This is a genomic window from Vitiosangium sp. GDMCC 1.1324, assembly GCF_003044305.1.
GTDB lineage: Bacteria > Myxococcota > Myxococcia > Myxococcales > Myxococcaceae > Archangium.
Genome location: NZ_PZOX01000009.1, coordinates 172,455 through 403,140, shown reverse-complemented (window position 1 = coordinate 403,140; position 230,686 = coordinate 172,455). Strand labels below are relative to the sequence as shown.

The window sequence follows — 230,686 nt, the reverse complement described above, 5'->3', positions numbered from 1 at the left end:
CATCCGGCCGGGACTGGTGCTGGTGGGCTACGCGTTGGGGCGCGGGGACACGCGGGCACCGTCGGGGTTGTGGCGGTTCGCGGCGGCCACCGAGCTGCTGCACACCTTCATGCTGATCCACGACGACGTGGCGGATCAGGCGGACACGCGGCGTGGGGGCGCCGCGCTCCACAAGATGCTCGGCGAGGGGCGGCTCGGCGAGAACCTGGCGATCGTGATCGGGGATCACCTCTACGGCCGTTCGCTCGAGGTGATGTTGGGCTGCAACCTGCCGGACGCGGACGTGGCCACGCGCTACTTCCTCAAGGTGTGCCGCTACACCGCGGCCGGGCAGTACATGGACATCCGGCTGCCGCATCAGCCGCTGGCCGAGCTGTCCATCTACAACGCGCTGCGCGTGGCGTACCTGAAGACGGCGCTCTACGGCTTCACCGCGCCGCTGGTGTGCGGAGCGATGCTCGCCGGCGGGGATCCCGAGTTGATCAACAAGCTGGAGCGCTTCGGCCGCTACGTGGGCACTGCCTACCAGCTGCGTGATGACCTGCTCGGCCTGTACGGGCAGTCCTCCGTGGTCGGCAAGCCGACCGACTCGGACCTGGCGCAGGGCAAGCGCACCTTCCCGTTGCTGGCTGCCTACCTCCGCGCGACGCCCGAGGCCCGCCAGGAACTCGAGACGCTCTGCATCCCTGGCCCCAAGGACGAGACGATGCTGCAGCGCGCTCGCGAGCTGGTGGAGCTCCACGAAGGCCGCGCCGCCACCGAGCGCCTCATCGAGCGCTCTACCAACGCCGCCTCGCGCATCCTCCAGTCACTGCCCGAGGCCGGTGGTCTCAAGCAGATGCTGCGCGACCTGCTGCAGATGCTGATGATCCGCGAGGCCTGAGTCTCGACGCAGCACCCGCCGTCCAGGCTTCTCTTCCAGGCGCTGACGCCCTCCTTGTGACGTCCGTTTCCGGACTCGGGAGTGAGGTGCGCGCCCGTTGTACCCTCCTCCTCAAGAATTTCAACTCAGGCGGATTCCACGCGCCACGTGTTTCCACCGAGCGCGATTTCCAGCCGGAGCGCATTCAGTCTCAGCGGCTCCAGCGGAAGCGGTTTCCTGTCGTGTGGAAATGAAAAAGCCCGTCAGGCTCTGTGGACCTGACGGGCTTCGTTCATTGTGGAGCTAACCGGGATCGAACCGGTGACCTCTTGAATGCCATTCAAGCGCTCTCCCAGCTGAGCTATAGCCCCATATTCACTTGTGCCTTCGAGGGAGAAAGACGAGGCCCGTCAGATTTCCTGACGAGCCTCTTCCTACTGTGGAGCTAACCGGGATCGAACCGGTGACCTCTTGAATGCCATTCAAGCGCTCTCCCAGCTGAGCTATAGCCCCAAACCGCTGCAACCACCTGGGAAGTGATTGCCGTCCGTCGAAAGCGGCGCCCTTTTATAACTTCTTCGTGCGGGGCGCTACTCCCGAATTCGCCCCTCCAGCGTTTTTTTGCTTCAGACGCTGGGCCGCTTCCTCCCCTTCCTGCAGGAGATCGGTGATCTCCCGGGCCTGGGCCTCGGCCTTCTGCTGCGCCTGCTCGACCGCCTTCAGCAGCGGAGCGAACGTGGAGGGGAGCTCCATCTTGCCCTTCTGCACCTGCTTGAACACCGCCTCGCCCAGCTCACGCAGGGCTCGCTCCTTCTCCGTCTGGATGAAGTCGCGCTGCGTCTTCACCCGGGCCAGCTCGGCGTGCTTCTCCACCTGCTGGCGGAGCTGGGCCATCTGCGACTGGGCGGACTGGAATGCCTCCTGGAGCTGTCGGAGGGCCTCGGACTGCTTCGGGTCGGCTGCCACTGGGCGCAACCTCTCGGAAAAAGGACCGCTTTGCTGCGTAGCGTGCGCCCGCCGGGACTGTCAACCCCGCCCCTCTACCCCTTGCGCAGCCGGGCGGCGAAGAAGCCTCCGCCCGGCACCCGGGAAGGCAGCGCTCGGAGGAAGGGGCCATCGCACAGCACCGCCGCCCGCTCGGGACCGAAGATGGGCGCCAGGGGCTCCACGGTGAAGCCCGGCACCCGGGCCAGGAAGTCCCGCACCACCGCGTCGTTCTCCTCGGGCAGCAGCGAGCAGGTGGCGTACACCATCAGCGCTCCGGGCTTCACCTGGCCCGCCAGCTCCTCCAGCAGCGCCAGCTGCGTGGCGTGGAACTCCTCCACCGACTTCGCGGTGAGCTTCCACTTCTGATCCGGCTCCCGCGCCAGCGAGCCCGTTCCGCTGCAGGGCGCGTCCACGAGCACCACGTCCGCCTGCTCCAGTGGCAGCGGGTGTGGGAAGGACACGTGGCGCAGCGACAGCTCCCTCGCCCGCTCGCGAGCCTGGGCCAGCCGCCGACGCGAGCGATCTCCCGCCAGCACCCGTCCCGCCTTCCCCACCTCGTCCGCCAGCGCGAGCGTCTTTCCGCCCGCCCCCGCGCACACGTCCGCCACCGTCCGCCCCGACAGCGAGCCCTCTCCTGGACGGCAGGCCTCGACGATCAGCTGGCTGCCCACGTCCTGCACCTGCAGCCGGCCTTCCTTCATCACCCGCGTCTCGAAGACGCGATGGCTGGCCTCGGTGATGCGCACCGCGTCCAGCGCCACGTCCACCGGCTCCGCGGCTACGCCCTCCTCGAGCAGCCGCGCTAGCACCTCGGCCCGCGTACCCGAGGGCCGTGCGCGGAAGTGCAGCGATGGATCCTCGTCCAGCGCCGCCAGCATCGCTTCCAGCACCGGCTCCGGGTGCAGCTCGGCCAGCCGCTGTACCAGCCAGTTGGGGAACGAGTAGCGCGTCGCCAGGCGCTCCGGCCAGGACTCCGGCATCGGCGCCTCCGGCAGCGGGGACTCCACCACCCGGGCCAGCAGATCGTCCTTGATGGTGCGCGGGCGCACCGGGCCGGGCAGCTTCACCTCGGGGCCGATGCGTGCCCAGTTCGCGCCACAGAAGAGCCGGCGCCAGAGGGCGTAGCGTACCAGCGTCTGATCCTCGAGCAGACCGATCTTGCTGGGCGGGTGCCCCAGCGTGCGCGCCGCCAGGTCCAACAGCCGCATGTGCCTCGACAGCTCGCGGACCGCCAGGGCCGTGAAGCGCCGCTCCTGGCCCCCGAGGCTCTCCGCGTCCTTCAGGGCATTGGCCAGCGCGGCCTTCAGGGGCTCGCCCTTCAGGATCGCCAGGTGTGCTTCGAGCGCCGCCGTTGCCGCGCGCCGCGAGGGACGCCCCAGGCGCTCCTCGTCCAGGAATGTGTCAGGCCAGAGAGTGCTCACGCTCGAACGATCCGCGCCCCGCTACCCGCGGAGCGCCAGCGACACGGCCAGGCACCCATCGAGGGTTCGCACCTCGCGCGGTCCGGCCGCCAGATAGAAGTATTGGTGCCGCTCGCGCCGCTCGCCGTCCACCTCGAGCGAGCCCTCCAGCAGCATCATGCCCGTGCGCCCGCGGTGAGCCGGCCGGTGCTGGCTCGCTCCCGGCTCCATCCTCAGCCACAGGCGCCCGCCCGGCTCCTCGGCGATCCGGACCCCCTCCGCCACCCCCGTCCACGCCTCCTCCGGCGGCACGCTCCCCGCCGCTACCCGCTCCACCTCGCGCCGCAACCCGACGAAGCGCTCCACCAACGCCAGGAGGTCGTCGATCTGGAAGGGCTTGGCCACCACCGCGTCCGGCTCGTGCGACCGCAACACCCGCCCTACCTCATCGGCGGTGGATGCGCTGACGATCGCTACCGGCAGCAGCCGCTTGCGCGCCGCCTCCAGGATGATACGCCCTCCCTCCCCCGTCTCGCCGATGCGCAGATCCGTCACCACCAGGGAGTAGGGCTCCTCGCGCAGCGCCGCCAGCGCCTGGGGCACACTGCCTGCCTCCCGGACCTCGGCCTGCTCGGAGATGAGCTCCACCATTCCCTCGCGGAGACTGGCGTCATCCTCCACCAGCAGCACCTTCATGGGAGACCTCCCACCCAGGACTCCAGAGTCTCACTGCACGCCTGGGAGTGCCCCATCCCATCGGGCGAGAACTCCCCGGATTGGCCCTCCCCGGACTCGAACCGGGACGCGGGGTCAGCCGCAGCGGATTTTGAGTCCGCCTCGTCTACCAATTTCGACAGAGGGCCCCTTGGGGTTGGAACAGGCAGACGTATACCGCGATGTCGGTCCAAACGCATCCGAAGATTGCGGTCCCCCTCGCTGATAGCTAAACGGGCGCCATGTACAATCTCCTCATTGCTCTGGGTGTGGGTCTCGCCATCACCCTGGGCATCAAGCTCACCGGCATCGGCTCCATCTGGGCCGGCATCATCCCGGGCACCATCGCCTTGGTGGCGACCTACTTCCTGCTCGCCCGGCGCATCGGCAACCAGCTCCAGGTCCTCATGGGCTCCGTCCAGAAGGAGCTCCAGGGCCAGCCCACCAGCCAGAAGGAGGCCCAGGCGCGCGTCGAGCGGGCCATCAAGATGCTCGAGGGTGGGCTCGTCTACGACAAGTGGCAGTTCCTCGTCGGCTCGGAGATCCACTCCCAGATTGGAATGCTGAAGTACATGTCCAAGGACCTGGACGGGGCGAAGGTGCACTTCGCCAAGGCCAGCCCGCGCAACTACATGGCCAAGGCCATGGAGGGCGCCCTGTTCTTCCAGCGCAAGGACTTCCCGGCCATGAAGAAGTCCTTCGAGGCCGCCGTCACCTCCGGCAAGAAGGAGCCCCTGGTGTGGGCCGTGTACGCCTGGTGCCTCGTGCAGAACAAGGAGAAGGACGAGGCCCTCCGGGTGCTGGGCCGCGGCGTGGAGGCCAACCCCTCCGACGAGAAGCTCAAGAGCAGCCTGTCCGCCCTCCAGAACGACAAGCGCCTGAAGATGAAGCCGTATGAGCCCATGTGGTGGCAGTTCGGTCTCGAGGCGCCTCCGCCCCAGATGCTCGGCGGAGGGGGCGGCGGCCGGCGCGTTCAGTTCAACCCGCGACGCTGACCCGCGCCTCCCGGGAATTCCTACTGGCGGCATACCCGGGAACACTGCAACTCTTGCCTAGTTGGGGGCACCTCCTCCCGCAGTGGGTGCTGCAAGTCCCTGGAATCACTCCCCCCCTCTCACAGTGTGAAGGGGGCACGACCCTTGCTCCAGTGGTCGCCTCATCACCGGGCGAGCAAGCCCCGGAGTGGATGAGACAGCGGACTTGGCAGCCGGGGGTCTCGGGTGAAGGAGGAGGAGGACGTGGGGTGCACGCCGTGGGCGGCGGCGGAGGACGGTCGGGAGGGTTCACCCTCGGGGCGTGGCACTCGAGACTTTCGGCCTGCCATTACCAGGCAGGCGCAGGAAGTGGAGCGGACCATGGAACGGCACGACCGCCACGGGGAAAGGGCCCTGATCCTGGTCGTGGAGGACGACGCGGGCACTCGGGACAGCCTGGTGGAGCTGCTGGCCGCCCGGTTCGATGTCCTCGGCGCCAGCGACGGCAGATCGGGCCTGGGGCTCGCGCGAGAGCGCCAGCCGGATCTGATCCTGCTGGATCGCTTCCTCCAGCAGGAGGACGGACTGACGGTGCTCGAGTCGCTGCAGCGCGACAAGGCGACCGAGTCCGTCCCCGTCATCTTCCTCACCGGCGACTCCGACGAGGCCACGCTGGAGAAGTGCCTGGAGATGGGCGCGGTGGACTTCGTCCACAAGCCGGCGAGCGCCCGGGAGCTGATGGCCCGCATCGACCGGGCCCTGCGGCAGAGCGAGCAGCAGCAGCGGCTCCAGGTGCTGGCCCAGACGGACGCGCTCACCGGCCTGGCCAACTTCCGGGCGCTGTCCTTGCGGCTGGACGAGGAGTTCAAACGCTCCAACCGCTACCAGTATCCGCTGTCCGTGGTGATCATCGACCTGGACCACCTCAAGGCCATCAACGATGGCATGGGGCACGACGTGGGCAACCGGGCGATCCTCGCGCTGGCCAGTCACCTGCGCACCAACCTGCGCGAGGTGGACTTCGCGGCGCGCTTCGGCGGCGATGAGTTCGTCGCGCTGCTGCCACACCAGACGGCGGCCGAGGCGGCGGTGTTCGCCGAGCGGATCCGCGCGGGACTGCGCACCGTGAAGGTGACACGCAGCGACGGCCGGCCGGCCCCCTTCGGGCTGAGCGTGAGCGTGGGGATCGCCGATCACTCGGCCGCCCACCCGCGCGAGAGCACCGAGTCGCTGCTGAGGGCCGCCGATGCGGCGCTCTACGAGGCCAAGCGCGAGGGGCGCGATCGGGTGGTGGTGTACGGGTCGACGGAGATGCCGCCCCCCAAGGTTCAGCGGCACTGAGAAACCAAAACCCCGAGAGGACCCATGGACGGTGGAGCGAGGGCGCGGATGAATGGGAGCAGGCTGGCGAGCGGTTCGAGGGTGGCCATCATCGGGGGTGGAGTCGCTGGCGCGGGGCTGGCCGCCTCACTGCTCTTCAATGGCAGGGCCCGCGGCTGTGTGCTCGACGTGCGGGTCTACGAGAGCGGCGAGCCGGGAACGGTCGCACCACCGGCCGTGCTCACCCCCGAGTGTCGCTCGCGGCTGGCCGCGCTCGGCTGCCGCGTGCCCCCCGAGTGGCGGGCGCATGAGCTGCGCGGGGTGGAGATCCTCTCCCATGGCAACCGCGAGGTGCTGCCCTCCTCGCCCGGTGGACTGTGGGTGGTGGACGGCTGGCCCCAGGGCCAGGGCGGCCTCTCGCTGGTGCGCGAGGTGCTCGCGGGCGCGGCCACGTCCCAGGGGGCCCGCTTCGTCCCTCGGCGCGTGGATCGCGTGGAGAACCAGCCCTCGGCGCCGGATGCTCCCGCCGCGGTGCGCAAGAGCGGCCCGCTCGTGGTGCGGGCCCAGGGCAGCGGCGAGCGCTTCCACGCGGCCGTGCTCGCCACCGGCGCTGGGCCGTCGCTGGGCGATTCTTTCTTTTCGGGCTTCAAGCCAGCCCCCACCGTGGCGGCTGTTCAGGCCCGGCTGCGGCATGCCTCCCCCCGGCTGGCCGTGACGCCGCTGGCGCGGCTGTGGCTCTCCCCGCTTCCCTCTGTCGACGGGCTTCTGCTGTTGCCCGGGGCCCACTCGGTGTACGCGCTCGCCTTCGGGCCCACCGTGACGCCGGCGGATCTCTGCCAGGCGCTCATGATGGCGGCCCGTGATGGGCTCGTGGAGGAAGGTTTCGAGCTGGCCGCGCTGGAGACGACGCGGCTCCCCTACGGGCCGGGACGTACGCTGGTAGCGCCCGGGCAGCTCGCGGTGGGCGCGGCGGCGTTCGGCCACCCGCTCCAGTTGGGACTGTCGGAGACGCTGGCCTCCTGCAGCCGCGCGGCGGTGGCCATCCTGGACGCGGGGCTGGAGGGCCCCGCCCTGGAACGCCGGTACGTGCGCGAGGGCCTCAGTGAGTTGCTCGAGGACTCGGCCGCGGGCGCTCGCGCCACCACCTGGCTGCGCCGCGCCGGACGCCGCGCACCCCACGCCTTCCTGGCGGCTCGTGGCCGGGGCTCGTCCGGTGGCATGGGCGGCGGCGGCATGCTGGGCCTGTCCTCCCCCACTCCGCTCGCCCTGTTGTCCTCGGCCCGGTGGGCGGGCATCCGCGAGACGATGGCCTCCTGGGTGCGGACGACGGTGGAGCCCCTGCCCGCGACCATTCCCTCGCTGGAGCCGGACCTCTACTACATCGTGGATGACGACCCGGACGCGCGCGAGGCGATGACCCAGCTCCTGGAGTCCACGGGGGCGCGGGTGGTGGCCTTCGCAGACGAGCTGGCGCTGTTCTGCGCGGTGGCGCGCCGGCCTCCCACGGCGATTCTCCTGGACGTGGTGCTGCACTGGGTGGACGGGTTGCGGCTGTGCGAGGGCCTCAAGCAGCACCCGCTCACGCGCGACACGCGGGTGGTGGTGATGAGCGGGTTGAACCGGCCGCACGTGCGCCAACGCGCATTGGACGCCGGAGCCGAGGCCTTCCTGCCCAAGCCCGTGGAGCCCGAGCGGCTGCTGCGGCTGCTCCTGGAGCACGTCCCAGCCGGCGCGCCCGCATCCCAACCGCACCGGCCCTCGGCGGAAGGCTCCGTGCCCGATGAGACGGGACGCTACGCCTCTTGAGCCTTCCTCGGCTCACAGGCCGTAGTAGGACATGAGGATCCGCTCGAAGAGCCGCGCGGGCAGGAACGTCTTGGTGGACGCGAGCATCCGCTGCGAGAGGTGGCCCACCGCGTAGCGGACTCCCACCTGCTTGCGCTCCATCAACGAGAGCACCTGCCGCGCCACGAGCTCGGGAGCCGCTCCGGCCCGCTCCTCCTTCTCGATGATGCCGAGGGCGGTCTCGAAGGCCCCTCGGTACGGGGAGTCGGGGCCACACTGGAGGGCCCGCACGCGGTTCTCGGTGATGGGCGTGCGCACGTCGCCGGGTTGCAGCGAGGTGACCTGGATGCCGAACGAGGCCACCTCCTGGCGGAGGCTCTCCGTCAGCCCCTCCAGCGCGAACTTGCTGGCGCTGTACAACCCCTGGAACGGCAACCCCACCACTCCGCCCAGCGAGCTCACGTTGACGATGAGGCCCGAGCCCCTCGCCCGCATGGATGGCAGCACCGCCTTGCACACGCGCAACACGCCGAAGAAGTTGGTGTCGAGCTGGTGCCGGGCCTCCTCGAGCGACGTCTCCTCGATGGGGCCCGCCAGGGCGTAGCCGGCGTTGTTCACCACGACGTCGATGTGGCCCTGTTCCTCGAGCACGGTGGCCACCGCCCTCAGGACCGAGTCGTCCCGGGTGACATCCATCTCCAGCATCCGGTGGCCCGCGGAGGGGGGCGAGGGCTTGCGGCTCGTGCCGTAGACGGTGTGGCCCTGGGAGCTCAGCAGTTCCGCGCAGGCCCGGCCGATGCCGGATGAGGCCCCGGTGACGAGGACGACCTTCGATCCGCTCATGAGCATGGAATATCAGATCCACCCTCGAGCCTGTCGGCGTCATATGGAGGCTCGATGAAGATCGCCCCGGCCTCCTTGCGGAACCACGTGAGCTGCCGCTTGGCGTAGCGGCGCGTCTCCTGCGCCGCCTGCTGGATGGCCTCCTCCAGCGAGAGCGTTCCGTCCACCACCGCTTTCGCCTGCACGTACCCCACGCTGCGCATGGGCGCCGCCTCCGCGTAGCCCCGCGCGCTCAACTCGCGCACCTCGTCCACCAGCCCGCGCTGGAACATGGCTGCGGTGCGCGCGTCGATGCGCTGGTACAGCTCCTCGCGCGGCGGTGAAAGCACGTACATCCGGAAGGGATACCGGGTTCCGGCGAACGCATGCTCCTTGCGGAACTCGGAGGCCGTCTTGCCCGTCTGCTTGTGGATCTCCAGCGCCCGGATGATGCGTACCAGATCATTCGGCGGCAGCTTCGCGGCGGTCTCCGGATCCACCTCCGCGAGCTTGCGGTGCACGGCCTCTCGGCCCTCGGCGGCGGCGAGTGCCTCCAGCTCGGCGCGCAATTCCGGGTCCGCGCCCGGCGCCTCCACCAGGCCGTGCAGCAGGATGCGCAGGTACATGCCCGTGCCGCCCACCACGAAGACGGGCTTCCCCCGCGAGGCGATGTCCTCGATGGCCGCGTCGGCACGGCGCTGGTACTCGGCGGCGGAGAAGGGCTCGAGCGGCTCCACCACGGAGACGAGGTGGTGGGGCACGGCGGCCAGCTCCTCGGCCGAGGGCTTCGCCGTGCCGATGTCGAAGTACCGGTACACCTGCTGCGAGTCCGCGCTGACGATCTCCCCGCCCCGCCGGCGGGCGAGCTCGATGGCGATCGCTGTCTTTCCAGACGCGGTGGGCCCGGCGATGACGGTGAGGAAGGGCTTCATCGGCTTTCCAGCCCCGCTCGTACCACGTCCGCGGCGGACTCATCCCGCGAGAAGACGAGCCGGACCGTCTCCACGCTCGCCAGCAGACGGCTCGCCGACCCCAGCAGATGGCGGCGCCCAGCGGTGGAGGCCTCGGGCAGGAGCGCGTTGAGCAGCAGCACCCGGGCCACCTCCCCCGCTCCGAGTGGCTCCCAGCGCGAGGCCGCGTCCCAGCCCAGCGTCCCCACCACGCGCAGCGAGGCCTCCCGGGGAACGCCCACGTTCCACGGCGTCCCGGCGGCACGCCAGCCTCCTGCCTCGGGCCACACCGCCACCAGTTCGTCCGTCAACACCGTGCCACCGGCCCTCGTCCACAGCGCCCCCAGGGTGCTCTTCCCCGCCCCGGAGGGTCCCGTCCACAGGGCGGCGCGGCCCTCGCGCTCCACCGCCACCCCGTGCACCAACAGACCCCCGCGCCTCGCCAGCTCCCCGGCGAGCATCACCTTCAACACCGTGTCCACGGGGAAGCGGCCCTCGCCCGTCACGAGCGCGCTCCGGCCCTCGGGGGCGATGTCCGCGGTGTAATCCTCTCCCTCCACCCGCAGACCTCCTCCGGGGGCGGGACGGGGCTCGGGCAGGGCGCGCACGGTGGGGGCGACACGTGGCGTCGTCGGGCGCAGCACTCGGACCTGTGCCCTGGCCGGCGCCGAGGTGACGAACGCCGGGAAGGCCCGGACGAGCATCTCCTCCAGAGCCGGATCCTCGGGCTCGAGCGACACCGTCCAGCCCGCCAACGAGAGCGTCACCCCATGGGATGGAGGCTCCTCACGGCAGGTCCGAGCACGAGCCGGGAATGTCACAGCCGTAGTCTTCGTGGAACGACACCTGCGCGAGCGCGACGAAGGCCTGCTCCCAGAGCACCGCGGGAGGCTCGTAGACGCGCGTCCCCGAGGCCGGTGCTGACTCTTTCGGGTCGGGCACGGGCGGGGTGCCTCCGGAGGCTGGAGCAGGCTCACGCGTCATGGGCGGCTCAGGGGAACGGCACCGGGAAGGCACAGACGCGCCCATCCTGGGTGCCCACGTGGAGGCGCGACACGGTGTTGTCCACCGTGGGCGTGCCGATGGCCAGAGCACCGGGCAGGGAGACCTGCTTGCCGTCCGCGCCGGTGGTGAAGTCCAGCTCGTGCAGCTTCTCGTCCTTGCCGCCGACGTAGAGACGCTGCACGCCGCCGCTGGTGAACGAGAAGTTCCCGGACGGGCTCGGGATGGGGGTGGACCAGACCTTCTTCACCGTGGTGCCCGAGGTGGTGGTGGTGACGCTCCAGCGCTCCACCCGGCCCTCCGCATCGGTGGCACCCAGGATGCTCACGACGAAGCCGCCATTCACCGGACGGGCGTACTGGGAGAACGCGGGCACCGAGGCCGAGGGCCGGCTCGCCACGGGCGCGCTCCAGGCAACCGTCATCCCCACCATGTCGATGCCGTACACCGAGCCGTCGCTGTTCGTCACGAGCGCCAGGGGCGTCGTCGAGCCGTAGCGGACGATGCCGAGGTCGATGTCTCCGAGGGACAGCCGGGCCAGCTCCGTGCCGGTGAGGGAGTCCAGGACGCGCAGCGAGGCGAGCGAGCCCCCATTGGAGCGGGCGCCCACGTACAGGCGATTGTACGAGTAGTCGATCAACATGCCCCCGCCCACCATGCCGAGATCGCCCGGGGCGTACGTCCACACGGGCGCGCCGGTGGCGGCATCGAGCGCCACCACGGTGTTGTTGGTGCCGGTGCTCAACCGGGTGGCGAAGAAGGCCAGGTCTCGCCCGGGGAAGGCCGCCTTGTAGGCCGCGTTGGTGCTGGTGGTGTTGTAGAGCTGCACCACCGGGAAGGACTGGATGGTGCCGAGCGGCGTGGTGCTCCGCCAGAGGACCTCGCCGGTGTCGGTGCGGATGGCGTACGTGTAGCCCGCCTGATCGCCGGTGAGGATGTACTGCCCGGGCAGACCGGACAGCGGAACGACGGGGAAGCGGCTCTGCACGGCGCCCTGGAGCTGCACGGGCCGCCAGCGCTCGTTGCCGTCGAGCGAGGGCGTGGATGTATTCGTCAGGTTGGCCGTCACGCGGCCCGAGGTGTTGGAGGTGAAGATGCCCACGCCGAGCTCGGTGATGGGCTGCTGCAACGTGGAGAAGCCCACGCTGTAGCACCACAGCGGCTGGCCGGGCCCTCGGCTGGTGGGGACGGACTTCAACCCGAGCGACTGCGGCGCATTGCCGGGCGAGTACCGGTACAGCGCGTCATGGTTGTGGATCCGGTAGACATAGGCCGTGCCATTGGTGAGCCCGGAGTCCTCGAAGGTGGAGGCCACGCTCAGCTCATCCGAGTACACCACTGTCGCGTTGCCGAGCGCCTCGCCCGCCCCATAGCGCCGGCCCGGCTCGGGGGCGGTGTTGGGGGCGGCGCCCACGGCGCGCAGCACGAGCACCCCGTCATGATCGGACGGGTTGGTCCACACGAGCGTGTTGCGACCCTGGCCGGCGATCGCCACCAGGGAGTCCACCTCGGGTATCACGCGGTTGACGAAGACGGTGACGGGAGCGTCCACGCGGAAGACGGTGGAGCCGTCGGCCAGCGTGAGCTCCATCTGGTGGAGGAACGTCGTGTCCCGGGTGACGGCGCCGATGGAGGCGTAGTCGAAGGAAAAGCTCCTGCTCTGGCCCGAGGTGATGCCGGGCTGCCCGGTGGGAGCGGTCCACTCGTAGCCCTTCGGGTTGCTGGTGACGGCTCTCGGGCTCCACCCGCTGGCATCGCCCGCGAAGGGGGTGGCCGACACCTGGAAGAAGGTGGCGTCGGGCGTGAGCAGCTTCACCTTGCGGATCTCCTCCGTGCCGCCGTTGTAGACGGTGTAGCGGAGCGTGCGGTTGGTGGCGCCGCCGATGACGGAGGCCGGCTCGAGGGACAGCCGGTGCTCCACGATGCGCCCCTGCCCCGAGAGCACCCGGCTGGTGGAAATGGGGGAGCCCGAGCGTGTGGCGTCCGACTGGACCTCGAACTGGAATGTGGAGCCCACGGGCCCTTCCACCTTGTACTTCCAGACGAAGCTGACGGACGTGCCGGCATTGAGCGCCGGGGACTTCGCTGGCGTGGGGCCGCTCAGGAGCGTGGGCACCGCGGTGCCGAGGAAGGCCGGCGCGCGGGGCACCACGTCCCGGTAGTTGTCGGTGGACGGGTTGCTCACGGTGAGCCGGAGCGTGACGGTGTCGCCGGAGATGATGTTGGAGGGGAGCGCCTCGGCGAGTGCCGGGAAGCTGCTCACGTTCACCTGCGGCGAGGAGGTCGGCGCGGAGCTCACCGTGCCGTTGCCCGCCGAGGTCTGGAAGGCAGCGGTCCCCTCCCCCGTGGCCCGCAGCTTCGCGGTGAAGGTCCCGGTGGCACCGGGCGCGAGGGAGAGCGACGCCGGGGAGAACGCCGTCACCACCGTGTCGAAGCGCGCGCCGCCCACCACCAGCGGGCCGCTTGGGGTGATGCTCCCCTGGTTCGCCAGCGATCGGTTCACCACGACGAGCTGCACCGTGACATCGCTCCCGAGCTGGAGGGTCCGAGGCAGGGCCGTGACGGTCGCGGACAGGCCCACGCGCTTCCAGCGCGCCAGTGCCGGGTTCCCGGAGAACGTGGTGCCTCCGGGGCACGTGTCCGAGGCCATGCTCGACTTGTTCTGATTGTTCCCGCCCACCAGAGCGTCCGTGACGTCGGCGTTGGCCGCGATGCCCACGAGCCGCAGGGTGAAGCGCGCGGAGGCCCCCGGCGCGAGCCCCAGGGGCCCGGGGCTGCAGGAGCCACTCGCCCGGTAGGTGATGCGGCGCTCCTTGCGATCGATGGTGCCCACCGTCCAGCCCGCGGGGGCGTCGCCGCCGTCGATGTCATAGGCGGTGCCGTCGACGGCGAGGCTGAGCTCGTTGATGGGCCGGGTGCTGGTGGAGGCGTTGCGGACCTCGAAGACGAGCGAGGAGATCTCCCCCATCACCGCGGTGCCATCGACGGGCGTGACGGTCCACGCGTTCTGGGCCAGCGCGGTGGCGGGCAGCAGCAGAGCCAGGAGCGTGAGCAGGCGTGTGTTCATGGTGGCGCCTTCTCAGCGATCCAGGGTGAAGGTGACGGTGGTCAGGGGCGCTCCATCGACGAAGAAGCGCGCCTCCCACGTCCCACTCAGGCCGTGGATGGGAATGTTCGTCCCCGCTACCGGCAGGCTGAAGACGAGCTCGCGCTCCTCCGTGGGGACGGCCACCACCGTCCGGGTATGCCGTTCGTACGCCGCGGGGCCGGGGGCCAGGAGCTCCGCGTCCACCGACGCCGAGCCAACGATGCCGCTCACGCGCAGCCGCACCTCCACCGAGGTCACATCCGACAGGCCTCGCGTGCCCTCGGGCACATAGAGCACCTCCGCCCTGCCCACGAGCGGTGGCAGTGGAGGCGTGGGCCGCACCACCGGGGAGATGCCGTTCCACGACACCTCCACAGGGGGGACCCCGGGCCCGGGGTCCGCCGGGGGCTCCCCTCCACCCCCGGGAGGGCTCGGGGGAAGGCCCTCATCACAGGCGGCCAGACACAGGAGCACCGACGCCAACGCGAGCGCCCTCATCGAAGCACCTCCACCGCATCCAACAGCCCATGTCCCGCGAGTTGCTCGAGCAGACGCAGGCTGTCCCCGAGCACCCGCTCCACGTCCACGCCGTACTCGAGCGCCACCACGCCAGCGATGTCCCGCGCGGTGCGCTTGCCGTCACTCAGCTCCCAGATGCGCGCCGCGGTGTCGTTGAGTCCCCGCAGCATCCGCCCTTCCGGCTCCATCACCACGAAGTCCGCGCCGAAGCGCTGACCGTCCGAGCCCTCGCGCCGGCGGGGGATGCTCTCGGCCCGGAAGCTCATGCGCGCCTCCGCCGGAGCAGGGCCGCCAGTCCGCGCTTCACCACCACGCGCCAGCGTCCCCAACGCTGGGGTCCGTGATCCCACCGGCCCGGCGCGAGCACCTCACCGCCCCGGCGCACGAGACTCACCCGCCCCAGCACTCGCGCACGCGGCAGCGGCGGATCCTCCGCCCACGCGTTGTCTCCGAGCAGCACGCAGGTGTCCCCGTTACTGCTGCGCACGCGGTGCACCACCAGCGCATGCGCGAAGCGCGCGAGCACCACCTCACCCGGGCGGGGTGCCTCCGCCAGGGGCTCCACGCCAGCCAGGTCCCCCGAACGCAACGAGGGCCACATGCTGTCTCCCTTTATGAGAATCCAGCACAGGCCCTCGTCTCGAAGTCCCCGCGTCCAGCCTGGTGGCATCACTGGAGCGGAATTGTAACGTCACAGCCAGGACACACCAAACCGGCCGCCCGTTCAACCCCTTGGATTCACAAGGGGTTCTCTGGTTTTCCCGGCTAGGAGCGGCTCTGGAGCCGCTCAGGAGGCCGCGGCGGGCTTCGCGAGCGCCTCGCGCACGGTCTGGGCCAGGTTCTCCAGCTGCACGGACAGGGGCTCGCCCCCCGCCATGCGCTTGAGCTGGGCCTGGCCGCTCTGACGCTCGGCCTCGCCGAGCACCAGCGCGAAGGTGGCGCCCACCTTGTCGGCGCGCTTCATCTGGCTCTTGAGGCTGCCGCCGCGCGTGTCGAACTCCACGCGCAGGCCCTCGCGGCGCAGCCGGCTGGCCAGCGTGAAGGCCACGTCCGCCGAGCCCTCGTCCGCCACGGCGATGAAGAGATCCGCGGGCTGGCCGTACTTCTGGCCGCTCTCCTTGAGCAGCAGGCAGAGCCGATCCAACCCCAGGCCGAAGCCCACGGCGGGCACGTCCGGCCCTCCGAGGCTCTTCACCAGCTTGTCGTAGCGGCCCCCGCCGCCCACGGTGCTGGCGGTGCCCAGCGCCGGGTGCGCGGCGATGAACTCGAAGGTGGTACGCGTGTAGTAGTCCAGCCCGCGCATGATGCGGGGGTTGACCACGTATTTGATCCCCAGCGCGTCCAGCTTGCGCTGCACCTCGCCGAAGTGCGCGCGGCACGGCTCGCACAGCGACTCGAGGATGTTGGGCGCGGCGCTGGCGATCTGCTGGCAGCGCTCCACCTTGCAGTCGAGCACCCGGAGCGGGTTCTTCACCAGGCGCACCTGGCAGTCCGCGCACAGCTCGCTGGCGTGCCCGCGCAGGTGCTCCACGAGCCGCTCCTGGTAGGCGGGCCGGCACGCGTCGTCGCCCAGCGAGTTGATGTTGAGCGACACGTCCGTCAGCCCCAGCTTCTGCAGGAGCTGCACGACCATGTCCATCATCTCCACGTCCTGAGCGGGCTCCTTCGAGCCATAGCCCTCGGCGCCGATCTGGTGGAACTGGCGGTAGCGGCCCGTCTTCATCCGCTCGTAGCGGAACATGGGGCCCATGTAGAACCAGCGCGTGAGCGGCTCCTGGTTGCTGATGGAGTGCTCAATGTACGCGCGGGCCGCCGGAGCGGTGCCCTCGGGACGCAGGGACAGGCTGCGGCCGCCCTTGTCCTCGAAGGTGTACATCTCCTTGCCGACGATGTCGGTCGTCTCGCCCACGCTGCGCACGAAGAGCCCGGTGTCCTCCACCGTGGGCGTGCGCACCTCAGCGTAGCCGAAGCGGCCGAACACGTCCCGGGCGGTGCTCTCGACGTGCTGCCACACCTCCACGTCGCCGGGGAGGATGTCGTTCATGCCCTTGACGCCGGAAACCTTCTGACTCACGGAATCACTCCAATCCGCCGGCCCATGCGCACCACCGCCTCGGGCTGGAGGCTGTCGTCCCACTTCACGCGCCCCGGCTCGAAGACGAGGATGACGGTGGAGCCCATCTCGAAGCGGCCCAGCTCTCCACCCTTCTCCACCGCAATGGGGCTGTCGAAGCGGTGCACCTTGCCCGGCTTGCCCTGGTGGGTGATGACGTCCGCGTACTCGGCCTTGATGCGCGACACACAGGTGGCGCCCACCTTCACCACGGCGCACCGGCCGGCCACCGTGTCCAGGTACGTGACGAGCCGCTCGTTGACGCAGAAGAGCGACTGCTTGTTCTTCACCGAGGCCGGGTTGACGGGCCAGAACTCGCCCGGGATGTAGGCGTAGCCGGTGATCTTCCCGCCCAGCGGCGAGTGGATGCGGTGGTAGTCGCGCGGAGACAGGTAGATGGTGGTCCAGGCGCCGCCGTGGAAGGGCTTCGCGGCCTCCTCGTCCCCGAGCAGCTCGCCCACGGTGTAGTGGATGCCCTTGGCCTGCATGACGCGCCCGTGCTCGGCGTAGCCCACCTGGGACACGGCGCCGTCCACGGGAGACACGACCACCTTCTCACCCGGATCCACCGGGCGGGCGCCCGTCTTCAGGCCGCGGGTGAAGAACTGCGCGAACGTGGGGTAGTGCTCCAGGGCGTGCTCGGCCTCGGCGAGGTCCACCTTGTACGCCTTGGCGAAGGCCTTGATGGCCGCCTGGTGCACCGGTGCCGGCGCGGGCAGGCGCGTGGCCATCCCCACCGCCGTGGACAGCGCGGACTTGGGGAGGATCTGCATCAACTTCATGAAGGTCTGTTCGTTCATGACCTGGGGTTCTGTGAGAAAGGTTCTGGAAGTTGAGATGCGCGAGCCCGCTTCAGCGACCGCCATCCGGGGTGGAGCTGCCCGTGCCGCCGTCGGCGGGGACCTCCTGGATGGCGCTCCGCGGCACCATGCCGAGCACCTTGCCGTCTTCGACGATCATCACCATGGCCTGGAGCGAGGCATACTGTTGGCGACACGCCGCGCGATCCGCCAATTCCCAGCGATCGCGCATTCCGCGGCCCTTCACCTCCAGCGGCTCGCCCTTCTGGAAGCAACCGGAGAAGCCGCTCGCCAGCTGGGTCACCGGGGTGCCGACCCCGGGCATGCCCGCCGTTCCGGCATCGGTAGCAGCGTCGGACTCCTCCTCGGGGGGAGGCTCGGAACGCGTGGGAGCGGGCGTCGAGGGAGCGGTGTTGAACCCGGAGGGCATCTGGCTCGGCTGGGTCGCGTTGGCGAGCGCATCGGCCTTGGCCTTGAGCCGGGCCTGGACCTGCTGCTTGCCGACCTGGATGCGGGTGCGCAGATCACCGGCCGCCCGCGCGTCCAGGCTGTCCGCCGGCACCTGGTCCAGCAGCGACTCCACCTCGGAGAGCTGCGGATCCACGAAGGCCTCGTCCCCCTTTTCCGCGTAGAGCTTGCCGAAGCGCGTATGCGCCTGGGCGTACGCCTCGGAGGGCTTGGCGGGCTTGCGGCAGGCCACGGGGGCCGCCGCCAACAGGAGGGCCATCAAGAGGCCGGCGAGCGTCCGGCCGGAAAAGGAGTCGTAGGTACGCACGGGGCCGGTTTTCTACGCCATTTCCGGGCTGCCGCGCCCCTTTTTCTGGTGGATGACCGCGAAGCGCCACCCTCGCGCGGCGGCTACACCCCGAGGAACAGGCGCTTGCCGAAGTTCAGCGCCAGCGACGCGTCGAAGATCTTCTGCGCCGCCGACTCGATGTCGTACTCCACCCGGATGTACTCCACCGTGCGCGCCCCGGTGTCGCAGATCACGAAGCACGCCCGGTTGTCGTAGTCCCGCGGCTGCCCCACGCTGCCCACCGAGATGATGTACTTGTAGCCCCGGCGGATGCCGAACTTCTGCGCCACCACGTCGTGCACCTCGCCATTGCCAATAGCGAACGCCTTGCACAGGTGGCTGTGCCCGATGAACGTCACCTCCGGCAGGTGCTCCACGTACGGGGCCAGCTCCCGCGCCTGCTCCAGCGCGAAGATGTACTCGTACGCCTTGGGCTCCACCGGCGAGCCGTGGCTGAAGCCCACGTCCCCGATCCGGTACGTGTAGGGCAGGCTCTTGAGCCACTCCATGTTCTCGTCGGACAGCACGCTGGCGGACCAGTCGAGCGCGTGGCGGGCGGCGTCGTAGTAGTACGAGTAGTCCATCCGCCCGGCCACCGCCGCGTCGTGGTTACCCAGCAACGTCACCTCGGTCACCGAGCGCACCAGGTCGCAGCAGGCGTTGGGCGAGGCCCCATAGCCCACGATGTCCCCCAGCGACACGATCCGATCCACCTTCTGTTCTTCCGTGACGCGGAGCACCTCCGTCAGCGCCTCGATGTTGGAGTGGATGTCGGAGATGATCGCGATTCGCATGGTGGTCTCGCCGGTTTCCCCTGCCCGGGCTCAGTTCCCGAACGTGGGTCCTCGCTGCTCTTGGGAAATGATGCGCCGCAGCTGTGCCAGCGCGCCAGGCTCCAGGCCCTCGAACCTCAGACCCATTCCGGGGGGGCCCTTCTCCTGCCGCTGTGGCCGACTCCACACCACCGTGGCCTCGGCCATCACCTCTCGCACCTCCCCGCCGCTCAACCTCAGCAGGGTCCTACGCCCCGTGTCCAGAGGCGTGTTCGTCTTCAGGAACAACCCCCCCTCGCTCAGATTCACGATGCGCGCGTAGAGGGTGATGTTCTCCGCCTCGCACCAGCACCGCAGGCGAGAGGGGAAACGTTCGTGCTTTCGGTTCTCCGTCTGCAACCCGCTTGCCCTCCGGAGCGCGGCCGAGACGCCCTTGACCCACCGACAACCCGCCGCTCTTTCCTGAATTCGCAAGGGCGGAGATTAGTGCCAGTGTAAAATTCCGTCAAGATGGGTCTGCGGCCCCCACCCCGGGCCGGCTAGCCGTCCAGCGGGCCCAGGTCCTCGAAGTGCGTGAGGCGCTTGAACTCGGCGAAGCGGGCGCGGATTTCCGGGCGGCTCACTTCGCGCAGACGCTCGAGGCTGAACTTCTCCACGGTGAAGGAGGCCATGACGCTGCCCATCACCATGGCGCGGCGCAGCACCTCGTTGTCCAGACGGGGGGCGGTGGCGAGCGTGCCCATGAAGCCGCCGGCGAAGGTGTCTCCGGCGCCGGTCGGGTCGAACACGTCGGCCAGGGGCATGGCCGGGCAGGCGAAGACGTGGTCGTGCTCGAAGAGGAGCGCGCCGTACTCGCCGCGCTTGACCACCACGCGCTGGGGGCCCATGGCGAGCACGGCGCGGGCGGCGCGGACGATGTTGTGCTCACCGGAGAGCTGGCGGGCCTCGGCGTCGTTGACGAAGAGCAGGTTGACGCGCTTGAGCGTCTTGAGGAGCGCCGGGCGGCTGCCGTTGATCCAGAAGTTCATGGTGTCGGCGGCCACCAGCTTGGGCGCCTTCACCTGGTCCACCACCTGGGACTGGAGCTCGGGGTGGATGTTGCCCAGGAAGACGAACTGGGCGTCGCGGTACTTCTCGGGCAGACGGGGCGAGAAGGACTGGAAGACGTTGAGCTGGGTGTCCAGCGTCTCGGCCTCGTTGAGCTGGAAGCCGTAGCGGCCCTTCCAGCGGAAGGTGCGGCCCTTCTCCCGGGTGACACCTTCGAGGTCCACTCCCCTGGCCCGGAGGAAGTCCAGGTGGGCCTGGGGAAAGTCCTCCCCCACCACCGCCACGATCTGCGTGGGGGCGAAGAAAGATGCCGAGGTGGAGAAGTAGGTGGCGGAGCCCCCGAGAACGTCTTCCTTCAACCCGAAGGGGGTTTCCACCGAATCCAGCGCAACCGAGCCAACGACGAGAAGTGACATGGGCGTTCCAGGGAGAGAGGCCGAAAAACAGGCACGGGGCTCCCAGGGGACGGCCCGTGCCCGTGCGAGGTACGACTTTTCAACAGGTCAGGTCAAGCCATCCGGAGTCGGCAGCCACATCAGGGCTTGGGAACGACTGGCAGGATGGCCTTCAGATCGTCATCCGTGAAGTAGATGCCGCCACCGAAGAAGAAGTCGCGGCCGGCGAGCATGCGGCGCGTGTTCAGGTCGCGCTTGGGATCGTTGAGGATGTCGTCCATGCCGGCGGTGATGAAGAGCCGGTCGAAGGCCTGGGCCTTCAGCGAGGCGCGGATGCGCGGGTAGCGCAGCTCGTCCACGGAGAAGTTGAAGGCGTCCATCTTCAGCGTGAGGTGATCCTTGAAGAAGTGGAAGTCCGCACCCACGCCGCCGGTGGACTCGATGATGCCGAAGCGCAGCGTGGTGAAGTAGTAGCGCTTGGCGAACTGCGCGCTGATCTTGAAGCCTTCCTTGGTGATCTTCTGCTGCTGGATGACCGGCTCGCCCGAGTTCGGCGGGTTGGTCTGCACCGTCTGCGTCTCGATGGTGCCGCGCGGATCATCCACCAGCTCCAGCAGGTAGTACTTGTCCGGCTTGGGAGCCAGCCGCAGCGACAGGCTGTTCTTCGAGGCCCCCTGCGCCACCAGGTAGGTGGCCTGCAGGCCCACTTCCGTCTGCAACCCGGTGAGCTTGGAGGAGAAGTCGGACAGGTCCTCGACGGACTCGGAGAGCTTCTGGCCCAGGCGCTTGTCGGCCACCAGCGCGCCCACGGCGCCCTCGCCATTCTTCACCCGGGTGGTGATCTCCTCGATGTTGGCCAAGGATCTGTCCAGCCGGTTCATCGTCTGCTTGAGGCTGGCCACGCTCTCCTTCAGGTCCCCTTCCCCGCCGCTGCCGACGATCTTCTGCACCGTGCCCAGCACCTCGCGGGTGTCGTGGGTGATGTACTCGATGTTCTGGACGATCCGCCGGACGCTCTCCTCGTTGGACGCGGTGATGCCGCGCACGTCGGAGCTCACGCCCTCGAAGTTGCGCAGGATGGCGTCCAGCCGCTCGGAGCTGGCGCGCACCGTCAGGTCCACCGAGTCCGACAGGCGCACCAGGTTGTCGACGATGCGCTCGAGCGAACCGGCCCCCTTGTCTCCGCCGAGCACGTCGCGCAGAGCCCCCGTCACCTGCTGGATGTCCGCGGTGATCTGGCTGAGCGTGGCGAACACGGCCTCCATGCCCTGCACGTCGACGACCTTGCGGATCTCCCCTCCGTCCTCCATGGGGGGCGTCATCTCGGTGCCGGGGTTGAGATCCAACAGGTAGTCGCCCAGCAGGGACTCCGAGCGCTTGGACAGGGCGGCGTCCTGGTGCAGGGCCACGTCGCGGCGGATGCGCACCGTCACCCGGGCGCGGGTGCCCTCCAGCTTGACGCTCTCCACCTCGCCCACGGGAATGCCGGCGATCTGGATGCGGCTCTTGGGCCCCAGGCCCGAGGCATCCCGGAAGTAGGCGTGGGCCTGGATGGATTCGTCCTTGCCCAGCCCGCCCTTGCGGGTGAACAGGATGAAGCCGAAGAGGGCTCCGCCGGCGATGATCACCAGCAGGCCTACTCGGAACGGTGTGACGAGCTTCTTCACCGGGGGTCGCTCCTAATCGTTCTTTCCGAACCACGTCTGGAGGAAGACCTTCACCGTCGGGTGCTGCGAGGCGCGCACCTGCTCCGGGGGTCCCTGCTCCAGGATGACGCCCTTGCTGAGGAAGGCGATCTGGTTCGCGATGTTGAAGGCCGAGGCGATGTCGTGACTGATGACGACGCTGGTGATGCCCAGCTCTCGTTGCGCCGCGAGAATCATCTCGTCCACGTAGTCGGTGGTGATGGGATCCAGCCCCGTGGTGGGCTCGTCATAAAGGACGATCTTCGGATTCATCACGATGGCGCGTGCCAGGCCCACGCGCTTGCGCATGCCGCCGGACAGGTCCGCCGGGAACTTCCGCTCCACACTCTGCGGCAGGCCCATCAGATCCAACTTCGACCTCACGAGCTTGCGGATCTCCGGCTCGGGCATCGTCCGGTGCTCGCGCAGGGGAAAGGCCACGTTCTCGTAGACGTCCATGGAGTCGAACAGGGCGGCGGCCTGGAACACCATGCCGAACTTGTGCCGCACCCGCTCAAGGTCGTCGGCACCCATGGGGACGACGTCCTCGCCGTCGATGACGACCTGGCCCTGGTCCGGCTTGAGCAGGCCGATCATGTGCTTCATCAGCACCGTCTTGCCCGAGCCGCTTCCCCCGAGGATGACGCACGTGTTGCCCGCCGACACGGACAGGTTGATGCCCGTGAGCACCTGATGCTGGCCGAAGGACTTGTGCAGGTCGATGATCTCGATCATCGCCCGGGGGGTCGTGTCCGACATCAGTGCAGGAGCACCCCGACGATGAAGTCGAGGATGAAGATGGTGAGCGCGCTGGATACCATGGCCTCGGTGGTGGCCTTGCCCACCCCCTTGGCACCGCCCGAGGCGTTGAAACCCTTGAAGCAGCAAACAAGGGTCACCGCCAGGCCGAAGACGGCGCCCTTGATGAGGCCCTCGTAGACATCCACCGCGTCCAACCACTGCTGGGTGCGAGCGATGAAGGTACCGGCCGACACCCCCTTGGTGCCCACCGACACGACGTAGGCGCCCAGGATGCCGGAGGTGTCGAAGAGCAGCGTGAGGATGGGCACCATGAACAGGCCGGCCAGCACCCGGGGGACCAGGAGGTACTGGATGGGGTTGACGGCCATGGTCTCCAGGGCGTCCACCTGCTCGGTGACGCGCATGGTGCCCAGCTCCGTACACATGGCGGAGCCGGCGCGCATGGTGACCATCAGCGCGGAGAATACGGGGGCCAGCTCGCGCGTGAGCACCAGCGCCACGGTAGGTCCCACCAGACTCTCCGCGTCGAACATCTCGAAGGCGCGCGAGGACTGGTGGGCGAACACCATGCCGGTGAAGAGCCCCGTGAGCAGGACGATGAAGACGCTGCCCACCCCCACGAAGTCCAGCTGGGAGAAGAGGTTGATCCACCGGAAGGGCCGGCGCACCCCCCAGCGGGCCACGTCGAACCCCAGCGTGACGAGGCTGCCCAGCTCCTCCACCTTCGAGATGGCGCTCCGCCCCACGTCCTCGACTGTCTGGACGAGCAGGGAGGGCTGCTGGGGCTGCTCCGCCTTCTGTGCGTTCTCGGATGCCACGGGTGGGCCCTACTCTACGTGGCCCCATTCCCGGCACAAGCAATCGCTCTGGCCCCGAAGCCCCCCTCCGCCTCCCGGCACCCCGGGCGTCCAGGCGCGGACTCCGGAGGTCACAAAGGGGGTTTCTCCCGTGACCACTTGCCGTTATGTTCCGCCCCCCTTTTTCATCCCCCCTTCCCCAGAGAAGCGAGAAGCACACAGTCATGGCGACCCAACACAAGGTCGGCGGCGAGGTCGACGCGTTCTGCACCCGGTGCCGGCTCACGCTTGCCCACACCATCCTCGCGATGGTGGGCACGAAGATCGCTCGAGTCCGCTGCAACACCTGCAACGGAGACCACGCCTTCCGTTCCGCGCCGGGCACCACGGACAGGCCGAGCCCCTCCGCGTCCCGCTCGAGCAGCGGTGGCACCGGTGGCACGCGCGCCCCCCGAGCCAGCAGATCCAGCGAGGAGAAGGTGATCATCTCCTTCGAGGAGCAGCTCGCGGGCAAGGACATCGCCAACGCGCCTCGTTACAGCCCCAAGGATACCTACCAGATGGATCAGGTCATCCAGCATCCCACCTTCGGGCTGGGGCTGGTGACGGCCGTCCGCGGGGACAAGGTAGACATCACCTTCAAGTCGGAGACGAAGACGCTCGTCCACGGCCGCGCCGGCGCCCCCACCGAGAAGCCGGTCTTCAGCCCGCCCAGCGCGAAAGCTACGGGCCCAGCGGACAAGCCGCAGGCTGGAACGCCGGAAGAGCCTGCTTCTCCGCCAGCCAGCCCCGCTGAGGGTTGACAGAGGCGCCGGGGAGGCTGGACGGTAGGCCCCCTCGTATGCGTGCGTCGCTCCTCGTCCTCCTGCTGCTCACCCTGTCGCCCCTGGCGGTGGCGGCCCCCTTCCCGGTGACGGCCACCCCCGCTCGGGTGGTGCTCGGCCGGGACAAGGCGGTGGTGGTGCAGGTGAAGGTGCCGCGAGGTACGCCTCCACTCCGGGCCGTGGCCTCCACGGGCAGCCTGTTGCCGCTGCCCGCCACCGCCCGGGGGGAGTATGCGTACCGGTGGATTCCCCCGGACATCCGCTATCCGCTCCTGGCAGTGCTCGCCTTCTGGGTGGACTCGCCCGAAGGCCCGCCGGAAGTCACCACGATGCACGTTCCTCTGCTGGGCCGCACGACGCTGGACGTGGCCACGGACGTGGGCGCGGGCGCCGAGGTGGTGGTGCAGGTGGCCGACATGCGTTTCGGCCCCGTGCGCACCAACCGCAAGGGCCGCGCCCAGGTGCAGGTGGAGGTGCCCCCCGGGGTGCGCGAGGCGCGTGTGCTCGCCACGGCCAAGGGCCAGCAGACCGATCGAACCGCCCGGCTCGATGTGCCCCCCGAGCAGCCCCTGCTCGCGCTCATCAGCCCCGACGTGCTCACGGTGAACGGCGCCGGGTGGTTGGTGGTGCTCGGCGAGCAGCCCATGCCGGGCTCGGAGCTCAACCTTCAGGTGCAGGGCGGAAGCGTGGAGGAGCAGGCGCAGACTCCGGGCGTGTTCCGCGTGAAGCCGGAGCCCGAAGCCACCGCCGTCGTGGTGGACGCCCACCGCAAGGACGGCACCGGCGCGGCGCGCGTCACGGTCCCGGTGACGGCCCCCATCGTGGCCCACGTCCCTCCTCCGCAGCCGCCTCCCGTGGTCGCGCCGCCTCCCGTGGTGAAGCCGCCCGAGCCCCCCGTGGACTGGAGGACCTACCTGGGCAACCTGTCCGTCCACCTGATGGCCGGTGGCTTCCTCGCGGGCGGCGACAACCGCGGGCCCCTGGCCTCGGTGGGCCTGGGCTACCGCCTGCCCCCGCTCGGGGGCCGCTTCGCGCTGGAGGTGGAGTCCGGCCTGCGCCAGTCCGTGACCCATCCCCTCGTGGAGCCGCTGGGGCCGCTGGACTCTCGCGTGGTGGCCCTGCCCCTGTTGCTGTCCGCCCGCGTGCTGGCCTTCGAGCGCGGCCCCCTGTCCCTCCACGGGCGCGTGGGAGCTGGCGTGACGTTCTACGAGCAGCGCGTGACGAGCTCCTTCTTCACGGAACCACGCATCCAACAGGGGCGGACGTTCATGGGCTTCGTCGCCGCCCAGGCCGCTTGGCGCTTTGGCTCACTGAGTGCCCTGTTCGAGCTGCGCGGCAGCTACGCCGCGGCTCAGGCGAGCGAGATCGACGCCCAGCTCGGCGGCGTATCCGCATCCCTGGGAGTGAGGTACGCACTATGAGGAATGTCCTGCCCCTCCTCCTGGCGCTGCTGTGCGCGTGCGCGACCGAGCCGCCTCTCCAGGCTCCCACCATCCTCTCCATCTCGCCCGCGGAGCAGCTCAACTACGAGTCGAAGCTCGTCACCGTGCAACTCGACACGGATCCGCGCTTCTTCGTGGACTACGGCAGGAAGTCGGTCCAGATGATCGAACAGCCGACGCTGGAGATCGGCACGCAGAAGGTGGCGCTGGACACGTACCTGGGCCACGGCCAGTTCCAGGGCACCGTGGGCCCAGGGCTGGACGTCGGCCGCTACGACATCCGGGTGACGCTGGGGGACGGACGCGAGGCCACCCTCTCCGACGCCTACGAAGTGAAGCCCTGGATCGACCAGCCGGTGCGCGGCTATTGGCTCGAACCCATCAAGGACCAGAACCAGAATCAGCCCTTCACCGTCACCATCCACGCGGCGGGCACGAATGCGGAGCAATTCGAGGGCTCGGTGACGGTGAGCGTCTACGATAACGGCAGCACGAAGATCTCCTCCATTCGCAGCGGTTCCTTCTCCGGAGGCATTCGCCAGGAGGAGCTCACGATCGACGCGACTGGCAACAACTTCCTCGTCGTGGTCCAGGACGACGAGGGCAACGGCGCCACCTCGAACTCCTTCAAGGTGGTCTCCCAGTAACGGTTTCACGAGGCACATGAGCACCGACTCCTCTTCCCCCTTCTCCCTGCACTTCAACCTCGGCCGCATCCCCGTCGTGGTCGATCCGAGCTTCTGGGTGGTGACGGCCCTGTTCGGCATGTACGGGAGCCGGAGCCCGATGGAGATGCTGTCCTGGGTGGGCGTGGTCTTCGTGTCCATCCTCGTGCACGAGCTGGGACACGCGCTCATGGCCATGAGCCTGGGCTGCGACGTGGCGGCCATCCGGCTCTACTCCATGGGCGGACTGACCTTCCCCGACCGGGCGCTCAGCCGCTGGCGGGACGTGGCCGTCTCCCTGGCCGGGCCATTCGCGGGCTTCCTCTTCGGCGGGCTGATGATCGGCGTCAACATGATGATGCCTCCGCGCAGCCCCCTGGGCATCGTCATCTTCCGCGACCTGATGTGGGTGAACTTCGCGTGGGGCATCATCAACCTGCTGCCCGTTCCCCCGCTGGACGGAGGCCACGTGATGCGCGGCATCCTCGGGCCCTCGCGGCAGCGCATCTCCCTGTGGATCGGCGTCATCACCGCTGGCGGAGTGGTCGCCCTGTCGGTGAGCGTCCGCCTCTTCTACACCGCCTTCATGTTCGGCTGGATGGGCTACGGCTGCTGGCAGGCCCTCAAGGTGGCTCGGGACATCAAGCCCCTGCAGCCCATGAAGGTCGCGGACCCCGAGCCGGATGCACTCGCCCGCGCCTGGCAGGCGCTGCGCTCCGGCAACGAGAGCGAGGCGGCCCGGCTGGGACACCTGGCCCTGTCCGCCGCCAAGCCCGGCGAGGAGAGCAACGCGGTGAGGGATCTGCTCGCCTGGGTGGCGCTCACGGATGGCAATCCCCGCTCGGCGCTCTCCCACCTGGAGAAGGTGGATCCACCCCAGGCCGCCCGTCCCTTCAGTCTGGCCATGGCCTTCGAGGCCACGGGTCTGCCAGATCGCGCCCTGCCCCACGCGCTCGCCGCGCTGGAGAAGGAGCCCACCGAGGCGGTGGCCGCGCTGGCGGTGCGCCTGCTGGTGGGGGCCCAGCGCCTGGACGAGGCCGAGCGCATTGCCCGGGACTTCTCGTGGAAGGCGCCGGGCAAGCGCGATGCGCTGCTGGCGGGCGTGGCGGCGGCCCGGGGTGACTTCGGCGCGGCGGCGGCGCTCCACGCGACCGCCTTCGAGACCGCGGGCCGCGCGGAGGATGCGTACCAGGCCGCCCGCAACCACGCCCGCGCCGGCCAGGGGGAGCGCGCCTCCGAGTGGCTCAACCGCGCGCTGGAGGCGGGTTACGACGACTTCGAGACGCTCGGCCAGGAGCCCGCGCTGGCCGAGGTCCGCTCCGCTCCGGAGATCGCCGAGCGGCTCGCCCGGCTCGGCAAGGGCGCCGCCTAGAGCGCGGGCACCGGCCAGTCCGTGGGGTAGATGAGGTACGCCGTGCCGACCGAGGCCTTGAGCCACAGAGGCTCGAGCTGGGAGCGCAGGTAGGTGCGGCGCACCGTGGCGTCGCTCGCGGCGGCGGGATCGTTCACCACCGGGTTGCCGGCCGCGTCGAAGCCCACCAGGACGATCAGGTGGCCCGCCGTCGACTCGATGGGTGCCCCGGTGAGTTCGCCCTTGGCCCAGGCGACACTGAGGATGGCGGGCACCCCGGCGGCGATCCACGGCTCGAGCTGGTGGAAGCCGGTGAAGCGCGTCACGTGGGCCTGGAATCCCTTCGTGGCGGCATAGGCGGTGTTGAAGGGCCAGTTGCCGTGCCCGCGGTAGATCCAGTCATACACGCCGCTGACCGCCGCGCGCACCCGGGGCTCGCAGGCGCCGGTGTCACCCGTCCAGTAGCCGAGCACCATGGACGTGGACGTGGGGCTGCACCAGACCTCGCCCCCATCCGGGTAGACCATCTGCGAACACTGGGGAATGTCGATCACCTGGTTCCACAGCGCGGAGTTGCCCGGGAAGGTGGCCGGGCTCTTCTCCGGCGCGGTGGAGAGGGTGACGGCGCTGGCGCGCACGCGCGGGGTGGCGATGCCGTCCGCGCTGAACAACCGCACCTTGAGCTGGAAGACCGTGGGTGACTTCTTGTTGCTGATGATCAGCGTGTCGGTGCCCACGTACCCATTGCTGTCCGACTGCGAGGCCACCGAGTGGCGGCGCACCGTCGCGCCATCCGCGGCCCACACGCCCAGGTTGTACCACTTCGTCCAGACGCCGGAGATCTGCGCGCGGATCTGCGTCTCCACCCACGTGCCGGAGGGCGTCTCGGCCTCCCAGGAGGCGATGGCCTCGCGGAAGGCGAAGCCGTTCGTCATGACGGGACTGGTGGCCTCGCCGACGCGGAAGCTGCCTCCGTTGTAGAAGTTGCCCCCGTTATAGGCACCGGCCGCGTAGGGATCCGTGCCGGCCACGGCCGTCTGGGGATCCACCTGCAGCGAGCCATCCGTCGCGAGGCTCACCCCACTGCGCTGCCACGAGGAGAAGTTGCCCTGGCTCGCCCGCCAGCGGACGAAGGCGCTCTGTCCCGCGAGCGCCGCGGGTGCCCACGTGAGCGTGACGCACAGCGCGACCACGGCCGTCCTGATGCTTCGCATGAACCACCTCCTGAATGTCGAGGGGTTCCTTGCTTACTTGTTTTCCAGGGAGAGGCCAATGGAGTTTCCCGGCGGGTGAGAGCCCTCACGAAAATCCAACGGAATAAGCGCGGTGATCGGAGTTCTTCCCATCGAGGTGATCATGAAAGCGCTCACTTGCCTGGCGGTGCTCGCATGGGGCGGCACCGCGCTCGCGGGCGAAGCATCGCCCCCGAAGCTTCCCATCGGCGTGTCCTCGGCGTTGTACGACATCTCGGTCCCCCCGGACCGGCGGCCCACCCCGGAGCGGGTAGGCCTGGGAGAAAAACTCTTCAATGACAAACGGCTGTCCGCCGATGACTCGGTGAGTTGCGCGACGTGTCATGATCCGAAGCGCGCGTTCACCGATGGAAAGGCCACCTCCGTCGGCATCAAGAATCAGGTGGGCCAGCGCAACAGCCCCACGGTCCTGAACGCGCTCTTCAATGCCACGCAGTTCTGGGACGGGCGCGCGGGAACGCTCGAGGACCAGGCCATCCTGCCCATCCTCAATCCCATCGAGATGGGCATGCCCTCGCCGGAAGCAGTGGTGGCGAAGGTGAAGGGCCTTCCCGAGTACACGACGGCGTTCCAGAAGGCCTTTGGCCGCGAGCCCAATGCCACTGACCTCGCCGCGGCCATCGCGGCCTTCGAGCGGATGCAATACTCCGGCAACGCCCGCTTCGACCGGTTCCTCGTCGGCGACTCGAAGGCATTCAACGCCTCGGAGAAGCGCGGCTGGGCCCTCTTCAATGGCAAGGCGCGCTGCAATACCTGCCACGCGGGCAACGCCGTCTCTCCCCTCTTCTCGGATCAGAAGTTCCACAACATCGGCATCGCGGCGCACAAGCAGGACTTCGTGAAGCTCGCCTCGGAGGCGGTGCGGGTCGTGCGCACCGGGGACGAGAAGCAGATCGACGAACTCGCCCTGCAGACGAAGTTCTCGGAGCTGGGCCGGTTCCTGGTGACAAAGAGCGAGAACGACATCGGCGGCTTCAAGACGCCGACGCTGCGCAACGTGGGCGTCACCGGTCCCTATATGCACGACGGCTCGCTGGCGACGCTATGGGACGTGGTCGACCACTACAACAAGGGAGGCATCGCCAACCCGTACCTCGACGGAGGCATGCAGCGGCTGGGGCTCACCGAGCCGGAGATCGATGACCTGGTCGCCTTCATGTACGCCCTCACGTCGGACGACCTCGCGGCGCTGGAGAAGCAGGAGCAGTCGAACCAGCGCGCTCGCAAGAACAACCGCCCCGAGCGCGACACCGCCGCGGCCCTGGGCAAGAAGGGCAGCTTCGGCGATCTGGCGCCCAATCCGAACACCGACATCAAGAACCCGGCCGAGCTGGGCCTCTATGGGCCCGTCCGCCCCACGGAGAAGTGACCCATGCGCAAGCCCATCAAGAGCATCGAGACCCGGCACTACGAGGAGCGCGACGCCTTCTTCGAGGGACTCAAGCAGCTCGACCGCCGGTCCTTCATGAAGCTCGCCGGCATCTCGGCGGGCATCGCGGCGGCGAAGGCCCTCGTCTCGCCCCATAGCTTCCAGCTCATCGACGTGGCCTCCGCGGCCCCGTCCAAGCCGCGCTTCACCTTCGCGTACATCTCGGACACGCACCTGTACAAGAAGGAGCTCAATGACCGCTTCGTGCGCTCCATCCTGCGCGCGGTCGACGACGTGAACCGGTTGGATCCCCAGCCGGACTTCGTCCTCTTCGGCGGGGACCTGGCCCAGCTCGGCAAGAAGGAGGAGCTGGATCTCGGCAAGGAGATCCTCAAGGGCCTCAAGGCGCCCGTCCGCATGATGGTGGGCGAGCACGATTGGTTCCTCGACATGGGCGAGCACTGGCGCGCGCTCTTCGGCGAGCCGCAGTACTCGTTCGATCACAAGGGCGTGCACTTCGTCACGCTGATGAGCGTGAACGAGAAGGACTTCTGGACCGAGCGCGGCATGTCTCCCGAGGAGCGCATGCAGACGGTGGCGGGGCTCGACAACGGCCTCCAGTCGCGCTTCGAGGTCGGCGCCGCGGGGCGTGAGTGGCTCAAGAAGGATCTGGAGAAGGTGGACAAGAAGACCCCGCTGATCATCTTCAGCCACTCGCCGCTCTACAAATACTACCGGCCGTGGAACTTCTGGACGGAGGACGCGGACGAGGTGCAGGCGCTCCTGCGCCCCTTCGAGAACGTCACGGTCATCCACGGCCACACGCACCAGATGCTGAGCAACCGGATCGCCAACATCAGCTTCCACGGGATGCTCTCCACCGCGTGGCCGTGGCCGTACGCCCCCGAGGGACTCCCCGCCCTGACGGTGCAGATGAACCGGACCGATCCCTTCAGCAACTTCGACGGCTGCGGGAATGGCCGCTTCGATGTGCTCGAGGCCGGTCTGGTGGACAAGCTCTACAACCTCTGGGACCGCAACCCCGTCACCATCCGCTCCGGCTACCTCACCTCCAACGGCAAGAACGATCGTCCGGCGGCGACGAAGCTTCCGTCCTACTAGGAGCCCTCACGATGAACGCGCGCAAGTCACTCGGTATCGCGGCGCTCGCCGCCCTCGGCCTCCTCTCACTCGGCTCCGCTCCGGTCAAGAAGGACGCGCCTCCTCCCCAGCACCAGGTCCCGAAGTCCGCGGACGGCGACGTCGTGATCGCGCTGTGCGACGGCGAGACGACGCTCGAGGTCGAGGGCGTGAAGGATCCGGCGAAGATCGACAGGAATCAGGCGCAGGAGATCTCCAACCAGCTCATGTTGCAGTGGCGGAAGAAGAACCCGGACGCCCGGTGGGACGGCCCCGTCACCGTGGCGCAGGCCCAGCCCCCCTCGCCTCCTCCGGCCGCCAAGGCTCCGGGCTCCAACAAGGGCCCGAGCGCCGCGTCGGGCGCGGATCAGGTTCAGCAGAAGCAGGACGCCAACGTCCAGGCGGGACACACCTACGGCGCGTTCAGCGCGCGGGACGAGGCCCTGTGGAAGGCCTCGACCGAGCAGATCGTCCAGGAGGGGCACCGGGTCTTCCACGACGCGAAGGAGCTCGGCGGCACCGTGGCGGTCTCCTGCGACATGTGCCACCCGGACGCATCCAACACCCATCCGGAGACCTACCCGAAGTACCAGGTGCAGCTGGGCCGCGTGGCGCTCCTGCGCGATATGATCAACTGGTGCATCGAGAACCCCGTCCGCGGCAAGCCGCTCGCCGAGGACGACCCGCGGATGAAGGCGATGGAGGCGTACATCTACGCCCAGCGGAAGGGTGTGAAGTTGGAGTACGGCAAACACTGAGCGCGAGACACGGCACGGGCCATGTGGATCCGACGGAGCGCCAAGGGAAGCGGACGCAACCCCTCGTTCGACGAGGAGGCCGTTCAACACCTTCCGGCGCTCTTCGACACCGCCCTCCGGCTGTGCGGCAGCGAGGCGGATGCGCAGGACCTCACGCACGACACGTACGTGCGGGCGCTGGCCGCGGCGGATCGTTACGAGCAGCGCACCTCGCTACGTGCCTGGCTCCTGACGATCCTCCACAACCTCTTCCGCACGCGCCGGAGGGATCAATCCCGGCATCCGGAGGTGGAGTTGGTCGAGGAGGCGCTCCCTCCGGAGCCCTCGCCCGAGCCCGTGCAGTGGAAGGCGGTGACGCCCGCCCAGCTCGACGCCGCGATCCAGGAACTGCCGCTGAAGCTGCGGGAGGTGGTGGTGCTGCGAGATCTCCAGGGACTGAGCTATCGTGAGATCTCACAAGTGTTGGATGTACCGGCGGGCACGGTGATGTCGCGCTTGCATCGGGGGAGATTGGCGTTGAAGGAGGCGTTGTTACCCAGAACGGAAGACGTCGCTCCGGGCGGAGATCGGCGGGATGTGAAATGAGCCCCTCGTGCGAATCGGTGCGGACCTTCCTGTCCGCGTACCTCGACGGTGAGGCGACTCCCCTGCCCCGCGGCGATGTCGAGCGGCACCTCGAGTCCTGCCCGGCCTGCGCGCGAGAGGCCGAGGACTTGAGAAACCTCCGCTCGGTGGTGCGGAGTGCGTATGTTCCCGCCGCTGTGCCCGCCGGGCTGCGCCGGAGCGTGGAGTCGCTTCGGGCCGACCGGCGCCCCCGCCGCCGCCTCGTGGCGCTGGGTGGTGCGCTGGCCGCCCTCGCCGCGGCGCTGGTGGTGTTCCTCGTGCCGGGCTCCACGGCCAAGGCCTCCTCGCTCGCCGAGGCAGCCGTGCTCACCCACGAGGGGCTCGAGCAGGGCTTGTTGCCCCTGGATGTCGCCGAGCGGGATCCCACCCGGCTTTCCTCTCTCCTGTCGGAGCGGCTCCCGTTCCAGGTGGTGCTGCCGAAGCTGGATGATTCCACGCTCAAGCTCGACGGAGCACGCATGGTCACACTCGACGGCGCTTATGCGGCCGTCGTGAGCTACCGGAGGGAGGGTGAGCCCGTGAGCCTCGCCATCGCGCCGCGGCCCTATGCCGGCAGGCCGTCAGGAGAGTCGCGCACCGAGGTGTTCCGCAGTGTCCGCTTCGAGTCGCGCGAGATGCACGGCTATCACGTCATCTCCTGGTCCGAGGGTGAGTTGAGCTATGCGCTCGTCTCCCGCCGCCCGGCTGACGGACGTGCTTCCTGCGCGGTGTGCCATGGGCAGAGCTCCGGGCTCCAGCGCGTGGACGAGTTTCACGGCATCCGGTGAGCAATCACGGGACTCAGCCAGCTCGCGTGGGGGCCTTGCGCAGGAGTTCCACGGTTCTCGCCATGTCCTCCGGCAGCGGGGACTCCAGCGCTCTTGCCTCCACTCCCGGCAGCGCTGGCCACTCCAGCCTCGCCGCGTGCAGCGGAGTCCTCGCCAGGAGCTCTTCGTCCCCTGCTCCGCCCAGATCCTTCGCCTTCAACGGCTCGGCACGCCCGTACTGGTGATCCACCAGCAACGGGTGTCCCTCCGACAGCAGGTGCACGCGGATCTGGTGCGTCCGCCCGGTGAGCGGCTCGGCCTCGACCAGCGAGGCCTCCGCGAATACCTCCACCGGCCGCACCCGCGTCTTCGAGGGTTTTCCCTCCTCGCCCGGCCTCGCCACCCGCATCCGCCCCTTGCGCGCCGGCACCAGCGCCGCGTCCACCACCCGCGGCGCCTCCACCCGGCCCTCCACCAGCGCCAGGTAGCGCTTGCGCACCTTCCCGGACTCGAAGGCCATCGACAGCGTCCGGTGCTTCTCCGGCTCCAGGGCGAACACCATCACCCCCGAGGTGTCCCGATCCAACCGGTGCACCACGTACACCTTCCGCTTCAACCGCTCCTCGAGCACCTCGCGCAGCGAGGGACCACCCCCCTCGCCGCGCCCGGGGATGACCAGCATCCCCGCCGGCTTGTCCACCGCGAGCAGCCCCGCTCCCTCGAAGAGTACGCGGACGCCGTCGCTCACTCGTAATCCGAGGCCGGTACCACCGTCACCGACCCCAGCCCCTTGAGCAGCGGCTTCACCGCCTCGGCGCGCCCCAGCAGCACGATGAGCGGCGGCTTCGCGTACAGGTACTTCGCCGCCACCTCCACCGTCTGCTTCGTCTTCACCGCCAGCAGCCGCTCGCGGAACTTCTCCACCCAGTCGTCCCCGAGCCCGTGCACCCGGATGTCGCTGATGACCGACGCCACGGACTCGTTCGTCTCCGTCCGCAGCGGGTACAGCCCCGCCAGGTAGCGCTGCGCCTTCTTCAGCTCCGCCGGGGAGATTCCGGAGCGGCGCACCTTCGCCACCTCGGCCAGCGAGACGTCGATGATCTCCCGCGTCTTGTCCGTCTGGGTGAACGTGGAGATGCCGAACACGCCTCCCGCGTTCATCATGTCGAAGTAGCTGTGGATGCCGTACGTCAGGCCTCGCTCCACGCGCACCTCGTTCACCAGCCGCGAAGTGAACCCTCCGCCCAGCGCGTTGTTCATCGTCGTGGACGGGAAGTAATCCGGATGTCCCACCCGGAAGCCCGGCCCGCCGATGCGCACCTGCGTCTGCGTCTGGTCCGGCTTGTCCACCAGCAGCACATGGCCCGTGGCCACCGTGTCGGCCGGCGGAAGCTCCACCGGCGCCTCCGGCCCGCCCTCCCAGCCGGCGAAGGCCTTCTCCGCCTCCTCCGCCACCTGCTGCGGGTTCACCGCGCCCACCACCGTCAGCAGCGACACCCGAGGACCCATCCGCTCCCGGTGGAAGCGCACCAGATCCTCTCGCGTGAACGTCTTCACGTGCGCCGCGCTTCCCCCCACGTCGTGCCCGTACGGGTGGTTACCCCACAGCGCCCGCGTGAAGGCCCGGTCCGCGATCACCGACGGATCATCCAGATCGTTGGAGAACCCGGCCAGCGCCCGCTCGCGCGCCAGCTCCACCTCGCGCTCCGGGAAGGACGGCTCGCGCACCAGCTGCCCGAGCACGGACAGCATCGCCGGGAAGTGCTCCGCGGGCGTGGTGACGAAGAGCGACAGCACGTCCTCGCTGCTTCCCACCGAGATGCTCGCGCCGACGAACTCGATCGCCTCGTCGAGCTCATCCGCGCTCATCTTTGCCGTGCCGCGGCGCAGCAGGCGCGCGGTGAAGTCCGCCAGGCCGTGCTTGTCCGAGGGGTCCGCCGCGCTGCCGGCGCGAATGACGAGCCGCGCTGCCACCATGGGCAGCGGCCCGCGCTCGGCGGCCAGCACCTTGAGCCCGCCCGAGGTGGTGCTCTCGTGGAGGGTGGGCAGCATCAGGGCGCCCGACGTGGAGGCCGCCTTCGAGGCCGCCTTCTTCGTACGAACCGCCTTCTTGGCGGGGGCCGCCTTCTTCTTGCTCGTGGCTCGGGGGGCCATCTACTCGACGTCCTTTCCGTCAGCGCTTACACCAAAGGGTAGACCCACGGCGGGCAGGAGCGTCACCACCGAGCGGCGCTCGGGGATGAAGGTCTTCGCCGCCACCGTCTTCACCTGCTCGTTCGTGGCGGCCGAGTACACCGCGGGCAGCGTCAGCCCGTCCCTCCACGAGCCGAGCAGCGTCTCGTAGTGGCCCATGGCGTGGGCCCGCCCACTGTTCGTCGCCAGCTCCCGCAGGTGGTCCGCCCGCAGGTTGTTCTTCGCCTTCTGCAGCTCGCGCTCCGTCAGGCCCTCGGTGCCCAGGCGCGCCAGCTCCGCGTACAGCGCCTCCTCCACCTTGCGCGGATCCGAGTCCGGCTTCAGCTCCAGGTAGAAGAGGATGATGCCGGGGTCGAGTCTCCAGCCCCAGTCCACCGCCACCGACACGGCGAGCTGCGTGTCATAGACGAGCTTCTTCACCAGCCGGCTGCCCTCGCCCTTGGCCAGTGCGTACTGGATGATGTCCAGCACCAGCGTCGCCTGCTCCCGGGCCGCCGGGCCACGGTAGGCGATCATCAGCGCCGGGGACTGGGCGGGGTGGCGCACCTCGGCGCGGCGCTCGCCCTTCTGCATGGGCTCGGCGTCGAGCACGGGCTGGGGCTTGGGGCCCTTGGGGATGTTCCCGTAGTAGCGGCGCACCAGCGCCAGCGTCTTCTTCGGGTCGATGTCCCCGCAGATGTAGAGCACCGCGTTGTTGGGCGCGTAGTACGTGCGGAAGTACTGCTCGCAGTCCTGCCGGGAGATGTTCTCGATGTCCTTCTCCCACCCGATGACCGGCCAGCGGTACGGGTGCGCCTTCCAGACGAGCGTGCCCAGCTCCTCGTCCATGATGCCCGTGATGTCGTTGTCCACGCGGGCGCGGCGCTCCTCCATCACCACCTGGCGCTCGCTCGTCAGCGAATTGTCGTTGATGCGCAGCGAGCGCATCCGGTCCGACTCCAGGTCCAACACCTTCTCCAGCGCGTCCGAGGCGAAGTCCTCGTAGTACACCGTCATGTCCGTGGACGTGTAGGCGTTGGAGCGGCCCCCGTTGGACTCGAGCACCTTGTCGAACTTCTTGGGTCCGTACTTCTTGGCCCCGTTGAACATCATGTGCTCGAACAGGTGGCTGATGCCGGTGATGCCGGGTCGCTCGTTGCGGCTGCCCACCTGGAAGAACGTGTAGAGGCTCACCACCGGCGTCTGGTGGTTGGCCAGCAGACGGACCCGGAGTCCGTTGGGCAGCGTGGCCTCCTGGACGTCGAAGAGGGACTGCAGGATGGGATCCGCCTTGCGCTCGGCGGCTTTCGCGGGTGCCTTCGCCATAGGGGATCCACCGTATACACGGCCGCACTCGGGGGGAAGCATGCCTTTCGAGCAGGGGGATGAGCCCTCGGTGGGCATGGGTTGCCTCATGTCAGACTCCACGGGATCATCGTAACTCCGGCTTAGCCGGATGAATCGGAGAACCTCGTGAGCGCGCCCCCCACCCAGCTGACCCCCCAGATGTTGATGAATCCCTACCCGCTCTACGCGGCCCTGCGAGAGACCGCGGCGGTGCAGAAGGTGGAGGCGTTGCTGGGTGCCTATGTCATCTCGCGCCACGAGCACATCGGGCCCGTCCTCAAGAACACCGCCGTGTTCTCCTCGGTGCTGACGGGGATCAACGGCTTGATGTCGAAGGAGCTCGGCGAGGACGTGCTGCGCTACTTCCGGCCGGAGAACAACCTCATCGCATCAGACCCGCCCCTGCACACGCGCCTGCGCACCCTGGTGAGCCGCGCCTTCACGCCCCGCCGCATCGCCGAGCTCGAGCCCCGCATCCGGGAGCTCTCCCGTGAGCTGATCGACGCCATGCTGGCTCGGGAGGAGTTCGATCTGATCTCGGACCTGGCGGCGCCGCTGCCGGTCATCGTCATCGCGGAGATGCTGGGCATCGAGCCCGAGCGCCGCCTGGACTTCAAGCGCTGGTCGGACAACGTCATCCAGGTCCTCGCCACGGTGGGAGACATGGGGACGGACATGGCCCGCGTGGGAGCGGGCCTCCGGGAGCTGCACACGTACCTGGAGGGAGCCATCGAGCAGCGCCGCCGCGCACCTCGCAGTCATGATCTCATCAGCGCCCTGATTGAGGCGAGCGCGAGCGAAGGGGGCTTGCTGTCCACCGTGGAGCTCATCGGCTTCGTCCGGCTGCTGTTGATCGCCGGCAACGAGACGACCACCCACCTGATCGGCAATGGCACGGTGGCCCTGCTGCGGCACCCGGCGGAGATGGCACGGCTGGCGGCGGAGGCCTCGCTCATCCCCAACGCCGTCGAGGAGATGCTGCGCTACGACGGACCGGTCCAGGCCATCCTCCGGGTGACCACGCGGGACACGGAGGTCGCCGGGCATCCCATCCCGAAGGACTCACGCGTGATGCTTCTGATCGGCGCCGCCAACCGCGATCCGCGCAAGTTCCCGGAGCCGGACAGGTTCGACGCCACCCGCGACACGCAGGGACAGCTCGGCTTCGGCCACGGCATCCACTTCTGCCTCGGGGCTCCGCTGGCGCGCCTCGAGGCGAAGGTGGTCTTCGAGGAAATCTTCCGCCGGGCGCGAAGCCTTTCGTTCGCTCCTGGACACGAGAATCGGATTCCCTGGAGCGATACCTTCATGGTCCGGGGACCCAAGGCCCTGCGGCTACGAGCCGAGCGGCGCTGACGGCATACTTGAGGGCCCCCGTTCCTGGAGGGCCGATGCTGCAGCCACACCCCCTGAAGCTGACGTCCGAGATGGTGGCAAACCCCTACCCTGTCTATGCCACCCTGCGAGACACCGCTCCGGTCCAATACGTCGAGGCCCTGAGAGGTGCCTATGTCTTCTCCCGCTACGAGGAGGTCAGCGCCGCGATCAAGAACACGGCGCTGTTCTCCTCGAAGATGGTGACGACCCGGTCCCTGTTCCCGAAGGAGCTCGGCGAGGAGGTGCTGCGCTACTTCCAGACCGAGAACAACCTCCTGTCCTCGGACCCGCCCCTGCACACGCGCCTGCGTACCCGGGTGAGCCGCGCCTTCACGGCCCGGCGTGTCGCGGAGCTCGAGCCCCGCATCCGGCAGATCGCGGGCGAGCTGCTCGACACCCTGTTGGACAAGCGCGAGTGCGATTTCATGGCGGAGTTCTCGGCGGTACTGCCGGTCATCGTCATCGCGGAGTTGCTTGGAATCGAGCCCGAGCGCCGCCACGACTTCAGGCGCTGGTCGGACGACGCCTCCCAGAGCGTGTCCATCCCGGTCGGCAAGCTCGATCTGGACAAGGTCAAGACGGGGCTGCGGGAGCTCCACGGTTATCTGGAGACGGCCATCGAGCAGCGCCGCCGTGCGCCTCGCAACGACTTCATCAGCGCCCTGCTCGAGGCCGGCGAGGGCGAGGCCATCCTGTCGCCCATGGATGTCATTGGCTTCGTCCGGCTGCTGCTCGTCGCGGGGAACGAGACCACCACCCAGCTACTCGGCAACGGGCTGGTGGCCCTGCTGCGGCACCCGGCGGAGATGGAGCGGCTGGCAGCGGAGGCCTCGCTCATTCCCAACGCCGTCGAGGAGATGCTGCGCTACGACGCGCCGGTGCATGCCATCTTCCGGACGGCCACGGAGGACCTCGAAGCCGCCGCTGTCCCCATCCCGAAGGGATCGCGCGTCATGCTCCTGCTGGCGTCCGCCAACCGCGACCCGCGCAAGTTCCCGGATCCGGACAGGTTCGACATCTCCCGCGAGACCCAGGGACACGTCGCCTTTGGCCACGGCACCCACTTCTGCCTGGGCGCTCCGCTGGCGCGGCTCGAGGCGAAGGTGGCCTTCGAGGAGCTCTTCCGCCGGGTGCGCCGCGTCTCGTTCGCCCCCGGCCAGGAGGAGCACATCGACTGGGGCGAGTCCTTCATGCTCCGGGGCCCCAGGCGGCTCCGGGTGCAAGCCGAGCGGCGCTGACGAGGACCCGCCCGGGCGAGCTCGCTGGCGGCCGTCCGACAATCGGACAAGTGGCGGAAGCTCGCTCCCGGGAGGGCATGCTATCGCTGTGTGACCCGTGGCCTCGGGGGTGTGTTCGTGCGGCCCGGGTTCACATCTCTCCAGGAAGGGCATGCATGTCCAGCACGACGCTCGCCGCACCGCAGCTCGTCATCAACAGCCGCATGCTGTACTCGAGTTGGATTCCCGCCGACCCCAGGGCCGCCGCCGAGCTGCTGCCTCCGGGGCTCCATCCGGCCCCCAACCAGGCCCTCTTCATGAACCAGTACGTCGTCGACTCGGCGGACCAGACGTCCGGCTTCGGCGCCTACTCGCTGACGTACATGGGGTTGGATCTCTCGGGCCGCACCGCGCCCGATGGAGTGACGCCCGCGCGCTTCTTCACCCACTACCTCAACTCCTCGGAGATCGTCCGTGACTACGTGCGCGAGCGGGGCGTGCCTGCCACTCCGGGCACGACCACGCTGGAGCTGCATGGCCAGGAGCTGGTGGCCACCACCCGCGTCGACAACGTCCCCATCATCCGCACGGTGGCCCGGGTGGGCCCGCAGATCGGCGCGGTGGCGCGCGGCCACCTCACGTATGTGACCCGGGTGGGCCAGAAGCTCATCGCCGGCAACTACGCCTACGTCGGAGAGCTGGCCTCGCCCTTCGAGCTCGTCTCCCTGGAGTTCCTCGCGAAGGATCACCCGACGTATGCCCTGCGCCCCTCGAGCCCGTTGAAGCGCGTGGAGGGCTCGTGCTGGTACGCGCCCCGGGACTCCTTCGTCTACCCGGGCGGTGAGTACGAGTACCACCCGTAATCCCCAACCCCGACCGTTGACCAACTAAAGCCTTAGTTGCATTCCAACTAAGGCCTTAGTAGTTTGCGGTGCGGAGGTTGGGACCGTGTCCAAGTCACCCGAGAACGAAGCACCCAGGCCGCTCACGCCCGTCGAGCTGGAGTTGATGCAGATCGTCTGGCGCAAGGGCGAGGTGAGCGTGGCGGACGTGCTCGAGGCGCTGCCGCCCGAGCGCAAGCTGGCGTACACGTCGGTGTCCACGGTGCTGCGCATCCTCGAGCAGAAGGGGGTGTTGCAGAGCCGGAAGGTGGGCCGGGGACACCTGTACTCGGCGCTGCTGCCGCGCGAGGCCTACGAGGTCCAGAGCGTGCGCCACCTCGTGGAGACGGTGTTCGACGGCACGCCGTCGGCCCTGGTGGAGCGGCTCGTCGAGGCCGTTCCGCTCTCCCCCGAGGAGGTGGAGCAGATCCGCAAGCTGCTCGGGAAGAAGGGCTCCCGGTCATGAGTGCCCTGCTGCGTGAGCTGGCCACGGGCTATGTGAGCGTGGCGGTCCTCCTCACCGTGGGCTTCGTGCTGGTGCGCGCCGCCCTCGCCTGCATGGGACGGCTGGGCCTGCACTTGTCGGCGAGGCAGACGTTGTGGGCCGGGCGCGCGACACTGGCCCTGGCGCTCCTGATGCCTCCCGCTTGCATGAGCGTGCGAGGGCTGGTGCCCACCGGGCCGCTCTTCAGCTTCGATCGCTCCGTGGTGCGGCTCACCACACGGCTGCCGGAGCCGGCCTGGAGTTCGCGTCCGCGAGCCACCGAGCCCCGGCCCGCCGAGGCGCCCTTGTCCTTCCCGGTGGGAACGGCCGCGGCCCTGGTGATTGGCCTGGCCACGGGGGTGCACTGCGCGCGGCAGTTGCGCCAGCACCTGCGGCTGATCCGCCGGCTGGAGTCCCTGCCCCGGGTGCGTCAGGTGGGCCGTGTGGCCGTGGTGCTCTGCGACAGCGAGGCCACCGCCTTCTCCACCTGGTTTCCGCGCCTGGCGCCCCGGCCCAGCGCGTGGGTGGCGGTGCCGTCCCATCTCCTGGAGGACGCCGCGGCCCTGCGGATGACGGTGCTGCACGAGCTCCAGCACCACCGCCAGCGTGACACGGTGCTCGTCTATGTGCGCCTGGCGGTGGGTGCCCTCTTCTTCTGGAACCCCGTGGTGCGCGCCTTCGGACAATGGCTCGCCACGTGCCAGGAGCTCGCCTGCGACGAGGCGCTCGTGTCCGGCGGCAAGGCTCGCCCGCATGACTACGCGCGCTGCCTGCTCGACGCGGCCCTGCGCGCCTCGGGTTCCCCTCCCCTTCCCGCCGGAGTCACCGGCATGGCCCATCCCACAACCCGGAGGATCGAAATGCTGTTCCAGTCACGCCCCAGCCGTCCCCACCGCGCCATCGGACTCGTCGCCGCCGTGGCCCTCACGCTCGCCCCGCTCGCGCTGTGGGCGCAGAGCGCCACCCGTGGCCGCGCGGTGACGCTCGCCGAGGCGAAGGCGCTCGCGCAGGCATCGCAGCGCGAGGGCGACATCCCGGTGGTGGTGGACGAGCAGGTGGTGGAGAAGCTCAACCAGTTGGTGACCACGCCCAAGGGCCGCGCCTTCATGAAGAAGGCCCTGGAGAACCTGTCCACCCACCGCGAGGCGCTCACGCGCACGCTGCGCGCCAAGGGGCTGCCGGAGGGCCTGCTGGCCGTGGCCATGGTGGAGTCGGCGGTGACCAACATGCCGGAGACGTCGACGAGTCCCTCGCTGGCGCCAGGCGTGCGGGGCGCGGGAGTGTGGATGTTCATCCCCTCGACGGCGCGCCAGTACGGCCTCCAGGTGGACACGGAGCGGGACGAGCGGCTCGACGTGGCACGCGAGACGGAGGCCGCCGTGGCGCTCTTCTCCGACCTGCACGGCCGCTATGGAGACTGGCGCCTGGCGCTCGCGGCCTACAACCTGGGTGAGGAGAAGGTGGACGGCGTGCTGAGCAAGACGGGCGTCCGCGATGCCAGCGAGCTCGCCCGTGCCGGCCACCTCAACGACTACGTGAGCACCGTGCAGGCCGGGCTGCTCATCCTGCGCAACCCGCACCTGCTGGACTGACCCCCCCGCAAGGCGGGGGATGCCTCAGCTCCTGGCTGTCACGTACCTTGAACCCAATGCCTCAGGGCAAGCAAGGCCAATTAGCCGGTTTCTGGAGGTAGTACTCGCACGAGCGGTCTGCGGTCGGCATCACTGCACTTTCATCGGAGCAGTGTGCGACATTGGGGCCGGGGGTGACATTGCGGCTGCCCAAGCAGCCATTACCGGGCAAGCAGAAGCCGTCGCAGTAGTAGAAGCAGGTTTGGGTTTGGGTTGGCGTGCACGTCTCCGTCCAATACTTGTCGAACTCCGTCACATATACGTCACGCCATTCCGCAGTGGAGGATGGTATCAGCAGAATGCCGCGATACGCGACTCCGTTGTAGGTAGCCTCATGGAACGTTGGCAGACCACCGGCATAGCCTCGTGCCCTGGCATAGTCATTGGCCGCCGTCATCATCTCACGCACGTTGGAAACGCTGAAGCTGTAGTTGCGAAGCTGGTTCGTCGGCACGTCCACCCAAGTGACATACCCGGGACGGAAGAAGTACACACCTCGCACTGGACCCTGCCCATTATTCCCCTCGTGGAAGGATGGAAGCGCTCCGATGAACCCATTGTTGGCAGCGTAATCCGACGCTCGCTTGAACATCTCTGGGATGTTGTCTATGTCTACATTTCCCAGCTCGGACAGGGGCACGTCACGCCACTCCATGGCTTGGGGATTATTGATGAGGATGGTCCCATGAACGATGCCTGAGCCGTAGTCCGCCCAGTGGTAGTTGTTGAATCCGGCGACGAATCCGTTCGCACGGGCATACTCATTTACGCGGCGCCAGCGAAGCGACGGCCTCAGAGTGTCAATCAGCTCCAACTCACTCTGAGTGAGGCCGAACTTCTGTTGTTCGAGCGCGTCTGAATCCGACGCCAACGAAAGATCCAGTTCCGAGTCCGCCGGGCCACAGGCAGTCACCGCCACAGCCGCCAGCAACATCATCAAACGCAACGAATCCACTGCATTACTCCTGAACATCATTTTCTTCACAAATGGTCCTTGGGTGTCCGTTCACGAGGACCGGGCCGAGCCCGTTGGGAATCGGGTGGGGCCGGAGGTCCTCGAGTTCGGGCTCGAGCAATCCACGTGCCAGCTCGGCGATTTGAGCGGATCCAGAGGGGAACTCGCTGTCATGAACCGCCCGCGGAGAGCCAGGCCCCGCAACGCCGCGTGTCCGGAACACGCTCCTGCGTGATGACAGAACGCGCCTTCCGGCCCGCCGCGCGACTGACGTCAGTCCCGCTCGGAGATTCGTCTCCCTGAAGTTCCTCGCGAAGGAGCACCCGACGTATGTGCAACCCGCTCCTTCTCGACTGAAAACTCCGTACCGCACCTTTTCGTGGGACGCGGGCCCGACCGACACCGGGCCGTATCCGGGGTTGCCGAAAGACCGGCGTTGGACTTGAGTCGCCCGCCCCATGTTCGGCCTGGTCCTCGTCACCCTCGCCCTCTCCACCTCCGGACAGCTCAAGCTGCCCTCGTCCACGGACGCCGTCGTCGGCGAGCAGGCAGTGCTCACGGGGGATCTGGCTTCCAAGGAGGGCAACATCGGCCGGGCCACCGGGCACGCGCTGTTGCGCTCAGGGACGTCGGTCATCCGCGCCGACGAGCTGTCCTACAACTTCGACACCCGGGTGGTGGAAGCGCGCGGGCACGTGCTGCTGGTGGCCGCGGGCCTGGCCGGTTTCGCCGACAGCCTCACCGTGGACCTGCGGGCCCGCGAGGTGACCACCTCCGACGGGGCCACCTTCTTCCAGAAGCAGGGCATGGCGCCCGAGGATCTCGCCGAGCTCGCCGCCCGGCGGGAGACCAGCGGCAGGGAGCTGGCCCAGGCGGGGCGCAACGCATTCACCTTCACCACGAAGCACTTCCGCCTCCTGGACGACGACGCGTACCGGGTGGACCCCGTGTCCTTCACGGCATCCTGTGGGTGCAGCGTGTTCGACCGGAGCTGGCGCATCACCGCGAGCAGCGCGAAGCTCACGCCCGGGGATCGAGCCTCGTTCACCTCGCCTACGCTGCGGGTGTTCGACGTGCCCGTCTTCTGGGTGCCGTGGATCTCCCTTCCGCTCACGAACCGCCAGACCGGCCTGCTCTTCCCCGAGTGGAGCGGCTCGGGCCTGAGCGGGCTCCAGGTGCACGAGCCGCTCTTCATCACGCTCGGGCGGAGCTATGACCTCACGATCGCGCCGGGATATGCGTTCGGCCGGGCTCCCCCTGCGCCGGACAAGGGCTCCCTGGGTCTCAAGGGCCCGTATCTCGACACCGAGTTCCGGTACGCCCCCTCCATCGGGGTCGACGGGAGGCTCTCGCTGCGGCTCTTCGATGACCTGAAGCTCGAGAGGGATCCGCTCAATCCGAACGTGCTCGTGCCCGATGCGCAGCCGCAGGGGCTCCGGGGCTGGGGCATCTTCGAGCACCGGCAGGAGTTCGGCGGCGGCTTCCATGGGCGGGCGGACGTGAAGCTCTACTCGGACGGCTTCCTCTTCGCCGACACCACGCCCGTAAGCAACCTCCAACGCTCGTACTACTACATCCCTTCCACGGCCACGCTGTACCACCGGGGCGAGGATCATTACGCGGGGCTCGCCCTGGCCTACCGCCAGGACATCCGCTGGGGCTATTCGCTGTTCGGCGACGCGCCCCGCCCCACCGTCTTCCAGAAGCTGCCCACGCTGCTCTACGCCATCCCCACGGTGCCGCTGCTCGGCCCGCTCACCGGAGGAGTCCAGGTGGAACTCTCCCGGCTGTCTCCGCTCGGCGGGCTGCTAGGGGACGAGGGCACGGATGGAGTGTACTGGCCGGCCCTGCCGGATGCGGACGGCACCCAGGGTAACGGCCACTTCGATCCCGGCGAACGTCAGGCGCGCACCCGCCTGGATGTGATGCCGAGGCTCAACGCCACGTTCGACGTGGGAGGCGCGCTGCGGTTCACGCCCTACCTGGCGGTGCGCGAGAGCCTCTATCTCTACGAAGTGACGCGGGAGGCCCGGAACCGCGCGTACGGGCTGGTGGGCATGACGCTGGACACGGAGCTGTCGCGGGTGTTCGGCGAGGGCGCCTCCGCGGTGCGTCACAGCATCATGCCCTCGGTGGAGCTGCGAGCGGTGCCTCGCGTCTTCGGCGATCGCGCGCCGGCGATCTATGACGAGGTGGATGCCGCCGTGCCCGCGGACGGGTTCTTCCAGGGCCAGGTGGCGTTGCGTCAGAAGGTGCTCAAGCGCAGCGGCACCGCGACGACCGAGCTGGGACGGTTGGACCTGCTCCAGGGCGTGGACTTCCTCGAGCGGCGGATGGGAGAGACCTCCGGACGGCTCCTGGCGGTGCTGGGGCCCGTGACGGCGGCCGCCACGGCCCGGCTCGATCTGTTCACGCCCCAGGTGCAGGAGCGGCTGACCCAGCTCTCGGCCTCGGTGGGCTGGAGCGTCCTCAAGAATGGGCTGCTGAACGTGAGTGCCGGATATGAGCGGGCGCTGGGGAGCTCGGAGCAGGTGCGCCGCCCCATCGACATGCTGCTGCCTCCGCCCCTCCCCCAGTCCGCCCCGGTGAGCGATGGGAGCTCGTGCTCCAACGAGGTGGTGCTCAACTCGAAGCCGTTCGACCGCGTGCTGTTCGGCGCCGGGACCCGGCTCCCGTTCGGCCTGGGCGTGCGATACGACGCGGAGGTGTACCGGAGGGATCCGGCCCGGTGCGATGTGGTGAAGCTCAACTCCCAGAACCTGCGCGTCTCGTACACGCCCAACTGCAACTGCTTCCAGATCGAGGCCCATGCCTCGCTGCTGCCACCGCCGACGTATTTCGACTTCGGCTTTCTGGTGACGATCGCGAAGCTGGGCACCTTCGGAAAGTGAGCGGACGGCGCGAGCCCGTCACGCGGCGCGCTTCTTACGGGGCCGGCCGCTGCCGCCCTGGCCGCGCGGGCCGAGCACCCTGTCGGCGGGAATGCCCGCGTCGAGCGCCTCGCGCAGCTCGGGAGACAGCCCATCCAGCAGCAGCAGCACCGAGGCGTTCGTCCACGCGAAGCCCAGCGTCCGCTCGGACCTGGGCGCCAGGAGCGAGCCGCGATCCGCGCCCTGGTTGCCGTACTCGACGGCCACCTCGGCCGACCTGCTCACCACGTCGTACTTCTCCTTGATGAGACCGTTGTGGCTCCCCGCGATGTCCAGAACCATGGACAGCCAGCGGTAGGCCACGGCATCGGCCTCGGCATGGAAGCCGTAGCGGCGCAGTCCCTCCACCGCGATGATCTGGTGCGGCGCCCAGCCGAAAGGCCAGTCCCACTGCAGGGCCTCTCCGCCCGCGGCCTCGCGCGAGGCGCGCGTGCTGGAAGACAGGCCTCCGTCCTGGAGGAAGCGCGGGAGCGAGGCGGCCACGGTGGCGGCCTCCTCGCGGGAGGCCCAGCCCGTCCACAGGGGATAGAAGGTCGCCACGGACTCGAAGCGCGAGCGGCGCTCCGTCACGAAGTCGTGGTCGAAGAACAGTCCGCGCTCCGCGTCCCAGAAGCGCGAGCGCATGGTGCGCGCCCGGGCCCGAGCCACCTTCGCGAACCGGGCCGCTCGCAGCGAGCCCTCCCCTTCCACCTGGCGGAGGATCGCCGCGAGATCCACCTCGTACTGGAGCAGCAGCGAGTTGAGGCACACCGGCTCGTGGTGGTGGGTGGCCGTGCCGTAGCGGTGGCACATGTCCCAGCCGCTCTCGCGGATGGCGCGGTCGTGCCGGTGGAACTCGGCGTCGTCCGGCCGCGAGCCGTAGAACGCGGACATGTCCTCGGCATCGGGGCCCTCGGCGTCGTCTTTGTAGCGGCTGAGCCCGCTCGGGGTGGCCCGAGGCCCCGTACGGAAGACGTCCTCGAGCTCCTGCTCGGCGATCCGGGCCACCCGCTTCAACAGCTTCCGGTCCGAGCGCACCGCCTGGAGCTCCAGCGCCAGCCGGGGCATGAGCGGCGGCTGGGTGCGTGACAGGTGGTAGCTGAGGTTCGAGTTGGGAATCTTCCCGTAGTGCTCGATCTCGTAGAGCTGGTTCTCGAGCAAGTCCCTCGCGAGCTCGTAGCGGCCGGAGGCCAGGGCGCCCCGCGCGTTGAAGTAGCTGTCCCAGCCGAACATCTGCACGAAGCGGCCGCCCGGGACGATGTAGGGCCGCGGCAGGTAGAGCATCCCCGGCGCGCGCATGAGCGCGGTCCAGTCCGAGGCCTCGCGAGGCTTCTGCAGCGGCACCACGTCCAGGCCGCCGACGCGCCGGCTCTCGGCGCGGAGCTTCTTCAGGGCCTTGCGATCGCGAGCGGGGACGTACACGCGCTGCCGGCCCTCGGGGTCCTTCACCGGCATCACCTGGAGCGCCTTCTTCAGGTCCTCGGCGCGATTGGAGCGGCGCACGAGCGTGTCCCAGCCGCGATCGATCAACCGGCGCAACGCGGAGGTGCGCGTGTCCAGCATGCGCTCCACGGGAAGGCCCGGCTCATCCCCACGGCTCTCGAGGATCTCCTCGGCGAGGACATCCGCGGCGTGCGAGAGCCGCTCCGCGCCCGCCAGCTCGAGTCGCACGCCCGGGCTGATCTCGAGATCCACCGCGAAGCGCAGTCCGCCCTCCCGAGCACGTCCGGCATCTCGCTCCGTGAGGCGCCCATCACCGTCGAGGTCCAGCGCCATCAGCACCTCGAAGGCGAGGCGCGCGCTCGACGCGGCGGCGGACAGGGTGACCGGAGCCAGAGGCTTACCGGTGGTGGGAAGCGCTGGCGCCGCGAGAGGCTCATCAGCGCGCACACGAACGACGTTCCGCGCGTGAGGGATTGAGAGGGTGATGGCGGAACGGGGGGAACGGGACGACGGGGTCCTGGTGGGCACTTTCAACCTTCGGAGAGGAAGCGCAATGCAAGCTACACGAGTCCGTGGCGGCACCACACTGTCTGTGACAGGCCCGCCCGCCCTCCCGCCGGTCCCCCTCCCTGTCATGCGGCTCCCGACTCAAATCCTTTGTCCTCAAATCTCATCGCGAAGGCGTTTGCTTTGTCCTCAAACCTCATGACAAAGACATTCCTGGTGAAACGGTTTGGAGCGTCACCCGTGCTGACTAGCGTGGATCCCGCTCCACCCGAACCCGCCTCATCCAGGAGAGCCCATCGTGGAGATTCACGATCCGATCGCACGTCCCGGCCGTTCCTCGCCGCATTCGTTCCTCCGTCCGCTGGCCACCGCCGTGCTGGGGCTGGCCGTGCTGGTGATGGCCTCACCGGCGCGAGCAGCCGACCCCACGCCGCTGGAGGACAACCGCCGCATCACCCTGGGGTACATCCAGATCGCCTATGAGCTGGGCGGACTGCTCGACCCGGAGCTCGAGCCGGGAGGGAGCAGCGACGTCCGTCCCAACTGGTTCGTCTTCGCGCCGCATGCGTCCCAGACGGGAGGCCAGGGCATGCTCGGCACGGCGATCGCTCGGCGGGTGATCGGCGCGGCCCGGGGCTGGCCGTCGTTCTCGGTGCACAGCGCGCTGGATCGAGCGGGCCTCTCCGGCCCCGCACGGACCACCGTGGAGCGCCTCGCCCTGGAACTCGTCCTCCGGGGCCTACCCATCGACTCGGCCGCATCGATCGCCTCGCTCGCCACGGCCATGAACTGGGCGGCGCTGGCGGACCCGCGCACCTTCACCACCACCGTGGTGCGCTTCGCCACGCTCTACTGGAGCGCGCCGGGCTTCCTGCCGCTCGACAAGACGGAGTCGGTGGTGATCACCCTGGAGCGCACGCTCCACGAGGGCAACCTGGCCATCTTCACGGACATCGGTGGCTCGGCAATCCTCTATCTCGACTGGCGCCGGGGCGTGAGCGGCGAGGTGACTCCCGAGCGCGTGCTGACGGAGTTCGTGCTCCCGGGCACCTCGGCCCAGGAGGCACGGCTCGCCTATGAGTACGGGGTGGCCCACGCGAACGACACGCCCCGGCCCTACCGGATCGGCGAGCTCTTCCCGGTGATGAACTGGAAGAGCCTGCTGGTGGCGGCCTTCGCGCTCTACGAGGAGGCCCGGAGAGCGCCGACTCCCGCGGCGCGCGACGCACTCATCGCCATGGGCAACAACTACGTGGCCTGGCGCGAGCAACACGACATGGCGCAGCCCGTCTTCACGCCGAGCGTGCCGCGCGCGGACGAGGTCTCCCGTTCCGCCCTGCTCGAGGTGATCACTCCGGTGCTGAAGACGGACTTCGGCACGCTCGAGTGGACCTACGCCGATTACGCGTACAGCCAGCCGGACCGGGACGGCAGCATCCTCACGGCGCCGCCCACCGAGTACAACTGGGCCGTCTTCTGGGATCGCTGGACGGGCATCCTCTACGCCTTCGATCGGGCCTACGAAGATCCCTCGGCGCTCTGGGCGATGCCGGAGCCGCTGGTGGACCCCACCGCGGGCTGAGCACCTCGCCATCAAGGCCCGCCAGGAGCCCTTGCGAGCAGGCGGCTCCCCGAGTCATGGCGGCACGGACGTCCTGAAGCGGACAGTTCTCACGCGGGGAGGTGGAGCGGCCCGCACCGGTGGCAAACTGGAGGAACCCTCAACCTCTGCTACCGTTCGCTCATGCTGGCGCTTCCGCCCCCCCGCTTCCGGTCGCTGTTGTCTGGCCTCTGCTGTGCCGTGCTCCTGCACGGTGCAGGCGAGGCACTCCGGATGGGACCCACCGTGTTCGTGCCCTATGTCCTGCTGGCGCTGGCTCTCGGCGCTCGTTGGCGTCACCGCTCCGCGGTGGGAGTCCCGGGCGGAGGGCAGCGGACGGCGCACGTGCCGGGACTGGCGCTGGCGAGACTCGCGCACGAGGAAGTACCGCGCCCCCGCTATTCGGCGCCGGAGCGGACTCCGGTCGTTCCCGAGCGGCGGACCTTCTGGTCGCGGATGAAGATCTGGATCGGAGGCGCGGGCCTGGTGGTGTGCGGGCTGTGGTGGGTGCTGCTTTCCGCCATGCTCTTCATGCCGGATCCCGCCCCCGCGCTCGATGGCCAGTTCACCAGCTACAGCCTGACGCTCGTGACCGCCTCCCTGCTGGTGACGATGCTCTTCCTCGTCTTCTTCCGCTCGGGCCTTCGTGGGCCGTCGGATCCGTTCGCGCCGAAGCAGCTCCCCCATGAGCGCCTGCGTGATCAGCCCTACGTGCCGCGTTCCTCGAGCGGGTACGGTGCCCCGGGGCCGCGCTCCGGCAAGAAGCCCCACCTGCGGCTGGTGCGTAACACCCCCTGAGCCCTCCCCCGAGAGTCCTGACGGGCGCGCCTTGATGGCTTGCTGCGCCATCCGTGTGGTCGGATGTGCATCATCCAACCGACGTGCCCGCACTGCCGTGCCGTCTTGAACAGCTCGACATCGGAGGGGACGCATTCGCCGGTGGAGGGAGCGAGCATGCGCGCGGTGATTTCGAGCTCCTCGCGATGTTCTCAGGGTGTTGCATGACCCGCCTGGGTAGGCCTCCACACGGGCAACGTGGCGGTGATCGGACGATCTTCACCGTCAGGCTCACCCCACCCCACCTGAGAAGTGAGACTCTGCTCCGATGTTTTCAATCCATGTACGCGAGCTGCTGTCTCGCGAACTGCTGGCATGGCTCCTGCTCTGTGTCCTCGACAGCCGAACGAGCGGACATTAGTCTGCCGCGCCATGACAGGACCGGCCAGCTCCGACCCTTCAACCGTGGAGGCACCCATGTCGAGCGCAGCTCCCACGCTTGACCGCAACCTGGTCAGCCCTCAGAACATGCTCAACCCGTTCCCTCTCTATCAGTATTTGAGGGAGAACGAGCCAGTACACTGGTCGGACACGGTCAACGCCTGGTTTGTCACCCGGTACAACGATGTGGTGGCTGCCTACCGGGATCCGCGCCTGACCGCGAACCGGGCGAAGCTCTTCGAGTACCAGGTCCAGGGCCTGAGTCCGGACGTCACTCGCGAGTTCATGCAGACCATCCGCAACCAGATGTTCATGCTGGATGGCCCGGAGCACGTCCGGTTGCGCCGGCAGACGGGCATGGGCTTCACGCCCCAGAAGCTCGATGAGCTGCGGCCCACCGTGCACCGGCTCATGCGGGAGCTGTTGGAGCAGCTCAGCCCCCGGGGCGAGATGGACCTGGTGAAGGATCTCTCCTACCCGATGCCCGCGCTCGCCATCGCCGACCTGCTCGGAATTCCCGCCGAGGATCGGGAGCGCTTCCGGGCCTGGTCGGATCACCTGGCGCTGTTCAGCTCGCCCCCGGTGGGCTCCGATCCGCTCGTGCTGGCCAGCAACGCCAACAAGACCATGGTGGAGATGAAGGAGTACCTGCTCCCCATCATCGAGGAGCGCCGTCACCATCCGGGCCTGGACGCACTCAGCCAGATGCTCATGGTGCAAGAGCAGGGAAAGATGACGCCCGAGGAGCTGGTGGCCAATGCCATCCTCATCCTCTTCGCCGGGCACACCACCACCACCGACCAGCTCAGCAACGGCGTCTATGATTTGCTGACCCACCCGGATCAGCTCCAGAAGCTCCGGGACGACATGGGGCTGTTGAGGTCGGCGGTGGAGGAGATGCTGCGCTACACCACGTCGGTGCCCGCCATCACCCGCGTGGTCGCCTCGGACTTCGAGTGGCACGGCCAGAAGCTCCGCCAGGGACAGCTGGTGTTCCTGGTCATGGCCGCCGCCAACCGCGATCCCTCGGTCTTCCCGGACCCCGAGCGCTTCGACATCACCCGCGACAGCTACCACCAGAAGCACCTGTCCTTCGGCTTCGGCGCGCACCACTGCATGGGAGCGGGCCTCGCCCGCCGCGAGCTGGAGATCGGCATCTCCATGCTGCTGGAGCGGCTGCCCGGACTGCGTCTGGATGAGTCGCGGTCGCCCCAGGTCAAGTGCCACGGCCTGTCGTTTCGTGGCTTCGACTCGCTGCCCGTGCGCTGGTGACGTGGAGGAGCCGGGGGCTCGCGCTCCCCTCCCCTCACAGCTCCACGAGGCCCGCACGCAGGGCCAGCACCACCGCCTCCACGTGCGAGTTGACCCCCATCTTCCGGTAGATGTGTGAGAGGTGCGTGCGCACCGTGCGCCGCTCCATCGTCATCACCCGGCCCACCTCGGCGTTGGACAGGCCCTTGGCCACGTAGCGCAGCACGTCGAACTCGGCCGGGGTGAGGCCCCAGGGGTTCTGCTTCTCCGCCTCGGGAGGCTTCGCCTGGATGGACTGGAAGTAGTTCCAGAAGCGCCGCGCGATGAGGGGCTCGAGCACCGTGCCGCCCTCCATCACCTCGCGGATGCCCGAGCGGATCTTCTCCGGCCCCACCCGCTTCACCAGGTAGCCCGAGGCCCCCGCTTGAATCGCCTCGTACACCTTCTGCTCGTCCTCGAAGGACGTGAGGATGAGCACCTCCACCTCGGGCGCGCGGCGCTTCACCCGCCGCGTCACCTCGATTCCATTGAGGCCCGGCAGCTCCAGGTCCAGCAGCACCAGCTGCGGGCGCACCCGCACCAGATCCTCCACGGCCTGTTCGCCATCCTGCGAGCTGCCCACCACCTCGAGCTCCGCAAAGCTCCCGAGCACCTTGAGGAGGTTGCGCAGCAGGTTCGGCTGATCCTCGACGACGAAGACGCGGGTCCGGTCCATGGCCTCAACGGTGGGGAGAGTCTTTGAAGAATTGCTCCAGCTTCTTGTGCTCGCCGCGCTCGAGGCGCAGCTGGAAGACGTCGCGCTGCCTCGGCACGCCGAGCGTCTCCACGATGATCTCGTGGTTGCCCGACTTCACCGGGTAGCGCACCAGGGGCAGGTTGCGCTTCACCCGCACGCCGTCGATGTAGGCGCGCGCCGGGCGGTTGGCGCCGATCGACAGGTACGCGGTCCCCGACTTGTGGGCGTCATCGGCCTGGCTGGGGGGGGGGACGATCACCGGCTCCGGCGGAGGCGCGGGCTTGGGTTTCGGGGGCTCGGGGGGCGGAGCGGCGGGCTGCTGCAGGTACTCCTCCACCGCGCCGCTGACCGCGGACACCTTGGGGTCCGTTTCGAGCTGCGGCCGCTGCGTGAGCTTCCACACCCCGAGGGCAAAGCACACCACCCCCACCAGCGCGATGAGTCCCGTCACGCCCAGCATCCGGCGCCGACGCTGCGAGTCCGCCAGGAGGTTGCGCTCCTCGGTGAACATGCGGCGCTGGTTCACCGCCGCCTTCACCTCCGGGGACGTGGGCGGGGGCATGGGGATGTACGAGCGATCCGGCTCGGAGGACGGCGGTTGTTCGGAGGCGTGGCCGCGCACCAGGGACGGAGGAACTCGCGCCCGCGTCACCGTTCCCTCGGGCGCTCGGGCTCGTGTCACCGTCCCCTCGGGGACGCGCGCACGGGTCACCGTCCCTTCGGGGACGCGCGCACGGGTGACTGTTCCCTCGGGGATGCGCGCCCTCGCCACCGTGCCCTCGGAGACGCGCGAGCGGATCACCGTCCCCTCGATCTTCTCCGTGTCGATGTGGTCCTCGGCGTCTCCTCCCGCGGGGAACTGGGACTCGGGCTGGGGCGCGGGACGGGAGAAGTCCTCCACCATGCGCAGGCGGGGATGCTTGCCCACGCGAGTGCCTTCCGCGGCGGCTCCCCCCACGATGGGCCCTCGGCGAGGCTTGGGCGGCGGTGCCCCCGGAGGCGCGACCCAGGTCTGCTCGTCGTCCCCTGGCGGGCTGCTCTGGAGGGGCTCGGTGACCTCCTTGGACCGCACGTGGGTGGCTTCGGTCCCCTCCCCGGCGCCGGCGCGCGTCGCCTCGGTGGCTTCCTTGGCGCCGACGTGGGTGGCCTCGAGAGGCTCCTTTTCCTTCTCGGAGGCGCCACTGAAGACGTGGGTGGAGTCGAGGGCAGCGCGATCCAGCATGGGCCCCGGAGCCACCGTGGGCTCGGGCACGTAGTCCTCGAAGGCGGGCGGAGCCTCCATGGTGTCCGCCTCGTTGAGCGCCGGGCTGAACGAGGGCCGCACCACCACGGACTTGTCCAGCGAGTCCGCGCTCACCTGCGCGAGCGACACCCCGGAGATGGGCGTCAGTGTGAATCGCTCGGAGAATGGCACCGGGCCGAGCCCGATGGACACCTCGTTGGGGAAGAGCTCGGCCACGAAACGGCGCGAGTCCTCGGTCCCGGGCAGGCCGCCGTTGGTGGAGAGGAAGTTGCGCAGCGCGCCCGCGAGCTCGGCGCAGGAGCGGAACCGCCGCGAGGGCATGGCCTCCAGCGCGCGCAGGATGATCGGATCCAACCGCGCGTGGATGCGCCGATCCAGACGGCTGGGCGGAGGCAGGCCGGCGCTGCGGCGGGTGCTGACGCCGCCTCCTTCGGGGAGCACGGCCTCGCGCAGGGTGAGCAGCTCATAGGCCATGGCGCCGATGGAGTAGATGTCCGACTGCACGTCGGGCATGTCACCGCGGCCCACCTCGGGGGCACGGTAGGCGCTGCGGCCCCGGCCCACGAAGGCGCGCTTGAGCTCGGGCACGCCCATGAGCGCCTGGAGCGACCCGAAGTCGCACACGGCGGGCAGGCCGGCGCGCGACAGCAGCACGTTGCCCGGGGTGATGGAGCCGTGCACCACCCCCACCGCGTGGGCTCGCTCCACGGACTCGAGCAGCTGGATGACGAGGAAGAGCCCGACGGGCGCCGGGAGGATGACCTCCTTGGAGTTGAGCCGCTGCAGCGCCGTGCCCAGGGTGTAGCCGTCCACCGCCTCGCGCACCACGGCGAGCCGGTTCTTCACGAAGCCCACGTCGAGGACATGGACCACGCCCTCGGGGTGCAGCGGGTTGAGGATGCTGTACGTCTGGGCCAGCACGGTGGCGTAACGCGGGTCGGACGTCTTCGGGTGGAAGAGCTTGATGACGACCTTGGTGCCCGTGGGCTCCTGGACGGCCTCATACAGCTCGGCGAGCTCTCCGGCCTCGACGCGGCCGGTCAACCGGTAGGCGCTGCTCATCCCTTCCTCTTCCGCGGCCGGACGGCATCGAACTGGAACCCACACCAGACACACGCCTCGCCCCGGCGGCCGCGGGGGAGCTCCAGTGTGCAGCCGGGGCAACGAGGGCGCGCCCGGCTGCCTGCCCGGGCTGCGGCTGAAGGACGGCGCACCCGGCCGGACGTGCCCGAGGTACGCGTACGCCCGGCCACGGCGGCCCCGCGCACCAACACCTCGAGCCGGCGGACACGGTCCTCCAGGGCCTCGATGCGGGCGGACAGCCGCGCGTGGATCTCGGCGTCGGACGGGGGGCGTCTGGCGGGCGATCGCATGCGGACCCGCGAGCGTGCCATGCCCGCTCGGGCGCCCGCAAGGAGGACGGGCAGTGAGAATGGCTCCGTCGGGGGGGCGCGTGTTATGTCTGTCTGTCCCGTGTCACCGAAACTCTCACCGACTGGCCCCATCCCCGGAAGTCCGACGACCGCGGATCCCCTCCACGGCAGCTTCCGCTCCTCGCGCAACCGCGCCCACGCCGAGCAGGCCGAGCGCCGTGCCCAGAGCCTCTTCTCGGACGCCGAGCTGGCCCGCCTGCTGAGCGTGCCCCGGGTGCACCCCACCCGCGAGGTGCCCCACGCCCGGGACATCTTCGTCAACCGTAACCTGCGCATGTCGGGCATCGACCTCATCGGCTTCGACATGGACTACACGCTGGCCATCTACCACATGCGCCGGCTCGAGCAGCTCGCCTATGACATGACGCTCGCCAAGCTCATCTCCGAGCGCGGCTACCCGTCCGTCATCGGCAACCTGCAGTACGACCACCACTTCGTCATCCGTGGGCTCGCGGTCGACAAGACGAACGGCAACCTGCTGAAGATGGACCGCTTCGGCTACGTGGGGCGGGCCTGGCACGGGCTGCGGCCGCTGGAGCGCGAGGTGTGGAAGAAGCTGTACCGCAACCAGCGGGTGCGGCTGAAGGATCCCCGGTTCGCGTGGATCGACACGCTCTTCGCCCTGCCCGAGGCCTGGCTCTTCGCGAGCATCATCGAGCTGCTGGAGTCCCTGGGCCAGCGCGTGGACTACGGCAAGCTGTACGATGACATCCGCGAGGCCATCGACACGGTGCACCGGGACAACTCGCTCAAGCGCGAGGTGCGCAAGGAGCTGGGGCGCTACGTCTTCCAGGATCCCGAGCTGGGCCCCACGCTGCACAAGCTGCGCTCGGGGGGCAAGCGGCTGTTCCTGCTGACGAACTCGGCGTGGGACTACACGGACGCGGTGATGCGCTACCTGCTGGATGGTCAGGTGGCGGAGTACCCGAGCTGGCGCAACTACTTCGACTACATCGTGACGCTGGCGTCCAAGCCGGCCTTCTTCTCCGAGCAGCGGCCGTTCCTGGAGCTGGAGACGGCGGGGCCCGGCGAGGAGGCGCGCGTGGTGGGCGAGGCCACCCACCTGGAGCGCGGCAAGGTGTACCAGGGCGGCAACCTGCAGCAGTTCGAGCAGCAGACCGGCTACGCGGGCGAGTGCGTGCTGTACGTGGGCGATCACATCTACGGGGACATCCTCAAGTCGAAGAAGTCCTCGCTGTGGCGCACGTGCATGATCGTCCAGGAGATCGAGGATGAGATCACCTGGACGGACGGCCAGCGGGAGCGGATCATCAAGCTGTCCGAGGTGGAGCTGGCGCGAGAGCGGCTGGACGACGAGGTGGCGCACCACAAGGGCGTCCTGAACATCCTGGACCGGAAGCTGGAGCGCGGAGGTCTGGCGCCCGAAGAGGTGGCGCGGATGGAGGAGGAGCGGCGGCGCACGAAGGTGGAGCTGGACAAGCTGCGCTGGGCGCTGCGCGAGGCGACGGAGATCGCCGACACGCTGGAGTGCGAGGTGGAGGAAGGCTTCAACCCGTACTGGGGGCTGCTCTTCAAGGAGGGGCACGAGAACAGCCGGTTCGGCGAGCAGGTGGAGCGCTACGCGTGTCTGTACACGAGCCGGGTGTCCAACTTCCTGCATGAGTCACCGATGCAGTACTACCGCTCGCCGCGCGAACTGATGCCCCACGAACAGGCCGGTTCCTGGTCGGCGAAGCTGTCCCAGGTTGGCAGCGAGGGCCCACCCAAGGGCGAGCCCTGACGGACCGGACAGTCCTTTCCCGAGAATTGAGACTGTCATGTTTGAGAAAACAGGCCGGGACAACATGGCACGGGCACCTCGGGGCGCCGTGCCCCGCCGGGGCATCCTGCCCCCGTTGCTGCTCGGGGCTCGCGTTTCTCCTCTGAGGGAAACGCCCGGCACGCTCGATGCAACAGGTCCGGGCATGTTCCCTGGCATGTCGCCGGGGAGGAGGTTTCGGGCTGGGAATGGCATGCGGGCCAAGTGGGTTACGGCGGTCGAGTGGTGGAAGGTTCCGCACGAAAAACTGAAAAAACGCACAAAGAGGGATGCGTTCCCAGCCTTCCTTGATTATCAATGATGTGCCGCCAGGGTTTTCCCCCTCTCCCTGGCGTGCCCCTTGCCCCGGGGTCCGGAGAACTCTCCTCCGAGCCCCGGGGCAAGTCTTTTTCAGGGACCCCACCGTCCCTCCGGCCCGCGAGAGATCAACACGGCCACGTCGGCGAGTACGAACGGCAGCGCCATGCCCCCGGGCGAGACCAGGTAGCGAGGCTCCCAGTTCGGGTGGAACCGCGCTTTGAAGGCACGCAGGGCCTGGAGGTCCTCGAAGTGCTCGCCGTGCCGGAACAGCAGGGAGCCCAGTCGGCTCCAGGTCGGAGCGAGCGCGTCCCGCTCGAAGCCCGGCGAGGGCGTCAGGCCCAGATTGAACCAGCGGTAGCCCTCGCGGTGGGCCCACGGCAGGAGGTGCTCGAGCAGGAAGTCCATCACACCGGGAGGGGCCTCGGCGGCGAAGCGCAGGAGGTCCGCGGCGAGTTCCTCTCGGCCCTCGCCCGCCCACAGGTTGGCGAACGCCACCACCCTGCCCTCGCACCGCACGAGCGCGATGGGACATTGGGACAGGTAGCGCTCGTCGAAGTAGCCGATGGTGAACCCCTTCTCGCGGTGGCCGCTGTGCGAGAGCCAGTCGTCGGAGACCCGCTTCAGTTCGGGGAGGAGCGCGCCCACGGCGTCCACGGGCACCACCTCGAAGTGGCAGCCCTCCAGGACCGTGCGCGGAGCCGCCTCGTCCCGGGAGTAGGCCTCCAGCGGCACCCGGGCGTCCTCTCCGAGCTTCTGCAGGGACAGCCCCAGGTCGACATAGAGCGGCAGATGCTCCGTCCCCACGTCGTAGAAGACCGTGAGCCCATCGTGGTGATCCACCTCCTCGTGGAACCGCCACGCGAGCCCCGGGAGCTCCTCCTCGGGGCCGACCGGATCCCCCACGACGACCCAGCCCCGGCCCTGGTGGGCGTACATGACGAACCCCGTCCGGGACTCGTTGAACAGCAGCGACTTGTCTCCGAGCAGCGCCAGGTGCGCGGCGGCCCTCGGTGAGCGCGAGACGATCTCCCGCGCGGTGGAGAGATCGGCCTCGGAGGGGCGCTCGGGCTGCGGGCGGAGCGGACGCAGCAAGTGGGCTCCGGCGAACACCACCACCACCACGGCGGCACCCACGCTCGCGCGCAGGAAGCGCGGCGCATCTCCGTGGAGCACGAACTCCAGGAGCATGTCCTCGGAGAGCTCCACGTGCCGGTGGACGAAGAAGCCCAGCCACGTGGTGGCCGCCACGGCCGCGATGATCGCGAGGATCCACCCACCGGTGAAGTGCTCATGGAGCAACGAGGCCTTCCGGTAGAACTCGCGGTGGCACGGCAGCAGGCAGGCCAGGAGCAACGCGAGGACCAGCGCCGTCCCCACATCGAGCCCCCTCAGCAGGGCGGAGACGATGCCGGCGACGAGCATCGCCACGGTGAGGACATAGGCCCCATCGAGCCGCCGCTGGATGCCTCGCGAGAGCAACAGCAGACTCGCTCCGACGAGGCTGCTCAGGAGGTGGGAGGCCTCCATGACGGACAGGGGCACGAAGCGATCCAACCAGGCGAGCCGATCCTCGAGGGAGGGAGTGACGCTGGAGATCAGGAGGAAGACACCGGCGACGAAGGTGGCGAGCGCGAAGACGGGAGGCAGCAGCGCGGAGCCCCAGCGGCCCGCGGTGACGGCGAAGCGCTGGACGTGGACGCGGCGCTGACCCACCTCGTACACGCCGATCAGGGCGACCGAGGCCGCGAAGGGCAGCAGGTAGTAGATGGCCCGGTACAGCAGCAGCGTGCCGAGGATGGTGGGCTTGGGCACCCGGTCCGACAGGAAGAGCAGCATCACGGTCTCGAAGACGCCGAGCCCTCCGGGGACATGGCTGATGAGCCCGGATATCTGCGCCACGATGAAGGCCCCGAGCACCACGTGGAACGAGACGTCGTGCCGGGGCAGCAGCGTGTAGAGCGTGGCGGCCGCGAGGAACCAGTCACCGCCCGCCACGACCACCTGCCAGAGGAGATCCTGCCGCCGGGGAATGGAGAGCTCCCAGCCCCGGATGCGCACCGGCTTGCGGCGCACGACGACGAGCACCGCGTAGACGAGGACCGCGGTCAGGAAGAGCGCGCCGATGAGCCTCAGGCTCGCGCCGGGCAGATGGAGCTCGGGGGGGATGGGTGGAGGATCGAACAGGAAGAGCGCACCGCCGACGCTCAGGAAGCCCACCCAGAAGCTGAGGGTGATGTAGCCCACGACCTTGGTGACATTGGCGGCGGACAGTCCCTGGGATGTGTAGAAGCGGAAACGCACGGAGCCACCGCTGAGCCAGGTGAGGCCCACGTTGTTGCTGACGGCGGTGGCGATGAAGGCCGCGGGGGCGATCCTCCGGTAGGGAAGCGGGCTGCCCACGTACCGGAGGGCGATCCAATCGTAGCCAGTGAGCACCCAGTAGCTCAGGATCGCGAGCACTACCGCGAGCATCACCTGAGGCAGGGGCAGCAGGCCCAATTGCTGGACGATGTCGCGGTAGTGGTAGGCGTGCAGTTCCTCGTGGAGCGCCTTGAGCGCCAGGGCGAGGACCACCACGCCGAGGAGCGGACCGGCGACCTTGAGGAGACGGTGTTTGAAGACACCCACGCCTCCTCATTAGGGACCGGGCCCCTCCCCTTCAAGGGTCGGCCGCCAGCATCCGTCCCCGGACGATAGATGGGGAACGGATGCCGGGTGCCGGGCTTACTGACAGTCGCTGAAGGGAACCGGGGTGATCGTGGTCGTCCCGGTCTCGTCGATCTTCATCGTGGTGCCCGCCGCGAGGCCGGAGACGGCGCGTGCCGTGGCGATGAAGCCGGTCGGAGTCACCTCGACGCGGTAGATGAAGCGGCACCCGCCCTTCCACGAACTGTCCGGACCCGTGGGGCGCGTACCGTCCGTGCATCCCATGGGCACGAAACCAACCTCCTCCAGGTTGCTGGAGTACCGGTCCTTCTCCTGCAGGAAGGCCCGCTCCGTGGTGTAGAGGTCCCGGAGGTTCCGGATGCCCTCGCGCCGCTGGGCGTCGCACGTGAAGGACGCGGCCGGCAGGCACTCGTCCCAGCCCACGTAGCGGCGCACCCCGGCACGCTCCAGCCAGAAGAGGATCGAATCGAAGGTCGGCGTGCCGATCTGAAGCGTAATGCCAGCGGCCGGCGTCCCCGAGGCCCCCTGGGCTACGGCAGTGAAGGTCGAATTCGGAAAGCCCGTCACAGCCGTCACCCGGTAGACGAAGTGGCAACCCGCCACCCAGCCCGGTCCCGGTACAGGAGCACGCGAGCCGTCCGCGCACGCCGCGGGCGCGAAGCCCACCGTCGCCAGATCCAGCGAGTACCGATCCGTCTCCTGTAGGTAGGACCGCTCCGCCTCGTACAACGCCCTCGTCTCGCGGATGCCCTCGCACTCCACGGTCCCGCAGTCGACCGGCGTGCCCTCGGCCATTGCTGGCAGAGCCCACGACAAGGACAACCCAGCCACGACGGACAGCCATCGCATCGAGTAACGCATCATGACATGTAAACCCCCGTCCCCCGCACGCGAGCGTATCCCAATCCGCGGCCATTGCCTGTGCGAGATCGAGAGCGGATGGCTTCTCGCGCGTAAGGGATTACCCGGACGACGCCGCCGGAACACGGCCCCAGATGACGGAGGTGTAGCGAGAGCCGGGCTCGGCCTCGATCCCGAGCTTCTTCAGATCGTCCGAGTACTTCGAGCCCTTCACCACCACCCACCGGCGAGCCACGCGCCGGGCCTCCGCCAGCGTCTCCGAAGTGAGAGGAGCGTGTTCGGCGAACCGGCGGAGCATCTCGAACGCGGGCTGGGACTTCCGGGGCTTCTCGAACATGGGATCGAAGAAGACGACGTCGAACGAGCCCGAGGGCAACGAGCGCAGGTAGGCGTCCGCATCCACGTGCACCGGCTCCACGCGGCAGGACTCCGGGCCGTAGTCGTAGGCCGCGAGGCCCTCGGACACGACGGCGTAGAGCGCGAGGCTCTTCTCGAGGCCCACCACCCGCCCCGACGGCCCCGCCACCAGCGCCGCCACCAGCGCGTCCTGCCCGAGCCCCAGCGTGCAATCGAGGAAGTGGTCTCCCGCGCGCAGCTCTGCCACGCGGACGAGCGCGTCATCCCCCTCCTGCCCCGAGAGGATCCGCAGCCGGCGCAGATGCGCCATGCCCGGGTTGAAGCTGAAGGAGCCTTCCTTGTCCCAGAGCGAGACGCCCTCGCGCTCGAAGGTGATGAAGGCCTCCGCCGTGGACTCCAGAAGCGGGCCGATCGGCTGCTTCTTGCGCCTCGGGATGAACGGCAGGCCCCACGCGCGCGCGGCCTCGCGGGCTCGGGCCACCAGCGAGTCCTCCGGCTTGCCGCTCGTCGTCACCGCCAGGGGAACCCGGCTCCGCACGTTCACGACCTTCACCCCGGGTTCAACCCTCGACGGCCTGGAGCTTCCTCCCGCCCTGGGCCTCGGCCACCGTCACCGACTGGTTCCGGCCGTGCCGCTTGGCGTAGTACAGGCACTGGTCCGCCTGCTCCACCAGCACCAGCTTGTCCGTGCCGTGGTCCGGTGCCGTCGCGATGCCCAGCGACAGCGTCACCTTCAGCGGCCCCATCTCCGTCTGGAAGACCTCGGCCTTGATGGCCTCGCGGATCCGCTCGGCGATCACCTTGGCGCCCTTGGCCTCCGTCTCCGGCATGAGGATGGCGAACTCCTCGCCGCCGTAGCGCGCCACGATGTCCGTGTCCCGCGCCTGCGCCTTGAGGATGCGCGCCACGCCCTTGAGCACCTGATCTCCCGTCAGGTGGCCGTAGGTGTCGTTCACGCTCTTGAAGTGGTCCACGTCCGTGAGGATCAGCGAGCACTTGCGCCCGTACCGCCGCGAGTGCGCCAGCATCTCGTCCGCCTTCGACTGGAAGGTGCGGTTGTTGTACAGGCCCGTCATGCCGTCCGTGGTGGCCATGCGCTCCATGGCCTCGTAGAGCTGGGCGCGCAGCACCGCCTGCGCCGCCTGGATGGCGATGACCTCCAGCATCCGCAGCACGTCGTGGTCCAGCGCGGCCTTGCGGCGCGAGCCCGCCACGAGCGTCCCCAGGATCCGGTCGCCCGCCGTGAGCGGGAAGATCTTCAGCGCTCCCAGGCCGCGCAGCTGCGTCTCCTCGTCGAAGATGACCTGGCGCTCCATGGCCTTGATGTCGCGCCCGGGCAGCGGCGCGCCGTAGCGCACCACGTTGGCCACCAGCCCGTTGTTGTCCGGGAAGGTGCGGCCCTCGAGCGCCTTGCTGCCCTGCGCCGTGACGCCCAGCATCCGCGCCACCTTGTGCACCCGCTTGCCCTCCACCTCGTTCACGATGGTGACGGCGCAGAAGTCCAGCCCCGCGAGCTGCCGGGCGCTCTCCAGCACCGCCAGGAACACCTGCTCCGGGCTGCCGGCGCGGTTGAGCTCCTCGATGGCGCGGAAGAACCGATCCTTCTCATCCCGCGTCTTGCGGATGTACGTCATCACCCGCTCCACCTCGATGGAGCGCAGCACCTCGGCGGCGATCGTGGTGAAGAGCTTCTCGTCGTCGTCGGAGAACGGGTTGTGCGTCAGCCGATCCGCCACCAGCACGCCGCGCACCAGCCCACTGCCCTCAATGATGGGGACGGCCAGCACGGCGCGCAGCTCGGGGGCGCCACCGTCGTACCAGGAGATGCCCTTGAGCCCATGGGCCGAGTGCATCCGCACCGGCGCCCGGCGCTTGAGCACTCCACCCAGCATGCCCTCGCCCGAGTTGAAGGTCTCGCGCTGCACGCGGTCGGACATGCTGCGGCAGTCGTACAGCTTCAGGCCCTTGTCATCCGAGGTGAGCAGGAAGGCCGCGCAGGTGTGCGTCTTGAGGGCCGTCTCGGCGATCTCCAGCGCGGCGCCCACCGCGCCCTCGATCTCCTTCACCGAGGCCAGCAGCCACTTCTCCTCGTCCTTCACGTCGGGCGGGTTGTCGTGGGCGCCGGAGCTGACGAGGCGGAAGGTGCGGGCGCGCTCCTCGACCTCCTTGATGCGCTTCTCCACCGCGGAGCTCTCCGCGCGGCGGGCGGCGGCGATGCGGGCGGCGAGCACCAGCTGGTACAGGGCCGCGAAGAGCGTCAGGAAGAGCGCATGGGTGAGGAAGGACGTGAGGCTGCGCTCGGGGCCCTGCAGGGAGACGAGCGCGTCGAACGCGAACGCCACGCCGAGCAGCATCAGGCCCGCGCTGCGAGGCAGGAAGGCCACGAGGAAGGCCATGAGCAGGTAGACGAGGGGGAACACCTCGCCGCCGGCGATGGCCACGACGATGAAGGCCGAGGCGATGAGCACCGCGCCCAGCTCCAGGTCATCCCGGAGGAAGAGCGGAGCGCCCACGGCGCCGCGGGTGAAGCGCCGCCAGCCCATGACACCGAGCGCGGCGAGCAGGAAGAGGACGATGGAGGCCTCGGTCCAGCCCAGCGTCTGGAGGCCGCGGAAGCCGCCGCGAGCCAGGTGGACGAAGGCGGAGAGCACGGCCGCGGCGGGCACGGCGCGCACCACGAAGCGCGGAAGCTTGGAGACTGGAGGGATGGCCGAGAGCGCGGACACGATTACTCCAGGTGGAAGACGATTTCGCCCGGCTTGACGTAGCCGAGCTCCTCACGAGCGGCACGCTCGAGGGCAGTAGGGTCGTTGCGCAGCGCGTTGATTTCGCGAAGAAGGGCGGCGTTCTGCTCGGACAGGATGCGGTTGCGCTCCTGGATGGCCTCGACGTCCTGGCGCAGGCGCAGGTAGCGGCGGAAGCCCTTCGCGTCCACCGCTGAGACCAGCGTGAGGATCGCGGCCACGCACGCCGCCACACCCAGGAGCTTTCGCCGCACCGTCATGAGTGGCCGGAAGGTACCAGTGGCGACTCCTCCGGCAAGAAATCCGCTCCAGGCCTGTAGCGGGCCGCCCTTCTTTCGCACGGAGGACAGTCGCCCCACATGGAAGGGGCTCCGTGGCACGGCGGCTGAGAGCATGGCGCCGGATGTCGACCCCTCCCCTACAGCTTCTCTCCCAACGCCTGGCGCGGTGGCGCCGTCCGCTCCTGTGGGTGCTCGGGGGCTTCCTCCTCCTGGAGTTGCTCCTCAATGGCCTGCTTGCGACCGGCCGCCTGGAGTCGCTGCTCAACCGCTCCTCCGAGCGACTGAAGGTGCGATGGGGCCGGGCCTGGGGCCTGTGGCCCTTCAGTCTCCATGTCCGGGAGTTTCGGCTGCGGCACGAGGAATCGGGAGGCGGCTTCTGGGAGCTCGAGGTGGAGTCGGCGGAGGTGAACGTGGCCCTGACCGCCCTGCTCCAGCAGCGGTTCGAGGCCGAGGAGGTGCACGCGCGGGGCGCGAGCTTCCGGTTCCAGCCCGGACAGCACGTCCCCAAGGAGCGGAAGCCGGAGGAGCGGAAGCCCTGGGAGATCCGGCTGAGGGGCGTGCGGGTCGACGGCGTGCGAGCGTTGGCGTGGGGGAACAACCGGCTCACGGGCATCACGGAGGTCACCGGGGAGATGGCGCTGGTGCCGGGGCACCGGCTCTCCGTGCGCGACACGCGGGCGCGGCTCGGAAAGGGCGAGTTGACCCACCAGGGGAACACGGTCGCGCACATCGAGGAGGGCACGGCGGAGCTCGGCATCGAGGCGGAGCGGGACGAGGCCCGGGGAGGGATGGATGTCCTCGGCGGCCTGGAAGGACGGCTCCAGGTGACCGCCTCCGTGCCCTCCCTCACCGCGTTCCAGCAGTGGGTGCCGCAGCTCGCCGAGGCCTCGCTGAAGGGAGGTGCGGGACGCCTGGAGGCGGATGTCCGCGTGAAGGAGGGCCGTCTCGCTCCGGACAGCCGGCTGGAGGGCTTGGGGCAGCACATCACCCTGCCCGTGGGGCTCGTGCACGTGCGAGCCCCCTGGCGGGTCCACGCAGAGGTGAGCGCGAAGGAGGAAGGTCCGGCACGCGCCAGGCTCCAGCTCATCCTGGCGCCCGTGAAGGTGGAGGGAAGGGAGGGCCGGGTGCTGGAGACGTCGGACGTGAAGATCTCACTGGAGACCCCGGCCCCACGCCTGGGCGAGCCGCTGCATGACGTCCAGGCGGCGCTGCACGTGGCGCGAAGCGATCCCCTGGATCTGCGTGTGCTCAATGGGTGGCTGGCACCGGCCGTCCAGGTGGACTCGGGCCACATCACGCTGGAGGCCCTGGGCCGGGCGAGCCCGGAGCGTGGCAAGGGAGCGGCCCGCCTGGAGTTGCTCACGGACGACCTCCAGGCCCGTTGGGGCAGTGCGGTGCTGGGCGGACACCTCGCGCTGGACGTCGACGCGCACAAGCTTGCCCTGCGCCGGGACACGGTGAGGTTCGATGAGAGCCGTCTGCTGCTGCGGGACATCTTCGTGCGGACGGGCAAGGATCAGGAGCGCAATTGGAATGGCACCCTGACCTTCCCGGAGGCAGTCCTCACGGTGTCCCCCGCGCTCCTCGAGGGGCGCTTCACCGGGAGCTTCTCCAACGCGGCCCCGTTCATCGCCCTGCTCACGGACAAGGCAGGCCTGCCCCACCTGCTGGCGCCCCTGCTCGACGCCAAGAACCTGGAGCTCTCCGGGACGGTGACGTTGGGACGCGGCGTCGTGAAGGTGGGGAAGCTGCGTGTCCGGGGCGAGGGCCTCGAGCTGCGCGGGAACGCGGAGCGCTCCGACTCGGACACCCGTGCCGTATTGTTGGTGAAGGTGAAGCTGCTTCCCGTGGGGGTGGAGGTGACGCCCGAGGGCACCCACGTCCAGGTGATGCACCCCTACGACTGGTACAGGCAGAAGACGGGAGAGCCCACGGACTGAGCGCCTCACGCGGTCGGCGCCGGCACTTCAGCGCCGGAGCAGTTTTTCCACCGCTTGCGACACGTCCTTGTGCCCGGCCATGCCCTGCCACGCGCCGGCCACCTGGCCCTCCTTGTCCAGGAGGAAGGTGGCGGGCAGCGCGGGAATGAGGCCGAAGGCGCTCTGCCCCTGCTGCATGGCCGTGTCGGACACGAGCACGGGGAAGTTGAGGGCGTACTGCTCGGCGAAGGGCTCGAGCACCCGGGTCCCATCCAGATCCAGGCCCACCAGCACCACCTGGAAGCCCTGGGGGCCAAACTCCTTCTGCAGGGCCTCCAGGGTGGGCAGCTCCGCCAGGCACGGGAAGCACCAGGTGGCGAAGAAGGACACCATCACCACGCGCCCGGGCAGCCGGCGCCAGTCATAGGGCGTGGGGCCCACCGAGGGCAGCAGCAGTGAGCGCAGGTACGGCGAGGGACCCGCGGCCCTCTCGGGCTCCTCGGGCACCCGCCGGCACCCGGCGAGGGCCAGCACCAGCGCACACCCCACGGCCAGGGCCGCGCGCCTCATGCCTCGCTCTTGACCGCACCACTGCGCTGGCAATTCCGGCACAGCCCGTACAGTTCCATCTTGTGGGACGTCACCGTGAAGCCGTGCTTGCGCGCCACCGCCTCCTGCATCTGCTCGATGCGCTCATCCTCGAACTCGACGATGGTGCCGCAGTGGGTGCAGATGAGGTGGTCATGGTGGTGGCGCCCGGCGGCGGCCTCGTAGCGCGTCTGCCCGTCGCCGAAGTTGCGCGCGTGGGCCAGGCCGCACTCGTTGAGCAGCTTCATCGTCCGGTACACCGTGGCCACCGACACCTTGGTGTCCTGCTCGCGCACCTTGTTCCACAGCTCCTCGACGGACAGGTGGCCGCCCACGGAGAAGAAGGTGTCGATGATGAGGCTGCGCTGGCGCGTGCTCTTCAGCCCGTGCTGCGCCATGTAGCGCTGGAGGACTTCATCCATGTTTTGATGGTTCACGGCTCGCCTGCCTCCCGAGCCACCGCGATGGCCCCTGGGACCACCGGGTGTCTACCGGCTGAACATACGGGGCGCACGTTACCCCGCCCGGGTGTGACACCGACTTGCACCCTCTTCTGGCTGTTTAGATTGGGGGCCGTCGGATTCATTGACACCCGTCTGCCAGCAAAGATAGAGGCACCCGGCCTCGTAAACGAGCATTTTTCCGCAACTTTCATGAACAGTCACTGGCAGAGACAGCGGCAACCCGATGATGTGCCCACCCCGGTGGCGGTGGCGGTCTCCGACTTCTGTCGCCGAGCCCGTTCGCCTGCAACCCCCACCGAGGTCCGCGAGGCGCTCGCCCTTCTGTCCGAGGCCGACGACTTCCGCGTGCGCACTTTGACCGACACCGAGCCCGAGGCGACGCCGCTCGGGCCCTTCGCGGTGGTGGACGTGCTCAAGGGCACGGCCGCCTCGCTGGCCGCCACCCGGCAGGGGTGCGGTTACTACGACGTGGTACAGGAACTGGCCCGCGTACACGAGGAGAAACGGCCGCCCGCGCCGGCGCCTGCCCCCGAGGTGCCCTCCTTCGCCACGCCCGCCCCCCGGGCCGCCGTGCAGACCAACGTGCCCGCGAAGCCGGAGAAGGCCCCCAAGACGGCGGGAGAGACGGTCCAGGAGCGGATCGCCCCTCGCAAGCGCACCGCGCCGGAGCTGGCCCCGCCCGACTTGGACGAGTCCGAGGCGCCCAGCTTCCTCAGGCGCGACCTGCCCAAGCCCCGCGGCCGCTTCACCCGCCTGGACGCCCCCAAGACGGGCTTCCAGGAGCTGACGCGCACCTCGGGCAAGGAGCTGCTGGAGTCGGCGATGGAGGCCCACGAGCACCGCTTCGTGCTGCTCAATGCCCTGGCCCTCCAGTACAACGGCTCCCGGGGAGAGTTGGCGCTGCCGGAGCTGGAAGGGGTGCTGCGGTCCCATGGGCTGATGGAGGCCCTGGAGACCCGCGAGCGCACGGCGATCCTCGCCGCCTTCACGGATCAGCGCGGCGCCGCCGGCCGGGTCGGCTGGGCACTGGGGCTCAGCCCCTCCGAGCTCAGCCAGCTCGAGGCGAAGCTGGGCATCTCCCGGGAGGTCGAGGAGCTGCGCGAGCGCTTCCGCCGCGAGGCCCTCACCGCGCGCAACCTCACCCAGCGGTTGGATCTGCTCGGGCGCGACAAGTACCTGGCGGATCTGGGAATCAAGAAGCGCTTCACGGACATGCTCCGCAGGGAGCTGGAGGTGCTGGTGCGCGACGATCTCCCGGAGGCCAAGACGCTCGCCGAGCTCGCCGACACGGTGGCTCGCAAGCAGGGCGCTCCGTCCGAGCTCATGCTCCGCGCGCTCGAGCGCCTGGGGGTGGCCGAGGGACTGCGCAAGCGGACCTCGGACTCCACCCCTCCATCCACGCCTTAGAAGGAAGAGGCCCATCCATGCCCATCTACGAGTACGCCTGCAAGTCCTGTGGAAAGACGATCGATGTCCTGCAGAAGGTGAGCGACCCGACGCCGGAGACCTGCTCCGCGTGCGGCGCGCAGAACTCGCTGAGCCGCGTCGTCAGCCGCTCCAGCTTCGTCCTCAAGGGCGGCGGCTGGTATTCGGACCTCTACAGCTCCACCAAGAAGGACGGGAGCAGCTCCAGCAGCTCGTCCTCGTCCAGCAGCGGCAGCTCGTCGTCGCCCAGCAGCGGCGGTTCGTCGTCCAGCAGCGGCGGCTCGTCGGACTCGGGCTCCAGCTCCTCGAGCTCTTCCAGCGCGTCGAGCACCCCCGCGGCGGCATCCGGCACCAAGAGCTGAGCGGCTGAAAAGTCGCGCGGGTCCGGGAGCGGGGGGAGACTGGCCGCCGTGCCATTTCCTCCCTCCAAGCGCCCGCCCCGACACTGCGTGCTCTGTGGCCATCCGGAGTTGATCGACGCCCGCGGCCAGGGCCGGTTCCTGCTGGTGCCGGATCCCGATGGCCGGGGTCCCATCTGTCCGCCGTTGAAGGGCTGTGGTGTGCAGCGGCAGCGTGAGCGCGACAACGCAGCGCTGACGCCAGGCTCCCGCTGAGCTAGGAAGGGCCCCCTCCCGCGTCGTCTAGCCGAGGTGCGCCCCGTGAAACGACTTGTCGCCCTGTCCGTCCTGGTCCCCCTGGTGCTGGCCACCGGTTGCGCGAGCCAGACCCTGCTCAGCGCGGAGGATCGGACGAAGCTCCAGCACGATCTGACCACTGGCCCGGCCGCGGATCGGTACCTGAAGGCCTCCAGCAACATCACCCCGTTCTTCGGGGACGCCTCGAAGCGGCTGCTGACACCCTACCCGCCCGAAGAGGTGCGGCTGCTCAACGACACCAAGGGCAACCCCATCAACCCCGGTGCGGTGCAGGCGATGGTGCCGGCGGGCACGCCGGTGCGCGTCCTGAAGGTGGAGTTCCCCACCGCGTGGGTGATGGCCGAGCGGGTGCTGTACTCGCCGCGCACGCAGCCCTGGGTGTACCTGGACGTGAAGGGGGCGCCTCCGGGGCCGCCGGTGATCCTCGTGCTGCCCCCGCAGCTCAAGACGAAGGAGGACGTGCTGGCCGAGCTGGATCGGCACCTGCTGCCCCAGGATCCGGCGCCGCGGATCGCCAAGTTCCAGCCGCGCTTCCAGGAGGCCCTCAAGCAGAAGAAGGTGCTGGAGTACATGCCGGAGGCGGCGGTGGAGATGTCCTGGGGCATGCCGGAGAGCGTCCGCCGCACGCTGGACGGGCAGCAGGTGCACCAGGAGTGGGTGTACCCGGGCGGCAAACGCCGGGTGTTCATCACCGACGGCCTGGTGACCCGGGTCGACGAGGGCGCCCCGGCCCCGGCCCCGGCGAAGTAATCAGACGCGAGACGGCACCGTCCGGACGCATGCGGCTCGAACTGGTCCGACCGTCGGACCAGTTGCGCCAACTCGCACCCGGAAGCCTTCAACGGCGGCGGCGCCCACCACCACCACCGCCCCCACCCCCGCGGCGCTTGCCACTCCCGCCGCGAGACGCCTGGGCCTCACCCGGACGGGTGAGCCGGGGCAGCTCGCCGGCCATCACGGGGTGGTAGTCCCCGGCCAGCAGCGCCGCCACGAGCTGCTCCTGCGTCTGGATGGGCTTCTTGAAGAAGGTGGCACCGTAGCCCACCTCATCCAGCGAGCCCCGGGCGTCACTGCCCCCGGTGCACGGCAGCTTGAGCGTCTCGGCGGCCTCCACGGCCAGGTCGTTGGACGTCTGCTTCACCCGGGCGTTGTAGCCCTCGACGGCGCAGAGCAGCCCACCCAGCGAGCGGACATAGTCCATGGCCGGATGGGATGAGTCCCGGTCGTACGGGCGGGCCGCCACGATGGCCGCTCCCAGCGAGCGCACCTTCGGCAGACACTCGGCGGCGCTCCACGGCTTCTCGCGGTTGCTGCCCCACATCTGGACCGGCTCGGGTGCCAGCTCCGGCTTCGGGAAGAAGCACAGGTACTGTCCCCGGTCGGTGATGAGCTCCAGACCGACGAAGACCTTCACCTTGGACTTCGCCCCGATCTCGAACAGCTCGTCACAGCCGTCCTGGGTGTTGGTCTCGGTGAAGGCCACGCCGTCCAGACCGAACAGCGCGGCGCGATCCAGGACCGCGCGCGGATCCAGGTCGCAACCCTTCGACAGGTAGGAATGCGCGTGCAGATCAATGAGCATGGGCGCCGCTCCCTAACAGGCTCCCGTGGGAGCTGTCGAGTCTCGGCGCACCCTGCCCACCCGGAATCAGGCGAAGGCGTACCCCTGGAGACCCGTCTGCTTCGTCTGGGTGTTCTTCTCCTCGTGGGTGCGGATGAGGTAGCCCATCAGCATCAGCGACGAGGTGTTCTCCAGCACCCGGGAGGGATCCTTGGAGATGAGGTTGGCGCTGTAGTTGAGGAAGAACTGGGCCAGGTCCTCGCCCGCCTCCTTGACGATCAGCGCGTTGAGTGCGGCGGGATCCATCGTGCGGATCTCATTGATGAAGTCCACCGCCAGGTCCTTCTTGGTCTTCACGTCCACGGCCATCCCCCTTCGCCCATCCCCACCCCGAGGGCCTCTCCCCCGGGCGCCAGATCCAGCGACCCCCGGAATCTAGGCACGCCCCCCCGGTGGGGAAGCCCCGGACCCTACCCACCCCCCACAGGTAAGCTTTTTTGACACCTGAGAACAGCGCGCGATAACCTTCCGTACACTCAGTACAAAACACAGTGCAAGGAGTGGAAGGCGATGTTCACGGGCGTGAAGGTGTTCTCCGCGACGAAGGCGAAGGAGCGGGAAGAGCTGGGTGAGAACGTGACCCGCTGGATCCGCAGCAACTCGGATCTGGAGATCGTCGACCGGGTCGTCTGCCAGTCCAGCGACAACGAGTTCCACTGCTACACGCTGGTCCTCTTCTACAAGCACAAGTCGCCGCAGCCGTAGCTCCCCTACTCCCCTGTGCGTCCCGCCAGGGGCTCGAGCGTCTCCCCTTTCAGCTGGCGTCCAGCCGCCTACGTCTTCCGTCCGGCCAGAGTCGGGCAGCAGACAGCGCGGCGTGGGCTGCCCTGAAGGACGATCGCTTCCCGACTCTTCCTCCGGCTAGAGCCGCTCGCACCCTGGCGAGCCTCTTCCGTGATCGTCGTGCGCCTGGTGCTGGAGCCCTCGGGTGGGCCCCCGGCGCTCGCCGTCCGCAGGAGGAGCCTTCCATGACCCGCGTTCCCCTTTTCCGGCGCCTGGCCCTGGTGCTCATGCTGGCCGCCGCGAATGGCGCACTGGCGTCGAGCCACCGCGAAGCACCCCTCATCAGCAACGATCCGGCCGCAGACGGGACGGATCTGTTCGCGTGGAAGCAGGGCTCCAACCTCGTGCTGGTGGCCGACTACTACCCCCTCAACCGCCCCGCGGGCGGCCCCAACTTCTACCTGTTCGACGACAACGTCACCTACCAGATCAAGATTGACACGGACGGCAACGGCACGCCCGACGTCGCCTACAAGTTCCGCTTCAAGACGGAGATCGTCCGCAGCCAGCTGCCCACGGTGAAGAAGGAGGACGGCCTCAACGCCTACAAGGACTCGATCCTGTTCGCCTTCGCGGGAGTCAAATCGGCCACGGACCCGAACATCCTGCGGCGGCAGACGTACACGCTCACCAAGGTGACCTATCACGGGGATGATCAGGTATCGGAGACGATCGTCCGCAACGCGCCGGTGGGGCTCCCGAACATCGGCAAGCTCACCACGCCCGGCTATCCGCAGGACGATCATTATTCGACCACGAGCCTGGATCCCATCACCGCGTCCGCGGTGAAGACGGGCGAGGGCGCCTTCTCCCGCTACAAGGCCTTCGCCGGGCAGCGGGATGATCCGTTCTTCGTCGACCTGGGCAGGGTCTTCGACTTCCTCGCCCTCGACAGCGGGGAGCCAGAGGACTACCTCGCCGGCTTCAACGTGCTGTCGCTCGTCATCGAGGTGCCGCTCAGCGAGTTCGGGAGCAACACGAACCTGGGCATCTGGACCACCGCGAGCCGGCCGAAGGTCACCGTGCGGCGCAACGATGGCACCGTGGAAGGCAAGGATGGCTGGGTGCAGGTGTCGCGGCTGGGCAATCCGCTGATCAATGAAGTGGTCGTGCCCATGAAGTTCAAGGATCGCTTCAACGCCTCGAGGCCCGAGGACGATCTGGAGGACGACGTCCTCGTCGCCATCGTCACCACGCCGGAGCTGCCGGTGCTGCTGCAGGCCCGGCACTTCATCGCCGACGTACCTCCGCCGCCACGGCTCGACCTGGTGAAGCTCTTCGTCCGGGGCTCGGGGGAGATGCTCCACATCGACACGACGAAGGAGAGCGCCTTCCCCAATGGCCGCCGGCTGCCGGACGACGTGACGGACCTCGCCCTGCAGGTGATGGGTGGCCTGCTCTACACCAACTCCGATGGAGGCACCCTGCGCCCGGATGGAGGGACGTGGGCGAGCCAGGTAACAGGCCTCGGGGACGGCGTGCCCGCCAATGACCGGCCCTTCCTCGATGTCTTCCCGTACCTGGCGCCTCCCCACTCGGGCAATCCCTGACACGCCCCGGAGCCTGGCCATGGATCGTCAACGACTCCTGCTGCTCGGGGCCGCGGCCGCCGCGCTCACCGTGGGCGGCCTCTCGCGGGTTTTGATAGCCCCCCACCCCACTGCCCCGACTCCGCCCTCGGGACTCACGCGGCTGGAGCGCTCGGCGAGGCCCGACGATCCGAGGGCCCAGGCGATGCTCGCCACGGCGCTCGTCCGTGAGGCCCAGCGCACGGGTGACAGCGCCCTGTACCACCGCGCGGTGCTGGCAGCCCGGCAGACGCTGGCCGTGGAGCCCGATCACCCCGAGGCGCTCAAGGTCGAGCTGCTCGGGCTCCACCAGGGTCACCGCTTCCAGGAGATGCTGTCCCTGTCGCGGCGGCTCGCGGAGAAGCACCCGTCGGATGCCTTCTTCCACGGCCTGTATGGTGATGCGCTTCTCGAGGTGGGACGGTACGACGAGGCGGCCGAGGCCTACCAACGGATGGTGGATCTCAAACCCTCCAGTGCCACGTACACACGGGTGGGCTACCTGCGCCTGCTCGAAGGAGACGCGGAGGGAGCCCTCGAGGTGCTGAAGCTCGCCGCCACGTCCGCGGACCAGACGGATTCGTTCGCGGTGGCCAGTGCCTTGTGCGAGCTCGGCGAGACCTGGCTGGCATTGGGCGAGCCGGACACGGCGCTCGACGCTTTCACGTTGGCGCTCGAGCGCGAGCCGGGCCTCGCCCGGGCGCACCTGGGACGTGGACACGTGCTGCGTGCGAGGGGCGAGGTGGAACCCGCGCTCCAGGCCTACCGGGCCGCGGTGGAGTCCCGGCCCCTGCCCCAGCATCGCGCCTTCCTCGCGGATGCCCTGGAGGCGGCTGGGCGGTCCACGGAGGCGGCGGCGCAGCGTGAACAGGCGCTGACGGAGGGACGGGACGATGCGCGCTTCCAGGCCCAGATGCTGCTCGATCTGGGACGGGAGCCAGACCGGGCCGAGGCGCTCGCCCGGGAGGAGTACGCGCGCCGGCAGGACGTCTTCACCGAGGGCGTGCTCGCGTACGCGCTGGTGCTCGCGGGCAAGACCGGGGAGGCCCACGAGTCCATCACCCGGGCCACGAGGCTCGGCACGCGAGACGCGCGGCTCCAGTACGTGGCAGGGCTGGTCGCCTCGGCACGGAAGGACACGGCGGCGGCACGTTCGCACCTCACCGCGGCACTGAAAGGCTTTCCGCCCCTACCCCCGGCCCAACAGGCCCGGGCTCGAAGTCTCCTCGACGTGGGCGCCGGCACCCAGGCAGCCCCATCGCATCCTTGAGACACTGGCACGACAGAGAGAACCACGACCCTTCGGGAGCAGCTCTCACCCGGTGCGCCACTCGAACACATGCACGAGAAACTTCGTGTCTCGGGCTGGAGCAAACTCATACACATGGGCCCTGTAGAGGCCGGGGTCCAGGCTCAACTCGAGGGTCTCGCCTGGGTGTTCTCCAGAGGCTCCGGCATCCATGAGGACCAGAGGTGAACTGGCGATGCGGATGTCGACGGATTCCAAGGGGCCTCGCAGACGAGCAGCCTCCATGGTTCCAAGAGCGGCTTCCGCCGCACTGGGTGAAGGGGCGAAGACCCATCTCACCAGACAAGGCCTTCCGTTCAAGCTGGCGACGGCGGTCTGGAGAGGTTCGTCGTCAAGCACGAGAATCTGCCACCCGTCCTTCTCTATGACGCCCACGTAGCCCTCGACGCCGCAGGCCACGTCGTAGTCGGTGGGCACGCCGCGCGTCCCCCGCCATCGCGACCGCAACACCTGGGGGACGAGGACCATGGGTCCCCCAGCGGAAGAGAGCCAGTTCATGGGTTCACCCATTGCTTCTGACAATCAGGGGAACATCTGCACGGGGATAGGGGCACGCTCGGCTGGTCGTCTGCAACCTGTTCTGGTAGGTTGTGCCGCGCCATGTGGAAACTCCTACTTCAGCGGTCTACCCTGCTTCTTGTGCTCGTGGCATCCGTAGCCGTTGCCAAGAATCGCGAGCCTAACGCGCGGAACGTCTACCTTCGGGACAATCCGAAGGACGAAGCGGAGCGGGTATACGTCACCGGGCAGGTGGTTACCGTGCTCCGGTTCCCGCAGCCATGTGACCCGGAGCGCACGAAGATGCTGGGCTGGGAAGGCCGCTTCGAGCCTGTGGAGTGTGCCGGGAAGTCGGTGCTCATCGTGCCGCTCCAGAACCTTGAACCCGAGGATCGCTTCCTCTTACTGGTGACGCTCGCGGACGGAAAGGAACTGCCCTTCACCGTAACGGCAAATGGGGAGAGGGAGTGGGAGCGGCCCGACCAACAAGTAAACGTGTTCCTTGATCCGGAAACCCGGGAAGCACTCCAAGCGCAGCTAAAAGACTCCCGAACTCGGGAGCAGTTTCTCGAGGAAGCAAACAGGCGTCATTGGAAGGAGGACACGGTAGATCACGCGCTCGCCAAACTCCTGACGAAAGGCTCGTTGAAGCTCACGCCGTTGCGTCCGCGTAAGCACTGGTATTTCAAGAACAAGGGAGCGACCATTGAGGCCACCGTACTCACTGGTAAGGCCAAAGCGGCCGTCTTGTTCCGTGTGACGAACAGTGACCCGACTACGCCTTGGAGCCTGGCAGACGCTCGCCTGTTGACCACGCGCCCAGGGGAGAAACCTCCCTTGTTGTTCAGCGAGGCGAAACCCTTTGCTCTGGAATCGAATCGGGCCGAGATTCCCCCAGGCTCATCCGGTTTTCTTGCCGTCGTCGTGGACAGTAGCGCATTCACTTCGCAAGAAGGTCCTTGCGACCTGACCGTGGAACTGTACCGGCATGACGGTCTGATGGAGGCCCATGTTCTTCTAGATCGTCAACTTGTCCGCGAGTAAGAGCATCGCTCATGCCTTCGACCAGAGCACTACTCCCGCTCGCGTTTGTGATCCTGCTTCTTGCACTCTCGGGCTGCCCTTCGGGGGGCGTGTACTTGCGACCAGACGGCGGCCCCGGACCGGAGAAGTGCCCGGAAGAAGCCCTCAAGACGATGCGGATTTTGCGGCTCCAAGTGGGGGATGCGGCTTCCGTGGAACTTGACGCGAACCAGACTGACACCAGCCCCATCACGCTTTATGACGGACCTGTCGAAAGTATGCTGAACACTGATCTCGGACCACTCGAATCCCCCACCCGACTTTACGGACGGGTGTGGACGGGTGGCCCTCAGGTCGTCATTCGGTACTACGAAGCGAAGCCACCGAACGGAGATACTCTCCAGATCTGCGCGGTTGCAAGGCTCGCGAAGGGTCAACTCAAGAAACTGCCCGAGTCAAAGCCTGGAACAGCCATGCTCGAATTTTCAGGGGCAGGGGTCTACATCGTGGATTCGTTCCGGTGAGTTCCTGCACCCACTGAGCCGACCCGAGGAATGAACGGGCTGACTGATTGAGCAATCAAGACTGGCGTCCGCAACTCAGCACTATTGATGACCCTATCGCTGACGATCACTGGTCCCACACCACGAAACAGGGAGAGACAAAGGTCTCCAGGATCGTAGTCGGCCGTCCGCAGCCACTTTCAGGTGAGGCGGATAGGGCTTGGTACTGCCCGCTCTCCATCGAGGGCTACCACCCCCCTGGCATCAAGTGCGTTATGGGTGTCGGCCCTGTTGATGCGCTCATGAATGCGATGACGCTCGTGCGGAGGTTCTTCGAGGAGCACTCCGATGTCACACCCAGGGAGGGAGAACCTCCCAGCCAGGACTCCTAATGCCGGATGGGCGGTCCGAACTCGGCGCGACAGTCATGCTCGGGCCGCCATTCTTCCGTCAATGCAGACACCAGCGAGTCGTGAACAAAGATGGAATAGATGGGCAGGTAGCGCTGCTCCTCGCTGAGTTCCCGAACCAGCATCTCCTTTGTGCCGTCACAAATGCGCCAGGCCAGGACCCTGCCTTCCCGGTTACTTGCTCCGGCCCACCGGTACACGGCCGGAAACGCCTGCTCCGGGCGCACCGGATGATGGGCGACGACCTCGACAAGTCCCTGAGAGACTGCTGCTCGCGCTGGGTAGAATGCGAAGTACGCCCTCGGGTGGTTGACCAGCTCCGTGAAGTCCGCCGGGCGCGTGGTGAAGAATCCGGGCAGGACGCGGATGGTCTCGAAATACCTCGGCTTCTCCGCGAGGTAGGTGTAGTGGATATAGACCAGCCCGCGCGGCGTGCTGACCTCGAGGACGTCTCCAAGCCGTGCCCGCTTGCGTCGCTTCGTCATTTCACCTCGCTGTGTACTCGATGGATTCGAGCACCTCCAGCCCCCGGCGTACTTCGGGTTGGAACGGGCAATGCTGTTGATGCGGTTCAGCAGCGTCATGTGCCGCGAAGGTTTCCGAACCGTTCCTCCCCTGCTCGCACAGCTGAGCACCGGGCAAGGGCGTGAACAGCAGAGACCACGCCGCGTGGAAGCAGCACCACTCCGGGTATTGGCGCTCCACCGAGGCCATACCGTATTCTTGCCGGGTGATCCCCGCTCAGGAGCCGCCTCGTTCTCCACCGGATGTTCACTCCTCGGCCGGTGAGCCGGCCATGAAGCCCGCGCCATTCCCCTGCGCGCGGGCCTCCCTGGCGAGATCGACGCTCCTCAAGATGGGGGGGCGCATCGCCGTGGTCATCGCCCTGACCACCATCTTCAGCTACCTCCACATCCTCCGCTCCATCCGCGCCGAGACCCTTGCGCATCTGGAGCAGCATGTCCTGGAGCGCAGCGAGCGCGAGCAGGCCCTGTTCCTCCTGGGCGAGGACAACCACGCCTTCCTCAAGAAGGCCCTGGAGGCGCGGATCAAGGCATGGCGCCAGGAGGACCCGAACCCTCGCTTCGACAGCCTGTTCACGCGCCTGCCCGACGGCTCCATCCGCAGTCGTCCCGAGAGCTTCGATGGCACGTTGATGCCGGGTGTCTTCATCCCCAGGGGCGTGGCCGCCGATACCGACCTCCGCCGCCGGGTCCTGGCCGCGTACGACGTGGCCGCCGAATACGGGCCTGCCTTCCACAGCCGCTTCTCGGACACCTACATCATGTTCATGGAGGGCGTCATGGTGGGGTACGCGCCAGAGATGCCCACCGTGAACCAGAAGATCGCGCCCGACTACCGGTTCTCCACCGCCGAGTACTTCGCCATCGCCCTGCCCGAGAACAACCCGCGGAGGCAGACGCTCTGGACCGGCATCTACCAGGGGACGATCAGCAAGAGTTGGATGGCCTCGGTGATCTCCCCGCTGGACATGGACGGCCGCCACATCGCGACGATCGGCCATGATGTCACGCTCACGGAGTTGCTCGAGCGCACCCACAACACGCACTACCTGCCCGGCACCTACAACATGCTCATCCGCGATGACGGCCAACTCATCGCCCACCCCCAGCTGAAGGTGGAAGGCACCTCCAGCGGCTACAACATCCTGAGTGCAGAACCCTCCGCCCAACTCGACTCCGGGGCCCGGCCGGAGCATCTGCGGCGCATCTTCGAGCGGATGAAGGAGCTCGAGCCCGGCCAGGTCGTGCTCGAGCTGCCGGAGTATGACGAGTACATCGCCGTGGCGCGGCTGAAAGGGCCGGGCTGGAACTACGTCACGGTCATGCCCCGGAGCCTGGTGAGCGCGACCGCCCTTGGCGCGGCGCGCTATGTGCTGTTGTTCGGCATGGCGTCGCTGCTGCTGGAGCTCGCCATCATGTACTGGGTGCTCAGGCAGCAGATCTCCCGCCCGCTGCTGGCCTTCACCCAGGCGACCGATCGGGTGGCCACCGGCGACTTCCAGGTCGGGCTGGACACCTCGCGCGATGATGAGCTGGGACGGCTGGCCAGCGCCTTCCGGTTGATGGCCGGAGAGGTCCAGCGCCGCGAGGTGACCCTGAAGCAGGTCAACGAGGGGCTGGAGCTCCGGGTCGAGGAGCGCACGCGCGAGCTGAAGGAGACCCACCGCAAGCTGGTCGAGACCGCACGAGAAGCCGGCAGGGCGGAGATCGCCACCAGCGTGCTGCACAACGTGGGCAACGTGCTCAACACCGTCCATACCTCGACGCTGCTGGCGCAGGAGCGGCTGGGCGCGCTGAAGCTCGAGCACATGGGCCGCCTGGTCGCCATGCTCGAGGAGCACCGGGGGGACCTCGCCACCTTCCTCACCCAGGACGAGCGCGGACAGCACGTGCTGCCCTTCCTGAAGGAACTGGGGCAGCACCTCCAGGACCAGCGCCAGGAGCTCCGCTCGCTGCTCGCGGATGCCAGCCGGTACACCGACCACATCGATTCCATCATCAAGCTGCAGCAGCGCTACGCCAAGGCCACCCTGATGCAGGAGCCGGTCGACCTGGCGGAGCTGGTGAAGGATGCCCTGCGCATCAACGCGGTCGCGCTGGGCCGCCATGCCGTGAGCGTGGAGCAGCACCTGTCGGCTCTGCCGCCCGTCATGACCGACAAGCACCGGCTGCTGAGCATCCTGGTCAACCTGATCAGCAACGCCAAGTACGCCATGGATGCGAAGCCCAAGGGAGAGCGGTGCCTGATGATGCGGCTGGAGCACTCCGAGGCGGATCACATCCGCCTCGAGGTTCGCGACAGTGGGGTGGGCATCTCACCGGAGCTGCTCACGCGCATCTTCCAGTATGGCTTCACCACCCGGGAGCAGGGGCACGGCTTCGGCCTGCACTCTAGTGCCCTGGCGGCTCAGGAGATGGGCGGCTCGCTCACGGCCCACAGCGAGGGGCCGGGCCGTGGGGCCACGTTCATCCTGGAGCTGCCCTTTCAGCCCGCCGCGTGAACAAGCAGCTCGCGGAGTCAGCCCTCCTGCCCGGTGTCTCCCGCCACGGGGAACTCCAGGATCAATCGCGCGCCACCCTCCTCCCGGTTCTCGGCCACCAGCGAGCCCCCGAACTGCTCCACCGTCTCCCGTGAGAGGGCCAATCCCAGGCCCGTGCCCTTCTCGGGGTCCTTGGTGGTGAAGAAGGTCTCGAAGAGGTGGGGCAGCACGTGCGGCGGAAAACCCGGGCCGTTGTCCTCCACCCGCAGCACCACCCGCGTGCCCTCCCTCGTGCCGGTGATGCGGACCTCGGAGCCGTCCCGGCCACCCGCCTCCAGCGAATCCCCCGCGTTCACCAGCAGGTTGAGCAGCACCTGCGCCAGCCGCCGCCGCACCGCGTGCACCGGGGGCAGGTCCTCCGGGATGTCCACCTCCAGCCGAGCCACGTGCTTGAGTCTCAGCCGCGCAATCCTCGCCGCGTCGCTCACCACGTCCGCCAGCGCGCACTCGGTGGGCTCCTCCGCGTCCATGCGCGAGAAACCCCGGAGGTCCGCGATGATCTGCCGCACGCGCTCCACCCCGGCCCGCGTCTCCTGGAACACCTCGGCGAGCTCCTCCCGCGGCACCTGGGACCCGGACAGCACCTCGCGCTCCAGGTAGTCGAGATTGGCGCCGATGAAAGCCACCGGGTTGTTGATCTCATGCATCACGCTCGCGGCGAGCTGGCCGATGGTGGCCAGCTTCTCGGAATGGACCCGGCGGCTCTCGCTGATGGCCAGCGTCTCGAGAGCTTCGCGGCGCGCGCGCTCCAGCCGGCCCTCGTTCTCCGCGAGCTGGGCCTTGCGGAACTGCTGGACTCCGTACGCGCCGATGAGCGCCACCGTCACCACCACGCCGGCCCACTGGAGCACTGCGAAGAGCGGGCGCCCCTCCACCCACAGCAGGCCCGCCGAGCCCACGCCACACAGCACCCCGGAGACGCTCGCCGCGGTCCAGTCCAGCGGATAGAGCAGGCACACGATGAGCGGGATGCACGGGAAGAAGTGGAAGTACGTGCTCCCGGTGGCGCCCGTGACGAGCACCAGCGCGGTGAAGGACAGGCTGGCGATCGCGCTCTGGAAGGCCGTGTGGAGGCGCACCGAGGACTCGGAGCGCTCATCCAGCAGCAGCGCGGAGGCCACCATCCCCAGCGCCCAGGTGAGGCGGATGGCGAGTGTCCAGCCGCTGTGTCCCACCGCGAGCACGTCCAGCGAGTACTGGGACAGGACTCCCGCGGCGAACAGGAGCAACATCTTCCGGCGGGGACCCGACCGCTCGGGTGGCGTCGGGAGGGCCCGGACGCTGGAGCGGGAGACGGGGAGCCGGAGCATGGAGGGCACCTCGACGGCGGGAAACACTCCCATTCTACCCCGTCCCTCTCGGCCCTGCGTTCCTCCGTCTGCCTGCTCGCACGGTTCGAGCACCGGGCAAGGGAGCGGCCCTGACTGACCGGTGTGCACCGTGCGGAGCCATTCCTAACGTTCAACGGCCGACAGGCCGGACGCCTTGAGCGTCCTGCATCAACCCATGGTGAAAGACAGCGCCGGAGCATCGCGGCGCGGGGACCTATAAGGGGCCGCCTGCATTTATGAGCGAGCGAATCGGAAGCACGGTCATCGAGAACGTCCGGCCGGAGCTGGACGCGGGCCGCTGGCCGGTCAAGCGAGTCGAGGGAGACACCCTCACCGTCAAGGCCGACGTCTTCAAGGAAGGCCACGACGTCCTGGTGGCCGTGGTGCGCTGGAGGCAATCCGCGCCGAAGGAGCAGGCAACGCAGTGGACCGAGACTCCCATGGTCGCCCGGGGCAACGACCTGTGGGAGGCCGGGTTCCCGCTGGCTCGCAACGGCCGCTACGAGTTCACGGTGGAGGCCTGGCCGGACCTCTTCGCCACGTGGGTGTCCGAGATCAAACGCAAGGTGGACGTGGGCCGCGACGTGCGCAGCGAATTGCTCGAGGGCGCCGCCATGCTCCGCGCCCACGCCGAGCGCGCCCAGAAGGCCGGCAGCCCCGAGGACGCCCGCAGGCTCACCGAGGCCGCCGCCCTCTTCGACAAGGGCATGACGCCCAACGCCATTGCTGCCGCGATGGATCCGGGGCTCGCGCAGGTGGCGTCGAAGTACCCGGATCGCTCCATCGCCACCCGGTACGACCGCGTGGTCGAGGTGTTCGTGGACCGGGAGAAGGCACGCTCCGGCTCCTGGTACGAGTTCTTCCCCCGCTCGGCGCTGCGTGACGGCCGCACCCATGCCACCTTCCGGGACGCGGAGAAGTGGCTCCCCTATGTGCAGTCCATGGGCTTCGACATCATCTACCTGCCGCCCATCCACCCCATCGGCCGCACGGCGCGCAAGGGCAAGAACAACAGCCTCACCGCGGGCCCGGAGGACGTGGGCAGCCCCTGGGCCATCGGCGGCCCCGAGGGCGGCCACAAGGCGGTGAACCCCCGGCTCGGCACGATGGAGGACTTCCGCACCTTCCTCATCGCCTCCAACGCGTTGGGCATCGAGATCGCCCTGGATCTGGCCTTCCAATGCTCGCCGGATCACCCCTACGTGAAGGAGCACCCGGAGTGGTTCCTCCACCGGCCGGATGGCACCATCAAGACGGCCGAGAACCCGCCCAAGCGCTACGAGGACATCGTCAACTTCGACTGGATGGGCCCCGGACGCGCCACGCTGTGGCCGGAGCTCAAGTCGGTGGTGATGCACTGGGTGGACCAGGGCGTGCGCATCTTCCGCGTGGACAACCCGCACACCAAGCCGCTCCAGTTCTGGGCCTGGCTCATCCGCGAGGTGCACACCGTCCGGCCGGACATCGTCTTCCTGTCCGAGGCCTTCACCCGTCCCAAGGTGATGAAGGCCCTGGCCAAGGCGGGCTTCCAGCAGTCGTACACCTACTTCACCTGGCGCAACTTCAAGCAGGAGATGGAGGAGTACCTCACGGAGCTCACCACCCCGCCCGTGTCCGAGTTCATGCGCGGCAACCTCTGGCCGAACACGCCGGACATCCTCCCCGAGTTCCTCCAGCGCAGCGGGCCCGGTGGCTTCCGGTTGCGCGCCGCCATGGCCGCCACGCTCTCCAGCGTCTGGGGCATGTATTGCGGCTATGAGCTGTGCGAGGGCACTCCCATCAAGCCCGGCAAGGAGGAGTACCTCGACTCGGAGAAGTACGAGCTCAAGGCGTGGGATCTGGATCGGCCGGGCAACATCCGCGGCTACATCTCCCGGCTCAACGCCATCCGCCGCGAGCACCGCGCCTTCCAGCTCTACGACAACCTGAGCTTCCACCGGGCCGACAACGACCAGGTGATGTTCTACCTGAAGCGCACGCCGGACGGCTCGGGCCAGGTACTGGTGGCGGTGAGCTTCGATCCGTTCAACCCCCAGGAGTCCGTGCTGCACGTTCCCCTGGCCGAGCTGGGCATCCAGCCGGACGAGACGTTCCAGGTCCACGAGCTGATGAAGGACACGCGGAGCCTCTGGCAGGGGCCCACCGCGCACGTGCGGCTCACTCCCGAGCAACCCGCCGCCATCTGGGCGGTGTACCGTTTCCGCCGCAGCGAACAGGCGTTCGATTACTACGAATGAGAACCCCCAGCCCTTATGACCCGGACGGATCCGCTCTGGTACAAGAAGGCAGTCATCTACGAATTGCACATCCGCGCGTTCTATGACTCGAACGCGGATGGGCACGGGGACATCCCTGGCCTCATCGAGAAGCTGCCGTACCTGCAGGACCTGGGCGTCACGTGCCTGTGGATCCTGCCGCACTACCCCTCGCCGCTGAAGGATGACGGCTACGACATCGCCGACTACTACGCGGTGCACCCGGACTACGGGACGCTCGCGGACTTCCAGCGGCTGGTGGACGAGGCCCACAAGCGAGACATCCGCATCCTCAGCGAGCTCGTGGTCAACCACACCAGCGATCAGCACGCCTGGTTCCAGGAGGCCCGGAGCGATCCCAAGAGTCCCAAGCGCGACTACTACGTCTGGAGCGACACGGACGACAAATACAAGGGCGCCCGCATCATCTTCCTGGACACCGAGCGCTCCAACTGGACGTGGGACCCCGTCGCCAAGCAGTACTTCTGGCACCGCTTCTTCAGCCACCAGCCGGACCTCAACTACGACAACCCCGAGGTCCAGGAAGCCATGCTCAATGTCATGCGCTTCTGGCTGAACATGGGCGTGGATGGCTTCCGCTGTGACGCCGTGCCCTACCTCTTCGAGCGCGAGGGCACCAACTGCGAGAACCTCCCGGAGACGCACGCCTTCCTCAAGCGTCTGCGCAAGACGATCGACGCCGAGTACCAGGACAAGATGCTGCTGGCCGAGGCCAACCAGTGGCCCGCCGACGTGCGCGTCTACTTCGGCGACGGCGACGAGTTCCACATGGGCTTCCACTTCCCGGTGATGCCCCGCCTCTTCATGGCGCTGCGCAAGGAGGACCGCACGCCCATCGTGGAAATCCTGGATCAGACGCCGGAGATCCCCGAGACGAGCCAGTGGGCCATCTTCCTGCGCAACCACGACGAGCTGACGCTGGAGATGGTGACGGACGAGGACCGGGACTACATGTACCGGGAGTACGCCACGGATCCGCGGATGCGCATCAACCTGGGCATCCGGCGCCGGCTGGCCCCGCTGATGGACAACGGCCGGCGGCGGATTGAGTTGATGCACAGCCTGCTGTTCACCCTGCCGGGCACTCCCGTCCTCTACTACGGGGATGAGATCGGCATGGGGGACAACATCTACCTGGGCGATCGCAACGGCGTGCGCACCCCCATGCAGTGGACGCCGGACCGCAACGCGGGCTTCTCCAAGGCGGACTACGCGCGCCTGTACGCCCCCATCATCGCGGACCCCGTCTACGGCTACCAGAGCATCAGCGTGGAGGCCCAGGAGCGCACCCGCTCCTCGCTGCTCAACTGGATGAAGCGCTTCCTCCGCGTGCGCCAGCGCTACCCCGCCTTCGCCATGGGGAAGCTGCGCTGGCTCAACCCGGACAACCGCAAGGTGCTCGCCTTCGTGCGCGAGTACCAGGGGCAGACCATCCTCATCGTCTGCAACCTCTCGCGCTTCGCGCAGCCGGCGGTGGTGGATCTGCGCGACTTCGAGGGACAGGTGCCCGTGGAGCTCATCGGCGAGACGCCCTTCCCTCGCATCTCCGGCATGCCGTACCAGCTCACGCTGGGCCCCTACATGTTCCTGTGGTTCCGCCTCGAGAAGCTCGCCCCAGGGAGAGGAATGCCGTGACGACGCCGATCGATCTGACCAAGCTGCCGGACTACCTTCGCAACCAGCGCTGGTTCGCGGGTAAGGCCTGGCCCATCAAGTCGGTGCAGCCGGTGGACCATGTCCCCCTGCCGCTACCCGGTGGGCGCTCCTTCACGCTCGCCGTGGTGGAGGTCGTCTACGACTTCGGCCACCCGGCTCGCTACCTGGTGCCCGTGATCTCCACGAGCGAGGGCATCCAGGATGCCTTCGACGATGTGGAGGTGCTCCGCGTCCTCTTCGGGATCGTCCGCGAGAAGCGCGAGATTCCCACGGCCTCGGGCAAGCTCGTGGGCGAGTGGCTGGACACCCCCGAGGGGAGGATCGCCCTGCCCTCGCCCGTGCCGGTGCGGCGGCTTCAAGTGGAGCAGAGCAACACCTCGGTGGTGGTCGCCGAGAAGGTCATCCTCAAGGTCATCCGCAAGCTCGAGCCCGGCATCAACCCCGAGTACGAGGTGGGCCGCTACCTGGCGACCCGGACTTCCTTCCGGGCCACCCCCACCCTGCTCGGGTCCTTGCAGTCGGAGGGGCCCGCGGGCTCCACCCTGGCGGTGGCGCACCGCTACATCCCCAACGCCACCGATGGCTGGCGCTACACGCTGGACCACTTCCGGCGCGACTCCCGGCTGACGGAGCCCTTCCTCGGGGAGCTCCGCGTCCTGGGCCAGCGGCTGGGCGAGCTGCACCTCGCGTTCGCCTCCAGCACGGATGATCCGGCCTTCACTCCGGAGCCCCTCCTCACCGAGGATCTCCAGCGCTGGAGCGCCTCCATCGTGGGGGAGCTGGGCGTCACCCTCAATGACGCCCTGGGCCAGTTCCCCGAGCTGGAGGGCCGCCGCGAGGCCCTCATCGGCATCGCGAAACGGCTCGCGCAGGTTTCCCCCTCGGGGCAGAAAATCCGCATTCACGGAGATCTGCACCTCGGACAGGTGCTCCGGGCGGAGGAGAACTGGCTCATCTTCGACTTCGAGGGGGAGCCGGGCCGCAGCTTCACCCAGCGGCGGGAGAAGTACTCGCCACTGCGGGACGTCGCGGGAATGTTGCGATCCTTCGACTATGCGGAGGCCACGGTGCAGCTGGAGGGCCAGCCCCCCGGCGAGCGCGTGCAACCGGCACGCCGCTCCTTCCTGGAAGGCTACCGCACCACCACCCGCGGAGCCGCCTTCCTTCCCCAGGACGACGCGACCTTCAACGTGATGCTTGACGCCTTCGAGCTGGAGAAGATGCTCTATGAAGTGCGCTACGAGCTGCAGAACCGCCCGGACTGGGTGCGCATCCCCGTCCAGGCCCTCATGAAGATGGAGGTTCGCAAGTGAAGAAGCCGATGGATCGGCAGCAGGTGGATGCGGAGCTGCAGCAGGCGGTGGAGCTGAGACACCCCGAGCCACACCGCGTGCTGGGCATCCACCCGGATGGGGACGGCATGGTGATCCGGACGTTCCGCCCGGACGCGATCTCCATCCACGTGCTGCCGGAGTTCGGCGGGCGCATCCCGATGAAGCACCGGCTGGGAGGCGTCTTCGAGGCACGGATCAACGGCAAGACGGAGCCCTTCGGCTACCTGCTGGAGGTCGAGTACGCGGGCCACAAGGTCTTCACGCTGAGGGATCCGTACAGCTTCCTGCCCACGCTGGGCGAGATGGACCTGTACTTCGCGGGCGAGGGCCGGCACGAGCAACTGTGGAAGCGCATGGGGGGCCACCCCACGCACCACCAGGGCATCAGCGGCGTGGCCTTCGCGGTCTGGGCGCCCACGGCCGCGGGCGTGTCCGTGGTGGGTGACTTCAACAGCTGGGACGGCCGGCTGCATGCCATGCGGCGCATGGGGGCCTCGGGCATCTGGGAGCTGTTCCTCCCCGAGGCCGGCGAGGGCGCGCGCTACAAGTTCGAGATCCGCCCGGGCCACGGCGGGCCACCCCTCTTGAAGTCGGATCCCTTCGCCTTCCGCACCGAGGTGCCTCCGGCCACGGCCTCGGTGGTGCACGACCTGAACCACTTCCAGTGGACGGACGAGAAGTGGTTGACGGAGCGCGCCTCGAAGGACGTGGACCGCCAGCCGTGGTCCGTCTACGAGGTGCACCTGGCCTCGTGGCGGCGCGTGGTGGAGGACGGGGACAGGCCCCTCACCTACCGGGAGCTGGCGCACGCGCTCGTGGATTACGTGAAGCAGGCGGGCTTCACCCACGTGGAGCTGATGCCCGTGTCGGAGCACCCCTTCGGCGGCTCCTGGGGCTACCAGGTGGGCAACTACTACGCACCCACCGCGCGCTTCGGACACCCGGATGACTTCCGCTACTTCGTCAACCACATGCACGAGCAGGGCATCGGCGTGCTCCTGGACTGGGTGCCCGGACACTTCCCCCGGGACGCGCACGCGCTCGGCCGGTTCGACGGCACGGCGCTGTACGAGCACGCGGATCCACGCCAGGGCACGCAGCCGGATTGGGGCACCTACGTCTTCAACTTCGGCCGCAACGAGGTGCGCAACTTCCTCATCGCCAACGCGCTCTTCTGGCTCGACGAGTACCACATCGACGGCCTGCGCGTGGACGCGGTGGCGTCCATGCTCTACCTCGACTACAGCCGCAAGCACGGCGAGTGGATTCCCAACCGGTGGGGCGGCCGCGAGAACGAGGAGGCCATCTCCTTCCTGCGCGAGCTCAACGACACCGTGCGCCGCAAGTTCCCCGGCGCGGTGATGGTCGCCGAGGAATCCACGGCGTGGCCCAAGGTGAGCCAGCCCACCAGCGAGGGCGGGCTCGGCTTCCACTTCAAGTGGAACATGGGCTGGATGCACGACACGCTGACGTACTTCTCGAAGGATGCCGTCTACCGTCAGTACCACCACAACCAGCTCACCTTCGGCCTGCTGTATGCCTTCAGCGAGCACTTCACGCTGCCGCTGAGCCATGACGAGGTGGTGCACGGCAAGGGCTCGCTGTACGGGAAGATGCCGGGAGACGCGTGGCAGAAGCGGGCCAACCTCCGGGCGCTGCTGGCGTGGATGTGGGCGCACCCGGGCAAGAAGCTGCTCTTCATGGGCGGCGAGTTCGGTCAGCCTTCCGAGTGGAGCAACGATCGGAGCCTGGACTGGCACCTGTTGGATGATTCAGGCCACCGGGGCATCCAGCAGGTGGTGGCGGACATGAACAAGATCTACCGGAGCCACCCGGCGCTCTACGACGCGGATGGTGAGCCCCTGGGCTTCCAGTGGCTGCAACCGGACTCGGCGGCAGCCAACGTGCTCGCCTTCGTGCGCAGGGCGCACCAGCCGGGAGGCCACGTGGTGTGCGTCGCCAACCTGTCGCCCGTGCCTCGTGAGGGCTACCGCGTCGGCTTCCCCCGGCACGGCAGCTACGTGGAGCTGCTGAATACGGACTCGAAGGAATACGGCGGCTCCGGCATCGGCAACCTGGGGCGTATCCACACCGAGCCGTATGGGTGGGACGGCCAGGATGCGTCGGCCGCGCTGACCCTGCCCCCGCTGTCCGTGCTGTGGTTCACCCCGGGGTGAGAAGCGGTTCACGTCCGGGGCGCTGACCCGTCCGCTGCTCGCGGACGGAGCCTCGGATGGTTGCCTCCGCCTCGCGGAGCGCTTGGAGGGCCGTGGTGACATCCTCGGCCCCATCCACCTGGCCGAGGGCCGTGTTGAAGGTCCGGCCCACTCGCGTCTGGCCCACGAGTCCCTCGAGGAAGCGGGGCACGCCGGCCGTCACCGAGAATGCCGGCTCCGGATTGGCGATCCGCATCTTCACCGGCACGAGCCTGATCGTTCCCGTGTGCCGGGGCTCCTGGTTCAGCATCACGCTGCACTGAGCCTCCACCAATGCGCTCAACTCCGCCGTGGCCTCCCGCGGCAGAGCGAGCGTCGACGTGAGGGCCACGGTCAGCTTCTCTCCGAGCGCCCGCACGTCATGGAGCCAGTGCGAGCGCGGAAACCGTGCGCGCAGGGCCTCGGCCGTGTCCCAGAGGAAGCGGCGTTCCAGCTCTCCCCCGCTCCCGTCGTTCCGGCCGAGCCACTCCAGGCGATCGATCACGAAGGCCAGGAACGTGCGGATCTGCTGAAGACAGTGCAGCACCTCGCACCCGACGAAGATCCGGGAGCCCGCCAGGTCCACCGACTCGGGCAGCTTGCCCGAAGTGGAGATCAATCCGATGAAGGGCCCTCCAAGAACGACGGGGGTCTCCAGGTCGAGGAAGCGGCCATCCGCGGTGAAGTTGTTGTGGAAGGAGCCCCAGTAGACGCCCGCCTGGAAGAACCGCTCGAAGTGGTGGACCAGCCGCTCGATGGCGCGCTCCAGGCGTTCCGCGAGCGCATCGGGGGTGACGTCGCCAGGGCGCACCTCGGGCTGGGAGGGGCCTCCCAGGTACCGGGTCATCCGCAGGAACAACTCGATCATGAAGGGGGCGCCCCCCCGCCACTGAGAGAACGCCCAGACGAAGTTGGACAGGCGCGCGAACCCCGCATCCTTGACGGTGATCGCCTGAAGCCGCCGATCCGCCGGGGCGAGGTGGCACGGGTCGAGGCCAGGAAAGATCGACTCGACGTAGCGCTCGGCGTCGGGTGGCAACGGCGCGAGGAGCAGGCCCTCGCACACGACGAGGGAGTCACCCGCGCCCAGCTCCTCCAGGTAACAGCTCACGAGGTACTCCCTCGCGGCGGCGGAGGGGAGCAGGTGCCCGCTGCTGTGGTAGCGATCCGTCGGGTGGCACCAGTTCGCCGCGAGCGGGGTGCGGCCCACCCCCTTCAGGTACTTGCCGGAGTAGAAGCCCGCTCGGCCCGAGCCCAGCCGGAGGGAGATGTTGCCGTCCGCGTTGGTCTGAAGGTCCGAGTACAGGAGCTCCGTTTCGGGCTCTGGCCGCGCCGAGAACCCGAAGGGGCCGATGCGCCCCAGGTCCACCTGGACGGCGCACCCGGCATGGATCGCATGCAACGCGGTGAACCCGGCGGGTGCGACCGGAACGGGAACGGCCCAGGGATCTGTCAGGTGGCTCGGTGGATTCTTGCAGGCCGGGGACAAGATCGACTCCTTCGTGTGCTCCAGGTTCTTCGCTAGTTCAGGACGAAGAGGTCTCGTGGCTCATCTCTCACGGGACGAACGCGCTCGGCCCCCTCGATGAGCCGCAACACCTCCTCGTGCTCCTCACGCCGGAGCGCACGTGAAAGGGTCTGCCGGACCTCCGCGGCCAGACCATCGAAGGCCGTCGCCGAGACGCGCTGGAGGACGTAGTAGCGCAGGCTCTCGCGAGGGGTGGAGACTTCCGGCATCAGCGGGATGACGTTCGCGTTGACGAAGCGGAAGTCAGGCGGGCGCTCCCTCGGGCTTTCGGGAGGCTCGTTCCGGGCCCGGGACGAAAGTCCGCTGTCGGAGTCCTCCTTGATCTTGGCGAACATCACCAGCCCCAACTCGTGGATCAGACGCTGCTTCCATGGCGCGTCGATGGAGACGGGCGCGGTCAGCTCGCGGGGGTCGTAGGAAATCTCCTCGGCGGCCAGGTAGGACATCCACAGCCGGGTGTACTCGCGCTGCCTGGCGCCGTAGCTCAGCTCATGTGAGAGCCATTTGAGGAGCCGCGGGCTCCTGCGCAGGTCCCTCACATCGAAGCCCTCGAAGACGCCCGAGCAGTAGAACCGGGCGAGGTCGTTGAAGAACCCGGGGCGCTGCGCGTTCCAGTCCGGGCAGAACCGGCGATATTCGGAGACGTAGCGCTCATGGTAGTTGACCGTGAGGTTCACGAGCGTCGTTCCGATCGGTATCTGTTCGGCGAGGTTGAAGGTCGAGAGGTACCAGTAATCAAGCCCGACCGTCGCGGCGGCCTCTGTCAGGAGCTGGCAGAAGACGAAATCCTCGATGTTGTCGCGAAGGATGGGGCCGGTATCGAACCGGGTCCAGGGGGCCAGCATGGCGATGGCCTCCGCGGACCAGCAGTGCAGGTAGTCGTGCACGGCGAACAGCACTTCCCGGACCAGGTGGTCACCTTCGTTGTAGTCCCGGGCGGAACCGTGCGGATCGGCGAGCCAGCGCGAGAAGGCCGAGTTGCTCGCGTAGAAAACGGACCGAAGGAAGGGGTTGAAGCCCGCCAGGGTCACCGGAAGGACGCGCTCGTAGTGCCAACGCTGATCGATCGCGCGCGGCGCGAAGCGCACCAGGGGATCCGAGAGCATCTGGCGAACGAGCGGGAGTCGCGTGAGCGATTCGGGATGTGGCTCGGAAGGAACGAGTACGGGGGAGGCGCTGAGCATGACGGTGGACCTGCGGGTGCGGGACGGCGGCGCGGTGAAGCACCGCCGTCCCTGGTGCTTGGGTGAAGCCCCCTCCAACACCGGAGCGATTACTCCGCCTCGCCCTTGTTGTTGGCGCTGTCTTCCAGCTTCACCGAGGCATCGGCAACGGGCCGGGCGAAACCGCCCGTGACTGAGGCCAGGTCCTCGAGGGTCAACTGCTTCTTCTCCAGCGCCTGCGCCCGCTCCTCCGTCGACTGCTGCTCATCCCGCCGCTGAGACTGCTGCTCCTTGATGCGCTTCATCGTTTGGCTCCTCGGTGATGGGCCGCGGTGTCATCGCGACCTCTGCCAGGAGCTACGTCGTTGCCTTTTGTATGGATTTTCGAGCCGCTGCACATCGGACACTCCGGAGGACTCGGAGTGGCGCACGGGCGCTCGCTTCCCCGCCTGAGGCTTCATTGCCGCTGGGGGCGCGGATGCGGACGGTGTCTGGAGCACACCGTACACGGAGGGACACGATGGCCACGGCCACCATGACGATTCTCGAGGGGAAGTTGGCGAATCAGTCGGCGCTTCCCCTCCGCGCCACGCTCGGCTCGACGATGATCTACCACGGCGTCTCCAAGCTGAAGCACGAGGGCCTGGAGCAGACGGCTCAGTTCTTCGACCACGTCGGCATCAAGCCCGGCCGGCCCTGGGCCCTGGCGACAGGGGTGACCGAGACCGTGGCGGGCATCCTCACCTTCCTAGGGATCGGCACCCGCGTGGCCGCCCTCTCCATCCTCGTGACGCAGACCATGGCCATCGCGAAGGTGCACGCCAAGAAGGGGTTCGACGCCCAGAAGGGCGGCTACGAGTTCAACCTGTCCTTGATCGCTGGAGCGCTCGCGTTGCTGCTGGGCGGCCCCGGTACCGTGTCTGCCCACCATGCCGTCCGGCCCCAGCTGGGCCGCGGCCTGTGGCGCCGCCGGAGGATCAGTCCGCTCGGCCGGCTCGCGCTGCTCCTCGCATAGCCTCGGAGGCTCCGCCCGTGTGTCATCACCCGGACACGAGCGGAGCCTTCATTCGCGTCTAGGCCCTGGCGCTCTCCACGGGTCTCGGCCCGGGAACTCCTCGAGTCGTCGTGGAGTCATCGGTCTCATCCGAGCGACCACGGATCCAATCGCTCAGCCCGAAGACCCACTGGAGGACGACGAGCGAGAGATACAACCGGCCTCGTCGCACCCGCCGCTGGGTGGCGACCCTGAGGGCCGCGGTCTTCTTTCGCACCCCGCTCCTCTGCTCCGCGACGATGCTCGCGACCTGTAACTCCGGAGCCGGAGCCGCGAGACCCAGGTGCTCCTTCCAGTACGTGGTCAGGAAGAGGTCCTGTGGATCCATGCGCCGCCGGAGCTCCAGGAACCGATCCCACATGGGGTATTGCGAGCGCAGGTAGTCGGCCCCCGCCTTCGAGCCCGGTGGCGGCAGGTACTTGCCCCAGTGCGCGCGGAAGTCGATCCCCGCCTCGCGCAGCAGGTTCCAGAACCGTTCGAAGAACGCCTCGCGGGTCTTCCTGTCCGCGGCCGCCCGGAACCAGAACACGTCCAGCCGGATGGAGTCTCTCCCATAGCTGGGGCTCATCCAGAAGGGGCTCCTGCAACCCGGGTAGACCTCGAAGGCGTACGCGCCGGTGCGGTTCATTCCCTGGGCGTCCGTCAATGCCTCCGTCTCATCGGACCTGGGATTGAAGTACTCCTGGAGGAGCGCCATCACCTTGTCGGCCTGGGTGATGTCGATGAAAAGCTCGGAGAAGACCGTCGGCATCTGCCTGTCCGAGATCTGATCATCCATGGGCAGAGCCCGGAACCAGAAGTCCTGGAACGTCTCCTCACCGTCGCGCAGGAAGAGGTTCAGGACCCGGCGCACCAGCTTCTCGGTGCGACCCTCGAAGGGCAGTCCGTCCTCCGCGATGAAGTTGAAGAACGGATTGATGAAGAGCCATTGGAGGACGCGCGGGACCGAGACGAAGGGCCTGCGCTTGAAGCGCTTGCGGAAGCTCAGTCGCGGCGTGTGTGCTTCCTCGTCGCGATGCGCCGCCCAGAGCTCCACCTTGTCGACGCCCTTCTGGGGCCACCAGAGCAACCGGGTATAGGTGTCTCCTCCGTCGTTCTTCTCGCAATAGCTCTTCAGCCCCTTCACCCCCGCGTCGAACAGCGCGATGGAGCACTTCCCGGTCCCGCTGGTGACCTGCTTGCCCACGATGGCGTAGCGGGGCTCGCACTGGAAGGTGACCGCGGAGATGACGCCCAGCAGCCCCATGGAGACTCCCACGGCGTAGAACGGATTGTTCTGCGCGTCGTCCGGGTCATCGGGGTTGGGCGCCAGGTCATAGACTTCGCCGGTGCCATCGATGATGCGAAGGCCCACGATGGCCTCGCCCAGGTCGTGATGGAGCGTGCCCCCCATCGACCCCGTAGACATGAAGCCCGCAACGGTCTGGTGGGAGATCCCCCCGAGGTCGGGCAGTGCCCACCCCCGCTGGTCGAGCTGCCACAGGAGGCTGTTCTTCTTGTTCGACAGGGGATCGTGCGGATCCACGCCCAGGTGGCATCCACCCTGGACGGTGACACGCCTCCGCACGTCGTCCCACGCGATGATGTGGTTGTACCGATCGAGCTGCACGTTGATGTGCTGCGCGCCCTTGTCGGTATGGGTGCCCTGGCGAGGCCTGCAGTGCCCCGAGCCTCGAACCCGGAGTTGCACACCGTACGCCCGGGCCTTCTTGACGAGCTGGATGATCTCCCCCTCCGTCCGGGGATGCTCGAAACGGGGATCCACGGGCGGGTGGAGATGGTCGATGATTCGGAGCTGGAGCCGGAAGCCCAGGGTCGCGCCAGCCAACAGCAGGAAGGCCGCGATCGCATAGATGAGCGTCTCGGACGCGGGCGCCCCCCGCTGGAGGCTGTCGATGATGAGCACGCTCTCGAGCGCGAAGAACGTCAGCTCCGCCAGGTTGGCGAAGCCGATGATCAGCGGCGCCCGGTGGAGCGTGGCCCGGCTGAACCCGAAGAGGGTGTGGAGCGCCGCGATGGTGATGGCGGCGAAGAAGGGCACCTCGATGTAGTGGAAGGCCCAGATGCACCCGGGGCTCGCGCACGTGGTGAAGACCCTGAAGCCAAACAGCACCGGGTGCGCCAGGGCCACGCTGGACAGGAGTACTGCCGCCAGGGTCATCCCCCCGTAGAAACGCGCTCGCGTCCGTAGCAATCGCCACTCCGCCTCGTCGGCGCCATTCGAGCCAGCGGGCTCGAGCACCGGGGAGGGCTGCGTCACAGGCCAGAGGGGTGACGTTTTGGACATGGCGGATGACTCACGAAAGGTGGGTCCTTCGTCTGGTGGCATGTCAGGCTCCAACGGGGAATATTCGAGTCCCGAGCAGGGGAAGCTCGAACGCCCGAGGCATCGCGCCAGGAACCCGGCACGCACCTCAGGGCGGTTCCAATGAGGTTGGAGTCCGTGATGTCTAGATGTGACCGGCCTCCCAGGGCGCGGCGGACAGGAGCTCGTCGATGGCGGGTTCCTCGGCGTGCTCCTCCTGAAGCCTGCCGAGCACCACCCGGGCCACCCGGAGCTCGGGTGAATCGAGGCCTGGCGGCAGGGCCTCGAGAAGCTTCGCCAGAAGACGCTGCGCCTCCCGGCTCCGTCCCTGCTCGAGCAGCAGGTGACACAGGCTCAGCGTGGCCCGGACCTCGATGCACCGGCTCCCGGAGCGCCGGGCAATCCGTATCGCCTCGTGGAACTCCGTGAGGGCCCTGGCGGCCTCGCCATCGCGCAGCAGCAGCTCGCCCCTCAACCGGTGCAGCTCGCAATCCTCCAGGTGCTGTCCGGTCCGCTCGCCCCACGCCAGCCCTTCCGACACCGTGGCCAGGCCCTCGGGAATCAGCCCCAGCCTCAGGCGCGCATCCGCCAGCATGCACAGGAAATCGGGCCAGCCCACCTCCGCTCCCGCCTGCCTCAGGCGATCGAGATCCCGCACCATCATCTCGTAGCCCTCCCGCTGCTGACCCAACAGCACGAGCGCCCATCCGCGCAGCACGGGAGCCCACCCCTCCCAGGTCGGGAACAGCCCCTGATCGAAGATGGCGAGGGCCGCGTCGGCCGCTTCCAGCATGCGGCGAGCATCGAACCGGACCCAATGGATCAACGCGGCCGCTTCGATCGTCAGCAGTGATGTGTAGGGATGGGCCAGACGCTCGGCGCGCCGCAGGGCCATGTCCATGAGCTGCAGCCCTCGCTGCTGCTCGCAGCGGATGGTCAGGGTCAGGGCCTCGTAGGCCTGGGCCATCGCCAGCGGCTCGGTCTCGAGCACGCCGAGCGGCCCCGGCTCCAGCTCCGCTTCCGCGCTCCCGTGGGCCACGGCCGCGCTGAACAGCTCCTGGGCCTCCACCACCTCCCCTTGCAGCAGGTGGAGCGAGCCTCCCATCAGCTGACCCACCACCAGGAGCTGCCGCACCTGGAAGCGCTGCCCCAGGGAGACGATCTGCTCCGCGAGCTTGCTCGCCAGCGGGAAGTTCAACTTCATCAGGTTCTTGATGTAGAGGCTCCTGCACGCGGCGATGAGGACGGGCCCATCGCTCACGTCCTGGAACAGCTCCGGGATGCGGGCGTAGAGCTGCTCCACCTCGGGCGCCGAGTAGCTCCGGGCGGCGATCAGCGCCTCGCCCAGGGGTACCATCAGCCGGAGCTCCTCCTCGACCCGCCGGGCCGCTCCCGGTAGAAGCCTGAACAACCGGAGCGCCTGCTCCAGGTGGCCCACGGACTCCTCGAAGGCGGAGCGCCGCAGGGCCAATTCCCCCGCCTGCGCCCAGAAGCGGATGGCGGGTTCCAGCTCCCCGGCCTGGGTGTAGTGGTGGGCGATCAGCTCGGGCGGGGCCGGAGTGGCCGTCGGCGGTGGGTGTTCGAGCAGGTGGGCGACACAATGGTGGTACTGCCGCCGCTGCGGCTTGAGCAGGGTTTCGTAGGCCGCCTCCTGGATGAGGGTGTGCCGGAACTCGTAGCGGGGCTCCGGTTCATGCTCCTGGCGTAGGAGCAGCCCCGCGTCGATCAGCTCCTCGAGCTCCCGCTCCAGCTGGGTGCCGTTCCGCTTCGAAAGGGTGGCGAGCTGCCCCAGCGTGAAGCTCCGGCCAAGCACCGATCCCTTCCACGCGAGCTCCTTCTGCTCCTGGGGAAGGGGATCCAACCGGGCCAGGAGCAGCTCCTGCAAGGTGACGGGGAGCGAGCCCGCCATGAACAGCGCGCCGCCCGGCGGAGCCTGGGTGAGCACCATGCGCGTCAACTCCTCGACGAAGAGGGGATTGCCCTCCGTCCGCCGCACCAGCAGCTCGAGCGTCTCCGGTGGCAGCCCGGGCCCGTTCGCGGTGAGCCGCCGCACCATCTCGGCGGTCTCCTCCGCCCCGAGCCGGTCGAGCAGGATCTGCACGAAGCCGGGGTGCTCGGACCAGGAGAGGCGCAACTCGGGGCGCGTACTCAACAACAGGCACAGCCGCACCATCTCGATGCGCTCTCCCAGGAGCGTGAGCAGCCGCAGGGTGGAGGGATCGGCCCAGTGCAAATCCTCCAGGACCAGCAGCACCGGTCCCGGTCCCCTCTTCCCTGGCAGCCTCGCGGGAAGCCGCAGCAGGAGCGTGACCAGCATCTCCAGGGTCCGCTCCCGCTGCTGCTCGGGTGTCAGCAACAAGGGAGGCAGCCCCTCGCGAGGAGGCAGATCCAGGAGCTGTCCGAGCAGCTGAGGGCCCTCGGGCGCGGGTATGTCGAGCGCCTCGAACACCTCGTCCAGGCGGGACCACCTCGCCGCGGGCGTGGACGCCGGATCCAGCTCCAGCAGGTGCACCACCCACTCGAGCACCGGGTGGAAGGCGCTGCGGCTGAGCTGGGGCCAGCACTGGCCGGACACGCAGAGCGCCCCGTCCCGCCTGGCGAGCGCGCACAACTCCTGGACGAGCCGGGATTTTCCGATGCCCGCCTCGCCGCGCAGCAGCAGCATGGAGCCATGTCCCCTGCGGGTGCCCACCCACCTCGTCAGGAGCTGGCACAGCTCATGGTTCCGGCCCACCAGCGGCGTGAGGCCCCGGGCGCGCGCCCGCTCGAAGCGGGTGGTCTCTGGCCGCTCGCTCAGCAGCCGGTGGACCTCCATCGGGACCGAGCCCAGCGACGAGTGGAAGTCCTGCTGGCCCAGGGACTCCGTGACGAAGTTGCCTCGCGCTCCCTGCCAGGTGTTCTCGCTGAGGCTCGCGGTGTTCTCGGCCGCCTGCTCCGCGAGCCAGGCCGCCAACCGGGGTGCCTCCCCCTGGATGGAGATCCCCTTTGCTCCGGCCTGAGAGGGCACGTCCAGCACCACCAGATCCGTGTGCACGCCCACGTGCACCGTGAGCTCGAACCGGGAGGCCTGTGGCAGCTCCTCCGCCAGCCGTGTCAGCGCGAGCGCGGCGCGCACCGCGGACAGGACGTCATCCTCCCGGATCAGGGGATAGCCGAAGCAGCCCAGCACCTGGTCTCCCATGCGCAACGCCACCCAGCCCCCATGCCGCTCGATGACGCGCGAACAGGCCACATGGAAGGCCGCCTGGAGCTCGCTCAAGTCCTCGGGATCGATGGACGCCAGGTGCCCCGAGAACCGACAGCACACCAGCGTCACCTGGCGGCGGTGGGGGATGAGCCGCGCGGGGGGCACCTCGGCGGACGGGGCCAGGCTCCACTCCAGCACCCGCAACCGCTCGTGCATCTCGAGCGCGCTCTGGAAGCGCCGGGAGGGATCCTTGGCCAGCGCCCGTGCCAGGAACCGGTCCACCTGCTCGGGGAGATCCGGGCGGAGCGCGCGCACCGAGGGGACGGGCTCGTCCGAGAGCACCCGGGCGCGCAGGACCTGGAGATCTCCCGAGGGATGGGGCCGCTTCCCCGTGAGCATCTCGTACAGCAGCAGCCCGGCCGCCCAGATGTCGGTACGTATGTCCTGCGGCTGTCCCCGCCACTGCTCTGGAGCCATGAACGCGGGAGTCCCTGAACGTGGCAGCTCGTCCCCCTCGGAGAGGGCGGGCCGCGCCAGTCCGAAGTCGAGCAGCTTCACCCTCCCGTTCGGGAGGATGAACACGTTGCTGGGTTTGAGATCGCGGTGGATGATCCCTCGCGAGTGCGCATGCGCCAGCCCGGCCGTGATGTCGCCGAGGATGCGCAGGGCGCGCAGGGGCTCCAGCGGTCCGCGCCGCAGCAGCTCGTCGAGCGGCTGCCCCTCCAGGTACTCCATGATGAGGAAGGGAGCGCCCCTCCACTCGGAGACATCGAAGATGCGGACGATGTTGTCGTGATCGAGCTGAGCAACCAGCCGGGCCTCTTCCTGGAGCAGCCGATCCAACAGCTCCGGGGTGAACTCCCGGCCCGGGGAGATGAACTTGAGCGCCACCACGCGCTGCAGCACCTCGTCATGGGCGCGGACGACCAGCCCCATGCCTCCCCTGCCGAGCCTCCCGAGCACCTCGAACCGCCTGCCATCCCTCCCCCCGAGCCGCGTTCCTGGCTCGGGAAAGATCGGGACGGGAGTGAACTCGAGCACTTCGCGGAGGAAGGAGTCTCCGGAATCCGACCCTGGTCTGGAGCCAGGGCCACCCTCATCGCGCCGGGTCATGATGTCCCCCAGCAACTACGATGATGAGACTCCGGCGGGAATGACATCCCCCCGGAAGAGCCGCGGCCTTCAGCCGGCCAGACGCCTGTGTGTCAGGCCACGTTCGCCAGGGACAACTCCCCGGTGCTGCTGCCCGTCAGGCCCGCCGCCCCCCGCCGGCCGAGCTCCGAGAGGAGCCGCAACGTGCCCAGCAGGTCCGGGGCGGGATCCTTCCCCCGCCGCATCGACACGAGCAGCGTCCCCGAGCGGCCCGCCCGCTCCAGGCACGATTCCAGCGAGTGCTTCACCAGCGGGTGCGGGCTGATCTCCAGGAAGACGCCGTGCCCGTCGTCGAGCAACGTGTCCACCGCCTCGCGGAAGAGCACCGGCTCGGCCAGGTTGCGCACCCAGTAGTCCGCGTCGAACCGCCGCCCCTCGAGCGCCGTCCCCGTCACCGTGGAGATGATGGGCAGCAGCTCCGGGCGGGGGTGCAGGCCCTCGAGCCTGCCGCGCAGCCCCTCGCGCAGCGGCTCCACCTGCGGGCAATGCGCCGCCACCTCCGAGTCGATCCGCCGGGCCGGCACGCCCTTCCTGCGCAACGTCATCAGCACCTGCTCCAGCACCCGCGGCTCCGCGGCCAGCACCGTCCACTCGGGGCTCGCGTGGATGACGCGCCACACCCGGCCCGAGAACTCGGGCAACGCCTCGCCGGCGCGCTCCCAGGGCAGTCCCACCACCGCCATGGCGCCCTTCCCCCGGAGCTGCCCGATGGTGCGGCCCTGGTGGCAGATGACCCGCATCGCCTCTTCCAGCGACAGCACTCCCGCCACGTACGCCGCCGCCACCTCGCCGATGCTGTGCCCCACCACCGCCGCCGGCTCGATGCCCCACGAGCGCCACAGCGCCGCCAGGGCGATCTCCATCGACACGATGGCCGGACAGCTCACCTCGATGTCCCCCAGCCGCGAGTCCTCCGCCGTCAGCGCCTCCACCAGCGACCAGCCCATGTGCCGCTGCACCTGGACATCACAGGCCTTGAGCACCATGGAGAACACCGTCGAGCACTTCAGCAGGGCCCTGCCCATGCCCGTCCACTGGGAGCCCTGACCCGAGAACACGAAGACCGGCCGGCACGGGCGCCGGCCCGGACTCGCCGGACTCTCGTGACATGTCAGGGACTCCCTGGAGGTGCACCGCATACCCCACTCCCCTCGCTGATGGGTCACCACAGCCCCACCGAATCAATTCAACCTGGGTGTATTATTAGCTCGTTTTCCAGGGAAAGTGAAGCAAGAGTTCCACGAGTAGTGGATTGTTCGTTATTCGCCTCCTTCTCGGGGTGAAAAAGAACCCCGGGGGTTTCCGCTATGAGGAGCCCGGGCTCGGGTCGGCTCTGGCGGCAGATGGGAGGGACGCCGTAAAACAGGGCTCTCCATGAGCCAGGTTCGCTACTACACGCTCGGTCCACTGATTCCTGGCGAAGGTTCCCGCCCCTCGCTCGCACTGGCGCTCGAGGAGGGCGGTGCGCCGCAGCCGGTCGTGCTGGTGTGGGCGCCGCAGGAAGTGGTGCAGGACGCGGCGATGCTGAGTCGGCTGCAGCGGGAAACGCAGCGCGCGGTCGTCTTCGAGCACCCCAACATCCTGCGGGTTCACGGACTCGTGACGGTGGAGGGCCGCGTCGCCCGCGTGACGGAGTTCGCCGATGGCGAGCCCCTGCGCCAGGTGCTGGATGTGGGCGGGCGGCTGCCCATCGAGTTCGCCCTGCTCATCGCCGCGGATGTGGCGAAGGGAGTCCACTACGCCCACGTGGCGGGCAACGATGATGGGACGCCGCTCATCCACGGCGATCTGCGCCCGGAGACCGTCATGGTCTCCTTCAATGGCGTGTGCAAGGTGTCGGGGTATGGCGCGCTCGGGGTGGCGCCGCGGGAGCGCAATGGCCGACGGGTGCGCAACCGCCGCCTGTACAGCGCGCCCGAGCAGCTCATGGGCGGCCGCGAGGCCTCCTCCGTCCTGACGGACGTGTTCCTCCTGGGCCTGCTGTTGTACGAGTGCCTCTCGGGGCGCAAGCCGTTCCAGGACTCGATCGAGCCGGACAAGGCGATCCTCAACCGGCCGCTGCCGCCCCTGCCGCCGGAGGTTCCGCTGGGCCTCAATGAGGTGGTGCGCCGCGCCACGGCGAAACGCTCCGGGGAGCGCTACCCGAGCGCCCTCGCCTTCCGCGAGGCGCTGGTGGCCGTGGCGGGCGAGCTGCCCACCTCCACGGCCTTCGGCTGGCACATGGCGAGGCTGTTCCCCACCACGAACGAGGCCCGGGTCGCCCGGAAGAAGACGATCGAGAAGGGCCTCGCGGATCTGGCGCGCGGTGTGATTCCCACGGTCACCCCGCCCGCGCACACGCCCGCGCCCATCGCAGGCGCACCGCGGACCCCGAGCCTGCCGGGCGTCCCGGTGATCCCGCCCTCCCCGAGCCTGACGGGAGTGCCGGTAGCCCCCGCTACCCCGAGCCTGCCCGGGGTTCCGGTGGTCCCTCCTACGCAGAGCCAGACCGCTGTGCCGGTGGCCTCGCCCACTCCGAGCCTGACGAGAGTGCCAGCAGCCCCCGCCACCCCGAGCCTGCCCGGGGTCCCGGTGGTCCCACCTGCGCAGAGCCAGCCCGCGGTGCCGGTGGCCTCGCCTACTCCGAGCCTGCCTGGAGTGCCGGTGGTCCCCGCCACACCCGGCCAGGCCGGAGCGCAGGCGAGCCCCGCCACCCCGAGCCTGCCCGGGGTTCCGGTGGCTCCGCCCGCCGCGAGCGCGACACCGCCCGCGGAGGCCCAGGCGCCTGTCGATCCTGTTCCACCGCCCCCTCCGGCCGCACCAGTCGCCACATCGGCGCGTCCACGCCGCTCGGCCATGCCGCTCGCCATCGGAGTCGGGGCCGTGCTGCTCGTGAGCGCGATGGGCACCGTCTGGAGCATCCGGAAGAAGCCCGAGCTCATGGAGCCCGAGGACGCGGGCGAGACGGAGGCCGCGGTGAAGTTCAACGCCCCCGTGCTGATCGAGGCGGAGCCCGTGGATGCCGGGGTGCGCGTGGCGAACAGGGATGCGGGGCCGAGCGCCCCCGTCATTGCGCCCACGCTGGTCGAGCTCGTCGTGAATCCCGAGGTGGCCGTGTCCATCGATGGCCGGGCCGTGGGCCGCTCCCCCCTGAAGGTTCCGCTCGCGCCCGGCCGCCACACGCTCACGCTGACCGATGAAACGAAGGGCCTGCGAACGGCCCGGATGATCGACGTGCGAGCCACGCCCGACCCGGTGTCGTTCACCATCCGCCTGGGCATGGGCTCGGTGCTGATCCACGCGCCCACCGGCTCCAGGGTCTCCCTCGATGGAGAGGATCTGGGAACGGCGCCGGTCTCGGAGAAGACGCTGTTCGAGGGCGAGCACCGCATGAAGGTCACCCTGAACGAGTCCGTCTGGGAGAAGACCTTCGCGCTGCCGGGAGATCAGCGCCTGGTCTTCAACGTGAACTTCGAGGCGGAGTGAGGCCCGCCGAGGGCCGGGCTCAAGGAGCCAGCGCCTGCTCGAGGTCCCGGATGATGTCCGCGGGTGCCTCCAGTCCGATCGACAGGCGGAAGATGCCGTCCCCCGCCCAGGCCCGGTAGCGCTCGAGCAGCTCGGGCGGGAGCTGGAAGGACGTCCGCTGCAGATCGTCCGTTGGCAGGTAGAAGACGAGGCTGTGGGGCTTGCCGAGCGAGACCGCGTACTTGACGACCTTCAGCCGCTCCGCGAGACGGCGCGCCACCGCGGGAGCGTCCTCCGCCTGGAAGGCGATCATCCCCGAGGTGTTGCGCAACTGTCTGCGCGCGAGCTCCGCCTGCGGATGTGACTCGAGTCCCGGGTAGAGCACGTGGTGCACGCGCGGGTGGGACTCGAGGAACGAGGCCACCGCCCGGGCCGAGGACTCATGGGCGGCCATGCGCTGGGGCAGCGTGGCCAGGCTGCGCAGGATGAGCCACGCGGGGAACGGACTGAGCACGGCGCCCAGGTGGATGAGCGAATCCTGACGCAGCGCCGCCAGCTCGGCCTTCCGTCCCACGACGACCCCTCCCAACACGTCTCCGTGGCCGCCGATGTACTTGGTCAGCGAGTGGATGACGAAGTCGGCACCGAGCTCGAGGGGCCGCAGGCCGATCGGCGTCGCGAGTGTCGCGTCGACGGCGAGCCGTGCCCCGGCGCCATGCGCGAGGGTGGCCACCGCCTCCACGTCCGTCAGCTTCAGGATGGGGTTGCACGGCGTCTCGATGTAGACGAGCCGCGTGTTCGATCGCAGGGCGGCTCGCACCTGGCCGAGGTCCGAGGTGTCGACGGGGGTCACCTCCACGCCATAGCGCCGCAGCGTCTTCCGGACGAACTCGGCCGCGCCCGCGTAGCAGACGTCACTGATGACGAGGTGATCTCCGGGCCCGAGCAGGTGCAGCAGGAGTCCGGTGATGGCTGCCATGCCACTGGCGAAGCACAGGGCATCCTCCCCGCCGTCGAGATCGGCCAGGCTGCGCTCGAGGGTCCGCACCGTGGGGGTCGACCAACGCGCATAGAAGAACGGTGACTCCTCGCCCATGTCCACGGCGGAGAAGCCCACTCCCTCGGGGTGGGCGCGGAAGGTGGTGGACATCACGAGCGGCGTGTTGAGCGGTGCCCCCTCCTCTTCATCGGCGTTGGCCTGCACGAGCCGCGTACGCACGTCCCATTCTGAAGCCATCGAGCCACCTCGTTCTGTTGGACTGCCGTGGGGATACAGTGCGCCCCCATGTCACTGCAATCGAAGCCCCAGGTGGTGATCATCGGCGCGGGCCCGGCCGGAATGATGCTCGCCTATCAACTGGTCACGAACGACGTCCCTGTGCGCGTCCTGGAGCGGCACCCCGACTTCGAGCGCGAGTTCCGTGGCGAGCTCATCCAGCCCGCGGCGCTCGGGGCCCTGGAGACGCTCGGCCTGCTGCCGAAGCTCGTGGAGCGGAAGATCGCGAGCCCGGACATCGAGCGGCGGCTGTTCGTCGGGGAAAGCCGGCGGGTCATGGTCCCGGGCGGGAAGGAGCGCGGCGCACTGATCTCCCAGGCGGGGTTCCTCCAGTACCTCCACGAGCTGTGCGGCCGCCATCCGCACTACCAGCTCGACTTCGGCACCGCGGCGCTCCAGACGATCCGCGAGAACGGCCGTGTCGTCGCCCTGAAGACACGGCGGGAAGGCACCGAGGGCCGCATCGACGGCGACATCTTCGTGGACTGCAGCGGACGGAACAGCGGGCTGCGCAAGGACGTGGGCCTCGAGGTCGAGGCGACGCAGCTCCCCGCGGACGTGGTGTGGCTGCGCTTCGACTTCTCGGACGCGCCCCAGGCCCTCCCCGAGGGCGTGGATGTGCACATGTTCGGCAGGGGCGTGGTGGCCGTCTTCTTCCCGACGACGCGCTCCCGGCTCCAGGTGGCCTACAGCGCGCCAGGGGATCTCGGCAGCCTGCGAAAGAACATCCCCGAGCTGCGGCGCCGGTTGCTCCCGACGGTGCCCTCGAAGCTGCGGCCCCTCGTCGAGGCGAAGCTCGACGAGCACACCGAGACCCAGTTCCTGCGGGTCGTCGTCGACCGGCTCGAGCGCTGGCACGTGCCCGGGCTCCTGTTCCTGGGGGACGCGGCCCATACGATGTCCCCCTCGGGGGGCCAGGGGTTGAACCTCGCCATCCGCGACAGCGTGGTTGCCGCCAACCACATGCTCGACGCGCTCCACGCAGGCCAGCCGATCGACGAGCAGGTCTTCCAGAAGATCGAGGCGGAACGCCGGACCGAGGCCGACATGATCCAGGGCATGCAGACGCGCGTGCACCGCATGGTCATGGCCCCGATGTTCGTCGAGCACATCATGTTCACCCTGCTCGGAGCGGTGCTGCGGCTCTCGAAGAAGGCGAGCCAGGGTGGACAGGGGGCCGCCCGGGTCGAGCCGCGCTACGTCGTCCCGGTGCCCTGATGACAGGGGGCCACCGGAGCAGAGCACTCCGGCGGCTCACCGGGTCCTCCAGGTACACGAAGGAGCGGGTTGCTAGTAGCCGTCGGTGGTCTCGTCACGATCCGACGGATACTTCTTGGTGAAGATCGGCCCCCAGTGGTCGTCCGCATCCGAGGGGAACTTCAGGGTCTGGGCGACGTTGCCTCCCGAGACCTCCCCGAGCTCCTGCTCCTCCAACAAACGCGCGAAGAAGGGTTTCTTGCCCTCCCGCGCCGCTGGGTCCTTGGCGTTCTTCTTCATATCGGGCCTCCTGATGGCCTGTCGGCCTGTGGGGTGCTCGATAGGTCCGAGTCCGTGGCAGGCGCGATGTCACCGCTCACGGATCTCAAGTGCACTCCCCTGCCCGCCCGGCGTGTGGGTTGCCGTGACGCCGGGTAGAATGCGAGCCCGCCTATGGACCTTCATCCCATCGCGAGTGTCGTCTGGTACGCCATTGGTCGCTTCTACGAGACCCCTGACGGCAAGAAGTTCGACCTGGGCTACTTCGCCCTCCTCGGCGGCATCGAGCCCCTCTTCAACGGACCTCCGGGCGAGGCCAACGCCTTCTTCACCTTCCGCGCCGAACCCTTCACGTCACAGACCCTCAAGAACGGGGACCTCGAGGTGTCGCTCGACCCCACCGGCAGGTTCACGCTGTTCCTCAACCGAGAGCCCCGCGGAGACTTCTCGAAGCCGGACACGTTCTCCCAGGGCGAGCCCATCGCCACGTTCGAGCGGCTGTCCACCGTCGTGGGGACATCGGTCGGGCCGCTCGCGAACAACCTGTTCTCGGCGGTGCTGCGCTCCAGCGCCGACTTCAGATTCCGGGACAGGATCTGGAACCTGGCGAGCCTCGTTCCCCAGGGCATCACCCAGCTCGGCATGTCCAGCACCACCGCGCTGCCTCCACCGCCCGGCTACAAGACGGTCCTCCCCTTCGTCGGCTCTGCGATGGCGCTCGGGGCGCATCGTCCCTGAGATGTGCTCGAGCCCCTTCTACGTCCGCGTCTTGAGGAGCCGGGTGAGCTCGCGGTCCAGGGTGGCGGCGAACTGCTGGCGATCCTGGGCGGAGAAGCCGCTGGGGCCTCCGGTCATCACGCCGCTGTCGCGCAGCTCCTGCATGAAGTTCCGCACGGAGAGGCGCTCGGAGATGTTCTCCTCACTGAAGAGCTCCCCGCGCGGATCGATCACCACCACGCCCTTGGGGACGAGCAACGCGGCCAGCGGGATGTCCTGCGTGACGGCGAGATCTCCGGCCTGGGCCGAGGCGGCGATGTGACCATCCGCCACATCGAGCCCGGCCCCCACCTGCACCGTGGAGACGAGCTCCGAGCGAGGCAGCGACAGGCGCTTGTTGGCCACGAAGACGGTGGGCACCTGGAGGCGCTGCGCCGCCCTCAGGAGGATGTCCCGAACCGGCCCCGGACACGCATCGGCATCGACCCAGATCTTCATGACGCCGCGCATCCTCGCAGACGGAGCGGAGGAGGGCACACTCTCTTCGCAGAAGAAGGAGCAGGCGGCCGACCCCCTGTGGTAGACGGCACCGGCACGCGTACAACCCCATCATCAGCCAGGTGTGGCGGGAACGCCCTCCTCCGGAGACGCCGGGGGAAGGATCCAGCTCCGAGCACGCCTCGCTGCCACGCCCCGAGGAGGGCACCCATGGAAATCGCGAAGGACAGCGTCGTCACCCTCGACTACCGGCTACACCTGGGTGACGGAAAGACGATCGACGAGAGCGACGCGGAGGATCCGCTCGTCTACCTGCACGGGTACGAGCAGATCGTCCCAGGGCTGGAGAAGGCGCTCGAAGGCAAGAAGGCAGGCGCGGCCCTGAAGGTGCAGGTCTCTCCCGAGGAGGGCTACGGGGAGTATGACCCGGATGGCGTGGAGGAGGTCGCGCGCGAGGAGTTCCCGCCGGACATGGAGCTGGTGGCGGGCGGCATCGTGAGCGCCACGGATGACGAGGGCGATGAGGTGGATTTCCTCGTCAAGGAAGTGCGCGGCGACACGGTGGTGGTGGACTTCAACCACCCGCTGGCCGGCAAGACGCTCCACTTCGAGGTGACGGTGCGCGAGGTGCGCAAGGCCACCGAGGAGGAACTCGAGCACGGCCACGCGCACGGCCCGGGCCACGAGCACTGAGCAGGGAGGGCCCACGCCCGCCATGGCGTGGGCTCGTTCCGCTCCATCCGGCATGAGGGATCGCCGGACGGGGCGTGTTCCGTCTCCTCAGGGCGTGCTCTGCGCTGTCACTGTGAGCGTAGGCGAGCACACGGTCGTGGCCGCCTGGCAGACCTTGTACGTGTAGGTCGTGCCGGTGGGGAACCAGATCAAATCCGTGTAGTAGCCCTCGGCGGAGTTGCTGGTGGTCGCCACCTTCGTCCCATCGCGGTAGACGTCCACATTGGCCCCCACCGCACCCGACCAGTACAGATCCGTGCCGTGCAGGTACGAGGCGATGATGAAGGTGTCGGCCCGGATCTCGATGGATGACACGCTCACCGTCTGGCTCGAGGTGGCGGAGGCGCCCCGGTCGTCCTTCACGGTGAGCGTGACGGTGTAACTGCCGGCGGCGGCGTAGGCGTGGCTCGGGCCGCTCGCGGTGGAGGAGGCTCCGTCGCCGAAGCTCCAGCTCCGGGAGGCGATGCTGCCATCCGGGTCCGTGCTGGTGTCGGTGAAGGTGCAGGCGAGCTGGCTGCAATTGAAGGTGAAGCTGGCCGTTGGCGGGGAGTTCGCGTTGCCGACGTTGACGTTCTGGGTCTTCGTGTGTGTGGCGCCATCGTCATCGGTCACCTTCAGGGAGACGGAGTAGATGCCCGTGCTGGCGTAGGCGTGTGAGGGATTGCGCTGGGTGGAGGTGGTGCCATCGCCGAAGCTCCAACTCCACGAGACGATGGTGCCATCCGAGTCGGTACTGGTATCGGTGAAGGCGCACGTGGTGGCGGTGCACGAGGACGTGAAGGAGGCGGCCGGCGGGGTATTGGAATTGCCGGTCAGATAGTCGAGCGCCGCCTTGGCCTGCACGAGGCCGTAGCCATATGAGTTGTCACGGCCCGCGGGGCCGAGGTCCTGCGCGGTGGCCTCGAGTGCCTGGCGGATCTGCGCGTTCGTCCAGGAGGGGTTGACGCTCCAGATGAGGGCGGCCACGCCGGACACATGCGGAGTGGCCATGGAGGTGCCATCGAGGATGTCATAGCCACTGGCGGGCTTGATGACCTGGCTGACCACGGTGGCACTGACGCCGAGACGGTTGGCCTTCAGGTCCTGGCCGTCCTGCTGGGACAAGGTGACGGCGGGGATGGTGCTGGTGCCGCCCTGGCCGAGCCCGCCTTTGAAGGGGCCGGCGACGTTGTTGTAGATGATGACGCCCGAGGCGCCGCCGTTCTGCGCGTTCTTCACCTTGTCCGCGAAGGTGATGGTGCCGCGCTCGCAGAGCACCATCTTCCCGCTCCAACTGCCCGAGCTGTCACACAGCCCGCCATCCACCAAGGGAGCGGTGACGCCGGTGCTGGCGGTGCGTTTGGCTCCGTCCACGCCGCTGGCCACATGGCTGACACCGCTCACGGTGACGGAGGTGCTCTCCTGGGCCGGCCAGGTGGAGAGCACGCCCGCGCCGGGAGCCGCGATATCCACCTGATCATTCTTCTGGGAGAAGGAGGTCACCTGCTTGTTGCTGTCGACGGCCGCCACGGAGACGACCGAGGGATAGGAGGCGGGATAGCTGTAGGCGGTATTGCCGCTGTTGCCGGCCGCGGCGATGGTGAGCACGCCCTCGTTGAAGGCGGTCTGGAAGGCATCGCGCTCGGTGGTGCTGGAGAACTGGCCGCCCAGGCTCATGCTGACCACGTTGGCGCCATTGGCCTTGCAGCGATTGAGCGAGTCCACGATGGAGGAGCCGAAGGTGGCGCCGCAGTCGTTGCCGAAGATCTTGACGATGTAGAGCTGGATTCCCTTCGGGTTGACCCCCACCACGCCCACGGTGTTGTCGAGCGCGGCGATGGTGCCGGCCACATGGGTTCCATGGCCACAGCCGTCGGTGTTCCAGTCGGACGGGTAGCCGGCGACGCTGCCGTCCTGGATGTCCTCATGGGCCACGTAGAGGCCCGAGTCGATGATGCACACCTTGCGATTGGCATTGGACGCCCGAGGCCACACCAGCGGCGCCTGCACCATGTCGATGCCGTAAGGCAACTGCTGGGCCAGGGGAACGCGGATGGGGTCCGGCTCGATGTACTCGATGTCCGGGTTGCCTCGCAGCGATGCGACCAGGGCCTGGCTCAGCTCGGCGGCCACCGCGTTCTGAGGACCCAGCTCCACCTGGACCCGGGCACCCTGGGCCTTCAGCGCGGCAATCCCCTTCTCGCTCCGGAGCCCGGCGTGACTCCGGTACTTGATGATGTAGCGGCCCGAAGCCGTCAGTTCCGCCTGGCTCTCCGGTGCTGGTGCTTCCCTGTCCGTACTGTCTGCTTCCTGGGCTGGCTCGCGGGCACAGGCTTGCACCAGGAGGGACAGCGCCACGAGACAGGGCCAAAGCCGCCGGTTCTTCGGAAGGTCGAACGTCACGAACTACCTCCTTCATGGAACGCACGGCCGGGGATGGCGGCCGCGCGTGCCTGATTGCGGAAGTCGTGGATCGGAGCCAGGGCAGAACGGCTCGGGGGAGTCTTTGTGAACAGAGGTGCCCGCCGGTGAATCGGGCGATTGTGGAGTGCCGCACCCGGGTTCGCCCTTCAAGGCGAGACGGAATGAGGACGCGCTTCTACGAGGAGCGTCCCCTCCCCCTGCGCGGCCCGGCGCACAGATAGGCGAGCATGGCGGCCTTGTCTCCCGTGGCCAGCTCGTACCGGGCACCGGGAGGGATGATGCCGTGGCGCTCGGCGATGGCTTCCACGGCGCGCTGGGCCTGGGTGAGCTGTACTCCCGCTCCCCCTCCTCCGAGCACGAGCGGTGCGCCCAGCTTGAGATCCAACACCACCACCCATCGCCGCTCGGGGCGAGGATCCGACATGTCCACCACCACGAAGTCACCCGCGAAGCGGCGCTGGTCGCAGCGGAAGGCCCAGACGTTCCGCTTGCGGCGTAGCAGCTCCCTCACGAAGGGCTTCTCATCGCTCTTCAGGACATAGCGCTCGGACAGGAGCGCCGCGGTCGAGAGCGGAAGACCCTCCTCCTTCGCGAGCAGGAGCGCCCACGGGTTGGCATGCCCGAGCAGGGCCAGAGAGACGGGCAGGATGATGGGCGGCTCTCGAGGCATCTCGCTCCGGTGGGCCCTCGACATAGCGCCCACCCGCCGCGAACGCCAAGGGAAGGAACTCCAAGAACAAGGGCATTAGTCTTGGAAAGCTGCTATAACGGCTTTTCCAAGCTAAGGAGTTCTCACATGATTCCGCACATTCGCCCCGGGCCTCCTCCGCGCGCGCTACCGCGCGTCCTCGTCCCCCTGCTCGGCCTGGTCCTGTCCGTGCCGGAGGCGGTCGCGGCGACGCGGCCTTCGCTGGTCAATACACGCATCACGACGCCCTTCGGGGCCAACGGCCACTCCTCGACCATTGATGGCCGGGTCTTCATCGGCAACGTGGGAGAGGATCACACGACGACGACCACCACCTGGAGGGCCCGGGTGTTCCGCCCCGAGGCGGTGACGTACGACGCCGAGGGAAAGCCGGGCTTTTCGAGCGCCTTCTCTCCAGGCCAGACCACACAGGTCAAGAACGGGGAGAACGCGCTGGCCTTCTGTTTCACCAACCCGGCGCAGCCCTACACGGTCAGCGGTGGCGTGGCGATCTACCAGCCCTACCTCTTCGACTCGATGATGTTCAACGGCCCGAACTACTTCCGCCGCCGCACGGTGGATGTCCGGGTCAGCCAGCCCTTCACGGCCCAGGCGGAGATCGCCTCGTTCTCCACGGGGGCGCTGGAGCAACTGACCACCGTATCGGGCGCCGGCATCCGGGGCATCGAGCCGACGATGACCTCCGATGGGCGACTGCTCCTCTTCCAGGGTGGCCCACTCAACGATGGCGGCATCGATCACCTGATGTACACGTACAACCCCATCCCGTGTGCCGCCTCGGGTTGGAGCGATCCCCGGCCGCTGTCGATGATGTTCAGCGACACCACTCCGGGCCTCAAGCGCTACCCGCTGGCCTGGCAGAAGCTGAAGACGGCCACGGGCGAGGACTTTGGTAACACCGCGACCGGCGGCAATCTGATCCGCGCCGCCTATCCCTGGGTGGATCACGAGGGCCGCAACGTCCTCTATGCCGCCGTCGGGTTCACCGGGGCCGCGGGCGGGCGCCGCGAGGCCATGAGCCTGATTGGCGCGGACACGGGGTGGATCGCCCACCACATCGACGGGAGCATCAACACGGACCGCCAGGACATCGCGCACCTCTTCTACTCGAGCCCCATGTGGAACTTCGAGCAGGAGCGCGCGCCCTCGCAGAACTACCCGGCGGGCTCGAGCAACGAGACCCACTTCCTCCCCGTCACCAAGACGCATGACGTGTTCGCCTTCTTCGGCAGCAACACGGGGGACTACAACGAGGTGGACCTGGGAGAGCTGCTCAATCCCTTCCAACTGATCTTCCTGCCCATGAATGAGCTGGTCACGCGGGCGGGGACGTATGATCTGACGCGCACGCCGGATGGCTCGGGCCGCTTCTACACGGGGACGCTCGTGGGCACGGCGCAGATCTCCGAGAAGAACGAGGTGACGCAGCCGCCCTCGGGCTCCTTGTGGGAGCCGCATGGCAAGGGCAAGGCCCTGGTCCTCCCCGGCGGAGGCGCCGTCACCGTGAACCTGACCGATCCCTCCAGCACCGTGCCGGGCGTCGGGGCGTACGTGCGGGGCTTCACCGTGCAGCTCGCCATCCGCCCGGACGCCACCATCAACCAGGGTTGCACGGGCAATCCCTACCGCTACCTCCTGGCGAAGTCGGGGGGCCTGGATCTCATCTACGAGGCGAACGGCGCGGTGCAGATGTCGTTGGTGATCAACGGGCAACGGGTTCGTCTGGGGTTCAGCCAGGCGCTTCCCAAGGGAGTGTGGACGCACCTGGCCTACTCCTGGGATGGGCTCACGGGACAGTTCGCCGAGTACATCAACGGCAAGGCCACGGGCCGCGCACTGCCCAATGCACCCGGCACCTTCCGGTTGGGCACGGGCACTCTCTACGTCGGCTCGGGCTCGAACCTGGACACCCAGAGCTGCCCGGCCAACGGAGAGGGTTCCTTCCAGGGCTCCATCGACGAGGTGCACTTCTTCACCAACGCTCGCTCCAACCGCAGCGTCTGCCTGTCGACGCTGGGCGCGGACTGCAAGGAGGCCGCCATCCAGGAAGAGCCCACCGGGGGCCAGTTCGTCATGAGTCAGCAGAACCCGTCCTGCAACAGCCTGTCGGCGCTGGGCTCGCAGGCGTGTGCCATCTCCATGCACCGCGTCTGCGCGCAGCGCGGGGCCGACGACGCGCTGGCCAACGCCACCAACTTCTACGAGACCCTCCAGCAGGTCATCGGCAACCGCCCGCCCATCTCCCTGCTGGGCGTTCCCGCCAGCGCCACCAGCACGGAGGTCAGCGTGGCGTGCGCTCCCATCCAGCACCAGAGCCTGGCGGTGACCTTCGAGGAGCTGGCGCGCCGTCACTCGGGATGCACCGATGATCGGGTAGCCCAATCCACCGATTGCACCGCGGCCGCCCACCGGTGGTGCCTGGGTCTGGGCTGGACGACCGGGCACATCTTCGAGCTGACCTCCCGCCCGTGGGTGGGCTGCTTCAATTCGGGGCTCATCCAGGATGTTGCCCGCTCGGAGCTCGGGCCTGTCTCCAACACGGGCAACTTCACCTCCGCGGAGTCCCGGCTGGAGGTCAGCAAGTGGTGTCAGACGCGGGGTTATGGAGCGGGGGTCATCCAGGAGGTGCCCAGCGCCACCACTGCCCACGTCCACTGCTTCAAGCCCGCGGTGACCCAGGCTTGGAAGTTCGTTCCCTGAGCATCCCCGCCACCCCGGGTGACTCCACGGTACCCGGGGTGTGGTCCTCCCGCTTACCTCGGAAATGACCGGTTAACCCGAAAAATACGTTCGGGCTCTCCCATTCGGTGACTCCCAGCGGGCCATCAGCCCCCGGGTGCCGCTCACCAAAGGAGAGCCAGGATGCTCATCCATCGACTGCTTCATTTGACCCGCCGCTTTGGAAACAAGGCGTTCGCACTGACGGTCCTCGCCGCACTGGTACTGAGCCTGGTTCCCGCCATGGCCTCCGCCGCCGACCGAGGCGCCTGGGCGGCAAATACGCAATATGCCGTCGCCGACACCGTCACCTATGGAGGAAAGGGATACGAGTGCCGGCAGTCGCATCAGTCCCTGGTCGGGTGGGAGCCCCCCAACGTTCCCGCCCTGTGGTTGGAGAAGGCTGGCACCGTGGACACCCAGGCTCCTTCTACCCCGGCGGGCCTGACCTCCACGGGCAAGTCCTCCAACAGCGTCTCCCTGTCCTGGAGCGCCTCGACCGATAACGTCGGCGTCACCGGTTACGAGGTGTTCATCGGCAGTGCGACGTCTCCGGCGGCAACCGCCACGGGCACGAGCGTCACGGTCTCCGGCCTGTCGGCCAACACCACGTACACCTTCACGGTGAAGGCCCGGGATGCAGCCGGCAACCGCTCGGCCGCGAGCTCCGCGTACAGCGTGACGACGGACCCGCAGATCGTGGACACCCAGGCGCCCACCGCGCCGACGAGCCTGCGCTCGACGGGCACCACCAACAACAGCGTCTCGCTGGCCTGGAACGCCTCGACGGACAACGTGGGCGTGACCGGTTACGAGGTGTTCATCGGCAGCGCGTCCACCGCGGCGGCGACGGCCACCGGCACGAGCGTGACGGTCTCGGGGCTCACGGCGAACACCACGTACAGCTTCACGGTGAAGGCCCGCGATGCCGCTGGCAACCGTTCGGCCGCCAGCGCCAGCGCTTCGGCGACGACCCAGACCGCCCCCTCGAGTGACATTCCCAGCAAGGTGCTCGTCGGTTACTGGCACAACTTCGACAACGGCTCCGGCTTCATCCGGCTGCGCAATGTCTCCTCGAAGTGGGACGTCATCAACGTCTCCTTCGCCGAGCCGACGAATGGCTCGACGGGAGGCACGATCGGCTTCACGCCCTACAGCTACACCGAGGCCGACTTCAAGGCGGACGTCGCCTACCTGCAGAGCCAGGGCAAGAAGGTGATCATCTCCATTGGCGGCGCCAACGGCCAGGTCCGGCTGGAGACCGAGGCGGCCAGGACCGCCTTCGTGAACTCGATGATCTCCATCATCGAGAAGTACGGCTTCGACGGTATGGACATCGACTTCGAGGGCCACTCGCTTCAGCTCAATGCCGGTGACGCGGACTTCAAGAACCCGACGACCCCGCTCATCAAGAACCTGATCTCCGCCATCCGCGCCATCCACGACCGCTTCGGCTCGAAGTTCGTGCTCACGATGGCGCCGGAGACGTTCTTCGTGCAGCTCGGGTACTCGTTCTACGGCGGCACCTGCCTGGGTTGTGACACCCGCGCCGGCGCCTACCTGCCCGTCATCCACGCGCTCCGGGACATCCTCACCTGGCTCCAGGTCCAGGACTACAACTCCGGACCGATCACCGGGCTCGATGACCAGTACCACAACATGGGCAACGCGGACTTCCACGTCGCGATGACCGACATGCTGCTCACCGGCTTCCCCGTCGGCAAGAATACGAACAGCTTCTTCCCCGCGCTTCGTCCGGATCAGGTGGCCATCGGGCTGCCGGCCAACGGCAACGCCGGCGGTGGCTATACGACTCCCGCGGAGGTGCAGAAGGCCCTGGACGCCCTGTTGAAGGGCATTCCGATCGGCTCGTACACCGTGCGCAGCAACGTGGCGAACAACAAGAGCTTCCGCGGACTGATGTCCTGGTCGGTGAACTGGGACGCCTTCGCGAACTACGAGTTCACCAACAGCCACCGGCCCTATCTGGATGCCCTGAAGTAACCGCGGTGCCATGCACCCCGCGCCAGAGATGGGTCGCGGGGTGCATCCGGCCGGCCCCGGCGGTTGCTGCACGGCTGGCCGCTCGGCGTGACGAGGGAGGAATCCCATGAATCTGCGCTGCACGGCCGTGTTGATGGTGCTCCTCGCTGGGTGTGGCTCAGCCAACCTCGGAACCAAACCCACTCCATCTCCCGGGGCCAAGCCCGCCGTGAAGAAGGAGCTACCCTGGCTGACAGTGCCGGGCGGACGAATGAAGACGACCCTCTTCTACGGCCCCTGGCAATGCCGCCAGGAGTTCATGAACTCGTGCCAGATGCAGTGCGCCCGGGAGGGTTACCTCCTCAAGGGATGCATGTGGCTGGCCGATTTCAAATTCGATTGGGAGGGAAGCCTCTTCCTCTTGCCCGTGGATGCCGAGGCCGGAAGCCGCTACGGCATCTACCACTGCTGCTGCAACTACCCCACGTTGACGAAGGAACAGAACAAGGCCAGGCGCGACCAATGGAAGGCCGCGATGGAGTCCTTCCGGCAGAGTTGGAGTGAGCGGTTCGGTGACTGGCCCACGGCAAGCACAGGCGTCAACTGGCCGGGACACCACATCCGGGACCTCTGGCACGGCGGCAACCCGGTGGATCTCAACAACGTCTTCCCCGTGCAGCCGGGCGTTCACGACGATTACACCAGGGAATACCCCGCTTGCTACAGCGGCCAGTCGCCTTGGAATACTGTAGGCCCCGATCTGCCCTACACGGATAACTGATGGCGCCCACCCCGATCAGCAGCCTGCTCGAAGAGGTCTCCCGCGACCACTTCCCGCATCCCCCCGCAACGCCACGGGAGATCGAAGAGTTCGAGCGGCGGGTGGGCTGGAAGCTGGACTCCGATCTGCGGGCCTTCTACCTGCACTGCAACGGCGCCGAGCTGTTCAAACGGCTGCCGAATACTCCCTATCGCCTCCTTTCCCTGGCTGAGATCATCCGCGCTCGGGTGGCCATCTACGGGGAAGATGATGACAGGTGGGGCCCGGCCTCGATGTATGCCATCTGCGACGTGCAGGACGGAGACTACGTACTGGTAGACGTGGCCCGCCAGGAGAACGGCCGCTACCCCTTCGTCGACGGCTACCACGAGGCATGGCCGGACCCGTACTATTGTGAGCAGGTCGCCGGTTCCTTCTCGGAGTTCTTGGAGAAGGCGCTGCGCAGCAAGGGGCGCCTGTTCTACTTGCAGCAGTCGCAGAGCCAGGAGTAACCCGGCTGACGCCGTCCGTAGGCCAGCGGTTCGTCGGAGGAGAGGTCGTTCCAGTTGACCCGAAAAAAGCCGCGGGAAATCTCTTCGAGCACGCGGATCATGGGCATGGCCACGGTCTCATTCCCCCAACCAATAAAGGCCGCGCCGGGTGCGCAGCACTTGCTCCAGGAACTCCGAGAAGGAGTTGGCAACTGGCCCACAGTATTTCGGGTTGGGCCATGCCTCGTGGTAGCCATCCGTCAGGGGGTAGCGGTCGTTCTCCTGGCGGGCCACGTCCACCAGTACGTAGTTGCCGTCCTGCACGTCGCAGATGGCCCACATCGATGCGGGCCCATGCGCGTCATCGTCGTTCTTCTTCCCGAAGATGGCCACCCGCGCTCGGACGACCTGTGACAGCGGGAGGATGCGGTAGGGAGTGTCCGGCAACCGCTCAATCAACTCCGCCCCGTTGCAGTGCAGGTAGAAGGCGCGCAGGTCCGGGTCCAGATTCCAGCCCACCCGCCGCTCGAACTCCTCGATCTCCTCGGGCGTGGCGGGGGGATACGGGAAGTGGTCACGGGAGACCTCTTCGAGCAAGCGGCTCATGGGCGTGGCCATCGTCAGTTGTCCGTGTAGGGCAGGTTGGGGCCCACTGTATTCCAGGGGGACTTGCCGTCGTAACAAGCGGGGTACTGCTCGGTGTACACATCGTGAACGCCCGGTTGTGCGGGGAAGACGTTGTTGGGGTCCACTGGGTCCCCGCCGTGCCAGAGGTCTCGAATGTGGTGCCCCGGCCAGGACACCCCGCCCTCATCGGGCCACTGACCAAACTTCTCGCTCCAGTCCTTCCGGAAGGATGTCCGAAACCTGTTCCACGCCTTGCGTTGAGCTGCATTGTCCTCGGGTGACAGCTCGGGGTAGTTGCAGCAGCAGTGATAGATGCCGTAGCGGCTCCCGGCCTTCACGGGAACGGGCAAGACAACGAGGCTTCCCTCCCAGTCGAACTTGAGATCGGCCAGCCACATGCAGCCCTTGAGCATGTAGCCCGCGCCGCACTCCGTCTGGCACTGGTTCATGAACTCCCGGCGGCACTGCCAGGGGCCATAGAAGAGGATCGTCTTCATCCGCCCACCCGGCACGTTCAGCCAGGGCAGTTCCTTCTTCATGGCGGGCTTGGCCCCCGGTGAGGGCGAAGGGCCAGAGCCTCCCGTGCCCTCGGTTGTCGCGCATCCGGTGAGGAGCATCAACAGCACCGCCGTTCCGGCCAGCTTCATGGGAATTCCTCGTGGTGATGGCTACGCCCTGATGGGCAGCCGGGCCGAGGCAATACCTGTGTCTACTTCGGACTAAGGCGAGCGCGTGGTCGGGCCGTGGGCAAATTACGGGCAACCACCTCTCCCGTTTTCGACCGTTCCAACCCCCTCTCCAGGGGAGGAATGGCGATGCCCCCGGCCCTTTCACAACTGTTAATCACTAGGTCCGAGGTTCGAGTCCTCGTCGGGGATCAAGATTCATCAGTAATTTCAGGGCCTTGGACGTCAGCCGGGCTTATTCGTTCAGCCAGTAGGCTTGGCCATCACGCAGGGCCCGCTCCAAGAAGTCCGAGAAGGAGGTGGCGATCTGATCGCAATACTTCGGGTCCGGCCACGCCTCGTGCCAGCCGTCGATGACGGGGTAGCGGCCATTCTCCTGTTGGGCCACATCCACCAGCAGGTAGTTGCCATCTTGCACGTCGCAGATGGCCCACATCGAGGCAGGGCCGTGCGCGTCGTCATCGTTCTTCTTCCCGAAGATGGCGACCCGCGCCCGGACGATCTTCGACAGGGGAAGGATGCGGTAGGGGCTATCCGGCAACCGTTTAATCAGCTCCGCCCCGTTGCAGTGCAGGTAGAAGGCCCGGAGGTCAGGGTCCAGCCGCCAGCCCGCCCGCTGCTCGAACTCATCGATCTCCTCGGGTGTGGCGGGGGGATGGGGGAAGTGCGCACGGGAGACCTCTCCGAGCAAGCTGTTCAGGGGCGTGGCCATCGTCAGTTGTCCGTGTAAGGCAGGTCGGGGCCCACTGTATTCCAGGGGGATTTGCCGTCGTAGCAAGCGGGGTACTGCTCGTTGAATACCTCATGAACATCAGGCTCGGCGGGGATGACGTTGTTGGGGTCCACCGGATCTCCCCCATGCTTGAGATCCCGGACGTGGTGCCCTGGCCAGGACACGTCACCTTTCTCCGGCCACGTTCCGAACTTCTCGCTCCAACCCCGCCGGAAGGACTCCCTCTTCCCCTCCCACTTCTTGCGAGCGGCACGTGTGTCCACCTTCGACAGCTCGGTGTAGTTGCAGCAGCAGTGATAGATGCCGTAGCGGCTCCCGGCCTCAACGTCTACGGGTACGAGGAAGAGGCGTCCCTCCCACTCGAAACTGAAATCGGCCAGCCACATGCAGCCCTTGAGCACGTGGCCCTCACCGGCGCACTTCATCTGGCACTCGTTCATGAACTGCTGGCGGCACTTCCAAGGGCCATAGAAAAGGGTGGTCTTCATCCGCCCGCCCGGCACCGTCAACCACGGCAGTTCCTTCTTCACGGCGGGCTTGGCCCCGGGTGATGGAGTGGGTTTGGTTCCGAGGTTGGTTGAGCCGCACCCAGCGAGCAGCACCAGCAGTACCACCGTCCAGCTTGGCTTCATGGGAGTTCCCCGTGGTGATGACCACCCCCTGATGGTTAGCCGGGCCAAGGGATACCCGATGGGGCTGACAACTCCCGGTGCTCGCCGCTCTCGGCGGCGTCATTCATGGGGATCATCAAGAGCGCCCGTGCTTCGGCATAAGAAGGAGGGGCTGAAATCGGCCTCCTGGTTGGCGCAAGAGCAATGACCTGGAGCTGAACCTGGTGCGTGAACGCACGGGTTTGGCTCAGCCTCAGGGGAACGTCACGCTGGGGATGATGATGGTGCGAGGACCGTCTTCCCATAGGTTCAACGTGACCTCGCCTCGCGGTTCTCCAGGTTTCACGCGGACCTCAACGAACACGGGACCCATCTCGTTGGGTGGTATGGGTTTGTCCTGATAGAACCTTACCCCCTCCATCTTCTCGCCTTTCGCGGCCGTCAGGGATGCCCCCACCGCGGTCCAGGGTTCGGCACTGAAGTTCGTCAGCTGAACCTTCACCGCCACGCTATCTTTGTAGCGATAACTGGTGCCTATCGACATGGGGAGGATGCCTCCCACGGGCCTGATCTTCTTCCATGTGAGTGGCTTGGAGCCGATCCCTTTCAGGTCCAATGCACCGCCGATGTAGAGACCCATGAGCCCAACGGACTGGTCGAGCTGCCTTCGAAGCTGCTCGACTTCTCCGCGAAGTTGCTGATTCTCTTCGTGAAGCGCCAAGCGCTTCGCGCGCTCCTGATCTATTTCTTGCAGGAAAGACTCTCGGGTGCGCTTGTCCCGGAACACCTCCACCTGGTTTGTCGCCTGGCCACGATACGCCACCAGGACGAAGGTGGCGCTCTGTTGCGTCACACCGCTCGCGAAGCGCACCGTAAGGCGTATCCGCTCCCCCGGCACCATGTCTGGAGGAGACAACAGAGTCAGGAGATGACGGCCTCGTACCACTTCCTCGAAACGCACTTCGTCCTGCAATTCCACGAGGGTGATGGGTGCGTCGAAGCGCAGTACCGTCATGAGCCCGGCACCGACGCACACCTCGTACGTCGCCGTGGACCCGAGCGACAACTCGATGCGCTGCTTATCCGCACATGCGGCGACAGTGGGCGGCGATTCGCCGGCAGCGAAGCCTTGGAGAAGCGTCAGGAGCAGGATGGCGGGGGGAGAGCCAGGGAACACTTGTCGCCTCCAGAGCCGGCCTATTGGAAACGAGTCGAGACTTGGACCCAGGCGCCGGGGAAGACGAGCACCTTGTTGCGCGTGCTGCCAGGCCGCATCTCAACGCCAAGCCCGCTATAATTGAGCAGTTCAAAGCAGACCGGCACGACCTCCCCACTGGGCAGCGTGGCCTTGGTAAAGCGGCCGTAGACGCGCCCGGTCCCGAAGTAGAAGCGTCCAGACAAAGCGGTGCCGTTCCGAAACCCTTCATGGGGCCCTACTTTCCCCCAGAAGGCCTCGAGAAACACCGTCGCCTCTCCCTCCCGCACGGGCACGTCTTCTCCATCGAGCTGGTCAGAAGGGATGAAGGTGACCTCACGCGTCTTGGAATCGCGCAACAGGCCGAAACGCTCGTGGGTGGCGGCGGCTCCGGCCGGGCACTCCTCCGGCTTGGGGGGCTGGCGCAGCTGCGGGCCGCCCGCACAGGCGGAGCCGGCAACGCAGCCAGCGGCAACCAGGGCTCGGGTCTTCTTGGATCTCGTCATCTTGGAGTCCTCGCTGTTCGTCGCGGTGGCGACGGGCGCGGGGGTGGATGACTTGTCAGGTGCCGCGCCGTGACCAACTTCTCCCGTCAGCTTCGCGGGCGCCACTTCTTGGCGAAGAATGGCCTGTCGCGGCGGGGATGGGGGAGGCGACTCCGTGAGTTGAATAGAAGGCTGCACCGTCATGGGCCACCACCGCCACGTGGCGAGCAGGCACAGCACCATCATCACGGCAGCGAGGGCGAGCCCGGCAACCCACCAACGCCTGGGTGAAGGGAGCTCGGGTGGCGTTGACACGGGGGGCGGGCTCTTGTCGCGTCGGGCTCCTGGGAACAGGGGCACGCGCCAGGTGCTGTCAGCCTGGGCCCATTCCGCTGACAGGGCCTCCGCGAGCGCCATTGCATCCGCGTACCGGGCCTCGGGCTCCTTCTCCAGCATCCGCATGCACAGCTCGCTCAAGGCGGGTGGCACGCGCGGGTTGAGCTCGTTCGGGGCCCGTGGCGTCTCTTCGAGGATGGCGCGCAGCATTCCCGGGCTGTTCCGGTCCCCGAAGGGCAGCGTGCGTGTCAGCAGGAAATAGGTGATGACTCCCATCGCCCACAGGTCGTCCCCTGGTTTGAATGGGTAGGGTTCCCCCTCCCACTCCCGGGCGAAGCGCCATAGCTCGGGGCTCCGGTACTCGGCCGTCCCCGGCGGCATCCGCATCGTCAGCCGCTGTGCGCCCTCGATGCCGGCCGCGCCAAAGTCCACCAGCACCGGCTGCCGGTCGGCCTCTCGCATGACGATGTTGGCCTCCTTGAGATCCCGGTGCACCACGCCTGCCGCATGGACGTCCGCCAGCGTGAGCGCGAGCGGTAGCAACACCTGGAGCACCAGCTCGAGCGCGGACGGGTTTTCCTCCTCCGCCCACACGTCCAGCGGGCGGCCCTCGACGAGCTCCAGGGCCAGCACCAGATAGTCCCGCCCCTGGTCTGGCCAGAAGCCGAACCCGTGGAAGCACACCACGTTCGGGTGCCGCATCAGGCGCAGCGCGTCCACCTCCCGGTTGCTCCTCGGATTGATGCGCACCAGCTTGAGGGCGAAGAGCCGATCGCCTCGCTTCGCCCGGTAGACGGCACCGAAGCTGCCAGAGGCGAGCAGCCCCTCGATGGTGAAACCCGCGACCTCCGTGCCGGGGGGGAGCCCCGCCCAGGGCATCGCACCCAGCACCTGTCCGCCGCGTTCGTCGAGCATTCAGCCTGTCCCCTGAAACTTCCTCTCCTACCAGAGAGATGGATGAGAGCCCCGGACGTGTTGGGTTGGGTGGGTGGGGCACGTCCCTGTTCCAGTTGACCCGAAAAAAGCGGCCCGTCTCTCTATGAGGGTCGCCGCTCATCAACGGAGACTGGAATGCTTGCCCCGCATCGAAGGACAGTGAGTTGGACGGGACTCCTGTCCCTCCTCGTCATGACTTCCACGGCCTGCCAGCCAGGTACGGCCCCCGAGGAGACCAGCGAACTGGGTGTCGCGGGCAACCCCGGCACGGTCTACTCGGAGCTGGTGAGCTGCGCGGGCGTGCCCGATTGGAACGCCAGCACCATCTACAATCCGGGCGCTCGGGTCGTCTACAAGGGCAACCTGTACGAGGCCCTGGTGGCCATCTGGACGGCGGACCCCGTCCTCGGCACCGCCAGCGGCTGGTACAAGCTCATCGGCCCCTGCACCGACGGCGGCGGCTCCGACGCAGGCACGGATGGCGGGACCGGGGGAGACATCACCCCGCCCTCTCAGGTGACGGGCCTGCTCTCCACCAGCGTCACCAGCACCCAGGTGTCCCTGGCGTGGAACGCGGCGACGGACAACGTCGGCGTCACCGGCTACCTCGTGTTCCGCAATGGCACGCAGATCGGCACGACGGCGGCGACCAGCTACACGGACAGCGTTCTCACGCCCTCGACCCAGTACGGCTACACCCTCAAGGCGCGCGATGCCGCGGGCAACCTCTCGGTGGCGAGTAGCACGCTCTCGGTGACCACCGCGCCCGACACAGGCACCGGTGGCTCGTGGCACCCGAGCTACCTCGCGTTCGGCACCGTCTACGAGCCCTTCACCGGCACCGACAAGTTCTTCACCAAGGTCAACCCGCTCTTCCCCGCGGGCAAGCGGCTCGACTACGGCTACCTGTACCTCAATGGGGGTTCGCAGATCAGCGAGTGGCACGATCGTGCCGTGCGGCTGGCCACGAAGAGCAAGGAACAGGGGATGACGCCCGTCTTCGTGGTGTATGGGATTGGAGGCAACACGGACAGCGCGTCGGCCGTCTGGAACAACCTGCAGAGCGCCAGCTTCCTCACGCAGTACTTCCAGGGGCTGCGCGACGTGGGCCAGACCGCGACGTCCATCATCGGAACGGGCCGGATCGGCTACGTCGTCGAGCCGGACACCCTGGGCTACATCCAGCAGCAATACGCATCGCAGTACGGCGATGATCCCTCGAGGATGCCCGCCGCCACGCATGCCGTGTACGACTCGGGCGTGCTCCAACGGGGCGTGGATCCGTCGTTCCCGGACACGCTGACCGGCCTCGTGCAGAGCATCAACTACACCCTGCGCAAGTACACCCCGAAGGCCTTCCTCGGCTGGCAGCTCAACCTCTGGGCGGCTCCGGGAGCGCCCGGCACCGGCATCGTTCACTCGACCGAGGTGTATGGCTTCGAGGCGGGCAAGACCCGCATCCAGGACAACGCTCGCGCCAACGCGGGCTTCGCCAAGAAGGCCGGGGTCCAGTATGGCGGCGCCGAGTTCATCTCCATCGACAAGTACGGACTGGACGGCGCGGGCGCGGCGGGCGCGAACCCGAACGATCCCGCGAGCTCGCTGTGGTTCTGGAACGCGGACCTCTGGAACAACTACCTGCTGTTCGTCCGGACGTTGAAGGAGACGCTCTCGCTGCCGGTGGTGCTCTGGCAGGTGCCCGCCGGACACATCAACGGCACCACGCGCCGCAGCCCCACGGCGTACAACGCCTCCGGTACCTTCCCGGATCTGCCCAACACCGTGCAGCGCTACGAGGAGTCCGCGTCTCCGTTCCTGTTCGGTGATGGATTGACGCTCTCGGGAAACCGGCTGGCCTACTTCTCGAAGAACGTGTGGAACGACCCCAAGGTCTCGGTGAGCGGCAGCACGGTCACGTGGGGCTCGCACCTGCCGGAGGCCGCCAACGCTGGTGTCGTCGCCATCCTCATGGGCGCGGGCGTCGGGGTGAGCACCCGCGGGATTCCCCAGCCAGGGAGCGTTCCCGAGGAGCAGCCGACGGAGAACTACTATTGGATCACCCGCATCCAGGAGTACTACGCCAGCCCCGCTCCGCTCCCCTGACGGGCAATGCGCTCCCTGCCCTTCAGTACGGGTAGGGAGCGCGGTCCCGCTCCAGCGTGGACGAGTCGACCCCCCACGAGGAGAGCACGGTTTCGATCTCCTCTTCCGAGAGCACGACCGCCATGCGCTCGTTCAGCAGAGAGCCCGTCAGGTCCTGGTTTGCTTCCACCAGCGCTCGGGGGGCCTCGCATCCGCGAATGATGAAACGGTTCCTCCCGCGCCCGGGATCGGCGCACGTCCTCGTGCTCCGTTTGTCGACGAAGGGGTGAACGCCCACCCAGGCCATGAGCTCCGCGGACGAGGCGGGGATCTCGGCGGAGATGACCTGTCCCTTCCTCAGGAGCTGACGGGCCTCTGCAGTCAAGCTCATACGGTTCTCTCTACAACGGATGCGTGGCCAACCACGCCTCCATCTCCTCCGCGTCACTCCGCATGGCATCTCCGCCGCCGCGCAGGAGCTCCACCGTCTGGACGATGAGCTTGCGGGCCCGAGGCTTGTCCCGGCCCGTCACCCAGAGCACCTCCGCCAGGAAGCGGGTAATGCGGGTGCGCAGGTAGCGGCCGACGACCACATCATCGGTCAGGGCATGCTTCTCGGCGATGGCGAGCGCCCGCTCGAAGTAGGGCAGCGCCTGCGGGTAGTCCTTCATTTCGTAGTACGCCTTGCCAATGCCGTAGGCGTCGTTGGCCAGGTCCGGGTGATCGGGCGCGAGGGTCTTTTCGTGAATGGCCAGGGCGCGCTTGCCGTGAAGGACATCCTTCGCGTAGTCGCCCAGGTGGGAATACGCCAGCCCGATGTTGGTGTGCACAGCAGCGGCCGCCTCGCTCTCCGGGCCGGAGATGCGCTCGTGAATGGCCAAGGCCCGCTCGTAGAGCTGCACGGCCTCCGTGTTCCGCTCCAGCACCGTCAGGGTGTTGGCTACCGCGGTGAGCGCATCCGCCGTCACGGTGTGCTCCGGGCCGTAGGCGGCCTCCGCAATGGACAGGTTGCGTTGAATGTAGGGGAGCGCCTCCGCGGCCTTGCCGGCGGTCACCATTACGTAGGTGAGAGTGAAGAGCGCCTGCCCCACCTGCGGGTGGTGGGGCCCGAGTAGCTTCTCGTTGATCTCCACCGCACGGCGCGCATGCTGGAGCGCGTCCGCCAGCCGCTCCTGGGCCAGCTCCACCGTGGCCAGATCGCTCAGCGCCTCGGCCACATCCGGGTGCTCGGGGCCCAGCAACTTCTCGCGAAGGGCCAGCGCCTGTTGGAGGTACTCCATGGCCTCGGTGGACCTCCCCTCGTCTGACAGCAACTGCCCGAGGTGGGTGAGCCGGGAGGCCTCCAGCGAAGGCACTCCGCCCAGGCGCTGGAGCACGGCCTGCGCGAACTGGCTCCACTGGTGTCCTTGCTCGTGGTGGCGAAGCCCCCGGCCAATGAACTGCACCAGCGAGATGGCCGCCTCCGCCGCTACTTGATCATGCCCGCCCGCCACGGCGGTCCACACCGCGGTCTGCAGCTCGTCTTCCGCCTTCCGCGCGTCCTCGCCCTGATCGAGACGCCCCAGGGCCAGCAAGGCCTCGGCCTCCAGGGGGCGATAGGCCAGGGCCCTGGCCTCGTCCATGGCCTGCTGCACCAGCTTCCGGCCCTCCGTGGGACGGCCCGCGGCCCGCTGCGCCTCCACCTCGGCCAGCTTCACGCGCACCGCATCCACCTTCGCGCGCGTGGTGGGATCCGCGGGAGGCCGCACGGGCGCGGTGAGGGCCGCGGCGGATGCGCACTCGTCCAGTGGGGGGAGCGCGCTGACGGCCCGCGTCGCGGTCTCCACCAGCTTCGCGTCCGCCGTGGCCAGCACATCCACCAACGCCTTGAGGCCCTCCCGGCGCTGGGCGAGGCACTGCATGCGCAGATCCAACAGCTCTCCGGATTGTTCGCCTCGCACGTGTGTGGCCTCGCAGGCATCCGTGTGCATGGCGACCCAGCCGTCCGCGTACCGGTCCAGCAGCGTCTGCGTCGCCTTCCACGCGTCCTGCGCGTACGGCGTGCCCGTGGCCAGGAAGGCCGCGCCCACCCGCTCCCGACGCGCCGGATCCCACGCGCCCACCAGCCGCTGCTCCGCGCCACGACAGGCCTTGCCCGGATCGTCGCGGAGCATCACCCCGCCCACCACGGCGAGCCCCAGCACCCCCGCCGCGAGGCCCATCCCGACACGCCTTCGCCCCGACACGCCCTTGCCGCGCTCCAGTTCCTCCAGCAGCGAGCCCATGGAGGGAAAGCGCGAGCCCGGCTCAGGAGCCAGGCCTCGCAGGAGCGGACGGCGAACCCACTCGGGAACGCGCGTCACGCCCGCGGGAGGTGCGGGGGGTCGTGGGGGCCCATCCTTCGCGGACACCTCCGCCACGGTATAGGGGCGCTCCCCGTAGAGGGCCTCATACAGGGCCACGCAGAAGCTGAACTGATCACTGCGCGCGTCCGCGGGCTCGCCGCGCCACTGCTCGGGAGCCATGTACGCGGGCGTTCCCAGCAAGGCGCCCGTGCGGGTCAGTGAGCCCGCCGGGTGGGTGAGCTCATGCCCCGAAGCGGCAGGCGGCACCGCCCCCGCATTGCGAACGAGGCCGAAGTCCGTCACCCGGACGCGCCCGTCCCTACCCACCAGCACGTTGTCCGGCTTGAAGTCTCGGTGGACGAAGCCCGCGGCATGCGCGGCGGCGAGTCCCCTGCCCGCCCCCACGAAGGACTCGAGGATCTCCTCGGGCGTGCGCTTCTGCTCCCGGAGCCACGTCCCCAGGGTGCCGCCCTCCACGAACTCCATGGCCACGAACACCTGGCCCTCGACCTTGCCGGCATCGAAGACGGAGACGACGTGCGGATGGGAGAGCTGTGCCAGCGCCTGGGCCTCGCGCAGCAGGCGCGTCTCGTCCGCGGAGGAGCCACTCCCCGGCAGGCGATCCGGACGCAGCAGCTTGAGGGCCACGCGCCGGTCCAGGTGTGAATCATAGGCGGCGTACACCACGCCCATCCCGCCCGTCCCCACCGGATGCAGGATCATGTACCGGCCGAGCTTGTTCCCAGGAGCGAGCGGCTTCACCACTTCCTTGGACTCGTCCGGCTCCCCGGCCTGCTTCCGCCCAGGGGCCGCGTGCAAGGACTCCTCCGCGTGGCCGAGCACGGCCAGAAGCCGGCGGCAGTCCTCACAGTCGTCGATGTGGCGCACGGCGGCCTCGCGCTCCGAGGGCGTCAGTCTGCCCTCTCCGAGCGCGGCCAGCGTGTTCTCCTCGAGGCAGGCAGTCCGAGTCATCGGACGCCGAGGATAGCAGCCCTCCGCACCACCCTGGTTGAAGGGGCCGGGCATCTCCCTCCCTGCCCTACTCCCCGCGGCGCAGCCGCTCGATGTACTCCGCGGGCAGGGCCGCGCTCTGTGCGCCGCGCACCAGCGCCTCGATGAACCGCTGGCTGATGGGACCCTCGCTGGACGCGCGCCGGGGCGACGTCACGAACGCCGTGGCCTGCAACTCCTGGCCCTCCACGCGCACGCGCACCAGCCGCTCCACGCACATGCCCGTCACCGCGCCTTCCTTGTGCTGGATGATGGGCCAGTCCTTCCCGCCAACCTCGAAGAGCCTCCCGTACACGCTCCTGCCCGGCGCGTCCGTCAGCCCCGCCACCCTCCCTCCCCACCACCTCGAGGGAAAGTCGTACACCAGGTCCACGTCCAGCGCCTCGGCCAGCTTGCCTTCGGGCAGCTCGAAGAAGTCGTAGCTGTGCTGCGAGCGCCACTCCTCGAAAGCCGCCCGGTCCAGGATTGTCGAATAGGCGAAGTACAGCTTCGAGGCGGCGGTATCGGCCGTGCTCCGCGCCTTCATGACCTGATCGTAATGCGAATCCATGCTCTGCCCCCTCGGCCCCCAGGCCGCCTCACTGCCGGTTCGAGTCCTCGCGCAGCGCGCCGAGGATGGCGCCCACGTCCAGCCGCGCCGTCTTGATGAACAGCCGTAACGCGCGCTCCACGTGCTCGGCAAGCGTGGCCATCTTCTCCAGCCGCGACAGGTGTTCGCTGGGGACGTTCCCCGCCTCCTGGGCCAGCCGGCGAGCCTCGGCCAGGTCGGCGCGGATGCGCTCGATGAACCCCGCCTCCCGCTCTTCAATCACGTGCGACACCATGCGGATGAGGTCCGTCTCCGCCGCGTAGCGCCAGGCGCTGTCCTGGGGCGAGCGCACGCGCCGCACCACGCCCCAGCGCTCCAGGTCCCTGAGCAGCATGGACACCCCGCCCTTGGAGAGCTCCAGCTCGCGCTCGATCTCCCCGGCGGTGAGGGGCTCGCCGCGCAGGTACAGCAGGGCCCAGACGCGGCCCTGGTTGCGCTTGAAGCCCCAGAACTCAATCACGTTGCCTACAGCATCGACGGCAATGGCTTCCCAGGGAGCGAGTCGACCGTTGTCCGAGCCCTCCCCCCGGCCCGCTTCGAGACCGCCCGTCCACAGGTAGCCCTTCATGCAGCGCGGCTCCGCTCCTGCGCCTGGGCGGCGATGCCTACCGACAGCCTGCGCGCCCAGTCGACCAGCTCCGCCCCCGTGCCCTGCTGGGCGTACGGCCCGAGCGCGTCCAGGGCCGCCTCCAGCTCCTTGTTCATCCGCTCCATGGCCAGTTCCACCGCACCGGTGGCCTCGATGGCATCACCGATAGCGCGGGTGCGCTCGGGATTCACGGTGGTGAAGGCCCATGCGTCCTTCAGCTTGCTCTTCAGGCTGCCGTCGCGCGCCACCGCCAGCAGGATGGGCAGCGAGGGCGTGCCCGAGAGCACGTCCGCGTAGCGCGGCTTGCCCGGGTCCGTCCCGAGCACGTCGCGGATGTCGTCGGCGATCTGGAAGGCCACGCCGAAGCGGCGGCCGAAGAGATCGAAGCGCTGGGCGGCCTCGGGCTGGCCGGCGAGCGTGGCGGCGGCGTGGCCGCACCAGCCGAAGAGCGAGCCCGTCTTACCCTCGGCGACGAAGCGCAGGCGCTCCAGGGGCAATTCCAGGTTGCCACGGGCCTCCACCTCGGTGATGGCAGCGCGGGACATCTCCACCACCACGGACAGTGCGCTCTGGGTGAGGCGTGCGTCCAGAAGGGACAGGCGGTGGAGCGCGGTGGAGAGGATGAGGTCCCCGCTCATCACCGCGACGATGTTGCCCCAGCGGGCGTTCACCGTGGGCCGGGCGCGGCGGTACATGCCGGCGTCCACCACGTCATCGTGCAGGAGGCTGGAGGAGTGGATCATCTCCGAGGCCACCGCCACGTCCACGAGCTTCTCGGGCGCCACGCCCACCGCGCCGCCGAACAGGCGTACCAGCATGGGCCGGGCGCGCTTGCCCCCGGTGCCGATGCACAGGTGGCGCGCAGCCTCCATCAGCGTGTCGCCCTTCACGCCCGGTCCCGCATCGCCGTCCGCCAGCATGGAGCCCAACCGCTGCTCCACGCTCCCCAGAAAGTCCGCCAGTTCACGCGCGAGTTCCATGTACCCCTCGTCTCCTCTGCGGCCGTTCATATAGTTCAAGACCCCGTGAACTGCCACCTGCTTCCTACAGGAGCAGGCAGGCCGAGGGGCCAGGTAGGGGGGCAGGCAGGCCCGGGAGGTCGGTTTGAGTGGGTGCGGTGCGCCGTGAGACAGACTCGGCCTCTACAGCCTCAAGGGTCCGCGTGTCACTCGCCGTCCTGCGCCGCCACGTCTTTCGCAGCTTCGCTGCTCTGGCTTCCGCCGTCCCCCTCTTCCGGCCTGGAAACTCGCTGCCGGGCGCGGCCGCCCCGCTGATGGGGGCGCCCCCCGCGGGCACCACCCCGGCGCCGGCCCCGGACACCGTGGAGCGGAAGTCGCTGCGCCACTCGTTGAAGGCCTCGGTGTCCGAGGGAATCGTGGCGGAGGTGTTCACCGCGTGCGCGGGAGCCACGGTGCTCACCGGCTGGGCCCTGGCGCTGAAGCTGGGGCCCTTCCTGGTGGGGGTGATGACGGCCCTGCCCTTCTTCGCCCAGTTCGTACAGTTCCCGGCGGCATGGCTGACGTCCACCTTCGGCCACCGGCGGGTGGCGCTGGTGGCGGTGTGTTTGTCGCGCCAAGTGATGCTGCCGCTGTGCGTGCTGCCCTGGCTGCCGTTGACGTTGGTGGGACAGCAGCGGCTGCTGGTGGCGGTGGCGGCGGTGTCGGCGGTGCTGGGCGTCATTGGAAACAACGCCTGGGTGGCGTGGATGGGCGAGCTCGTGCCCGAGTCCATCCGGGGGCGCTTCTTCGGCCGGCGCACGGCGCTGTGCACGCTGGGGAGCACGGTGACGTCGCTGGTGGCCGGCGTGGTGATGGACAAGCTGCGCCCTCCCGAGGGCGTGGGCCTGGGCCTGCCACTGCTGGCGGGGATTGCCTGCGTGGCGGGGGTGGTGACGACGCTGCTGATGGCGCGCCAGCATGATCCGGCGCCGGACAAGGAGAAGGCGGCGCTGGACTTCCGCGTGGCGCTGCTGCCGCTGCGCGACGAGCGGGCGCGGCGGGTGCTGGTGTACCAGGTGGCCTGGAACGCGGCGGTGGGCGTGTCCGCGCCCTTCTTCTCGTTCCACATGCTGAAGAACCTGAAGATGAGCTTCCTGGTGATGGCGCTGTACCTGGCGGCGGTGGCCGGGATGCGCATGATCGCCGCGCCGGTGTGGGGCAAGCTCATCGACCGGGTGGGGGCGCAGCCCGTGTTGCTGGCGTGCTCACTGGGGATCGGCGTCATCCCCTCCATCTGGCTGTTCCCCACGGCCACGTTCCTCTGGCCGCTGCTGCTGGACGTGGTGATGGCCGGCGTGCTCTGGGGAGGCCATGGCCTGGCCATCTTCGCGCTACCGCTGTCGGTGGCACCGCGCCGGGGCCGGCCCTTCTACCTGGCGGCTTTCTCCACGGCGGGAGGCCTCGCCTACGCGGCGGCCTCGGCGCTGGGCGGGGGACTCGCGAGCCTGCTGCCCACCGAGTTCACGCTCGGGGGCCACCTGTGGGTGAACCTGCACGTGCTCTTCGCGCTGTCCGCGGTGGCTCGGGTGGCCGCGGCCTTCCTGGCCCTGCGGATTGTCGAGCCGGACGCGAAGCCGGTGTGCTCGCTCGGGGCGCTGCTGTCGCTGGTGGGCCTGAAGCTGAGAGCCCGAGCGGCGCAGGTGTCCGTGCCCGCTCCGGCGCCGGTACTCGCCGAGCCCCGCTCCGCCCGCATCGAGTCCTGACACGGGGGTCCCCGGCTGGACGTGTCGCCCATCCCCTGGGCTAGGCTGGTGCTTCGGACCCATGACCCCGACCGTTCCCCTGCGAGCCCTCGCCCGCCGGCTCCTCCCGTTCTCCGTGCGCGCGGGTCTGCGCCGTCTGCCCGCGATGACCCGGGCCCTCCTGCGTCCCCCTCCTCCACCCCGGCGCGGAGACTCCGCCCTCTTCCCCCACGCCCACTGCGAGCGCTCCAGCCCGCTGCGCCGCGAGACGACGATCTACGAGGACGCGCTCCAGCAGGCCAAGGAGCACAACGTGCGGCTGGGGGCCTCGCGGCTCCACGGCTGTGTCCTCGCTCCGGGAGAGACGTTCTCCTGGCACGCGGTGGTGGGGCCTCCCATCCGGCTTCGCGGCTTCCGTCCCGGCCCCGAGCTCCACGATGGCCGCCTCTCGGACGGCCCCGGGGGCGGACTGTGCCAGGTGGCCAACCTGCTCTATTGGCTCACGGTCCACGCGGGACTGGAGGTCCTCGAGCGCCACCGGCACGACCTGGACCTCTTCCCCGATCACGAGCGCACCGCTCCGTTCGGCTGCGGCGCCACCGTCTTCTTTCCCTTCAAGGATCTGCGGTTCCGCAATCCGCACCCGTGGCCGGTGATGCTGGAGGTGCGCGTGGACTCGACACACGTGCACGGCTCGGTGCGGATGCCCGAGGATCCCGGCTTCCGCTGCGAGGTGCTCGAAGTGGCGCACCGCTTCGTGATCCGCGATGGCACTGCTTGGCGGGAGAACCGGCTCATCCGCCGGACCCATGCGGGTGGCACGTTCCGCGACGAGCCTCTGAGCGAGAACCACGCCCGTGTCGCCTACGTCGTCCCCGAGCATCAGCTCGAGCTTCCCGAAACCGCTGCCGTCGGAGGTACATCATGAGCCGCCGCCTCGCGTTCCTCACCGCGCTCGGCCTGGGCAGTGCAGCCCTGGCCGCCGATCCCATCACCCTGCAGACGCTGACGCCCACCTCGGGCACGGGCGCCGAGCTGTTGCTCGACGGCAATCCGGCCACCGGCTGGAGCCCCGAGGGAGATCCGGCGGAGGAAGGCGTGCTCCTGCGCTTCGAGAAGCCCGTGTCGCTGGATGGCGTGGTGCTGCGCACCTGCACGGGGACGCCCGAGCTCACCGCGTCGCTCTACCTGAACGGTGCCGAGGAGGCCTCCGCGTCCTCCCAGAAGATCGGCGCCGAGGAGAAGGCGCTGAAGTTCAACAAGCGGGAGCTGCGCTCGATCTTCGTCCGTGTGCGGTTGGCCAGCGGCGCGAAGGCGTGCCTGGGCGAGATCGTGCTGCTCCAGGGAGGCAAGCCGCAGCCGGTGAAGGCGCCGCGCATGGTGTCCGGGCGCGTCGAGGCCTCGTCGGTGCTGACGCCCGCGGACGCGTACCACCCGGGGTTCCTCTTCGACAGCCGCCTGGACTTCGGCTGGGCGGAGGGCTCCAAGGGCCCGGGCACCGGTGAGTCCTTCACGCTGACGCTGGATGCGCCGGTGGAGATCACGGCACTCGAGCTGTGGAATGGCTACCAGCGCTCGGACGACCACTTCCAGAAGAACGCCCGGGCGAAGAAGCTGGCGGTGTCGGCGGACGGAGGCGCGCCGGTGTCGCTGGACGTGAAGGACGCGAGCGGCGTGCAGACGCTGAAGCTGCCGGCGCCCATGAAGGGCCGCGTGTGGAAGGTGTCGGTGGAGCAGGTGTACCCCGGCAAGCGCTACCCGGACATGGTGCTCAGCGAGCTGCGGCTGGTGGACGCGCAGGGACCCCTGGGGGTGCGCACACCGGACGGCGACGAGCGCAAGCACGCGCTGGAGGCGGGGCTGAAGGGCTCGCCGCTGGCGAAGGTGGCCAACCAGCGATGGCTCGGGCGCTGCGCTCCCTCGGATGCGGAGGCCCGGTCGGATCGCCAGCTCAAGCTGCGCACCAACAACACCTTCGTCTTCTATGACAACAGCGGGGACGAAGCGTCGAGCATGTCCGAGGTGCTCGATGGAGCATGGGTGGTGAAGAACGCGAGCGGCCCGTGGGCGACGGTGGAGCTGTTCGGCCGGCGTCACCGGAGCGAGACGAACTGGGATCCATACGCCGACACGGCGACGAAGGACACCGTGCGCATCGCCGGCGGCAAGCTGGAGGTGGCGCGGGTGGCGGACCTCGGCCGGCAGGAGTTCGAGAAGCTGGTGGCCGAGTGGTCCAAGGGCACGCAATCCGCCAAGGTGGAGTGCGTGGGCAAGGAGGGCAACAGCTACGAGGATCTGGTGAAGTCGAACGCATTCGTCGTGCGAGGCACGGCGGTGACGGATCTCTTCGCCAGCGAGTAGCAACGAACCGTTGCTACACCACGAGATGCGGTGACGCGGCGCGATCGGCCATGCTCCCCTTCCCCATCCACCGGGAAGGAGCCACACCATGCCGTCGATCTCCTCGCGTCACCCGCTCGCGCTGCTGCTCGCCGCCGCGGCGGCGCTGTCTCTCGCCGCATGTGCCCACTCCCAGCAGCCCGCCACCAACACCCAGGAGACCGGAACCGCGAGCACCGAGTCCTCGGGTCCGACGCCCACGGGCCGTGGCGGCATGGGCACCACCGCCATCCGCGCCCGGTACGAGGGCGTGCTGCCCTGTGCGGACTGTTCCGGCATCCAGACGGAGCTGCTGCTGCTCGCGGATGGCTCCTATGTGCTTCGGGAGTCCTACCAGGGCAAGGGCGACAACACCTTCGAGTCCCGGGGCCGCTACAACATGACGAGCGGCACCCAGGCGGACCCCAATGCCACCGTGTACCAGCTCACTCCGGCGGAGGGAGAGGACCGGTACTTCGTCGCCACCCAGGAGGGGCAGGAGTTGCGGATGCTCGACCGGAACAAGCAGGAGATTCGCTCGCAGCTCAACTACTCGCTGAAGCTCACGGGCGGCGCTCCGACGCAGCCGTAGCCACGGGAGCTCCTCCCGCCCCTCACGAGACCATTGTCACATTCTTGTAAAATCAGATAAGTCCGGCCTTCCACTGAATTCCAGGAGGCGGACTTGATCGGCTTCAAGCAGACACGGGGTCTCTTCATCGCGACGTGCATCGCCGGAGCCGGGCTCGCCGGGTGCGGGCCCGCCCTGGAGCCGGAGCTCGAGACCGAGGCCACGGGCGCCGCGCAGCAGGCCCTCACCGAGGGAGCGGCACTCACGACGCACGACGCGAGCTGTCTCCAGCTTCAGGACCAGAACACGTGGAGCACCTACGCCTCGTACATGACGCCCGTGGGCCCCGCGCTCGGGCTGTCGAGCATCGTGAAGGACCTGAACCGCGCGGGCCCCGTGCTCACCTCCAGCACGCGCCCGGCGGCCGTGGGCTACAACGGCGGCTTCCGCTGGAACGATGGCGACATGGCCACCGAGGACTGGATTCCCCAGGCGCTCACCGCGGGCGTGTCCGGTAGCACGAACGTCGCCATCGTCTCCTGGCACTACGCGCCCACCACCGCTCCGGAGAAGGGCGTGCGCATCTCCGTGGCGGACATCTCGGACATGTCCGCGAGCGCGGTGAACTACCGCCACATCCTGCTGGTGCGGCCCACCAGTTCCGGCAACTTCACCGTCATTCCCGAGCACGGTGGCGGCCTGGCCTGGTACGGCAACTACCTCTACATGGCCGACACCTCCGATGGCATCCGCGTGTTCGACCTCACGCAAATCCGCGAGGTGGACACCAGCACCACGTGTGACGCCGCGATCGGCAAGGTGGGCTCGGTGTGGTGCGCCTACGGCTACAAGTACGTGCTGCCGCAGGTGAGCGCGTACGTGGTGCCCTCGAGCATCACCAGCCCCTGCCGCCCCAAGTTCTCCTTCCTCGGCAAGGACACGCGCGGCACCACGGACGTGGTGCTCTCGGGCGAGTACTGCAACAACACCGGCACGTCGTGCCCCTATGACGGCACCACGCCGGGGCTCGGCGGGCGGCTCTACCGCTGGCCGGTGGACTCCACGACGTACCGCCTCAAGGCCACGAGCGGCATCGTGAAGCCCGAGCGCGCCTACATCATGAACGAGCCGAACGTGCAGGGCGTGGCGCCCATCATGACCACGACGGCGACGACGTCGTACTGGCTGAGCTCGACGCGCTACGGCGGCGCGCTCTTCAAGGTGTCCACGAGCGCCTCGCGCACGGCGTACCTGTCGGGGAGCAGCCAGTGGGCGAAGATGCCCGAGGGCATGCACGCCACCGGCAGCGGCACCAACCTGTGGACCGTCACCGAGGGCGTCAGCGGCGTGACCAACTCCGCGACCGGCGGGCGCGTGGTCATCTACGTGGACCAGGCCTCCGTGAACTGAGCCCGCCGCTCAGTCGCGGTTGCGCAGGAGGGAGGCGGGACGCACGGCGGAGGGGTTGTGCCAGTCGGCCAGCCGCTCCAGCAACTCCTCGTCTCCCTCCGCCCGGGCCCGGGCGAGGAAGGCCTCGAAGACGTCCTCGCGCACGTAGACGTAGTCGCGATCGAGCCGGATGGGCGCGGGAAGCCCCTCCTGCTCGGGCGCGTAGGTCATCCACTCGCCATCGCGGACACCCCACACGAGCCTCCCGATGCGGGTGCGATCCAGAGCGGGCTCGGGAGCCCAGGCCATGGCCTCTCGGCCGGTGACGTGGTCGTAGAGGAAGTTGATGCCCTGGTGCGCGATGAGCAGCTCGGGCGGGGGCTGGGGAACGCGCGCGATGAGTGCCCGGTAGCGGCCATACGGAGGCGTCGCCGCCGGATCGAAGCCGAAGCGCGCCAGGGGCACGAGCGCCAGCGTCACGAGAGCCACGGCCCACAGGCGGAGCTGAAGCCCCGCACGCGCCGAGGGCAGCGCGAGCAGCACGAGCGGCGCGGCGAGCAGCGGTGCGAGGAGTGAGGTGCGGTAGCCCAGGTCGAGCACATCCCGGCGCCAGAGGGGAAACAGGCACACCACGAGCGGGAGCACGAGCCCCATGACGAGCGGGCGCAGCTCCCTGCGGCGCCAGAGGAGCACCCCCCCACACGCGAGCCCGAGCCACGAAACGCCCAGCTCCACCTGCTGAATCACCTGGGTGTGGCGCAACGCGAAGTACGGAAAGGGAGGCGGCGCACCGGGAGACAGATCGAGCTGCGAGGAGACGCGCTCCAGGTCCTTCGGGTGGAGCAGGTTGGGCAGCACGGTGGTGAGGAGCGCGAAGGAGGCCACGCACACCACGCCCACGAGCACGAGGGGCCACTTGCGCTCGGGCGAGCCTCCGCGCCCGCGCAACACGAGCCCCAACACGGCCCCCACGGCGCCCAGGCCGAGCAGCGAGGCCCCGAGCCGATGCGCGGTGGCGGCGAGCATGACGGCCCCCATGCCCCCGAGGAGGGCACCCCACCCTCTCCGGCCAGAGACGCCCCACGCCAGCACGAGGAGGAGCGGAGGCACGGCCCCGAGCGTCTTCGGAAAATCCCCGGCGAGGTGCGTGAGCGTTGGCGAAGCCGCGGCCCAGGCCGCCAACCCCAGGGCCCCTGGAGCGTCCGCGGTCTCCTGCCCCGCGCGCCCCAGCGCCCTGCCCGCGAACCACGCCGCCGGGACACACAGCGCGGCCAGGAGCGCGCTCACCACCTTGAGGCCCATCACGGGCCCGCCCACCGCGGCGGAGCCCAGAGCCATCACCCGGAGCACCCAGCTCGCGTCGCGCACGTGGAAGCGCCCCTCGGTGAGCCAGTGCTGCACCTGCACGACGTAGTAGTAGCCGTCGGTGCCCGGGGGCTCGGGGCTCTCCAGGAGCAGCGCGAGCCGGACGAGGAACGCGCCCACGGTGAGCGCCGCCACCAGCGCGGCGGCGCCCCACTTCCGCGACTCAGGCGGTCGGGAGATCAAGCTTGAAGCCCGAGCGCTCGAGCATCTGCTTGAACTCCGTCTTGGCGATCGCCTTGATGTAGGCGTCGTTCGGCTCGCAGAGCTTGCGCTTCACCAGATCCAGCAGGGCATCGTTGAGCGTCGACATGCCGATGCCGCGCGAGGTCTGCATGATGGACGGAATCTGGAACGTCTTGCCCTCGCGGATGAGGTTGGCCACGGAGCTGGTGCACAGCAGCACCTCCTGCGCCGGCACGCGGCCTCCGCCGATCTTCTTCACCAGCATCTGCGAGATGACGCCCTTGAGGGACTCGGAGAGCATCATGCGGATCTGCTCCTGCCGGTCCGCGGGGAACTGGTCGATGATGCGGTCCACCGTCGAGGGCGCCGTGTTGGTGTGCAGCGTCCCGAAGACGAGGTGGCCCGTTTCCGCCGTCTCGATGGCGATGGCGATCGTCTCGAGGTCTCGCATTTCGCCCACGAGCACGATGTCCGGGTCCTCGCGGAGGGCGGCGCGCAGTGCCTGCTTGAAGGAGTTGGTGTGGACTCCGACCTCGCGCTGGTTGACCAGGCACTTCTTGTTCGGGTGGACGAACTCGATCGGGTCCTCGATCGTGATGATGTGGTCCTCGCGGTTGCGATTGATGAAATCCACCATCGCCGCGAGCGTCGTGGACTTGCCCGAGCCCGTCGGACCCGTCACGAGCACCAGCCCCTTGCTGAGGAAGCACAGGTCGAGGATGTGCTTGGACAGCCCCATGTCCTCGGCCGTCATGATCTTCGTGGGGATCTGCCGCATCACCGAGCCGATGCCCTTGCGATCCTCGAAGACGTTGACGCGGAAGCGGGCGCGCTCGGTTTCGTGAGCGAAGTCCGTGTCGCGGATCTCCTCCCACTGCTTCTTGTTCTTCTCCGGGGCAATGCTCCAGAGCATCGCCTTGAGGCGCTCGGGCGTGAGGGGCCGGTAGTCCTCCTGGGGAACCATGTCACCGTCGATGCGCAGCATGGGCGCCACGGTGCTCGACAGGTGGAGGTCCGAGGCCTTCTTGTCGAGCATGCGATCCAGCAGTGCGCGCAGCGCGGCGCCCGCGTCGGGGTCCGGCCCGTCCTGGGGCGGCAACACCTGGATGGACGACTTCGCCTCGACAGCGCCTCCAGCCGGGGCCTTGGCGGCCGGAGCCGCGGGGGCTCGGGCCGGAGCCCCCGGCGCACCGGGAGGGGCTCGGGCCGGAGTGACCGGAGCGGTGAAGGCCCCACCGGTACCGCGCGCCGCCAGGTCCATCATGTCCGCCGGAGAGGCCAACTCCAGCTTGTCGTCCTCGGAGGCGGGCGGCAGATCCAACGCGGCCGGAGTCGGGGCCGGGAGCGGCACCGCCGCGACGGTGTTCATCGCCGGCTGCGACGCCTTGGCCGGCACCAGCGCCACCTTCAGGTGGCCCGCGACGTTCTGCACCTTCACCTGCACCGAGCCGGCGGGAGCCGAGTACGGGAAGGTGGAGACTCCCTCGGTGGGGAAACTCGCGCGCATGTCCGGGGGGAGGATCTCCGAGAGCGCGCCGATGATCTGCTGCGAGTTGAGCCCCGCCTTCACCATGGGCACGTTGCCCGAGGCGGTACGCAGGGTGATGCCGCTGCCGGTCTCCAACATGATGGCGACACCGGCTTCCTTGTAGAGCTTCTCGATGAAGGCGTCGAACCGAGCCATGGCTTCTCAGCGGCGAAGGGTTTCCACGTACGCAACGTGGCGTTTGTTGACGAGCGCGACCCGCTCACCCTCCAACACGGGGATGAACGGGGGAGCGCTGTTGAGGTAGTCCGTCAGGCGCGAGTGCGCCTCGGGCAGCACGTAGGTGATGAGGCCGTGCAGCTTCTGGCCATCCACCAGCCGCACCTCCACTTCGTGCTCGGTGGGAATGGTGAACTGATCAACGACATTGGGCTCGTGCTCGGCCGCGACACGCGCCAGCGCGAGGTTCTCGCAGTGCACGAACGTCATGGCGTTCGTCTCCGCATCGAGCGCGGGGATGAACTGCGAGCCACTGTTGTTGAGCAGGTCCGACAGCCGCTCGCCACCGGTGTGACCGGGAGCGGCTTCGGCGAGGAATACGGCCACTTCACGCGAGGCGCCGCCGGGCAGGACGAACTGGGCCGCTACGCGTCGCTTGGGAACGGAGAGGGATTCCAGCATAGAGGGGGGTCAGCGAGATGCGCGTTGTTTACCACACTCGCCGAGCCCCCCATTAATCGCGACCTGGGGTGAGCACGTCTGCTACACCCCGTTACAACTCACAGCCGCAGGCCGACCTGGAGCCGGTACGTCACGCCCGAGAGTGGCAGCGTGCCCACCGGGAGAGGAGCCGAGCGGATGGGCTCCTCTTCGTCCTTGCCCGGGGGCGTGGGGGCCAGGGCGTCGAAGCGGGCCTCGGGCCGGAAGCCGTACCCCACCCCGAGATCGACGAGGAACGCGAGGCTGTCCGGGTTGCTTCTCTGGAGGGGGAGGAGCAGCGACACGCCCACCAGCCCCGTCGCGGAGAGCTGACGGGTCCCCTGCTTCAGCTCGCTGAGCTGCAGGTTCAGCCAGTCGTAGCCCACCAGCGCCTGGGCATACGGCTCGAAGTGCGTCCCCACGCGCACGCGGTACGCGGCCCCGAGCTCCACGCCCACCAGCCCCAGCTTCGCCGTGGCGACCTGGTGGAGCGGTGCGGAGGTGCTCCCGGAGAGGAATCCGCCCTCCACCTCCAGGCGGCCCCCCGGCAGGAGGAACGCGTAGGCGATGCCCGTGCGGAACAGCGGCAGGTGATCGTTCTCGTCCACCAGATCATATGCGCGCGCGGTGCTGACCTGGCCGGCGTAACCCAGACGGAACGTCAAGGGAGCACGGGCCGAGGCCACCAGGGGCGAAAGCAGGGATGCCATCAGGAGGACGGCGCGGACAGCGGGAAGGTGGCTCATGATCAGGGGTCCTCCGAGGCGGGGGCGAGCTCGTCCGCGAGGGTGAAGTACCGCACACGCTCCGCGGCACCGCGCTCGAGCTGGTCCGCGGGAATCAGGGTGACGTCGCCCAGGAAGGGCTCGGAGTGCTGGGCGGCCAGCATGCCGCTCGCGGGCAGGTAGTGCAGCGCGGTGATGGGGGCATCCAGGGTGACCTGCTCGATGGCGAGCGTCTCCACGTCCAGGCGCGCGATGACGGGCTGTCCCTGGGGCGCGAAGTACAGCCGGCCCCGGGCTGCGTCCATCACATCGGCCTCCACCTTGCGCGACACGGGGATGGGGCTGATGCGCACGCGCAGCCGGGTGTCCTCCTCGCGCACCGTCACCACGGAGAGCGCCGCTCCCCCGCTTCCGAGGTTGGGGTGCCGGAACACCGCCGCGCCGAGCGCGTCACTGAAGCGCACGGCGTCGAAGCCAGCGCTGAGCAGCACCGTGCCGTTCTTGCCCGTGACCACGTCCCAGGCCACCACCGTGCGCAGCTTGCCGTCGTAGAGCAGCACGCGCCCATCCGAGAGCACGTGGGCACTCGTCAGGGGCGCCCCCAGGGGGAGCTGGGCCCCGTCCTGCAGCCCTCGCGCGTCGAGCACCCTCGCCTCCTGGCTGCCCGAGTAGACGGCCAGCACCGAGCGCTCCGAAGTCGGCGCCTGCTCCGGAGGGAGCTCGAGGTCGCTCAGCCCCGTGCCCCCGGCGAGGAAGTTCACGGACGCGGTCAGCTCGCCGCCTTCCTGGCCCAGCTCCACGGCGAAGACGTCATCCATGCCGGAGAGCCTCAGGAAGAGCACGTCCCCCGTGCGCGAGAAGAGCGCCTCCTGCACGGCCACCTCGGGCTGTGTCTCCGACAGGCGGGTGGGGATGCGCCGCGGGGCCTTCTGGGGCGCCTTCGCGTCGAGCACCACCACGCCCCGGTCCAGGGTGATGGCCACGTACTGACGATCCTCATGCGGCGCGGCGAAGACGACCGAGCGCGGCGCGAGGCTCTCCGTGCCCAGCGCCAGCCGCGTCACCTTTCGCGCCTCGACGTCCACCACCGCCACCTCGTTGAGGTTGCGCGCCACCACGTCCGGGCCCAGACCCGCGGTGCTGTAGGTGAGCACGCCGAAGCGGCTGTCGGCGCTGAAGGCCAGGGTGTCATACGCCCCCGGTAGCTCCAGCGTCCGCACGTCACCGCTGTCCACCGACACGATCTGCAGCACGGGGTGGCGCTGATCCCCCGCCAGCACCGCCACCTGCTCTCCCTGGAGACGCACTGCCTTGCGCGCCCCCTCCGAGATGGGGAGGCCCCGGAGCTTCTCTCCCTTGCGCACCGTGACCACCCGCTGCGTCTGCGGCACCACCGAGACGAGCGCGTCCCCCGTGGTGAGCAGAGGCAGGGGCGCGAGCTTGCGGTCGTAGAAGTCTCCGCGTCCGCCACATCCGGCCGCGAGCAACAGCACCGCGGGAAGCAACTGTCGAACGATTCTCATGGGCTCACTCGATCCGCGAGTTGAGGGTGAAGCCGGTCACGGTCCGGATCTGGCTGTCGTCGAGATTCACGAAGCTGATGCGGCCAGCCGGGTGGAGCTGGGAGACGAAGATGCGGTGGTGCGTCTCCGAGGAGTCACCGGAGAACCCCCCCGCGAAGGCCGGAGGCGAGGCCAGCGAAATGGAGCGGGACACGAGCGTCGAGAGATCCACCGCGTCCACGGCGTAGCGGCGCTCCGAGTCGCTCCGCAGCGTCACTCCGACGAAGCCGCCGCTGGAGGAGAAGGCCACCTGCGACGGATCCAACGCACCGGTGCGGCGCAGTTGCAGATAGCCGGTGGAGATGTCGAGCACCGAGTAGCCGCGATCCGCGTCCACGGCGCGCTCGTAGGGGTCGGTCGCCTTGGAGTCTGGCTCGCGCTTGTGGACGATGAGGGCCGTGCGCCCGTCCGCCGAGAGGGCCACGCGCTCCACGCGCTTCTCCAGCGGGTAGCGGGTGACGGTGCCGGCGGGGAAGTCCACCCGCGTCACCGACTCGTCGTTGAGGACCGTGGTGTACACCAGTGCGAAGCGCGCCCCACCCGCCTGTGGCGGGAGCACCACCTGGCCCACCGAGGCCCCCGGAACATCGAGCAACTGGATGCCCGAGGGATCCTCGAGGTCTCCCGGCAGTTCAATGAGGGCGAGCTGGCCCGCGGTGCGCAGCGCCGCCACGGCTCCCGAGCCATCGGGGAGCAGATCCACGTCCGTGGCCACCTCGGGCAGCGTCACGGTGCGGAAGCCCGTCCCGTCGAAGGACGACAGCGTCGGCGCGGTGGTGGAGCGCAGCAGCACGCGCTGGCCATCCGGCGTGGACACCACCTCGCGCGAGGCCACGTCCCTCGCCATGACTTCCGGCAGCGGAATGCGCACCGGCAGCGGCTGCTCGCGCGGTGCGGAGAGGTCGAGCACCGTCACCGTGCTCTTGGCGAAGACGTAGGCCCGCGTGGCCACCCCACCCTCCAGACGGAAGAGGACGTCCGTGACGCGGAACCCGGCGGCGCGCTCGAGGACGGTGTTCGCGGGAGACTCGCCACGCCGTACCGCGCGCAGATCCACCAGTGACACCACGCCCTCGGCACCAGAGCCGGGCGGCGAGGACGGATCGGGCCAGGCCAGCGCATACGCTCCATCCGCGGACACCGCCACGCGCCCGTAGCGGCGGCCGAGCGGGACGCGCAACACGCGCGACGGCAGCGTGCGCGAGTCCACCACGGACAGCGAGGCCTCCACGGAGGACAGCGTCACCGCCGAGTCCTCGCCGGGCACCACGGCCACGTCCACGGGCGAGGCTCCTACCGGAATGGCCTCGAGCGCGAGCGTCCGCGGATCAATGCGCGTGAGGCTGTTGGCGCTCGGAGAGAGGACGTAGACGTAGCTCTTGCTGGCCAGCGGTGGGCGCTCGCTCGAGTCGTCCTGCTCGACCTCCGGCGGGACGCAGGCGGACTGGGTACAGGTGTAGCCGGTCGGGCAGTCCGCGGCCGTCGTGCAGACGGCGGGTGCGCCTCCGCCGCCGGGGTCCCCGCTTCCTTCGTCCGGGGCCAGAGGCCCTTCCGAATCAGAAGAAGAGGCACAGCCGGCGGCTCCGAGCGCCAGCAGGGTCAGGGTCATCCAATGGAACAGTGCTCGCGGCATCGTGGCTCCCAGGGGGGAATGGGCCGTGGGTCGGGCGGTAGCATTTCGGGTGCCAGTTACACACCCCGTGTAATCAAGGGTTTACGTGCTGTCCGGGCGTGGAAATCTGACGCTTCTGTCATGGAGGGCACGACTTTCCTGTCAGCGGGGTGATTTCCTGGCGCGGGTCCGACTTCCCCTGTCGTAGCTTGCGCGCGCACACACGCCGGCCCCTGGCCGAGCCTACCCAGAGAAACCGATGAAGTCGTTCCGTTCCATCAACCCCGAGCTCCTGCCCAAGCACTTCGAATCCGAGAGCGTCGAGAAGCGCCTCGATGCCCGGTGGGAGTCCGAGGGCGTCCACCGCTTCGATCCCTCGCGCTCGCGGGAGGAGACCTTCGTCGTCGACACCCCGCCGCCCACGGTGTCCGGCTCGCTGCACGTGGGCCACATCTTCAGCTACACGCACGCGGACGTGATCGTCCGGCACCAGCGGATGCTCGGGAAGAACATCTTCTACCCCATGGGCTGGGACGACAACGGCCTGCCCACCGAGCGCCGGGTGCAGAACTACTTCAACGTCCGCGCCGACGTCCGCACCCCGTACGAGCCGGGACTGCGCATGGAGCAGGCCACGGCCGAGTCCTCCAAGCAGCCGCCGCGCACGGTGTCGCGCCCCAACTTCATCGAGCTGTGCCACCAGGTGACGCAGCAGGACGAGCAGGTCTTCAAGGCGCTGTGGCGGCGCATCGGCCTGTCGGTGGACTGGCACGAGGAGTACGCCACCATCGACGACGACAGCCGCAAGCTGGCGCAGCTGTCCTTCCTGGATCTGTTCGAGAAGGGCCACGTGTACTCGGTGACGGCGCCGACGATGTGGGACGTGGACTTCCAGACGGCCGTGGCCCAGGCCGAGGTGGAGGATCGGCCGCAAGCGGGCGCGTTCCACGACATCGAGTTCGCCGTGGAGGGCTCGGACGCGCGCTTCACCATCGCCACCACGCGGCCGGAGTTGCTGGCCGCCTGCGTGGGCGTCACCGCACACCCCGATGACGAGCGCTACAAGGGCCTGTTCGGCAAGCGCGCCATCACCCCGCTCTTCCGCGTCCCGGTCCCCATCTTCCCGAGCGAGCTGGCGGACCCCACCAAGGGCACGGGCATCCTGATGGTGTGTACCTTCGGTGACGCCACGGACGTGCTCTGGTGGCGCCAGCAGAAGCTGCCGCTGCGGCAGATCATCGGGCGCAACGGGCGGCTGATGCCCGTCACCTTCGGAGCGCCGGGCTGGGAGAGCCTCGATGCCGGGGCCGCGCAGGGCTTCTACTCGGGCCTGCAGGGCAAGTCGGTGAAGCAGGCGCGCACGGCAATGGTGGAGCTGCTGCGGCGCGAGGACGCCTCGGCGAAGCCGGGCCTGAGCGCTCCGCTCCAGGGCGAGCCCAAGCCCATTCAGCGCGACGTGAAGTTCTTCGAGAAGGGCGATCAGCCGCTCGAGTTCATCTCCACGCGCCAGTGGTTCGTGCGGCTGATGGACAAGAAGGAGCAGCTGCTGCGCTACGGCGAGCAGGTGAAGTGGCACCCCGAGCACATGGGCTCGCGCTACCGCAACTGGACGGAGAACCTGCAGCTCGACTGGTGCATCAGCCGCCAGCGCTACTTCGGCGTGCAGTTCCCCGTGTGGTACCCGCTGGACGCCGAGGGCCACCCCCTCCACGACAAGCCGATCCTCGCGCCGCGCGAGCGCCTGCCGGTGGATCCGACGGTGGACGTGCCACCGGGCTACGACGCCTCGCAGCGGGACAAGCCCCACGGCTTCACGGCCGAGTCGGACGTGTATGACACCTGGTTCACCAGCTCGCTGACGCCGCAGATCGCCTCGGGCTGGGAGTTGCATCCGGAGCGCCACCGCAAGCTGTTCCCCGGAGACATCCGGCCGCAGAGCCACGAGATCATCCGGACGTGGGCCTTCTACACCGTCGCCAAGGCGATGCTGCACGAGAGCACCATCCCCTGGAAGCACGTGCTCATCTCCGGGTGGATCCTCGATCCGGACCGCAAGAAGATGTCGAAGAGCAAGGGCAACGTCATCACGCCCATGCACCTCATCGAGAACTACGGCGCGGACGCGGTGCGCTACTGGGCGGCCTCGGCGCGCCTGGGCACCGACACGGCCTTCGATGAGAAGGTGTTCAAGGTGGGCAAGCGCCTGGTGACGAAGCTCTTCAACGCGGGCAAGTATGTGCTCGGCCAGACGGCGCAGGAGCACCCCATCACCCACGAGCTGGACCGGGCCTTCGTGGCGAGGCTCGCGAGCGTGGTGGAGGCGGCGACGGCTTCCTACAAGGACTTCGAGTTCGCACCGGCGCTGGCGAACACGGAGAGCTTCTTCTGGTCGAGCTTCACGGACACGTACCTGGAGCTGGTGAAGGCGCGTGCGCGCGGCGAGTCCTCGGGAGGCGAGGAGGCGCGCGGCTCGGCGGTGGCGGCGCTGCGGCTGGGCCTGAACGTGCTGTTGAGGCTGTTCGCGCCCGTGCTGCCCTACATCACCGAGGAGGTATGGAGCTGGGCCTTCGCGGAGGAGACGGGGCACAAGAGCATCCACCGCGCCCCGTGGCCCGATGCGAAGACCTTCGAGGGCATCGCGAAGCCGGCGAACCCGGCCTCGTTCCAGCTCGCGGAGGGCGCGCAGCAGGCGATCAACAAGCGCAAGAGCGAGCTGGGAGCGGGCGTGGGCCGGGGCGTCTCGCGCATGAAGGTCGCGGGCAATGCCGCCACCCTCGCCGGCTTCGAGAGGGTGCGGGAGGACGTGCTGTCCGCGACCCGCTGCCAGAGCGCGGAGGTGGTGGAGAAGGCCGACCTCGCCGATGGCGTGTTCGAGCTCGTCGAGTTCGAGCTGGCGCCCGCCGTGGAGAAGGAGAAGGCCCCGGAACCCTCCGAGACGTGACGCGAGTCCTGGATTCACGCTTCAGGCAGCGAGCCATTGCCGCTGCCTGAAGCACGGTGCCCCGACATCGAAGAGAGGCTGGCCAGGGTGTCGCATGGCCAACTCGAGGGCCGCGGCCTTCCGCTCGCGCTGGAGCCCGAGCCGGAGTGCGTCCCGAAGGGACTCGGACGTCATGGGCTGTCCGAGCAGATGGCGAGCATCGGGGTGGAAGTCCCCTTTCCTCTCGTTCCACCAGGCCTCCACTGCATCCGGAGCCGGCCAGGGCAGCTCCGCATCGGGATCATCCTCTACCTCGAAGCCTTCCGGAGCCTCTCCTTCGAGAGGCCGCTCCAGGAGGTCGGCCCCGGTGATGAAGCGGAAGGACTCGCCCGCCGCACGGGCAAGCTCCGGCATTCGCATCATTCGCAACAACCAGGGAACGAAGAACGTGTCTCCCAGGGCCGCGCTGCCGAGAAGGGCGAGACGGAATCTATCGGGTCGTTCCGAGAATCCCATCAGCCACTCCCGAGCTTCGCGCCGATCCATCCGCCGCACGGCCAGCTCGCATGCTTCTGCAGCATGGGGACCACCCTGATCAGCCAGGGAACGGAGAATGGGAACGGGCGCCTTGTCACCCAGCAGGGCACAAGACCTGGCGGCGGAGAACCGACACGCTTCGTCCTCGGAGGTCAGGGCCTGTCTGGCGAAGGAGAGGAGATCCCGGCGTCCCACCTCGCCTACGGACTGGAGTGCCCGGGCACGGAGCGGCGCATCGGTGCTGGAGAGCGCCCGGGAGAGAGCGGCGCCCGCATCCTGGCGATGTGCGGCATACCCCGCGAGAGCCATCCGGCGCAGCGCGGGGTCCTCCTCGCCGAGGAGTTGACTGAGCACTCCGGCCACCCGAGGCCACGGCAACCAGGAGAGAGCCGCGAGGAAGGCCTCGAGGCCAGGCTCCGATTCACGAGCGAGCTCCAGCGCCGGCAAGAGACGGACCGCGGGGGCAGTGTCGAGCGCCGAGACGGCCACGGTGAATATCTCCCCCATCCCGGCCACGGACAGGGCCTCGTCGATAATGGACCGGGCAGCCTCGCCCGAGATGCGCAACCCGTCCAGATGGGCCTCGATGCGCTCGTCGATCCGCTCCAGGTCCGCGAAGGCGTAATGAGAAGCGTGGACGGCCCTGCGGCGCAGGGCCCAGAGGAAGGAAGCCTCCTCGAAGTGAAGGGAGACGAACTCGGGCAGAGGCCCATTGGAGGGGAGTGGCATGAGATGACTCATTCCGGAATGCGGTGGCCGAAGAAATAGCGCACACCCTCCTCGTACTGGGTGGCCTGTGGGCTCTCCAGGAAGCCTTCGAGGATGGAGGCGGCAGTGAGCGGCTGGAACTCCCGATCCTTGTAGAAGCCCGAACAGTCGATGCCCGTGCTCGCCTCGAACCTGCGCCGGTAGAAGGGTTGCATGGCCTTCTCGAAATAACTGTCGCCGAGGCTCCGCAGCATCCGACGAGCCAACGGAACTACCCCGAAGAGTTCCCCGTGAAGCAGGAGGACCTCGTCCGCCCCAAACTTTCGCTTGAGAACCTCGTATTTCTCCATCACCAGATCGGGATATGTGCTGACATCCTCCCAGGATGCTCTCTCGGCTAGCGGGCCCCATTCCATTTCCATCATCGTCGACAGATAGAACGGCAGAACCTCTGCGTCCTGGAACCCGAAGTGCCTATCGTAGGACTCGACAATGGTTGGAACGGCAGACAGTCGCCCCCATGCTCCGAGTGCATTGCAAAAACGAATCGCCTTGTCCGGGTCCAATGACTCTTCCATGTCTTTCATCATACGGATGAAACAAGCCGTTCCCCCCACATCTCCCAGAATCTGGGCGCATACCCACTTCAAGAGACCAGATTGGGTCCGCTCATGGATCTCCAGCAGTTGACCCGACCTGCTGAAATCGCCAGATCTGGCTCTACCCAGAATAGATTGAGCATCAAGCCATAGAGGCGCATCAGGACTCTTTTTCAGCCTTGGATCGTCCGACGAAACAGGACTGACGAAGTACCCATACCCCTTCCAATTCAATGCCTCTGAATAGAAATTCAATTCCACACCTCACCTCCCCTGCCATTCGTCCGTGAAGAACTGATCGATTTCCTGACAAACCCCACACAGGGTCTGCTGGGGCTGAAGGTTGCCTGGATTCTTTGGACACCCTCCAGCTTCTTTGGGCACCACGTGGTTGATTCGCTCGAGTCGGTTTGCCTTGAGCTTCAACGCGTCATATTCCTGCCGGTACCGCATCAATTGCGCATTCTTCTGAAGTTCGCTCCGGGATGCCTTACCAGCCTTCCGCAAGGCATCTGCATCCTTGTGCTGAACCAGGAATTCCCCCATGAACTCCATCGAAATCTTGAGCTTGATGCCGGTCATCTCCCAGTAACGCTCTCGATAGTCGCTCTTCACCCCCGGCCCCTCCCATGCATTGACAATCGAGGCATAACGCTTCTCATTCTTGGCTCGAAACACATCACAGGGCGGTTCCGGGAAGACCCGACCAGCGCAGGTGCACAGCTTCTCCTTGCATTCCTTCAAATAGTCGTACTGCTCACGTCGGGGATCCTTGGAGTCAAGCCCGTAGAACTCTTCCATCGTCAGCGGCTCATCATCTTCCTTGAATGCCGCCGGGCACGACTCCTCCCCACAGCAGGGACACTTCCCCTCTTGCATCCGCTGGAGGGCAAGTTGCTGCGCCTGCGCTACCTGTGCCTCCGACAGGTTGGGGAGTGGCGGCGTTGCTCCCGGGTAGCTCCCGTGGTTCGACGTCGTCAGGTCCATATGTCTCACCACCCCCTTCCCCTCCACCTTCACGTCCATGGACCACGAGGCGAAGTACGTCTTTCCCGTAATCGTGTGCGTCACCACACTCGCCCCGAAGTTCCTCGTCGCCGCCTCGTTCCCCAATGGCGACGTCTGGTAGTGGGACTCATCCTGGAGCGCCACCTCCTTGCCGGCAATCTGCACCGTCCGGCTCCCGGCCTTCAGGTCGTTCGCGGAGGAACTGTCCGCGTACGGCACCGGTACGGGACCCGCCGGCGGTGGAGGCGGGCTCATACACACGTCCGGAAAGGCCGCGGTCACCTTCCCGTCGCCTCCCTTCCTCACCACCTCGTTCCCATTCGCATACACCTTGCCGCTCATCGACGGCCCTCCCCTGCGCGTCTTGGCCGCTGCACCACGGCCACTGCCCTGTCGCCAGAGACACTGCTGGTAAAGCACATCGCACGTTCCCCGGGCGCGTAGCCCCGCTGGTAGGCCTGCGCCACCCTCACGAGCTGGCAGATGCCCGCCGCCGCCCCCACCTCTCCAATGGACTCGGCGCACAGCCATAACGGCAGGGACTCCTGCTTCACCCTCAGCAGGCGCGTCAACGCCAGGGCCTGCTCCTTGAATCCATACGACTCCCCCGAGACATCCGACAGGCGCAGGTCCATGTCCTGCATCCGCAGCCCGGCCTCCTCCAGGGCGGCACGCCCGGCCCGCACCAGCCCGTCCGCGCGCAGGGGCTCCTCGTTGAGTACCGAGGCTGGCTCCTGGGCGAAGCCCAGTCCCACGAGCGTGGCCATCGGCGGGCGTGTTCCCCCCATGTGCGGCTCCACCCGGACGCAGGCCGCCGCCTCCCCGGGAATGACACCATCCGCGTTGCGCCGGGTCTTCAGGCGTCCGTGTTCCTCCAGCCATAGCAGCGAGCGAGCATTGAGGAAGGAGTCCACCCCGCAGACGAGGCAGGCGTCGGCGCGGCGATCCATCACCAGTTTCCGGGCCGTCTCCAGCACCTGGAATCCAGCGGCATTGCCTCCCGGCAGCACACGCGACAGGCGCGGGTGGAATCTCCGCTCGAGTCGGCGCTCCACCCGTGCCACCAGCTCTCCCGCCATGTCCGCTCCTCCGCCGGGGCGCCCCGGCTCGGCCACCGCCACCAACAGCGGAACCTGTTCGAGACCCACTCCCGCCTCTCCTCCCAAGGCATCCGCGATCGCCATCGCCAGCAAATCCACCAACCGCTCGTGGCGCCCCATGTCGAGTGGCAGCACCGGGACCAGCGAACCGGTGATGGGTTTGCGCGCGTTGTCCCAATAGGGAAGCATCCCGAAGGCGGACAAGCCCGCCCGCATGGCGGCACCGGCCGAGGCAGCATTCAACCCCACCGGGCTCACCATTCCCGTGGCCGTCACGTGCAGACGGATGGCGCTCATGGCTGGCCAGCCCCCCGCCGGATCTTCCGGCATGCGGCCACCGCTTCGGCAAGCGATCTAAAGTGGCGCTTGCCCCCACCCCGCCCTGGTGGCCGCCGGACGGGCGGCTGTCCCACCAGGATCTCCCTTAGCCTCCCGGGTTTCCTGCCCAGGGGAACCGAGGCCCGCCAGGTCAGCATCATCCGATGCTGGTCCGGCTCGATGAGGAGGGTATCCAGGAGGGGATCGAGGCACTGGTCCCGGTCGTCGAACCGGAAGGTGACGGGAAACCGTAGCGAGGGAACACGAGCCACCAGCACGCCCTCACGCGTCAGGCCCGTACAGCGCAACACCTCGCCTCCCCGCAGAGAGGGAACCTGCTGGTCCACTGGCGCACAGAGGAAGTACTGCGTATCGAAATCACGTGGCAGGAAGGGATACTCCTCCTCCAGCCATCGCTGGTCGTAGGTTCCCGCATGGGCGATGCGCGGCTGCCAGCTCCGCCCGACCGGCCCCAAACCCACGGGCTGAGGGGTGTCCCTCCATCCGGAGATAGGCTGCCGGGGGTCCTCCAGGTTCGGTAGGGGCGTCCCTTCCGCCTCCTGGGCATCGGGGTTCTTGTGGTAGCCCACTCCCACCGGGTTGCGCAGCTCGGTGCCCCGGTGCCGCAGGTCCTCGTGCGTCACGTCCGTCCCGCCAAAGGCCCGCTCGTAGACCAGGGGCATCTGGACGAAGCCCCGCGTCGGGGAGGGACGCAAGCCAAGCAGTCCTCGCTCCCATCGACGATCGCCGGTAACCCGGATGGACTTGCGCAACGTTCCCATCTCCACCGTGACCAGAAGTGTGTCAACGGGGCGGCCTGTAGGCGACACGGCCTGACCGTTGATGAGGATGTCCGCACGGGGTTTGAAGGGGGCGAAGTCGTTCTCGTATCGGAGGCTCGTGGTCCCTGGGTCTCCCCAGTGGGCATCCGATGAAACCAGAGGCGCCTGTTCGTCGGCCAACCGCGGCTCGCCCCCGGCTTCGAGCGCGAAGGTGCCTTTCACCACAACGACACACTGGTCTCGGCCAGACCTATCCGTCGCGACGCAGAGGCCAGAAGCCATCCCCGTCGTATTTCGACTCACCTGCATGACTCCCCCCCAACGATGCGGCAAGAGACGGCAGTCAACAGCTCAACAGCAACCGCCCCGATGAGGACGCTACCATGCGCCACCGACATCACCCTCGCAGCCAAGCAAACCAACGGCACACCTCCCGTGCTGCTCTCGAGCAATGCTGCTCCCATGGCCCATCCAGCCTGGACCCATCGCACGGCGGCCGTCTTCATCCCTCCCGCCGAGGTCTGGCCGCCGATCCAGGCGATCCGTCGTGTGCATGATCGCCAGGTCCAGCGCTGGATGCCCCACGTCACCCTGCTCTACCCGTTCGCGCCGCGCTACGAGCTGCCCGGGCTGCTGCCCTCACTCGAAGCCGCCTGCGCCGCGCTGAGCCCGTTCGAGGCGACCCTCGCCTCGTTCCATGTCTTCCAGCACCGCTCCGACCGGAGCACCTTCTGGCTCGCGCCGGAGCCTCGCGAGTCCTTCCAGCGCATCCAGTCCGCGCTCCAGGCCGCCGCCCCCGACTACGCCCATACCTCGCGCTTCCCGGGCGGCTTCACACCTCATCTCAGCGTGGGCCAGTCGGGCAGTGCCGAAGAGGTGGCGGCGCTCCTGGATCGGCTGCGCGAGTCCTGGACGCCCCTCGTCTTCCCGGTCGCGGAGGTCTCCATCATCGCCCGGGAGGGAAACCGCCCCTTCGAGGTGGTGCGGACCCTGCGGCTCGGCCGCTGACCGTCAGAATGCAGTTGCGCCCACCCTCGATATGATTACGATAATGCGATTCAAAATCAACGAGGACACACCATCATGACCCAGCCCGAACGCGCGTACCGTCGAGGCCCCTTCCCCGTGAAGTTCCGGCTGCTCGAGGTACGCCGTGTCAACCGGATCACCCCTCACATGATCCGGGTGACCCTAGGAGGAGACGAGCTCGAGGGGTTCCAGAGCGAAGGAGCCGACGACCACGTGAAGCTGCTCTTCCCGGCGGAGGGAGAGCGCATCCCCGTCCTTCCCATCGTGGGCCCCCACGGGTTGAGCGTCCCCGAAGGCAAGCGGAAACCCGACTCCCGCGACTACACGCCCCGCCGTTACAACGCCGCCACGGGCGAGCTGGACATCGACTTCGTGGTGCATGGCACGGGCCCCGGGTCGTCCTGGGCCGCCCGGGCGAAACCCGGCGACTACCTGGGACTGGGCGGCCCCCGCAGCACGTGGTTCATCGCCAACGACTTCGACTGGTACCTGCTCGCGGGCGACCAGACCGCGCTCCCCGCAATTGGCCGAAGGCTCAAGGAGCTCCCCGAGGGAGCACGCGCCATCGTCTTCGTCGAGGTCGCCGATGCCGCCGAGGAGCAGCGGTTCGACACCCGGGCCAACGTGCAGCTGACCTGGTTGCACCGGAACGGAGCCGAGCCCGGGACCACGGACCTGCTGGAGAAGGCCATCCGGGGGCTGGAGTTTCCACCAGGTGACTATTTCGCCTGGGTGGCGGGCGAGGCCACCACGCTTCGTCCGATTCGCGACCATCTGCTCAACGAGCGCGGCGCGAACAAGAGCTGGGTCCGGGTGACGGGCTACTGGAAGCGGGGCGCCGCGGACCACCACGACTCCAAGGGCTGAGCCGCGACAACTCGCCACAGGGGGGCGGAGCCACCGGGCCGTTAGAGTGGCTCCGTCATGTGGAAGTCCTGCATCATCGTTCCCCTGCTTGTGGCCGCCTTCCTCACCCCGAGGGAGGGGCTCGCCTGCGCCACGTGCGCCTGCGGTGATCCGACCCTCACGTCCATGGGCACGGAGCAACCCTTCGCGGGACGCCTGCGGTTCGCCGCCCAGATGCGCGCCTGGGGCCTGACGACCGGCCAGGAGTCCGTGGACGCCGTCGCCCTGCGCGAACTGCGCATGGACCTGTCGGTGGCCTACGCCCCCCTGCCCTGGCTCTTCCTGTCGGCCACCCTGCCCCTCCAGGCTCGCACGGTGCGCGACGTCAGCCTCGCGCGTGAAACGTCCTGGGGGCTCGGCGACATGGAAGTCGGCGCCAAGGTCTTCGTCTTCCGGGATCGCGAGTTCTCACCGGATCATCTCCTCGGAGTCTTCGTTGGTGCCCGGCTCCCCACCTCGCCCACGGTGAGCGACAGGGATGGGCGCCCGCTGTCGCTCGATGCCCAGCTCGGCACCGGCTCCGTGGATCCGATCCTGGGATTGTCCTATTCGACCTTCCGCGCCGACTGGTCCTTCGTCGCCAGCGCCACTGGCTACCTCCCCACCCGAGGCCGCGAGGGCTTCCGCGCCGGAGCCTCCCTGCGCAGCACCCTGGCCGCGCAATACCAACCCAATCCGCGCTGGGCCCTGCGCCTCGCCGTGGACGGCCGCCTCGAGGGCCCCAGCGACACGCTCGGCATCCAAGACCCGGAAGGCAGCGGCTTCATCGCCTACGCGTCCCCGGACGTGCTCTTCAGCCCGGCAACTGATGTGGTGGTGGAGCTCGGGGTCCGCGTGCCCGTCCTCAAGCTGCTGCGGGGCCACGTCCAGCAGACCCCCATCCTCCAGGCCTCCGTCGCCTACGACCTATGAAGCACACGCCCGCTCTCATCCTGCTGGCCCTCTGCGCGTGCGGCTCGCGCGAGGAAGGCATCCGGCTCCACCTCGAGCTCGAGCTCCATGCCGCCCGGGGAGCACAGGTGGAAGGCTCCGTGCGCCAGTTCACCAATGATCGGGGCGATCACATCACGCTGACCCGCGCCCACGTCACCCTGAGCAGCGTGGAGATCTTCCCCTGCCAGACGAGCAGCGCCTGGCGGTGGTTGCGAATGCTCTCCCCCATCGGGACGGCCGAGGCCCACGAGGCCGGCAGTCCCCGGCGGCTGGGCACTCCGCACGTGAGCGCGCTGGAGCTCTCGGATGGCGAACCGCTGGAGCTGGGCACCCTGCAACCGCCGCCCGGAAGCTATTGCCGCGCCCGCCTCGTCTTCGCTCCGGCGGACGCGGACGCCGAGGGACTCACGGCGGGAATGGACATGGAGGGCAAGACGCTGCTGCTGGAGGGCCAGCTCCTCCCCTCCAGCGGAGGACCCGCGCGGACGTTCCGTGTGGAGAGCGCCAACCTCGCCAATGCCGAACTCTGGCTGGAGGGACTCTCCCTCTCCGAGGACGCGCTGGAGGCGAGCCGCACCATCCACCTGGCCTATGACAGGTGGCTGGACGGAGTGGACCCCACGTCGGAGGGGGCCGCCGAGCAGGTGCTGCACAACGTGGCCAGCTCCGCGACGATCGGCCCCTGAAGCTCCACGAGCCACGTGCTCAGCGCAGCTCGGTGCGCTCGAACACACGGGCACCGAGCATCAGCGCCCCCCAGGCGCCCACGAAGGCCACGACCAGAGCGAGGACTCCCAGCAGGGGCGCGGCCGCGTCGTACCAGAGGAGGTTCGGCCCCAGTACGATCAGGTCGCGCAGCCGATCACGCCCCTCGTACAGGTCGGGGCGGTAGAGCAGCACGGCGCTGGGGAACATCGGCACCATCCAGAGCGCGAACGCGATGAGGAGTCCCTGGAACGCATCGCGCACCCGGAGCAGCGGGAGGACGAGCACGGAGAGCAGCAGCACCGCCAGGGCCGTGAAGACGAGCCCGGAGCCAATGGCTCCCGCCACGCTCACGATGGAGCCCTCGCCGGTGAAGGGCCGCACGACGAGCCCCGTGACCAGGGACATCCCGGCCCCCACGACGGTGGAGGCGAGCAGGATGGGACCGACCCGGGCGCTCAGGAAGGCGCGGCGGGAGATGGGCTTGCTGAGCAGCATCTCCAGGGACCGGTTCTCCCGTGGCTCGACGAGCGCCCGCATCAGCGCCGTGGCCCCGGTGAAGAAGGCCAGCATGGAGATGGCGGTGTATTCGTTCAGCAGGATCACCGCGCCGAGTCCGCGGATCAGGAACGCGCGTTCCATGAAGGAATGGACTGCCGCGGGCAGGAGCGGAAGGAGCACGGCCGTGAAGACGACGATGCCGATGCCCACGACCAGGGACACCAGAGGCATCCAGCCGACGGCATGGCGGGCCTCGATGACGTGGTAGCGGCGAAGAATGGCCTGCATTGGAGTCACACCTCCAGGTGGCGCACCCGCAGGGCGCCGAGGGCGAGCACGGCCGCGTTGATTCCCAGCAGGATGGCGATGGGCGTCAGCACATGGGCGGGGCGCAGATCCTCCACGTGTCCGAGCACGGAGATGCCCTGGGTGATGGGATTGAAGAGGGAGAGCCCACGCCATGCGGGGTTGTAGAAGCCGATGAAGGCCAGACCCACGAGCAGGCTGAGCACCAGCAGGCTCACGAGTGCCGCCGGCGCTCGCTTCTGGACGAGCACGGACACGAGCGCGCTGAGGCACACGGCGAAGAACGCGGCGAAGAGGTGCACCGCCATGGAGGCGAAGAAGAGGCCCGTGCGGAACCCCGGCAGGCTCCGTGCGACGAGGGGCGCGACAACCAGGTGCGCGCCCACGTAGAGCAGCCCCATGACGGCACAGGCCGACAGCGTGCGCGCCAGGAAATACGAGACGGGCGACACAGGCTTGGACAACAGCACCGGAAGCTGTCCCGTCTCTCGCTCGCGGATGAGCAGGCTGCCGGCGAGCACGACTCCGAGAATGGAGATGGACTTGTTCATCGCCAGGTCGGTCCAGATGAACAGGAAGAGGATGAAGGGATCCGTGGTCGAGAACCACCCCTTCAGGGCCGAGAGCACATGAGCCGGGGGCTTCGCGGCGATGAAGGGCATGGAGATCGCCGCGTATGCCATCAGACCCGCGGACAACAGGGTCTTGCGCTCGCCGAACGTGGCGCGGATGTCGAGCCAGAGGAAGCGCGCCTTCATGCGGCCCTCCGCGCGAGCGACAGGTAGAGCTCGTCCATGTTCGCGGAGCGGTGCTCGCTCTTGAGCGCCTCGATGGGGCCGAAGGCGACGAGCCGGCCCTGGTGCAGCGCCGCGACGCGCCGGCAGAGCGTCTCGATGTCCGACAGGATGTGGCTGGAGAAGAGCACGGTGACACCGCGCTCGGAAGACAGGCGGCGCAGGTGCTCGAGCAGCTCGTGGCGGCCGAGCGGATCCAACCCGGAGGTCGGCTCGTCCAGCAGGAGGAGGCGGGGCTCGTTGATGAGGGCCTGGGCGAGCCCCACCTTCTGCGTCATGCCAGTGGAGAAGCCCCCGAGCTTCCGATCCGCCGCGACCTCGAGCCCGAAGAGCTGGAGGAGCGACTCGATGCGTGCCTCGGCGACATCGGGCGCGAGGTCGAACATGGCGCCGACGTAGTGGAGGAACTGGCGCGCCGTCATGTGGCCCGGGAGCGCGTAGCTGGCGGGGAGGAAGCCGCACTGGCGGCGCACCTCGAGGCTCTCGCGCACCACGTCATGGCCGAGCACCCGGGCGCTGCCCGACGTGGGACGCGTCAGTCCGAGCAGCATCCGGAGCGTGGTCGTCTTCCCCGCGCCGTTGTGCCCCATGAACCCGAAGATCTCCCCGGGCTCCACGTGGAAGCTCACTCCCTCCACGGCCCGGACGGAGCCGTAGACGCGAGTGAGCCGCTCGAGCTCGATGGCATGCATGGCATTACCTCTTCCTGGAGCCCCGGCCGGGACTCTTGTGCGCAGACGGAGGGCTGGGAGCGGGCGCGGAGAGGCCCGCGATGAAGATGTCGATGACGGCCTCGAGCAGCCGCTCGCGGGAGATGCGATCGCCCGTGGTGACGAGCCCGGTGTGGTAGTGCAGGAAGCGCAGCACGCCGATGACGAAGGGCACCACGTCGACGTCCAGGTCGGCGCGGAACTCGCCCCGCTCGATGCCCTCGAGCACCCAACCGCGAATCATCTCTACCTGGGCATCCGCCTTGCGCGGATTGTCCCCGGACTCCGCCAGGGAGCGGAGCACCACCAACTCGGGATCCTCCCGGACGAGCCGCTCGAACAAGGTGTCGCGGGCGAGCTCGCCATAGGAGAAGCGCAGCGTGGCGCGCAGCCGCTCGCGGGGGGACTCCAGGGGCATCACCTCCGCGGCGTACCGGCGCCCTATCTCCCCGAACAGAGCCTCGATGACCGCGTGGAGGAGGACCTCCTTGCTCTCGAACTCCAGATAGACGGCGCCCTTGGCGATACCGGCATCGCGGGCGATGTCCTCGATGCGGGTGCGGCGGAAGCCGAAGCGCTCGAAGTGGCTCTTGGCCACCTGGAGGATGCGCTGACGCCGGGCCTCGGCGGAGGAAGCGACCATGAGGACAATATGACCAGATTCGAATTTCTGGTCAAACGGTCACGGAATGGCGGAGCCCATCCATCCCTGGAACGAGGGTGCGCTCGCGCCCGGAGGGTTTGGCCGGGGACTTACAAGGGCAGCGCCAGCACGAGATCGCGCTGGGTGTCTCTACCGAGGACGAACGACGTCTCTCCCACCTCGGAGAAACCCCAGCGCGCGTAGAAGGCTCGAGCGCGGAAGTTCCGCTCCCAGACGCCCAGCCAGAGCACGTCATGGCCTCGGGCCCGGGCCTCCTGCATGCAGCGGCGCATGAGCGCCGCGCCCGTGCCCACCCCCTGGAAGGGCCTGTCCACATACAATCGCTCGATGTGGAGGGGCCGGCGCCCCGGGACACCCGGCTCGGGCGATGCCGCCTGGAGCAGGGCGAATCCAGCGGGTGTGCCAGCGGACTCCGCCAGCAGGAAGAACCGCTGGGGGTCTCGGAGCTCCTGCTCCTGGTGGGCGGGCGAGAAGTGCGAGACCAGGTAGGCCTGCATGTCCTCGGGCCGGTTGTCGGCGGCGAAGGTGTCCCGGAACGTGCGAGCGCCCAGCTCCGAGAGGACGCCAACATCAGCGGGAGTGGCGATCCGGACGACGAGATCGAGCGCGCGGCGCGGGCCAGTGGAAGGCATGGGCGAGCGAGCGTAGTCCCACGGTGCGGGCGCTTGCAGCCGGGAACGGCGGGGCACGAGTCCCGGAATCGGGCCCCCTGCACCAGCCAGCGCGGAAAAATCCGGCCCTGGAGGGGACCCACACGCACGGTGCATTGGCCCTGGATGCGCCGGGCGGTTAGAAACCGGTTTCCCCCATGGTTCCCCCCAGCCCGGTTCCCACTGAGCCCCCCATACCCGATGACGGCAGGGGCGGCGTACGCGTGCAGATCTCCGGCCTCCGGCGCACCTTCCCGGGTGGCGTCCCCGTGCTCAATGGAATGGACCTGGACATCGCCGCGGGCTCCTTCGTGGCGCTGGTCGGCCCCTCGGGCTGCGGCAAGTCCACCCTGCTGCGCCTGGTGGCCGGGCTGGACAGGCCCGACGCGGGCACCCTCACCTTCACCCCGCCCCTCGAGCGCACCCGGGGCGCGCGCACGCCCATCGCCTACGTCTTCCAGGATGCGCACCTGCTGCCCTGGCGCTCGGTGCTGGACAACGTGGCCCTGCCGCTGGAGCTGGCCGGCGTGCCGACACCGGAGCGCCATGCCTCGGCGCACGCGCTGCTGAAGGAGGTGGGGCTGGGCGATGCCACCGCGCGCTACCCGGCCGAGCTCTCCGGCGGCATGAGGATGCGCGTCTCCCTGGCCCGGGCGCTCGTCACCCGTCCCCGGCTGCTGCTGCTGGACGAGCCCTTCGCCGCCCTCGACGAGCTGACGCGCAACCGGCTGGACGACCAACTGCTCGCGCTGTGGAAGGAACTGGGGATGACGGTCCTCTTCGTCACCCACTCTCTCTCCGAGGCCGCCTACCTGGCCGAGCGCGCGGTGGTGCTGTCGCGGCGGCCCGCGCGGGTGATGCTGGACCGGCAGCTCGCCCTGCCCCGGGAGCGGCTCCCCGCGCTGCGCGCCGAGCCCGAGTTCGCCCGCGAGATGGGTCTGCTCCTCCAGGCCCTGGAGCGAGGAGACGCCCCATGAAGACCTCGATCCTGCGCTCGGCCGTGGCGCCGGTGGCCGCGCTCGCCGTGCTCCTGGCGCTCTGGGAGGGACTGACACGCGCCCTCGCCATTCCAGTCTGGCTGCTGCCGCCGCCCTCGGCCATCGCCGCCGCGGGAGCCCGTGACGCGGCTCCACTGCTGAGCGCGGCGCTCACCACCGGCCGCTCGGCGCTGGTGGGCTTCGGACTGAGCGCGGTGCTGGGCGTGCTCGCCGCCATCGTCCTCTCCTCGTCGAGGCTGCTCGAGCGGGCGTTCTACCCCTACACCCTCTTCCTGCAGACGGTGCCCATCATCGCCATCGCGCCGCTGCTGGTGCTGTGGTTCGGCCCGGGAGGGCGTGCGGTGGCCGCCTCGTCCTTCATCGTCTCGATCTTCCCCGTCATCGCCAACACGCTCGCTGGGATGCGCTCGGTGGAGCCAGCGTTGAGGGATCTCTTCCACCTCTACGGGGCGCGCCGGCTCGCCACACTGTGGAAGCTGGAGCTGCCCGCCGCGCTGCCGCACCTGTTCACCGGCCTGCGGGTCGCCTCGGGGCTGGCTGTCATCGGCGCCATCGGGGGCGAGTTCGTCGCCGGCTTCTCCGAGGACTCCGCCGGGCTGGGCATCCTGGTGCTGGCGGCGTACCGGCAGCTGCGCACGGATCTGCTCTTCGCCGCGGTGCTGGCGGCCTCGGTGGTGGGACTGGCGCTGTTCGGAGCGGTAAGCCTGACGGGCTCTCGGCTCCTGAGGCGCTGGCACCCGTCGGCCTCGGGGTCGTGAAGACACACTTCGTCTGGAGGGAACCACACGTGAGAGGACGTCTCGTTGGATGGGTGGGATGCGTGGCTCTGCTCGTGGTCGCGGGAGCGTGCTCACGCTCGAAGGAAGGCACGCCCCAGGCAGAGAGCACGGGCACGAAGAGCGGCGCGGTGGTGGCCGGGCCCGCGAAGGTGAAGCTGGCCCTCAACTGGGTGCCGGAGCCCGAGTTCGGCGGTTTCTACGTCGCGCGGGAGACGGGAGCATTCAAGCAGCACGGGCTCGATGTGGACATTCTCGGCGGCGGGGCGGGCGTGCCCGTGTTGCAGATGGTGGCCTCCGGGCAGGCGGAGTTCGGCACCGTGGGAGCGGACGAACTGCTCACCGCCCGGGCGCACGGCGTGGATGTGATTCCGCTGTTCGCCGTGTACCAGACGTCACCGCTGGCGCTCATGGCCCACGCCTCGCGAGGGGCGAAGAGCATCAAGGACGTGCTCTCCTCGGGCACCGTGGCCCTGGAGCCCGGCATGCCCTATGTCGCGTACCTGAAGAAGAAGTACGGCTTCGACAAGGTGAAGGTGGTGCCCTACGACGGGGGCGTGGCGCGCTTCGCGGCGGACAAGGACTTTGCGCAGCAGTGCTTCATCACCTCGGAGCCCATCGCCGCGAGGAAGCAGGGCGCGGAGCCCGCCGTGTTCCTGGTGGCCGACGAGGGCTTCAACCCGTACCAGGCCGTGGTCGTCACCCGCCGGGAGCTGTGGAAGGAGCAGCCGGAGCGGGTGAAGGAGTTCGTGGCGGCGGTGCGCGAGGGCTGGCGCAGCTATCTGGAGAACCCGGCACCGGCCAACGCGGTCATGGGGAAGCTGAACCCGACGATGGACGCGGAGACGTTCGCGGCGGCGGCGCAGGCGCAGAAGCCGCTCATCGAGACGGAGGAGACGAAGGCGAAGGGCCTGGGGACGATGAGTCGCGAGCGGTGGGAGACGCTGGGGCGGCAGCTGGTGGAGCTGGGTCTCATCGAGCAGGCGCCGCCCGTGGACGGGTTCCTGCTGCCGGAGTTCACGGCGCCGACCGCCAAGCAGACTCCCTGAAACGGGAGGGTCGTTTGGGCGTGCGCGTGGGGGAGCACCGGCTTGGATCCCACGCGCATGGCTCGCCAGTCCGCACGTATGTCATTGCGGTCGTGCGCGAAGAGAACGCCAATCGCATCACATACTGACGTCCAAGCAGTCACAAACAAACCAGCCAACCAAAGACAAACACAACACAAACCCAAAACAAAAAGACAACGCACAATTCAAAACAACAAACACAACACAAGTAAGCACAGACATGCAGATTAACAAGCATTTGTCTTTCATTATGTTTGTGGATGCGCGTACATCAGAATCCCAGGCGGGGTGCGATCACACAGATGCCTGAAATGTAGGCACGATATGTCTGCGCGATACATGTGAAAACCTCCTGAGATGTAGGCATTAATACCCTCCCCGAAACAAGGCCGCCAGAAACGCTCAATGTGGGCATGGGTGTGCATCATCGAATTCGCCATGCATGCACATTCGCGATGTGTACGTGCGTCCCTCCTTGATCCACATATCTGCCATCATCACGAAATGTAGGCATGATATGTCGTACACCCTCTGTCGGCAAAACCTTCGAATGGCGCATTCATGAATCGCCCACGCCCTGCCCTTCTCGTACTCGCGTACCTGGCCTTCATCAGCCTTGGACTGCCGGACGCCGTGCTCGGTGTCGCATGGCCGTCCATCCGCGAGGTGTTTGGCCTGCCGCAGGCGGCGCTCGGCGCCATCCTCGCCGTGGCCGCCTCGACGTACTTCGTCTCCGGCATGCTCGCGGGGCGACTCCTCGGCCTCGCCGGAATCGGGCTCCTGCTCGCCGCCAGTACGGGGCTCGTCGCGATCGGGGTGGCCGGCTACGCGTCGGCACCAGCCTTCGCCCTCTTCCTGTGCGCGTCCTGCTTCCTCGGGTTCGGCTCGGGCGCGGTCGACACCGGGCTCAACACGTACGCCGCCCATCACTTCGGGGCGCGCCACATGACCTGGCTGCATGCCGCCTACAGCACCGGGGCCGCGATCGGGCCGGTGCTCATGACGGCAATCCTCTCCCGCGGCGCCGGGTGGCGGCTCGGCTACGCCACCATCGCCACGGTGCTCGGCGTTCTCGCGGTGGCCTTCACCGTCATGCGCCAGCAGTGGGGCAACGGCTCGGCGTCACCTGCTCCCGCCGCCGGCCCCCAGGACGATCCCGCTCCGGCGACCGTGGAGGGCACAGCACCCGAGGTGACCGGGTGGACCACGCTCCGCCGCCCCCGCGTCTGGCTGCAGATGGGCATCTTCTTCTTGTACAGCGGCGTCGAGGTCAACGCGGGTCAGTGGAGCTACACCGTCCTCACCGAGGCGCGCGGTGCCAGCACGGCGGCGGCCGGGACCGCGGTCAGCCTGTACTGGGCGAGCCTCCTGGCCGGGCGCATCGTGCTGGGCTTCGTCGTCGAGTGGATGGGCGCCGTCCGGCTGCTGCGGCTCGGCACCACGGGGGCCATCGTGGGCGCGCTCCTCTTCGCCGTCCCGGCGGTGCCAGCCGCCATCGGCCTGGCGATATTGGGCTTCTCGCTCGCGCCCATCTTCCCGGGCCTCATGTCCGAGACGCCCCGGAGGATCGGCAAGGACGCCGCCGCGCACGCGGTCGGCTTCCAGGTGAGCTCGGCGACGCTGGGCGTGGCGGTCCTCCCCAGCGTCTCCGGTCTCATCGGCGAGAGGCTCGGGCTGTCGGCCGTGGCCCCGCTGATCGCCGGCATCGCGGTGCTCCTGGGCCTGAGCCACGAGCTGCTCGTCGCGGTCACGCCGATCCGCGGCCAGCCGCTCCGCGCTCATCCTGACGCACGCGGATGAGGCCTTCCTGGGCCACGGACGCCACCAGGCGGCCATCCCGGGAGAAGATGTGCCCGCGAGCCAGGCCTCGCGAGTTGCCCGCCCAGGGGCTGTCGATGGCGTACAGGAGCCAGTCGTTCACCCGGACGTTCGTGTGGAACCACAGGGCATGGTCCAGGCTCGCCATCTGCAGGTTGCGCTGCATGAAGCTGGCGCCATGCGGCTGGAGGGCGCTGGCGATGAGGTTGAAGTCCGAGGCGTAGGCGAGCACGTACTTGTGCACCTGCGGATCGTCCGGGAGCTGCCCGTCGGCGCGGAACCACACGTACCGGATCGGCTCGATCGGCTTGGGGTTGAACGGATCCACCTGCGTCACCGGACGGATCTCGATGGGCTTGTCGCACAGGAACTTCTCGCGCACCCGCTCGGGGATGAGGTGGGCATTGCGACGCAGCAGCTCGCGGTCGGTGGGAATCGACTCCGGGCCGGGCACCTCGGGCATCTTCGCCTGGTGCTCGAAGCCGGGCTCGTCGCCCTGGAAGGAAGCCATCATGGTGAAGATGGGCTGGCCCTTCTGGATGGCGGACACGCTGCGGGTGGTGAAGCTGCCTCCGTCGCGGACACGGGTCACCGTGTAGACCACGGGCAGGCTGGCATCGCCCGGGCGCAGGAAGTAGCCGTGCATCGAGTGCACATGGCGCTCGGGGACCACCGTCTGGCTGGCCGCCGAGAGCGCCTGACCGAGCACCTGCCCGCCAAAGAGCTGCCGGAAGCCGAGGTCCTGGCTCCTTCCCCGGAACAGGTTCTCCTCGATGGCCTCCAGCTTCAGGAGTGCCAGCAGCTCATCCAGAACTTGACTCATTGCGTCACCTCCAATGCGGTCCGCTTTATGGAGGAAACAGAGGCACTCCGCCAGGGGTAGCCGCACGGGTCCGCGCGAGGGGCAGGTGCAGGGGGCCCGGGAAACGCTCCGCTCCTCGCCCGGTGACTCGTTCGAGGTGGGCAGGCAGCCTGGGGCCACCGAACCCCGGTGGCACGGAAGCGGAATGACCGGGTGCGCCCAGCCGTCAGGGAGATCCGTACACTGTTCGTCCACGAGCTTCAGAGGAGACCGTACCCATGCGAATCCTGGTGGTACTCACCTGCCTGTTGGGACTGCTCGGAGCCCTTCCTGCACACGCCTCGGGGCTCGAGGACGTGTTCGGCCGGGAGGTTCCCCTCGGACAAGGGCGGCCAGCGCTGGTGCTGTACGGCAACCGGGACACGCGCGGCGTGCTGCGCGAGCACGCCATGCAGTTCGCCTACGAGCTGCGCCGAGAGCACCCCATCGTGGTGGTGCACGTGGATCTGCGAGGCATCCCCGGCTTCTTCATGGGCGCCGCGACCCGGGAGCTCCGCAGGATCCACGCCGAGTCGCTCGACAAGGTCCGAGAGCTGTTCCGCTCCCAGGGACAGGATCCGCCCGCCGATCTGGAGGACTCGCTGTACATGGTGGCCGACTCCAACGGCGCGCCGCACCGAGCCCTGGGGCTGGACAAGGGCTTCCAGCAGGTGCTCGTCCAGGCGATGAGCGCCACGGGCCGGGAACTGGCGCGCGGGCCCTTCCCCCAGGCCACCGACACCATCCGCCGGGCGCTCGAGGCTTCCGCCGCCCAGCTCGTCAGCGCGTTCTCCCGGTAGCGCGCCCCGCTCAAGGGGCGGTGATCGTCGTCTCGACCACCGGGCACTGCACCGGCGTGGACTTGAGCAGATCCAGGGTTCGAGGCACCTCCGCCTGCTTGTCGGCGACGTCCATCAACTGGCCCCGGAACGCGATGCGATAGCGCCCCGGCTGCTTCAAGTCGTAGGCCAGGGCCAGATCGACCTTGCCGTCCACGGACGCACCGGGCGCGATCGTCACGTAGCTCTGCGCCGACGGGTTGCCCCGCTTCACCATCGGCCCCTGGTAGGCAATGTCGGTGCCGTCGCGGGTGATCTGGAAGTCGTTGCCCCGCAGACCCTCGAGCGGCGTGCGCCAGGTGAGCACGTACAGGGGCTGTGCGGTGCGGTTGGTGAGCTGGAAGCGCACCTCCACGGGCTCGCCCGAGCGAACCGTCGCGGGCACGCTCAGCGCACACTCCAGGGTCGTCGCCATGGCCGGGTTCTCCTTCTGCTCGGGCGCCGCCGGTTGCGCCGGAGCCGGCTGCTGCGCGGTGGGTTTCTGCTCCGAAGCTCCCTTCTGCTCCGAGGCCGCACTCTGCTCCGGGGCCGCGTTGCGCGGCGCACACGCGCCACCGCTGAACGCCAGGCACAGCAATGCGACCCGACCGACGTATCCACGAGTCATAGGACGGATGATCTCCCCACCGGGCGGGTCCGGAATGGACCTCATGCCCCAAAAAAGAAAAACGGGAGCGTCGCCGCTCCCGTTTCCCATCAACCGCCTACCCTAGCCGAGATCACGGCAGAGAGGGGGTGTTCTCCGCGAAGTACTCGTGGTTGTCCGCGTTGTCGAGGGCGTTGGTGGGGTTGGAGCTCGCCAGGCTCTTGGCCGCGCTCTGGCCGTAGGCGTGGTCATCCGTGCCGGCCACCACCGTGAAGTGGCTCATCTCGTGGACCAGGGTGCCCGCCTTGGAGTCCGTGCCCGTCGCGGGGGCGCTCCAGAAGGCGTTGCACACGTAGATCTTGTACGGAGAGGCCGGGTACACGTAGGCGTAGGAGCTGTCGGAGCAGCTGCAGTCGACCACGATCGCCGCGTTGGCGAAGGCGTTCTTGATGTTGGTGTAGTGGTTGCGCGCCGTGGTCAGCCGGGCGCTCGTGTAGGCGCCGAACCAGGTGGTGTAGCGCGTGGTGCCCGAGGAGATGCCGTTGAGGTACGTCGACGCGTTGTTCGAGTACGTCTTGGCGTTGGTCACCGCGGTGCTGATCGCCGACTGCTCGGAGCTGGTGCAGGCACCGGAGTACGACAGGCTCTGGCCGGTGACCATGCCCTGCGCCTGGAGCTCGGGCTGGCCGCTGTCACGGCCCTCGATCCACAGGTTCACCAGGTTGGAGTCGAGCTGCGCCGCCTTGGTGATCACCGCGCTCTGCTGATCCAGCGAGCGGGCGGCGAAGCGGATGGTGTAGCTGCCGGTCTCGGACAGATCATAGAAGCCCGACACAGGCGCCGAGCCCGACACGCTCTCGCCGGGAGCCAGGGTGATGTAGTCCTGGGGACCGGGCGCCGCGCGCTTGAACTGCGGGCCGATGTACTCCACCGGCTCGCCATTGCGGGTGACCTCGAAGAGGCCCTCCTTGAGGCGCCCGTCGGCGACGTAGAACTTGAGCAACTGCACCGGCTGCGACGAGATGTTGGTGTAGGTGACCGTCACCGCGACGTCCTCGCGGGCGCTGAGGGAGGCCTTGGTTACGGACAGGCTCACCGCCACCTCACCCGTGGCCTGCGCGTCGACCTGCTCGGAAGCGGTGTCCACGTCCGCCGGAGCGCCACACGCGCCCAGCATGGAAACACCGACGATTCCCCCTACCAGCCACTTGAAACCGCGAACGCTCTTGCTCACGCAGTGACTTCCTTTCTTACAGAGAACCGGTAGCTCCAGGGCTACACCGGTTAATCGATGCTTATAGCACAATCCTGGTTTTCGTCTACTTGCACTGATTCACGGAAATACTTCGAAATAGTGGGTGGGCATGTGATTTCAGTTCAAACGACCTCGGAAGCCGCGCGCCGGAAGACCCGACCCGTGCCGATCGCCTCCTCATGCCCCTCCGCGAGCGTTCCAATCTCCCGGAATTTCTTCAGCCAATGAAAGACAGCCTTCGAGCTCGGGGGGCCGAAGGCTGACATCACAATCAATACGCATCCAATTCAGACGGATCCTGTCTGTAACCATTTTGTCATCCGCCTCTGACCTCTGGGCATCGGGTGCCCATTCCAGCCCGACCATCTTGATCGGCTCTCTTTTGAATCTAAGAGTTCAAGGCAAGGCCGCGAATCATTGGATACGTAAGAACCCATAGGCACCAGGCGAAGCATTCCCTCCCGAGCCCCGCTTTACGTGAACACACCGTGAACGCAGAAAATCATTTTGACGTAATCGAGTTGTTTCTGTTAGACAGCTCACGCCTGACATCGAGACACATCCCGCGAACAGACTGGATGGTGGGGGTGCAAGGTGTCCGGGGGATCGCTCAATGCTCGACCTGAAACTCTTCTTGGAGCGCGAATCCGTAGAGGCCCAGTTACTCGACCTGGGTCACTCCATGACCACGACCGCGGCCGCCGCGGAGCGCCTGGGTATCGCGATGTCGGGTGTCTTCAAGTCGCTGGTGCTCTGTACGGAGCAGGGCGAGGTCGTGATCGCGGTGTTGCCCGGTGACAAACGTGTCGATTTCAAGAAGATCTGCCAGGTCATGGGCTGTCGGAAGCTGTCGTTCGCCAGGCCCGAGGTGGCCCTGGAGCGCACGGGCTATCCTCCCGGGGGAACTCCTCCCATCGGGTGGGAAGCGCCGCTGCGCACGGTCATTGATGAGTCAATCCATGACCACGAGGAGATCTATTGTGGAGGGGGCCGCCCCGAGCTGTTGTTGCGCATACGCCCAGCGGAATTATTGCGCGTGAGCGGTGCCATCGCCGCTTCCATCAGCCTCTGAACCATACGCGAGGCAGCCTCCCCTCCTCCATCCCAGCCGTCTCGTTATTGATTTGCAATACAGCAACAGAACCGGGGCACCGGACAGGTCGTGGTTTGTCTTCATTCATCAATCAGTCTCACATCCCAGGAGCCAGACAACAATGAGCCAGGAAGAAATCATCGCAACCCTCAAGAAGATCTTGGTGACGGATCTCTTCGTTGAGATTCCCGAGCAGAACATCGGGCCCGACGATGGATTGCAGTCCGTGCTGGGGCTCGACTCGGTGGGTTTCCTCGAGCTGCGCGTGCTCAGCGAGAAGCGCTTCCAGGTGCAGATCCCGGACGAGGCGCTCTCCGCCGAGCACTTCAACAGCGTCCGCAGCGTCGCGAACCTGGTGCAGAGCCTCCGGTCGCAGGGGCGGGCCTGACCATGGACTTCCTGCAAGCGGATGGAAAGAGCCTCAAGCCCGAGGTGCTCGAGGTGCTGCGCGCCGGCCGGGCCGTGCACATGGATCACTATGACGGGCACCGGCTGCCCTATGCCTGCGTGGAGGCGCAGGGGGTCGTCCAGAAGATGGTGCCCCTGGAGGGCGAGTCCGCGGGACGGGTGCACGAGGTCATCGACGCCAGCGGCGGCTATGCCAGCGCCTGTCTGGGTGCCGGGCATCCCGTGGTGCTCCAGGCGCTCAAGCAGTCGGTGGAGCGCGCCGGCTATGTGACCGATGAGCTGGGCTCGCTGGAGCGCTCGCTGCTGCTGACCGAGCTCTTCGGAGCCGATGGTCTGTGGGCGGACCGCTTCCCCGCCAGCGACTACCACGTGAGCGGCCGTAACTCCGGCTCCGAGGGCCTGGAGATGGCGCTGCGGCTGGTGCTGGAGTCGGGCTTCGACCGCCGCCGGCTGGCCCCGGTGGCCGGGCGGGAGCAGCGCCGCACGGTGCTCGCGTTCGAGGGCGCCTGGCATGGGTGGACCGGCGGCGTGGTGTCGCTGCTCAACCGGCGCCACTACCGCGTGGGGCTTCCTGACTACACCCAGGAGGGCACCTTCGGCCTGAAGGTGGCCTTCCTGCCCTTCGGAGAGCTGGAGGCGCTCGAGCGCTTCTTCGCCGAGAACGGCCGGCAGCTCGCCGGCGTGGTCGTCGAGCCCATCCAGGGCGACGCCGGCATCATCGTGCCGCCCCGCGGCTACCTGCGCCGGCTGGCGGCGCTCTGCCGCGAGTACGAGGTGCTCCTGGTGGCCGACGAGGTGCTCACCTTCGCCAAGTCGGGAAGCTTCTTCGCCATGAAGGACGAGCAGGGCCCCATCGCCACGGACGTCACCGTCATTGGCAAGAGCCTGGGCATGGGGGCGCTGTCCACCTCCATGGTGATCGCCCGGCGCCAGCTCAGCATCCGCTCCAGTGGCGCGGTCTCCACCTCGGACCTGCGGCCGCTCACCAGCGGCGTCATCCGCGCCGGCATCCGCCACATGGTCTCCGAGCGGCTGGTGGAGCGCGCGGGCCCAGCGGGCGAGGAGCTGCGCGCTCGGCTCCAGCGCGACGTGGTGGCGTCGTTCCCCTCGCTCTTCCAGGAGGTGCGCGGCCAGGGCTTCATGAATGGCATCGAGCTGACGGAGAAGTCCGCGCCGCAGCTCTCCAATCTGCGCTCCCTGCTGCTCGAGGAGGGCCTCTTCGTGGAGTTCATGGCGGGCGCCGGCCGCCGCTCGCGCGGGCTGCGCTACAGCTATCCCGCCATGCGCATCGCCCCTCCGCTCGTCACCAGCGATCAGCAACTCCAGGAGCTCGTCGCGCGGATCCGCCGGGCCGCCAGCCGCCTCGAGGCCGCTGCGTCATGACGAGCCCCGCGTATCACTACCGGGTCGAGCACGTGGACACGGACGCCTCCGGCGTCGTCCACTTCTCCCGGTACGCCTCGCTGATGGAGTCCGCGGCGCTCGAGGAGTTGGAGCGCCGTGGGGCCGGCCTGGACGCCCTGCTGGCGGCGGGGATCGACATGCGGGTGCGCGAGCTGCGCATCCAGTACCACGCCCCCGCGCAGTTCAGGAACGAGCTGCGGCTGGAGGCGCGCGTCGAGCAGGTGGGAGTGGCCCGTGTCCGGATGGCGGTGCAGGTGTTCCAGCAGCCACCGTCCGAGGCCGAGCGCTCCCTGCTGACCAGCGGAACCCTGGAACTGGTGACGGTGGACAGGGCGGCGGGGACTCCCGTCACCCTCCCGGACACCCTCAAAAACACCTTGTCGAGGAGCACCCCGTGAACCCGGAACGTCAACCCAAGCCCATTGGCTTCACCGCCCTCAAGGGGTGGCTGCGGCACCGCCACCCGATGATCTACCTGGATCGCATCACCGACCATGAGCCGGGCAAGTTCCTCACCGCGCTGATGTCGGTGTCCGGGAGCATGGACTGCATCGTCGGGCACTTCCCCGAGCGCGCCATCTTCCCCGGCAGCCACCTCATCCAGGCCTTCGCCCAGGGGGGCATCATCCTCTACCAGATGTGCTCCTCGCCGCTGACCGCCGACGAGCTGACCGTCATCGGCTCGGTCGAGTCGCGCTTCCTCAAGCCGGTGGTGCCCGGCGACCAGGTCATCTTCCACGTCACCGCGGAGCGGCTGATCAACAACCTGTTCCACTTCGCGGGCAAGGCCACGGTGGATGGCGTCCGGGTGGCGGCATTCCGGGCCAGCCTGGTGCGCACGCCGCTGTCCAACATGGGGAACCCGCTGTGGTAGGCGCCGCCAGCTCCACGCCTGTCGCCATTACCGGCATGGCCTGGACCACCGCGCTCGGGGATGACCTGGAGGGCGTCTGGCGGCGGATGCTGGCGGGCGAGATGGGCTTCGTGGAAATGCCCAGCGAACACCGGGTGCGCAACCTCCGCGTGGCCGCAGTGCCCACGCTGGGGACGCAGCCGGCACGCCAACGGCTGCGGCACCTGGCCAGCCAGACGCTGCGCCGGGTGCTGAGCCAGGGGCGTCTGGCGGCCGACAGGCCCGGACTCAGGTTGGTGCTCGGCACCAGCCTGGGCACCTACCTGGACGACGCCGCCGATCGGACCGCCCCGCTGGATGCCTGGGCCCAGGACGTGGCCACCGAGCTGGGGGCCCGCGAGCCCGCCCTCTGCCTGTCCACCGCCTGCTCCTCGGGCGCGGACGCCCTGTTGGTCGGGGCCGAGCTCATCCGCTCGGGGCTGGCGGAGGTCTGCGTCTGCGGCGGGGTGGATGTCATCACCGCGAGCAAGCGTCTGGCGCACTCGGCCCTCACCACCATGTCGCCCGGGCTGATTCGCCCCTTCGACCAGAAGCATGACGGCATGCTCCTGGGCGAGGGCGCGGGCGTGCTGGTGCTGGAGTCCCCCTCCCATGCGGCCAGCCGGGGCGTGCCCGTGCTGGCGCTGCTGCGGGGGGTGGGCTCGGCCAACGACGCGTCGAGCATGACGTCGCCAGACGTGGAGGCCATGGGCGCCCGGCTCGCCATCGAGCGCTCGCTGGCGGACGCGGGCGTGGCGCCAGCCGAGGTGGGGTTGATCAACGCGCACGGGACGGCCACGCCGCTCAATGATCGGGCGGAGGGAGAGACCTTCCAGGCGATCTTCCACGGCAGCGCTCCCATCGTCTTCGCCACCAAGGGCAACTTCGGTCACAGCCTGGGAGCCACCGGCGCCATCGAGGCCATTGCCCTGATCCTGGCCCTGCGCGACGGACGGGTCCCTCCCATCGCGGGCCTGGAGCAACCCCTGCCCGGCTTTCCCTTCCCTCTTCCCGTGGGCAAGCCCCAGCCGCACCAGGCGCGTCTGGGGCTCAGCCTGACGTTGGGCTTCGGCGGCTTCGACACCTCACTCGTCATCCAGGTGCCGGCATGAACCTGAATCCAGACATCCTCACTGTGGGCGGCCGGGGGCAGGCCTCCGTGGGCGAGTTGGGCCCACGGCTGACGCAGGTTCGCCGCGCGGTGCGCTACGCCGACCCCTCGTCCTGGGCCATGGCCAATGCCGTCGCCGGGGCGATTGCCGCGTTCCAGCGCCCGCTGGACTTCAACCGGGTCGCCCTGGTGCAACTGGGACTCCAGGGTCCTTCCGAGGCCATGGCGCAGGTGGCCTCCTCCGTGGAGGAAGGCAGCGTGTCCCCCGTGCGCTTCCCCGCTGCCTCACCCAGCGCGGCGATCGCCCTGAGCTGCATCGCCTGGGGCATTCGAGGCCCCACGCTGTCCCTGCTCCAGTCCCTTTCACAGGGACTGCCCGTGGCGCTCGCCCTTGCCCGCGGCTGGCTGTCCCGAGGCCAGGTGGAGGGCGTGCTCCTGGGCTCCTACCACCTGCCGCCGGGCGGCACTCCCCCGCGCGCGGCTTGCGTCCTGCTGACTCCTTCTCCCGAAGGAGAGCCCGCCAACGTCGAGCAACTCCTGGGTTTCTTCACCACCTCCCTGGGCAACTGACATGAGCTTCCCCTTCCAGCTCTCGGGGCCTGCCTCGCGGCTCACCCCGGCTCTCATCGATTCCTTCCTGAACGAGCGGATCACCGACGCCACCGGTGGCCCCGCTCCCGAGCAGACGTGGCGGATCAGCGCCATCGCCGACGGTTGGCGGCAGCTGGGCTTGCGGCCCGGAGATCTGGTGTTGGTGGCCATGCCCAATGGGCCCTCGCTGCTGGCACACTTCTTCGGGGTGCTGGCGGCCGGCGGAGTCCCGGCCCTGGTGGCTCCCGCCACGCCCTCGGCCCGGCTGAAGATGCTGATGGAGACCTTCTCCGCGCGCGGGCTGATCATCCCCCGGCTGCCCGAGTTCGAGATGGCGGGGCTGGAACGCTCCTCCCTGCTGGGCAGCGAGGTCGCGCTGCTGCCTCCGAGCCAACCCCCACCGCTCAACCCCGGCGAGGTGGTCATGCTCACCTCGGGCACCTCGGGCTTCGCCAGCGGCTGCGTCTTCGACCTGGAGGCGCTGCTGCGCAACGCCGCCAAGCACACGGACGCGGTGGGCCAGCGGGGGGGGGATTCCGTCCTCGTCAACCTGCCGCTGTACTACTCGTACGCCCTGGTGGCCCAGGCCTTCGCCACCCTGCTGAGCGGCGGACAGCTGGTCATCAGCGGGCCTCCCTTCAATCCGGAGAGCTACCTGCGGCTGATCCACGAGCACCACATCACCGTCTCCTCGGTGACGCCGCTGCTGGTCCGCACGCTCCTCGCCCAGGAGCGCCTGCCCGAGGGGCTGCGCGTGCTCACGGTCGGAGGAGATGCCCTGGCCGCCCCGCAGGTCGCGCAACTGCTGAAGCTGCGGCCCGGTGGCGAGCTGTACCTCACCTATGGCCTGTCCGAAGCGGGGCCGCGCGTGGCCACCCTGGCGGCCCACCTCGAGCCGCCCCACCGCTACAGCTCCGTGGGGCGTCCCCTGCCCGGCACGCACGTGCAGCTGGAGGGACAGTCGATCCCCGGACAAGGCGAGCTGCTGGTGTCCTCGGACACGTTGATGAAGCGGCGCATCGGCATCGTGGAGGGACGCAAGGCCCAGGAGTGGCGGGGTCCCGGCCTGCTCGGCACGGGCGATATCTTCCAGATCGACGCCGAGGGCTACCTCTCCTTCGTGGGCCGGCTGTCGGACTTCGTCATCAAGGGCGGAGAGAAGATCAGCCTGGCGTCCGTGCGGCGGCTGGCGACGTCGTTGCCAGGGGTGGTGTCGGCCCGCACCGAGATCTTCGTCGACCGGGTGGAGACGAGCTACGACCTGCACCTGGTGGTCACCCAGCCCGGGCTGACCTCGGAGCACGTCCGGAGCCACCTCCAGGGCCAGCTCCGGCGCACGGAGTCACCCCGGACCATCCACCTCATCAACGCCAACGACAGTCGAGCCCAGGTCGGGCACAAGTGAGCGGCTCGGCCGCCAGGGAGCAGAGGACCATGAGGGCCGTGGCGATCCAGCAGCATGGAGGGCCGGAGGTGCTGCAGGTGGTGGAGCTGCCCGAGCCCACGCTGCAAGCGCAGGATGTGCTGGTGCGGGTGAAGGCCGTCGCGCTCAACCACCTGGATGTCTGGCTGCGGCGAGGGGGAACGGGGCTGAAGCCGAGCCTCCCTCACGTCCCGGGCAGCAACGTGGCCGGGGTGGTGGAGCGGGTGGGCGCCGAGGTGAAGGATCTGGCGCTGGGGACGGAGGTGATCGTCAACCCCGGACTCTCGTGCGGGCACTGCGAGGCATGCCTGATGGGAGAGGATCCGGCATGCCGGGGTTTCCGGCTGGTGGGCGAGCACGTGCCTGGGGGCTATGCCGAGTATGTGGCCGTACCGCGGCGGAACGTGGTCCCCAAACCCGCCCAGCTCTCCTTCGCGCAGGCGGCCTGCCTGCCGCTGTCGTTCCTCACGGCGTGGACCATGCTCGCGCGGCGCGCGCAGGTGAAGCCGGGCGAGTGGGTGCTGGTGCAGGCGGCCGGTTCGGGGGTGGGCAGCGCGGCGGTGCAGATCTGCAAGCTGCTGGGGGCCACGGTGATCGCCACGGCCTCCAGCGCGGCGAAGCTGGATCGGATCCAGCAGCTCGGGGCCGACCACCTCATCAACTACTCCGAGCAGGACTTCCCCACCGAGGTCCGGCGGCTCACCCGCCGGCGGATGGTGGACGTGGTCGTCGAGCATACGGGCGCGGCCACCTTCGAGAAGAGCGTGGCGTGCCTGGCGGGTGGTGGCCGGCTGGTGCTCTGCGGAGCCACCACGGGGGCCGAGGTGAACCTGGACCTGCGGGTGTTCTTCGCCAGGAGGCTCTCCCTGCTGGGCTCCACCCTGGGCTCCAAGGGAGACCTGTTGCACGTTCTGCGGCTGGTGGAACAGGGCAAGCTGAAGCCGGTGCTGGATCGCACCCTGCCGCTGGAGGAAGCCGCCCAGGCCCACCACCTGCTCGAGCAGCGGGCCCAGTTCGGACACATCGTCCTCACGCCATGAAGCGAGACGGCGGGTTACTTCACCACTTCCACGGTGGCCGTGGCGCTCGCCGCGAGACCGAAGTCCTCCTGCAGGATTTGCAGGTTCACGGTGTGGAGCCCGGAGGAGGCATTCGCCGGGATGGACTTCGTCATCGTGAAGGAGAAGGCGCCACCTGGAGGGAGGTTCACTCCCCAATCGGACCAGTCCGTCTCCCAGGCCTGCGGCAGGGTGGACACGAAGTCGTACCAGACCCAATTGCACGAAGCGGAGTCGTTGTCGGTCACGTTCACCGTCCAGGTGACCGACGAGCCAGGGGCCGCCTGCACCGTGGCCGGCGAGAGCGTGAGCGTGGGGGGCGACGAGATGCAGCGCTCGACGATTCTCATCGGGCTCGTCCCCTGTACCGTGTAGCCGTCGCGGGTGACGGCCACTCCCGCGGTGTACAGCCCTGGCTCCGTGCGATAGGGCACATACGTCTGGAGGGTCGTATAGGCCGTGCTCGACGCGGCGACCGTGAGCTGTGCGGGCAACGGGTCGGCGCTCCATCCGGACGGGAGGATGGCGCCGAGCTGGAAGGTGCTCGGGCCACAACCCGCCGAGTCCTGGTTCGTGAGGGCGAGCTCGAACTCCGGCTGTCCACCGGGCCAGGCGGTGTCCGCGAAGGAAGTCACCCGCACGTTGGGAGGCGCCCGCACACACGGCTTCTGGGCATACCGGACGCGCACCGTGAGCCCCGCGGAGGTGGCGGACTCCACTGTCACGGAGAGGTTGCTGTACGGGTCATCCCAGGTCCTTCCCGGCAGCAGGGCCGGGTCGCTCCAGGACGAGGTCTCCGGAGTGAAGTCGAGCAGGTGCGAGCCATCCCTCGTCGCCTCGTCCTCGTAGTGCACGAGGGCGCCGCCGAAGACCTGCTGATTCAGTGTCTCTTCATAGGGGCCCATGGGCTGGTGGTACTCCAGCCAGAGCCAACCGCCGCTCGTGGAACCCCGGCGAACCTTGAGGGCTTTCAGACCGCCGGACGACACCACGGGAGCGAGCGTGAAGGTTCCATCCACGCCATTCACCTCGGCCACGGCGGAAGGAGCCAGCCAGCCGATGCGGGCCTTGTGCGGTGCCGCGTAGTGGCCCAGGTTCCAGGAGCCCATGGAGGAGAAGAGGTCCCCGTACTCGGTGATGACGCCCTGGCTGCCCAGGTACCCGAGCGGCTCGGCACCGAAGTCACGCGAGTTCGCATGGTTCAGCGAAAGGTTGTGCCCCGCCTCGTGCGTCACCAGTTCCACGGCCATGTCGTGCTGGCCCATGTACTCGGCGACGAGCCACGCGGTGGATGCCGTGACCGTACCGTCCGGCGTCGACAGCGCGTTGCAGGACAGCGTGGCCTGGCCCGAGTAGAAGCAACCCTCCTGGGGCATGGGATGGACGATGAAGATGCGGTCATACCGGGTGAAGTCCACATCCGCGTCCGCCGCCCGCAGGGCCGCCTCGCGCATGGCATCGGTGTCCTTACAGGAATAGGCGCGGTCCAGCGTGTACCAGCCCACCACGTCGCCCGTGGTGGTGGTGCGGCCCTCGGACACCTCGTGCCAATAGCCAGCCAGCGAACGGCGCGTGGAGGAGAAGAAGACCTCTCGCGTCTGTTCCACGGTGTTGGCCGGCGTCGGCATGCCTGGAAACGCCACCAGGATGACCAGACTGCGTTGCACTCCCGTGACGCCACAGGTCCCGGCGGAGGCATCCAGGGCCGCCGCCCGCGTGTCCACCTCGACCTCCTCGGCGACGAGTTGGCCGCCCACCCGCCGCCCGCGCAGCTTCAGCTTCAGGCCACTGCGGAGCCCCTCTGGCGCCCCCCGGCTGAAGACCACCGGGTAACGCTGCTGCCCCTCGACGAGGAAATACTCCAGGCGCTGCTCCCGGAGCGACGGATCATCCACGACGAGGACCTCCAGCGCTCCACCCCACTCCCCTCTCGGAGCCACTTCGTCCACGCGCGGTGCCGCGCTCTCCTCCTGGGGAGAGGACACCTGCGTACTACAGGCCGCGAGCCACATCGCGGCCACCACGCTCCACTTCCAGGACATGTCGCCTCCAGCGAACGGCGGACTGGCGAAGACACCAGGAGACCGCCGCGCGCCTTCTGCCCTCTCTCGTGCACGGTTGCAACGTCTCCTGACAGCGGCACCGCATGCGCCATCTGGCCTCTACAAGTGTCTCGGGATCGAGCCCCCATCCGTTCGCCATACGGGCTCTGCATCCTCGAGCAACCGGCAACCAGGACGTACCTCGGCATCACCGTTCAGGAGCAAATCTCGTGAAGGCTCATTCCCCCTCTGTTTCACTGTCTCGCCGTCATTTGGGTCCCATTGCGCTGACGCTCGCGTCGGCCATGGTCCTCGCCTGCGGTCCAACCCCTGCCCATGCCCCCGAGAGCGAAGGTGTCTCGGCTGTCTCCCAATCCCTCACGGAGCTCGTCGTCAACGGCACCTTTGCCTCGGGCTCGGTCTCACCGTGGTGGAACGGGCCCAACACCCAGTCGAGCGTCGAGAATGGCCAGTGGCGCGTGAACGTCGCCTCGGGCGCCGCCAACCCGTGGGATGCGCCCATCGGCCAGGACAACATCCCGCTGACGAATGGCCAGGCCTATACCCTCTCCTTCACGGCCTCGGCCTCCACGAGCGTGACCGTGCGCGTGACGGTGCAGTTGGGGGTCTCTCCCTACACCGCGCCGCTGGATCAGCAGATCACCCTCGACGGGACGTCGCGGCAGTTTACGTTCCCGTTTACCTCGTCGCTGACCACCAACCAGGGGCAGGTGACCTTCCAGCTGGGTAGCCGCGGGGCCTTCACCTTCCGGGCGGACAACCTCTCGCTCACCACCGGCGGCAGCAGCGGGTCCGGACCGATTGCACAGACCAGCGGCTTCTACGTCGACCCGAACGCCAACCCCGCGGCCTGGGTGCGTGCGAATAGCGGGGACTCGCGGGCGGCGCGCATCCAGTCCTCCATCGCGAGCAAGCCGGGCGCGCGCTGGTTCGGCAACTGGAGCGGTGACATCACCACGGCGGTGTCGAACTTCGTCGGGGCGGCAGACGCGGCCGACAAGCTGCCCGTGCTCGTGGCCTACAACATCCCCGGCCGCGACTGCGGGGGTGCCTCCTCGGGAGGAGCGGGAAGCCCCGACGCCTACCGGACCTGGATCTCCGCGTTCGCGTCCGCCATCGGCACGCGTCCCGCCATCGTCATCATCGAGCCGGACGCCGTGGCCCAGCTCGACTGCCTGCCGAACGACACCGAGCGGCAGACCCGACTCAGCCTCCTGCGCTACGCCACCGAGCAGTTCCGCGACCGGGCGACGAACACGTGGGCCTATCTCGACGGCGGGAACGCGGGCTGGATCGCCGCCGACACGATGGCGCAGCGGCTGGAGAGCGCCGGAGCCCACAACGTGCGAGGCTTCGTCCTCAACGTGTCGAACTTCTACACCACCGCCCAGTCCACCTCCTACGCCGGGTCGGTGAACAGCTCGCTGTCCAGCCGGTATGGATACACCCTGCCGTTCGCGGTGGACACCAGCCGCAACGGCAACGGCGCCAACGGTGAGTGGTGCAACCCGGCGGGACGCAAGCTCGGCACGCCCTCTCAGACCGGTGGAGGGGCGGAGCTGCTGCTCTGGGTGAAGGTACCCGGCGACTCCGATGGCCCGTGCGGGATTGCCCCGGGCGTGGTCGCCGGACAGTTCAGCCCCGACCTGGCCATCCGCCTCATCGACGGCACCTGAGCCAACCTGGGCCCGGGTTGCCGCGCGCGACCGTCGCCGCACGGCGCGCGCGAACTGGCCCGGGGGTGAGCTCACTTCTTCCCCAGCCAATACGAGCGTCCCTTGCTGCGGAGCATCTCCTCCAGGAACTCGGAAAAGGAACTGGCGATCTGCTCGCAGTGGGCTGGGTCCGGCCATGTCTCGTGGTCGCCGTCGAAGAGGGGGTAACGACCGTTCTGCTGCCGGGCCACGTCCACCACCACGTAGTTGCCGTCCTGCACGTCACAGATGGCGTACATCGAGGCCGGACCCCACTGGTCGTCATCCTCTCGGCGAATGGCCACCCTCGCCCGGACGATCTCGGACAAGGGAAGCATCTGGTAGGGGGCATCTGGCAGCTGCTTGAACAGTTCCGCCCCGTTGCAATGCAGGTAGAAGGCTCGCAGGTCCGGGTCCAGATTCCAGCCCACCCGCTGCTCGAATGCGTCGATCTCCTCGGGCGTGGCGGGCGGATAGGGAAAGTGCTCGCGGGAGACCTCTTCGAGCAAGCGGCTCATGGGCGTGGCCATCGTCAGTAGTCCATATGCAGAACCCGGCCCCTGCCGTCGCCGAGCAATGGGCCAGGCTGCGGTGACGAGGTGGGCTCTACCGTCCTCGTTGGGGATGGCTTGGATTGATCAGACATGATGGCTTCGTAGCCTCGCTAGCGTATCGCTCCATCACGATCGACAGAGAAAAGTCGGGTGGTTGAAAAAAGAGGAAGGGCCCGGAACCGACTCCCGATTCCGGGCCCTTCTTGTTGGCGAGGATTACGAGACTTGAACCCATGGACGAGGGGTGCCACCTTTCTTGGGAGGGGAAGAAACCGGATGAAGAAAGTCCTCGTGATCGGCTCCGGCGGCGCCGGGAAGTCCACCTTCGCGGCGCGGCTGACCGCCAAGACCGGGCTGCCCCTCGTCCACCTCGACTCCGTCTACTGGCGCCCGGGCTGGGAGGAGACACCCAAGGACGAGTGGCGCCGGACCGTCGAGCGTCTCGTCGCCGGGGAGGCCTGGCTCATGGACGGCAACTTCGGCGGCACCCTTGAGCTCCGCCTCGCCGCGTGCGACACGGTCGTCTTCCTCGACCTGCCGCGCACGCTCTGCCTGTGGCGAGTGCTCATGCGGCGCCTGCGCTATCTCGGCCGGGCGCGCCCCGACATGTCTCCCGGGTGCCCGGAGCGGCTCACCTGGAAGTTCCTCCACTGGATCTGGACCTACCCAAGGCTCCGGCGCCCGGAGATCCTGGCGCGCCTGGACGCCCTCCGAGGCGAGAAGAACGTCGTGGTTCTTCGTTCGCAGAGGGAGGTCGAGGAGTTCCTGAAGTGACCGGGTATGGGTTTTTCCACTATCAAGGTCCCAAGGCGGGGGATGCCGCCTAGCTCGCCCGCGCATAGCGGCCCGGGGGCTGGCCCACGTGCCGGCTGAACGCGGTGCTGAAGGTGCTCGCAGAGCTGTAGCCGACGCGTTCGGCGACCTCGGCGATACCGAGCTCACGGCGGCGAAGCAGTCCCTTCGCAACGGCCATCCGCCAGGCCAGCAGGTACTCCATCGGGGGGAGACCCACGGTGCGCGTGAAGCGCTCGAAGAACGCCGAGCGCGAAAGCGCCGCACTCTTCGCGAGCTGCTCCACCGTCCACGAACGCGCCACGTGGCCGTGCATCTGCCGTATCGCGGGTGCGAGCCGCGCATCGGCCAGGCCACGCAACAGTCCCGGAGGCGCGTCGTCGCCTGATGTCGACCGCAGCGCCTCGATGAGCAGTAGCTCCGTGAGGCGCGTGAGCACGAGGTCGCGCCCCGCGCGCTGCCCGCTCGTTTCTTCGCCGACGAGTCGCACCAACACCGAGAGCCGCTCCACGCCGCGTACGTGCACCAGGGCCGGGAGCAGCGGCACCATCAGGTCCGCGTCGGGCGAGTCGAAGACGAAGTACCCACCGAGCAGGCGCACGTCGGGCCGACCGCCATGCGTGCCGTGACGGACCTCGCCTCTTGGAGAGGACATCACCTTGGGGTCGATGTACACGGGTTTCACCGGCTCGAAGCCGGACATGGTGAAGCCCGGCGTCGCCGGCAGGAGCACGAAATCGCCCGCCTCGAGCGTGAGGGGAGGCTGGCCGTCGACAGCGAGTCGGCAGCGCCCCTCGAGCACGGCACAGAAGCTTGGCTGGCCAAAGTCCGAGTAGCGGACGGCCCAGCGTCCCGCTCCGCTGATGCCCTTCGAGAACACGGCTCGCGGCTGAAGCAGCGCGATGACTTCCGAGAGAGGATCGCTCATGCCTGGACTCTAGCCAATAAAATGCGGACTGCACGTGGTGGATGGTCCAGCCCCCCGGAATTACCTTGCATCCATCGACGCCGCGATTCGCGGCAAGCCAAGCAAGGAGTCGACATGAAGGCGACATACGGATTTCGGGCAACAATGACTGCTCACCCCGGGAAGGGCGACGAACTGGTCGACCTGCTGCTCTCCGCGACTCGCGGCACGGGCCCGGCCACCAACCCGGACTGTGTCCTCTATGTGGTGGGGCACTCCGCGAGCGACCGGGACATCGTCCACGTGTCCGAGGGGTGGACCACGAAGGAGGCCCACGCCGCGAACTTCACGAGCCAGGAGGCCCAGGCGTTCCTCGCGAAGCTCGTCCCGCTCGTCATGGGCGAGGCCCGGTATCAGGACGAGGTGCCTGTCGGCGGAAAGCTTCACGTAGGAGGTGCGCGATGAAGACGGTGCTCATCACGGGGTGCTCCTCCGGGTACGGGCTCGAGACCGCGCGCCACTTCCACGCGCAGGGCTGGAATGTGGTCGCCACCATGCGGACGCCGCGCGAGGACGTCCTACCCAGGTCGGACCGGCTGCGCGTGGTGTCGCTCGACGTGACGCGGCCCGATTCCATCGCGGCGGCGCTCGAAGCGAGTAGCCCCATCGACGTGCTCGTCAACAACGCGGGTATCGGGCTCATGGGGGCCTTCGAGGCCACGCCGATGACCACGGTGCGTGACGTGTTCGAGACCAACACCTTCGGCGTGATGGCGATGACGCAGGCGGTGCTGCCCCGGTTTCGCGCACGCGGGTCGGGCGTGATTGTGAACGTGACGTCCAGCGCGACGCTGGCGCCGATGCCGCTGGTGGCCGTGTACACCGCGAGCAAGGCGGCCATCGAGGGGTTCACGGCGTCGCTCGCATTCGAGCTCGAGGCGTTCGGCGTGCGCGTGAAGCTCGTCGAGCCGGGCTATTGCCCGAACACCCGTTTCACGAGCAACGGCGGCGCCCGCATGGAAGGGCTTTTCCCCGAGGCCTATGCCCCGTTCGCACAGCGCATCTTCGCCTCGTTCGGACAGATATCCGCGGTGACGAGCGAGTCCGATGTGGCCGAAGCCATCTGGCGGGCCGCGAACGACACGTCGCGGACGCTCCGTTTCCCCGCTGGCCCCGACGCCGTGGCGCTGGCTCGGTCGGCGTGAGCGGGCTCGACGAGGCATGAACTTCGCTCCGCGGGTCCTGCTGCCACGGCCACACTCAACTCTGGAGAACGCATAGCACATGAAGACACTGCATCTGGTGGACCCCGCGGTGCGCGACGTCATCGCCTCGCTCCGCACCTTCGACCCCGAGCGTGAGCCTCTGGAGACGTTCCGCGCGCAGCTTCTCGCGACCTACGCGCAGATAGCCCCGCCGATGCCTCACGCGCGAGAGGAGCACTGGGTACCGGGGGAACCCAAGGTGCGCGTACTGGTGTACCGGCCGCGAAACCTGCCCCCGTCGTCGGGTGCCATCGTCTATGTGCACGGCGGTGGCTTCATCGCGGGCGTCGCGGAGATGACCGACGCGACATGTCTTCGACTCGCGGAGGAGCATCGGGCCCTGGTCGTGAGTGTCGACTACCGCCTCGCGCCAGAGACGCCTTTCCCCGGTCCGGTCGAGGACTGCTACGCGGCGTTGCGCTGGGTGATGAAGCAGGCGCCTTCATTGGGTATCAACCCCTCGCGGGTCGTCCTCATGGGGCACAGTGCGGGAGGAGGGCTCGCGGCGGCGACCGCGCTCTTGCACCGTGACCGGCGAGGCGCTCCCCTGGCGGGACAGGTACTCATCTATCCGATGCTCGACGCGCGCACCGGCACGGCGGACGCTCCGGTCGACAACCCGTCCATCGGCGAGTTCGGGTGGACGCGCTCCATCAACCGCTTCGCCTGGCGAGCCTTGCGAGGCAGCGGCCCGATTTCGAGCGAGCGCGAAGGTCACTTCTCGCCCTCGCTGGCGTCCGGGCTCGAGGCATTGCCCCCGACGTTCCTGGCGGTGGGCGGAGTGGACCTCTTCTTGGAGGAGGCTGTCGACTATGGACTGCGTCTGTCGCGCGCGGGCGTGCCCGTCGAGATGCACGTCTACCCGGGCGGCATCCATGGCTTCGATTTGTTCCCGACGGCCATTGCGGACCGACTGGCCTCCGACCTTCGGGACGCGCTCGCGCGTCTGCTTCGATGATTCAGGGTGCTTCAACGAAGCGCTCGGAGCCAGGTCTGGAAAGTAGGAAGAGACCCGCGCGCTGCTCGTAAATGCAGCCGGACGCCGTCAAGAGATCGCGCAGATATGCAGGTCGAGGGCGCCGGTCGTCGAGCAGGCGACCGAGGGGGTCATCCCAATGCTCTGCTTCGGCCCGACGAGGATCGTGTGACGCTGCACACTCTCGAAGCTCGTCCAGCTACCGTTCGATAGACGCGAGGCGTGAAGCAGGATGCCATTGAGGTCGACCGCACATACGTGCAGCTCGCCGATACCCTGGGCAGCGCAAGCGACGTTCGAGATCGCGTTCGGCTGGTTGCAGTCGTTCTCCTCCTGCTGCTTCACGACGGCGGCGATCTCCTGTGCGAGCTTCTGCATCGCCGCCGGGTCGTGCACGTGCTGAAAGAAGTTCTCCAGCACCCGGAGCCGCGTCGCGAGCTGAGCGCATACCTTCGGGACGGCGGCCTTGGTGACCGCGAGGACATCCCCGAACGCGAACGGCCACGAACCATCGTTCTTCCGGATGGTGTGCCGGAGACCACCGTTCAGGTCGACGACGACAACGTGGAGGTCACCGGATGGATCGGCGGAGCACGCGACGTACGGCGTGGGACCGATGTTCGGCCCGACCCTTCGTGTTTGTGCCTGCACGTCGCCGAAGGCGAACGGCCACGTGCCGTCCGCCTTACGAATCGTGTGCCAGAGCCCACCGTTGACGTCGATCGCGCAGACGTGGAGATCGCCTGCCGCGTTCGTCGAGCACGCGACATGCGGCGTGGGTCCGATGCCGCTGTTTCGCCTGACCTTCGTCGTCTGCGCCTGGACGTCGCCGAACGCGAACGGCCACGTGCCATTGGCCGTGCGGATCGTGTGCCACAACTTCCCGTTCCGGTCGATCGCACACACGTGGAGGTTGCCCGTCGCGTCGACCGAGCACGCAACTCGTGGGATTGGCCCGCCCTTCCACGAAGTCTGCTTTTCGACGTCCTCCCAGGGGAGCGGCCACGTCCCGTCCGCCGCGCGGATGGTATGCCAGACATTCCCCGAACCATCGATCGCGCAGACGTGGAGCTCGCCCTTTGCGTTCAGCGCACATGCCGCGCGGAACACGTTGCCGAGGTTGTTCGAGAGCTGCGCCTCGACATTGCCGAAGGGAAACGGCCAGGCGCCGTTCGCGCGCCGCAGTGTATGGAAGAGCGTTCCGCCAGGCTTGATGCACGCGGTGGAAGCCTGCGACCAGAACGGCTCGACGTTCCACCCGAGATACGGGTAACTGATGATCTTCGACGAGCCCTTGGCGGCCTCGCACAGGTCGCCGATTTCGCAGCGCGAGTCGCCGGTATCGACGAAATAGCCCTGGTCAGTGGGGTTGGTGAACGTCTCCGCGAGCTCGTGTCCAACGCAGAATGCGACGCCGTCCGCGCTGGTGCTTCCCGCGTAGCCGAAGATCGCCGCCCAAATGAGGTTGTCGCTGCCGCCGGGCCCGTAGCTGCCGTGGTTGTGGTAACCGCACGCGCCCACGCCATCGGAGATGCTCGTGGAAGACGGCGTGAAGACGACGTAGACCTTCCGACCCTCGTGCGCGTCGGGCTTCGGTGTCACCGCCCCATCGTCGAGCCACTTGGCGAGCTGACTCTGGATACCACCCGCGTCGATCTTGGACGGCGGGGGATACTTCTTGGTGTCGATGATGTGGACGCCGATGCTCGAGCCTACTCCGACCTCGTATTCCTGAAGGCCCTTGACGAAGGAGCCGCTCAGAACGTCCGTCAGCAACAAGCTCATGGAGCCCACGAGGGGCGAGCTGATTGTGAACGCAGGATCCCAGAAGACCGCAATGATCCGCGGATCCGTCAGCACGCGGCCCTGGTGGCTGGATACGCCTCCCGTGTAACCGTGACACGGCATGTTCACGCCGCCGCCGTGCGCCATCGAAACGTGACGTTTCTGCTCCATGTTCCCTCCTTCCATGAAGTCCTTATGGAGAGAGTCGAGCTGGGAGGTTTGTGATAGGAGCGGCGCTTGTCGCTCGCAGGCAGGACTCACCGAAAGGCAACCGTGCACGCAGGTGCTCACACCCGTGGGCAGGGCGATACCACATCCCCCCCCCTCAGGCTGCGGCGGAGCGCATCGGCTCTGGCTCGGGAGACCGTTGCAGGAGCTGGTACGGCGAGATTTCCGGGCGCTTGCAGCTCGCGAGACGGATGAGGAAGGTATCCACGAACGCGAACTGCCCGGACAGGCAGGCGTGGCTCACGGTATCCGTGAGCACCATCCAGGCGGAGAAGGACGGGAACGAGAACTCCTCGTAGCCATCGCGGCCCTGGATGAACGCGGGTGTGTCCTTCATGTAGTTGTGGAACTGGCGCATCAGCCGGTCATAGGGCGAGGTGTCGATCATCCCCGCCCGCCGAGCACCCAGCCGCTCCGCACCCCGCAGCAGCCCCGAGTACATGCGGTTGGCGAGCCCCGGACGCAGGCTTCGCCCTTCGCTCCCGGGCGTAATACCCGCCGCCGCGCCATGCCGGCGATACACCTCGGCGAACGTGCCGCGCGTCGCCCAGACGCGGTCCTCGGTGGGGTGCACGTTGATGAAGAAGCGCAGGATGCGATCGCCGTGCGTCGCGCCATACGCACCAGCGTCCACATGGACGAGCTCGTTGCTGGCGTGCGCGCTGAGATTGCGGCCGCGCTCCTGCAGTGGACGGAAGCTCGAGGTGCCAACGGTCCAGCCCTTCACGAAGTCCGGCATCGCCCGGGTGAGGAACTCCACCACGCGCCCCGAGTGCTCGCGGAGCAGGCGGTGGGTGCGCTCGGCGAGCGCTGGGGCCTCGACCCCCACGAGCCGGTCGGCGCTCGGGTAGTAGCTCACGTTCTTGCGCTTGAGCTGGCGGGGCATCTCCTCGCGCAGGAAGTCCAACTCCGCGGGCGCCGGCAGCGCCACGGGGCTCCTGGGAAAGTAGACGACGTTGCCCTTCTCCAGCTCATCGGAGAGGGTGGTGGGACCACAGCCGCTCAGCCGCGCGTCATCGTAAGACACGAACATGAAGGACTCCCCCGCGTACCCCAGGCCCGGTGTCCTGTCACCCGGCCAGGAGAAGAAGCGGTGACGCTTCCATGCGCACCGCGGGGGCGTCAAGCGGGGCCAGGAGCCCGCTGGACGCGGATGACGCTCGGAGCTGAGTAGGGTAGAGACGCCGGTGCTTTGACCGATACCCCCGCCCCCGCTCGCATGCCACTCGTCGTCCATCCCCACTTCCACCGGCGCCGCTCCGGTGCCACCGCCCACACCGAGCTCATCGTCCTCGAGCTGATGCGCCTGATGGAAACGCGCGCCCTGGGCAAACACCTGGCCGAAGAGGTGCCGCGGATTCCGTGGGGCGAGCTGTGGAGGCGCATCCGCCAGGAGCCCGTGGTGTGGCACGCGCACCGCAACAACGAGCTGCTCTTCGGTTTCCTCTTGCGGCTGCTGGGCCAGCGGGTGCGGCTCGTCTACACGCGCCACGGCCCCTTCGAGCCCGGCTGGTTCACGCGCTTCATCGTCCGCTACGCCGACCAGCTCGTGACGCTCAATCAACAGGGCGCTGATTGGATGGGCATGCCTTCCCGGATCGTCACCCACGGGGTGGACCTGGAGCGCTTCACCCTGCCGACGGACCGGGAGGCTGCGTGGAAGGCGCTGGGGCTGGGAGGACGTTACGGGGTGGGCGTGGTGGGGCGGGTGCGGCCCAACAAGGGCCAGGGTGACTTCGTGGAGGCCATCCGCCCGCTGCTGCCAGAGTTCCCCGAGTGGAAGCCGGTGCTGGTGGGACTCGCCAAGAGCGGGGATGCGGCGTGGGCCGAGAAGCTGCGCGAGTCCACGGGCGGGGAGCTGGTGCTGGCCGGCGAGCAGCGCAACGTGGTGCCCTGGTACCAGGGATTGAGCATCCTGGTGCACCCCTCGTACGGGGAGGCCTTCTCCATGGTGCTGGTGGAGGCGATGGCGTGCGGGTGCTGCCCGGTGGTGACGCGGCTGCCGCACGTGCCGGCGGTCATCGAGCACGGGCGCACCGGCTTCATGTTCGAGCCCGGAGACGTCACCACACTGCGCGAGCTTCTGCGGATGTTGCTGCGCGAGCCTGAGCGCGCCCGGCAGGTCGGGCTTCATGCGGCCGAGGAGGCTCGAGCGCGCTTCGGCGTGTCGCACGAGGCCCTCGCCCTCGCCCGCGTGTACCAGGCGGCGCTCGAACGATAGGCTTTCGGGACTGGTAAATGCGGCCGGAGGCCTACTCCTGGGCGGAGCGCGCAGAGAAGGAGAACAACGCCTCGAGGACGGCCTGCGGGGCTTCCACCATCGGGTAGTGCCCAATGCCCTCCAGCGAAACGATGTCGGGGTTGGGAATGAGCTCACGGTAGCGCTTCGCCATGTGCGCACCGGAGACAGGGTCCACCGAGCCATTCACCATCCGCAGGGGGACGCGGGTGCGCTGGAGCGCACCGGTCCAGCGTTCCCGGTGGCGGACCCGGTCCGCCATGAAGCTGATGAGTCGGTGGGAAACCCGCGAGCCAGCGTTGTGCGAAATGACTTCCCAGAACTCGTTCAGCTCTTGCTTCGAGGGCCGGGTCTTCTCGCCAAAGATGGCGCTGAAGCTCCGCTCGAAGGAGCGCTGGTTGAAGAGCCGCGCGATGACGGAGCCCACCGGGCTTGCCAGCAGCCGCTGGATCAACCGGGGCTGATAGACCTCGGGGAAGAGACCCCCGTTGAGGAAGCACGAGGAGCGAAGCACCAATCCCGGCCGGCCCGCCTGCTCGCGCTCCAGCTGCCGCGCGAGCAACTCCTGGACGACGGAGACCCCGAAGTCGTGAGAGAGCACGTGGGCGTGGGTGATGCCGAGCGACTCCATCAGCCGCTCGGTGAGCGTCGCCTGCTCCAGCACGGAGTACACGTGCCGTGAGGGCTTGTCCGAGAACCCGTAGCCGAGCAGATCCGGCGCCACCACCCGGAACCGTTGGATGAGCTGAGGCCAGATGCGGGACCAATCCCACGAGGAGGTAGGAAAACCGTGGAGGCACAGCAGCACGTCCCCCGCGCCCTCGTCGCGGTAGAAGATGCGATGTCCCTCGAAAGAGAACATCCTTCCTTCCCTCTTCCAGTCGCTGAGCTGCATGCCACGCATTGTGGCACCCCGCGAACCAGGTGTCCTCGAAAAGCACTGCATTCCATCGAAGTCGATGCCCGAGGACAGGTCCGCCGCCATCACATCCCGAGGAAGGCCTTCATCTCGCGCAGCACGTCGTCGCGGTTGGTGACCACGCGCCCCGGGTTTTCGCATGGACGGACTCAAGCACGTGAGCCGAAAGAGGCGAGCCCACCGCCGGGGCGGACGCTACACTGGCGCCCCGGCCGCTCCGGCCGCTACCACTTCGCAGGAATATGCAGGCATGTTGAAACTGCTCCCGTCGTTCGGCGCCAACGTCGGCCACGACCAGCCCCGGCTCTATTACAACACCAAAGGAAAGGCACAGAAGTGGGTCGGCGACATCCGCCAGTTGACGCAGCGCTACCGGCCCACGCCGTGGCTGTTCAACACCCATCTGCAGCTGCTGTTCTTCGACCTGGTGAAGAAGAAAACCATCCGCTTCCGCTACGACCACACCGACACCCTGACCATGGCCGACGGCGGCACGACTGCGCTGGCCTGGGCCGGTTACGGCCTGCCGGAGACGGTGCCCACCGTGGTGGTGCTGCACACCATCTCCGGCAGCCCGGCCAGCATGGCCGAGCTGGTGCGCGATCTGCGCCGACACACCGGCTGGCGCGTGGTGGTCTGTGTGCGCCGCGGCCATGACTGCCTGCCGCTGGCCGTGCCGCGGGTCAATCTCCTCGGCTGCACCGCCGACCTGCGCGAGCAGCTGGCGGAGATCCGCCGGCGCTTTCCCGAGTCGCCGCTGTACGCGGTGGGCTCCTCCGCCGGCTCCGGGTTGCTGGTGCGTTACCTGGGCGAAGAGGGCGCCGAGGCACCGTTCAAGGCAGCCTTCGCCTTCTGCCCGGGGTACAACACCGATGTGACCTTCAGCCTGACGCACCCGTTTTACAGCAGGCTGATGGCCAGGAAGCTATTGAAGACATTCGTTGCGCCGAACCTGGCGCAGCTGGGACATCTGAACAATCTGCAGCAACTTCTGGCGTCGCGCGACCTGAGCGAGCTGCACGAGGCGATGTATGAATTTTCAGGCTATGCCAGCTACCAGGACTACTCGCGTTCGACCAACCCCATGGTGGTATTCGAGAACATCGTCACACCGCTGATGATCCTCAACGCCGAGGACGATCCGGTGTGCCGCATTGAGAACGCCAGGCCCTATCTGCAGGCCATCGAGCGCTCGCCGAATATGCTGCTGGTGACCACCGCCAAAGGCAGCCACTGCGCCTACTACGAAGGCTGGGGCGCCACGTCCTGGGCCGGGCGTTTGATGGCCAACTACTTCTTCGCAGTCGAGCGGCAGGTGGTGGACGACGCCCGTCGGCGCTAAGGGTTCCTTTCGGTTGGGCCAGCAGCACCAGGGGCGCACGGTGCTCCAGGGAGGTACTTCACACTGGGTGCCAGTTGCCCATGGTACCCTGGTCCAGTGTCCCTGCTCGTCGCCCCCCTCCACGTAGACGCGCTGTTCCTCCGGCAGCGGCAAGCGGTCGTCTCGGCCACGACCCACTTCACCCTCCTGCCGTACTTCGATGGAGAGCATGGGGTCCACCCGGAGATTCCATTACTCGGAGAGCGGGTCGCGGCCGAGCCCTTCCGACCCGAGCACCTGCTCCTGGAGTCGGGCATCCACCTTCATTGGTCGATGCCGGCCGCGCTGACCCGCGCGTCGCGCTGGTCCCGGCCCGAGGGCGTCGGGATGGACGCGCTTGCCCTGCCACCGGTGCCCAACCGCTGGTTGGTGACGCGGGGGCACGCGAGCACGAACCTCCCCGAGCGGCAATGGATCATCGAGAGCGACTACCTGCACCCCGTGGGCGCTCGCCCGAGCACCCCCACCACCTGCTACCCGATGCGCGATTCGCTCGGCCAGCCGACGGGAGGTGTGCCGTATCGCCACATGGGACGGGTGTTGCCGCTCAACGACTGGCTCGCCGGGCCGTCGCCGGGCCCCGAGCACTACCTCTCCGAGCCCCTCACCGTGCGCGGTTTCGGCGAGCACACCTTCGCGGCCTTCTATCCCAACTGTCAGGGGGTCTTCGGGTTTCACGACGGGGAGGTGAGTGTCCCCCAGCTCTCCAACCTCTTCTACGAGGTCTACGGTTGGTACGCGAACCCCGAGCATGACTACCTGGCGGTCGCGCTGCGCCGGGCGAGCCGCGCCGCGGATCGCGCGTCCCTGTCGCCGCAGGAGCTCTGGCAGAGCGTGATGGATGACTTCCGGTGGACGGTCGTCGGCGCTCTTCCCCGCGATCTCGTCCCACCGCGCCTCACGTGCCGGGGGCGGCTCGACTTCGATGCCCACACCCGATGGGATCCCCCGCCCCCCAAGGGCAATGCCACGCTGACGCTCGGCGCCACGGCGGCCGAGGCGCTGGCCTCCCACCTGGCGCGCTCCGTCTCCACGGACTCCCAGCAGCAGGCGCACCTCGAGGAGCAGCTCCAGGCGGTGGTGCTCTCCTCCGCGCTCGACGACCGGCACCTCGATCTGGCGATGAAGTTCAAGGAGGCGCGCCACGCCGCGGGCTTCGTCGCGCTGCCCTCCGAGCCCATGTGGACCCTGCGCGCCGCATCGGGACAGGGGGAGGAGGCCGCGCCGGCCTGGCCGGACGTGGCGTCGCTCCTGGACGGGCTCAACGCCCTCCAGGCGGAGTACAACCGGGCGCGGGAGCGGGTGCGCTCGTTGCGGCGGCAGCTCGCGACGGACTGGCACCACTACCAACTGGCCCTCCATCCCGACGCGCCCCATGACGACCGGCCCAACGCCATGGCGCTGCGCTACTTCATGGAGCGCCACTCCATTCCGGCGCTGCGTCAGCTCATCGACGCGACCGGTGAGCTGCGCATGCCCGAGCCCGACTCCGGCCAGCTGCCCACCGCGGTGGGTGAGGCGCACTCGGTGGCGCAGCGGCTCGTGTCGCGGATCTCGGCCCTCGTCGCGGCCCTCGCGCGGCATGACGCCGAGGGCGGAGGGGCGTATGTGCTCCAGGTCGCGGCGGCGCCGCGTTTCTATCGCCCAACGGATCCGGTGATCCTGATCGCGGGGGAGGCGGCCAGGGCCTCCAACCGCTACGTCTCCACCGCCGCCAGCGTGGAGGTGTACCCCCTCCTCGGGGATACCAGCGGCATGTCCGAGGCGATTCTCCCGATGGCGCTGTTCCGCAAGCTGCGGCCCTGGCGCAGGGAGGGCCCGGGCGCTCGGCCCTGGACGGGGGAGCCGTGGCACCCGTTGCTGTTGGAGTGGGAGGTCGAGCTGACGCCGAAGGATCTCGGCTGCAACCTCTCGAGCCCGGGGGAGCAGTACGACCCGGCCTTCGTGATGACGAACTACGTCCTGCGGCGCGAGGCCGTCGACTTCGCGCCCCGGGGCACGCGTCCGTGCACCCGCGGGGCCCACGTCTACAAGGGCTCGACCGTCCTGACCCCCCATGCGCTCGGCCAGATGGAGAGCCAGCTCGACTCCTACCTCTCGCGCGTGGAGTCAGACCCCACCCAGGCCCCGCTCTCCCCCGACACCCGCACGCGCCTGCGCGAGGTGGTGGCCCAGCTCCGCTCGGGGACCCTCCCCTGTGTCACCCAGGCGCTCGGCGGTTTGAACAGCGCCCTGCTGATGACCGGGCACACGCCCCAGGTCCCCATCGCGGATCCGCTCGGCTTCGAGAACGATCGGGACTTCGCCCGCCTCGTCGCGGAAGCGGTGGCCGGGGAAACCCACACCGTGCCGCTCGTGGCCAACGACTTCTGCCCCATCCGCAACGGAGAGCTGCACGTGCGTCGCCTGCGCATCCTCGACACCTTCGGGCGCGCGGTGAACATCGACTGTCACACGCTCCACGGCACGCGCTCGTTCGGCGGTCATTCCTTCGAGGGGGCGGCCTCGCTCCAACTCCCGCCCCGCCTCGTGCAGCCCGCACGGCTCGACTTCCGCTGGCGTTCGGCCGATCAGGGCACCCGGGAGGCCAACGCGCACCCGGCGACCACGCCCGTGTGTGGGTGGGTGATGGCCAACCACCTGGATCGGAGCCTGTTCTGTTTTGACCGGGAGGGGGTCGCGCTCGGGGTCATCTGGGTCGAGGCCGATGCGGTCCCCCGGTGGCGCCCAGCGCCCGGCCGCCAAGTGTCGGCGGAGTCGGGCGGCGGCGTCTCCGACGTGGGAGATCCCACCCTGCGGCAGTTCGTGCGCTTCCTGCTCCGAGGGTCCGCGAACTACTTCCACACCTTCCTCGCGGACCTGGAGGATGCCCAGAACCACATCGAGCCGGAGCATCCCGGCGAGGTGCTCCTGTCCGGCCAGCCGCTCGCCCTGGTGAGGGCCTCGCTGCACCTGGAGCTCCAGGGCCTTCCGGCGATGCACCAGGGTCTCAAGGAACTGCGCGAGAGCCTGCTCCGGAGCGAGCGGGAGACGAACGGCTTCACGCGCGTGCGCTTTCCCATCCGGCTGGGCGAACCGGATCAACTCGGCGACGGGCTGGCGGTGTACTGGGTGGAGGACGGCAAGGGCGGGTACGAGGACGACGCCTACGTGATTCCGTACTACGACCCCGGGGACGGCAGCGGCACCCCCCAACAGAAGAAGTGCGACTTCCTGTATCAGTCCGTGGACGCTCCCCCGTTGGCGGTGACGATGCTGGTGGATCCGCGGGGCGCGGTGCATGCCACGTCGGGGATCATGCCGACCAAGGCCCTGCGCCTGCCCGCGCAACACTGGGCGAGCGTGTACGAGCGCATCGCCGTGGAGTTCACGGCCGCGCCGGTGCTCACCGGGCGGACGGAGAATCCCGTCGAGGGCGCGATCGAGCTCCCGATGGGGGCGGTCCCCGGCCGTGCCTGGACCTGGCTGGAAGCGACCCCCGAGGGATGGGGACGCCGCCCGGTCGAGGCCGCCCAGGCGCGGGTTCCCTTCGATGCGGTGACCGAGATTCGCGACGGTTGGCTCGTCTCCGAGCCCAGCAACCCCCGTGGAGGGTCGTGATGCCATTGTCATCCGAGGGTCTCCTGGCGGACCTCCTGCTCGAAGATCGCAACTCCGAGACGCTGGTCGACCGGGGGCCCGGCCGGCGCAATGGGGTGGGACACGGAGCGCGCGTCGTGGAGGACGAGCAATTCGGCCGCTGCATCGCGCTCGACGGCACGCCGGGCTCGTACCTCGAGCTCCCAGCGCCCGTGGGGGAGCTGGAACTCCTCCAGGGGTTGACCCTGCTGGTCTGGGTCAAGCCCGAGTGGCGCGGCGAGCGGGAGATGACCTTCTGGCAGGTGAGTGCCGCGCTGAAGGACCCCTCCCTGCCCTGGTTCCTCTCCGCGCGCCTCGTTTCGCGCGAGGACGGGCGCCTCGCTCTCAGGGTGGGGGGCACCGTCGGGTGGGAATGGGTGACCTTCGATAGGGAGGAACCCGGCGCGCCTGGAGGTTGGGTCCGCCTCGCGCTCGTGTATGTCCCGGGCAGGCCCTGGCGCGTTCGGGTCCGCGGGGCGCGTGCCGTGGGGGACCCGTTGACGCTCGCCATGGACGCGTTTCCCACGGAGGCGGGCGGATCGGTGGTGATCGAGTCCATCTCCCACCACCTGGGGGGCGTGGAGCAGCCGTTCGGCGGAAACACGCCTGCCTTCCGGGGGCGGCTGGTGCGGCTCAGCATCTACCGGCGGGCCCTCCTCGACGCCGAGCTCGACGCCGAACTCGACTCCGGGGACCTGGGGTTCTTGGGCGCGTTCGAGCACCGCTATCCGATCTCGTTCGCGCTGGAACGCGCCGCTGGCGAGCCGGCCCGCGTCCTTCGGCTGGCGTGTCCCTCCGGCGCCGTCCGGTTCGTTGGCAGCCCCGGGCTGGAGGCCAGTCCGGGTGCCTGGCACCTCCAGTTGTCCTTCCCCCCGGGTTCGCTGGGTGGGCCAGGCGGGGTGTCCCTGGCGGATCCGGCGTGGCGGCTCGCCACCGAGCCGGGTCGCGGTGGTGCGCCCGACCGTCTCTATCTGCTCCATGTCGGCGCCGGACAGATCTCCGCCCACGAAGTGGCTCTTCCTCTGCGAGGCCTGGACACGCTCACCAGTGGCAGTGCGCGCTGGGTGAGAGCGGAGCTGGCCTGGCGGCGTTCCGGCCTCGACATGGAGCGGGGCGCGAGCGGGTATTGGGAGCAGTGCGTCGACACCGCGAACGGCGGCGTTTGAGTGCGTGGCCGCAGTCACTTCTGGAGAATCCATGAAGCGTGGAAACGATAGCAACGGCAATGACACGCGGCGCGCCAAGCGCACCAAGTACTCGGATGAAGTCATCCAGGCCGTGAAAGAGATTTTTGCTTACGATCTGCGGCCCGGTCGAGGCTCCAGCAATTCGTCGGCGATCATCTGCCGCCGTGCGTATAAGTCTGACCTCAATGCCTTGAAACTCTTCACGGGTTCGGAGGCGGCGTTCCTTGCCAATGCGGATCCCAAGTTTGTCCATCGTGTCGCGAACGCGCGGATGGAGGCGGTGAAAAGGGCAAAGGAAGCCATGGAGTGCGTGGAGCTCTCCGAGGAGGAGCTCGAGGCGGGGACCGCCACGTACACGAACCCGGACGGCAGCGCGTCCGCCGAGTTCCGCCTCATGTTCACGTCCATCGGTTCGGGAGACTGCATCCTGATCAGGACGCCCCAGGGACAAAGCCTGGTGATCGACTGTGGGCAGCGCTCGCAGCCGCGCCATGGTCAGTACGTCAAGGAGATCCAGGATCTCCTCAAGGAGTTCGTCGGAACGGAGCGCGACCCGGACACGAAGGCTGTCAGACCGGCCCAACTCTCGTACCTGATCTTCACCCACCCCGACAAGGATCACTACTGCGAGGCTCCCCGGATCGTGTTCAATACGGTGCAAGGACCTCGGGTGCTCCTCTATACCCTGACGCAGACCAGCTACGGAGAGTCTGTGAAAGGTTCGACTGCTGCTCGCAATCATTTCAAGAAAGCGAAGGTGTGCGGTCGCCTGGTCATCAACAACACGAAGGTCGGTGTGACCACGCCGGGGGGCAAGGAGATCACGAGCAAGTTCACGTTCGATGGCGAGCGACTGAAGCTCATCGAAGAGCCGGATTGTGAAATCTCACTCCTGTCCGCGGAGGCTTCTCCTTCGCAACACGAGTCCTGCCCCACCAACGCCGCCAGCATCGTGACCTTCATCAAGGTCTACGGTCGGAAGATCCTCCTCACCGGGGATGCCACCCTGGGCACGGAGGCCTTCCTCCTCAGGCACCACGGGGAGCTGATCCGCGATCTGGACCTCCTGCAGATGGAGCACCATGGATCGGGGACGGAGCACGCGGGACGGACCTTCGTCGAGACGACGAACCCGCGGATCGCGGTGGCCAGCTCGGGTCCCCACCAATCCGACCGCAACCCGCGATGGTCGACGATCGCGGCCTACATGCGCGTCACCGATGGTCTTCCTTCCCAGGAGGGCAACCAGACCCCGGCGCCCACCGCGCACCGCCTCTGCAAGGGCGTCGACACGCACCTGATCCGCTACGGAACCGAGACCTTGTGGCACTCACCCACGGCCAAGGTGAATTGGTGGCAGGTGAAGCCGGCCTACAAGAAATACGGCATCTACACGACGGACTCGGGCATGTCCCACCTCCAGTTCTTCGTCACCCCGGAACGAGTCCTCGAGCGGCGGTGGACCTCGAATGCGGGCGACCACCGCATGAAGGTCCTTGAGAACGGCGTCGTCGATTACACCCCGCCCACCGGGGGGTCCCCATGACGGCTGGGGAACTCCACGAGGCGCTCCAGCGCTTGGGCCTCCTCGATGTGGCCTCGCACAGGCTTCGGTTCGACGCGGCGGGCTTGAAGCGCTTGCAGGACGCGCGGTTGGCGGACACCACGCGGATGGTCGAGGGCGTCTGCCCCTATTTTCCGAAGGGCGTTCTCGACGTCGGCTCTCTCGAGAGCGTGGCTCCGCCCGCCGGGGACGCGGCGATGGCCCTGCGGGGCGTTGGCGGCGCGGGTCCGTTCCTGGACATGGCGGTGGAGGTGGCGCTCGACCTCGTCGAGGTCCCTGGCGGACTCCCGCACTTGCGCCTGGTCCTGTCGGCCTGGGGACGCGCCCCCACCCCGTGGACCGTGGCCAGGAGCTTTCCGGGACATGCGGGCACGATGCTCGCCGATCTGCGCTTTCCCACGGACCTCGTGGAGCGCTATCCGTTCTTCCAACTGCGCTCCCACGCCGAAGACGGGGGGGCCGTCCTGGGCGTGAGCGGCCTGCTCGATCTCGCCTCGCCCACCGACACCGCCGCGAACCTCTTCCTGGGGGAGGGCTTGCGCGACCAGGTATTGCCGGTGATCGGTGGGGTGCTGCCCTCCGGAGGCGACGCGTCGGCGCCTCCCGAGGTGTTCTTGATGGGGTGGCTGTCTCCAGAGATCGTGCGGAGGGTGGGCAACCTGGTGGGGCTCGAGGATCTGCGCTTCGTCTATCGGGGGAGGCCCGATTACAACATGGCCATCCGGCGCTGGACGTCGTCAGCGGAGGCCACCTGGTTCGCGGATCTGGTCTTCCCCGGAGAAACGACGGACACCCGCATCCCCGTCGTGATGCGGACCTCCGGCAGGTCCGGGGTGGTGGAGATTCGCTCCTCCCTTCCGGATGGCCTGTCCATGCCGCTCGCCGGGCTCTCCGCGCTCGTGCCCCAGGCCCCGCTCCGGGTGCCCGAGCAGGTCCCCGTCGGCGCGGTGGTGAAACTGACCGACGTGTCCATGCGTCTGGATCCGAGCGGGGGCGACCTCATCCAGTGGGTGAGTCTGGACGTCGAGGTCGCGGACGAGAACCGCTGGGTCCTGTTGGATCGCTTCCTCACGCTGGACGCGATCGATCTCGGCTTCACCCTCCATGCTCCCACCAGCGAAGAGCGTCAGGTGGAACTGGCGATCTCCGGGCTCGTTGGCATTGGGGAGAGCGGTACGATCCGGCTCACCACCCTGGTGTATGGCGGGGCCTTCGGTGTCGACTACGAGTTCTCGGGAGGCCTGGTCGAGGACTCGGAGCTCGACGTCACGCAACTCATCTCCCATTTCATGGGCCATGAACGGTATCCGGCACTGCCGAGCCTCTCCATCCGGGATCTGGCCTTCTCCTATCACCCCGGCTCTGGCCGCTACTCCGCGAGGGCCGAGCTGAATGGTGCCTGGCTCGTGCCTGGGGGGGGCCGGCTCGAGATGGAGGGACTCACGATCGGGGTGGAGGGGGCCGGGCATGGCGCCGTCGCCCTGAGCGCGCGCGGCGTGTTCTACTTCCTCGGCTCTCGCGCGATCCTGCGCGCGGACCACGTGGGCGAGGGGCGCGGCTGGATATTCGAGGGCGACCTCATCGACGACCCGCGCGTGTCTCCGGAGGCGCTCGCGGGCGGGGCATTGGAGTTCGGCGCCAGGGACGGGAGCGGGGCGGGGACGCCGGTGACGCCCCGGATGCTCTCCACGGTGGCGCTGAGGGATCTCCACGTCCGGGTGGACACCGGCACCCAGGAGTACGCGTTCCGCGGGACGGGTGCCTTCCGTCTCGGGGAGGGCGCCGACACGTCCCAGGCCGCCGCGCTGACGCTGCACCTCGACGCGCGCCGACCGGCGGCGGACCGGCCCCACGAAATCTCGGTGGGCGCGAGCCTGTCCCTGTTCGAGCCGGGCACCGCGGTGGAGCGGGTCTTCTCCGCGGATTTCGATCAACAGGACGAGCGCGAGCTGATGGTCGCCGCATACGGTGGCCAGGGGAGCGTGGTGGACCTGGGGCGGCTCCTCGCGCAGCTCATGCCGTCCGTGCAGGGGTGGGTCCCCTCGGGCCTGAGCGTCGGGCTCAACCACGCCCAGCTCGCGCTGCTGAAGAGCGCCGAGGGAGACAAGGCCCTGTTCGCGGTGGAGCTCGGGACGGGGCTCGAGTTGTCGAAGCTGCCGCTCGTGGGCGGGACGTTCCCGCGTGGACGCCGACTCGACCTGGTGTTCCAGTTGCTCCTCGCCCGGGACCGGTTCGAGTCGGGCGACATCGCGTGGCTCAACCAGCTCACCCCCTCGGGGGTCACGAAGCTGCGCGAGGAGGGCGTCGATGCGGGTGCCACCCTGCACGCGCACGTGCAGGTCGCGGGTATCAGCTCGACGCTCGACCTGCCGCTCCAGGTCGCGGTCACACCCGTTGATGCCTCCACCCGGCTCGATGTCTCCGCGCCCGCGCGGGCCGACTCCGCGAAGGTCGCGTGGGTGGATCTGCAGAAGGGCTTTGGCCCCTTGCACGTGGGGCGGGTGGGCGTCGGGCTGTCCGGCCAGCAGCTCGTGTTGCTGCTCGACGCGTCGCTCCACGCCCCGGCCCTGACCCTCTCGCTCCAGGGACTCGGGGTGGGCTTCGCCCTGAGCGATCTGTCCGCGCACGACTTCGCGCCCCGCTTCCACCTCGACGGCCTGGGGGTGGACCTGAGGAGCGGGGACCTGGAGCTGGGCGGCGGGTTGCGACACCTGCCCGGGGCGGAGGGCGAGGATCGTTATGACGGCGCGCTCACCCTCCGCTACGGACGGCTCGCGATCTCGGCGCTCGGGTCGTATGCCCGGATGAAGGATGGCCATCCCTCGATGTTCGTCTGGGCGCTCGTGGATGCCGTCGGGGGGCCCACGTTCTTCCGCGTCGAGGGGATGTCGGTGGGCTTCGGGTACAACCGACGCCTCGTGCTCCCCACGGCGGAGGGCGTGCGCACCTACCCGCTGGTGACCCAGGCGATGGCCGCCCCCTCGGAGCGGCTCGACCTGTGGTCCATGGCCGAGCGGCTCCTCCTGACGCCCGCGGTGGGGGAGCACTTCCTGGGCGTGGGCGTGCACTTCACGTCCTTCCAGCTCATCGAGGGCGTGGCGCTGCTCTTCGCGCGGTTCGGGTCCGAGCTCGAGTTCGACCTGCTCGGAGAGGCCACGCTGCGGGTGCCCGCCCAGACGCCGCCGGGGGGCACGCCCCTGGTGAACGCCTCGCTGTCCCTGCTGGCGCGCTTCCTGCCTGAGCAGGGGGAGCTCTGCGTCCGAGGCGTGTTGTCGCCGGGCGCGTACGTGTTGTCTCCCGACTGTCACCTGAGCGGAGGGTTCGCGCTTGCCTCCTGGTTCCACGGCGAGCACGCGGGGGATTTCGTCCTCACGCTCGGGGGGTACCACCCCTCCTTCCGGGTGCCCGCCTGGTACCCGAAGGTGCCGAGGCTCGCGCTCAACTGGCGCGTGGACGAGCGCCTCACCCTCAAGGCGGACGCCTATCTCGCGCTCACGCCGTCGGCGGTGATGACCGGAGGGCACTTCGAGGCGGACTGGCGGGATGGGTCCCTGCACGCGTGGTTCCGCGCCGGGCTCGACATGGTGCTGGGTTGGAAGCCCTACCGCTATCACGCGGAGGCCTCCATCTCGATCGGGGTGACGTATGGCGTGTTCTCCGCCGACCTGACGGCGGAGCTCGTCTGCGACGGGCCGCCCTTCTCGGGGCGCGCCCACGTGAGCTGGCTGGTGTTCTCCTTCGATCTGGAGTTCGGGCGGCCCGCACGGCCTCCTCCCGCCGTCACCTGGGGGGAGTTCCGCGCGGACCTGTTGCCCGCCAAGGGGCTCCTCGTTCTCAACGCCGCGGGCGGTCGGGCTCCGGACGGGGGCGGTCGCAACGGCCCGGCGCAGGGGGAGTTGGGCACACTCCATCCGGGTGAGCTCCGGATTCGGGTGGACTCGGCGGTTCCGATCACGTCGAGCGCTCCCGGGTCTCCGCGGCTGGGGGTGGCGCCCATGGCGGCCACGTTGGACTCGACGCTGTCGGTGGAGATCAAGTACGGCGATGAGATCGTCACCTCGCGCTTCCAGATCGATCCGGTCTCGGGTTCGGTCCCCGCGGCCCTGTGGGGGCAGGCGCATGGGAAGCAGCCCCACGCCTCGCTTCACGCGCCCCGGCTGATCGAGGACGTGGTGGTGGGCTATGAGATCCGGTCCAAGCCCCACGTGCCTGGGAGCCCGCCCACGCCCATCACGCTCTCCTCCTGGGACACGCATCAGGCGCCTGCGTTGACCTGGCCGCGGCGCCAGGCCCCCACTCCCGTGCACCTGGAGGATTCCTCCGTGGTGGACCAGATCGCGACCGACCTGTGCCTCCCGGAGACGCGCGCGGCGTGCAGGAGCGTGGTCGAGGCGCTGCTGCCCGATCTCCCCACCCGCGGGAACTTCGCCCCGGTGCGCTCCTTCCGTGCCGCTCCCCGACTCGTGAGGCCGCTTGAACATGACTGACGATCTGATCCCCGCGAGCCTTCACTTCTATGATCGGCAAGACCCGCTCCTCCCCTCGGGGACCTACGACGTCGCGGCCACGCTCTCTGTCACGGTCGACGGTGCGACGGTGGAGCATGGGACGCAGCGGGCCCGCTTCGCGGTGGGCGGGGAGCGGTTCGCGCTGTCCCCCAAGGACGTGTGCTCGATGTATCCCCCCGACGGAAGCCGGGGAGACTTCCACGCGGATTTGCCGCACGTCGTGCTCGCGCGTGACACGCTCCCCTGGGAGCGCAGCGCTGGGAAGGGACAACCCTGGCTCGCGCTCCTGTTGCTGCGCGAGATGGATGCGCCCTACGTCCAATCACGCCGGATGACGCTCGCGGAGTTCCGGGAGCGCTGCGGGCGGAGCGCGCCGCTCGCTCTCGAGGAGGGTCGGGAGCAGGATGCCGTGACCGTGCTGGAGCTCGACGCGCGGTTCGCCAGTGAGTGCCTGCCGAAGGCCGACGAGCTCGATCGGTTCTGCCACGTGCGGGAAGAGGTGGGCGGGGCGCCCGGCGCGCGTGCGGCGGTCGTGGTGGGCCTCCGGCTGCCCGCGTCCGGGCGTCACACGATGCACCTCGTCTCCCTCGAGGACCACGGGTGGGGCGATGGGCCCTGGGTCCTCGTGTCGCTCTGGAGCTGGACGTTCACGAGCGAGCCCGTCTCCGAGGACTCCGGTGCGCTGCTCGCACACCTCGTGGACGTCGCGTCGCACGCGGGACTGCTCCGACCGGAGGCGGCGCCCGCCGACCTCCCGGACGACGCATCGCGGAAGCTCCAATCCGGCCTGGTCCTGTTGCCCCACCACCTCGCCGCCGGAGGCACGACGGCGTCCTGGTATGGCGGACCCCTCGTCCCCAGCCCGCGCCCCCCCGGACTGCTCGGAGCGTTGCCCGCGTCGTGTGCCGATGCGCTCCTGCTCTATTACGAGAAGACGGGCATGTTCGACGTGAGCTACGCGGCCGCCTGGGAACTCGGCCGCCTGCTCGCCCTGCAGAACCGGCGGGTGTCCACGCAACTGTCGGCGTGGCGCCGCACGTGGGTGCACCACGCGCACCGGCTGGCGGCGGTCGCGGGGTCGCATGGTCATCTGCCGCAGATCCAACGGGCCGCGCCCCTCGCGGAGCCCGAGCCCCCACCCGAGCTGGTCGCGTGGGTGGAGGGTCTCGGCAGGCTCGAGGGGGTGCCCTTCCGCTACCTCGTGGCCGACGAGCGAGCCCTCCCCGCGGAGTCGATCCGCTTCTTCCACGTCGATCCGGCGTGGCTCGCGGCGCTCCTCGACGGTGCCCTGAGCGTGGTGCGTCCCCCGAACGCGACCGAGCGGAGCCCCGCCGAACGGGCGTTGCTGGCCCGGGTGCCCGAGCGCGTGCTCACCGGCTTCGTGATGCGCTCGGCGGCGGTCACCGGCTGGCAGGAGCTGCAGGTGGAGGCCCAGGGCGTGGATGGACCGCTGGATGTGCACCCCCCGATGCGCCCCGCGCCGTCCATCCAACTCGTGGTGTTCCGCGGGGAGGTGCGCACGCTCCGGCTCCGCCAGCGTGTGCAGTCGCTGCACCTCTCGGTGGCGCGCTTCGCCAAGGGCCTAGCCGTTGGAGGTTTGCGCGCCCTGGAGCTCAGACAGGTGGAGCGCGCCATCGGTCACCAGTTGCCGTCGGGGTCGGCGTTCGCGGCGGCCCTTCTCCATCGGCCGGCGGAGGTGGTGTTCGACGTGCGCTGGTCTGGGGACTCCATGGACTCCCACAACCCGCCGGTGATCGCCCGTTGAACAACTCCATGCCCGGCGAGCTGTTGCTCGGTCATGGGGTGATCCTCCAGGAGGAGGGGGAGGCTGCGCCTGGGCCCGGACTGAAGAAAAGACAAAGGGCCCGGAACCTTGCGATTCCGGGCCCTTCTCTTGGCGAGGAGTACGGGACTTGAACCCGTGGCCTCCGGCGTGACAGGCCGGCGTTCTAACCAACTGAACTAACTCCCCACATCGCTTCCCTTCTCGAGGGAAGTTGAAGGCCCTGGAGCCCACCGTGAGGTGAAACTCCAGGGCCTTCGATGGTCGGGGCGACTGGATTTGAACCAGCGACCACTTGCACCCCAAGCAAGTGCGCTACCAGGCTGCGCTACGCCCCGATGTGTGTCCCGCTCGGCGTCGGCGAGATGGGCTGCCTTATGCCTCTACCCGACTCACCGGTCAAGCACGAGATCGGGCGGCCCTTCAAAAACTCACTCCGCCTTCGCCTTCATTCCGCCGGCCGAGGCCTTGTACTCCTCGACCTCTTCCAGCTCCTCGTCCATCTCCTCGGGATCCAGTCCGGCGGCCTCGGCCGCGTCCGCGGCGGCCTCCTCCGCGGCATCCAGCTCGGAGTGGTTCTCCGGAATCTGCTCGCCATTGAGCGCGGCCTTCAGCACCGCGCTCGGCCGGAAGGTCAGCACCCGGCGCGCTGAGATCTCGATCTCCTTGCCCGTCTGCGGGTTACGGCCCACGCGCGCCTTCTTCTGGCGCACCTGGAAGTTGCCGAACCCCGAGATCTTGATCTTGTCCCCGCGCTCGAGCGTCTCCTTGAAGGTGTCGAAGACGAGCTCGACGATCTCCGCCGACTCCTTCTTGGAGAAGCCGACCTTCTCGTAGACCCCTTCGATGATGTCCGCTTTGGTCATGCGAGTACCTTCGAGCCCCTCTCTGCGGTGAACCCGGGGGACTGTGACAGCCTTCCCAATTAGCTGTCAACCCACCGGTTTCACTCAGGTTTTCCCGCGAGCAGGCGGCTCAGGTCCGGAGGGCTCCGCCCAGGCGCTGGTTGACCTCGGAGATGATGCGCTGGTGGGCGGCACCGACCTCGGCGTCGGTGAGGGTGCGCTCGGGCGAGCGGTAGCGGATGGCGTAGGCCAGGTTCTTGCGGCCCTCGGGGATGGGCTTGCCGGTGTAGACGTCGAAGATGAAGGCGTCCTCCACCAGCGGGCCACCGACCTCCAGGATGACGCGGCGGACCTCGTCGTTCTGGAGCTCCAGGGGCACCACCACCGCCAGGTCGCGAAGCACGGCGGGGAAGCGGGGCAGCCCTCCCCAGGCCGGAACCAGCTTGGCGGCCGCGTACAGGGGCGCCGTGTCCACCTCGAAGACGAAGACGTCTCGAGGCAGCTCCAGAGCCTTGCTCACACGGGGGTGCAGCTCACCTACATGGCCCAGCACCGTGCCATCGGCCAGCTCCACCCGGGCACAGGCGCGCGGGTGATACGACGGGGCCTCGGCGGAGACGAAGCGGGCGCCCTCCACGTGAAGGGCGTGCAGCACGGCCTCCAGGGCGCCCTTGGCGTCATAGAAATCCGCCCGGGCGTCCTTCTGGGTCCAGGTCCGCCGGCCGCGCACGCCCCACACGAGGCCCGCGAGCCGGTGCACCTCGCGAGCGGCCGGGCGCTGGCCCTGGCCACCCTCGGAATCCTGGAAGTAGGCCCGCCCCATCTCGTACACGGCCACCGACTCCACCTGGTGCCGCACGCTGCGGGAGAGGTTCTCCAGCAGGCCCGGCAACAGGCTGGTGCGCATCACCGACTGCTCCACGCTGAGCGGGTTGAGGAGCGCCACCGGCTTCTCCTTCCCTCCCAGCACCTCCAGGGTGCGCGGCGGCACGAAGGAGTAGTTCACCACCTCGCTCAGCCCCATGCCGGCCAGGGCGTGGCGGGCGCGGCGCTCGGCCTCGGAGGCGGCGGGCTCTGGGGCCAGCTCGGCGAGTCCTCGCGGCAGCTTCGCGGGGATGTTGTCGTAGCCGTAGACGCGGGCGAGCTCCTCCATCAGGTCCTCCTCGCGCTCCACGTCCACGCGCGCCCGAGGCACCTCGAAGGTGGTCTGCCCACTCCCCTCCTCCACCGGCTTGAAGCCCAGGGTGCCGAGGATGCGCCGGCACTCGGCCTCGGGGATGACCACGCCCAGCACCTTCTCCACGCGGCCGTAGCGCAGCGTCACCCGACGCGGCGGCTGGGGGCTCGGGTACACGTCCACCCGGCCCGGGGCCACCGTGCCACCGGACAGCTCGGCGATGAGGGCCGCGGCCCGATCCGCGGCGGGAATGACGGCATCGAGGTCCGCGCCACGCTCGAAGCGGTGCGAGGCCTCGGTGTGCAGGCCGTGGCGCTTGGACGAGCGGCGGATGCTCGAGGGCTGGAAGTGGGCGGACTCGAGAATCACGCGCGTGGTGCTCGCACTCACCTCACTGTCCGCGCCGCCCATCACGCCAGCGAGGGCCTGGGCCCGGTCGCGGTCGCAGATGAGCAGGTCCTCGGTCTCCAGCGCGCGCTGCTTGCCGTCGAGCGTCGTCATCTTCTCGCCCGGCTTCGCGGTGCGGACGATGATCTCCTGGCCGGCGACCTTGTCCAGGTCGAAGGCGTGCAGCGGCTGGCCGTACTCGAGCAGGACGTAGTTGGTGACATCCACCACGTTGCTGATGGGGCGCACGCCGCAGGCCTTGAGCCGGTCCTGCAGCCACTGGGGCGAGGGACCGATCTTCACGTTCTCGATGACGCGGGCCACGTAGCGCGGGCAGCGCACCGGGTCCTCGATGCGCACCTTCACCTTCTCGGAGGCGGGGGCGCCGGACTCGGCGAGCTTCGGCTGGGGCGGACGCAACTGGGCGCCCGTGGCCACCGCCACCTCGCGGGCCACGCCCAGGTGCGACAGGGCATCCGGCCGGTTGGGGGTGACGTTCACCTCCATCAGCACGTCATCCAGCCCGAGCGCCTGGGCGATGGGCGTGCCGACCTTCAGGTCCTGCGGGAGGATGAGCAGGCCCGAGGACTCCTCGGAGATGCCCAGCTCCTTGGCCGAGCAGAGCATGCCGAAGCTGTCCACGCCGCGCAGGGGGGCCTGCTTGATCTCCACGCCATTGGGCAGCTTCGTGCCGATGGTGGCCAGCGGCACCTTGTCGCCGACCTTGAAGTTCTTGGCGCCGCACACCACCTGCAGCGTCTCCGGGCCGCCCATGTCGATCTTCGTCACGGACAGCTTGTCCGCGTTGGGGTGCTGGACGGACTCCTTGATCTGCGCCACCACCACGCCGCGCAGACCCTCGCCGGGGCGCTCGAGGCCTTCAATCTCCAGACCCACGGCGGTCAGCTTGCGCGCCAGTTCATCGACGCTCGCCGGCAGCGCTACGTAGTCTCCGAGCCACTTGACCGAGATCTTCATCAGAACTGCTCCAGGAAGCGCGCGTCGTTCTCGAACATCATCCGCAGGTCGTCGATGCGGTAGCGCAGCATGGCGATGCGCTCCACGCCCATGCCGAACGCGTACCCGGTGACCTGGGTGGGGTCGTAGCCGCTGTACTTGAAGACGTTGGGGTGCACCATGCCGCTGCCCAGCACCTCCAGCCAGCCGGTCTGCTTGCACACGCGGCAGCCCTTGCCGCCGCACGAGGTGCAGGAGATGTCCACCTCGGCCGAGGGCTCGGTGAAGGGGAAGAAGGACGGGCGGAAGCGCGTGCGCGTGTCCGAGCCGAAGAAGGCCTTCACGAAGGCATCCAGGGTGCCCTTGAGCTCGGCGAAGCTGACGTCCTTGTCCACCAGCAGGCCCTCCACCTGGTGGAACATGGGCGTGTGGGTGATGTCCGAGTCCCGCCGGTAGACGCGGCCGGGCATGATGGCGCGAATGGGCGGCTTGCGGTTGAGCATGAAGCGCACCTGCACCGGGGACGTGTGCGTGCGCAGCAGCACTGGGCTGTCGGCCTTCTTCGCGTGGCCGAGCGAGGCCTCATCCACGTAGAAGGTGTCCTGCATGTCGCGGGCGGGGTGATCCTTCGGGAGGTTGAGCGCCTCGAAGTTGAAGTAGTCGAGCTCGATCTCCGGCCCGTGGGACACCTCGAAGCCGAGCCGCTGGAAGGTGCGGACGATGTCCTCCATCGTCCGGGACACCGGGTGGCGGCTGCCGGGGGTGACGGTGCGGCCGGGCAGCGTCACGTCCAGCTTGGGGCCACGCAGCTCGGACTCGAGCGCCGCGTCCTCCACGCGCTGGACGGCGTCGGCCAGGAGCTTCTCGATCTCGGCCTTGACCTGGTTGGCCACCTCGCCGAGCGCACGGCGCTCCTCGGGGGGCAACTTGCCCATGCCACCGAGGACACCGGACAGCTCACCCTTCTTGCCGAGGTAGCGGATTCGGAGCGCCTCCACCGCGGACGGCTCGGAGGCGACGGAGATTTCCCGCCGCGCCGCGTCCGCGAGCGCCTGCAAGCGGTCTCGCATGGGACTTCGTCTCCCTCCCCGGCTGGGCCGGGGCAAAAAAAAGGGCCGCCCTCAGGGGCAGCCCGTTTCAAACCCACGAGCGGCAACGGCCTTCCAGGAAGACCGTGGCCACCCGCTGTCGATGCCGGCCTGTACGGCCGGCCGTCATGCTCAGGCCGCCTTCGCGCTGTTTGCGACGGCGGCAAAACCGGCGGGATCCGCCACGGCCAGGTCGGCGAGGACCTTGCGATCCAGGGCGATCTTGTTCTTGGCCAGACCGGCGATCAGGCGGGAGTAGGACAGGCCCACGGTGCGGGCGGCCGCGTTGATGCGGACGATCCACAGGGAGCGGAAGTTGCGCTTCCGCGCGGCGCGGTCGCGAGCGGCGTAATCCAGCGCGCGCTCCACGGCCTGGTTGGCCCGCTTGTAGCAGTTCTTGCGACGGCCGCGGTAACCCTTGGCCAGCTTCAAAATCCGATTACGACGGCGGCGAGCCTTGAAACCCTTCTTGACGCGCATTGCTGACTCCTGACTTCGGTGAGGTGTTTGAACCCCCGGTGCATTGGCTCATCGCCACACCGATAGGGCCCTCTAGACTGCGTTCTACTAGTTCGCCCCGTAGGGGAAGAGCTCCTGGCGAACCTTCTTGGCATCCATATCCTGCAGGACGCCAGTGCCGCGGTGATCCCGCTTGTTCTTCGGGGTCTTCGCGTGGGTGAAGAGGTGCTTGCCGAAGGCCTTGCCGAACTTCACCTTGCCAGACTTCTTCACCTGGAAGCGCTTCTTGGCGCCGCTACGGGTCTTCAACTTGGGCATCTTGCGGTTCCTTCCTTCAACTACCCATCCGCCGCAGCGAATCGCCGTCAGCGAGAGTCTCGAGGGCCGACGGCTTGGAAGCCGGCAGCCGGGTCCAACTATTTCGTTCCGCCCGTCTTCGCCGGAGCTCCCTCCGGGGGAGCAACCTCCGGGGCCGCCTGAGCCGCCGGCTGCTCCTCGGGCTTGCCGCCCTCCGCGGGGCCCGCGGGCTTCTTGCCACCTTCGGCCGGCTTGCCGCCACCCTCCGCCTTCTCCGCCGCCTGCCGCGCCATCTCGCGCGCCTTCGCCGCCACCTTCGGGTTGGGGGCGATGATCATGAACATCTGCCGCCCTTCCATCCGGGGCATCTGCTCCACCACCGCCACGTCCTTCAGGTCCTTGATGACGTCATCCAGGATGGCCGAGCCCAGTTCCTTGTGGGTGATCTCGCGGCCACGGAACATGATCGTGACCTTGGCCTTGTTCCCCTCCTCGAGGAACCGGCGCACGTTGCGGACCTTGAACTCGTAGTCGTGCTCCTCCGTCTTGGGGCGGAGCTTGACTTCCTTCAGGTGGACGACGACCTGCTTCTTCTTCGCTTCCGAGGCTCGCTTCTTCTCCTCATACTTGAACTTGCCGTAGTCCATGATCTTGCAGACCGGCGGCTTGGCCATGGGGTTGACCTCGACGAGGTCCATCCCCTCGGCCTGAGCGCGTTCCAGGGCCGCTTCGATCGGCAACACTCCGAGCTGCTCGCCCGCAGGTCCTACAACGCGGACCTCGCGAGCACGGATTCGGCGATTAGTTCTTTGGTCGCGAGCGATGTGAAAGCCCTCCAGTAGTGGGAGTAGGTACCCCCCTCGGAAGAGGGGCAAGATACTTGCCAGCCTCAGGGAGTCAAGGGGCGTTCGAAAACCCTGACTTCCAGTGACATCAAGGCCAGGCCGCTTCCTTCTCCAGCAGGGCCTCGAAGGCCTCGAGCTTCATGCTCTTGAGGTCCTCGCCGCCGTAGCGCCGGGGGGAGACCGCGCCGCCCTCCACCTCGTTGTCTCCGATGACGAGAGTGAAGGGGATCTTCTGCATCTGGGCGTCGCGGATCTTCGCGTTGAGGGTGAGCCCGCGCTCGTCCAGGTCCACCCGGTAGCCCTTGGCCCGGAGCTGGTCGCGCACCTTGCGGGCGTAGTCCATCTGCCGGTCCGCCACGGTGACGAGCGTGGCCTGCACCGGGGCGAGCCACACCGGGAAGGCACCGGCGAAGTGCTCGATGAGGATGGCGATGAAGCGCTCGAAGGAGCCGTAGACGGCGCGGTGGAGCACCACCGGCCGGTGCTCGGCGTTGTCGTCGCCCACGTAGGTGAGGTCGAAGCGCTCGGGGGCCAGGTAGTCGAGCTGGATGGTGCCCAGCTGCCACTTGCGGCCGATGCTGTCGGACACGTCGAAGTCGATCTTCGGGCCGTAGAAGGCGCCGTCGCCGGGCTTGAGCTCGTACTGCAGGCCCAGGCCCTCCAGGGCGCTCTTGAGACCGCCCTCGGCGCGATCCCACAGGGAGTCATCGCCGAGCCGCTTCTCCGGCCGGGTGGACAGCTTCACCGAGTAGCTCAGGCCCACCGCCTTGTAGACGCGGTCCAGCAGCTGCACGAAGCGCCGCACCTCGTCGGGGATCTGATCCTCGCGGCAGTAGATGTGGGCATCGTCCTGGCAGAACTGGCGCACGCGGGTGAGGCCGCCCAGCGAGCCCGCCGCCTCGTTGCGGTGGAGCACGTCCTGGGTGTGCAGGCGCAGGGGCAGGTCGCGGTAGCTGTGCTTCTTGAAGCCGTAGTACAGGTGGTGGCTGGGGCAGTTCATCGGCTTCAGCGAGAAGTCATGCTCCCCACTCTCGCTGTCGAGCACGAGGAACATGTTCTCCTTGTACTTGCCCCAGTGGCCGCTCGTCTCCCACAGGCCCTTGTTGTAGAGCAGCGGGGTCTTGATCTCGACGTAGCCGCTGTCGGTCGTCAGCCGGCGCATGAAGGCCGACAGGGTGTTGTAGAGGGTGGTGCCCTTCGGGGTCCAGAAGGCCGCGCCCGGCGAGTACTGGTGGAAGTGGAAGAGATCCAGCTCCTTGCCCAGCTTGCGGTGGTCGCGCTTGCGCGCCTCCTCCATCCGCGTGAGGTACTCCTGGAGCGCCTTCTTGTCGAAGAAGGCCGTGCCGTAGATGCGCTGGAGCATCGGGTTGCGATGGTCTCCGCGCCAGTAGGCGCCGCTGGTGGACAGCAGCTTGATGACGCCGATCTTCCCCGTGGTGGGCGCGTGGGGCCCCAGGCAGAAGTCCACCCAGTCCCCGTGGGTGTAGAGCGTGAGCGTCTTGGCGCCCTTGGCCGCGATGTCCTTGACGATCTCGACCTTGAACTTCTCCCCCTTGCCCTCGAAGAGCTTGATGGCGTCGTCCATGGACACCTCGGTCCGGACGAAGGGGTGGTTCTTGGCGATCTCCTTGTTGGCCTCTTCCTCGATCTTCTCGAGGTCCTCGGGCGTGAAGGGCTTCTCGCGGAAGAAGTCGTAGTAGAAGCCCTCCTCCGTCGAGGGACCGATGGTCACCTGCGTGCCCGGGAAGAGCCGCTGCACCACGCTGGCCACCACGTGGGCGGCGTCGTGCCGGATGAGCTCCAGGCCCTCGGGGCTCTTCGAGGTGAAGATCTGGAGCTTCACGTCCTCGTTGAGGGGACGGGACAGATCCATGTCCTCGCCATTCGCGCGCGCGAAGAGGGCGGCCTTGGCCAGGCCCGCCCCGATACCCTCGCGCACGAAGTCCCCGATGGTCGTGCCCCGCGCCGCCTGCTTCTGGCTGCCATCCGGGAGCGTCACCGTGATCTGATCCGCCATGCGAGACCTCGGAAAAAGGCGCGGGCGGCAAGGCTGATCAGCCTGCCGCCCGCTGGGAAACCGCTTTGCTGAAGTGGGTCGTAGTGGGATCGAACCACTGACCCCTACCGTGTCAAGGTAGTGCTCTACCGCTGAGCTAACGACCCGTTCGCCGCCAGGACTTCTGTCGTCGAAGGCGGGCGGGGAATACAGCGGGCGCCCCGCAGCTGTCAAGGAAACACCGACATCGGTGGATCATGTTCCCCGACGATTTTCGATCAGCGCCCGCGCCTGAGCCATGACCGCGTCGAACATGGCCGGGGTGAGCCGGCCCGTCTGGGTGTTCTGCTGGCTGACGTGGTAGCAGCCCAGCAGCACCGGGGCCCCCGGCAGGGCCAGCTCCGTCCCGTGGCCGAAGGCCGGCCGGGGCGATGGGATGGGCACCCCCACCCTCCCCAACCAGGCGAGGGTCGAGTTCCAGGCGATGGCCCCCAGCGTCAGGACCACCCGCGCCGGCAGGAGGGCCATCTCCCGATCCAGGAAGGGGGCGCACCGGGCCAGCTCCTCCGGCAGGGGCTTGTTGTCCGGCGGCGCGCACTTGCACGGCGCGACGATGTAGGCCCCCGTCAGCGCGAGGCCGTCCTCCCGGTGCTCGCTCCGGGGCTGGTTGGCGAAGCCCGCCCGGTGCAGCCCGGCGTAGAGGAAGTCTCCCGAGCGATCCCCGGTGAACATCCGGCCCGTCCGGTTGGCCCCGTGCGCCGCTGGCGCCAGCCCGAGGATGACGAGCTCCGCCCTCGGGTCTCCGAAGCCGGGCACCGGCCGGCCCCAGTACGTCCAGTCACGGAAGGCCCGGCGCTTCTCCCGCGCCACCTGCTCCCGCCACTCCACCAGCCGAGGACACGCCCGGCAGGTGATGATCTCCTCCTGGAGGCGAGCCAGCTCCGCCTCACCCTTCCCTGCTGCATTGCTCTTCGCCACGGTGCCCATCCCTAGCGCGCTCCCCTCCCCTTCCGCCACCGTCCACGTCGCAGGACGGTCCAGGGCATGGGCGCGGGCGACTCAGGAGCCAGCCCGCTCGCCGGTGTAGAGGGCGGTCCGCTGGTAGCGCTCCACCACCACGCGCAGCACCACCTTGAGGATGGCCGTGGTGGGCACCGCGAGCAGAATGCCGGTGAAGCCGAACAGCTCACCGAAGGCCAGGATGGCGATGATGACGGACACCGACGACAGGCCCACCTTGTCCCCCACCACCCGCGGGGTGATGAAGAGCCCCTCGGCCATCTGCGCCACCAGGAACGTGCCCGCCACCACCGCGAGCTGCCACGCCCCCTGCCAGGACAACATCACCCCCAACAGCGCCAGGATCACCCCCAGGGTCGTCCCCAGGTAGGGCACCATGTTGCCGAACCCGGCGATGACTCCGATGACGATCGCCATGTCGATGCGCGCGAAGCCCAGGCCCGTGCTGTAGAGCACCGACAGGATGGCCCCCACCGTGAGCTGGCCACGCACGAAGGCGGACAGGACGTCATCCACCTCGGAGAAGCGCTGGCTGACCAGCCCCACCGCCCGGCGCGGCACCAGGCCCTTCACCAGCTCCACCAGGTGCGGGTAGTCCTGAAGGAAGAAGAAGGCCAGCACCGGCACCACCAACAGGCCCAGCAGCGTGGCCACGAAGCGCGCGGTGTTGCCCGCGAAGCTCGCCACCAGCCGCGCCGCGGTGGGCCCCGCGCTCTGCAGCACCTCCGAGGCCCGCTCGCCCAGCTCCGCCATGCGCTGCCGCAGCAGATCCGGCAGCGGACGCCCCAGCAACTCCTCCACCTGAGGAACCACCCGCTCACTGGCTCGGAGGAAGAAGTCCGGCAGCTTCGCCGCCTCGTCGCGGAAGACGGGGACGAGGTACAACACCGCCCCCGCCATCAGCAGCGCGCACCCGCCAAACACCACGCTCGTCCCCACGGTGCGGTTCAGGCCCCGGCGCTCCAGCGCCGTGACGATCGGGTTGAGCCCATACGCCGTGGCGAGCGCCAGCAACACCGGCACCGCCACCCCGCCGAACACCGACAGCAGTGCGAACACCAGCGCCAGCGCGCCCACCATGCCCAGCGACCAGGCGAAGTCCACCCTCCGGGCCTCGGCCTCGGCGAGCTCCACCTCGGGAAGCGCGGGCTCCGGACTGACCACCTGCAGGGGCACTTGCACTTCCGCTGCTGGGAGCTCCCGCGCTTCGGGCGCCTTCACCGAGCGCGCCTTGCCTTTCTTGTTGCGTCCGATGGTGAACCTCCGTGCTGACAGTGAGGAGGGTATACCGGAAGCGGGCCTCCACGGCTCAGTTGGCGCCGCCCCCCTCCTGCTCCACCGGCTTCAGCCGGATGGTGAGCCCCGCGCGGGCGCTGCTCGGCTCGTAATACGTGGTGTACGGCCAGTAGCCGTCCTTCTTCACGTCGATGCGGTGCAGCCCCACTCCCACCTGGAGTCCGTTCGGCCCTCCTCCGAAGTCGGTGCACACGCCCTGGGGGACCCCGTCCAGGGACACCTCGGCATCCGAGGGCTCGCACCGCAGCAGCAGGTTGCCGTCACGAGCCCTCATCGAGCGCAGCATCTCCCGCGCCCGATCCGCCGCCGGGGAGTCCACCTGCTCGGGACCCGAGGCACACCCGAGCACGAGTCCCCCGAACACCAGGGCCACCCCGCGCCCCCATCTCCAACTCCACGCCGTCATCAACACACTCCACGTCTACCGGATGAGGATCGCCACCCGGCCCTCGGCCAGGAGGCTCGGGTCCAGCCCCGCGAGCGCCTTCGCCGCGTCCGTCCCCAGTTGAAGCTCCGACCCCTGGAGCCGCGCCGCCTCGAGAACCAGTGGCTTCGCCCCCACCAGCGCCGACTTCCGGGCCTCCTCGAGACTCTTGAAGAATCCGGCCACGCCCGTGGTCTTCCGGGCCTCCGCCGACAGCGACTCCAAGCCGTAGAGCGGCTGGCCGGACGCATCGAGCAGCCGCGGTACCAGCATCGGCACCATGCCCAGCTTGCGAGCATCCACCAACACGCCGGTGTACTTCGCCCGGGCGTCCTTCTTCGCCTCGGCCGGCTTCATCTCAGCGGGCTTCGCCTCGGCTGGCTTCGTCTCGGCCGGAGCGGCGGTGCCCGTGGCCGGAGGAGCCGCAGCCATCAGCACCGCGGTGAGCGCCGCGAGCGGCACCTCCACGTCCATCTGCACACCACTGTCCGAGTAGTAGTGGTTCCGGACGACCTTGTAGCCACGCAGGACGCTCTCGACCTGGCGGCGGGTGTCCTCGCGGGCCATCTCGTCGCCCACGGTCCTGTCCGCGCGGATCTGGATGCCCTTCACCTGCTCCAGCAGTTCCGCGAAGACGTCCGCCTTCGCCGAGCGCTCCGCGCCCAGCCTCGCCTGCGACGGATTCGAGGCCTTCACGTCCGGCGGACCATCCCCCGTCGCCCGGAGCACCTGCCTCTGCCAATCCACCCCGTTGCCCTGCGCCAGCGCCGACAGCGGAGCCGCCAGCACGAGCACCCACAATGCACGCCTCACGTGAATCCTCCACGCTCTCGTTCGGAGGGCCGGATTCAACGGTCGGCGCCGAGCCAGGTCAAGGCAGGTCCGCTCGGCCGCCCTCCAGCGGAGCGTGGCTCAGTGCCCCTGCGTGCTGCGTGTCACGTAGTCATCAATCATCCGGCGGTGCCGCTCGGTGAGCAGCGTGAAGCGCACGCCCGAGCGCTCATTGCGCCGGGGGCTGGCCTCCACCCACTCGCGCACCACCTCGCCCTCGGCGTAGATGACCTCTTCCGAGCCCGGGAGCTGGAACTGGAGCCCCACCCGCCGGGTGTCGTGCTCCGGTTCGAGCAGGCGCGCCAGACTCACGCCCTCCTGGCTGATGTCGGCGGCGCGGGCCATGTACGGCACGCCCCCCATGTACTTGTTCAGGTAGATGTCGAGGGGTACCCGCGCATTCTTCCGCTTGTCGCTCATCTCACACCCTCCTGGTGGCTCGGCTGCTACAGGCCGCTTCCGCGATGCAGCAGGCTGTCGCGAGGGTAGGAGCATCCAGACAACCCGCAAGAAAACGACCAGCCAGAAGGCCCGGGCGGACCTATCCTTCCGCCGCCACTGAGAAAGGCGGTTCACATGCGATTTGGAATGTTGGCAGCAGCACTGCTGGGCCTGGCCGGTATGCAGGCGCAGGCACAAGGAGCGGCGGCGCAGGGACAGGCGCAGCTCAAGACCGATGATGACAAGACGATCTACGCGCTCGGGCTGTCGATCGGGCGGAGCGTCAAGGTCTTCGACCTGAGCCCGGCCGAGATCGAGATCCTCAAGAAGGGCCTGACGGACTCCCTCACCAACGCGAAGCCGGCGGTGGAGCTGGAGACGTACGGGCCCAAGTTCCAGGCACTCGCCAAGGCCCGCGGGGAGAAGGTGGGCCAGAAGTACCTGGAGGAGGCCGCCAAGGAGAAGGGGGCCGTCAAGCTGCCCTCCGGCATGATCTACAAGGAGCTGAAGGCCGGCACCGGCGCGAGCCCCAAGGCGACGGACACGGTGAAGGTGAACTACCGCGGCACGCTCACCAGCGGCGTCGAGTTCGACAGCTCCTACAAGCGTAACGAGCCCGCCGAGTTCCCCCTCAACGGCGTCATCCCCTGCTGGACCGAGGGCGTGCAGAAGATGAAGGTGGGCGGCAAGGCCCAGCTCGTGTGCCCCGCCAAGCTGGCCTACGGTGAGCAGGGCTCGCCTCCCACCATCCCGCCCAACTCCACCCTGGTGTTCGAGGTGGAGCTGCTCGGCATCGGCGGCCAGGGCGCGGACGTTCCGCGCGCTCAGCCGGCGCAGCCCAAGAAGTAGGCGGTTCGCAGGACCCGGGGTGAGGGACCCTCGTCCGGTACACCCTCACCCCGGCACGCTCCCGAGCGAGAGGGCGCTCAGCGCAGCGCCGCTTCCGTGGCCCGCAGCAGGGGCTCGGCGCTCACCGGCGCACCCGTGGCGTTCGTCATCCACACGTCCGGCGTCAGCGCGCCCTGGCTCGCCATCCGCTCGAACTCCGCGCCCAGGTTGCCCGCCTTGTGCAGGTGCTCCTCGATCTGGAAGGCGATCAGGTGCCCCAGCGGGTAGTCCGTCAGGTACAGGGGGTAGGAAATCATGTGGCTGTAGATGCCCAGCAGCGGCGTCCCCTGCCCTCCCAGCACCGGCGCGTAGTAGCGATCCCACGTCTCCTGGGAAATGCGCACCACCGCCTCGCGCAACTGCGCGGGCGTGGCGTCCGGGTGCTCGTACATCCAGTGCCACACCGCGATGTCCACCAACGCCACCCCGGCAATCTCCCACGTCTGCCAGAAGTCGTTGAGCACCCGCTCACGCTCGCTGGCCGCGTCCGGCTTCGCCTGCCCCAGCAGCGCCAGGTCTCTCGCCTGGAACACGAAGGCCAGTGCTTCGGTGAAGGCGTTGTTGGGCACTCCCGCGAGCAGCGTGTGATCCACCTCGTAGAGCGAGAACACCTGCTCCACGTTGTGCCCCAGCTCGTGCACCGCGATGTTGTAGCCCTTGTAGTCCATGCCGCCCGGGCCCACCCGCGTCCGCAACCGGGGGAAGTCCCCGCGCCGCATCGCCTGCATCGCGTGCCCCGCCCCGCGCGCCGGATCCACCCGGATGTGCTCCGACAGGAAGGCCGCCTTCTCCTTCGAGAAGCCCAGCCCCTGGAGGATGCGCGGCATGTCCTTCGCGAAGGCCTCCGGCGTCGGGTAGCGCTGGCGCGTCAGCTTGTCGAGCTCCGCCTCGGACAGCTTCGCGTTCGCCTTGAAGCCGGCGTACCACAGGTCCTGCGGCTCCAGCTTCCGTCCCAGCCGCTGCTCGATGACCTGAGCCACCCTCGGCACCAGCGGAGACGTCAGCACCTGTTCCAGCAGCGCCTTCACCCGAGCCTCGGGCAGCTCGCGCCCCAGCTCGAAGCTGCGAGCAATCGCCGTGGGCGCCACCGGCACGTAGGGATCCTCCCGCCGCGCCGCCTGGAACTGCGCCAGCAGCTTCGCGTAGCGCACGTCGTCCTCGCGCTTGCCGTCCACCACCACCGGGCGCTGAGGCGCGTCCGCCTCGACCTCATCCGCCGGTGCCGCCTTCACCTCGTTGGTGAACGGATTCCAGTCCACCCGGGGATTGTCGATGACCGCCGCCGGAATCGTCTGCGTGACGATGCGCTCCATCAGCTTGACGATCATCCGCTGCTTCGCCACTCCCTCCGGATCCGCGTACCGGGACTTCAGCTCGTCCCGCAGGTTCCAGTGGCTGATCAACCGCATCCCCTTGGGGAACGGCCGACGCCCCTGCTCGTCCACCAGGTGGTGCATCCAGATGTTGTACTCGGCGATGTACAGGTCCGCGTCCGAGCCCGCACGCGCCGACGCCTGCCGCACCTCGGCGGGCACGCGGCGGTTGAAACGGCCGGTGAGCCGAACCTCGGCCCACTGGCGGCGGGTGTAGCCCGGACCCTTCTCCATCCGCTCGGCCAGCGTGGTGAGCGGAAAGTTGAGCAGCGCCACGAAGCCCACCTTCGCCTGGAAGAGGTCCTCCGTGGAGTGCGCGCTCGGGTCATACGCCGCCAGCAGCGGATCCACCGGCAGCAGCGGCCCCAGGTCCAGGTCCGTGGGGCGGCGCAGCTCGCGACTCATCTCATTCAGGTGCCCGTCGAGCTGCTCGAACACCGTCTCCAGCCGGGCCAGGGTGGCCTCGAGCTGCTTCTCGTCGGCGATGAAGTACTCGCGCGCGAAGGCGGCCAGGTCCCCGTCCTCCGCGCGCCAGAGCGTGGCCACCTGGTCCACCCCCCGTTCGATGCGGGCCCGCTGCGCCTCGCCATGACGGGCAACGAGCTCGACCTTCAAGGCGGCGAGGTCGGCGGTCTGCTTCACGGGACGAGCCTCCGCGGGCCGCTCGCCCGCCTGGACATGGGGCTGGCCGGACGCACAGCCGAGCACGGCCAGCAGGGGAAACACCGGGGCACGCTTCAAGAGGAACCGGGACGAGGGAAAGGACACGCGAGGACTCCGGACATGAAAAAGGGCCCGGCCCCCCACGGGTCGGACCCTTTTCTAGGAACAACTCACGAAGAGAGGCGGACTAGGCGACGGCGCGAACGTTCTGCGCCTGCAGCCCCTTGGGACCCCGAGCGACCTCGAACTCGACCCGCTGGCCCTCGGCCAGGGTGCGGAAACCATCCATGTTGATGGCAGTGTGGTGGCAGAACACGTCCTCGCCACCGCCATCCTGCGTGATGAATCCGAACCCCTTCGCATCGTTGAACCACTTCACCGTACCAGTTGCCATTTGCTCTCTTCTTCTTTCAGACAGACGGACGCGGAAATCGGCGGTCCGACTCGGTTGGACGAGACCCGACCAAGCGGGCGCCAATGTAAGCGGAGCCGCGATTCGTGTCTACCGGGGATCTCCTACCAACCGCACTTTTGGCCCTTGTTCTGTTCCTGGAGCCAGGCGCGCAGCGGAGCGAAGTACTCGAGGATCGCCGAGGCATCCATCTCGCGCTGGCCGGTGAGGGCCTGGAGCGCGTCCGGCCAGGGCTTGCTGGCGCCCATCTCCAGCATCGCCTGGAGCCGCTTGCCGGCCTCCTTGTTGCCGTAGATGGAGCACTCGTGGAGGGGCCCCTGGAAACCGGCGGCCTGGCAGAGCGCGCGGTGGAACTGGAACTGGAGGATGCGCGCCAGGAAATAGCGCGTATAGGGGACGTTGGCGGGGACGTGGTACTTGGCACCCGGATCGAAGTCCTTCTCGGAGCGCTCCACCGGCGCGCGCACGCCCTGGTACTTCTCGCGCAGCGCCCACCAGGACTTGTTGTAGTCCTCGGGCTTCACGCGGCCAGAGAGGACCTCCCAGCGCCACTGGTCCACGAGCAGCCCGAAGGGCAGGAAGGCCACCTTCTCCATGGCGTCCTTCATCTGCAGGTTGATGAGGCCCTTGTCTCCCTTGGGGAGCTCCTTCAGCAGGCCCAGCTGCTTGAGATAGCTCGGAGTGATGGAGAGGGTGAGCGCGTCGCCGATGGCCTCGTGGAAGCCGTCATTCGCGCCCTGCTGATAGAGCGCCGGGAGCGTGTAGTAGTACGTGTAGTAGTAGTCGTGGCCCAGCTCGTGGTGGATGGTGACCAGGTCCTCCTCGGTGGGCTTGATGCACATCTTGATGCGCAGATCATTGTCGTAGGTGACGTCCCACGCGCTGGCGTGACAGACCACCTCGCGGTCGCGCGGCTTGGTGAACTGTGAGCGCTCCCAGAACGTCTGCGGCAGCGACTTGAGCCCCAGCGAGGTGAAGAAGGCCTCGCCCGTCTTCACCATGCGGATGGCGTCGTACTTCTGCTTCGTCAGCTCGGCATCCACGTCCAGGCTGGGCTGCCCCTTGTAGGGCTCCACCAGGTTGTAGATGTTGTTCCACTCCTGCGCCCACATGTTGCCGAGCAGGTGCGCGGGGATGGGCTTGCCGGCGGGCACCTTGTCCTCGCCGTACTGCTTCGCCAGCCGGGCGCGCACGTAGCAGTGCAGATCGTCATAGAGGGGCTTCACCTGCCCCCACAACCGCTGGGCCTCCTTCTCGAAGGCCTCGGGCGGCATGTCGTAGTTGGAGCGCCAGAGCGCGCCGAGGTCCGCGAAGCCGATCTCCTGCGCACCCTCGTTGGAGATGCTCACCAGGCGCTCGTAGAGCGGGCGCATCGGCTGCGAGATGGTGTGCCACCCCACCCAGGCCTCGAGCAGCTCGTCGTACTTGCGGCTCTTGGCCATCACGTCGGACAGCTCTTCCAAATCCTTGCAGGTGCCCTTGCCGTCCTTGCCGCAGTACTTGCCCTTGCCGTAGAGGCCCTCGAGCTTCGCGGCGATGGAGGCCAGCTCGGCGCGCTTCTGCGGATCACTCGGCGCAACCAGCGCGGAGGACACGCGCAGCAGGTGCAGCGTGCGCGAGGTATCCGCGTCCAGCCCCTGCACGTCCTTGAAGCGCGCGGCCTGCTTGATGGCCTGGTTGAGGTAGCCCATCACCTCCTCGTTGACGGTGGCCGCGTTCCGCTCGGTGTCGTCGGTGATGTACGTGGACTTGATCCACTCGGCCGTGGACTGCTTCACCCACAACCGCTTGAGGTCCTCGTTCACTCGGGTGGCGAACTGGCGCGCATCCTCGGCGGTGGGCTGGACCTCGGTGGGCTTCTGCGGCTGCTCGGAAGGCGGAGCGGCAGGCGGCTCTCCGGGAGGGGGCGTGGTGGAGCCATGCGCCGAGGGCGCACAGCCAGGGGATGCGACGAGCGGCACGATCGCGAGGGCCGCGCGCAGGATCTGCATGACGGGAGAGGTGCGGTTCATGGCGGGGCGGGACCGTAGAGGAAGGCCCGCGTGAAACGCACCCCCAAAGTGAGGAGATGTTCACGGTTTGGACCCGGCCGCGGATTCCTGACGCAGTGCGAAGCGCCGGGCCGCCTGACCCCTCGTCCACCCAGGGCCGGATGCGATAAGAGGGGCCACCGATGTCCCTGCGCCACCGCCTCCTCCCCGCCCTCCTCCTGGCTCCGTGGCTCGCCGCCTGCGGCCCGAGCGACGACCTCGACTGCTCCCGCTACGACTTCCCGCTCTCGCCGCCTCCCGCGAGCGCGAGGCACCTCACCTGCTCGAGCACCGCGTGCGGAGACGGGCTGAACCCGCCCACCAGCGGTGACCACTGCGCCGACACGCTGCGCTGCCAGGTTCACGACACCGAACCGAACCGGTGCGTGTGGCTGCACAACCTGGAGCACGGGCACGCGGTCTTCCTCTACAACTGCCCCGAGGGCTGCCCCGACATCGTGTCCACGCTGGATGCGCTCCGGCAGGAGGCGAAGGTCGGGAGCAACGGCGTGGTTCGCGCCCTGGTCGCCCCGGACTCGCGGATTCCCAACCGCGTGGCCGCGCTCCTGTGGCGGCGCGCCTGGGTCTCGGACACGCCGGATCCGCAGGCTCTGCGCTGCCTGCTGCAACTCCAGGACGCCGAAGCGCCCGAAGCCGGACTCGCCTGCCTGCCATGAGCCCCGCATCCACCCACGAGCGCGTCCGCGCCATCGACTGGCTGCGCGGCATCGCGGTGCTGTTCATGATCCAGTGCCACGCGCTGGTGCTGCTGCGTCCGGAATTGCGCCAGAGCGAGACGACGAAGTTCCTGCTCAAGATCGACGGGCTGGTGGCCCCGGCGTTCCTCTTCTCCGCGGGCTTCGCGCTCGCGTTGCTGCTGGTCCGGAGCGCCGCGAGCGGCAAACGGGGCGAGCGGCTCGGGCGCAACCTGCGGCGGACGCTGCAGGTGCTCGGCGTGGCCACGCTGGTCAACTGGATGTGGTTCCCCCTGTTCCGGGAGCCGAAGTGGCTGGCACGCCTGGACATCCTCCACTGCGTGGGGTTGTCGCTGCTGATCGTCCTGCCCTTCGCCGCCGCGCTGGCCTCGAGGCCCCGGGTGCTGCGGGGCGTGGCCCTGGCCCTGGCGCTCGTCACCTTCTTCCTGTCCCCGCTCGGGGAGGCCGTGAACGGCCCGTGGGCCTACGTTCTCAACAAGTCGACCGGGGCCGTGTTCCCCCTGCTGCCGTGGCTCGGCTTCACATGGCTGGGGGCATATGCCGGAGCGGTGGCGGGCGAACAGGGCCGGGCCGGGCTCGTCCGCGCCCTGCTCTTCCTCATCGGGCTCGGAGTCGCGGGCTCACTGGCGGCGGAGCCCCTGCGCAACCTGTACCCGGAGCACCGCTTCTTCGTCACCAACCCGTCCAACGCGGCCGATCGCTGGCTATGCGTGTGCATCGTGCTGCTGGCGCTGGTGGGGCTGGAGTGGCGGACGGCCTCGAGCTCCACGCCCTCCCGGGTGCGTCGCTTCGTGGAGACGTTCGGCACCGCGTCCATGTCCGCGTACTTCTTCCATGAGGCGCTGCTCTACTTCCACATCTTCGGCTTCTCCTTCGAGAAGGTGTGGGGCAACCGGAGCAGCTGGGGGCAGTACGCACTGCTGGCGTTGGTGCTCATTGGCCTGACCTACGGGTTGTGCGTGGCCCTGGACCCAGTGCAGAACGCCGTGCGCCGGGGGAGCCGATTCCTGGTGGAGCTCCTCCCCGGGAGCTTCGGGGGAAAATTCGCGAGGCCGCGTTAGACCCAAATCGCGGCTGGTGCGTTCCGAGCAACCGTTCCCACGGAAACAACCGGAGCGCACATGCCATCGTCCAAGCTGAACCGCCTGACCCGCTGGGGGAGCGCCGCTCTCGCCCTGAGCCTCGTCCCGGGGTGCAGCACGTCCTACAGGACCGCCGGAGGCACCACGGAGTCCGGCGACTGGAAGTCCCAGCCGAGCCTCACCAAGGAGGAGGCCGGACCCGTCGCCCAGACCCAGCCCGTGCAGGGAGATGACGCCACGGAGGCGGAGTTCTCCAAGGACAAGGCGAAAGCCGACGCCCCTGCGAAGCCGAGCCCGAAGCCGATGACGGCCAGCACGGGGGGCGCCCTGGCCGCCCCGGAGCGCCGCAGCCGCGCGGCGATGGCACCCGCCGAACCAGCCGGAATCGTGGCCGCCGCGCCGGCACCAAGCACGCCGCCTCCCCCTCCCCCCATGAAGATGAAGGTGGCAAGGGAGCTGCCGCAGCAGCAACCGGAGCCCCAGTCCCAGGGCAACAGCTTCGCCGAGCACGCGCCCAACGCCTTCATCGACACCGCCACGGATCGCTTCTCCACCTTCGCGGTGGACGTGGACACGGCCTCCTACGCGGTGTCCCGCCGCTACCTCAACCAGGGAGCCCTGCCGCCGCACGCGGCCGTCCGGGTCGAGGAGTTCGTCAACTACTTCAAGTACCGCTACACACCGCCCGAGCAGGGCGCCTTCACGGTGCACCTCGAGGGAGCGCCCTCGCCCTTCAACGCGAGCCGCCACTTCGTGCGCGTGGGCGTGCAGGGCAAGGTCGTCTCGCGCTCGCAGCGCAAGCCGGCACACCTCGTCTTCCTGGTGGACACCAGCGGCTCCATGAGCCAGCCGGACAAGCTGCCGCTGGCCAAGGAGGCGATGAAGCTCGCGGTGAAGAACCTCAACGAGAACGACACGGTGGCCATCGTCACCTACGCGGGCAGCACCCGGGACGTGCTCTCGCCCACTCCAGCCACGGACATCGAGCGCATCTACAAAGCCATCGACGGGCTGGAGTCCGGCGGTGGCACGGCCATGGGCTCGGGCATGGAGATGGCGTACAGGCACGCGGTGAAGAAGGCCTCGGGCAACGTGGTGTCACGCGTGGTGGTGCTCACGGATGGTGACGCCAACATCGGCCCCAACGTCTCCGCGGACACCATGCTCAACAGCATCCAGGGCCACGTGAAGGAAGGTGTCACCCTGTCCGCCATCGGCTTCGGCATGGGCAACTACCGGGACGACCTGATGGAGAAGCTGGCCGACAAGGGTAACGGCAACTGCTTCTACATCGACAGCTACAAGGAGGCGAAGAAGGTATTCGAGACGCAGCTCACCGGCACGCTCGAGGTCATCGCCAAGGACGTGAAGATCCAGGTGGAGTTCGACCCGAAGGTGGTGCGCCGCTACCGGCTGGTGGGCTACGAGAACCGGGACATCGCCGACAAGGACTTCCGCGATGACAAGGTAGACGCGGGAGAGATTGGCGCGGGCCACAGCGTCACGGCGGTGTACGAGGTGGAACTGACGGGCGAGAAGGCCGCGTTGGGCACGGTGCGCATCCGCGCCAAGGCGCCCAACGGCACCGAGGCCTCCGAGCAGGCCTTCCCCCTCGAGCAGCGAATGGTGCGGGCCACGCTGGACGCGGCCTCGCCGGACTTCCGCTTCGCGCTGGCGGTGGCGGCCACGGCGGACGTGCTGCGCGGCAGCCCGAGCGCCCAGGGCTGGAACCTGGCCACGGCGCAGAAGCTCGCCGAGGGAGCCACTGACGGCAACGCGGACCGCGAGGAGTTCGTGAAGCTGCTGAGCCGTGCGCGGGGCCTGCTGGGGAGCGCCGTGGCCCGCGAGGGCCGCTGAGCGAGCCTCCCATCAGGGGGCGGTGGATGCGATTCCCACCGCCTCCCTGACGCGCGAAAACAGAAGGGCGGCCCCCGCGAAGGAGCCGCCCTCGAACGCCGTCAGTCTTTAATGCCTACGCGCTCACTTGGGGTAGAGCGTGAGGGCGGCCGCGAAGTCGTTCGCCGTCTGCCGGTAGCCGCCCGTGCCCGAGGCGCGGCACTGCGGGTAGAACATCACCGAGTTCGAGTCATAGGTGGACGTCAGCAGCCGCGCGTCGGCCGAGGTCTCGGTCGTGCAGCCGGTCCAGATGTGCTCGTGGCGGAAGCCCAGGGTGTGGCCCAGCTCGTGGCGCAGGATGCCCTGGAAGTCACGGCCGCCCGCCGTCGTGGTGAAGGCCGAGCTGGTGATGAGCAGCCGGCGCGCGGAGCGCGCGTCGTTGGGGAAGAAGGCCGACGCGAAGTAGCTCGTCGAGGACGAGGGGCTGACGTCGAACACGACGTTGGCGTTGCTCGAGGTGCAGGTGGCGTCCTGGGCGGGCACGTACTTGAAGGCCACGCCGATCTTGTCGCTCCAGGAGGCCGTCGCGATCGCCATGGTGTTCACCACCAGCGTCTTGTTGGTGCCGAAGCTGTTGCTCACGCAGTAGGTGAGGTTGTAGCGCTGGGTGGTGTTCCAGATGACGTCGGTGCTGCCCGAACGCATCACCGTGAGGCCCTGGGTCAGCCGCGCGCGGGTGTCCTCCCAGTACTCCCGCAGCTCCTGCTCGTCGGACAGGGGAATGTCCCCATCGACGATGTAGGCATTGATCTCGGGCTCGAAGATGGCCGACGCCCGGAACTCCTCCCAGGCCTGCTGCTCCTCCTGCTCGTAGCTCATGGGCTCCGCGTCCGGCCCCGCGCCGCACGCACACAGCATGGAAACCATGACGCCAAACCCGAACCGCACCGCGTACTTGCTCCGCATGTGGATGCACCCCTGTTGTCAGACGATTCATGCGCCTGGACGGCTCGGGCCCTCGGCCCCGTCCGGCACGGCTCCCCGCCCACAGCAAGCCTCGCGCCACAATCCAGACGCCCAGGAACTCCCGGCGCTTCCAGCGAGCCGTCCGCTCCCGGGTGGCACATCCACGCGCCTCTGCCGGTTGTCGGCATGCCAACATTCTTGACACGGCGCGACAAAAGCCCAGGGAGATCAAAAACTTGAGAACACTCCTCGCGTGCGTCCTCGAATGGGTCACTCGCTGTCTGAAAGCGAGACAGACGGCACGGGCGCATTCACAGCGCCTGAGAAAAACAGGGGGCCCTTTGTCTGCAGTGGCGGCAAGTCGATCCCTTCTCCAGAAACGCCATCCGATTACATAAAGGCGCCATGGCCACGTTCCGTGCCCGCCCCCCTGGGTATGGTCCTCGAAACAGACGTGGCGTCTGTCTTTCGGAGGAGTCATGGACCTTCCCTCTGCCCTGGGTCGAGGCGATTCGTGGAAGCTGTCAGTGGTGCTCGCGCTCGTGGTGCTCAGCGCATGCAACCCCAAGCCTCCCGATGATCCGGGATATGAGGCATCCATGCCCTCCATCTCGGGAGAGGCGCGAGAAGGGCAGACGCTCACGCCCACGGTGACATACTGCGTCCCGCAGTGAACCCGACAGCACGGCTCGGATGACCCGGCCGGGCCCCTCCCCCTCCCTCCTGCCACGCGTCGACCTCCACCGCCTCCCCACGCCGGGAGGCGGTAGACTGACCACCATGCCATCCGCCACGTCGGGCTCGGAGCCGAGCCCGGGTCCGGACAAGAGGTTCCTGATATTCGCGGCGATCCTCCCGCTGCTCTCCGTCCTGGACCTGCTCACCCTTTCGCGCATCAGCATCGGGGCGCTCGGGGTGCGGGTGGTCTGGGCGCTGGAGCTGGTGGCCTGCGCGTTCTTGTTCGAGCGGGCCTCCGAGCCCTGGCGGCGCGTGATCAACCTGGGCAACAGCGCACTGGGCGCCCTGCTCTACCTGGCCATTGTCCACTTCACGGGGGACGTGGAGAGCCCGTACGTCCACCTCGTGCCCACCCTGCCGCTGATGGTGGCCTGCATCTACCCGGAGGAGGCGGGCGCGGCCGTCGCCAGTGGCATCATCTGCATGCTGGGCGTCTGGGGGCTGGTGTGGATGGCGGATGGCGCCCACACCCTGGGCATCTCGTGGGCCTCCGTGGTGGCCATGGCCACGTTCTTCGGAATGTACGGCTCCTCGCGGTTCCGCAAGGTGACCGAGGCACGCAATGAGGCTCGCGTGGAGCGAGCCCGCCGCGAGGCCATGGAGAAGCTCACCCTGACGGTCCGGCAACAAGCCCAGTCCGAGCGGCTCGCCACCGTGGGCCGGATGGCCGCCAGTGTGATGCATGAGATCAACAACCCGCTGGCCTTCGTCCGCTCCAACCTGAACTTCATCCAGACCGAGGTGCTCGCCCAGCCACTGGAGTCCGGGGTCCGCGGAGAGCTCGCGGAGGTGCTCTCCGAGACGTGCTCGGGCCTGGATCGCATCCAGCAGATCGTCACGGACCTCAAGGGCTTCTCGCGCATGGACGTGGAGGAAGCCAGCGAGTGCGCGCTGGCCGGCGTGGTGGCGGACGCGGTGCGGCTGGGAGCGGTGCGGCTCAAGCACGTGGCCGAGGTGAAGGTGGAGGTGCCCGAGAACCTCCCCGTCGTCTTCGCCACGCCCCGGCGGCTGGTCCAGGTGCTGCTCAACCTGCTCGTCAACGCCGGCGACTCGCTGGAGGACGCGCGAGTGGCCCGGGGAGAGATCCTCGTGCGGAGCGAGGTGCGGAACCAGCGCGTGGCGCTGCTGGTGGAGGACAACGGCCCCGGCTTCCCACCCGAGGTGCTGTCACGGCTCTTCGAGAGCTTCTTCACCACCAAGGGCCCCGAGAAGGGCACGGGCCTGGGCCTGGTCATCTCGCGCCAGTTGCTGGAGCACTTCGGCGGAACTCTCATCGCGGAGAACCGTGCCGAGGGGGGTGCCCGCCTGTGCATCGAGCTTCCCGTCTACCGCGGCTGAGCGCCCGGGCCCTGCCCCTCCACCCACCCGCTCGCCCGACCCTCCGCCCTGATCACTTGTGTGGCGAACCGCGGGCCTCTTGATGTAGGGTCTGCCCACCCTGAGGAGCGCTGCAACGGGGGTCCCCTCCCGCCAGGCTCAGGTTCGTGGAACGGCGCTCGCTGACTCGTGGCTGGATGCCCGGGAGGCGAGCAGGAGCCGTCCGCCCACATCCAGCCCCCTGCCAATCAGGAGCAATGCATGAGGGCTGTAATCGATCTGAGCAAGTTCACCGACTTCAAGGTCGCCGACATCAAGCTGGCCGACTGGGGCCGCAAGGAGATCGCGATCGCCGAGACCGAGATGCCCGGTCTCATGGCCATCCGTGACGAGTTCGCCAAGACGCAGCCCCTCAAGGGCGCGCGCATCGCCGGCTCGCTCCACATGACCATCCAGACCGCGGTGCTCATCCAGACGCTGGAGGCCCTCGGGGCGGAGATCCGCTGGGCGTCCTGCAACATCTTCTCCACCCAGGACCACGCCGCAGCCGCCATCGCCGCGGGCGGCACCCCCGTGTTCGCCTACAAGGGCGAGTCGCTCGAGGAGTACTGGGAGTACACCCACCGCATCTTCGACTGGGCCGACGGCGGCACGCCCAACATGATCCTCGATGACGGTGGCGACGCCACGCTGCTCATCCACCTGGGCACCCGCGCCGAGAAGGACCTCTCCGTGCTGGCCAACCCCGGCAGCGAAGAGGAGACCGTGCTCTTCGCCGCGATCAAGAAGCAGCTGGCGGCGAAGCCGGGCTGGTACTCGAAGATCCTCAAGAACATCCGCGGCGTCACCGAGGAGACGACCACGGGCGTGCACCGTCTCTACCAGATGGCCAAGGAAGGCAAGCTGGCGTTCCCGGCCATCAACGTGAACGACTCGGTGACCAAGTCCAAGTTCGACAACGTCTACGGCTGCCGCGAGTCCCTGGTGGACGGCATCAAGCGCGCCACGGACGTGATGATCGCCGGCAAGGTGGCCGTGGTGGCCGGTTACGGCGAGGTGGGCAAGGGCTCGGCGCAGGCGCTGCGTGGACTCCAGGCCCAGGTGTGGGTGACCGAGATCGATCCCATCTGCGCGCTGCAGGCGGCCATGGAGGGCTACCGGGTCGTCACCATGGAGTACGCGGCGGACAAGGCCGACATCTTCGTGACGGCGACGGGTAACTACCAGGTCATCACCCACGAGCACATGAAGCGGATGAAGAACAACGCGATCGTGTGCAACATCGGCCACTTCGACAACGAGATCGATGTGGCGAGCCTCAAGCAGTACAAGTGGGAGAACATCAAGCCGCAGGTCGACCACATCATCTTCCCGGACAAGAAGCGCATCATCCTGCTGGCCGAGGGACGTCTGGTGAACCTGGGCTGCGGCACTGGCCACCCCAGCTACGTGATGAGCTCGTCCTTCGCCAACCAGGTGCTGGCGCAGCTGGAGATCTTCACCAACCCGGGCAAGTACCAGCCGGGCGTGTACATGCTGCCGCGGCACCTGGACGAGAAGGTGGCGCGCCTGCAGCTCACCAAGCTGGGCGCGATGCTGACCGAGCTCACCGATGATCAGGCGAAGTACATCGGCGTGTCCAAGCAGGGTCCCTTCAAGAGCGACCACTACCGCTACTAGCCGCATCCGGGCGGCGACCCGACGCCCCCCGTAGTTCCAAGCCGCGTCCCTTCCTGTCCGAGGGGGCGCGGTTTTCTTTTTGCGAATGTCTTCTACTCCACACCGTGCGGGGCCCGTCTGATACGGCTTGTCACTCCATGCCTACTCGGCTATTCAATTAATTCTTGAAATAGCCGCTAAACAAACAATGCCAGCAAGACTGGAGCCGATGATGAAGGCCTATGGAGTGGTGTTGCTGTCGAGCCTGGGGTTCGCCACCCCGGCGGTGGCGGCCGTCTGCAACAAGTACTGCGATGGCCGTGACCCGGCGCTGTCGCCAGTGGACCGCCAGCCGGTCACCGCCAGCATCTACTCGCGGCAGATCACACTGCACTTCGACGACACCGACGCGATGTCGTGGGCCTCCATCGACAACGGCAGCCCGGGTGACGAGGTGTGGTTGGACCGCTCCTTCGACGGGGGACGCACCTGGGCCTCGGGCAGCAAACTCGGAGACACGACGATTCCCTCGGGCTCCAGGGGCTGGCGCACCCTGATGTACAACGTGGACGACTGGGGCGCGAATGGCGTTGGTGCGATGCGCGCCTGTGGCAAGGCCGGCGACCGGCCCGAGATCGCCTGTACCCCGTGGGCCCGCACCACGTGGAATGCGTACGATCGGCGCACCGCCGCCGCGACCGCGCTCATGCAGTTCTACGACAACAGCACGGGCCTGTTCAGCACCACGGGCTGGTGGAACTCCGCCAACGCGCTGACCGCGATCATCGACAACATCCGGGTGAGCGGCATGGGCAGCTATCGCTATGCCATCGCCAACACCTACGACCGCAACCGGAACGCCATGGCCGGCAACTTCACCAACGACTACATCGATGACACGGGTTGGTGGGGTCTGGCGTGGATCGCCGCGTATGACCTGACCGGTGACAGCCGGTACCTGGACACCGCCCGGGCCGACGCCGACTACATGGCGCGTTACTGGGACACCGTGTGCGGCGGCGGGGTCTGGTGGAGCACCGCCCGGACGTACAAGGCCGCGATCGCCAACAGCCTCTACCTGCAACTCAACGCGGCCCTGCACAACCGCATCCCGGGTGACACCGTCTATCTGCAACGGGCCCGCGCCGAGTGGTCCTGGTTCCAGGGCACCGGGATGATCAACGCGTCCAATCTGGTGAACGACGGCATCGATCTGACCACCTGCCGCAACAACGGCCAGCCCGTCTGGTCCTACAACCAGGGAGTCCTGCTCGCCGGGCTCACCGAGCTGTACCGGGCCACCGGTGACAGCACGCTGCTGACCACCGCACGCCAGCTCGCGAACGCATCGACCACCAGCACGGCGCTCCACTCGAACGGAATCCTCAGGGACCCGTGCGAGAGCGGCGACTGCGGCGGCGACGGCCCCTCGTTCAAGGGTGCGTATGTCCGCGGGTTGGGAGCGCTGAACGCGCTGCTGTCCGACCATCCCTACACCAGCTACCTGCGCCGCCAGGCCGACTCAGCCTACGCATACAATCGCAACGCCCTGGACGCGTACGGCTTACGCTGGGCTGGAGCCCTGGACCGCACGGACGCCGCTCGCCAGCAGAGCGCCGTTGATCTGATGAACGCCACGCCCTGAGTCCACCGCGGGAACAAGAAAAGGCCCCGCGCGTCCTCCTCGGACGTCGCGGGGCCCTGTCTTTTCAGACCTCAGTTACACGAGTAGGTGTACGAGCTCGGCGTGCTCCAGGTGCCGTCGGGGTTGATCTTCCGCACCGTGTACCCGCTGCTCGGGTAGCTCGTGCCCCAGCAGTCCCGGGCGCGGACGTCGTTGCTGAAGGCAGTGCCCAGGTCCCAGTTCCCCTTCCTGCGCAGCTTCTCGTAGGTGGCGACCCGGTCCACGGCGTCGA

195 protein-coding genes, 6 tRNA genes, 2 pseudogenes and 1 riboswitch (2 of these 204 only partly in view) are annotated in these 230,686 nt (G+C 68.3%); of the genes and pseudogenes, 92 read left to right on the top strand and 111 right to left on the bottom strand.

Annotated features, from left to right (window positions below; all coding sequences use genetic code 11):
- A protein-coding gene (locus tag DAT35_RS27170; RefSeq protein ID WP_108070222.1) for a polyprenyl synthetase family protein crosses the window boundary here: on the top strand, positions 1-883 show its 3' portion. It extends 293 nt beyond the left edge of the window; the window shows 883 of its 1,176 coding nt (coding positions 294-1,176); the start codon falls outside the window, past its left edge; it ends in the stop codon at positions 881-883.
- A gap of 277 nt (positions 884-1,160) precedes the next feature.
- On the opposite strand, the gene DAT35_RS27165 is transcribed toward DAT35_RS27170, so the two are convergent.
- The 6 genes from DAT35_RS27165 to DAT35_RS27140 all read right to left on the bottom strand — a co-directional run bounded on the left by DAT35_RS27165 (position 1,161) and on the right by DAT35_RS27140 (position 4,112).
- Positions 1,161-1,233, bottom strand: a tRNA-Ala gene (locus DAT35_RS27165).
- A 69-nt stretch (positions 1,234-1,302) separates the two neighbouring features.
- Positions 1,303-1,375 (bottom strand) — tRNA-Ala (locus DAT35_RS27160).
- Positions 1,376-1,429: 54 nt separating this feature from the next.
- Entirely contained in the window at positions 1,430-1,828 is a 399-nt protein-coding gene (locus tag DAT35_RS27155) for a hypothetical protein (protein ID WP_108070220.1), read from the bottom strand.
- A gap of 74 nt (positions 1,829-1,902) precedes the next feature.
- Positions 1,903-3,270: an RsmB/NOP family class I SAM-dependent RNA methyltransferase gene (locus tag DAT35_RS27150; protein WP_233261725.1), complete on the bottom strand. Its 1,368-nt coding sequence runs from the start codon at positions 3,268-3,270 to the stop codon at positions 1,903-1,905.
- Between the two features lie 21 nt (positions 3,271-3,291).
- Positions 3,292-3,945: a response regulator gene (locus DAT35_RS62140; protein WP_108070217.1), complete on the bottom strand. Its 654-nt coding sequence runs from the start codon at positions 3,943-3,945 to the stop codon at positions 3,292-3,294.
- Between the two features lie 81 nt (positions 3,946-4,026).
- Positions 4,027-4,112: transfer RNA gene (locus DAT35_RS27140), tRNA-Leu, on the bottom strand.
- Positions 4,113-4,205: 93 nt separating this feature from the next.
- On the opposite strand from DAT35_RS27140, the gene DAT35_RS27135 reads away from it, so the two are divergent.
- From DAT35_RS27135 to DAT35_RS27125, 3 genes are all read left to right on the top strand, one after another.
- Entirely contained in the window at positions 4,206-4,958 is a 753-nt protein-coding gene (locus tag DAT35_RS27135) for a M48 family metallopeptidase (protein WP_108070215.1), read from the top strand.
- A gap of 360 nt (positions 4,959-5,318) precedes the next feature.
- Positions 5,319-6,278, top strand: a complete 960-nt coding sequence (locus DAT35_RS27130; protein ID WP_108070213.1) for a diguanylate cyclase — start codon at positions 5,319-5,321, stop codon at positions 6,276-6,278.
- Between the two features lie 48 nt (positions 6,279-6,326).
- Entirely contained in the window at positions 6,327-8,063 is a 1,737-nt protein-coding gene (locus DAT35_RS27125) for a two-component system response regulator (RefSeq protein ID WP_108070211.1), read from the top strand.
- Positions 8,064-8,075: 12 nt separating this feature from the next.
- Here DAT35_RS27125 and DAT35_RS27120 read toward each other — a convergent pair whose 3' ends face one another.
- The 17 genes from DAT35_RS27120 to DAT35_RS27040 all read right to left on the bottom strand — a co-directional run bounded on the left by DAT35_RS27120 (position 8,076) and on the right by DAT35_RS27040 (position 23,612).
- A complete protein-coding gene (locus DAT35_RS27120) occupies positions 8,076-8,885 on the bottom strand; it encodes an SDR family oxidoreductase (RefSeq protein WP_199243008.1) in 810 nt (269 codons plus the stop codon).
- Complete coding sequence (miaA, locus tag DAT35_RS27115; RefSeq protein WP_108070207.1) at positions 8,882-9,796, bottom strand: tRNA (adenosine(37)-N6)-dimethylallyltransferase MiaA; 915 nt, start codon at positions 9,794-9,796, stop codon at positions 8,882-8,884. The genes DAT35_RS27120 and miaA overlap by 4 nt, the downstream gene beginning before the upstream one ends.
- On the bottom strand, positions 9,793-10,581 hold the full coding sequence (locus tag DAT35_RS27110; protein ID WP_108070205.1) for a hypothetical protein: 789 nt from the start codon (positions 10,579-10,581) through the stop codon (positions 9,793-9,795). The genes miaA and DAT35_RS27110 overlap by 4 nt, the downstream gene beginning before the upstream one ends.
- A 19-nt stretch (positions 10,582-10,600) precedes the next feature.
- On the bottom strand, positions 10,601-10,756 hold the full coding sequence (locus DAT35_RS27105) for a hypothetical protein (protein WP_233261724.1): 156 nt from the start codon (positions 10,754-10,756) through the stop codon (positions 10,601-10,603).
- Positions 10,757-10,805: 49 nt separating this feature from the next.
- Positions 10,806-13,883 carry a PQQ-binding-like beta-propeller repeat protein gene (locus tag DAT35_RS27100; RefSeq protein WP_108070201.1) on the bottom strand — a complete coding sequence of 1,026 codons (3,078 nt, stop codon included), beginning with the start codon at positions 13,881-13,883 and terminating at the stop codon, positions 10,806-10,808.
- 12 nt (positions 13,884-13,895) lie between these two features.
- Positions 13,896-14,402, bottom strand: a complete 507-nt coding sequence (locus DAT35_RS27095) for a hypothetical protein (protein WP_146209899.1) — start codon at positions 14,400-14,402, stop codon at positions 13,896-13,898.
- Positions 14,399-14,689: a PqqD family protein gene (locus tag DAT35_RS27090; protein WP_108070197.1), complete on the bottom strand. Its 291-nt coding sequence runs from the start codon at positions 14,687-14,689 to the stop codon at positions 14,399-14,401. Before DAT35_RS27090 ends, DAT35_RS27095 begins: the two co-directional genes overlap by 4 nt.
- Positions 14,686-15,093, bottom strand: coding sequence for a S24/S26 family peptidase (locus DAT35_RS27085; RefSeq protein WP_255415210.1), 408 nt, complete (start codon positions 15,091-15,093; stop codon positions 14,686-14,688). The genes DAT35_RS27090 and DAT35_RS27085 overlap by 4 nt, the downstream gene beginning before the upstream one ends.
- A gap of 117 nt (positions 15,094-15,210) precedes the next feature.
- Positions 15,211-16,467, bottom strand: coding sequence for a histidine--tRNA ligase (hisS, locus tag DAT35_RS27080; protein ID WP_233261741.1), 1,257 nt, complete (start codon positions 16,465-16,467; stop codon positions 15,211-15,213).
- 26 nt (positions 16,468-16,493) lie between these two features.
- Positions 16,494-17,336 (bottom strand): archaetidylserine decarboxylase, encoded by an 843-nt coding sequence (gene asd, locus DAT35_RS27075; RefSeq protein WP_108070191.1) that lies wholly within the window; start codon positions 17,334-17,336, stop codon positions 16,494-16,496.
- Positions 17,337-17,388: 52 nt separating this feature from the next.
- The gene (locus tag DAT35_RS27070) at positions 17,389-18,111 is read right to left on the bottom strand and encodes a hypothetical protein (RefSeq protein WP_233261723.1); all 723 of its coding nucleotides are present in this window, start codon (positions 18,109-18,111) and stop codon (positions 17,389-17,391) included.
- 83 nt (positions 18,112-18,194) lie between these two features.
- A complete protein-coding gene (locus DAT35_RS27065) occupies positions 18,195-18,926 on the bottom strand; it encodes a metallophosphoesterase (RefSeq protein WP_108070189.1) in 732 nt (243 codons plus the stop codon).
- Between the two features lie 30 nt (positions 18,927-18,956).
- The gene (locus DAT35_RS27060) at positions 18,957-19,304 is read right to left on the bottom strand and encodes a TIGR02266 family protein (RefSeq protein WP_108070187.1); all 348 of its coding nucleotides are present in this window, start codon (positions 19,302-19,304) and stop codon (positions 18,957-18,959) included.
- A 140-nt stretch (positions 19,305-19,444) separates the two neighbouring features.
- The gene (locus DAT35_RS27055; protein WP_108070185.1) at positions 19,445-20,368 is read right to left on the bottom strand and encodes a PfkB family carbohydrate kinase; all 924 of its coding nucleotides are present in this window, start codon (positions 20,366-20,368) and stop codon (positions 19,445-19,447) included.
- A 119-nt stretch (positions 20,369-20,487) separates the two neighbouring features.
- Positions 20,488-22,014: an MlaD family protein gene (locus DAT35_RS27050; protein WP_108070183.1), complete on the bottom strand. Its 1,527-nt coding sequence runs from the start codon at positions 22,012-22,014 to the stop codon at positions 20,488-20,490.
- A 12-nt stretch (positions 22,015-22,026) separates the two neighbouring features.
- Complete coding sequence (locus DAT35_RS27045; RefSeq protein ID WP_108070181.1) at positions 22,027-22,767, bottom strand: ABC transporter ATP-binding protein; 741 nt, start codon at positions 22,765-22,767, stop codon at positions 22,027-22,029.
- Positions 22,768-22,790: 23 nt separating this feature from the next.
- Positions 22,791-23,612: an ABC transporter permease gene (locus DAT35_RS27040; protein WP_108070179.1), complete on the bottom strand. Its 822-nt coding sequence runs from the start codon at positions 23,610-23,612 to the stop codon at positions 22,791-22,793.
- 203 nt (positions 23,613-23,815) lie between these two features.
- On the opposite strand from DAT35_RS27040, the gene DAT35_RS27035 reads away from it, so the two are divergent.
- The 4 genes from DAT35_RS27035 to DAT35_RS27020 are packed head-to-tail and all read left to right on the top strand — an operon-like array spanning position 23,816 to position 27,894.
- Positions 23,816-24,394 (top strand): hypothetical protein, encoded by a 579-nt coding sequence (locus DAT35_RS27035; protein ID WP_108070177.1) that lies wholly within the window; start codon positions 23,816-23,818, stop codon positions 24,392-24,394.
- A 38-nt stretch (positions 24,395-24,432) separates the two neighbouring features.
- On the top strand, positions 24,433-25,836 hold the full coding sequence (locus DAT35_RS27030; protein WP_108070175.1) for a hypothetical protein: 1,404 nt from the start codon (positions 24,433-24,435) through the stop codon (positions 25,834-25,836).
- Positions 25,833-26,504 (top strand): hypothetical protein, encoded by a 672-nt coding sequence (locus DAT35_RS27025; protein ID WP_108070173.1) that lies wholly within the window; start codon positions 25,833-25,835, stop codon positions 26,502-26,504. The genes DAT35_RS27030 and DAT35_RS27025 overlap by 4 nt, the downstream gene beginning before the upstream one ends.
- Positions 26,505-26,520: 16 nt before the next feature.
- Entirely contained in the window at positions 26,521-27,894 is a 1,374-nt protein-coding gene (locus tag DAT35_RS27020; protein WP_108070171.1) for a M50 family metallopeptidase, read from the top strand.
- Here the strand turns inward: DAT35_RS27020 and DAT35_RS27015 are convergent.
- Positions 27,891-29,087 carry a peptidase C39 family protein gene (locus tag DAT35_RS27015; protein ID WP_108070169.1) on the bottom strand — a complete coding sequence of 399 codons (1,197 nt, stop codon included), beginning with the start codon at positions 29,085-29,087 and terminating at the stop codon, positions 27,891-27,893. The two genes, DAT35_RS27020 and DAT35_RS27015, sit on opposite strands and share 4 nt — an antisense overlap.
- A gap of 142 nt (positions 29,088-29,229) precedes the next feature.
- Here DAT35_RS27015 and DAT35_RS27010 point away from each other — a divergent pair, with 142 nt between their 5' ends.
- From DAT35_RS27010 to DAT35_RS26990, 5 genes are read left to right on the top strand one after another with little or no spacing between them, the layout of a single operon-like run.
- Positions 29,230-30,495 carry a cytochrome-c peroxidase gene (locus DAT35_RS27010; RefSeq protein ID WP_108070330.1) on the top strand — a complete coding sequence of 422 codons (1,266 nt, stop codon included), beginning with the start codon at positions 29,230-29,232 and terminating at the stop codon, positions 30,493-30,495.
- 3 nt (positions 30,496-30,498) lie between these two features.
- Positions 30,499-31,617: a metallophosphoesterase gene (locus DAT35_RS27005; protein ID WP_108070167.1), complete on the top strand. Its 1,119-nt coding sequence runs from the start codon at positions 30,499-30,501 to the stop codon at positions 31,615-31,617.
- Positions 31,618-31,628: 11 nt separating this feature from the next.
- Positions 31,629-32,393 (top strand): c-type cytochrome, encoded by a 765-nt coding sequence (locus DAT35_RS60955; protein ID WP_233261722.1) that lies wholly within the window; start codon positions 31,629-31,631, stop codon positions 32,391-32,393.
- A 21-nt stretch (positions 32,394-32,414) separates the two neighbouring features.
- Positions 32,415-32,978: an RNA polymerase sigma factor gene (locus tag DAT35_RS26995; protein WP_108070165.1), complete on the top strand. Its 564-nt coding sequence runs from the start codon at positions 32,415-32,417 to the stop codon at positions 32,976-32,978.
- Complete coding sequence (locus tag DAT35_RS26990; protein ID WP_108070163.1) at positions 32,975-33,784, top strand: anti-sigma factor; 810 nt, start codon at positions 32,975-32,977, stop codon at positions 33,782-33,784. The genes DAT35_RS26995 and DAT35_RS26990 overlap by 4 nt, the downstream gene beginning before the upstream one ends.
- Positions 33,785-33,797: 13 nt before the next feature.
- Here DAT35_RS26990 and DAT35_RS26985 read toward each other — a convergent pair whose 3' ends face one another.
- Genes DAT35_RS26985 through DAT35_RS26975 form a run of 3 tightly spaced genes read right to left on the bottom strand, consistent with a single transcriptional unit; the run spans position 33,798 to position 37,261 of the window.
- Positions 33,798-34,511: an RluA family pseudouridine synthase gene (locus DAT35_RS26985; RefSeq protein ID WP_108070161.1), complete on the bottom strand. Its 714-nt coding sequence runs from the start codon at positions 34,509-34,511 to the stop codon at positions 33,798-33,800.
- The gene (locus DAT35_RS26980) at positions 34,508-35,917 is read right to left on the bottom strand and encodes a pitrilysin family protein (protein WP_108070159.1); all 1,410 of its coding nucleotides are present in this window, start codon (positions 35,915-35,917) and stop codon (positions 34,508-34,510) included. Before DAT35_RS26980 ends, DAT35_RS26985 begins: the two co-directional genes overlap by 4 nt.
- Positions 35,918-37,261 carry a pitrilysin family protein gene (locus tag DAT35_RS26975; RefSeq protein ID WP_108070157.1) on the bottom strand — a complete coding sequence of 448 codons (1,344 nt, stop codon included), beginning with the start codon at positions 37,259-37,261 and terminating at the stop codon, positions 35,918-35,920.
- Positions 37,262-37,408: 147 nt separating this feature from the next.
- Here DAT35_RS26975 and DAT35_RS26970 point away from each other — a divergent pair, with 147 nt between their 5' ends.
- The 5 genes from DAT35_RS26970 to DAT35_RS26950 all read left to right on the top strand — a co-directional run bounded on the left by DAT35_RS26970 (position 37,409) and on the right by DAT35_RS26950 (position 42,833).
- Complete coding sequence (locus DAT35_RS26970; RefSeq protein ID WP_233261721.1) at positions 37,409-38,638, top strand: cytochrome P450; 1,230 nt, start codon at positions 37,409-37,411, stop codon at positions 38,636-38,638.
- Positions 38,639-38,673: 35 nt separating this feature from the next.
- Positions 38,674-39,897 carry a cytochrome P450 gene (locus tag DAT35_RS26965; RefSeq protein WP_108070155.1) on the top strand — a complete coding sequence of 408 codons (1,224 nt, stop codon included), beginning with the start codon at positions 38,674-38,676 and terminating at the stop codon, positions 39,895-39,897.
- 155 nt (positions 39,898-40,052) lie between these two features.
- Positions 40,053-40,739, top strand: a complete 687-nt coding sequence (locus DAT35_RS26960) for a hypothetical protein (protein ID WP_108070153.1) — start codon at positions 40,053-40,055, stop codon at positions 40,737-40,739.
- An 85-nt stretch (positions 40,740-40,824) separates the two neighbouring features.
- Positions 40,825-41,223 (top strand): BlaI/MecI/CopY family transcriptional regulator, encoded by a 399-nt coding sequence (locus tag DAT35_RS26955; RefSeq protein ID WP_108070151.1) that lies wholly within the window; start codon positions 40,825-40,827, stop codon positions 41,221-41,223.
- On the top strand, positions 41,220-42,833 hold the full coding sequence (locus DAT35_RS26950) for a M56 and MltD domain-containing protein (protein ID WP_108070149.1): 1,614 nt from the start codon (positions 41,220-41,222) through the stop codon (positions 42,831-42,833). The genes DAT35_RS26955 and DAT35_RS26950 overlap by 4 nt, the downstream gene beginning before the upstream one ends.
- Before the next feature lie 61 nt (positions 42,834-42,894).
- On the opposite strand, the gene DAT35_RS26945 is transcribed toward DAT35_RS26950, so the two are convergent.
- Positions 42,895-43,857 carry a hypothetical protein gene (locus tag DAT35_RS26945; RefSeq protein ID WP_158501895.1) on the bottom strand — a complete coding sequence of 321 codons (963 nt, stop codon included), beginning with the start codon at positions 43,855-43,857 and terminating at the stop codon, positions 42,895-42,897.
- Between the two features lie 428 nt (positions 43,858-44,285).
- Between DAT35_RS26945 and DAT35_RS26940 the strand changes: the two genes are divergently transcribed.
- Positions 44,286-46,718, top strand: coding sequence for an LPS-assembly protein LptD (locus DAT35_RS26940; RefSeq protein WP_108070145.1), 2,433 nt, complete (start codon positions 44,286-44,288; stop codon positions 46,716-46,718).
- A gap of 18 nt (positions 46,719-46,736) precedes the next feature.
- On the opposite strand, the gene DAT35_RS26935 is transcribed toward DAT35_RS26940, so the two are convergent.
- Entirely contained in the window at positions 46,737-48,626 is a 1,890-nt protein-coding gene (locus DAT35_RS26935) for an alpha,alpha-trehalase (RefSeq protein ID WP_233261720.1), read from the bottom strand.
- Between the two features lie 421 nt (positions 48,627-49,047).
- Here DAT35_RS26935 and DAT35_RS26930 point away from each other — a divergent pair, with 421 nt between their 5' ends.
- The 3 genes from DAT35_RS26930 to DAT35_RS26920 all read left to right on the top strand — a co-directional run bounded on the left by DAT35_RS26930 (position 49,048) and on the right by DAT35_RS26920 (position 52,776).
- Entirely contained in the window at positions 49,048-50,268 is a 1,221-nt protein-coding gene (locus DAT35_RS26930) for a hypothetical protein (protein ID WP_369946077.1), read from the top strand.
- Between the two features lie 252 nt (positions 50,269-50,520).
- Positions 50,521-51,084: a hypothetical protein gene (locus DAT35_RS26925; RefSeq protein WP_146209898.1), complete on the top strand. Its 564-nt coding sequence runs from the start codon at positions 50,521-50,523 to the stop codon at positions 51,082-51,084.
- A gap of 456 nt (positions 51,085-51,540) precedes the next feature.
- Positions 51,541-52,776 carry a cytochrome P450 gene (locus tag DAT35_RS26920; RefSeq protein ID WP_108070141.1) on the top strand — a complete coding sequence of 412 codons (1,236 nt, stop codon included), beginning with the start codon at positions 51,541-51,543 and terminating at the stop codon, positions 52,774-52,776.
- Positions 52,777-52,810: 34 nt separating this feature from the next.
- Here DAT35_RS26920 and DAT35_RS26915 read toward each other — a convergent pair whose 3' ends face one another.
- On the bottom strand, positions 52,811-53,470 hold the full coding sequence (locus tag DAT35_RS26915) for a response regulator transcription factor (RefSeq protein ID WP_108070139.1): 660 nt from the start codon (positions 53,468-53,470) through the stop codon (positions 52,811-52,813).
- A 4-nt stretch (positions 53,471-53,474) separates the two neighbouring features.
- Positions 53,475-55,796, bottom strand: a complete 2,322-nt coding sequence (locus tag DAT35_RS26910; protein WP_108070137.1) for a serine/threonine-protein kinase — start codon at positions 55,794-55,796, stop codon at positions 53,475-53,477.
- 396 nt (positions 55,797-56,192) lie between these two features.
- Between DAT35_RS26910 and DAT35_RS26900 the strand changes: the two genes are divergently transcribed.
- The gene (locus DAT35_RS26900; RefSeq protein ID WP_108070135.1) at positions 56,193-57,908 is read left to right on the top strand and encodes an HAD-IG family 5'-nucleotidase; all 1,716 of its coding nucleotides are present in this window, start codon (positions 56,193-56,195) and stop codon (positions 57,906-57,908) included.
- A 429-nt stretch (positions 57,909-58,337) separates the two neighbouring features.
- Here the strand turns inward: DAT35_RS26900 and mprF are convergent, their stop codons facing one another.
- From mprF to DAT35_RS26875, 5 genes are all read right to left on the bottom strand, one after another.
- The gene (gene mprF, locus DAT35_RS26895) at positions 58,338-60,875 is read right to left on the bottom strand and encodes a bifunctional lysylphosphatidylglycerol flippase/synthetase MprF (RefSeq protein ID WP_108070133.1); all 2,538 of its coding nucleotides are present in this window, start codon (positions 60,873-60,875) and stop codon (positions 58,338-58,340) included.
- Positions 60,876-60,971: 96 nt separating this feature from the next.
- A complete protein-coding gene (locus DAT35_RS26890) occupies positions 60,972-61,763 on the bottom strand; it encodes a hypothetical protein (RefSeq protein ID WP_158501894.1) in 792 nt (263 codons plus the stop codon).
- Positions 61,764-61,875: 112 nt separating this feature from the next.
- Positions 61,876-62,676 (bottom strand): class I SAM-dependent methyltransferase, encoded by an 801-nt coding sequence (locus tag DAT35_RS26885; RefSeq protein WP_108070318.1) that lies wholly within the window; start codon positions 62,674-62,676, stop codon positions 61,876-61,878.
- 16 nt (positions 62,677-62,692) lie between these two features.
- Entirely contained in the window at positions 62,693-64,858 is a 2,166-nt protein-coding gene (locus DAT35_RS26880; protein ID WP_108070129.1) for a diguanylate cyclase, read from the bottom strand.
- Positions 64,859-64,860: 2 nt separating this feature from the next.
- Positions 64,861-65,136, bottom strand: coding sequence for a septum formation initiator family protein (locus tag DAT35_RS26875; RefSeq protein ID WP_108070127.1), 276 nt, complete (start codon positions 65,134-65,136; stop codon positions 64,861-64,863).
- Between the two features lie 143 nt (positions 65,137-65,279).
- Here DAT35_RS26875 and DAT35_RS26870 point away from each other — a divergent pair, with 143 nt between their 5' ends.
- Positions 65,280-67,097 (top strand): hypothetical protein, encoded by a 1,818-nt coding sequence (locus tag DAT35_RS26870; RefSeq protein WP_108070125.1) that lies wholly within the window; start codon positions 65,280-65,282, stop codon positions 67,095-67,097.
- A 27-nt stretch (positions 67,098-67,124) separates the two neighbouring features.
- On the opposite strand, the gene DAT35_RS26865 is transcribed toward DAT35_RS26870, so the two are convergent.
- Positions 67,125-67,646: a peroxiredoxin gene (locus DAT35_RS26865; RefSeq protein WP_108070123.1), complete on the bottom strand. Its 522-nt coding sequence runs from the start codon at positions 67,644-67,646 to the stop codon at positions 67,125-67,127.
- Positions 67,643-68,062 (bottom strand): Fur family transcriptional regulator, encoded by a 420-nt coding sequence (locus DAT35_RS26860; RefSeq protein ID WP_108070316.1) that lies wholly within the window; start codon positions 68,060-68,062, stop codon positions 67,643-67,645. The genes DAT35_RS26865 and DAT35_RS26860 overlap by 4 nt, the downstream gene beginning before the upstream one ends.
- 255 nt (positions 68,063-68,317) lie before the next feature.
- On the opposite strand from DAT35_RS26860, the gene DAT35_RS26855 reads away from it, so the two are divergent.
- Complete coding sequence (locus DAT35_RS26855) at positions 68,318-69,535, top strand: hypothetical protein (protein ID WP_199243007.1); 1,218 nt, start codon at positions 68,318-68,320, stop codon at positions 69,533-69,535.
- 17 nt (positions 69,536-69,552) lie between these two features.
- Positions 69,553-69,651: pseudogene (locus DAT35_RS62445) on the top strand (FmdB family zinc ribbon protein); the annotation flags it as partial.
- 74 nt (positions 69,652-69,725) lie between these two features.
- Here DAT35_RS62445 and DAT35_RS62440 read toward each other — a convergent pair.
- Complete coding sequence (locus DAT35_RS62440) at positions 69,726-69,884, bottom strand: hypothetical protein (protein ID WP_369946079.1); 159 nt, start codon at positions 69,882-69,884, stop codon at positions 69,726-69,728.
- 79 nt (positions 69,885-69,963) lie between these two features.
- Between DAT35_RS62440 and DAT35_RS26845 the strand changes: the two genes are divergently transcribed.
- On the top strand, positions 69,964-70,167 hold the full coding sequence (locus tag DAT35_RS26845) for a hypothetical protein (RefSeq protein WP_108070117.1): 204 nt from the start codon (positions 69,964-69,966) through the stop codon (positions 70,165-70,167).
- Positions 70,168-70,212: 45 nt separating this feature from the next.
- Complete coding sequence (locus DAT35_RS26840) at positions 70,213-70,959, top strand: hypothetical protein (RefSeq protein ID WP_108070314.1); 747 nt, start codon at positions 70,213-70,215, stop codon at positions 70,957-70,959.
- A gap of 88 nt (positions 70,960-71,047) precedes the next feature.
- Here the strand turns inward: DAT35_RS26840 and DAT35_RS26835 are convergent, their stop codons facing one another.
- A complete protein-coding gene (locus tag DAT35_RS26835; protein ID WP_108070115.1) occupies positions 71,048-71,791 on the bottom strand; it encodes a PHP domain-containing protein in 744 nt (247 codons plus the stop codon).
- Positions 71,792-71,857: 66 nt separating this feature from the next.
- Positions 71,858-72,133, bottom strand: coding sequence for a hypothetical protein (locus DAT35_RS26830; RefSeq protein WP_108070312.1), 276 nt, complete (start codon positions 72,131-72,133; stop codon positions 71,858-71,860).
- Positions 72,134-72,340: 207 nt separating this feature from the next.
- Between DAT35_RS26830 and DAT35_RS26825 the strand changes: the two genes are divergently transcribed.
- From DAT35_RS26825 to DAT35_RS26815, 3 genes are all read left to right on the top strand, one after another.
- On the top strand, positions 72,341-72,535 hold the full coding sequence (locus DAT35_RS26825; protein WP_108070113.1) for a hypothetical protein: 195 nt from the start codon (positions 72,341-72,343) through the stop codon (positions 72,533-72,535).
- 263 nt (positions 72,536-72,798) lie between these two features.
- Positions 72,799-74,163, top strand: coding sequence for a DUF4331 domain-containing protein (locus DAT35_RS26820; RefSeq protein ID WP_108070111.1), 1,365 nt, complete (start codon positions 72,799-72,801; stop codon positions 74,161-74,163).
- Between the two features lie 19 nt (positions 74,164-74,182).
- A complete protein-coding gene (locus DAT35_RS26815; protein WP_158501893.1) occupies positions 74,183-75,451 on the top strand; it encodes a tetratricopeptide repeat protein in 1,269 nt (422 codons plus the stop codon).
- A gap of 45 nt (positions 75,452-75,496) precedes the next feature.
- Here the strand turns inward: DAT35_RS26815 and DAT35_RS26810 are convergent, their stop codons facing one another.
- Positions 75,497-75,988: an Imm21 family immunity protein gene (locus DAT35_RS26810; RefSeq protein ID WP_255415209.1), complete on the bottom strand. Its 492-nt coding sequence runs from the start codon at positions 75,986-75,988 to the stop codon at positions 75,497-75,499.
- Between the two features lie 102 nt (positions 75,989-76,090).
- On the opposite strand from DAT35_RS26810, the gene DAT35_RS26805 reads away from it, so the two are divergent.
- Entirely contained in the window at positions 76,091-77,032 is a 942-nt protein-coding gene (locus DAT35_RS26805) for a DUF2381 family protein (RefSeq protein ID WP_146209896.1), read from the top strand.
- Between the two features lie 11 nt (positions 77,033-77,043).
- Positions 77,044-77,535 (top strand): serine/threonine protein kinase, encoded by a 492-nt coding sequence (locus DAT35_RS26800; RefSeq protein WP_108070103.1) that lies wholly within the window; start codon positions 77,044-77,046, stop codon positions 77,533-77,535.
- Positions 77,536-77,902: 367 nt separating this feature from the next.
- Here the strand turns inward: DAT35_RS26800 and DAT35_RS26795 are convergent, their stop codons facing one another.
- Positions 77,903-78,508, bottom strand: coding sequence for a hypothetical protein (locus DAT35_RS26795; protein ID WP_146209895.1), 606 nt, complete (start codon positions 78,506-78,508; stop codon positions 77,903-77,905).
- Between the two features lie 212 nt (positions 78,509-78,720).
- On the opposite strand from DAT35_RS26795, the gene DAT35_RS26785 reads away from it, so the two are divergent.
- Positions 78,721-80,949, top strand: coding sequence for an ATP-binding protein (locus DAT35_RS26785; RefSeq protein ID WP_233261718.1), 2,229 nt, complete (start codon positions 78,721-78,723; stop codon positions 80,947-80,949).
- 17 nt (positions 80,950-80,966) lie between these two features.
- Here the strand turns inward: DAT35_RS26785 and DAT35_RS26780 are convergent, their stop codons facing one another.
- Complete coding sequence (locus DAT35_RS26780; protein ID WP_233261717.1) at positions 80,967-82,331, bottom strand: sensor histidine kinase; 1,365 nt, start codon at positions 82,329-82,331, stop codon at positions 80,967-80,969.
- Between the two features lie 224 nt (positions 82,332-82,555).
- Between DAT35_RS26780 and DAT35_RS26775 the strand changes: the two genes are divergently transcribed.
- The 4 genes from DAT35_RS26775 to glgB are packed head-to-tail and all read left to right on the top strand — an operon-like array spanning position 82,556 to position 89,762.
- On the top strand, positions 82,556-84,556 hold the full coding sequence (locus tag DAT35_RS26775; RefSeq protein ID WP_108070095.1) for an alpha-1,4-glucan--maltose-1-phosphate maltosyltransferase: 2,001 nt from the start codon (positions 82,556-82,558) through the stop codon (positions 84,554-84,556).
- 15 nt (positions 84,557-84,571) lie between these two features.
- Complete coding sequence (gene treS / locus DAT35_RS26770) at positions 84,572-86,230, top strand: maltose alpha-D-glucosyltransferase (protein WP_108070093.1); 1,659 nt, start codon at positions 84,572-84,574, stop codon at positions 86,228-86,230.
- Positions 86,227-87,564 (top strand): phosphotransferase, encoded by a 1,338-nt coding sequence (locus DAT35_RS26765; RefSeq protein WP_108070091.1) that lies wholly within the window; start codon positions 86,227-86,229, stop codon positions 87,562-87,564. The genes treS and DAT35_RS26765 overlap by 4 nt, the downstream gene beginning before the upstream one ends.
- Positions 87,561-89,762 carry a 1,4-alpha-glucan branching protein GlgB gene (glgB, locus tag DAT35_RS26760; protein ID WP_108070089.1) on the top strand — a complete coding sequence of 734 codons (2,202 nt, stop codon included), beginning with the start codon at positions 87,561-87,563 and terminating at the stop codon, positions 89,760-89,762. Before DAT35_RS26765 ends, glgB begins: the two co-directional genes overlap by 4 nt.
- Here glgB and DAT35_RS26755 read toward each other — a convergent pair.
- From DAT35_RS26755 to DAT35_RS26745, 3 genes are all read right to left on the bottom strand, one after another.
- Positions 89,749-91,269 carry a hypothetical protein gene (locus tag DAT35_RS26755; RefSeq protein WP_108070087.1) on the bottom strand — a complete coding sequence of 507 codons (1,521 nt, stop codon included), beginning with the start codon at positions 91,267-91,269 and terminating at the stop codon, positions 89,749-89,751. The two genes, glgB and DAT35_RS26755, sit on opposite strands and share 14 nt — an antisense overlap.
- Positions 91,270-91,301: 32 nt before the next feature.
- Positions 91,302-92,492, bottom strand: coding sequence for a hypothetical protein (locus tag DAT35_RS26750; RefSeq protein WP_158501891.1), 1,191 nt, complete (start codon positions 92,490-92,492; stop codon positions 91,302-91,304).
- An 89-nt stretch (positions 92,493-92,581) separates the two neighbouring features.
- The gene (locus tag DAT35_RS26745; protein ID WP_108070083.1) at positions 92,582-92,776 is read right to left on the bottom strand and encodes a hypothetical protein; all 195 of its coding nucleotides are present in this window, start codon (positions 92,774-92,776) and stop codon (positions 92,582-92,584) included.
- A 215-nt stretch (positions 92,777-92,991) separates the two neighbouring features.
- Between DAT35_RS26745 and DAT35_RS26740 the strand changes: the two genes are divergently transcribed.
- On the top strand, positions 92,992-93,486 hold the full coding sequence (locus DAT35_RS26740) for a DoxX family protein (RefSeq protein ID WP_108070081.1): 495 nt from the start codon (positions 92,992-92,994) through the stop codon (positions 93,484-93,486).
- A 58-nt stretch (positions 93,487-93,544) separates the two neighbouring features.
- Here the strand turns inward: DAT35_RS26740 and DAT35_RS26735 are convergent, their stop codons facing one another.
- From DAT35_RS26735 to DAT35_RS26725, 3 genes are all read right to left on the bottom strand, one after another.
- Positions 93,545-95,812: an FAD-binding protein gene (locus tag DAT35_RS26735; protein WP_158501890.1), complete on the bottom strand. Its 2,268-nt coding sequence runs from the start codon at positions 95,810-95,812 to the stop codon at positions 93,545-93,547.
- Between the two features lie 163 nt (positions 95,813-95,975).
- A complete protein-coding gene (locus DAT35_RS26730; RefSeq protein WP_146209894.1) occupies positions 95,976-100,130 on the bottom strand; it encodes a protein kinase in 4,155 nt (1,384 codons plus the stop codon).
- A gap of 92 nt (positions 100,131-100,222) precedes the next feature.
- Positions 100,223-101,308, bottom strand: coding sequence for an acyltransferase domain-containing protein (locus DAT35_RS26725; protein ID WP_108070075.1), 1,086 nt, complete (start codon positions 101,306-101,308; stop codon positions 100,223-100,225).
- Positions 101,309-101,543: 235 nt separating this feature from the next.
- Here DAT35_RS26725 and DAT35_RS26720 point away from each other — a divergent pair, with 235 nt between their 5' ends.
- Complete coding sequence (locus tag DAT35_RS26720; protein WP_108070073.1) at positions 101,544-103,634, top strand: protein kinase; 2,091 nt, start codon at positions 101,544-101,546, stop codon at positions 103,632-103,634.
- Positions 103,635-103,653: 19 nt separating this feature from the next.
- Here DAT35_RS26720 and DAT35_RS26715 read toward each other — a convergent pair whose 3' ends face one another.
- Positions 103,654-104,850 carry a PLP-dependent aspartate aminotransferase family protein gene (locus DAT35_RS26715; RefSeq protein WP_108070071.1) on the bottom strand — a complete coding sequence of 399 codons (1,197 nt, stop codon included), beginning with the start codon at positions 104,848-104,850 and terminating at the stop codon, positions 103,654-103,656.
- A 48-nt stretch (positions 104,851-104,898) separates the two neighbouring features.
- Between DAT35_RS26715 and DAT35_RS26710 the strand changes: the two genes are divergently transcribed.
- Entirely contained in the window at positions 104,899-106,107 is a 1,209-nt protein-coding gene (locus DAT35_RS26710; RefSeq protein WP_233261716.1) for an FAD-dependent monooxygenase, read from the top strand.
- 72 nt (positions 106,108-106,179) lie between these two features.
- Here the strand turns inward: DAT35_RS26710 and DAT35_RS26705 are convergent, their stop codons facing one another.
- Positions 106,180-106,386: a microviridin/marinostatin family tricyclic proteinase inhibitor gene (locus tag DAT35_RS26705; RefSeq protein WP_108070066.1), complete on the bottom strand. Its 207-nt coding sequence runs from the start codon at positions 106,384-106,386 to the stop codon at positions 106,180-106,182.
- A gap of 153 nt (positions 106,387-106,539) precedes the next feature.
- On the opposite strand from DAT35_RS26705, the gene DAT35_RS26700 reads away from it, so the two are divergent.
- On the top strand, positions 106,540-107,103 hold the full coding sequence (locus DAT35_RS26700) for a hypothetical protein (protein ID WP_108070064.1): 564 nt from the start codon (positions 106,540-106,542) through the stop codon (positions 107,101-107,103).
- Between the two features lie 18 nt (positions 107,104-107,121).
- On the opposite strand, the gene DAT35_RS26695 is transcribed toward DAT35_RS26700, so the two are convergent.
- Positions 107,122-107,580, bottom strand: a complete 459-nt coding sequence (locus DAT35_RS26695; protein ID WP_108070062.1) for a YaiI/YqxD family protein — start codon at positions 107,578-107,580, stop codon at positions 107,122-107,124.
- Positions 107,581-107,790: 210 nt separating this feature from the next.
- Between DAT35_RS26695 and DAT35_RS26690 the strand changes: the two genes are divergently transcribed.
- Positions 107,791-108,273: a peptidylprolyl isomerase gene (locus tag DAT35_RS26690; protein ID WP_108070060.1), complete on the top strand. Its 483-nt coding sequence runs from the start codon at positions 107,791-107,793 to the stop codon at positions 108,271-108,273.
- 87 nt (positions 108,274-108,360) lie between these two features.
- On the opposite strand, the gene DAT35_RS62135 is transcribed toward DAT35_RS26690, so the two are convergent.
- Positions 108,361-110,694 carry a S8 family serine peptidase gene (locus DAT35_RS62135; protein ID WP_108070058.1) on the bottom strand — a complete coding sequence of 778 codons (2,334 nt, stop codon included), beginning with the start codon at positions 110,692-110,694 and terminating at the stop codon, positions 108,361-108,363.
- Between the two features lie 196 nt (positions 110,695-110,890).
- A complete protein-coding gene (locus DAT35_RS26680) occupies positions 110,891-111,385 on the bottom strand; it encodes a hypothetical protein (protein ID WP_108070307.1) in 495 nt (164 codons plus the stop codon).
- 126 nt (positions 111,386-111,511) lie between these two features.
- Here DAT35_RS26680 and DAT35_RS26675 point away from each other — a divergent pair, with 126 nt between their 5' ends.
- The 4 genes from DAT35_RS26675 to DAT35_RS26660 all read left to right on the top strand — a co-directional run bounded on the left by DAT35_RS26675 (position 111,512) and on the right by DAT35_RS26660 (position 117,397).
- Positions 111,512-114,124 (top strand): LamG-like jellyroll fold domain-containing protein, encoded by a 2,613-nt coding sequence (locus DAT35_RS26675; RefSeq protein WP_108070056.1) that lies wholly within the window; start codon positions 111,512-111,514, stop codon positions 114,122-114,124.
- A 162-nt stretch (positions 114,125-114,286) separates the two neighbouring features.
- Positions 114,287-116,146: a glycosyl hydrolase family 18 protein gene (locus DAT35_RS26670; RefSeq protein WP_108070054.1), complete on the top strand. Its 1,860-nt coding sequence runs from the start codon at positions 114,287-114,289 to the stop codon at positions 116,144-116,146.
- 106 nt (positions 116,147-116,252) lie between these two features.
- Positions 116,253-116,906, top strand: a complete 654-nt coding sequence (locus tag DAT35_RS26665; protein ID WP_108070052.1) for a hypothetical protein — start codon at positions 116,253-116,255, stop codon at positions 116,904-116,906.
- Positions 116,906-117,397 carry an SMI1/KNR4 family protein gene (locus DAT35_RS26660; RefSeq protein ID WP_108070050.1) on the top strand — a complete coding sequence of 164 codons (492 nt, stop codon included), beginning with the start codon at positions 116,906-116,908 and terminating at the stop codon, positions 117,395-117,397. Before DAT35_RS26665 ends, DAT35_RS26660 begins: the two co-directional genes overlap by 1 nt.
- A 117-nt stretch (positions 117,398-117,514) precedes the next feature.
- On the opposite strand, the gene DAT35_RS26655 is transcribed toward DAT35_RS26660, so the two are convergent.
- From DAT35_RS26655 to DAT35_RS26630, 6 genes are all read right to left on the bottom strand, one after another.
- The gene (locus DAT35_RS26655) at positions 117,515-117,994 is read right to left on the bottom strand and encodes an SMI1/KNR4 family protein (RefSeq protein ID WP_108070048.1); all 480 of its coding nucleotides are present in this window, start codon (positions 117,992-117,994) and stop codon (positions 117,515-117,517) included.
- A gap of 2 nt (positions 117,995-117,996) precedes the next feature.
- Positions 117,997-118,650 carry a hypothetical protein gene (locus DAT35_RS26650; RefSeq protein ID WP_108070046.1) on the bottom strand — a complete coding sequence of 218 codons (654 nt, stop codon included), beginning with the start codon at positions 118,648-118,650 and terminating at the stop codon, positions 117,997-117,999.
- 274 nt (positions 118,651-118,924) lie between these two features.
- Positions 118,925-119,401, bottom strand: a complete 477-nt coding sequence (locus tag DAT35_RS26645; protein ID WP_108070044.1) for an SMI1/KNR4 family protein — start codon at positions 119,399-119,401, stop codon at positions 118,925-118,927.
- A gap of 2 nt (positions 119,402-119,403) precedes the next feature.
- Positions 119,404-120,054, bottom strand: coding sequence for a hypothetical protein (locus tag DAT35_RS26640; RefSeq protein WP_108070042.1), 651 nt, complete (start codon positions 120,052-120,054; stop codon positions 119,404-119,406).
- Between the two features lie 232 nt (positions 120,055-120,286).
- Complete coding sequence (locus DAT35_RS26635; RefSeq protein ID WP_158501888.1) at positions 120,287-121,210, bottom strand: DUF2381 family protein; 924 nt, start codon at positions 121,208-121,210, stop codon at positions 120,287-120,289.
- 20 nt (positions 121,211-121,230) lie between these two features.
- The gene (locus DAT35_RS26630; RefSeq protein ID WP_108070038.1) at positions 121,231-122,964 is read right to left on the bottom strand and encodes a serine/threonine-protein kinase; all 1,734 of its coding nucleotides are present in this window, start codon (positions 122,962-122,964) and stop codon (positions 121,231-121,233) included.
- Between the two features lie 180 nt (positions 122,965-123,144).
- Between DAT35_RS26630 and DAT35_RS26625 the strand changes: the two genes are divergently transcribed.
- Positions 123,145-125,088, top strand: a complete 1,944-nt coding sequence (locus tag DAT35_RS26625) for a hypothetical protein (protein WP_233261715.1) — start codon at positions 123,145-123,147, stop codon at positions 125,086-125,088.
- A gap of 22 nt (positions 125,089-125,110) precedes the next feature.
- On the opposite strand, the gene DAT35_RS26620 is transcribed toward DAT35_RS26625, so the two are convergent.
- The 5 genes from DAT35_RS26620 to DAT35_RS26600 all read right to left on the bottom strand — a co-directional run bounded on the left by DAT35_RS26620 (position 125,111) and on the right by DAT35_RS26600 (position 130,560).
- On the bottom strand, positions 125,111-125,458 hold the full coding sequence (locus tag DAT35_RS26620) for a hypothetical protein (RefSeq protein ID WP_108070034.1): 348 nt from the start codon (positions 125,456-125,458) through the stop codon (positions 125,111-125,113).
- 10 nt (positions 125,459-125,468) lie between these two features.
- The gene (locus DAT35_RS62130) at positions 125,469-128,363 is read right to left on the bottom strand and encodes a tetratricopeptide repeat protein (protein WP_158501887.1); all 2,895 of its coding nucleotides are present in this window, start codon (positions 128,361-128,363) and stop codon (positions 125,469-125,471) included.
- Between the two features lie 67 nt (positions 128,364-128,430).
- Positions 128,431-128,952: a gamma-glutamylcyclotransferase gene (locus DAT35_RS26610; RefSeq protein ID WP_108070030.1), complete on the bottom strand. Its 522-nt coding sequence runs from the start codon at positions 128,950-128,952 to the stop codon at positions 128,431-128,433.
- A 28-nt stretch (positions 128,953-128,980) separates the two neighbouring features.
- Entirely contained in the window at positions 128,981-129,559 is a 579-nt protein-coding gene (locus DAT35_RS26605; protein WP_108070028.1) for a GbsR/MarR family transcriptional regulator, read from the bottom strand.
- Positions 129,556-130,560 carry a polyprenyl synthetase family protein gene (locus tag DAT35_RS26600; protein WP_108070305.1) on the bottom strand — a complete coding sequence of 335 codons (1,005 nt, stop codon included), beginning with the start codon at positions 130,558-130,560 and terminating at the stop codon, positions 129,556-129,558. The genes DAT35_RS26605 and DAT35_RS26600 overlap by 4 nt, the downstream gene beginning before the upstream one ends.
- A 182-nt stretch (positions 130,561-130,742) precedes the next feature.
- On the opposite strand from DAT35_RS26600, the gene DAT35_RS26595 reads away from it, so the two are divergent.
- The 5 genes from DAT35_RS26595 (at position 130,743) to DAT35_RS26575 (ending at position 136,620) form a co-directional block, all read left to right on the top strand.
- Positions 130,743-132,281, top strand: coding sequence for an MFS transporter (locus DAT35_RS26595; RefSeq protein ID WP_108070026.1), 1,539 nt, complete (start codon positions 130,743-130,745; stop codon positions 132,279-132,281).
- A gap of 61 nt (positions 132,282-132,342) precedes the next feature.
- Positions 132,343-133,188: a VanW family protein gene (locus DAT35_RS26590; protein ID WP_108070024.1), complete on the top strand. Its 846-nt coding sequence runs from the start codon at positions 132,343-132,345 to the stop codon at positions 133,186-133,188.
- Complete coding sequence (locus DAT35_RS26585; protein ID WP_108070022.1) at positions 133,185-134,621, top strand: hypothetical protein; 1,437 nt, start codon at positions 133,185-133,187, stop codon at positions 134,619-134,621. The genes DAT35_RS26590 and DAT35_RS26585 overlap by 4 nt, the downstream gene beginning before the upstream one ends.
- Before the next feature lie 88 nt (positions 134,622-134,709).
- Complete coding sequence (locus tag DAT35_RS26580; protein WP_108070020.1) at positions 134,710-135,231, top strand: copper resistance protein NlpE; 522 nt, start codon at positions 134,710-134,712, stop codon at positions 135,229-135,231.
- Positions 135,232-135,324: 93 nt separating this feature from the next.
- Positions 135,325-136,620, top strand: coding sequence for a hypothetical protein (locus DAT35_RS26575; RefSeq protein ID WP_108070018.1), 1,296 nt, complete (start codon positions 135,325-135,327; stop codon positions 136,618-136,620).
- A gap of 9 nt (positions 136,621-136,629) precedes the next feature.
- Here the strand turns inward: DAT35_RS26575 and DAT35_RS26570 are convergent, their stop codons facing one another.
- The 6 genes from DAT35_RS26570 to DAT35_RS26545 form a co-directional block, all read right to left on the bottom strand.
- Positions 136,630-138,147 carry a hypothetical protein gene (locus DAT35_RS26570; protein ID WP_108070016.1) on the bottom strand — a complete coding sequence of 506 codons (1,518 nt, stop codon included), beginning with the start codon at positions 138,145-138,147 and terminating at the stop codon, positions 136,630-136,632.
- Positions 138,128-139,831, bottom strand: a complete 1,704-nt coding sequence (locus tag DAT35_RS60925; RefSeq protein ID WP_108070014.1) for a type IV pilus twitching motility protein PilT — start codon at positions 139,829-139,831, stop codon at positions 138,128-138,130. Before DAT35_RS60925 ends, DAT35_RS26570 begins: the two co-directional genes overlap by 20 nt.
- Positions 139,832-139,837: 6 nt before the next feature.
- Positions 139,838-140,314 (bottom strand): hypothetical protein, encoded by a 477-nt coding sequence (locus DAT35_RS26560; protein ID WP_108070012.1) that lies wholly within the window; start codon positions 140,312-140,314, stop codon positions 139,838-139,840.
- 98 nt (positions 140,315-140,412) lie between these two features.
- The gene (locus tag DAT35_RS26555) at positions 140,413-141,078 is read right to left on the bottom strand and encodes a hypothetical protein (RefSeq protein ID WP_108070010.1); all 666 of its coding nucleotides are present in this window, start codon (positions 141,076-141,078) and stop codon (positions 140,413-140,415) included.
- A 2-nt stretch (positions 141,079-141,080) separates the two neighbouring features.
- Complete coding sequence (locus DAT35_RS26550; protein ID WP_146209893.1) at positions 141,081-142,580, bottom strand: hypothetical protein; 1,500 nt, start codon at positions 142,578-142,580, stop codon at positions 141,081-141,083.
- Between the two features lie 4 nt (positions 142,581-142,584).
- Entirely contained in the window at positions 142,585-144,252 is a 1,668-nt protein-coding gene (locus DAT35_RS26545; RefSeq protein ID WP_146209892.1) for a hypothetical protein, read from the bottom strand.
- Between the two features lie 238 nt (positions 144,253-144,490).
- On the opposite strand from DAT35_RS26545, the gene valS reads away from it, so the two are divergent.
- Positions 144,491-147,172: a valine--tRNA ligase gene (valS, locus tag DAT35_RS26540; protein WP_108070004.1), complete on the top strand. Its 2,682-nt coding sequence runs from the start codon at positions 144,491-144,493 to the stop codon at positions 147,170-147,172.
- 21 nt (positions 147,173-147,193) lie between these two features.
- Here valS and DAT35_RS26535 read toward each other — a convergent pair whose 3' ends face one another.
- The 5 genes from DAT35_RS26535 to DAT35_RS26525 are packed head-to-tail and all read right to left on the bottom strand — an operon-like array spanning position 147,194 to position 152,485.
- The gene (locus DAT35_RS26535) at positions 147,194-148,417 is read right to left on the bottom strand and encodes a TIGR02270 family protein (RefSeq protein ID WP_158501886.1); all 1,224 of its coding nucleotides are present in this window, start codon (positions 148,415-148,417) and stop codon (positions 147,194-147,196) included.
- Positions 148,418-148,425: 8 nt separating this feature from the next.
- Positions 148,426-149,256, bottom strand: coding sequence for a hypothetical protein (locus DAT35_RS59145; protein ID WP_158501885.1), 831 nt, complete (start codon positions 149,254-149,256; stop codon positions 148,426-148,428).
- Between the two features lie 3 nt (positions 149,257-149,259).
- Positions 149,260-150,345, bottom strand: coding sequence for a PAAR-like domain-containing protein (locus DAT35_RS26530; RefSeq protein WP_158501884.1), 1,086 nt, complete (start codon positions 150,343-150,345; stop codon positions 149,260-149,262).
- Positions 150,342-151,400, bottom strand: coding sequence for a 3-oxoacyl-ACP synthase (locus tag DAT35_RS59140; protein ID WP_158501883.1), 1,059 nt, complete (start codon positions 151,398-151,400; stop codon positions 150,342-150,344). Before DAT35_RS59140 ends, DAT35_RS26530 begins: the two co-directional genes overlap by 4 nt.
- The gene (locus tag DAT35_RS26525) at positions 151,397-152,485 is read right to left on the bottom strand and encodes a DUF2169 domain-containing protein (RefSeq protein ID WP_233261734.1); all 1,089 of its coding nucleotides are present in this window, start codon (positions 152,483-152,485) and stop codon (positions 151,397-151,399) included. Before DAT35_RS26525 ends, DAT35_RS59140 begins: the two co-directional genes overlap by 4 nt.
- Positions 152,486-152,572: 87 nt before the next feature.
- Between DAT35_RS26525 and DAT35_RS26520 the strand changes: the two genes are divergently transcribed.
- From DAT35_RS26520 to DAT35_RS26505, 4 genes are all read left to right on the top strand, one after another.
- The gene (locus DAT35_RS26520; RefSeq protein WP_158501881.1) at positions 152,573-153,211 is read left to right on the top strand and encodes a 2'-5' RNA ligase family protein; all 639 of its coding nucleotides are present in this window, start codon (positions 152,573-152,575) and stop codon (positions 153,209-153,211) included.
- Positions 153,212-153,283: 72 nt separating this feature from the next.
- Complete coding sequence (locus DAT35_RS26515) at positions 153,284-154,099, top strand: siderophore-interacting protein (RefSeq protein ID WP_108069994.1); 816 nt, start codon at positions 153,284-153,286, stop codon at positions 154,097-154,099.
- Positions 154,100-154,156: 57 nt separating this feature from the next.
- Entirely contained in the window at positions 154,157-155,050 is an 894-nt protein-coding gene (locus tag DAT35_RS26510) for a transporter (RefSeq protein ID WP_108069992.1), read from the top strand.
- Positions 155,047-155,757, top strand: coding sequence for a hypothetical protein (locus tag DAT35_RS26505; RefSeq protein ID WP_108069990.1), 711 nt, complete (start codon positions 155,047-155,049; stop codon positions 155,755-155,757). The genes DAT35_RS26510 and DAT35_RS26505 overlap by 4 nt, the downstream gene beginning before the upstream one ends.
- Before the next feature lie 19 nt (positions 155,758-155,776).
- Here DAT35_RS26505 and DAT35_RS26500 read toward each other — a convergent pair whose 3' ends face one another.
- The 5 genes from DAT35_RS26500 to DAT35_RS26480 form a co-directional block, all read right to left on the bottom strand.
- Positions 155,777-156,565, bottom strand: a complete 789-nt coding sequence (locus DAT35_RS26500; RefSeq protein WP_108069988.1) for an ABC transporter permease — start codon at positions 156,563-156,565, stop codon at positions 155,777-155,779.
- Positions 156,566-156,570: 5 nt separating this feature from the next.
- Positions 156,571-157,341, bottom strand: a complete 771-nt coding sequence (locus tag DAT35_RS26495; protein ID WP_108069986.1) for an ABC transporter permease — start codon at positions 157,339-157,341, stop codon at positions 156,571-156,573.
- Complete coding sequence (locus DAT35_RS26490; protein WP_108069984.1) at positions 157,338-158,069, bottom strand: ABC transporter ATP-binding protein; 732 nt, start codon at positions 158,067-158,069, stop codon at positions 157,338-157,340. The genes DAT35_RS26495 and DAT35_RS26490 overlap by 4 nt, the downstream gene beginning before the upstream one ends.
- A gap of 4 nt (positions 158,070-158,073) precedes the next feature.
- Positions 158,074-158,730, bottom strand: coding sequence for a TetR/AcrR family transcriptional regulator (locus tag DAT35_RS26485; protein WP_108069983.1), 657 nt, complete (start codon positions 158,728-158,730; stop codon positions 158,074-158,076).
- 110 nt (positions 158,731-158,840) lie between these two features.
- Positions 158,841-159,383 carry a GNAT family N-acetyltransferase gene (locus tag DAT35_RS26480; protein WP_108069981.1) on the bottom strand — a complete coding sequence of 181 codons (543 nt, stop codon included), beginning with the start codon at positions 159,381-159,383 and terminating at the stop codon, positions 158,841-158,843.
- A 242-nt stretch (positions 159,384-159,625) separates the two neighbouring features.
- On the opposite strand from DAT35_RS26480, the gene DAT35_RS26475 reads away from it, so the two are divergent.
- The 4 genes from DAT35_RS26475 to DAT35_RS26460 all read left to right on the top strand — a co-directional run bounded on the left by DAT35_RS26475 (position 159,626) and on the right by DAT35_RS26460 (position 164,045).
- The gene (locus DAT35_RS26475) at positions 159,626-160,378 is read left to right on the top strand and encodes an ABC transporter ATP-binding protein (RefSeq protein ID WP_108069979.1); all 753 of its coding nucleotides are present in this window, start codon (positions 159,626-159,628) and stop codon (positions 160,376-160,378) included.
- Positions 160,375-161,157 (top strand): ABC transporter permease, encoded by a 783-nt coding sequence (locus DAT35_RS26470; RefSeq protein WP_108069977.1) that lies wholly within the window; start codon positions 160,375-160,377, stop codon positions 161,155-161,157. Before DAT35_RS26475 ends, DAT35_RS26470 begins: the two co-directional genes overlap by 4 nt.
- A 62-nt stretch (positions 161,158-161,219) precedes the next feature.
- Positions 161,220-162,224 carry an ABC transporter substrate-binding protein gene (locus DAT35_RS26465; protein WP_233261714.1) on the top strand — a complete coding sequence of 335 codons (1,005 nt, stop codon included), beginning with the start codon at positions 161,220-161,222 and terminating at the stop codon, positions 162,222-162,224.
- 582 nt (positions 162,225-162,806) lie between these two features.
- Positions 162,807-164,045 (top strand): sugar MFS transporter, encoded by a 1,239-nt coding sequence (locus DAT35_RS26460; protein WP_108069973.1) that lies wholly within the window; start codon positions 162,807-162,809, stop codon positions 164,043-164,045.
- Here DAT35_RS26460 and tesB read toward each other — a convergent pair.
- Complete coding sequence (tesB, locus tag DAT35_RS26455; protein WP_108069971.1) at positions 163,993-164,886, bottom strand: acyl-CoA thioesterase II; 894 nt, start codon at positions 164,884-164,886, stop codon at positions 163,993-163,995. The genes DAT35_RS26460 and tesB overlap by 53 nt on opposite strands.
- Before the next feature lie 257 nt (positions 164,887-165,143).
- Between tesB and DAT35_RS26450 the strand changes: the two genes are divergently transcribed.
- Entirely contained in the window at positions 165,144-165,704 is a 561-nt protein-coding gene (locus tag DAT35_RS26450) for a hypothetical protein (RefSeq protein WP_108069969.1), read from the top strand.
- A gap of 10 nt (positions 165,705-165,714) precedes the next feature.
- On the opposite strand, the gene DAT35_RS26445 is transcribed toward DAT35_RS26450, so the two are convergent.
- On the bottom strand, positions 165,715-166,350 hold the full coding sequence (locus tag DAT35_RS26445; RefSeq protein ID WP_108069968.1) for a protease: 636 nt from the start codon (positions 166,348-166,350) through the stop codon (positions 165,715-165,717).
- Between the two features lie 112 nt (positions 166,351-166,462).
- A complete protein-coding gene (locus DAT35_RS26440; RefSeq protein WP_108069966.1) occupies positions 166,463-167,563 on the bottom strand; it encodes a M35 family metallo-endopeptidase in 1,101 nt (366 codons plus the stop codon).
- Between the two features lie 634 nt (positions 167,564-168,197).
- Between DAT35_RS26440 and DAT35_RS26435 the strand changes: the two genes are divergently transcribed.
- From DAT35_RS26435 to DAT35_RS26395, 9 genes are all read left to right on the top strand, one after another.
- Entirely contained in the window at positions 168,198-168,656 is a 459-nt protein-coding gene (locus DAT35_RS26435; protein ID WP_233261713.1) for an aminoacyl-tRNA deacylase, read from the top strand.
- 142 nt (positions 168,657-168,798) lie between these two features.
- On the top strand, positions 168,799-169,065 hold the full coding sequence (locus tag DAT35_RS26430; protein WP_108069964.1) for an acyl carrier protein: 267 nt from the start codon (positions 168,799-168,801) through the stop codon (positions 169,063-169,065).
- A gap of 2 nt (positions 169,066-169,067) precedes the next feature.
- Positions 169,068-170,468: an aminotransferase class III-fold pyridoxal phosphate-dependent enzyme gene (locus DAT35_RS26425; protein ID WP_108069962.1), complete on the top strand. Its 1,401-nt coding sequence runs from the start codon at positions 169,068-169,070 to the stop codon at positions 170,466-170,468.
- A complete protein-coding gene (locus DAT35_RS26420) occupies positions 170,465-170,887 on the top strand; it encodes a thioesterase family protein (RefSeq protein WP_108069960.1) in 423 nt (140 codons plus the stop codon). The genes DAT35_RS26425 and DAT35_RS26420 overlap by 4 nt, the downstream gene beginning before the upstream one ends.
- Complete coding sequence (locus DAT35_RS26415) at positions 170,884-171,363, top strand: 3-hydroxyacyl-ACP dehydratase FabZ family protein (RefSeq protein WP_233261712.1); 480 nt, start codon at positions 170,884-170,886, stop codon at positions 171,361-171,363. The genes DAT35_RS26420 and DAT35_RS26415 overlap by 4 nt, the downstream gene beginning before the upstream one ends.
- Positions 171,357-172,493 carry a beta-ketoacyl-[acyl-carrier-protein] synthase family protein gene (locus tag DAT35_RS26410; RefSeq protein ID WP_255415208.1) on the top strand — a complete coding sequence of 379 codons (1,137 nt, stop codon included), beginning with the start codon at positions 171,357-171,359 and terminating at the stop codon, positions 172,491-172,493. The genes DAT35_RS26415 and DAT35_RS26410 overlap by 7 nt, the downstream gene beginning before the upstream one ends.
- A complete protein-coding gene (locus DAT35_RS26405) occupies positions 172,490-173,062 on the top strand; it encodes a coronafacic acid synthetase (protein ID WP_108069958.1) in 573 nt (190 codons plus the stop codon). The genes DAT35_RS26410 and DAT35_RS26405 overlap by 4 nt, the downstream gene beginning before the upstream one ends.
- 1 nt (position 173,063) lies before the next feature.
- Positions 173,064-174,488, top strand: coding sequence for a class I adenylate-forming enzyme family protein (locus DAT35_RS26400; RefSeq protein ID WP_108069956.1), 1,425 nt, complete (start codon positions 173,064-173,066; stop codon positions 174,486-174,488).
- A gap of 29 nt (positions 174,489-174,517) precedes the next feature.
- The gene (locus DAT35_RS26395) at positions 174,518-175,546 is read left to right on the top strand and encodes a zinc-binding dehydrogenase (RefSeq protein ID WP_108069954.1); all 1,029 of its coding nucleotides are present in this window, start codon (positions 174,518-174,520) and stop codon (positions 175,544-175,546) included.
- A 14-nt stretch (positions 175,547-175,560) separates the two neighbouring features.
- Here DAT35_RS26395 and DAT35_RS26390 read toward each other — a convergent pair whose 3' ends face one another.
- Positions 175,561-177,606 carry a hypothetical protein gene (locus DAT35_RS26390; RefSeq protein WP_108069952.1) on the bottom strand — a complete coding sequence of 682 codons (2,046 nt, stop codon included), beginning with the start codon at positions 177,604-177,606 and terminating at the stop codon, positions 175,561-175,563.
- Between the two features lie 230 nt (positions 177,607-177,836).
- Here DAT35_RS26390 and DAT35_RS26385 point away from each other — a divergent pair, with 230 nt between their 5' ends.
- Entirely contained in the window at positions 177,837-179,303 is a 1,467-nt protein-coding gene (locus DAT35_RS26385; RefSeq protein WP_369946059.1) for a glycoside hydrolase family 6 protein, read from the top strand.
- A gap of 71 nt (positions 179,304-179,374) precedes the next feature.
- On the opposite strand, the gene DAT35_RS26380 is transcribed toward DAT35_RS26385, so the two are convergent.
- Entirely contained in the window at positions 179,375-179,851 is a 477-nt protein-coding gene (locus DAT35_RS26380; protein WP_108069948.1) for an SMI1/KNR4 family protein, read from the bottom strand.
- Between the two features lie 300 nt (positions 179,852-180,151).
- Between DAT35_RS26380 and DAT35_RS26375 the strand changes: the two genes are divergently transcribed.
- On the top strand, positions 180,152-180,649 hold the full coding sequence (locus tag DAT35_RS26375; RefSeq protein WP_108069946.1) for a DNA topology modulation protein: 498 nt from the start codon (positions 180,152-180,154) through the stop codon (positions 180,647-180,649).
- 49 nt (positions 180,650-180,698) lie between these two features.
- Here DAT35_RS26375 and DAT35_RS26370 read toward each other — a convergent pair whose 3' ends face one another.
- Complete coding sequence (locus DAT35_RS26370; RefSeq protein WP_108069944.1) at positions 180,699-181,595, bottom strand: AraC family transcriptional regulator; 897 nt, start codon at positions 181,593-181,595, stop codon at positions 180,699-180,701.
- A gap of 144 nt (positions 181,596-181,739) precedes the next feature.
- Here DAT35_RS26370 and DAT35_RS26365 point away from each other — a divergent pair, with 144 nt between their 5' ends.
- The 3 genes from DAT35_RS26365 (at position 181,740) to DAT35_RS26355 (ending at position 183,797) form a co-directional block, all read left to right on the top strand.
- The gene (locus tag DAT35_RS26365) at positions 181,740-182,039 is read left to right on the top strand and encodes a putative quinol monooxygenase (protein WP_199243005.1); all 300 of its coding nucleotides are present in this window, start codon (positions 181,740-181,742) and stop codon (positions 182,037-182,039) included.
- Positions 182,036-182,779: an SDR family oxidoreductase gene (locus tag DAT35_RS26360; RefSeq protein WP_108069940.1), complete on the top strand. Its 744-nt coding sequence runs from the start codon at positions 182,036-182,038 to the stop codon at positions 182,777-182,779. Before DAT35_RS26365 ends, DAT35_RS26360 begins: the two co-directional genes overlap by 4 nt.
- Before the next feature lie 79 nt (positions 182,780-182,858).
- On the top strand, positions 182,859-183,797 hold the full coding sequence (locus tag DAT35_RS26355) for an alpha/beta hydrolase (RefSeq protein ID WP_108069938.1): 939 nt from the start codon (positions 182,859-182,861) through the stop codon (positions 183,795-183,797).
- A gap of 87 nt (positions 183,798-183,884) precedes the next feature.
- On the opposite strand, the gene DAT35_RS26350 is transcribed toward DAT35_RS26355, so the two are convergent.
- Both DAT35_RS26350 and DAT35_RS26345 read right to left on the bottom strand, forming a co-directional pair.
- The gene (locus DAT35_RS26350) at positions 183,885-185,771 is read right to left on the bottom strand and encodes a hypothetical protein (protein ID WP_146209891.1); all 1,887 of its coding nucleotides are present in this window, start codon (positions 185,769-185,771) and stop codon (positions 183,885-183,887) included.
- Positions 185,772-185,925: 154 nt separating this feature from the next.
- Positions 185,926-186,861 (bottom strand): Kdo hydroxylase family protein, encoded by a 936-nt coding sequence (locus tag DAT35_RS26345; RefSeq protein WP_158501880.1) that lies wholly within the window; start codon positions 186,859-186,861, stop codon positions 185,926-185,928.
- Positions 186,862-187,047: 186 nt separating this feature from the next.
- On the opposite strand from DAT35_RS26345, the gene DAT35_RS26340 reads away from it, so the two are divergent.
- Positions 187,048-188,049, top strand: coding sequence for a glycosyltransferase family 4 protein (locus tag DAT35_RS26340; protein WP_108069932.1), 1,002 nt, complete (start codon positions 187,048-187,050; stop codon positions 188,047-188,049).
- 31 nt (positions 188,050-188,080) lie between these two features.
- Here the strand turns inward: DAT35_RS26340 and DAT35_RS26335 are convergent, their stop codons facing one another.
- Positions 188,081-188,929, bottom strand: a complete 849-nt coding sequence (locus DAT35_RS26335; protein ID WP_233261711.1) for an alpha/beta fold hydrolase — start codon at positions 188,927-188,929, stop codon at positions 188,081-188,083.
- Between the two features lie 307 nt (positions 188,930-189,236).
- Between DAT35_RS26335 and DAT35_RS26330 the strand changes: the two genes are divergently transcribed.
- The 6 genes from DAT35_RS26330 to DAT35_RS26305 all read left to right on the top strand — a co-directional run bounded on the left by DAT35_RS26330 (position 189,237) and on the right by DAT35_RS26305 (position 203,009).
- Positions 189,237-190,328 carry a YheT family hydrolase gene (locus DAT35_RS26330; RefSeq protein WP_108069930.1) on the top strand — a complete coding sequence of 364 codons (1,092 nt, stop codon included), beginning with the start codon at positions 189,237-189,239 and terminating at the stop codon, positions 190,326-190,328.
- 96 nt (positions 190,329-190,424) lie between these two features.
- Complete coding sequence (locus DAT35_RS26325) at positions 190,425-193,967, top strand: hypothetical protein (protein ID WP_108069928.1); 3,543 nt, start codon at positions 190,425-190,427, stop codon at positions 193,965-193,967.
- The gene (locus tag DAT35_RS59135) at positions 193,967-195,151 is read left to right on the top strand and encodes a LamG-like jellyroll fold domain-containing protein (RefSeq protein ID WP_108069926.1); all 1,185 of its coding nucleotides are present in this window, start codon (positions 193,967-193,969) and stop codon (positions 195,149-195,151) included. Before DAT35_RS26325 ends, DAT35_RS59135 begins: the two co-directional genes overlap by 1 nt.
- 31 nt (positions 195,152-195,182) lie before the next feature.
- The gene (locus DAT35_RS26315) at positions 195,183-196,718 is read left to right on the top strand and encodes a ComEC/Rec2 family competence protein (protein ID WP_108069924.1); all 1,536 of its coding nucleotides are present in this window, start codon (positions 195,183-195,185) and stop codon (positions 196,716-196,718) included.
- Positions 196,715-201,223 (top strand): DUF6603 domain-containing protein, encoded by a 4,509-nt coding sequence (locus tag DAT35_RS26310; protein WP_108069922.1) that lies wholly within the window; start codon positions 196,715-196,717, stop codon positions 201,221-201,223. Before DAT35_RS26315 ends, DAT35_RS26310 begins: the two co-directional genes overlap by 4 nt.
- Positions 201,216-203,009 carry a hypothetical protein gene (locus tag DAT35_RS26305; RefSeq protein ID WP_108069920.1) on the top strand — a complete coding sequence of 598 codons (1,794 nt, stop codon included), beginning with the start codon at positions 201,216-201,218 and terminating at the stop codon, positions 203,007-203,009. The genes DAT35_RS26310 and DAT35_RS26305 overlap by 8 nt, the downstream gene beginning before the upstream one ends.
- Before the next feature lie 130 nt (positions 203,010-203,139).
- Here the strand turns inward: DAT35_RS26305 and DAT35_RS26300 are convergent.
- From DAT35_RS26300 to DAT35_RS26230, 15 genes and pseudogenes are all read right to left on the bottom strand, one after another.
- A tRNA-Asp gene (locus DAT35_RS26300) sits at positions 203,140-203,216 on the bottom strand.
- 72 nt (positions 203,217-203,288) lie between these two features.
- Positions 203,289-203,365: transfer RNA gene (locus DAT35_RS26295), tRNA-Pro, on the bottom strand.
- Positions 203,366-203,554: 189 nt separating this feature from the next.
- Positions 203,555-203,893, bottom strand: a pseudogene (locus DAT35_RS26290) (integration host factor subunit alpha); the annotation flags it as partial.
- Between the two features lie 109 nt (positions 203,894-204,002).
- On the bottom strand, positions 204,003-206,414 hold the full coding sequence (pheT, locus tag DAT35_RS26285) for a phenylalanine--tRNA ligase subunit beta (RefSeq protein WP_108069917.1): 2,412 nt from the start codon (positions 206,412-206,414) through the stop codon (positions 204,003-204,005).
- Complete coding sequence (pheS, locus tag DAT35_RS26280) at positions 206,414-207,463, bottom strand: phenylalanine--tRNA ligase subunit alpha (protein WP_108069915.1); 1,050 nt, start codon at positions 207,461-207,463, stop codon at positions 206,414-206,416. The genes pheT and pheS overlap by 1 nt, the downstream gene beginning before the upstream one ends.
- Positions 207,464-207,613: 150 nt before the next feature.
- Positions 207,614-207,961 carry a 50S ribosomal protein L20 gene (gene rplT, locus DAT35_RS26275; protein ID WP_108069913.1) on the bottom strand — a complete coding sequence of 116 codons (348 nt, stop codon included), beginning with the start codon at positions 207,959-207,961 and terminating at the stop codon, positions 207,614-207,616.
- An 87-nt stretch (positions 207,962-208,048) separates the two neighbouring features.
- Positions 208,049-208,258, bottom strand: a complete 210-nt coding sequence (gene rpmI / locus DAT35_RS26270) for a 50S ribosomal protein L35 (protein ID WP_108069911.1) — start codon at positions 208,256-208,258, stop codon at positions 208,049-208,051.
- Positions 208,259-208,356: 98 nt separating this feature from the next.
- Positions 208,357-209,076 (bottom strand): translation initiation factor IF-3, encoded by a 720-nt coding sequence (infC, locus tag DAT35_RS26265; protein ID WP_108070295.1) that lies wholly within the window; start codon positions 209,074-209,076, stop codon positions 208,357-208,359.
- Positions 209,077-209,170: 94 nt separating this feature from the next.
- On the bottom strand, positions 209,171-211,099 hold the full coding sequence (gene thrS / locus DAT35_RS26260) for a threonine--tRNA ligase (protein WP_108069909.1): 1,929 nt from the start codon (positions 211,097-211,099) through the stop codon (positions 209,171-209,173).
- Between the two features lie 74 nt (positions 211,100-211,173).
- Positions 211,174-211,245 (bottom strand) — tRNA-Val (locus DAT35_RS26255).
- An 88-nt stretch (positions 211,246-211,333) separates the two neighbouring features.
- Positions 211,334-212,056: a uracil-DNA glycosylase gene (locus DAT35_RS26250; RefSeq protein ID WP_304466069.1), complete on the bottom strand. Its 723-nt coding sequence runs from the start codon at positions 212,054-212,056 to the stop codon at positions 211,334-211,336.
- 81 nt (positions 212,057-212,137) lie between these two features.
- On the bottom strand, positions 212,138-213,280 hold the full coding sequence (locus DAT35_RS26245; RefSeq protein WP_108069905.1) for an AI-2E family transporter: 1,143 nt from the start codon (positions 213,278-213,280) through the stop codon (positions 212,138-212,140).
- A 127-nt stretch (positions 213,281-213,407) separates the two neighbouring features.
- On the bottom strand, positions 213,408-213,800 hold the full coding sequence (locus DAT35_RS26240; protein ID WP_108069903.1) for a PEGA domain-containing protein: 393 nt from the start codon (positions 213,798-213,800) through the stop codon (positions 213,408-213,410).
- Positions 213,801-213,815: 15 nt separating this feature from the next.
- Positions 213,816-214,631 carry an LPP20 family lipoprotein gene (locus DAT35_RS26235; RefSeq protein ID WP_108069901.1) on the bottom strand — a complete coding sequence of 272 codons (816 nt, stop codon included), beginning with the start codon at positions 214,629-214,631 and terminating at the stop codon, positions 213,816-213,818.
- Between the two features lie 99 nt (positions 214,632-214,730).
- Positions 214,731-215,069: a PilZ domain-containing protein gene (locus DAT35_RS26230; protein ID WP_108069899.1), complete on the bottom strand. Its 339-nt coding sequence runs from the start codon at positions 215,067-215,069 to the stop codon at positions 214,731-214,733.
- A gap of 156 nt (positions 215,070-215,225) precedes the next feature.
- On the opposite strand from DAT35_RS26230, the gene DAT35_RS26225 reads away from it, so the two are divergent.
- Positions 215,226-215,939, top strand: a complete 714-nt coding sequence (locus tag DAT35_RS26225) for an FKBP-type peptidyl-prolyl cis-trans isomerase (protein ID WP_108069897.1) — start codon at positions 215,226-215,228, stop codon at positions 215,937-215,939.
- 77 nt (positions 215,940-216,016) lie between these two features.
- Here the strand turns inward: DAT35_RS26225 and DAT35_RS26220 are convergent, their stop codons facing one another.
- The 3 genes from DAT35_RS26220 to DAT35_RS26210 all read right to left on the bottom strand — a co-directional run bounded on the left by DAT35_RS26220 (position 216,017) and on the right by DAT35_RS26210 (position 220,438).
- Positions 216,017-217,993 carry a hypothetical protein gene (locus DAT35_RS26220; RefSeq protein WP_369946076.1) on the bottom strand — a complete coding sequence of 659 codons (1,977 nt, stop codon included), beginning with the start codon at positions 217,991-217,993 and terminating at the stop codon, positions 216,017-216,019.
- Positions 217,994-218,201: 208 nt separating this feature from the next.
- The gene (locus DAT35_RS26215; RefSeq protein WP_108069895.1) at positions 218,202-218,408 is read right to left on the bottom strand and encodes a cold-shock protein; all 207 of its coding nucleotides are present in this window, start codon (positions 218,406-218,408) and stop codon (positions 218,202-218,204) included.
- Between the two features lie 122 nt (positions 218,409-218,530).
- Positions 218,531-220,438, bottom strand: coding sequence for a M2 family metallopeptidase (locus tag DAT35_RS26210; protein ID WP_108069893.1), 1,908 nt, complete (start codon positions 220,436-220,438; stop codon positions 218,531-218,533).
- 161 nt (positions 220,439-220,599) lie between these two features.
- On the opposite strand from DAT35_RS26210, the gene DAT35_RS26205 reads away from it, so the two are divergent.
- The 3 genes from DAT35_RS26205 to DAT35_RS26195 are packed head-to-tail and all read left to right on the top strand — an operon-like array spanning position 220,600 to position 224,111.
- Positions 220,600-221,133, top strand: a complete 534-nt coding sequence (locus tag DAT35_RS26205) for a DUF3105 domain-containing protein (RefSeq protein ID WP_108069891.1) — start codon at positions 220,600-220,602, stop codon at positions 221,131-221,133.
- Entirely contained in the window at positions 221,130-222,233 is a 1,104-nt protein-coding gene (locus tag DAT35_RS26200) for a heparan-alpha-glucosaminide N-acetyltransferase domain-containing protein (protein WP_108069889.1), read from the top strand. Before DAT35_RS26205 ends, DAT35_RS26200 begins: the two co-directional genes overlap by 4 nt.
- 60 nt (positions 222,234-222,293) lie before the next feature.
- Complete coding sequence (locus tag DAT35_RS26195; RefSeq protein ID WP_108069887.1) at positions 222,294-224,111, top strand: von Willebrand factor type A domain-containing protein; 1,818 nt, start codon at positions 222,294-222,296, stop codon at positions 224,109-224,111.
- A 123-nt stretch (positions 224,112-224,234) separates the two neighbouring features.
- Here the strand turns inward: DAT35_RS26195 and DAT35_RS26190 are convergent, their stop codons facing one another.
- A complete protein-coding gene (locus DAT35_RS26190) occupies positions 224,235-225,056 on the bottom strand; it encodes a M57 family metalloprotease (protein WP_108069885.1) in 822 nt (273 codons plus the stop codon).
- A 479-nt stretch (positions 225,057-225,535) separates the two neighbouring features.
- Between DAT35_RS26190 and DAT35_RS26185 the strand changes: the two genes are divergently transcribed.
- The 4 genes from DAT35_RS26185 (at position 225,536) to DAT35_RS26170 (ending at position 230,415) form a co-directional block, all read left to right on the top strand.
- Positions 225,536-225,730: a hypothetical protein gene (locus DAT35_RS26185; protein ID WP_108069883.1), complete on the top strand. Its 195-nt coding sequence runs from the start codon at positions 225,536-225,538 to the stop codon at positions 225,728-225,730.
- 106 nt (positions 225,731-225,836) lie between these two features.
- The gene (locus tag DAT35_RS26180) at positions 225,837-227,132 is read left to right on the top strand and encodes a sensor histidine kinase (RefSeq protein WP_108069881.1); all 1,296 of its coding nucleotides are present in this window, start codon (positions 225,837-225,839) and stop codon (positions 227,130-227,132) included.
- A gap of 96 nt (positions 227,133-227,228) precedes the next feature.
- Positions 227,229-227,299, top strand: a riboswitch (S-adenosyl-L-homocysteine riboswitch).
- 73 nt (positions 227,300-227,372) lie between these two features.
- A complete protein-coding gene (gene ahcY, locus DAT35_RS26175) occupies positions 227,373-228,791 on the top strand; it encodes an adenosylhomocysteinase (protein ID WP_108069879.1) in 1,419 nt (472 codons plus the stop codon).
- A 208-nt stretch (positions 228,792-228,999) separates the two neighbouring features.
- Positions 229,000-230,415: a glycoside hydrolase family 76 protein gene (locus DAT35_RS26170; protein ID WP_108069877.1), complete on the top strand. Its 1,416-nt coding sequence runs from the start codon at positions 229,000-229,002 to the stop codon at positions 230,413-230,415.
- 71 nt (positions 230,416-230,486) lie between these two features.
- Here the strand turns inward: DAT35_RS26170 and DAT35_RS26165 are convergent, their stop codons facing one another.
- A protein-coding gene (locus tag DAT35_RS26165) for a chitosanase (RefSeq protein ID WP_108069875.1) crosses the window boundary here: on the bottom strand, positions 230,487-230,686 show its 3' end. It continues 1,129 nt past the right edge of the window; 200 of the gene's 1,329 nt are visible here — the last part of the coding sequence; the start codon falls outside the window, past its right edge; it ends in the stop codon at positions 230,487-230,489.

Coding starts and splice junctions, on each gene's coding strand:
- DAT35_RS62140 (WP_108070217.1), bottom strand. CDS start 3,945: ATGAAGGTGCTGCTGGTGGAGGATGACGCCAGTCTCCGCGAGGGAATG.
- DAT35_RS27135 (WP_108070215.1), top strand. CDS start 4,206: ATGTACAATCTCCTCATTGCTCTGGGTGTGGGTCTCGCCATCACCCTG.
- DAT35_RS27130 (WP_108070213.1), top strand. CDS start 5,319: ATGGAACGGCACGACCGCCACGGGGAAAGGGCCCTGATCCTGGTCGTG.
- DAT35_RS27125 (WP_108070211.1), top strand. CDS start 6,327: ATGAATGGGAGCAGGCTGGCGAGCGGTTCGAGGGTGGCCATCATCGGG.
- DAT35_RS27120 (WP_199243008.1), bottom strand. CDS start 8,885: ATGAGCGGATCGAAGGTCGTCCTCGTCACCGGGGCCTCATCCGGCATC.
- miaA (WP_108070207.1), bottom strand. CDS start 9,796: ATGAAGCCCTTCCTCACCGTCATCGCCGGGCCCACCGCGTCTGGAAAG.
- DAT35_RS27100 (WP_108070201.1), bottom strand. CDS start 13,883: ATGAACACACGCCTGCTCACGCTCCTGGCTCTGCTGCTGCCCGCCACC.
- DAT35_RS27095 (WP_146209899.1), bottom strand. CDS start 14,402: ATGAGGGCGCTCGCGTTGGCGTCGGTGCTCCTGTGTCTGGCCGCCTGT.
- DAT35_RS27090 (WP_108070197.1), bottom strand. CDS start 14,689: ATGAGCTTCCGGGCCGAGAGCATCCCCCGCCGGCGCGAGGGCTCGGAC.
- DAT35_RS27085 (WP_255415210.1), bottom strand. CDS start 15,093: ATGCCACCAGGCTGGACGCGGGGACTTCGAGACGAGGGCCTGTGCTGG.
- hisS (WP_233261741.1), bottom strand. CDS start 16,467: ATGAACGACATCCTCCCCGGCGACGTGGAGGTGTGGCAGCACGTCGAG.
- asd (WP_108070191.1), bottom strand. CDS start 17,336: ATGAACGAACAGACCTTCATGAAGTTGATGCAGATCCTCCCCAAGTCC.
- DAT35_RS27065 (WP_108070189.1), bottom strand. CDS start 18,926: ATGCGAATCGCGATCATCTCCGACATCCACTCCAACATCGAGGCGCTG.
- DAT35_RS27055 (WP_108070185.1), bottom strand. CDS start 20,368: ATGTCACTTCTCGTCGTTGGCTCGGTTGCGCTGGATTCGGTGGAAACC.
- DAT35_RS27045 (WP_108070181.1), bottom strand. CDS start 22,767: ATGATCGAGATCATCGACCTGCACAAGTCCTTCGGCCAGCATCAGGTG.
- DAT35_RS27035 (WP_108070177.1), top strand. CDS start 23,816: ATGGCGACCCAACACAAGGTCGGCGGCGAGGTCGACGCGTTCTGCACC.
- DAT35_RS27030 (WP_108070175.1), top strand. CDS start 24,433: ATGCGTGCGTCGCTCCTCGTCCTCCTGCTGCTCACCCTGTCGCCCCTG.
- DAT35_RS27025 (WP_108070173.1), top strand. CDS start 25,833: ATGAGGAATGTCCTGCCCCTCCTCCTGGCGCTGCTGTGCGCGTGCGCG.
- DAT35_RS27020 (WP_108070171.1), top strand. CDS start 26,521: ATGAGCACCGACTCCTCTTCCCCCTTCTCCCTGCACTTCAACCTCGGC.
- DAT35_RS27015 (WP_108070169.1), bottom strand. CDS start 29,087: ATGCGAAGCATCAGGACGGCCGTGGTCGCGCTGTGCGTCACGCTCACG.
- DAT35_RS27010 (WP_108070330.1), top strand. CDS start 29,230: ATGAAAGCGCTCACTTGCCTGGCGGTGCTCGCATGGGGCGGCACCGCG.
- DAT35_RS27005 (WP_108070167.1), top strand. CDS start 30,499: ATGCGCAAGCCCATCAAGAGCATCGAGACCCGGCACTACGAGGAGCGC.
- DAT35_RS60955 (WP_233261722.1), top strand. CDS start 31,629: ATGAACGCGCGCAAGTCACTCGGTATCGCGGCGCTCGCCGCCCTCGGC.
- DAT35_RS26995 (WP_108070165.1), top strand. CDS start 32,415: ATGTGGATCCGACGGAGCGCCAAGGGAAGCGGACGCAACCCCTCGTTC.
- DAT35_RS26990 (WP_108070163.1), top strand. CDS start 32,975: ATGAGCCCCTCGTGCGAATCGGTGCGGACCTTCCTGTCCGCGTACCTC.
- DAT35_RS26980 (WP_108070159.1), bottom strand. CDS start 35,917: ATGGCCCCCCGAGCCACGAGCAAGAAGAAGGCGGCCCCCGCCAAGAAG.
- DAT35_RS26975 (WP_108070157.1), bottom strand. CDS start 37,261: ATGGCGAAGGCACCCGCGAAAGCCGCCGAGCGCAAGGCGGATCCCATC.
- DAT35_RS26965 (WP_108070155.1), top strand. CDS start 38,674: ATGCTGCAGCCACACCCCCTGAAGCTGACGTCCGAGATGGTGGCAAAC.
- DAT35_RS26960 (WP_108070153.1), top strand. CDS start 40,053: ATGTCCAGCACGACGCTCGCCGCACCGCAGCTCGTCATCAACAGCCGC.
- DAT35_RS26950 (WP_108070149.1), top strand. CDS start 41,220: ATGAGTGCCCTGCTGCGTGAGCTGGCCACGGGCTATGTGAGCGTGGCG.
- DAT35_RS26940 (WP_108070145.1), top strand. CDS start 44,286: ATGTTCGGCCTGGTCCTCGTCACCCTCGCCCTCTCCACCTCCGGACAG.
- DAT35_RS26925 (WP_146209898.1), top strand. CDS start 50,521: ATGGGACCCACCGTGTTCGTGCCCTATGTCCTGCTGGCGCTGGCTCTC.
- DAT35_RS26920 (WP_108070141.1), top strand. CDS start 51,541: ATGTCGAGCGCAGCTCCCACGCTTGACCGCAACCTGGTCAGCCCTCAG.
- DAT35_RS26915 (WP_108070139.1), bottom strand. CDS start 53,470: ATGGACCGGACCCGCGTCTTCGTCGTCGAGGATCAGCCGAACCTGCTG.
- DAT35_RS26910 (WP_108070137.1), bottom strand. CDS start 55,796: ATGAGCAGCGCCTACCGGTTGACCGGCCGCGTCGAGGCCGGAGAGCTC.
- DAT35_RS26900 (WP_108070135.1), top strand. CDS start 56,193: ATGTCTGTCTGTCCCGTGTCACCGAAACTCTCACCGACTGGCCCCATC.
- DAT35_RS26890 (WP_158501894.1), bottom strand. CDS start 61,763: ATGCGATGGCTGTCCGTCGTGGCTGGGTTGTCCTTGTCGTGGGCTCTG.
- DAT35_RS26875 (WP_108070127.1), bottom strand. CDS start 65,136: ATGACGGTGCGGCGAAAGCTCCTGGGTGTGGCGGCGTGCGTGGCCGCG.
- DAT35_RS26870 (WP_108070125.1), top strand. CDS start 65,280: ATGTCGACCCCTCCCCTACAGCTTCTCTCCCAACGCCTGGCGCGGTGG.
- DAT35_RS26865 (WP_108070123.1), bottom strand. CDS start 67,646: ATGAGGCGCGCGGCCCTGGCCGTGGGGTGTGCGCTGGTGCTGGCCCTC.
- DAT35_RS26860 (WP_108070316.1), bottom strand. CDS start 68,062: ATGGCGCAGCACGGGCTGAAGAGCACGCGCCAGCGCAGCCTCATCATC.
- DAT35_RS26855 (WP_199243007.1), top strand. CDS start 68,318: ATGAACAGTCACTGGCAGAGACAGCGGCAACCCGATGATGTGCCCACC.
- DAT35_RS26835 (WP_108070115.1), bottom strand. CDS start 71,791: ATGCTCATTGATCTGCACGCGCATTCCTACCTGTCGAAGGGTTGCGAC.
- DAT35_RS26825 (WP_108070113.1), top strand. CDS start 72,341: ATGTTCACGGGCGTGAAGGTGTTCTCCGCGACGAAGGCGAAGGAGCGG.
- DAT35_RS26820 (WP_108070111.1), top strand. CDS start 72,799: ATGACCCGCGTTCCCCTTTTCCGGCGCCTGGCCCTGGTGCTCATGCTG.
- DAT35_RS26815 (WP_158501893.1), top strand. CDS start 74,183: ATGGATCGTCAACGACTCCTGCTGCTCGGGGCCGCGGCCGCCGCGCTC.
- DAT35_RS26810 (WP_255415209.1), bottom strand. CDS start 75,988: ATGAACTGGCTCTCTTCCGCTGGGGGACCCATGGTCCTCGTCCCCCAG.
- DAT35_RS26805 (WP_146209896.1), top strand. CDS start 76,091: ATGTGGAAACTCCTACTTCAGCGGTCTACCCTGCTTCTTGTGCTCGTG.
- DAT35_RS26800 (WP_108070103.1), top strand. CDS start 77,044: ATGCCTTCGACCAGAGCACTACTCCCGCTCGCGTTTGTGATCCTGCTT.
- DAT35_RS26795 (WP_146209895.1), bottom strand. CDS start 78,508: ATGACGCTGCTGAACCGCATCAACAGCATTGCCCGTTCCAACCCGAAG.
- DAT35_RS26785 (WP_233261718.1), top strand. CDS start 78,721: ATGAAGCCCGCGCCATTCCCCTGCGCGCGGGCCTCCCTGGCGAGATCG.
- DAT35_RS26780 (WP_233261717.1), bottom strand. CDS start 82,331: ATGGGAGTGTTTCCCGCCGTCGAGGTGCCCTCCATGCTCCGGCTCCCC.
- DAT35_RS26775 (WP_108070095.1), top strand. CDS start 82,556: ATGAGCGAGCGAATCGGAAGCACGGTCATCGAGAACGTCCGGCCGGAG.
- treS (WP_108070093.1), top strand. CDS start 84,572: ATGACCCGGACGGATCCGCTCTGGTACAAGAAGGCAGTCATCTACGAA.
- DAT35_RS26750 (WP_158501891.1), bottom strand. CDS start 92,492: ATGCTCAGCGCCTCCCCCGTACTCGTTCCTTCCGAGCCACATCCCGAA.
- DAT35_RS26745 (WP_108070083.1), bottom strand. CDS start 92,776: ATGAAGCGCATCAAGGAGCAGCAGTCTCAGCGGCGGGATGAGCAGCAG.
- DAT35_RS26740 (WP_108070081.1), top strand. CDS start 92,992: ATGGCCACGGCCACCATGACGATTCTCGAGGGGAAGTTGGCGAATCAG.
- DAT35_RS26735 (WP_158501890.1), bottom strand. CDS start 95,812: ATGTCCAAAACGTCACCCCTCTGGCCTGTGACGCAGCCCTCCCCGGTG.
- DAT35_RS26730 (WP_146209894.1), bottom strand. CDS start 100,130: ATGACCCGGCGCGATGAGGGTGGCCCTGGCTCCAGACCAGGGTCGGAT.
- DAT35_RS26725 (WP_108070075.1), bottom strand. CDS start 101,308: ATGCGGTGCACCTCCAGGGAGTCCCTGACATGTCACGAGAGTCCGGCG.
- DAT35_RS26720 (WP_108070073.1), top strand. CDS start 101,544: ATGAGCCAGGTTCGCTACTACACGCTCGGTCCACTGATTCCTGGCGAA.
- DAT35_RS26715 (WP_108070071.1), bottom strand. CDS start 104,850: ATGGCTTCAGAATGGGACGTGCGTACGCGGCTCGTGCAGGCCAACGCC.
- DAT35_RS26710 (WP_233261716.1), top strand. CDS start 104,899: ATGTCACTGCAATCGAAGCCCCAGGTGGTGATCATCGGCGCGGGCCCG.
- DAT35_RS26705 (WP_108070066.1), bottom strand. CDS start 106,386: ATGAAGAAGAACGCCAAGGACCCAGCGGCGCGGGAGGGCAAGAAACCC.
- DAT35_RS26700 (WP_108070064.1), top strand. CDS start 106,540: ATGGACCTTCATCCCATCGCGAGTGTCGTCTGGTACGCCATTGGTCGC.
- DAT35_RS26695 (WP_108070062.1), bottom strand. CDS start 107,580: ATGAAGATCTGGGTCGATGCCGATGCGTGTCCGGGGCCGGTTCGGGAC.
- DAT35_RS26690 (WP_108070060.1), top strand. CDS start 107,791: ATGGAAATCGCGAAGGACAGCGTCGTCACCCTCGACTACCGGCTACAC.
- DAT35_RS26680 (WP_108070307.1), bottom strand. CDS start 111,385: ATGCCTCGAGAGCCGCCCATCATCCTGCCCGTCTCTCTGGCCCTGCTC.
- DAT35_RS26675 (WP_108070056.1), top strand. CDS start 111,512: ATGATTCCGCACATTCGCCCCGGGCCTCCTCCGCGCGCGCTACCGCGC.
- DAT35_RS26670 (WP_108070054.1), top strand. CDS start 114,287: ATGCTCATCCATCGACTGCTTCATTTGACCCGCCGCTTTGGAAACAAG.
- DAT35_RS26665 (WP_108070052.1), top strand. CDS start 116,253: ATGAATCTGCGCTGCACGGCCGTGTTGATGGTGCTCCTCGCTGGGTGT.
- DAT35_RS26660 (WP_108070050.1), top strand. CDS start 116,906: ATGGCGCCCACCCCGATCAGCAGCCTGCTCGAAGAGGTCTCCCGCGAC.
- DAT35_RS26655 (WP_108070048.1), bottom strand. CDS start 117,994: ATGGCCACGCCCATGAGCCGCTTGCTCGAAGAGGTCTCCCGTGACCAC.
- DAT35_RS26650 (WP_108070046.1), bottom strand. CDS start 118,650: ATGAAGCTGGCCGGAACGGCGGTGCTGTTGATGCTCCTCACCGGATGC.
- DAT35_RS26645 (WP_108070044.1), bottom strand. CDS start 119,401: ATGGCCACGCCCCTGAACAGCTTGCTCGGAGAGGTCTCCCGTGCGCAC.
- DAT35_RS26640 (WP_108070042.1), bottom strand. CDS start 120,054: ATGAAGCCAAGCTGGACGGTGGTACTGCTGGTGCTGCTCGCTGGGTGC.
- DAT35_RS26630 (WP_108070038.1), bottom strand. CDS start 122,964: ATGCTCGACGAACGCGGCGGACAGGTGCTGGGTGCGATGCCCTGGGCG.
- DAT35_RS26620 (WP_108070034.1), bottom strand. CDS start 125,458: ATGAGCTTGACTGCAGAGGCCCGTCAGCTCCTGAGGAAGGGACAGGTC.
- DAT35_RS62130 (WP_158501887.1), bottom strand. CDS start 128,363: ATGACTCGGACTGCCTGCCTCGAGGAGAACACGCTGGCCGCGCTCGGA.
- DAT35_RS26610 (WP_108070030.1), bottom strand. CDS start 128,952: ATGGATTCGCATTACGATCAGGTCATGAAGGCGCGGAGCACGGCCGAT.
- DAT35_RS26605 (WP_108070028.1), bottom strand. CDS start 129,559: ATGAAGGGCTACCTGTGGACGGGCGGTCTCGAAGCGGGCCGGGGGGAG.
- DAT35_RS26600 (WP_108070305.1), bottom strand. CDS start 130,560: ATGGAACTCGCGCGTGAACTGGCGGACTTTCTGGGGAGCGTGGAGCAG.
- DAT35_RS26590 (WP_108070024.1), top strand. CDS start 132,343: ATGACCCCGACCGTTCCCCTGCGAGCCCTCGCCCGCCGGCTCCTCCCG.
- DAT35_RS26585 (WP_108070022.1), top strand. CDS start 133,185: ATGAGCCGCCGCCTCGCGTTCCTCACCGCGCTCGGCCTGGGCAGTGCA.
- DAT35_RS26580 (WP_108070020.1), top strand. CDS start 134,710: ATGCCGTCGATCTCCTCGCGTCACCCGCTCGCGCTGCTGCTCGCCGCC.
- DAT35_RS60925 (WP_108070014.1), bottom strand. CDS start 139,831: ATGGCTCGGTTCGACGCCTTCATCGAGAAGCTCTACAAGGAAGCCGGT.
- DAT35_RS26560 (WP_108070012.1), bottom strand. CDS start 140,314: ATGCTGGAATCCCTCTCCGTTCCCAAGCGACGCGTAGCGGCCCAGTTC.
- DAT35_RS26555 (WP_108070010.1), bottom strand. CDS start 141,078: ATGAGCCACCTTCCCGCTGTCCGCGCCGTCCTCCTGATGGCATCCCTG.
- DAT35_RS26550 (WP_146209893.1), bottom strand. CDS start 142,580: ATGAGAATCGTTCGACAGTTGCTTCCCGCGGTGCTGTTGCTCGCGGCC.
- DAT35_RS26545 (WP_146209892.1), bottom strand. CDS start 144,252: ATGCCGCGAGCACTGTTCCATTGGATGACCCTGACCCTGCTGGCGCTC.
- valS (WP_108070004.1), top strand. CDS start 144,491: ATGAAGTCGTTCCGTTCCATCAACCCCGAGCTCCTGCCCAAGCACTTC.
- DAT35_RS26535 (WP_158501886.1), bottom strand. CDS start 148,417: ATGCCACTCCCCTCCAATGGGCCTCTGCCCGAGTTCGTCTCCCTTCAC.
- DAT35_RS26530 (WP_158501884.1), bottom strand. CDS start 150,345: ATGAGCGGCAAGGTGTATGCGAATGGGAACGAGGTGGTGAGGAAGGGA.
- DAT35_RS59140 (WP_158501883.1), bottom strand. CDS start 151,400: ATGAGCGCCATCCGTCTGCACGTGACGGCCACGGGAATGGTGAGCCCG.
- DAT35_RS26525 (WP_233261734.1), bottom strand. CDS start 152,485: ATGGCTTCTGGCCTCTGCGTCGCGACGGATAGGTCTGGCCGAGACCAG.
- DAT35_RS26520 (WP_158501881.1), top strand. CDS start 152,573: ATGAGGACGCTACCATGCGCCACCGACATCACCCTCGCAGCCAAGCAA.
- DAT35_RS26510 (WP_108069992.1), top strand. CDS start 154,157: ATGTGGAAGTCCTGCATCATCGTTCCCCTGCTTGTGGCCGCCTTCCTC.
- DAT35_RS26505 (WP_108069990.1), top strand. CDS start 155,047: ATGAAGCACACGCCCGCTCTCATCCTGCTGGCCCTCTGCGCGTGCGGC.
- DAT35_RS26500 (WP_108069988.1), bottom strand. CDS start 156,565: ATGCAGGCCATTCTTCGCCGCTACCACGTCATCGAGGCCCGCCATGCC.
- DAT35_RS26495 (WP_108069986.1), bottom strand. CDS start 157,341: ATGAAGGCGCGCTTCCTCTGGCTCGACATCCGCGCCACGTTCGGCGAG.
- DAT35_RS26490 (WP_108069984.1), bottom strand. CDS start 158,069: ATGCATGCCATCGAGCTCGAGCGGCTCACTCGCGTCTACGGCTCCGTC.
- DAT35_RS26485 (WP_108069983.1), bottom strand. CDS start 158,730: ATGGTCGCTTCCTCCGCCGAGGCCCGGCGTCAGCGCATCCTCCAGGTG.
- DAT35_RS26480 (WP_108069981.1), bottom strand. CDS start 159,383: ATGCCTTCCACTGGCCCGCGCCGCGCGCTCGATCTCGTCGTCCGGATC.
- DAT35_RS26470 (WP_108069977.1), top strand. CDS start 160,375: ATGAAGACCTCGATCCTGCGCTCGGCCGTGGCGCCGGTGGCCGCGCTC.
- DAT35_RS26460 (WP_108069973.1), top strand. CDS start 162,807: ATGAATCGCCCACGCCCTGCCCTTCTCGTACTCGCGTACCTGGCCTTC.
- tesB (WP_108069971.1), bottom strand. CDS start 164,886: ATGAGTCAAGTTCTGGATGAGCTGCTGGCACTCCTGAAGCTGGAGGCC.
- DAT35_RS26450 (WP_108069969.1), top strand. CDS start 165,144: ATGCGAATCCTGGTGGTACTCACCTGCCTGTTGGGACTGCTCGGAGCC.
- DAT35_RS26445 (WP_108069968.1), bottom strand. CDS start 166,350: ATGACTCGTGGATACGTCGGTCGGGTCGCATTGCTGTGCCTGGCGTTC.
- DAT35_RS26435 (WP_233261713.1), top strand. CDS start 168,198: ATGCTCGACCTGAAACTCTTCTTGGAGCGCGAATCCGTAGAGGCCCAG.
- DAT35_RS26430 (WP_108069964.1), top strand. CDS start 168,799: ATGAGCCAGGAAGAAATCATCGCAACCCTCAAGAAGATCTTGGTGACG.
- DAT35_RS26425 (WP_108069962.1), top strand. CDS start 169,068: ATGGACTTCCTGCAAGCGGATGGAAAGAGCCTCAAGCCCGAGGTGCTC.
- DAT35_RS26420 (WP_108069960.1), top strand. CDS start 170,465: ATGACGAGCCCCGCGTATCACTACCGGGTCGAGCACGTGGACACGGAC.
- DAT35_RS26405 (WP_108069958.1), top strand. CDS start 172,490: ATGAACCTGAATCCAGACATCCTCACTGTGGGCGGCCGGGGGCAGGCC.
- DAT35_RS26400 (WP_108069956.1), top strand. CDS start 173,064: ATGAGCTTCCCCTTCCAGCTCTCGGGGCCTGCCTCGCGGCTCACCCCG.
- DAT35_RS26395 (WP_108069954.1), top strand. CDS start 174,518: ATGAGGGCCGTGGCGATCCAGCAGCATGGAGGGCCGGAGGTGCTGCAG.
- DAT35_RS26390 (WP_108069952.1), bottom strand. CDS start 177,606: ATGTCCTGGAAGTGGAGCGTGGTGGCCGCGATGTGGCTCGCGGCCTGT.
- DAT35_RS26380 (WP_108069948.1), bottom strand. CDS start 179,851: ATGGCCACGCCCATGAGCCGCTTGCTCGAAGAGGTCTCCCGCGAGCAC.
- DAT35_RS26375 (WP_108069946.1), top strand. CDS start 180,152: ATGAAGAAAGTCCTCGTGATCGGCTCCGGCGGCGCCGGGAAGTCCACC.
- DAT35_RS26370 (WP_108069944.1), bottom strand. CDS start 181,595: ATGAGCGATCCTCTCTCGGAAGTCATCGCGCTGCTTCAGCCGCGAGCC.
- DAT35_RS26365 (WP_199243005.1), top strand. CDS start 181,740: ATGACTGCTCACCCCGGGAAGGGCGACGAACTGGTCGACCTGCTGCTC.
- DAT35_RS26360 (WP_108069940.1), top strand. CDS start 182,036: ATGAAGACGGTGCTCATCACGGGGTGCTCCTCCGGGTACGGGCTCGAG.
- DAT35_RS26355 (WP_108069938.1), top strand. CDS start 182,859: ATGAAGACACTGCATCTGGTGGACCCCGCGGTGCGCGACGTCATCGCC.
- DAT35_RS26350 (WP_146209891.1), bottom strand. CDS start 185,771: ATGGAGCAGAAACGTCACGTTTCGATGGCGCACGGCGGCGGCGTGAAC.
- DAT35_RS26345 (WP_158501880.1), bottom strand. CDS start 186,861: ATGTTCGTGTCTTACGATGACGCGCGGCTGAGCGGCTGTGGTCCCACC.
- DAT35_RS26340 (WP_108069932.1), top strand. CDS start 187,048: ATGCCACTCGTCGTCCATCCCCACTTCCACCGGCGCCGCTCCGGTGCC.
- DAT35_RS26335 (WP_233261711.1), bottom strand. CDS start 188,929: ATGTTCTCTTTCGAGGGACATCGCATCTTCTACCGCGACGAGGGCGCG.
- DAT35_RS26330 (WP_108069930.1), top strand. CDS start 189,237: ATGTTGAAACTGCTCCCGTCGTTCGGCGCCAACGTCGGCCACGACCAG.
- DAT35_RS59135 (WP_108069926.1), top strand. CDS start 193,967: ATGCCATTGTCATCCGAGGGTCTCCTGGCGGACCTCCTGCTCGAAGAT.
- DAT35_RS26315 (WP_108069924.1), top strand. CDS start 195,183: ATGAAGCGTGGAAACGATAGCAACGGCAATGACACGCGGCGCGCCAAG.
- DAT35_RS26310 (WP_108069922.1), top strand. CDS start 196,715: ATGACGGCTGGGGAACTCCACGAGGCGCTCCAGCGCTTGGGCCTCCTC.
- DAT35_RS26305 (WP_108069920.1), top strand. CDS start 201,216: ATGACTGACGATCTGATCCCCGCGAGCCTTCACTTCTATGATCGGCAA.
- pheT (WP_108069917.1), bottom strand. CDS start 206,414: ATGAAGATCTCGGTCAAGTGGCTCGGAGACTACGTAGCGCTGCCGGCG.
- pheS (WP_108069915.1), bottom strand. CDS start 207,463: ATGCGAGACCGCTTGCAGGCGCTCGCGGACGCGGCGCGGCGGGAAATC.
- rplT (WP_108069913.1), bottom strand. CDS start 207,961: ATGCGCGTCAAGAAGGGTTTCAAGGCTCGCCGCCGTCGTAATCGGATT.
- rpmI (WP_108069911.1), bottom strand. CDS start 208,258: ATGCCCAAGTTGAAGACCCGTAGCGGCGCCAAGAAGCGCTTCCAGGTG.
- thrS (WP_108069909.1), bottom strand. CDS start 211,099: ATGGCGGATCAGATCACGGTGACGCTCCCGGATGGCAGCCAGAAGCAG.
- DAT35_RS26240 (WP_108069903.1), bottom strand. CDS start 213,800: ATGACGGCGTGGAGTTGGAGATGGGGGCGCGGGGTGGCCCTGGTGTTC.
- DAT35_RS26230 (WP_108069899.1), bottom strand. CDS start 215,069: ATGAGCGACAAGCGGAAGAATGCGCGGGTACCCCTCGACATCTACCTG.
- DAT35_RS26225 (WP_108069897.1), top strand. CDS start 215,226: ATGCGATTTGGAATGTTGGCAGCAGCACTGCTGGGCCTGGCCGGTATG.
- DAT35_RS26215 (WP_108069895.1), bottom strand. CDS start 218,408: ATGGCAACTGGTACGGTGAAGTGGTTCAACGATGCGAAGGGGTTCGGA.
- DAT35_RS26210 (WP_108069893.1), bottom strand. CDS start 220,438: ATGAACCGCACCTCTCCCGTCATGCAGATCCTGCGCGCGGCCCTCGCG.
- DAT35_RS26205 (WP_108069891.1), top strand. CDS start 220,600: ATGTCCCTGCGCCACCGCCTCCTCCCCGCCCTCCTCCTGGCTCCGTGG.
- DAT35_RS26200 (WP_108069889.1), top strand. CDS start 221,130: ATGAGCCCCGCATCCACCCACGAGCGCGTCCGCGCCATCGACTGGCTG.
- DAT35_RS26195 (WP_108069887.1), top strand. CDS start 222,294: ATGCCATCGTCCAAGCTGAACCGCCTGACCCGCTGGGGGAGCGCCGCT.
- DAT35_RS26190 (WP_108069885.1), bottom strand. CDS start 225,056: ATGCGGAGCAAGTACGCGGTGCGGTTCGGGTTTGGCGTCATGGTTTCC.
- DAT35_RS26185 (WP_108069883.1), top strand. CDS start 225,536: ATGGACCTTCCCTCTGCCCTGGGTCGAGGCGATTCGTGGAAGCTGTCA.
- DAT35_RS26180 (WP_108069881.1), top strand. CDS start 225,837: ATGCCATCCGCCACGTCGGGCTCGGAGCCGAGCCCGGGTCCGGACAAG.
- ahcY (WP_108069879.1), top strand. CDS start 227,373: ATGAGGGCTGTAATCGATCTGAGCAAGTTCACCGACTTCAAGGTCGCC.
- DAT35_RS26170 (WP_108069877.1), top strand. CDS start 229,000: ATGATGAAGGCCTATGGAGTGGTGTTGCTGTCGAGCCTGGGGTTCGCC.